Genomic DNA, 226669 nt, shown 5'->3' with positions numbered 1-226669 from the left:
GCGACGGCGAGCACGGTCTCGTCGGGCCGCGCGCTCAGCAGGGGGCCCACGAGAGCGGCGAGCTCGGCGGCGGTGGTGACGCGCGGCGCCCGGTGCGCGCGGTTCATCCGCCGGCGCAGCTCGAAGGACGCGACGATGCGGCACGCCGCGACCTCGCCGATGCCGCGCTGCCGGGCGAGATCGACGACTCCGGCCCGCGCGACCGCGTCGATGCCGCCGAACCGGGCGAGCAGCTGCTGCGCGACGACGGTGGCGTTCGCCCCGCGGATGCCGTTGCCGATCAGGACGGCCAGGGTCTCTGCGTCGGTCAGCGCCGCCGGGCCGTGCGCGCGCAGCCGCTCGCGTGGGCGCTGCTCGGGAGCGAGGTCGGCCATGCGCGGAGCCGGTGGAGGGAGGGACACGGCGGCGACGGTACCGGTGCGGCCGGGGCCGCGAGGGCCGCTCCCCCGACGCTGTGGACGACTTCGCGGCCCCTCCCCTCTGTGGAGGAGCCTCCGCCGGCAGCCGCGCGCTCGGAGTCCGCAGAAATCGTCGTACTCGAGCTCGAGTACGACGACTTCCGCGGAGTGGAGCCGCCCTACGCCGCAGCCGGCAGCCCGGCGCTCACCACGAGGCCCTCGCCGTCGTCCGAGACGTCGACCAGCACCACGTCGCCGTCGCGGATCGAGCCGTCCAGCAGAGCGGTCGCGAGCTGGTCGTCGATCTCGTGCTGCATCAGTCGGCGCAGCGGCCGGGCGCCGTACTGCGGGTCGTAGCCGCGCTCGGCCAGCCACCCGCGGGCGCTGGGCGTGACGGCCAGGTCGAGCCGTCGCTCCGACAGCCGGCGCGACAGCCGGTCGACGTACAGCGACACGATCTCGCCCAGCTCGGTCTCGTCCAGCGTCCGGAAGATCACGATGTCATCGAGGCGGTTCACGAACTCGGGCTTGAAGGCCTGGCGCACCATCTGCTGCACCGCCTCCTCCTTCTGCTCGATCGACAGCGTCGGATCGACGAGGTACTGCGAGCCGAGGTTCGAGGTGAGGATCAGGATCGGGTTGCGGAAGTCGACCGTCCGCCCCTGCCCGTCGGTGAGGCGGCCGTCGTCGAGGACCTGCAGCAGCACGTCGAAGACCTCGGGGTGCGCCTTCTCGATCTCGTCGAGCAGCACCACCGAGTACGGGCGCCGCCGCACCGCCTCCGTCAGCTGGCCGCCCTGCTCGTAGCCGATGTAGCCGGGAGGGGCGCCGACCAGGCGCGGAGACGGCGAACTTCTCGCCGTACTCCGACATGTCGATGCGCACCAGCGCCTTCTCGTCGTCGAAGAGATGGTCGGCGAGCGCCTTCGCGAGCTCGGTCTTGCCGACACCGGTCGGGCCGAGGAAGAGGAACGAGCCGGTGGGCCGGTCGGGGTCCGAGATGCCCGCGCGGGTGCGGCGCACCGCGTCCGACACGGCCGACACGGCCCGCTCCTGCCCGATCAGGCGGCGGTGCAGCTCGCGCTCGAGGTGCAGCAGCTTCTCGGTCTCGCCCTGCATCAGCCGGCCGACGGGGATCCCCGTCCAGGCGGCGATCACGGCCGCGATGTCGTCGGAGGTGACCTGCTCGTTGACCATGCGGCCCTCTGCCGGCTCCTCCTCCTTCTCGGCGGCGGCGAGGTCGCGCTCGATCACGGGGATGTCGCCGTAGAGCAGCCGCGAGGCGCGCTCGAGCCGGCCCTCGCGCTGGGCGCGCTCGGCCTCGATCCGCAAGGCGTCGAGCTTGTTCTTGAGGTCGCCGACGCGGTTGAGGGAGGCGCGCTCGCGCTCCCACCGCTTCTGCAGCTCCTCGAGCTGGGCGCCGCGCCGCGCGAGGTCCTCGCGCAGCTTCTCGAGCCGCGCCTTCGAGGCCTCGTCCTTCTCCTTCTTCAGCGCGAGCTCCTCGAGCTTCAGCCGGTCGACGGAGCGGCGCAGCTCGTCGATCTCGACGGGAGCGGAGTCGATCTCCATCCGCAGCCGCGACGCGGCCTTCGTCGATGAGGTCGATGGCCTTGTCCGGCAGCTGACGCGCGGTGATGTAGCGGCTCGGGCGCGAGGCGGCGGCGACCAGGGCGGAGTCGGCGATGGCGACCTTGTGGTGCGCCTCGTAGCGCTCCTTCAGGCCGCGGAGGATCGCGACCGTGTCCTCGACGCTCGGCTCACCGACGAACACCTGCTGGAAGCGGCGCTCGAGTGCGGCGTCCTTCTCGATGTACTCGCGGTACTCGTCGAGGGTCGTGGCGCCGATCATCCGCAGCTCGCCGCGCGCGAGCATGGGCTTGAGCATGTTGGCGGCCGCGACCGAGCCGTCGCCGCCTCCCGCGCCCATGAGCGTGTGCAGCTCGTCGATGAACGTGATGATGCGGCCGTCGGAGTCGTTGATCTCCTTCAGGACCGCCTTCAGCCGCTCCTCGAACTCGCCGCGGTACTTGGCGCCCGCGATGAGGGCGGACAGGTCGAGGCTGACGAGGCGCTTGCCCTTGAGGCTGTCGGCGACGTCGCCGGCGACGATGCGCTGGGCGAGCCCCTCGACGACGGCGGTCTTGCCGACGCCGGGCTCGCCGATGAGCACAGGGTTGTTCTTGGTGCGCCGGGTCAGCACCTGGCTGACGCGGCGGATCTCGGCGTCGCGGCCGATCACCGGATCGAGCTTGCCGCTCGCAGCGATCGCGGTGAGGTCGACTCCGTACTGCTCGAGGGCGGACTGCTGCTCGTCCTGCTGGGGCGTGCGACCGGCCTGCATCTGGGGTGTCCTCCTGATGATCGAGAGTTGAGTTCGATTGACTCAGCTTTACCGCGGGGCGGTGTATTCCCGAAGGGCCTCAGGCGGTGAGACGACCGTCGTCGAGCTCGCGGAGGGACGAGGGCGTTCCGCAGCATCCTGCGCAGAGCGGGCTCGCCCACTCCGGTGAGCGCCGCGATCTCGGCTTGGGAGTACTCGCCCCGCGACGGCCAGGAGCAGCAGCTCCCGGTCGGGGCAGGCGAGCGCGAGCAGGCCCTCGCCGAGGGGGGCGTCGAGCGATCGCGCGGGAGGAGCCGAGGGTCTCGCAGAGCACCTCGAGCAGCCAGAGCACCGGGGTCCGGGAGCCGGCCCCTTCGGCCGAGCGCCGCCAGACCTCGGCGAAGGCCTCGGTGCAGAGCCGGTCGCGCGTCGCCGGATCGGAGTGGACGGCGGCGATCGAGGCCGAGAAGAGACCGCTGAAGCGGTCGAACAGCTCGGCGAACGCGGCCCGGTCGCCGGTGGCGGCGGAGCGCAGCAGGCGCGCGGCCGAGATCCCGACCGAGTAGACCCCGATCGCGACCTCGTCGTCGGTCCCTGCGCTCACAGGCTCAGCGTGTCACCGCGACGGTGACCGTGTCACCAGTTGCGCGGAGGCTGCCGAGGAGTAGGACCGGTCAGAGGCGCGGCCAGCGCGCCCGCGCGAAGCAGTACACGCCGTAGGCGATGAGTCCGAGGGCGACGAAGCCGAGCAGGAAGACTCCGAACGGCAGCTCGGTCAGAGACTTCCAGCGCCTCGTCGAGTCCGCCCGCCTGCTCCGGGTCGTGCCGGACGGCGGCGACGATCAGCAGCACGCCCAGTGCTCCCAGCACGATGCCCTTGGCGGTGTAGCCGACGATGCCGAGCCAGGTGACGACGGTGCCGGCCGTGCCGCCGGGCTCCGCGATGTTCTCGAGGAACTTCTTCGACACACCCCGGTAGACGAACACGCCGCCGACCGCGAGGACGGCCACGCCGACCAGCACGAGCAGCACCACGCCGCCCGGAGCCGCCAGGACCTGCGCGCTCGCGCTCTTCGAGGACTCCGACGAGTTCGCCCCGTCGCCCATCGCGAAGCGGAGCGCGGTGACGCCGAGCGCCGCGTAGACGACGGCCTTCGCCGCCTCCTTGAGCCTGCTGCCCCACTTCTTCAGCTCGGTGTCGCCCTTGACGACGAGGAACGCCTCGAGGATCCCCCACAGCGCCAGTCCGAAGAGTCCGATCGTGCAGACCCAGAGCACGACGGTTCCGCCCGGAGTCGACGAGAGCGCGCCGAGCGCGCCCGACTGGTCCGCCGAGCCTCCTCCGCCCTGGGCGACTCCGAGGGCGATCACTCCGATCAGGATGTGCACGAGCCCGTTCGCCGCGTAGCCGAACCGGGCGAGCGTGCGCACCGCCGTCGAGTCCTGCGCGTCGTCCGCTGCCTGCTTGGCCTGGTTGCCACTCGGTGTATTCACAGGATGGACGGTACGCGTTTCCACAGGTCCCCACAGCCCCTTGCACAGGCGCGCCGCGGTTCTGCGAGATCCGGAGCGGGTTCTCCCCACCCTTGTCCACAGTTCTCCACAGGGTTGTCCACAGCTGTGGATTCCCTAGAACGACTAGCGGGCCGGTGGACGCGAGAGCGCCGTCGCCAGCACAGCCTGACGCGGGATCGTGGTCACCCGGGCCTGGCGGAGCGGCTACACGTCGACCGCGCGGACGAGGCCGTCCTGCACAGCGCCGAGCCAGTCGTAGACGCTGAGGATGGCGGCGGCGTTCTCGTCGGCGGGCTCGAGGCCGTCGTCGGAGTCGAGGATGCCGAGTCGTGCGGCGAGCGCCAGCCTCATGTCGGTGAGCGCGCGCATCCACGAGAGCGCCTGCCGCTCCTCGAGGCGCACCGAGACCTCGCCCAGCCCTGCGAAGACACCGCGGTGAGCGGAGTCGTCCCCCGCGTCGAGCGCCGCAGCCACCGCCCGCGCGTCGTCCATCTTGCGGCCGGCGAGGTCGGGAGCGGTGAAGCGGCCGGAACTCGGCCGCGGCCTCGGCGTCGTCACGGTAGGCGTCGGGGAGCAGCCGGGCGAGCGCCGGATCGCTCCGCGCTTGGTCGTCGTCGGCACTGCGGTCCAGGAGCTCGAGCATCTCGCCGGCGAGGTGGCGGAGGATCCCGGCCTCTTCGCGATCGAAGCGGGCGACAGCGGCTCCGGAGGCGTCGCGACGGAACGCGCGCATCAGCGGGGGCCGATCGCGGGGCGGGGAAGGGGGTGGGGGCGTCCGCGGGCGTCATCGGGGGCGCAGTCCGCACGGCGCTGTTCACGCGTCGGCCTTCTGCAGCGTCGCCCACAGGCCGTAGCCGTGCATCGCTTCCACGTGCCGCTCCATCTCCTCGCGGTTGCCGGTCGCGACCACCGCACGACCCTCCGTGTGCACCTGCAGCATCAGCCGCTCCGCCTCGGCGCGCCCGAAACCGAAGTAGCTGCGGAAGACGAACGAGACGTACGACATGAGGTTCACCGGGTCGTCCCAGACGAGCACGATCCACGGGACGTCGGCGGCGGAGCGGGTCCGCAGCCGCTCGTCGGGGCGCTCGATGGTCTCAGGCACGTGTCCAGCCTAGGTCGGGGCCGGGCCGCGAGGCGCGGCCCGCGCCTCCGCGGAAGCCGCCGCTTCGCGCGCAGAAGTCACCATCGAGTCCGCAGAAGTCGTCGTACTCGCGCTCGAGTACGACGACTTTCGCGTAGTCGAGCCGCCGAGCCGTCAGTTTCCCAGAAGTTGCGGGAAGCGCGAGCGGTCACCGCAACTTCTCCGAGGAGCGCGGGCTGCAGGAGGCCGTAGCCGTCGGGCCGGAGTGTGGCGCCGCCGAGTCCGCAGAAGTTGTCGTACTCAGGCTCGAGTACGACAACTTTCGCGGAGTCGAGGAACGAAGCGACTCCGGAGACGGCGCACGAGCATTCGAGTCCGCAGAAGTCGTCGTACTCGCGCTCGAGTGCGACGACTATTGCGGAGTGGAGCCGGCCGAGCCGTCGACTCTCCAGAAGCTGCGGGAAGCGCGAGCGGTCACCGCAACTTCTGGAGGAGGGAGGAGGGAGGCGCGGGCGCCGACTCAGGACGACAGGCGCGGCAGGACCTCGCGGGCGAACAGGTCGAGGTGCTCGAGGTCGTGCAGGTCCATGATCTGCAGGTACACGCGCTCGACGCCCGACTCGCGCAGCGACTCCAGGCGGTCCACCGCCTCCTGCACGCCGCCCGCGATGCCGTGCTCGCGCAGCTCGGCCGGCTCGCGCCCGACGGCCGCGGCCCGGCGCGCGAACTCCGCCTCGGACGATCCTGCGACCGCGATCAGCGCGACGGAGTGCACCAACGACGACGGCTCGCGCCCGATGGCGCGGCACGCCTCGTCGACGCGGTCGAAGGAGCCGCGGATCGAGTCGAACTCGGGGAACGGTGCAGGCTGAACTCGCTGGCGAAGCGGGCCGCGAGGCGCGGGGTGCGCTTCGGGCCTCCTCCGCCCACGATCACCGGGACGGGCAGCCGCGCGGGCTTGGGCAGCGCCGGCGAGTCGGTGAGCGTGTAGTGCTCGCCCGTGAACGAGTAGCGCTCGCCGACCGGGGTCGACCAGAGGCCGGTGACGATCTCGAGCTGCTCCTCGAGCAGGTCGAAGCGGCGGGGCGGGAAGGGAATGCCGTACGCGGCGTGCTCCTTCTCGAACCAGCCGGTGCCGAGTCCGAGCTCGACGCGTCCGCCCGACATGGCGTCGACCTGGGCGACCTGGATCGCGAGGATCCCCGGCGGGCGGTAGGTGACGGAGGAGACCAGCGTGCCGAGCGCGATCCGCTCGGTCTCGCGGGCGAGGCCGGCGAGCGAGGTCCAGGCGTCGGAGGGTCCGGGGCCCGGATCGCCCTCGCCCATGCGGAGGTAGTGGTCGGAGCGGAAGAAGCCGTCGAAGCCGAGGGCCTCGGTCGCCTGGGCGACGGCGAGGAGGTCCTCGTAGCTCGCGCCCTCCTGGGGTTCGGTGAAGACTCTGAACTGCATTGCTCCAGCCTTGCGCACGTCCGCGGCCGAGTGGGGCGTCCGCGCACCGAGTCGCGGCCTGACGCAGTGCGCAACCGAGGTCCGGAGGGCCGCGGCGGCCCTCCCGGTGCCCTTCTCCGGATCCTGACCTCGGTTGCGAACACCCGCCGCGTCCGATCCCGTGCCACGGTGACTCCATGTCACGACTCGACGCCGCCGCCACCGCCCACGTCGCCGCGATGCGGCACCCGCGCCACGAGCAGATCGGGCGCGTACGCGAGGCGGTGCTGTCGGCGGATCCGCGGCTCGTCGAATCGGTGAAGTGGAACGCGCCCAGCTATGCGATCGGCGAGCACCTGGTCACGCTGCGCCTGCGGCCGGGCGACCGGGTCGAGGTCGTGCTGCACCGCGGAGTCGCGGCGCGCGCGGACGACGTCGCACCGGTGCTCGACGACGACCGGGTCCAATGGCGTGCGGCGGACCGGGCGGTGCGCGCGCTCGAGGCGGACGAGGACCCGGCCCTCCTCGTGCCGCTCGTGCGGCAGTGGCTGGCGGCGGTCGCTCCGCACTGAGCCGCACGCGGGCCCGCACGCCTCGCGCCCCGCTCCCCCACTCCCAGCTCTCCCGCCCTCCGCGCACCTCCGCGCCGGATCCGCAAGTCCGTGTTTCCAGCCCTGTTCGGGCGTCACGATGACAGGGATGAGCATTCCTCGGAAGCCGCCGTGGACGATCGTGTCCGCCGGGAGTTCGGCGTGCCGATCACCGCGCTCGAGCCGGTGACGGGCGGCCTCGACGACCGCGCCCGCGTCTGGTGCGCAGTCGACGACTCCGGAGCCCTGTGGAGCGTGAAGGCGAGCCGCCGTGACGGGCGCTTCGGGCTGTCGCTGGCCGCATCCCTCGCCGAGGCCGGGGTCCCGGGCGTCATCGCCCCCCTGCGCGCCGCCGACGGCCGTCCCTGGAGCGAGGACGACGGCGTGCTCGTGTCGGTCGCCCCGTGGATCCTGGGCGAGGACGCCGTCGACTCCGGCCCCGATGCCCTCTCGTGGGAGGGGCTCGGCGTCGTGCTGCGCGCCGTGCACGACTCCGCTCCCCCGGCCGGCACCCCGGTCCGCCGCGGGATCCGCCGGGCCGGCGCGCCGCCGACGGCGCGTCTGGCAGGCCTCGACGAGCGGATGCGCGACGCCCCCGACGACGAGACCGCCCGGCTCTGGCGCGCCCACCGTCCGCGCCTGGAGGCGCTCGCCCGGAGCGGAGCGGCGCCTCAAGCGGGAGCGCACGCCGACCGCGCGCGTCCCGCTGCACGGCGATCCGCACCCCGGCAACGTGGTGATCGGCACCGACGGCAGCCCCTGGCTGATCGACTTCGACGAGGCGACGGTCGCCCCGCGCGAGGTCGACCTGCTGCTGATCGAGCTCGGCGTGATCTTCTCGCAGCCGATCACCGACGAGCAGCGCCGCTCGTTCCGCTCCGGGTACGGCGAGGCCGCCCTCGACGACGCCCGCATCGCCCGCTTCGGCTGCGTCCGCGCTGATCGAGGACGCGACCGCCACCGCCCACGCCGCCCTCGAATGCGACGCGCCCGCCGACCGTCGCGAGCTCGTCGAGTCGCTCGAGGGACAGCTCGGCCCGCACGGCCTCGTCTCGCTGGTCGAGCACGCGCTCGACCGCCTGGACCCCTGACCACCGCACGCACACCACTCCGCACACCCGCACCGCACCGCACACCACAGCAGAGGACACGATCATGACGACACGACGACTGATACCCACCGCCACCGTCCTGGCGGTCACCGCCGCCCTCACCGGCTGCAGCGGCTTCGGAGGAGGGGCGGCGGCGGATCTCGAGGCCGGCTCCCTCACCTTCACCACCTGGGCCAGCGAGTCGGAGGAGGCGGCCTTCGAGACCCTGATCGCCGACTTCGAGGCCGCGAACGACGGCGTCGACGTGCAGCTCAACGTCGTGCCCTACGACCAGATGTTCAGCAACATCGACGCGCAGCTGAGCTCGGGCGAGGCGCCCGACGTGTTCCGCGTCGACTACGGCAACCTCGGCGTCTACTCGAGCCAGGAGCAGCTGCTCGACGTGAGCGAGTACGTCTCGCAGGAGCAGATCGACGCGTTCACCCCCGCCTTCTGGGAGGCGGTCCCTTTCGAGGGCGTGCCCTACGGAGTCCCGCACCAGACCGACGTCTCGGCGCTGCTCGTCAACACCGAGCTGCTCGCCGCCGCGGGCATCACCGACGTGCCGACCACGCTCGACGAGGCCTGGACCTGGGAGGAGTTCGCCGACGTGGCCACCACGCTGCGCGCCTCCTCCCCGCCGAGCAGTACCCCTTCGTCTACAACTGGCAGCTCGGCGGTACCCCGCGCTGGCTGAGCTGGCTGTTCGAGGCCGACGGCGCCCTGCTCGAGGAGGACGGCACGACCCCCGCCATCGACTCCGCCGAGGGCGCGAAGGCGCTCGACTACACCAAGAGCTTCTTCGAGAACGGATGGGTGCCCCCGACCAGCTCGGTCAAGTCGGCCACCTACGCCGACTCCTTCTTCACGGAGGAGACCGTCGCGATGGCGTTCGCCGGCTCGTTCCTCGTGCCCGACATCGACGATCTCGCCGACTTCGACTGGGTCGCGACTCCGATGCCCGTCGACGAGCGCGGAGCCACCGACCTCGGCGGCAACGCGCTGGTCGCGACGGCCGAGACCGAGAACCCCGAGCTCGCCACCGACTTCCTGACGTTCATGACGGAGGCCGAGAACATGGCCGAGTTCTGCGCGGCGACCAACGAGCTGCCCACCCGCTCCGACATCGACCCCGCCTCGATCGAGTTCGCGGTGCGCCCGGACGTCATGCTCGTCTTCGTCGAGCAGGCCTCGACGATCACGCCGCGCGACGTGCAGCAGCTCACCTCGCCGTTCCTCGCGCAGATCTTCGGTCGCGATGCAGGACCAGCTCGAGCAGGCCTTCGTGAACGGCCGCAGCACCGAGGAGACGCTGGCCGATCTGTCCGACGCCATCGGGCAGGCGACCAGCTGATGACCACCGCCGCACTCCGCCGCCGGGAGGGCGCCCCGCGCCCGCTCGGCGGCGGTCGGCCGCCCGCACCCGCGAGGTGCTCACCGGCTACGGCTTCGTGGCGCCGAACATGCTGCTGATGGCGCTGTTCCTCTTCGTGCCGATCCTCTGGGCGGTCCAGCTCTCGTTCCAGGACTCGCGCGGCTTCGGCACGCCGGAGTGGGTCGGATTCGCGAACTACCTGCGGATGGGCGCGGATCCGGTCTTCTGGCAGAGCCTCGCGAACACGCTGCTCGTCACGGCCGTCACGGTGCCGCTCGAGCTGATCGGCGGGCTGGGCCTGGCCGTGCTGCTGAACTCGGTGCTGCCCGCGCGCGGTGTCTACCGCACGATCATCGTGCTGCCGCTGGTCATCTCCGGAGTCGCCTCCGGCATGATCGCGGTCACGATCTTCAGCGAGTCCTCGGGCATCGTCAACAAGGTGCTGACCTCGCTCGGCGCCTCGCCCGTGTCGTGGCAGTCCGAGGGCGGCCCGGCGATGGTCTCGGTGATGATCACCGCGATCTGGCTCCGGATCGGCTTCAACATGGTGATCTACATCGCCGGCCTGCAGAGCGTCTCGCCCGAGCTCTACGAGGCGGCGCGGATCGACGGAGCGACGCGCTGGCAGCAGTTCCGCGCACCGACGGTGCCGCTGGTCGGCCCGTCGACGTTCTTCCTGCTGATCATGAACGTGATCGCCTCGTTCCAGGTCTTCGACATCGTCTTCGTGATGACCGGCGGAGGACCGGGCTTCTCGACCTCGGTGCTCGGCACCTACGCGTACCGCAACGGCTTCCAGGTGCGCGAGCAGGGCTACGGAGCGGCGCTGGGCGTCGTGATCCTGCTCATCACGCTCGCCTTCACCTACGTCCAGTGGCGCACCAGCCCGCACCCGCGATCTCGTCGAATAGGACCCCCGATGACCTCCTCGACCCTCACTCAGATCGCCCCCGCGGTCGACGCGACGCGCACCGCCTCCGGTACTCGCCGTCGCCGCGGCGGCCGCGACGGCCTCCGCGCCGGCGTCGCCCTGCGCATCGTCGTCGCCGTGATCGCCTCGGCGATCGTCTTCTTCCCGCTCTACTGGATGCTCGTCATCGCGTTCTCGCCCCGCGGAGAGGTCTTCGCGCCGGGCCCGCCCCGGTTCTGGCCGAGCACCCTCAGCCTCGAGAACTTCGCCACCGTGTTCGAGCGGTTCCCGGTCGGCGACTGGTTCGTCAACTCCGTCGTGATCGGGGCCTTCGTGACGGCACTGACGGTGGTGGTGAACCTCACGGCGGGCTGGGCGTTCGCCCGGCTGCGCTTCCCGGGGCGCAACGCGCTGTTCCTCCCTGGCGCTGGCGACGATGATGATCCCGGTGCAGGCGATCATGGTCGCCCAGTTCCGGCTCGTCGCCGGCCTGCAGATCTACGGCACGTACTGGTCGGTGATCCTGCCGGGAGCCGCTGCGGCGTTCGGCATCTTCCTCGCCCGGCAGTTCTTCCTGTCGATCCCGGAGGAGCTGCTCGAGGCCGCGCGGATCGACGGAGCCGGTCAGCTGCGCGTCTTCCTGCAGGTGGTGCTGCTGTCTCAGCTCGCCCGCTGATCGCGGTGCTGGTGCTGCTGACGCTGCTCGGCTCGTGGAACGACTTCGCCTGGCCGCTGATCGCGCTCAAGGACAACGACCTGTTCACGCTGCCGATCGGGCTGCTCTACCTCAAGGGGCAGTCGACGCCGGACTACAGCGCGAGCATGGCGCTGGCCCTCGTGTCGGTGCTGCCGATGGTGGTGCTGTTCCTGGCGTTCCAGCGGTACTTCGTGCAGGGCTTCGCGCGCAGCGGGATCCGGTAGCGCCGTCGTTCCCGCCGGTCGACCAACTCCACAGGGGCGCCTCGGGCGGCGAAGCCGCGTTGCGTCTCGGCTGATCGTCAGCCTCGTTGGTCGAGTAGCAGCGCAGCGGCGTATCGAGACCCACGTCCGCCAGCAGATCCGCTGAGGACCAGGCCTTCTGGCGATGGTTGATCTCGATACGCCCGGTACGCGGGCTACTCGATCAGCAAAGGGAAGCCGCAGCGCTCCCGCGGGCCTCAGCTCGGCGACGGGACGACCGGCTGCTCCGGCGGATCCTGGTCGTCGCCGAGGCGGGCGTCGGCGCCCTCGTCGAGCGCCTCGTCGAGGGCCTCGGGGTCGTCGATCTGCGCCGGGTCCTCGGGAGGCGCGGGGATCGAGTCGGGGGTCGGGGCGGGTGGTGTCGGTGACGTCCTCGGGGGCGTCGAAGCCGAAGCTGCTCATGGTTCCTCCTCCGCGGCCCGCACCGGAGGCGGTCCCGCTGTCGGCAGCCTAGGTCGCGGTCCGCACGCCGGTCATGGACTTGACGGGCGGCCGCCGCCCACTCGATCCGGCGGCTGCGACGTCGGCGATCGAGCACCCGGACCGGCGAACCCCGCACGATCGCCGCGGCACGCAGGGCCCCGACCCGCGGGCTTCACGCGGAATCGGCGGACACCGCGCGCCGCACCCGCGGCGAACGCCGCGTCGCCGAGTCCGAGGACATCGCACGCCGCCCGCGTCAGTGCACGTACTCCAGCAAATCGACACCCAGGGTGCGCATGCCCTCGAGCACCGCGAGGCGGTAGTGCAGGGTCGTGTCGTCGAACTGGGTCGTCACCGCGTAGGCGACCGAGGCGCGGGGGCCGCGCAGCACTCCGGTCTCGGCGCGCACGCCGGCGTCGGCGCCGGTCTTGTTGACGAGCAGCACGCCGTGGTCGGGCTGACGGTGCGTGAGCGGGTCGAGGCCGAAGGCGGAGGCGACCATCGACAGGTCGGAGTTGAGCGACAGCCAGCCGATGACGCGCGAGCTGACGGCGGAGTCGACGATCTCGCCGTTCGCCAGCGTCGCCAGCAGCCAGGTCAGCTCGCGGGCGGAGCCGATGGAGAGCTGCGGGGCGTCGTCGGGGCCGCGGTCGTCGCGGACGACGTCGAGCAGCGCGGTGCGCGAGAGCCCGAGGCCCTCGGCACGCTCACGCACGGCGTCGAGCCCCACGCGGCGCAGCAGCACGTTGGTCGCCAGCGTGTCGCTCGTCGCGCCGACCAGCGCCGCCAGATCGGCGATCGGCATCGACGGCACCTGCAGGTGCTGCCAGACGCCCGAGCCGGCGACGGCGTCGGCCGCCGTGCGGTCGACCAGGCGGAGGTTCTCCTGCGGGTCGCTCGCGAGGCGGGCCGCCACCTCGATCAGGAGCAGGATCTTGCCGATGCCGGCGGTGGGCATCGAGACGGAGTCGTCGACCGCGAACAGGGTGCGCCCGGTCGCGACGTCGACGGCACGGGCCGAGACCACGACTCCGTCGAGTGCGAGCCGGCCGAGCGCGTCGAAGCCGCGCTGGAAGTTGTCGTGATCGTGCGAGCCCTTGTGCCGGCCGCGGCGGGCTCGTCGGTTGTCACGGCGGGTGTCGTGGGTGGGGATCACCACGGGTCGGGCCCTCTACGGGTCGGCTGAGCGGGTCGTGCGGAGGGGCGGACGCGGGGGTCCGTCGACGCGTCGGGACGGCGCGCGATGCACGGACGGCCCCGTCGGCATCGGTCGGCTCTCGATGCCCGGGGTGGACGTCCGCGGTGCGGAACGGCAGTCGCCGGTGACTACCAGATGGTGACGCGCTCGCTCGGGGAGAGCCAGAGGGCGTCGCCTTCGGTGACGTCAAAAGTAGCGTAGAACTCGTCGATGTTGCGGACGATCTGGTTGCACCGGAACTCTGCCGGGGCATGCGGATCGATGGCCAGCAGGCGGATCGTCTCCTCGTCGCGGGACTTCTGCTGCCAGGCCTGCGCCCACGACAGGAAGAAGCGCTCGGCGCCGGTCAGACCGTCGATCACGGGAGGCTCCTGCCCCTCGAGCGAGAGCACGTACGCCTTCCACGCGATGCTCAGCCCGCCCAGGTCGCCGATGTTCTCGCCGATGGTCAGGGCGCCGTTCACGTGGTGCCCGGGGTGGTCGCGGAGCGAGGGCGTCGTACTGCGCGATGAGCGCCTTGGTCCGCTCCTCGAACGCCTCGCGGTCGGCCTGCGTCCACCAGTCGGTCAGGCGGCCGTCGCCGTCGAAGCGCGAGCCCTGGTCGTCGAAGCCGTGGCCGATCTCGTGGCCGATGACCGCGCCGATCGCGCCGTAGTTGGCCGCGGGATCGCGGGTCTCGTCGAAGAAGGGGAACTGCAGGATCGCCGCGGGGAACACGATCTCGTTGAAGCCCGGGTTGTAGTACGCGTTGATGGTCTGCGGAGTCATGAACCACTCGTCGCGATCGAGCGGCTTCCCGATCTTGCCGAGTTCGCGGTCGAACTCGAACGCGGCCACGCGGCGCGCGTTGCCCACCAGGTCGGCCGGGTCGATCGACAGGGCGGAGTAGTCGCGCCAGCGGACCGGGTAGCCGATCTTGGGGGTGAACTTCCGAGCTTCTCGAGCGCCCGTCCGCGGGTCTCGGCGCCCATCCAGTCGAGTTCGCCGATCGAGCGGCGGTACGCCTCGATGAGGTTCGCGACCAGGACGTCCATCTCGGTCTTGGCGCTCTCGGGGAAGTGGCGCTCGACGTAGATGCGGCCGACCGCCTCGCCGAGGGACCCCTCGACGAGCGAGACGCCGCGCTTCCAGCGCTCGCGCTTCTGCGGGGTGCCGGTCAGGGTGCGGCCGTAGAAGTCGAAGTTCGCGTCGACGAAGTCGCTCGAGAGGTAGGCGGCCGCCCCGCGGACCACCTGCCACGACAGCCAGTCGCGCCATGCGGGCAGGTTCTCGTCGGTCAGGAGGCCGGCCAGGCCCTGGAGGAAGCTCGGCTGGCGGACGACGACCTCGGCGAGCGCCCCCTCCGGAGCGCCCATCGCGGTCAGCCAGACTCCCAGGTCGATGCCGGCGGCGAGCCCCTCGACCTCGGCCCAGGAGCGGAGGTTGTAGGTGGCCTGGCTCGTCGCGGCTGCGCACCTTGTCCCAGTGCACGGCGGCGAGCTCTGTCTCGAGGGCGACGATGCGCGCGGCGCGCTCCTCGGGTGCTCCGACGCCCGCGAGCCCGAGCATGCGCGCCACGAAGGGCGTGTACTTCTCGCGGACGGAGGCGAACTCCTCCTCGCGGTAGTAGCTCTCGTCGGGCAGGCCGAGGCCGCCCTGGTTGACGAAGACGAGGTAGCGCTCGGGGTCGCCCGGGTCGTTGTCGACGAAGAGTCCGAAGAGCCCGGGCACGCCCGTGCGCTCGAAGGCGCCGACGGCGGCCAGCAGGCCTGCGACCGAGTCGACGCGCTGGACGGCGGCGAGGTCGTCGGCGATCGGAGCGGCACCGAGCTCCTCGGCCCTGGCCTCGTCCATGAAGGAGGTGTAGAGGTCGCCGAAGCGGCGCTCCTCGAGCCCCTGCGGAGCGGTCGCGGCCTCGACGATGATGTCGCGGACCGCCTTCTCGGCCTCCTCCTGGAGCACGTGGAAGGAGCCGTAGCGCGCCTTGTCGCTCGGGATCTCGGTGCGGTCGATCCAGAGCCCGTTGACGTGGCGGTAGAGGTCGTCCTGCGGGCGCGTCGCGGGGTCGAGTTCGGAGCGGTCGATACCGAGCGAGGCGTCGTCGAGGTCATGGCGACCACCCTACGACGGGCCGCCGACACCCGCCCGAGGACGACCCGTCCTCCGGCCTGCCCGTTGCGGAGGCCGCGACGGACCATCGCCGGCGACGATCAGGGCTGCGGCCGTCGACACCGGATGGACTGCCGAGCTGCCCACGCCCAGCGGAATCCAGAGGGAGCTCTCGGAGATGGAGCAGCTGTCGCGCACCCGGTACGTCTCACTCGGATCCGAGAGGGAGAGCGCGGCGTCGAATGCTGGAGCGCAGTGAGCGGTCGACGCATCGAGGTCGACGGCTTGTTCGAACAGCCGACGCTGCAGGCGTCGATGTTCGCGTGGCAGGACTGCTCACAGAGCCCGAGGCACGACAGGCGCGTCTATTTCAGTTTACGCAAACCCGATAATGGACGTCATGTCACTTACCTGACATCGAGCTGTCGCGAACTACACCTACGACGCTCTCCCCGATGCCGAGCGCCTGGCGCTCCCTGACAAGCAACGCATTATCGCCGCGATCGACGGCAGCGAGGTGACGGAGGAATAGTCCCACGGCCTGGGGGATATTGATTAATCCTCAATATCAATCGGGCTCCGTGCCGGTCGTCGGTATCCGAGACGGGGTGCTCGCAGGGCATCCTGAATTCGACGTGGTTATCACCGTGTCCGGGATGATGCTGACAAAGGATCTTCGGACCTCGCGCATTGCGGCGCGAAGGAGATCACCATCGCCGAGAACATTTGGGGCACTTGATGACGGATGGCAATGTAACGACGTGGTCATACGTCGAGGGGGCGCGAGGGGCCAAGTGGCGTGCTCGACAGCTCAGATCCGGTGTCGGCAGCGAGGACGAGCGGTCGATGGAGCCCGCCGCCGTCGTCGAATCGTGGCCACGCGGCTTCCAGCTCATCGAAGAGAGCGAGGAGGTGAAAGGTCTTAGAAGACCCCAAGTCGGTGCGCTACACGCGCTCCTTGGCTACTGGACGACTGACCCACGAGATCCGGCAACGATCGTCATGCCGACCGGGACGGGCAAGACGGACACGATGGTCGCCGCGCTGGTGGCCGCTCGGATTGAGCGATTGCTGGTCGTGGTGCCCTCGGATGCCCTCCGTGATCAGCTTGCCTCGAAGTTCGAGACGCTCGGCGTCCTGTCCACGCTCGGACTGGTTCCCAATTCGGCCGCGATGCCGGTCGTCGGCAAGCTTTCGGGGGCGCTCAAGGACGACGCTGACGCGAGGGCACTCGCGTCTGCCTGCAACGTCGTGGTCTCTACTCCGAACGCTCTGACGAACACGTCCCCCGAGGTTCGTTCGCAGCTTCCTCTCTGAGTTCACTCACCTCTTCATCGACGAGGCACACCACGTCTCAGCAACAACGTGGCGAGCGATCCGGGACGCCTTCAGGCCGAAGCCGGTCGTGCAGTTCACCGCCACCCTCACCGAGAGGACGGTCAGCACCTCGGAGGGAACCTGATCTTCGCCTTCCGCTCCGCGAAGCACAGAGACAGGGCTACTTCTCGAAGATCCGATTCGAATCCGTGCTCGAGCTGGTGACCCCAGACGTCGCTGTAGCAACGACAGCGCTCGGGGCACTCCGCGCCGACCTGGAGGCAGGATTCGACCATCTCGTGATGGCGCGGGCGAAGTCGATCATCCGAGCTCAGGCCATCCTCGAGATCTACGAGAAAGAGGCGCCTGACCTCCAGCCGATCCTCATCCATCACGGTACGGGTAAGACGAAAACCACGGAGGCACTAGCGAAACTCGCCTCTCGCGAATCGAGGATCCTCGTCTGCGTCGACATGTTCGGCGAGGGGTTCGACTTTCCCCAGCCAAGATCGCCGCCCTGCACGACCAGCATCGGACTCTGGGCGTCACGTTGCAGTTCGTCGGGCGGTTCGCCCGCAGCGGTGGCGAAGCGCTTGGTCCCGCCACCGTCATCGCAGCGCGGAGCGAGGTCCGCCATACCGACGAGCTTCGTCGGCTCTACCGCCACAGGACGCGGACTGGAACCTCCTCATCGAGGACCTGACCAAGCAGGCGGTAGAACAGCAGCAGGAGATTGACGAGTTCTCCAAAGCATTCGGGAGCTTGCCGGACGCCATCTCGATTCACTCGCTCACGCCAGCACTCAGCGCCGTCGTGTACCAGCCGGGGACCCTGACCTGGCATCCAGAGAACGTCAACGACTTTGTCCCTCCGGAGACGTTGCTCACGTCACCCATCCCGACCAACGAACGTGACCACGTGCTCTGGTACGTCACTCGCCACCAGGGGCAGAACCTCGCTGGGGCCGCGTCGAAGACGTGGAGGCCATCACCTACGACCTCTTCATCGCCTACTGGGACGATCAGAACGGACTTCTCTACATCCACAGCTCCGACAACAGCTCCGTCCACGAGGAACTCGCCGCCGCCATCACCGGACAGGCCGGGATCACCCCCTCTCCGGCGAGAACGTCTTTCGGGTCTTCCATGAGGTGCAACGGCTAACGCCGACCAATGTGGGACTCGTGGATGCGAGAAACAGAAGTCGGCGATACACCAGCCACCATGGGAGTGATGTCACGGAGGCCTTCCCCGTAGTAGAGGCGCAGACGAAGACGCAGACCCACATCGCCGGATCGGGCTTCCTCAACGGCGCCTCCTACTCCATCGCCGGATCCCTGAAAGGACGAGTCTGGAGCCACCGAACAGCGGCCGGTCTCAAGCAGTGGACAGACTGGTGCGACGTAGTCGGACCCAAGATCATAGACGGCACATTGAGCGTCGACGAGATCATGCGCGGATTCATCCGCCCCGTTTCCATCGAGGAATGGCCCGATCAGATCGTCCTCGGATTCGAACCGACGACAGCTCTGAGTGACGTACTTGAACCGTCAGACGTCGCCTTCAACGGCGTATCGGCATCATTTGCAGACGTCTCCATCGTCGTCGGAGATCGGGAATCGGAGACCGGCCATGCCTTCACCGTCGAGGCGCCCTCGTGGTCAGCGCCCTACGTCATGCACCTCACACCCGCAGGTTTGAACGTCCAGCCGGCCACCGCCGGTCAGGAGGTCGGTATCGTCCGGCCCAGGAGCTTGCAGAACTTCTCGATGCTGGCGAACAAGCTAGGGATGCGAGTGCTCCTCGACAAAGATTCCGTCATCGAGCCGCCCGGACTGCTGCTCAAACCGAACCGCGACGTGCCGCCATACGCAGCCACAGCCCTTACCGCGATCGACTGGGGCGATGTGAATATCCGCCGCGAAGCGTGGGGAGCGGCCCGGGACCCACTTACGGTGCAGGGCCACGTCATGGGTCGTGTCTCCGGCGAAGTGTGGGACGTCATTCTCGACGACGATGGCTCGGGGGAGGTGGCCGACATCGTCGCCCTGCGCGAGGTCGACGGGACCCTCGTTGTCGAGCTCACACACTGCAAGTTCTCCAGCGAAGACCAGCCTGGGGGGCGGCTAGCGGATCTTTACGAGCTCGCAGGTCAGGCCCAACGCTCCGCCGGATGGCGCCGGAACGTGGAGAAGATGCTACAGCGCCTCTTGCGTCGGGAGCGGACTCGAGCGTCACAGGGCAAGTCCGGATTCGTTCACGGTTCGTTCGAAGACCTACAACGGCTCTACGAGAGATCGGAGGCTCTCCGCCCGAAGCTGAACATCGTTCTCGCGCAGCCCGGACTGAGCAAGCGGCTCGTCCGCGACACGCAACTGGAGCTTCTCGGCAGCGTTGACCTGTACATCAGCGAGACCGCGATGTCGTCGGTCACCGTCCTCTGCAGCGAGTGAATGAGCATTCACGAGTGCTCCCGAGTTCGTACGTGGACAGAGCCCTCTTCTGTCCCCGGCCGCAGCGCCACCAGGGGCCGCGCTACCGGGTTCCTGTCGGGTCGAACATCCCCTAATGCGGCTTCTCGTACGGCAGTGAGTCACCCGGCAGGTTCTCGTCCGTCGCGCCCGTGAGTGGCTTCTCGTGAGCGGCAGGGCGCCCATGTGAAGCTCGGAGTGGTTGACCCACCAGATGCACTCCGCTCAGGCCCCTCTCACCCCTCTTGACAAGATTCGATAATCTTCTGCTGCGCACTGCAGCCGGGCTCACATCGAGGGCAGCTGCCGCTTGTTCGTAGTTGAGCCCCTGCTCTATGCAGGCCCGGTAGAGGCGCTGGTCGAGATCGGGCAGAGTCGCGACGATGTCTTGGACGGAGCGCAGAAGCGCGGCGATCTCGGCTGCACGCTCCGGGCCGTCGACGGCATCCGTCTCCGCGGCCTCGAGGTCACTGGCGAGCGCATCGCCGTGAGCCTGCCCGGTTCTCGTTCATGGTGAGGTTCCGGGCGGTCACGAGCAGCCAGGGCAGCACCGAATCGCCGGCGATCCGCACGACGGCGCGCTTTCTCCAGAGCACGACGAACGTCTCCTGGACGATGTCGTCGGCAGAGGCGGCGTCGGTCGCTCGGCTGCCGACGAGACGGAACACTGCGGGCGCGTGCCTGTCGTAGAGGGAGCGCATCGCCGCCGAGCTGTCACCGCTCAACTGCCGCAGCAGCTCGAGGTCCGACGCTAATGACTGCATCTGCTGGCCGTCCTTCCGCTCCGAGAAGAGTGTGTCGAGAGATGAGGTCGTCTCAAAGTCTGGTCGTGGTGTCACCCGTGGGACGGGGTGTTCTGCCCATGAGTTTCCACAACCGAGAAACCGTCTCAAACGTCTTCCGGCCCACGAACGCCGAACGCTACTTGACGGCCGTGAGTCCGGCCGGCTCCTCCCACGTCACTTCGTCAGACAGAAACCTTCATGAACTCTCGGATCGCACGCCGGCTCCTCACTGGGCTCGCCAGTACCGCCTTCGCATCGAGCATCGCCCTCACCACGACCGGTGCAGCTTCCGCCGACATCCCCCAGGACTGCTGGGTTCTCGTCGAGACCGGCGAGAACCACGGCGGACCTTCGGCTCGCAGAATCAACTCCGGCTCGCAGAAACACGTCCGGCTCGCAGGATCCGTGGATTCCTGCGAGCCGAATGCGTTCTCACGAGCCGGAGGTGGTCACCGGCGACCGGGACCTCCGAGACGGGGCCACCTCAGGACACGGGGACGATCAGGCCGTCCCACTCCTCCAGCAGGTGGTCCTTGGTGCGCTGGTCGGTGAGCAGCTCGTAGAGCGCGGTGACACGCGGGTCGTCCTCGAGCTCGGGGGTCGTGGCGAGCACGTTGTAGTAGGTGCTGTCGGTGCCCTCGATCAGGATCGACTGGTCCTCGGTGAGGCCGGCGGGCAGAGCGAAGGTGGCGGTCACGAAGACGGCGTCCTGGTCGGGGAGGGCGAGGGCCAGCGAGGCGTTCTCGATCTCGGTGAACTGCAGGTCCCGCGGGTTCGAGGTGATGCCCTGCAGGTTCGTCACGTCGTCGTCGACCTCGATGATCCCCTCCGAGGCGAGGAGCTTGAGCGCACGGCCCTCGTTGGTCGGGTCGTTGGGGATCGCGACGGTCGCGCCGTCCTCGAGGTCGTCGAGGCTCTCGAGCGACTCCGGAGTAGAAGGCCGCGGCGGGGAGGTAGACCTCGCCCGCGCTCACCAGCGAGCCGCCCGCCTGCGAGTTGTAGGTCTCCGAGGAACGTGGCGTTCTGGAAGAGGTTCGCGTCGGTGCTGCCGTCCGAGAGCGCGGGGTTCGGGGTGTTGTAGTCGCTGAACTCGACCCACTCGATGTCGAGTCCCTTCTCCTCGGCGAGGTTCTCGTCGACCCAGGTCAGCAGGTCGCCGGCGGGGTCGCGAGGGCGCCGACCTTGATCGTGCCGAGGTCGCCGGAGTCGGCGGACGCGTCGGAGCCGGAGTCGCTCGAGCACGCGGACAGGCCGAGCATCAGGATCCCCGCGGCGGCGAGGGCGGCGGTGCGGGTGGTGCGGGAGCGGGTCATGACGTCTTCCTCGGTCCGGGTTCTGAGGGGAGGGTGCGGGGAGCCGGCGGAGTCCGACTCCAGCGCCGCGATCGCCTGCTCGGGCTTCGCACGCCGGTCGTGCCCGACCAGGCGCGCGGCGAGGGTCGCCAACGCCTGCACGATCTGCACGATGACGAAGAGCACGACGATGACCGCGACGATGTGGATCCAGCTGTAGCGCTGGTAGCCGTAGGTGAGGGCGACGTTGCCCAGTCCGCCGCCGCCGACGACGCCGACCATGGCCGAGAAGTTGATGATCGAGGTGATGGTCGTCGAGAGGCCGAGCACGATCGCCGGGCGGGCCTCGGTGAGCAGGACCCGGCGCACGAGCTGCCAACGGGAGGCGCCGAGCGACGCGGCGGCCTCGTACAGCCCGGGGTCCACCTCCTTCAGCGCGATCTCGACCATGCGCGCGAAGAAGGGGATGGCGATGATGGCCAGCGGCACGATGGCGGCCGTCGATCCGATGAACGTGCCGATGATCAGGCGCGTGAGCGGGATGAGGGCGATCATCAGCACGATGAACGGCACGGAGCGGCCGAGGTTGACGATGAAGCCGAGGACGCGGTTCACCCCGGCGCCCAGCGCCCTCGATCCGCCCAGGCGCTCGAGGAACCCGCCGCGCTCGGTGCCGACGAGGACGATGCCCAGCGGCAGGCCGACGAGGATCGTGACCAGGGTGGCGACGCCGACCATGTAGAGGGTCTCGCCGAGGCCCTTGAGCACGACCTCGATGAGGTCGCTCCAGAACGTGGGCGAGTTCACGTCGATCACGCGGCCTCGCCTCCCCGCAGCCACTCGACCGCGAGCCCCTGCGAGCGCAGGTCGGCGACGGCGCGGGCGACGGTGCCGCGATCGCCCGGGAGCGCGAGGCGGGTGCGGCCGGCCTGGCTGCCTCCGATCGTCTCGATGACGGCGCCGAGGATCGAGACGTCCATGTCGTAGCCGCGGGCGAGCTGCGCGATCACCGGGCGATCGGCCGAGCCGCCCGAGAAGGTGATGTCGATGATCGCCGAGCCGTCGTCCTCGGGCAGCGCGCCCAGGGGGAAGAGCTCGCGCGCGAGGGCGGAACCCGGGGTCGACACGAGCTGGACCAGCTCGCCCTGCTCGAGGATCCGGCCCGACTCCATCAGAGCGGCGGAGTCGCAGACGCGCTTGACGACGTCCATCTCGTGCGTGATCAGCAGCACCGTGAGCCCCAGCTCGCGGTTGAGGCGGCGGAGCAGGTCGAGGATCGAGCGGGTCGTCTCGGGGTCGAGGGCGCTGGTCGCCTCGTCCGAGAGGAGGACCCTCGGACGGCCGGCGAGCGCGCGCGCGATGCCGACGCGCTGCTTCTGACCGCCGGAGAGCTGGGAGGGGAAGCTGCCGGCGTGCGCCGAGAGGCCGACCAGGTCGAGCATCTCGGCCGCGCGCCGGGGGCGCTCCGGAGCCGCGGACGCCGATGGTCTCGAGCGCGAACTCGACGTTCTGCTGCACGGTGCGGTTCGAGAGCAGGTTGAAGTGCTGGAACACCATGCCTATGTCGTGGCGGGCACGGCGCAATGCCCGCTCGTCGAGGTCGGTGAGCGTCACTCCGCCGACCTCGACGGTGCCGGAGTCGGGGCGCTCGAGCAGGTTGACCGCGCGCAGCAGCGTGCTCTTGCCCGCGCCGGACTGGCCGACGACGCCGAAGATGGTCCCCTCGTCGACGTGGAGGCTGACGTCGTCGAGCGCGCGGACGGCGCGGGCGCCCCCGAACGTCTTCGAGAGTCCGGTCGCGGTGATCACGGGCAGGGCTCCTGACGGCCGTCGGTGCGGGATGAACGGTCTTTCAGGCTACGGGGCGCGATGACGGCGCGTGACGGAGGATGACGGAATGTGACGCCGGGCGCGGGCCCGGAGCGGGCGTCCGGCTCGCGGGAACGGGTCCGGCTCGCGGGAACGGGTCCGGCTCGCGGGAACCGCGGGATTCCGCGAGCCGAGCGGGATCCCGCGAGCCGGAGGTCGGTCAGGCCTGCGTCGCGGAGGAGCCGACCTGCGACTCGACGTACGCGCGGATCGGGGTGGTCGGGCGGCCGATCAGGCGCGCGAGCGAGCCGTCGGTGTCGCCGAGCAGTCCCTCCGCGATGTTCGCGTCGAGCCCGACGACGAAGCCGACGCCGCCCTCGGGGACGCCCGCGTCCGTGAGGATCCGGGCGTGCTCGGCGGAGTCGACGTGGGTGATCGAGGTCTCGCGACCGGCGACCTCGCCGACGACGGCGGCGAACTCGTCGAACGTCCAGGCCGTGTCGCCGGAGAGCTCGTGCACCGTCCCGACGAGGGAGGGGTCGACCAGGGCGACCGCGGCCGCTTCGGCGTAGTCGCTGCGGGCGGCGCTCGCGACGCGTCCCTCGCCGGCGCTGGAGAGCGTGGTGCCGGTGGAGGCGAGCTCGGCGACGGTCTGCTCGTAGTTCTCGTTGTACCAGCCGTTGCGGAGGACGACGGCGGGGACGCCGGAGGCGGCGATGGCCTCCTCCGTCGCCTTGTGCTCGGGCGCGAGGATCAGCGTGCTCGTGGTCGCCTTCGGAGCGCTGGTGTAGACCAGGCGCGCGCCGGCGCGGACGGCGGCGTCGATCGCGGCGGTGTGCTGCGCGACGCGCTTGCCGACCTCGGAGCCCGAGACGAGCAGCACGGCCACGGCACCCGCGAATGCGGCGTCGAGCGAAGCCGGGTCCTCGAAGTCGGCGACGGCGGTGCGCACGCCGAGGTCGGCGGCGAGCGCCTCGAGCTTCGCGGCGTCGCGGCCGGTGGCGACGATCTCGGAGGCGGCAGGTGCCGCGGGCGAGCAGGTGCTGGACGGCGAGGCGGCCGAGGTGGCCGGCGGCCTCCGGTGACGACGAGGGTCATGAGGTGGTCCTTCCGTAGGGCGGTGCGACGAGGTTCCGCCGACCCACCCTGCAACCGCGGACCCGCGCGAGTACTTCCCGAATGCAGTACGCACTATTTCGTTAGTACTCAGTGACACCACTTCAGGAGGACCCGTGTTCACCACCGCCAGCACTCCCCTCGTCGCCGACGTCTACTCGGGCCGACTGCGGCAGCCGCGAGATCTTCGGGCACGTCACCAGCAAGTGGGCGGTGCTCGTGCTCGCCGCGCTCGCCCCCGGGACCCAGCGCTGGGCCGAGCCGCGGCGGCGGATCGGCGGCATCAGCGAGAAGATGCTCGCGCAGACCCTGCGCACGCTGGAGGAGGACGGGTTCGTGCACCGCGAGGCGCACCCGGTGATCCCGCCGCGGGTCGACTACAGCCTGACCCCGCTGGGCGCGGAGCTGGCCGAGCGGCTCCTGCCGGTCGTCGACTGGATCGAGGAGCACGCGGTGCCGCTGCTCGCGGCGCGGGAGGCGCGGCAGCGCTGAGGCCGGTAAGAGAGCGCGGGTCTCGACACGCCCCTTCGGGGCTACTCGACCAGCAAGGGGTCGGGCGCTCGACAAGCAGGGGTCGGGCCTTTCGACCGGCCGGGAGGGGCGCTCGACCGGCCGGGAGGCGCGCTCGACCAGCCGGCGAGGGGCGCTCGACCGGCCGGGGCGGGCGCCTCGTCCCGAGTGGTCGCACCTCAGGGTCTGGCGCCGTCGCAGACCCCGTCCCTGGCCGACTCGGTGCGGGCTGCTGCGGCGAGTGGCCATGAACCGGTGCCCAGCCCAGGCGCACGGGCCGGTTCGCGGCGACTCGCCGCCCCTGCTGACCGAGTAGCAGCGCAGCGCCGTACCGAGACTCCCCGGCGAAGTGTGGCGACGCCCGGCGAGTGAGGACAGCCTCTCCTACGTCGATCGACGTTCACCTCCCGTTCAGGGCGGATCCGCCGCCGGGTGACGTGCCCGCCCGCTCGCTTTGGTTCCCTCGAGACCTCCCCGCTTGCGAATCGAAGGACGAGACGACGATGACCGACACCTCCCGCCGACTGCTGCTGCCCATGGCCGGGCACACCCGGGGGAAGCGCAGCCCCGTCACGTGCGCGCTGAAGTGCGCCAACGCGTGCTCGGCCGCGACCTGCAACACCTCGCACAACAGCTACTTCCGCGACATCGTCGGAGCGCAGATCTCGCGCCGCGGCGCCCTGGGCCTCGGCCTCGCCGGTGCCGTCACGATCGCCGTCGCCTCCCCCGGCGCCCCGACCGCCGAGGCCGCCACCGCCACCGCCGCCGGCGACGGCTCCCCGCTCGTCTTCTCGCCGATCGCGCCGGTGCCGTACACCGTCGACGAGTTCACGGTGCCCGAGGGCTTCGCCTGGCAGCCGATCATCCGCTGGGGCGACCCGCTCTTCGCCGACAGCACCGAGTTCGACATCGCCGACCAGACCGGCGCGGCGCAGTCCGGCCAGTTCGGCTACAACAACGACTACACCGACATCGTCGAGATCCCCGGCTCCAAGCGCCTGCGCGCCCTGCTGGTCGTGAACCACGAGTACACGAACGAGAACATCATGTTCCCGGCCGCGCAGCTCGAGTCCGAGCCGGAGCGCGTGCGCGAGGTGGGCCGTGCCGCCCACGGCCTCAGCGTCGTGGAGCTCGTCCGCACCGCCGTCGACCGCCCCTGGGCGTACGTCCGCGGGGGCGAGCACAACCGCCGCTACCTGCTCGACACCCCCTACGAGGTGACCGGCGCGGCCGCCGGCTCGCCGCTCGACGACCGTCGCCGACCCGGAGGGACGCACCGTCCTGGGCACGCTCGGCAACTGCGCCGGCGGCACGACCCCGTGGGGCACCATCCTCTCGGGCGAGGAGAACCTCAACGGCTACTTCCGCGCGACGGGGCTCAGCGCCGAGGAGAAGCGCTACGGCCTGACCGACGCCGAGACCTCCCGCCTCTGGGAGCTCGACGACCTGCGCTTCGACGCCCGCACCCCGGGCTACGAGAACGAGCCGAACCGCTTCGGCTGGATCGTCGAGTTCGACCCCTTCGAGCCGGAGTCGACCTCGAAGAAGCACACCGCGCTCGGCCGCCTCAAGCACGAGGGCGCGAACGTCATCATCGCGCCCGGCGGCCGCGTGGTCGCCTACCAGGGCGACGACGAGCGCTTCGACTACCTCTACAAGTTCGTCTCGAAGAAGCGCTACCTCGAGGGCGACCGCGCCCACAACAAGACGCTGCTCGAGGAGGGCGACCTGTACGTCGCCCGCTTCACCGGTGACTCGCCCGTGGCCGAGATCACCGGCACCGGCGCCGTTCCCTCCGACGGCGGCTTCGACGGCATCGGCGAGTGGCTGCCGCTCGTGCTCGACGGCGCCCTCGACGATCCCCGGCATGAGCGTCGAGCAGGTCCTGGTGCACACCCGCCAGGCGGCCGACCTCGCCGGCGCGACCAAGATGGACCGCTGCGAGGACGTGCAGCCCAACCTGATCAGCGGCCGCATCTACGTCGCCTGCACCAACAACTCCAACCGCGGCACGGAGGGCAAGGAGGGGCCGACCGAGGTCAACCCGCGCACCGAGAACCGCGACGGCCACATCGTCGAGATCATCGAGGACGGCGGCGACCAGACCGGCCGCACCTTCACCTGGAACCTGCTGATGCTCTGCGGCGACGCGGCGCAGGGCGACGTCGTCTACTTCTCCGGCTTCCCGGCCGAGAAGGTCTCGCCGATCTCGTGCCCCGACAACCTGGCCTTCGACTCCGTCGGCAACCTCTGGATCCTCGACCGACGGCGCGCCCAGCGGCATCGGCTACAACGACGGCCTGTTCAAGGTGGCGCTCGAGGGCGCCGAGCGCGGCAAGGTCGAGCAGTTCCTGTCGGTCCCGCGCGACGCCGAGACCTGCGGCCCGATCGTGCACGACCAGGACCAGCACGCCTTCGTCGCCGTGCAGCACCCGGGCGAGGAGGGGACGTTCGAGGCGCCGACCTCGTACTTCCCCGACTTCGCGGGCACCGGAGCGATCCTCCGGCGCCTTCGCGGCCCCGCGTCCCTCGATCGTGCAGATCCTGCCCGCCTCGCAGGTCGTGGCGCCGACTCCGACGCCGACCGCCGGACCGACCACTGCTCCGACCTCGACGCCGACGGCCGCGCCCACCACGGCCCCGACCGCCGGCCCGACGACGGCTCCCACCGCCGCGCCGACCACGGCCCCCACGGCCGGCCCCGTGCCGACCGCGGTGCCCACCGGCACCGCCGCTCCGCTGCCCGTCGGCGGCTCGGGTGAGGCCTCGCCTCGACCGGTGTCGAGTCGGTCGGCCTGATCGGCGGAGCCACGGCCCTGCTGGCCGCCGGCGCCGCAGCCCTGGCCTGAACGCCCGTCGCCGCAAGGTCGAGGCCGAGGGCGACGCCGAGGCGTGACCCACCGGGGCGGCGGAGCGATCCTCCGCCGCCCTCCCCGCGACCTCGCTAGGATGACCCGATGCCGACCCTCGGGAGCCGCGAGTCGGCGATCATCACCGCCGTGCAGCGGTTCCCGCCGACCCGCCCCTGCTGCCGGTCGCGCGCGGGCTGAGCTTGTCGGCGAGCACGCCGCGGGCTGGCTCCTGCTCGGCGTGCTGGCCGCGTTCCTGGACCCGTCGCGGTCCTGGGCCTGGGCCCCAGCACGTCGCGATCGTCGTCGCGCACGCGCTCTCGATCGGCGTGAAGCGCGTCATCGGCGCCCGCGCCCGCTCGGCGAGGGCGTCGAGGTGCGCGGCAAGGCGCCCAGCAAGCTCAGCTTCCCGAGCTCGCACGCCACCTCGACCACCGCCGCCGCGATCGTGTTCGCGGTGATGCTGCCGGCGCTCTGGCCGCTCGCGGTGCTCCTCGTGGTCGCGATGATGCCCGCGCCTCGCGCTCGGCATGCACTTCCCGACGGACGCTCGCGGGAGCGGCGCTCGGCGCCCTCACGGCGCTGGCCGTGCTGCCGCTTCTGCCGCTGGTGTCGTAGGCCGCGAACGTCGGCTGAGAGAAGGGGATGTCCGCCGACAGCGGAGAGACCCCTCCTCAGCCGGAGGTCCTGCACGACGTCCGGCCGGTCCTCTCAGGCGCCGGGCACCGGCGGCCCCGTGCGCCAGCGCAGCAGTGCCGCGACGGGAGCGTCGTTCGGCAGTGCGACCACGTCCTCCCCGTCCCGAGCGGTGCGGAGTCGGTGCACAGCACGCGCGCATCCGTCAGCAGGGCGGCGCGCACGAGGGCGACGGCCGCGTCGACCGGGCCGATGACCTCGGCGCCCAGCGCCTCTCCGGGGCCCGCCGCGACCCACGGCTCGCCCGCGAGTGCGAGGAGCTCGCGCTCGGCAGCCGCTCCGGGTCGATCACGAGCGTCGACACCTGGGCCGCGGCGAGCGCCTGCACGATCGCGCCCAGCGAGAACTCGACCGTGTTGTCGCCGGCCCTCGTGCGTGCGCAGGGCGTCGAGCACGTCCTCCTTCTCGCGCCGGAGGAGACGGTCGATCTGCTCCCGCACGAACTCGTCGAGAGCGCTGTCGTCACTCCCGGGGGCTCGGGTGTTGGTGGGCAGCACCGCCAGGATCGCCGCGCTCGACGGCGAGAGCTGGTCGGCGAGCAGCTGCCGGGCGCGGATGTCCCCGGCGACCACGAGCAGCTGCGGGCGCCGGGTCCGCACGATCTCGTCGACCGAGGAGGCGAGCTCGGCCTGCGTCTGCCGCCAGATCTCCTCGGCGTGGTTCTGGAAGCGGTCGCGCCGCCAGCCGCCGGCCTGCGGCTTGTGCAGCGTGTCGGTCCTGCCCTGGATCGACTCTCCGACTCCGCCCGCTCGGCGCCGAGACGGTGCAGGCGGACTTCCGCCGTCGCGCGTCTCGACCACGAGGTAGCGGACGTCGGGGCGGTGCTGCAGCAGCGGCACCACGTCGGGCAGGCGCCCGTAGGAGATGTGCTCGGGGGCGACGGCGAGCCCGGGCAGCACCTCGGACAGCACGATCGAGCCCGCGGCGGCGACCGCGAAGAGGCAGGAGCGGCCCTGCGGCCGGCCCGCTCCGGTCAGCAGCGCGGTCAGCGCGTCGATGTCGCCCTGCGGGGCGCCCTGCCGCCGCAGCTCGTCGGCGACGGCGGTGCCGCGCTCGAAAGCGATGTCCGGCGGGTCGCCCGAGTCGATCGAGACGTCGAGGTAGACCTGCGAGACCGGTCGGAGGTCGCGGTAGACGTCGGCGAGGGTCCGCAGTGCGTGGAATGGTCGGCATCCGTGTCGTCCTTTCCCATCGGGGTCCGGACAGTTCCGACGAGGGGCCCGGTGGGCTCCACGGGTTGACTCCGGGGTGCGGGACCGGACGGCCGCGTGATTGACTGCGCTGTCAATCCGTGGTCTATCCCTACCACAGCGCGGTTGACTGCGCTGTCAGGACGAGTGAGCGAAGGAGCCCCGTGGACGCATCAGCAGCCGGCACCGGCGCGGAGGAGCGCGGGCCGCCGGGTTTCCATGGCCGACGTGGCCCGCGTCGCGGGCGTCTCGCAGAAGACCGTCTCACGGGTGGTGAACCGCGAGGCCCACGTCTCCCCCGCGATCGAGCGGATGGTCGCCGACGCGATCGCGGAACTCGGCTTCCGCCCCCAACGCCACCGCCCGCGCGCTCGCCACCCAGCGCGAGCCGCCGGATCGGCATGGTCACCATGGGCATCGTCCCCTACGGGCCGTCCTCGATCCTCGACGGCGTCGAGCAGGCGTCCCGCGCCGCCGGGTACTTCCTCAGCGTCGTGCGCACGCACGAGAACAGCGGCGCCGAGCTGCAGGAGGCGGTCGACACGCTGGTCGACCAGGGCGTCGACGGGATCATCCTCTCCGGAGCCCGTCGACTTCGGCCACCCGCGGCTGCGGATCCCCGAGGGCGTCACCGTGCTGAGCTTCGACCACCTGAGCGAGGACCACCGGCCGGAGGAGCTCGTCGTCGGCACCGACGAGGCCGGTGCCGCCCGCAGCGCGACCGAGCACCTCCTGGCCCTCGGCCACGAGACCGTCTGGCACATCGCCGGGGCGAGCACCTGGTCGGCGACCCGCCGCCGCATCGACGGCTGGCGCGCCGCCCTCGCCGACGCCGACGCCCCCGAGCCGCCGGTGCTCAGCGGCGACTGGAGTCCGCGCCCGGGTCGGAGGCGATGGCGTCGATCCTGCACCGACCCGACGTCACCGCCGTGTTCGCGGCGAACGACCACATGGCGGCCGGAGCGATCCACGCCGTCGAGGCCGCGGGCCTGCGCGTCCCCGAGGACGTCAGCGTGGTCGGCTTCGACGACGACCTGTTCTCGGAGTACCTGCATCGCCCTCTCACCACGGTGAAGCAGGACTTCGCCGAGGTCACGCGCATCGCCATGCACCGCCTGATCCGGACGCTCGAAGGACACGCCCCCGCCGACCGGCACCGCTCGGTGCCCGCCCAGCTGATCGTCCGCTCGTCCTCGGGGCCCGCGAACCCCCGAGCGCGCTCCGGTGCGGCCGGCGCCCCCGACCGCCGTCCCCTAGACCCGCTCCTCTCCCTTCCGACCGCACTCCGCACCCGCACCGCGGTCCCTCTCGGCGCGCCCGCCGGCCCTCCGCTGTCCCTGTCCCTCCCCGAGGAGCACCTGAATGCATCCCTTCTCCCCACCGCCCCGCTCGGCGCTCTCCGCGCCGGGGCCTCCTGCGCCTCGGAGCCGCCGCCGGCGGATCGGCCGCCCTCGCGTCCCTCCTCGCCGCCTGCTCGACCCAGGGCCCGCAGGCCGCCCTCGAGTCCGGCGCCGTCGACCTCTCGTTCTGGACGCACGACGACGGCTACGTCTCGTTCTTCACCGAGGCGCTCCCCCTCGCGGCCCAGCGCAGCGCGTTCGACTACTCGCTCGACGTCACCAAGATCGGTGCGACCGACATCGTGACCAAGCTGATCGCGCAGGCCGTCGCCGGCACCGGCACTCCGGACGTCGTCGGCCTGGAGGTCGCGAACTTCGCCCGCACGCTGCGCGGCTCCATCGCCCCCGAGCTGCTCGTCGATCTGACCGAGGCGACCGCGCCCTACCGCGACGACCTGATCGCCGCGCGGGTCGACGCGTTCAGCAAGGACGGCAGCCTCTACGCGCTCGACTCCGACACCCCGCTGGCCGTCTACTACTACCGCGCCGACGAGTTCGAGCGCCTGGGGGTGCCGGTCGACGTCGAGACCTGGGAGGAGTTCGCCCAGGTCGGCGGAGAGATCAGTGCCCGCGAGGGGGTGTCGTTCGGCGCCCTCTCGGTCGGCAGCGACCTGCCGCAGGTCGTGCAGGGCTATCAGCTGCTGCTGATGCAGCGCGGCGGGCAGCTCTTCGACCGCGACGGCCGGCTCGACCTCGAGACCCCCGAGGCGGAGGAGGCGCTGCGATTCGCCGTCGACGGCCTCGCCACCGGGTTCCTCACGACCGTCGCCGACTACTACGGCCCGAGCATGCAGAGCGGTCTCAAGGACGGCACGATCCTCGGCGTCGACATGCCCACCTGGTACTCGAGCTACGGCATCAAGCCCAACGTGCCCGAGCAGGCGGGGCTCTGGCGCGTGAAGGCGCTGCCGCGCTTCGAGAACGGAGGCGGCCGCACGGCCGTCGGAGGCGGCACCGGCTTCGCGGCGGTCACCGGCAAGGCGAACAGCGACGCGGCGGTCGAGCTGATCCTCGCGGCGTACCTCGACCCGGCGCAGCAGGTGAAGCGCTACCGCGATCTCGGCTACCTCCCGACCCTCCGCTCGGTCCTCGACGACCCGGAGCTGGCCGTGATCACCGACGAGTACTTCGGCGGCCAGGCGCTGTTCGACGTCTACGGCGAGATCATCGACGAGGTCCCGTCGCTGTACCAGAGCCAGGACCAGCAGATCCTCACGACCGTGCTGTCGGGCTACCTCCTCCAGGCCTACAAGGGCACCCTCTCCCCGGCGCAGGCGCTCCGCGCGACGGCCGAGGACTTCCGCGGCCAGGCCCGCAGCTGAGGATCGATGATGTCGACTCTCACCACGGCCGGAGCCCCCGCCTCCGCCCAGGACGGCCGCGGCGGCTCCTCGCTCGAGGCGCGCGGATCGAAGCGCAAGCGCCTGAACACGACGGGCGGGAACGCCCGTACCTCTTCATCGCGCCGTTCTACGTGCTCTACGCACTGTTCATGATCGTGCCGGTCGGCGCGGCGATCTGGCTCAGCCTCACCGAGTGGGTGGGCCTGGGATCGCCGGAGTTCATCGGGCTGGGCAACTACGCCGACCTGCTCGGCGACACCAGCTTCGGCGTCGCCCTCGTCAACACGCTGATCTACACGCTCATCGCGGTGTTCGTGATCGTGCCGTGCTCGCTGATGATCGCGCAGGGCCTGAACGCCCGCGGCCTCAAGGCGCGCGACCTGTTCCGGCTCACCTTCATCCATCCCGATGGTGCTCTCGCCGATCGTGATCGCGCTGATCTACAGCCTGATCTTCGACCGCAGCTACGGACTGCTGAACTCGCTCCTGCGGGCCCTCTTCGGCCTGGGCGACATCGACTGGCTCGGCGACCCCTCGCTCGCGAAGGTCGCGATCGGCTTCGTGCTGCTCTGGCGCACGGTCGGCTACCTCACGATCTTCTTCCTCGCCGCTCTGCAGGCGGTGCCGAAGGAGCTGTACGAGGCCGCCGAGCTGGACGGCGCCGGAGTCCTCGCCAAGTTCCGCACCGTCACCCTGCCCGCGATCCGACCGGTGACGGCGTTCGTCGTCGTCACCTCGTTCATCAGCGCGGCCCAGCTCTTCGACGAGCCGTACCTGCTGACCCGAGGCGGACCCGGAGAAGCGACGCTCTCGGTCTCGATGTTCATCTACCGCGCCGCCTTCGAGCGCCAGCAGTTCGGCTACGCCGCCGCTGCCGGAGTCGTGCTCTTCGTGCTCGTCTTCGCCGTCAGCCAGATCCTCAACCGCGCCCTCGCCATCGGGGAGAACCTCATGACCGCCACCACGGGAATCGTCACCGCCCGCTCCGGACCGCACCCCGGTCCTCGGCAGCGGAAGGCGTCCGGCGGCGAGCGCGCCCGTCGCGGGCTGCTCTACGTCACCCTCCTCGGCACCTCGCTGCTGGTGTTCGTCCTGCCCCTGGTCTGGGCGCTCAGCGGCTCGTTCAAGAACCGCGGCGACATCTTCTCGACGCCGCCGTCGCCTCCCGAACCCCGCGACCACCGAGAACTACACCAATCTGCTCACCACCCAGCCGTTCTGGAACTGGTTCGGGATGAGCATCGGCACCTCGCTGATCGCGACCGCCGTCTCGGTGTTCGTCTGCGCGATGGCCGGCTACGGCTTCGCGAAGTTCGCCTTCCGCGGCAAGCGGGTGCTGTTCACGATCATGTTCTCGTCGCTGTCGGTGCCGTTCGTCGTGATCCTGGTGCCGCTGTTCATCCTGGTCGTGAAGGCGGGACTCTCGAATCCGTGGTTCGCGCTGATCGTGCCCTGGGTGGCTCCCGCGTTCGGGATCTTCATGATGCAGCAGTTCATCGTGCAATCGATCCCGGACGAGATCATCGAGGCGGCCCGCATCGACGGCAACTCCGAGTTCGGCATCTTCTGGCGAGTGGTGCTGCCGCTGCCGGCCCGTCGCTCGGCGCGCTGGGAGTCTGGGGGTTCCTGCAGAGCTACAACAGCTTCCTCTGGCCACTCGTGCTGCTCGACTCGTCGCAGTACACGATCCCGCTGGGGCTCAACATCCTCTTCGCCTCCGAGAACCGCTCGTACGATCTCGTCCTCGCCGGCGCGGTGCTGGCCTCGGTACCGACCATCCTGGTCTTCTTCCTCCTGCGCAGGCAGCTGCTCGACGGTCTGACCGCGGGCGCCGTCAAGGGCTGACGCCCACCACCTCCCCACCACTGAAAGGCGACCATGCAGCACCTCACCGATCGCATCCTGTTCGGCGCGGCCTACTACCACGAGTACCAGCCCACCTCGCGGCTCTGGCAGCCGCGACCTGGCCGAGGACCTCCGGCTCATGAAGGCCGCCGGGTTCACCGTGATCCGCGTGGGCGAGTCCGTCTGGTCGACCTGGGAGCCCGAGAACGGCGTCTTCGACCTCGACTGGCTGCAGCCGGTCCTCGACGGGGCGCACGAGCACGGCATCTCGGTCGTGCTGGGTACGCCGACCTACGCGGTGCCGGAGTGGCTCGCGCGGCTGTACCCCGAGATCAACGCGCACCGCGCGACCGGGCAGCCGATCGGCTGGGGCGCGCGCCAGGAGATCGACTACACGCACCCCGCGTTCCTCTTCCACGCCGAGCGCGTGATCCGCCGCATCGTCGAGCGCTACGCCGCGCACCCCGCGGTCATCGGCTTCCAGGTCGACAACGAGCCGGGCAACGAGATCTTCCACAACCGGCAGGTCTTCGAGCGCTTCGTCGACCACCTGCGCGCCACGTACGGCACGGTCGAGGCGCTCAACGACGAATGGGGGTTGACCTACTGGTCGCACCGGCTCTCGACCTGGTCCGACCTGTGGACCCCGGATGCGAACGCGCAGCCGCAGTACGACCTCGCGTGGCGCCGCTTCCAGGCCTCGCTGACGACGGACTTCATCGGCTGGCAGGCCGACCTGGTGCGCGGCATCACCGAGCGGGTCGGGCGCGACGACCAGTTCGTCACCACCTGCATCTCGTACGAGCGGACGACCGTGCAGGACGAGGAGCTGGTGCGCCGCCTCGACGTGACCGCCGGCAACCCGTACTACCGGATGCAGGACGGCCTCGAACCGCCCGACGCGCGTCCGTTCGACCAGCACTGGACCACCTCCGGCACGTGGGCGCTCTACGCGACCGCCGACCGGATGTACGGCTCGAAGCAGGCGCCGTTCCTCGTCACCGAGACCGACGCGCAGGCGATCGGCATGTCATGGTCGAACGAGCCCGCCTACGACGGCCAGTGGCGCCAGGCGGCCTGGGCGCTGGTCTGCGCGGCGCGACGATGATCGAGTACTGGCACTGGCACACGCTCCACCACGGCGCGGAGACGTACTGGGGCGGGGTGCTGCCGCACTCGCAGGAGCCCGGCCGCGCCTACGAGCAGATCGCCGCGCTGGGCGCCGACTTCGCCGCGGCGGGCGACCGGGTGTCCGAGCTGGTGCCCGACTCCGACGTCGCGATCCTGTTCTCGAACGAGAGCAAGTGGGCGCTGGAGGAGCACCCCGCCTTCAGCCGACTCCGCCCTCGGTGCCGACGCGGCGAGCGGCATGCCGGTGCCGGACCGCCGAAGCTTCCAGACGGCCCGCGACGCCTTCGCGCGCGGTGCCTTCGACGCGGGGCTGCAGGCCTCGACCGTGCACCCGTCGCAGCTGACCGCCGTGTCGGCCGCAGAGTACGCGGCCGCGCATCCGGTCCGTCGTCGCCGCGGCGTTCACGATCGCGGACGACCGCGCAGCTGCAGTGGCTCGAGGCCTACGCGGCGGCGGGCGGCCACCTCGTCGTGGGCGTCCGCACCGGCTACGGAGGACGAGGAGGGCCGGGCCCGCCTGCAGCGCAAGCCCGCGTTCCTCGACGCGGCCGCCGGCGTGCACTACGACGAGTTCGCGAACCTCGCGGTGCCCCTGCCGGTGGAGGCGGAGTCGGGCTTCCCGCTGCCCGACGGCGCCCGCGCGACGGTCTGGGCCGACGGGGTGCAGGTCGACGACGCGACCGTGCTCGTGCGCTACCGGCACCCGCACTACGGGCGCGCTTCGCGGCGGTCACGACCCGCTCGCACGGAGCCGGACGCGTGACCTACGTGGGCACGGTGCCCGACCTCGCGCTCGCGAAGGCGCTGATGGAGTGGGCGGTGTCGGAGTCGTCCGCGGCGACGACCCCGTGGCGTGCGGCCTCGCCGACGCAGACCGTGACGAGCGCGACCAACCGGCACGGCGAGCGCGTGCGCTTCGTGCACAACTGGTCGTGGGAGCCGTCGACGTTCGCGCTGCCCGAGGCGGTCGAGGACGTGCTCTCGGGTGAGGCGTCTGCGGCCGGGGACGTGCTGGAGCTCGGACCCTGGGACGTGCAGGTGCTGGTCTCGCGCGACTGACGGTCTCTGCGAGGTCCGCTCGCGGTCGTCTCGAGCGGTGGAACCCCTCGCGTCTCGGTTGTGAGGAGGAGTCGGCCGCCCCGCAGCCGATCCGATCACCACACACACGACGTGACTTCTCCTGCGAGACCCCCGCGCCCTCGCTGGTCGAGTAGCGGCCGCAGGCCGCGTATCGAGACCCCGTGTCCAGGTGGTGCAGATCTCGATACTGGCGCTGCGCGGCCTACCTCGATCAGCGGGGCCGGAGGAGTCGCTCGTCCCGCGAGTCGACGCGAGCCGGGCTCTGGCGCATGCGTCGGATCCCGCTTCGCGGCGACCGGGGGTCCCGGCATGCTGCGCGACTGGACCCGCGTCGGGGCGTGCACCCACGGCGGACCCTGCTTCGCGGCCACTCGATGCACTCCTGGCGCCCTCGCGGGTCGAGTATCAACGGCGAAGCGCTAACCCGCGTCTCGGTGGCGGAACGCCTCACTGGTCGACTAGTCCCGCGGGGGCGTATCGAGACCGGCCGCAGCCAGCAGATCGCGCCTCCGGACCGGGCCTTTCTCGTAGTGGTGGATCTGGATGGCCGCCCGCAAGGCGGGCTACTCGATCAGCACGGTGGAGGGGCCGTACGAGGGAGGCGGCTTTCTCCAGGAGAGCGCGTCACCGCAGGGCGCGTCAGCAGTCGGGCTGGAGCTCGGGCGCCTCAGAGCAGGCGCGCCGCGCCGACGCCCAGGCCGTGAGCTCGTACCGCGACGAGAGCTGGAGCTTGCGCAGCACCGCGGAGACGTGGGACTCGGACGGTCTCGACCGAGAGGAAGAGCTCGGCGGCCGCCTCCTTGTAGGCGTGCAGCCGCCGCGGCGATCAGGCGCATCGCCTCGCGCTCGCGGGCCGAGAGCCGGTCGAGCTCGTCGACCGACTCGGCCTGCTCGCCCGCGAGAGCGCCGAACGCATCGAGGACGAACCCGGCGAGACGCGTGGGAGAGCACGGCGTCGCCGCCCGCGACCGCCTCGACCGCGCGGGCTCACCTCGGCGCCGGAGCTCGTCTTGCGTGATGTAGCCGCGGGCCCCCGCGCGGATCACGCACGTTCACCACGTCCTCGGCCGCGTCCGAGACGCTGAGCGCGAGGAACCGCACCGAGTCGAGGAGCGCGGCGCGCTGCGCCGGAGGACCTCGGCGCCGCCCCCGCCCGCACCGCCTCGGCAGGTGCACGCCGAGCAGCACCACCTCGGGCCGCGTCTTCGGCGACCAGGCGCACGGCCGAGTCGACGTCGGCCGCCTCGCCGATGACCTCGAGACCCGGCGCCAGATCGGCGCGCAGCCCCGACCCACCGGAAGATGGAGTGGTCAGTCGACTCAGCACGACGCGCGTCGCCGACGCGGCCCCCCTGTTGCCGCAGGTGCACCTCGGTGCCCGAGCCGCCGACTCTCCGGGGCGCACGACGGCGCCGCCGCCGGCGCGGGTCATCCGGCCGATGATCGACTCGCGGATGCCGAGCCGGTCGCCGGGCAGCGCGCCCAGATCGACGCCCGGGCCCCGGTCGCGCACGAAGACGTCGCGACGCCGTCGACGGCCGACTCGACGTAGACCGAGATCTCGCCGCCCGCGTGGCGTGCCGCGTTGAGCACGGCCTCGCGGGTCGCGGTGGCGAGCAGCGAAGCGGCGCCCGGCAGCGAGACCCCGACCGCCACGACCTCGATGGTGGCGGGGTAGTCGAGCTCGACGGCGGCCAGCGCGATGGCGCGGATCTCGGCGGCGAGATCGTTGGCGACCGGCACGTCGCGCTCGAACAACCAGTCGCGCAGCTCGCGCTCCCGGGCGCGGGCGATGCGGGCGACCTCGCTCGAGGCTCCGGCGCGGTTCTGGATGAGGGCGAGGGTCTGCAGCACGGAGTCGTGCAGGTGCGCGGCGGACTCTCGGCGCGCTGCTCCTCGCGCACCTCGCGCCGCCTCGGGCTCGCCCATCAGCTCGGTCCAGAGCCGGACGACGCCCGGTGCGGCGAGGACGCCTGCGACGGCGATCAGCAGGCCCACCGCGAGGACCGCGTTGACGGCGCTCGGCCGGGCGACGAGCACCGCGACTCCGGCGACGAGCAGGGCGGCGCAGGAGGCGAGGCGCACCTGCAGCGAGGCGCGGGCCGTCGCGGACGGATCGTCGCGGCCCGGCCCGAGCGCCCAGGCGACCGCCGATCCGGCGAGCGCCGCGACCGCCGCCAGCGCGCGCGTCACCGCGACGTCGCCGTCGCGCGCCCGAGCGCGAGGAGCATCGGCTCCGGCGGCCACGACGGCGGCGACCGACAGCAGCCCGGCGACGGGGACGACGCGGCGGACGGCCGGATCGGACTCGCCCTCGGAGCGGGGCGAGCGTGCGGCCGAGGGCCCACAGCCACAGGTAGAGGAGCACGCCGCCCCCGCCCAGCAGAGCGGCGAAGACCGTGAAGAACCGGGTGGAGTAGAGGGTCTCGAGCCGTGGAGCTGCCGGCGAGCGCCGCAGCGGTACACCGCCGAGGACGACCCTCCTGGGGCGCCTGCAACGGCGGCTCCGACCGCGGTGCTCGAGATGCTCACACGTGCATCCAAACAGGTCGTCGGGGTCGCCGGGGAGGAAACGAGGGTCTGAGTCAGGTGCCCCCGATGGTCGCCGCCTGGGGAGGAGCGGGACACTCGCGCCATGACAGCAGCGAGCACTCCCCCGCCGATCTGGCGGCGCGGACGGACCGGGCGGCGACCCACTCCACCCGGGCACTGTGACGGCTCCCGACTCCGAGGAGCAGGAGCGCTCCGGAGCGGCGCCCGACCCGGCCGCGGCCGGCGACGGCACCTGGAGCCCTGCACCGACAACCGCTTCCTCCTCTGGCTGCGCGGCCTCGGCCTGACCCGCCGCTCCTGGCTGGATCGGCGGCGTTCTGCGCCGGCATCTCGGAGCGCCTCGGCATCGACCCCCTGATCGTCCGCGAGATCTTTCGCCGTCGTGGCGGTCCTCGGCGGCCCGGCGCTCCTCTTCTACGCCGCCGCCTGGCTCCTGCTCCCCGACGAGGACGACGTGCTGCTCGATCGAGCGGCTGCTCCGCGGGCCGGATCGACCGCGTCCACGCGGGCACCGGAGCGATGGTCCTCGCGTCGACGCTCCCCCTCGCGCAGGGGTTCTGGTCGCTCGGCGGGCGCCTACACCGGCGCCTCCCCCTGGTCGCCCGCCGCCGGCCGCACGATCTGGACGCTCGTGGTCATCGCGGCTCGTCGCCCTCGTCAGTCTGGCCGGTGCGCAACTCCGGCCGCTCCGCCCGCGGCGCCGGCCCGGAGGAGGCGCCCGCGACCACCGGACGACCGTCCCGGCTCCGTCCCCCTCTTCCCGCCGCCTCGGTCCCACGGACGTGCGCCCCGAGTCGCCCGAGGACGTCGCCGCCTGGCGCGCCCGGCAGGACGCCTGGGCGAGACCGAGCGCGAGGCGTTCCGCGCCCGGCGGCTCGGCGTCGGCGCGGGGCGAGACGGCCCGTCAGCGCGCGGGAGGGAGGCGCGGGCGCGGTACCCGCGCGCGGTCGCCGCGGTGCGCGAGGAGCGCCGCCGGGGTGCGCCGGGCGTGGCAGAACCCGCGCCTGCGGGCGAGCATCACCCTCGTCGTGCTGGGCGCCGCGGCGGTGGTCGGAGCGATCGTCTCGCTCACCGCCACCGGGCACCGACCGCGGTGGCGGCCGGCTTCGCCGCCGCCGCGCTCGTGCTCGCCGCGGCGATCGTGCTGGCGGGTCTCGTGCGCAGGAGGGCGGCTCCCGGTCGCCGCGTGTCGGTGCTCGCGCTGGCGGACGGCGCTGATCGCGGCGATGCTGCCCCCGGATCGCGAGATCCTGCCCCTGGAGCGGGACGTACGGCCAGTCGGACCAGCGCTCAGGGCGACTACGCGATGCTCTCCGGTCTCCTCGACGTGACGGTCGTCCCCGGGGTGGGCGAGGACGGTGCGGTCATCGACGTCTGGCAGGGCGCCGGCGAGGTCTTCGACCTGGCCGCCGCCCGGGACGACCGTCCGGGTCGAGGCCGTCTCCCGCGAGCGGGCAGCTCCAGATCGTCTCGGCGGACGGCCGGAACGCGACGGCGCCTGAGGACGTCCCGATCGCCGACGGCCGCTCCCGGTGGACGTGCAGACCCTCGGCGATCCGACGGCCGAGCTGACCGTCGTCCGGATCGAGCAGGGCGCCGGGACGATCACGGTGCACGACCAGACTCACCGTCGCCGAGCCCGCCGACGAGAGCACCACCGACGACAGCACCACGGGCACCGGCGAGGCCGGCATCCCGCAGACCACGACGGAGGACCCGCGATGAGCAGCACCGAGACCACTCCCCTTCCCGGCGCGCTGACGCCGAAGCGCCCGCGGATCCGCCTCGGCGCGACCGCCATGGGGGCTGTTCGCCGGCGCGGTCGCCAAGCCGGCCTCCCGATGACCACGGGCGACGAGCGGCTGCGATCCGAGCTGGTCGTCGACGCCGCCCTGGACCCTCCTCGCCGGGGCCGTCACCGCCGTCAGTCGTCGCCGCCCTCGGCGGGCTGGCGCCGCTGATCGGCCTCGAGCGGGTCCTCGGACCGGCGGTAGCCCGCAACCCCCTGGTCGGCGGCGGGCGCCGGGCGCAGACTCGACGACGGTCCCCGACGCCCGCCCCTCCCGGGCACGGCGCGGGACGACCGGAGACGAGACCGATGCCCGACCACCGCCCGCCCCGGCGCCTGCAGGAGCGCGATCACCGATGATGCTCGGGATCGCGGGGATCGTGGCCGTGGCGGTCCTGGTCTCGGTCGCCGTGTTCGCGCGGCGGCTGGGCGTCGCCGCTCCGATCTGTCCTCGTGCTCGCCGGAGTCGCCCTCTCGTACCTCCCCGGCGTGCCGGAGGTCGTGGTCCCGCACGAGTGGGTGCTCGACGGAGTGCTGCCGCCGCTGCTCTACGCCGCCGCGATCAGCGTCCCGTTCATCGACTTCCGCCGGAACCTGACCACCATCACCGGCCCCTCGGTCGTGCTGGTCGTCATCTCGGCCGCCGGCGTCGGCGCGCTGCTGTTCGTCCTCCCGCTCTCCGAGCTCGGGCTCCTCGCTCGCGATCGCCGTGGGCGCCGTCATCAGCTCCGCCCGGACGCCGTCGCCGCCACGTCCGTCGGCCGACGCCTGGGCCTCCCGCCGCGACTGCTCACCCTGCTCGAGGGCGAGGGCCTCATCAACGACGCGACCGCGCTGGTGCTGCTGCGCTCGGCTCCTCGCCGCGGCCGCCGGCACGCGCTGCCACGCCGTGGGCCGCGATCGGCGACTTCCTCTGCGCGGTCGCCGTCGCGGTCGTGGTCGGCCTCGTGGCGAGCATCCTCACCGTCTTCGTGCGCTCGTGCCTGGAGGACCCGGTGCTCAACACCGTCGTCTCTTTCACCGTGCCGTTCGTCGCCTTCATCCCGGCAGAGGGCCTGGGCGCCTTCGGGCGTGCTGGCGGTGGTCGTCGCGGGCCTGCACATCGGGTCACGCCTCCTCCCGCTCCTTCACCGCCCAGTCCCGGGTGAACGATCGCGTCAACTGGCGCACCGTGCAGTTCCTCCTCGAGAACGGCGTGTTCCTCCTGATCGGGCCTTCGAGATCCGCAGTCTGATCCAGGATGCGGATCGACTCCGCGCTCCTCACGGTCCCCGCCGCGGGTCGGCATCGGACTCCTCGCCACCGTGGGGCTCATCGTCGTCCGCTTCCTCTGGCCGGGCCGGTGCTGGTCGGCGAGCGCTGGCAGACCCGTCGAGCGGAGCGTCGGGCCCGTGAGCAGAAGGAGGTGCTCGACGCGTCCGCCGAGCTCCCCCGGGAGGAGCGGACGAAGGCGCGCCGCCGCTACCAGCTGCGCCGCGCCGACTACCGCCACTTCGCAGCACCAGCGGCCTCGGCTGGCGCGGCGGGCTCGTGCTGGGCTGGTCGGGGATGCGCGGAGTGGTGACCCTCGCGGCCGCGCAGTCGCTGCCCGAGGACATCCCGTACCGCAATCAGCTCGTGCTCATCGCCTTCACGGTCGCGGTCGCGACGCTCCTGATCCAGGGCAGCACCCTGCCGCTGCTCACCGGGCGACGGGGATCCGCGGCGTCGACGAGCCGGAGGACCAGCGCTACCTGGCGGGGCTGGCTCGACGAGATCACCGAGAAGGGGCTCTCGATCCTCGAGCACCCGGCCGACGTCGTGGAGGGCGCGACGGACGTCGATCCGGACGTCCTCGAGCGGGTGCGGCAGACCTCCTCCTCCGCTCGGAGGCCGCCTGGGAGCGGGCGCGCGGAGCGGAGCGCGACGTCGTCGACACTCCGCACCGCCTCTACCGGGCTCTGCGGCTGGCCGTGGTCACCGCCGAGCGGGAGGCCCTGCTCGACGCGCGCTCGCGCCGCGCTACCCGCAGCGGATCCTGACCCAGGCGCAGTCGCTGCTCGATCTCGAGGAGACGCGGCTGCGGCTGCGCAGGGGAACGACGTCCTAGGGTCCGTCGAACAGGATCCCGCGCGCTCCGCACGATCTGCGGCGACGGCGATCTCGTGATCGGCGCGCCCTAGCGGCCGCGCCACCAGCGTCGGCGCGGCCGCTCGGGCTCGGGCGCCGGAGTCGCGCGGGCGGTGCGCCGCTCGGCCCAGCGGGCGAGCTCGACGTCGATGTCGCGCAGCGGCGTCACGACCGGGGGCCCGCCCAGCAGCTGCCGACGCGCCTCGACGACGCGCGTGTTGAACTCCTCGAGTCGCGCTCGCACCTCCGACTCGCGGTGCAGTCGGTCGAGGCGCTCGTCGAGCTGACGGTCCTCGGCGCGGAGGAGGAACGCGGCCGGTCCGATGCCGGTGAGGTTCTCGCGCTCGATCTTGCGGCGGATCCACCAGTCGGGATCGTGGCCGCCGTTCAGCCCCTCCAGCGGCTTGCCCGCGCCGGGCAGGTCGTCGAAGTCCCCTCGGCGGATGGCCTGCTGGATCGTCGTCTCGATGAAGGCGGCGCGCTCGGCGGGATCCTCCGGGATCGTCGCCTCGTCCTCCTCGGAGGTGTCGGGCGACGACTCGCCCTCCGCCGCTTCGCGAGGTAGCGGGCGGCGTGGACCCTGGCCTCCGGACATCGGTCACCTCCGTCCTCCAGGCTAGATCGGGCTCGCGCGGCGGGTCGATCCCCCTCCGCAGCGCTCAGCCACCACTCGGGAACCGTTCGGGGCGGGTTCGGGAGGAAGTCCCACTCGGATCACTCCCGGACGGGGGACCGACAAGGGGTCCGTCGGGGAGGCGCTCGGATCTACTCTCGGCGCATGCACCTCCGCAGCGTCGCGATCGTCCATTCCGCAGCTCCGCGCTCCTCCCGCCGTCCGCGCCCGCCAGCGCGCCGCGGCGGAGGTCCTGGCGCACCTCGTGGTGGCCCTGGTCATGGGATCGCTGCTGCTGCTCGCTGTGTCCGCGAGCCTCGCCGGTCTGCTGCCCGCCCCCGCGCCGGTGCCCGCGTTCGAGGCGTGGTCGCTGATGCGCACGTCGTCGACCCTGCAGATCGAGGTCGCGGTGCTCGCCACCGGCCTCGCCGCCCTCGCGCGGGCCGGCGGCTGCGGCACGCGCGCCGACCGCTGGTGCGTCCTCGCGGCGATCAGCGCGGCCGCCGGTGCGCTGCTCCTGGTGGCCCCTCCGGTCTGATCCGGCCAGTCCGTTCACGCAGCGCGGCCCGTCGTCCGACCGGATCGACCTCTGCAGAACCTCTGCTGAGACCGAGCGCGGCCACGATCGCGGCCGAGGGAGGGTCTCAGCCGAGGTTCTGCATCACCGCCAGGTGAGAGCCGACCGCTCGGCCCAGTACTGCTCGGGATCCTGCGGCTCCAGACCCTCCGGCAGCGCCGCCGGACGTGCGCGCAGGTTCTCGAGGAGCTGCGCGGGGGTCGCCGCACCGCTGAGCACCCGGTCGGCCCACGGCTGGGCGAGCGCGGCGCCGAGCGCCCGGTCCTCGGGCGCATCGACCAGTCGGCGCACCGACTCGGGAGCGCGCTCGCCCACCAGCCGACCGTTGGCGAGCGCCTCCTTCACCACCACGAGCCACCCGGCGTCGTGCGCGTCGGCGAGCGCCGCCTCCGCCGACCGCTCGAGCAGGTTCCAGGTGGTCTGCACAGCGCTGAAGGGCGACTCCGGGATCGCGAGCGCGAGTGCGATCGTCCTGCCCTGCCCTGGTCCGCTCGTCGAGAGGCCCACCCGGACCCTGACGCCGCGAGGCCCCGAAGCCGGTCGAGGAGCGCCCGGTCGGTCAGCGCCGGGCTCTCGGGCGTGATCGAGTGCACGAGGTAGCAGTCGGGGGCCGAGCCCAGCGCCTCGAGCGTCGACGACCACTGCCGCTCGAACATCGCCACCGAGTGCTCCTTGCGCTCGTGCACCGGCGCGTCCATCGCCCAGTCGCCGACGTACTCGTAGCCCCACTTCGACTCGACGGTCAGCCCGGCTCGACGCTCGGGATGCGCGGCGAGCCAGCTCCCGAGGAACTCCTCCGCACGGCCGTACGAGCGGGCGACGTCGACGAACCGCACGCCCTCGCTCCAGGCCGTGTCGAGCAGCTCGTGCGTGCGGGCGCGGAGGGCGTCGACGCTGCGCAGGCCGGGCGGGCCCAGGTCGCCGTCGCGACCCGCGGTGATGTAGGCCGGCCGGCCGACGGCCGCCAGGCCGAGTCCGATGCTCGCGGTGCTGGGTGCCATGGTGCTCGTTCCGTCCGGGAGGGTGCCCCCGCCGTAGACGCGGCGGACGCGCGCGCGCGCCGCAGTCCGGCCCGCCAGGCCTCCACCGTCACCGCGTACTCGACCAAGGCGTCGCCCTCCGCCTGCTCGCGACGCCGCAGCCCCAGCAGCTCCATCGCTCTCACCGAGCCGCGATTGCGCGGGTCGGCCCGTCCGACGACCCGCCGGGAGCCGAGGGTCTCGAAGACCAGGCGGAGCAGCGCGCGTCCGGCCTCGAGCGAGTAGCCCAGACCCGCGGTGTCCGGATGCAGGAACATCCCGAGCTCGCACTCGTCCGTCCGCCGCACGATGACCGCGTCCCCGACGAGCCGTCCGGTCGCGAGCTCCTCGATGCCGAGGACGCGACGGTGCCCCGGCTGCGCGAGCTCCCACTCGGCCGAGCGCTCGGCGAACCACGCGGGGTAGCCGCCGGGCGCCAGCGGCGGGTGGCGGAGGAACCGCGCGGCGCGCGCATCCCCCGGTAGGCCGTCACGGCCGACTCGTCGTCGAGGCGGAGGGGACGCAGCAGAGCGCGCCGTCCGGTGCTCGTGCTCGGGGCCGCTCATCCGCTCACAGTACGAGGCGCCGGTGCTCGCACGGGAGAATCGACCCGTGAGCGGTGACGGACGGACCCTGGTCGCCGCACTCGAGCGGCACCAGGTCGCGCTGTACCTGCTGGCCCTCGCGGTCGCCCTCGGCGCGGGAGCGCTGGTGCCGGCGGCCGAGGAGCTCGACGCGGCCGTGACGCCGGTGCTCGCCCTGCTGCTGTTCGCGACGTTCCTCGGCGTGCCGTTCGGCTCGGTGCTGCGGGCGTTGCGCGACCGCCGCTTCCTCGCCTCGGTGCTCGTGCTGAACTTCGGCGTCGTGCCGCGGTCGTCTTCGTGCTCACCCGGCCGATCGCGGGCGAGCCCGCCCTGCCGATCGGGGTGCTGCTCGTGCTGCTGACGCCCTGCATCGACTACGTGATCGTGTTCAGCGCTCTGGCGGGAGGGGCGTCGGCCCGGCTGCCGCCGCCGCGCCGCTCCTGATGCTCGTGCAGATCCTCCTGCTGCCCCTGCTCCTGCTGCTCTTCCTCGGGCCGACCGGAGCGGCCGCGGTCGAGATCAGGCCGTTCGCCGAGGCCTTCGTGCTGATCGTGCTGCCGCTGGCCGCGGCGGCGGGGCTGCAGCTGCTCGCCACCCGGTCGGCGCTCGGGCGGCGCCTCCAGGACGCGGTGCTGGGCTCGATGGTGCCGCTGATGGTCGCGACCCTGTTCACGGTGGTCGCGTCCCAGGCCGGAGCCGTCGCCGACGCCCTGCCGCGGCTCGGGCTGCTCGTGCTGCTGTACGCGGCCTTCGTCGTGATCATGACCGCGCTCGGTGCGGGGCGGGTCGGGTCGCCCGTCTGGACGTGCCCGCGCGTCGCGCCCTGCTGTTCAGCGGAGTCACCCGCAACTCGCTGGTGGTGCTGCCGCTCGCGCCGGCGCTGCCTCCTGCTGTCGGTGGCGCCGGTCGTCGTGGTCACGCAGACGCTCGTGGAGCTGATCGCGATGGTGCTGCTGGTGCGGATCGTGCCGCGTGTGATCCCGGAGCGCTGACTGCGGAGCGCCGACCCCGCGCGGACCCGCGCGCCGGCCGCGAGGCGGCCCGCGCGCCCGCGGAGGATCCCGCGCCGTGCGGCGGCCTGTCAACCTCCGTCCCTTCCGCGACGTCCGCCCTACCGTCGAAGGCGAGGACGCCCCTACGTCCTCGCGCCGGTTCCCGCATGCTCCGGCGCGAGCAGCCAGCACCGGAGGATCCCCGTGGCCCAGACCAGCACCGAGCGCGAGCGCACCGCGCCCGACCCCGACGACACCCGCAAGCCCGACGACCCCACCGACGTCACCAAGCGCTCCTGGGGCTACGTCCTCAAGAAGACGCTGCGCGAGTTCGGCGCCGATCAGTGCACCGACCTCGCCGCGGCGCTCACCTACTACGCGGTCCTCGCGCTGTTCCCCGGCCTGCTGGCCGTGGTGTCGATCCTGGGCCTCTTCGGCCAGGCCGAGACGACCACCGACACGGTGCTCGACATCCTCGGCGGGTTCGCGTCACCCGAGGTGCTCGACACGATCCGCGGCCCGGTGCAGGAGCTGACCTCCTCCCCGGCCGCCGGTGTCGCGTTCGTGACCGGTCTGCTGGGCGCCTGTGGTCCGCCTCCGGCTACGTCGGCCGTTCGGCCGCGCCATGAACCGCGTCTACGAGATCGACGAGGGCCGGCCGGTCTGGAAGCTGCGCCCGACGATGCTCGGCATCACCCTCTTCACCGTCGCGCTGCTCGTGATCGCGGGGCTGCTCCTGGTGCTCAGCGGCCCGGTCGCGGAGACGATCGGCGAGGCGATCGGCCTCGGCGAGGTCGCGCTCACCGTGTGGAGCATCGTGAAGTGGCCGTGCTCATCGCGCTGATGATCGTCATCATCGCGGTGCTCTACCACTGGTCGCCCAACGTGAAGCAGCCGAAGTTCCGCTGGACCAGCCTGGGTTCGATCCTCGCGCTCGTGGTGTGGGCGCTCGCGTCCGCCGGCTTCGCGTTCTACGTCGCCAACTTCGGCAACTACAACAAGACCTACGGCGCCCTCGGTGGCGTGATCGTCTTCCTCCTGTGGATCTGGATCACGAACCTCGCACTGCTCTTCGGGGCCGAGTTCGACGCCGAGCTCGAGCGCGGCCGCCAGCTGCAGGCGGGCATCGAGGCGGAGGAGCACATCCAGCTCCCGCCGCGCGACACCCGCTCCAGCGACAAGAAGGCCGAGAAGCACGCCGAGGACGTCGCCGACGGCCGCAAGCTCCGCGAGACCGCGGGGCGCGAGGGCGGCTGACTCCGGATCGGGCGGGAGCGCCGCGACGCCGCTCGCGTAGCGTCGGACGGTGACCTCGCCCGATCGCCGCACCCTGGACCGCAGGATCCTGCGGCTCGCCGTGCCCGCGCTCGGCTCCTCGTCGCCGAGCCGCTGTTCCTCCTCACCGACTCGGCGCTGGTCGGGCACCTCGGCGCGGTGCCGCTGGCGGGCCTCGCACTCGGCGCGGCGGTGCTGCAGACGGTCGTCGGACTGATGGTGTTCCTCGCCTACAGCACGACCCCCCGGGTCGGCCGCGCCCTCGGCGAGGGCGACGAGCGCCGAGCGGTCGCGGCCGGGATCGACGGCGGCTGGCTCGCCTGGCGCTCGGAGCCGTGCTCGCGGTGGCCGGCGCGGTGGGCGCTCCGGCCGTCATCGGCCTCTTCGGAGCCGAGCCCGCCGTCACCGAGGCGGGTGTGCGCTACCTCGCCGTCAGCATGGCCGGGATCCCCGCGATGCTCGGCGTCTTCGCACTCACGGGCCTGCTCCGGGGCTTCCAGGACACCCGCACTCCGCTCGTCATCGCGGTGGCCGGGATTCGCGCTCAACGCGGGCCTGAACGCCGTGCTGATCTACCCCGCGGGCCTGGGGATAACCGGGTCCGCTCTGGGGACGGTGATCACCCGAAGCTGGGCCTGTTCGCCGCCTACGCGCTGATCGCGGCCCGGCTCGCGCGGCGGGTCGGCGCACCGCTGCGTCCCCACCTCGGGGCGTGCTCCCGGCTCCGCGGGGTCGGGCGGGTGGATGCTGCTGCGCACCGCGAGCCTCCGGGCCGCGATCCTGCTCGCCGTGGCCGTCGCCGGCTCCCTCGGGGCGGAGGGAGCTCGGCGCGTTTCCAGGTGGCGATGACGCTCTTTCAGCGCGGTCGCCTTCGCCCTCGACGCCGTCGCGATCGCCGCGCAGGCGGCGCTGCTCGGACGCCTGCTCGGAGCCGGCGATCGCGCGCGCAGGCCACGCGCGGTCACGAAACGCTGTGTGACCTGGGGGAATCGGTGCCGGTCTCGTGCTGGGCGCGGTGGTCGCGGGACTGAGCGGAGTGCTGCCGTTCGCCTGCTCGAGCGACCCGGAGGTGCTGCGGCTGCTGCCCGCGCTGATCGCGGTGGTCGGCGTCACCGCTCCGCTGGGGGGCTTCTACGTGTTCGTGCTGGACGGGGTCCTGATCGGCGCCGGGGACAGCCGCTACCTCGCCCTCAGCGGGCTCGTGAACCTGGCCGTGTTCGTGCCGCTGGCCGCCTCTGGCGTCCTCGGCGCCGGCGGACGTGAGCGCCTGCCGGCGCCCTGGATCGCCTTCGCCGTGGGGCTGCCTGGGGGCCTCGTGCGCTGGACCCCTCGGGCTGCTGGCGCGTCCGGGGCGAGGCGTGGCTCCGCTGAGCGCTCGGGCGAAGTTTCGAACAGGCTGTGGAGAACCCTGTGGAGAACTCCGGCTGGGAGGCCGGGACCGGGCGCGCGGCGCGGCGCTCGTGCTCCCGGGGTGGAAGACCGCGTGGAAGCACACCGGGAGCCGCCTCCTCGCCCGCGAGCAGCGCCAAGCGCCGCTTCCCGTCCCGCCGCCCGGCCCTTGTCGACCGCCGGCTGCACCATCGTCGTGAGGTCGTAGCCCGCCGCGAGCCCCGGGCACCTGCACGCCGTCGAGCTTGCCGACGACCGACACGTCCTCCGGCACCCGGCAGCCCCAGCTGCTCGGCAGCCAGGATCACGCCCGCCGCCAGCGGATCACTCTGGGCGAGGACCGCGGTCGGTGGCTCCGGCACATCGAGGCAGCACCCGCCCGGCGGCCACCCCCTCGTCGACCGTGCTGGCCGACGCCGCCACGGCCCTCGAGCCCGTCGAACACGTCGCGCGCTCCCGGAGCAGCCGCTCGACGGCCGTGATGCTCGAGCTCCGAGCGCCAGTCGCCCGGCACGGGCCCGCGGCGGCTGGTCCTTCGAGAACGGGAGCGTCACCCGTCGCCGGGCGCTCGTGCCCGGACAGGTCGCGGAGGCGCTCGGCCAGGGCCCGGGTGGCGTCGCGGTTGTCGAGGGTGACGATCGCCGAGCCGAACTCGGGCACCCCCTCCACCACGACGACCGGGACGCGACGGCGCTGCAGCAGCGCGCTACCGACTTCCGTCGACGCGTCGGGCTGCAGCCGATCAGGATCATGGCGTCGACGCGGGCGCCGTCGCCATCGGCCCCGGAGCCGTCGCCGGTCTCGGTGAGCAGCAGGATCCCGGCGCTCGCGCGCCGCCCAGCACGGCGGCGATGCCGTCGAGCATCGCGACCTGGATCGGATCGCGGAACGCGTGCAGCACGCGCTCGTCGACGACGACGCCGACGATGCCCGAGCGGCCCCGGCGGAGCGACTGCGCGCGCGGGTCCGGACCGGCGTAGTCGAGGTCGGCCGCCGCCTTCAGCACCCGCTCGCGGGTCGAGGCCGAGACGGGGCCGGCGCCGCTGAACACGAGAGTGAGGCGGTCGAGGCCGAGACTCCGGGCGCAGGCTCGCCACCTCGGGCCAGCGTCGGACGTCGGCGGCGCTCCTCGGCGCGGGGCTTCTGCGACTCCACGATCCTCCTCGACTCCACCGCCGAGACCGTGTCCTTGACCGTCCCGCAGGTTCTGGATAGCTTAGTCCGGCCCCTCTCGAATCGATTCGACAAGGGCCCCCGTCCCGGCCTCGCGGGCTCCGGAGACGCCGCAGCGGGCGCTCGGGCCGCGCCCGCTCCAGGAACACGATCATGACCAGCACCTCCGACCTCACCCGCCGACAGCTCGTCGCGTGGCGCAACGCCGTCTTCACGATCTTCGTGCTGAGCGGTCTCGCCGTCGCCACCTGGGTGTCGCGCACCCCGGCGATCCGCGACGAGCTGGGCCTCAGCACCGCCGACGTCGGCGTGCTGATCCTGGCGATGTCGATCGGCGCGATCGTCGGCCTGGCGCTCTCGACGGCGATCATGTCGATGCTCGGCGCGCGCCGCGGCATGATCGCGGGCCTCACCGTGCGCGCCTCGGAGTCGCGATCCTCGGCGTCGCCGCCGACTCGCTCGGCACCTCCCTCCTCGCCTTCGCGGGCATGGCGCTGCTCGGCTTCGGCAACGGCGCGGTCGACGTGATGATGAACGTGGAGGAGCCGCGAACGAGAAGGCCTTCGGCACGACCCTCCTCCCGCTCTTCCACGCCTTCTTCAGCCTCGGCACCGTCGCGGGCGCGCTGATCGGCGCCGGGGTCCGCCTCGGTGTCCCCGTGGCCGCGCACCTCGTCGGCGTCGCCGTGGTCATCGTCGCGACCGTCCTCGTCGCGATCCGCTCCGTGCCCGTGCGCACCGATCTCGACACGCAGGGCGTCGCCACCGCCAAGGCGCCGGTGCGCGAGCGCGTGGCCGCCTCGCTCGGCGTCTGGCGCGATCCGCGCCTGGTCTTCATCGGCCTGATCATGCTCGGCATGGCCTTCGCCGAGGGGTCCGCGAACGACTGGATGACGCTGGCGATGGTCGACGGCCACGGCACCGACCAGACCACGGCCGCCGTCGTCTCGGGGTCTTCGTGGCGGCGATGACGGTCGGCCGCGTGATCGGCGGCCCGTGCTCGACCGCTTCGGCCGCGTGCCCGTGCTGCGCGCCTCCGCGCTGCTGGCCGTGGTGGGCATCCCGCCCTTCATCCTCGCTCCCGTCGACGCGCTGGTGATCGCCGGAGCCGTCGCCTGGGGTCTGGGCTGCTCGTCGGCTTCCCCGTGGGCATGTCGGCCGCCGCGGAGGGCGCCCACTCGGCCGCCCGGGTCAGCGCGGTCGCGATGCTCGGCTACGTCGCCTTCCTCGTGGGCCCGCCCGCGATCGGCTTCCTCGGCGAGCACTTCGGCCTCCTGAACGCCCTCTTCCTGGTGCTGACGCTCGTGGTCGTCGCCGGCCTCGCTCCCCGCGGCTCGTCCCGCGCGCGTGACGGAGTCCGCATGACCGCCCCGAGCCTCGAGCCCTGCCGGGTCGCCCTGGTCACCGGGGCGAACGGGCATCGGAGCCGCGATCGCCGAGCGCCTCGCGGCCGACGGCCTCGCCGTGCTGGTCGCGTTCCTCGCCGAGGACCTGCCCGAGTACGAGCCCGAGCGCCAGCGCCGCGCCCACGCGAGCGACGGCGAGGGGTCGCCGAGCGGATCCGCGCCGCGGGCGGAGCGGGCGAGCGCCGCCCGGCCGACCTGCGCGACGCCGGCTCGGCCGCCGCGCTGTTCGACGCCGCGGGCAGGCGCTCGGCCCGGTCGACGTGCTCGTCAACAACGCGACCGGATCGGTCATCGACACCTTCCGCGCCCGCGAGAGCGACTGGATGGGGCGCCCGCAGCGCCGGGTCGACGCCGCGAGCATCGACGCCGTCCTCTCGGTCGACGCCCGCGCCGCCGCCCTGCTGATCTCGGAGCCGCCGCGCGGCTCGAGGCCCGCGGCGGCCACGGCGCCGCATCGTCTCGCTCCACCTCCGGCGGCGACGGCGGCTTCCCCGGCGAGGTCTCCTACGGAGCCGCTAAGGCCGCCCTCGTGAACTACACGATCTCGGCGTCGCTCGAGCTGAGCCCCTGGGCATCACGGCCAACGCCGTCCACCCGCCCGTCACCGACACGGGCTGGGTGACCGACGACGTCCGCGAGGCCGTCGCCGCGAACGACTCGTTCTTCGACGTCGCCGAGCCGGAGGAGGTCGGCGACCTCGTCTCGTACCTCGTGTCCCCGGCCGGCCGGCGCGCCACCGGCAACGTCGTCCGCATGGCCTGAACCCCGAGCGGCCGCCCGCGCCCGCGTCTATCCTCGACGGGTGCGTCTCGTCATCGCGCGCTGCTCCGTCGACTACACCGGCCGTCTCAGCGCCCACCTCCCCCTCGCCACCCGACTGCTGCTGGTCAAGGCCGACGGCAGCGTGCTCGTCCACTCCGACGGCGGCTCCTACAAGCCGCTGAACTGGATGAGCCCGCCGTGCACGCTGATCGCCGCGGAGCCGGACGAGACCGCCCGGGAGTCGGGCGTCGTCGAGCAGTGGACGGTCGCGCACAAGAAGACCGGAGACGCCCTCGTCGTCTCGATCCACGAGGTGCTGCACGACTCCGCCCACGAACTGGGCGTGGATCCAGGTCTCGTGAAGGACGGAGTGGAGGCGCACCTGCAGCGCCTGCTCGCCGAGCAGATCGATCTCCTCGGCGACGGTCACACCCTCGTCCGCCGTGAGTACATGACGGCGATCGGGCTGGTCGACATCCTCGCGCGGGATTCCCGTGGAGCGAGTGTGGCGGTCGAGATCAAGCGCCGCGGAGACATCGACGGAGTCGAGCAGCTCACCCGCTATCTCGAGCTGATGAATCGCGATCCTCATCTCGCGCCCGTCACCGGAGTGTTCGCCGCGCAGGAGATCAAGCCGCAGGCGCGGACCCTGGCGCAGGACCGCGGTATCCGCTGCGTCGTCCTCGATTACGAGTCCATGCGCGGCGTGGACGATTCGCACACCAGATTGTTCTGGTGCTCATGGCGAAGGCCCCCGCGGGATTCCGCGGGGCCTTCGCCGTTCGAGCGGGACGCTCTACTTGTTGGCGGCGGCGTAGGCCGCCTGGACCTCGGCCGGGATGCGGCCGCGGTCGGACACCTGGTGCCCGTTGGCGTTCGCCCACTCGCGGATCGCCTTGAGCTGCTTGGGGTCGCTCTTGGACGCCGAGGCGACCGAGGAGGCGGCCGCGGGGCGGGAGCCGACCCGACGGGCGCTGGAGACGAACTTCTCCGAGAGCGGAGTGCAGAGCCTCGATGTTGTCGGGGCCGAGATCGATCTCGTAGTTGGCGCCGTCGATGCTGAAGCGGACGGTTCCGCCTTCTCCGGAATCGATGGGCGTTCCGTCGATGTCGTCGACGAGAGTGATCTTCTGAGCCACTTTTCCTCCTGTTAAGTACTGGACGAGAGAAGACATTACCCCTTTTCTCCCGAGCAGAGATCATTCTCGGTGATGATTCGAGCCCGTCGCGCTCTTTATCCGGTCCCTTGTCGCGAAGAATCGCCGCAATAGCGGACTCCCACGACTTGCACAGCACTCGTCGGACACTGCATTCGCCGATGACGGCATTCCTCTCGGAGGACGACTTCTCCGCGGGGGATTCACGCGGGAAAGGCGCCGATCAGAACCGATCCGCCGATTCGGAGTGCGAAGCGATCCCGGATAGCGTGAGAGGCATGGCACGGAGAGTCGGACCCCCGCCCGCCCGGCACGGCCCGGGCCCTACCGCAACGCCCCGGCGCGCGAGGCTCTGGAGGCACTGGTCGCCGCTCCGTCCACGGAGGCCGTCGATCGCCTCCTCACCGCCCGCCTCGAGGGCTCGCTCGTGGTCGACGTCACGGGCTCGCAGCCCGGAGGCGTGCCGCACGTGCGGACGGTCGCGACGACGACCGGTGAGCAGGTGCTCCCGCTCTTCACCTCGACCGACGAGGTCCGCACCGCGATCCCGCGCCAGCAGCACCCCCGCGTGCAGATGCTGGTGCTGCCCGGGCGCGAGGCGTTCGCGCTCATCCGCACCGCCGACTTCGTCGCCGTGCAGCTCGACGCCGGCTCGATCGCCCAGGTCGTGACCCGCTCGTTCATCGAGAACGCACTCCGAGAGCACCGAGCGCCCGTAGAGTGTTCTCCCCGACGGGGCAGCGTCGGCGTCCCCCGCGTCACCCGAGGTCAGGAGCCCCGCCATGTCCGGACACGACACTCGCCCCGACCGGATCTCGGCGAACGCGCCGGAACCTGGACCTGCATCCTCTTCGACCTCGACGGCACCATCACCGACTCGGCGCCCGGCATCACCGGGACGCTCGTCGACACCTTCGTCGAGCTGGGCCGCCCCGTCCCCACGCCGGTCGAGCTCCTGGCCTACGTCGGCCCGCCCCTGCTCGACGCGTTCCGCGCGCTCGGCGGGATGAGCGCCGAGGAGGCGCAGGCCGCCCTCGTCGTGTACCGCCGCCGCTACAACGCCGGCGGTCTCTTCGACTCCTCCGTCTACCCCGGCGTCCCCGACGTCCTCGCGCGCATCGCCGAGGCGGGCGTGCCCCTGTCGCTGGCGACGTCGAAGCCCGAGTCGGCCGCGCGCCGGGTCCTCGAGCACTACGGTCTCGCGCAGTACTTCACGGTCATCTGCGGCGCCTCCGAGGACGAGGTGCGCAGCGCCAGAGCCGATGTCGTCGAGGAGGCGCTCCGCCGCCTCCGCGAGCTCGACGTCGACCTCTCGGCGCCGGTCATGGTCGGCGACCGCGAGCACGACGTCCACGGCGCCGCGGCGCACGGGATCCTGGACGATCATGGTCGAGTGGGGCTACGGGTCCCCCGCCGAGGCGGCCGGCACGGTGGCCGTGGTGTCCGAGGCGGAGGAGCTCGCGACCCTCCTGCTCCCGTGAGCCCGGTACGATGAGGGAATGACTGGTCTGGGCGTCGTCCTCGCGTTCGCGCTGTTCCTCGGCGGGATCCTCGCCCTCGGGAACGCCTTCCTGTTCCCCGAGCTGGCCGGGTTCATCTTCTTCGGCGGCATCGCGGCGATCTCGCTGTCGCTGGCCGTCGCGTTCCACATCCTGCCGAAATCGCAGTAGCGTGCCGGTCGGCTCGGCCGGTCCGTCCGGCCTCGTCCCTCGGCCGGTCAGCCGAGCGTGCTCGCGTCGAGGTTGATCACGCGCCCGATGTAGACGGCCTCGCCGGCCCCCGCCACCTCCGGTGTTCATCCGGAGCAGCTGCTGCACGGGGATCCCGAAGCGCTGCGCGATGTCGAAGAACGTGTCGCCCGCCACGACCGTGTAGCTGACGATCGCGCCCGCGCCGTTCGTCGTCGGCGTGCCGGTCGCTCCCGGAGCCGAGCCGAAGTCGGTCGCGAAGGCGGTCTCGGGGATCTCGGGAACGGGATTCGGAGTGATGGTCACGGTGACCTCGGGCTGCGCACGAACACGGTGGCCGTGGCCTGCGGCAGCGCGGCGGTCACGGTGGGGTCGGGAGTGGGAGTCGCCTCCGCGAAGACCGTGACGGTGACCGTCGGGGTCGGGCTCGGCGCCGAGCAGCCGGCGAGCGCGAGGGCCGCGGCGAGCGCCAGCAGCGCGCCCCCGCTCCGTGCCGCGTCACTCCGTACCGCGTGGCGCCGTGCCGATCCCGCCCGTGCTGCGCGCATGTGTCCCCGCCCCTCGTGGAGCCCCCGCCCCGGGCACTCGGGTCCACCCTAGGAGACGGGCGCCGGCGTCGGACGCGCCGCGTCCGGCTCAGGCGTGCGGCTCGGGCAGCATGCGCAGGCCGCCTCCGCCGTTCGCCGCGTCCATGAGCAGCTCGACCCAGGCCGGGTTGATCGTCGGCCGGCGGCTGCCCGCGAAGTGGAACTGCAGAGCGATGTTGGGATTCATCCAGAAGGAGTGGCGGCCACGGGCCCCCTCGGGCATGGCGTCGAGGGTGAGCGGGAAGCGCTCGTCGCGGCGGAACTTGGCGTAGATCACGATCTGGAGATGAGCCAGGGTCCGGTCCTCGATCTCGATGACGGCCGGCGGCGTGCCGTAGAGGAATTGACCCATGGCCTCAGCCTATCTCTAGACAGACTTTCTACTAGAGAATCTAGCTAACCTCGGAATGCGGCTGATCGGCGTCCTCGTCCTCGATCTCGGCGTCGATCTCGTCGACCGCGGAGCTCATCCGGCGGAGGAAGTTGACGACGACCTCGGCCTCGCCGGCCTCGAGGCCCTCGGCGATCTCGAGCATGCGCCGGTGCATGTGCTCGAGCGTCTCGCGCACCTCGCGGTCGCTGTCCACGGTGGCCTCGACGACGATGCCGCGCCGGTCGGTGGGGTGCGGCTTCCGCACGAGGTGGCCGCTGCGGACGAGCCGGTCGATCAGCACGGTGGTCGAGGCGGAGGATGGAGAGGTGCGCAGCGAGGTCCTTCGCGCTCACGATCTCGTCGCTCCGCTGGCGCCGCAGGAGGTACTGGATGGCGATCAGATCGGTCTCGCCCATCGCCATCTTCTCGCGGGTGCGGCGGCGCATCGCCACCTCCGAGACGCGGTAGGTGCGCATCGCGCTGAGCACCTCGACGGCGCGCCGGGTGGAGGACTCGTCGGGATACCAGTACCCGGCGCCGCTCCTCTGGGTCGTCTCGCTCATCCGGCCATCCTAGACGCGCGTGCTATCAGAGCCTCTAGCGATCCGGACCGACCTCCCGGCGCCGCCTACGCTGGACCGGTGACCGCCACCCTCGTCGCCAAGGGCCTCTCCGGAGGCTATGCGCACCGCACCCTGTTCGACGGACTCGACCTCACGGTCGCCCCCGGGGACGTGGTCGGCGTCGTGGGAGCGAACGGAGCCGGCAAGTCCACCCTGCTGCGCATCCTCGCCGGCGAGACCGCTCCGCTGGACGGCCGGGTCGTGCTGGCCCCGGGCGACGCGTTCGTCGGCTGGCTGCCCCAGGAGCACGAGCGGCGCGAGGGCGCGACCGTCTCGGCGTACCTGGCCCGCCGCACGGGCTGCGCCGAGGCGTCGGCCGAGCTGGACGCGGCCGCCTCCGCCTTCGCCGACCCCGATCCGGACGGCAGCATCGCCGACCGCTACGCCCTCGCGCTCGACCGCTGGCTCGCGAGCGGCGCGGCCGACCTCGACGAGCGGACCCCCGTGGTGCTGGCCGACCTCGGACTCGCGCTGGGGCAGGGCGGAGTGGCGGCCTCCTCCCTCACTGACCTCCCTGTCGGGCGGGCAGGCGGCGCGCGTGGGGCTCGCGGCGCTCCTGCTGTCGCGGTTCGACGTCGTGCTGCTGGACGAGCCGACGAACGACCTCGACCTCGACGGGCTCGAGCGCCTCGAGGCGTTCGTCCGCGGCCTGCGCGGAGGGGTCGTGCTGGTCAGCCACGACCGGGAGTTCCTGCGCCGCAGCGTCACGCGCGTGCTCGAGCTCGATCTCGCGCAGGGCACCACCACCGTGTTCGGCGGCGGCTACGAGTCGTACCTCGAGGAGCGCGAGACCGCGCGCCGCCAGCGCCGCGAGAAGTACGAGGACTTCGCGGAGCAGAAGTCCGACCTGGTCTCGCGGGCCCGCACGCAGCGCGAGTGGTCGAGTCAGGGCGTCCGGAACGCGATGAAGAAGGCGCCCGACAACGACAAGATCCGGCGCAAGGCGTCGTCGGAGTCGAGCGAGAAGCAGGCGCAGAAGGTGCGCCAGATGGAGAGCCGCATCGCGCGCCTCGAGGAGGTCGAGGAGCCGCGCAAGGAGTGGCAGCTGGCCTTCACGATCGGCACGGCGCCGCGCTCGAGCTCGGTCGTGTCGACGCTGAGCGGAGCGGTCGCGCGCCGCGGCTCCTTCACGCTCGGCCCCGTCTCGCTGCAGGTCGACGCGGGCGACCGGATCGGGATCACCGGACCCAACGGCGCCGGCAAGTCGACCCTCCTGTCGCTGCTGCTCGGCCGCGCCGCGCCCGAGGACGGGTCGGCCTCGCTCGGCACCAGCGTCGCGATCGGCGAGATCGACCAGGCGAGGGCGATGCTCGCCTCCGACGCACCACTCGCCGACGCCTTCGAGGCGCTCGTTCCGAGTACCCGACCGCCGAGGTGCGCACACTGCTGGCGAAGTTCGGCCTGAAGGCCGACCACGTGGGGCGGCCGGTGGGCGAGCTGTCTCCGGGCGAGCGCACCCGCGCGGCGCTGGCGCTGCTCCAGGCGCGCGGCACGAACCTGCTGGTCCTCGACGAGCCGACCAACCACCTCGACCTGCCGGCGATCGAGCAGCCCGAGCAGGCCCTGGAGTCGTACGAGGGCACGCTGCTGCTGGTCACCCACGACCGGCGCATGCTCGAGACGGTGCAGCTGAACCGGCAGTGGCGCGTCGAGGGCGGCGTGGTGACGGAGGCGTAGCCCGGCCCCGCCCCGCCCCACACCACTCCTCGAAAGTCGTCGTACTCGAGCTCGAGTACGACGACTCTTGGACACTCGTTTCCGGCCGAAGAAGCGAGTCCTCACAAGCTGTCGTACTCGGCACTCGAGTACGACAACTTCTGGAGAGTGGAACTGGACCCGGTTCGCGGGGCGGGCAGGTGCGGCATCACAGCGACGCGGCCCGCGCCTCCAGCAGCGCGCGCGCGGTCGTTGCCGGCCAGGGCGGCGGCCGTCGCGAACTCCGAGCGCGCCTCCTCCCTCCGGTCCAAGCGCGAGCAGCTCCCCCCGCACGCTCGGCAGCAGGTGCGATCCCCGCAGCGCCCCCTCCGACGCCAGGCGGTCGACGATCAGCAGGGCAGACGCGGGACCCGTCGCCATCGACACCGCCACCGCGCGGTTGAGCTCCACGACGGGGCTCGGAGCGATGCGCCCCAGCACCTCGTAGAGCAGCGCGATCCGCTCCCATTCGGTCGCGGAGACGCTCGGGGCGACGGCGTGGCACTCGGCGATCGCCGCCTGCAGCGCGTAGGAGCCGCGCCCGCGGCCCAGCCGATCCGAGCGGAGCAGCGCCTCGCGGCCCCGAGTGATCTGCGCGCGGTCCCAGCGCGTGCGGTCCTGGTCCTCGAGCAGCACCGGAGTGCCGTCGGCCGCGGTGCGCGCGGCGAGGCGCGACGCCTGCAGCTCCATCAGGGCGAGCAGCCCCAGCACCTCCGGCTCGCGCGGCAGCAGGCCGGCGAGGACGCGGCCCAGCCGCAGCGCCTCCTGCGCCACCTCGCTCCGCACCCAGCGGTCGCCGGAGGTGGCGGCGTACCCCTCGGTGAAGATCAGGTAGACCACGCCGAGCACGGCGGAGAGCCGCCCTTCCACTCCGCCGGCTCGGGAGTCTCGAACGGCACGCCGGCCGCGGCCAGCGACTTCTTCGCCCGGACGATGCGCTGCTGCACCGTCGCGACGGGCACGAGGAACAGCCGCGCGATCGCCTCGGCACTGAGGCCCCCGACCAGTCGCAGGGTCAGCGCGATGCTCGCCTCGCGCGAGAGCACCGGGTGGCACGCGACGAAGACGAGGCGGAGGACGTCGTCGCCGATCGGCTCCCACTCGTCCTCCGCGCCCTCCTGCAGGTCGTGGGCCAGCGCGCGGTACCGCTCGTCGAGCCGCTCGCGCCGCCGCCAGCCGTCGACCGCCCGGCGCTTCGCGACCGCGGTCAGCCACGCGCCCCGGTTCCGCGGCACCCCCGACTCCGGCCACTGCTTCAGCGCTTCGACGAGGGCCTCCTGGGCGAGGTCCTCGGCGAGGCCGACGTCGCCGGTCGTCCGCACGAGCGTCGCGACGATCCTGGCGCTCTCGATGCGCCAGACCGCGTCGACGGCCGCCCTGCTTGCGTCCATCGTCAGCGGGCCTGCCCGAGCTCGTCGCGCCAGCCCTCCTCCTTCTGGAGGAATTCGTTGTCGGCGAAGTCCGCGAAGTCGCTCTCGTCGGTGACGCGGCGCACCTCGAGCTTGTTGCCGGGGACGAGCGGGCAGCGCAGCGCCCACTCCTTCGCCTCCTCCTTGGACGAGACCTGGATCATCCAGAACCCGTTGAACAGCTCATGGGTCTCGCCGTACGGGCCGTCGGTGACGGCGGGCGGCTCGGACGAGAAGTCGACGACGAAGCCCGTCGTGTCGACGTCGTCCGCGAGGCCCTCTCCGGCGAGCAGGACGCCAGCGGTCATCAGGGTCTCGTTGTACTGGCCCATCCGGGTGATGATCTCGTCGAACGGATCGACTCGTAGGCCTTCTTGGCCTCGTCGGTCGCGCGCATGATGAGCATGTACTTCACGGTTCTCTCCTTCGTGTCCGGGGCGCCGGATGCGTCCTCCTACTGTGACGTCGAACGGCGAGGACGGATATCGACATCTCCGGAGGAATTCCCGTCACGGGATCGCCGGAGTGCTCCGCAGGTGCTCGTAGACCACCGAGGTGCGCACGTCCGCGACCTCGCGCCGCTGGGTCAGCCGATCGATGACGAACGCGTACAGAGCGTCGTTGTCGGGCACGGCGACGTGGATCACGAAGTCGTCGGTGCCCGCGGTGACGAACAGGCCGATCGTCTCGGGCAGCGCCGACACCCAGTCGCGGAACGCCTCGATCGCGACGCGCGACGGCGGGCGGATGCGGACCGCGATCAGGGCCTGGACGGGACGGCCGATCGCCCGAGATCGACGTCGAGCACCGCCCCGCGGATCACTCCGCGGGCCCGGAGCGCCCGCGTGCGATCCAGCGCCGTGGTGGGCGAGACCTCGACGGCGGCCGCGACGTCGCGGTTCGACTTCCGTGCATCCGACTGCAGTTCGCGGAGGATCGCCGCATCGAGTTCGTCCATGGGGGCGATTCTAGGGTCGCCTCCGTACTTGCACGGTCATCGCGCAGCTGCTCCGCACATCCCCCTAGCATCGACCCCGCACACCGCTCAGGAGGAGACCACCATGACCATCGGATTCGCGCCCGACGAGATCGACACCGCCGCATCCACCCGCTCCGCCCGACTGAAGTGGGTGATCGTCGTCGACGGGTCGCTGCCCGCGGGCCGCGCGGTCAACGCGGCCGTCTGCGCGGCGGCGGCCACGTCGTCCGGAGTCGCGGGCCTGCTCGGTCCGGATGTCCCCGACGCCGACGGCTCGGTGCACGTCGGACTGCCCTGGGCGGGCTGCTCGATCCTGGTCGCCGACGCGGCGGCGCTCGCCTCCCTCCGCGCGAAGGCCGAGGCGCACCCCGACGTGTTCGTCGCGGACGTGCCGGTCGCCGCGCAGGCGACGCGGGTGTACGACGAGTTCCTCGCCCTGGTCGCGGGAAGCGGGTCGGACGTGGTCGAGTACCTGGCCGTGAGCCTGGTCGGCCCGCGGAACCGCGTCGACAAGATCGTGGGGCGGCTGCCGCTGATGCCGTGAGCGCGCCCGGTTCGCGTCGAGTCGCAGCCCGCGCCGGCAGCAGGACGTCGGCGCCGAGGGTGCACCCGGCGGCGGGCCCGCGGCAACCCCTGGGGACTCCCCGCAGCGCGCGCAGACTGGCCTGGACCCGCCGACCGGCGGGCGCTCTCCGATGGAAGCGAACAACCATGGACCTCGGCGGACTCCGGCGACAAGCGCCAAGGACTTCGCGAACAGCGACAAGGGCGAGAAGATGACCGATCAGGGTCTGGACAAGGCGGGCGACGCCGCGGCAAGGCCTCCGGCGGGAAGTTCGACGGCCAGATCGACGGTGCCGAGAAGGCCGCCGACCAGCGCATCGGCGACGAGTAGCGCCTCCGTCGACTCGACGTGAACGGGGCCCTGCGCACGGCGCGGGCCCCGTTCCGCGTCCACCCGGTCCTGACCGCTCGACCGAGTCGGCGCGAACGGGGCCTGCAGTCCACGCAGACCCCGGAGGGGGTCGACTCCGCGAGCGGTGGCCGGCCCAGGCGGCGCGCAGCGCCCGCAGCAGCGCCAGCACGACGACCGCCGAGCGGTCCGCCGCGTCATCGACGTGGGCCTCGAACTGCCCCGAGCGCAGAGGTCCGAGATGCCGCGCACCGAGACGAACGGCACGCCGTGCACGTGCGCCGTCTGCGCGAGCGACACCGACTCCATGTCGGTCGCGAGCGCCGCGGGGAACGCTCCGCGCACGCGCTCGACGTGGTCGCCCGAGACGAAGACGTCCCCCGACACGATCAACCCGCGACGCACCGGGACGGCACCGTTCGGCACCTCCGCGACCAGCTCGGCCGCCAGGGCGGGGGCGTGCCCGGAGTAGCGCGCCGGCATGCCGGGGACCTGCCCCAGCTCGTAGCCGAAGGCCCGGGCGTCGGCGTCCGTCTGCACGTACTCGTCGCCGACGACCACATCGCCGACCCGCACCTCCGCGCCCAGCCCGCCGGCCGAGCCGGCGCTGATCACCAGCGGCGACGGATCCTGGAGGACCGCGGCCGTCAGTCCGCCCGCCGCGTTCACGAGGCCCACGCCCGTGCGCACGAGCAGCACGGTGCCGCCGTCGATCTCGAGGTCGTACTGCAGAGCGTTGCCGACGGTCCGCGGCTCGGAGGCGCGCTCGGCCTTCTCGAGGAACGGCTGCGCCTCCTCGTCCATCGCCACCAGGACGATCGCGTCGCTCACGCGGTCACCGTCTCCCACTCGGAGCGCTGCGCGAGGAACGCGCGCGCCGCCTCCTGAGCGCCCCTCGAGCGAGTGGTTGGCCCCCAGCCGCACTGCGTCCTCGCTGGCGGCGGGGACCTCGTCGGCCTCGGTGATGTCGCGGAGGGTGTCCTCGACGAGCGAGAGCACCTCGGGCAGCCTCGGGCTTCGCCCGAGAGGATCAGGTAGAAGCCGGTCTGGCAGCCCATCGGCGAGAAGTCGACGACGCGGTCGGAGTGGTTGCGCGACTTCTCGGCGAACAGGTGCTCGAGGGAGTGCACGGTCGGCATCTCGAGGTGGGTGCGGTTGGGCTGGGTGAAGCGCACGTCGTACTTCACGAGGTGGTCGCCGCCCGGCAGCGTCTTGGCGTCGGCGAGGCGCACGTACGGCGCGGCGACGGTGCGGTGATCGAGGTTGAACGACTCGACGTTCATGCGCGGCTGATCCACGGGTTCTCCTTCGCTGGGGGTCCTCCCATTCTCCTCCGCCCGCACCGGGGAACCCCGAACCGTCGAGACATCCCGCAACAGCCGGTTCCCTCGACGGTCCGGGGTTCCCTCACGGCGCACACCGCAACCCCTGTTGTCGCGGGCCCCGGCGGAGTGCGCTGGGGGCATGCGCGAAATGAAGTTCGTCAAGCTCGTCAGCCGCCTCGAGAACGCCGCCGCCCTCGACCCGCTCGTCGGGCGCGTGAAGAACGTCGTGAACGCGGTCGTCCGCTCCTCAGCCGGTGCGCGACGTTCTGCACGGCGTCCCGGTCGGGCACCCCGTGCATCCGCTGCTCGTCCTCGTCCCTACCGGCGCCTGGGTGTCGGCCGCGGTCCTGGACCTCCTGCCCGGCAACGACCGCGCCGCCCGCGCCCTGGTCGGGCTGGGAGTGGTCAGCGTCCTGCCGACCGCCGCGACGGGCTGGACGGACTGGTCCGAGCTGCACGAGCAGCAGACCCGCGTCGGACTCGTCCACGCCACCGCCAACATCGTCGCGACGGCCCTCTACGCGGCCTCCTTCATCGAGCGCGGGCGCGGCCACCGCACGAGCGGGAAGGTCCTGGGCATGCTGGGCCTGGCCGTCGTCTCGGGCGGCGGGTACCTCGGCGGGCACCTCAGCTACCGGCAGGCGTCCGGAGCGAACCACACCGAGGACGTGCCGCACCGCTTCCTCGCCGGCTGGCAGGAGCTGGCCTCCGAGCGAGCTGCCCGAGAAGGAGCTCGTGAATAAGGTCGTCGCCGGCACTCCGCTGCTCGCCTTCCGCCACGGCGGGAAGGTGAACGTGCTGTCGAACGTCTGCAGCCACCTCTCGGGCCCCCTCGACGAGGGCGAGCTGCAGGAGGCGAAGGACGGCGAGGCCTGCGTCTCGTGCCCCTGGCACGGCAGCTCCTTCTCCCTGGAGTCGGGCGAGGTGCTCCGCGGCCCCGCCACGTCGCCCCAGCCGAGGTTCGAGACCCGCGTCACCGAAGGTGTCGTGGAAGTGCTGCTCCCGCACGCCGGCTGACGCCTGTACCGGGACGGGTGGATCTCGATGCGCGGGCTACTCGATCACCGGAGAACCGCATGTCGAGCACCGTCGGCGCTGGTCGATCAGGCCGAAGGGGCGTATCGAGAACCCCCTCACACCCCCGGAACGAACCGGTACCCCATCCCCGCCTCCGTCAGCAGGTACCGCGGATGCGACGGATCCGGCTCGAGCTTCTTCCGCAGCTGCGCGAGGTACAGCCGCAGGTAGCCCGTGTCGGTGACGTGTGCGGGCCCCCAGATCTCGTCCAGGAGCGAGCGTCGCGTCACCAGCTTCCCCGCGTTCCTCACCAGGATCTCGAGCACCTGCCACTCCGTCGGAGTGAGCCGCACCCCGCGCCCGCCCGCGTCGCGCTCTTGGCGACCAGGTCGATCGTCACGTCGCCGATCACCACGAGCGGCTCGCCGTCGGCCGGCTGCACGCGCCGCGACAGCGCCCGGATGCGCGCGAGCACCTCGTCCATCGAGAACGGCTTGGTCACGTAGTCGTCCGCTCCGGCGTCGAGCGCGTCGACCTTGTCGGCCGCCCCCGTCCGCCCCGACACCACGAGGATCGGCGCGCTCGTCCAGCCGCGCAGCGCGTGGATCACCTCGACGCCGTCGAGCCGCGGCATGCCCAGATCGATCATGTAGAGGTCCGGATGCTCGTCCACCGCGCGGTTCACCGCCTCCGTCCCGTCTCCCGCCGTCACCACCTCGTAGCCGCGGGCGGTCAGGGTGATGCGCAGCGCCCGCAGGATCTGCGGGTCGTCGTCGGCGATCAGGATCTTCACGCGTCCTCCTCAGGAGCGATGGGAGCAGGAGCGGCCGGAGCCAGCGGCAGCGTCACCACCATCGTCAGCCTCGCCCCCCGGGGTGTCCTCGGTCTCGAGCGTGCCGCCCATCCCCTCCGTGAACTCCCTTCGACAGTGCGAGCCCCAGCCCCAGCCCGGTCAGGTTGTCGTCGTCGCCCAGGCGCTGGAACGGCACGAAGATCTCCTCCTGCCGCTCGGGAGCGACCCCGGGGCCGTGGTCGACGATGCGGATCTGCCCCGAGCGGCCGAAGGCGCTGGTCGCGATGCGCACACGGGTCCCGGGAGGCGCGTAGCGCGAGGCGTTCGCCAGCAGGTTCACGATCACGCGCTGCAGGAGTCCCGCATCGGCGAGCAGCTCCGGCCCGTCGAGGTCCAGGTCGAGGTCGACCTCGCCCGGTCCGAGCCCCAGCTCGTCGAGCGCCGGCAGCACGACGTCGGCCGCGTCCAGCGGGGCGAGCGCCACGGCGAGCGCCCCCGCCTCGAGCCGCGTGACGTCGAGCAGATCGGTGACGAGGGCCGCCAGCACGGTCAGGCTCTCGTCGGCGGTGGCGAGCAGCTCCTGCCGGTCGCGATCGCTCCATGCGATGTCGGGTGAGCGCAGCCCGCTGACCGCGGCGGTCGCGGCGGCCAGTGGGCGGCGCAGGTCGTGGCTGACCGCCGACAGCAGAGCGCTGCGCACCCGGTCGGTCTCGGCCAGCGGAGCGAGCTCGCTCGCCGTCTCGGTGAGCGCCGCGTTCTCGAGGACGGAGTCGAGCTGCGCCGCGACCACCTGCAGCAACCGCCGCTCGCTCGCCTCCAGCTCGCGGCCGTGCAGCTCGAGCACGGCGCTGCGCCCGACCGGAACCGAGACCGGCTCCTCCTGAGGCTCTCCGTCGACGGCGACCACGGTCCCGTCGCGCACGAGCCGCACCCCCGTCAGCCCGAAGGCTTCGCGCGCGCGCTCGAGGATCGCCTGCACCGCGCCCTGGCCGCGGATGACCCCGCCGGCGATCGTCGCGAGCAGCTCCGACTCCGCCCCCGAGCGCTTCGCCGCCCGCGAGCGCCGTGCTGCCACGTCGACCACCGAGCTCACCAGCACCGCGTTGACCACGTAGAGGACCAGCGCGAGCGCGTGCAGCGGCTCGTCGACGGTGATCGTGTAGAGCGGATCGACGAAGAAGAAGTCGAGCGTCAGTCCCGAGAGCACGGCCGCGAACAGCGCGGCCAGATGCCGCCGACGAGCGCGACCAGCACCACGAGCAGCTGGTACGAGAGCACGTCGCTCGTGATCGACTCGTCGTTCCTGAGCATCGACAGCAGCCAGGTGAGCAGCGGTCCGCCGACGAGGGCGAGGCCCGCCCCGGCCAGCCGGCGCCGCACCGTCAGCGCGCCCGCGCGCCGGGGAGCAGTGCGCTCCGCCCCGCGGCCGAGTGGCTGACGATGTGCACGTCGATGTTGCCGGACTCGCGGATGACCGTCGCGCCGATGCCGGGGGTGAGCGCCGCGGCGATCCGGCTGCGGCGGCTGACGCCGAGCACCAGCTGGGTCGCGTTGACCGAGCGGGCGAACTCGACGAGCGCGCGCGGCACGTCCTCGCCGACGACCTGGTGGTAGCTGCCGCCGAGCGACTCGACCAGCGCGCGCTGCGCCTCGAGCAGGTCCGGCCGAGGGGTGCGCAGTCCGTCCGGCGTCACCACATGCACGGCCAGCAGGTCGCCCCCGGAGGAGCGCGCCGCGATCCGCGCCCTCGCCGCAGCAGCGTCTCGCCCTCCGGCCCTCCGGTGAGCGTCACGACCACGCGCTCGCGCGCCTCCCAGGTGCTGTCGATGCCGTTCTCGACGCGGTAGTCGCGCAGCGCGCTGTCGACCTCGTCCGCGCAGCCAGAGCAGGGCGAGCTCGCGCAGCGCGGTGAGGTTGCCGAGGCGGAAGTAGTTCGAGAGCGCCGCGTCGATGCGCTCCGGCGGGTAGAGCGCGGCCGTCGGCGAGCCGGTCGCGCAGGGCCTTGGGCGCCAAGTCGACGACCTCGATCTGGTCGGCGGAGCGGAGCACCGCGTCCGGGATCGTCTCGCGCTGCGGTGCCCCGGTGATCGCCTGCACCACGTCGTTGAGCGACTCGATGTGCTGGATGTTGACCGTCGAGAACACGGTGATGCCGGCCTCGAGCAGGGTGCGGACGTCCTCCCAGCGCTTGGTGTTCCGCGAACCGGGGGCGTTGGTGCGCGAGCTCGTCGACCAGCGCGATGTCCGGGCGGCGCTCGAGCACCGCCTCCAGATCCATCTCCTCGAGCGCGACTCCGCGGTGCTCGAGGCGGCGGCGCGGCACCACCTCGAGGCCCTCGAGCACGGCGGCGGTGGCCGAGCGGCCGTGCGTCTCGACCACGGCGACCACGACGTCGCGGCCCTCGTCGGCGAGCCGGCGGCCCTCCTCGAGCATCGTGTAGGTCTTGCCGACGCCGGGCGCCGCCCCGAGCAGCACGCGCAGGCGGCCCTTCGTCATGCTCCAGGCCTCACCTTCGGCTCGCCGGACCGGCCCCGGCTCGCGGGAACCAGCGGGCCGGTCGCGAGTCTACGAGCCGTGGCGCGGCGCGTCACAGCCGGGCCAGCGCGAGGTTCAGCTCGAGCACGTTCACGGTGGGCTCGCCCAGGTAGCCGAGCGCATCGCGGGCTGCACCGAGTTTCTCGACGAAGCTCGCGGACGTCGTCGACGGCGAGTCCGCGCGCCTGGGCGACCCGCGGTGCCTGCAGCAGGGCGTACTCGGGGCTGATGTCGGGGTCGAGGCCCGAGGCGGAGGCGGTCAGCGCGGAGGCGGGCACCTCGGCCGGGTCGACACCCTCGACCGCGGCGATCGAGGCGCGGCGCTCCTGGATCGCGGCGACCAGGTCGGCGTTCTCGGGGCCGAGGTTGCCGCCGCTGGAGGCGCCCGCGTCGTAGCCGTCGCCGGCGGCGGACGGCCGCGACTGGAACCACTCCGGCAGCGGAGCGCCGTCGGCGTCCGTGAACGACTGGCCGATCAGCGACGAGCCGACGACCCGCCCGTCGGCGGACACGAGCGAGCCGTTCGCCTGAGCGGGCAGGGCGAGCTGACCGACGCCGAGGACGACCAGGGGGTACCCGAGCCCGAGGACCGCGGTCATCACGATCATCGCGCGCAGGGCGACGGAGTAGGGGCGGAGTGACATGGTCTCTCTTCTTCCGGAAGCAGGGTGGGCCCCGCGAGATGCCACTCCAGTGAGCGACACCCCGGTGAGGGCGGACGCGAGTGGCATCTCGCGGGAAGGAACGGGTGTCAGAACCCGGGGATCGTCGCGACCACGAGGTCGATGAGCTTGATCCCGACGAACGGGGCGACGACGCCGCCGAGCCCGTAGACGAGCAGGTTGCGGCCGAGCACCTTCGAGGCCGACAGCGGCCGGTAGGCGACCCCCGCAGCGCCAGAGGGATGAGGGCCACGATCACGAGGGCGTTGAACACGATCGCCGAGAGGATCGCCGAGGCGGGCGAGTGCAGCTGCATCACGTTGAGCACCGCGAGACCCGGGAACACCCCCGCGAACATCGCCGGGATGATCGCGAAGTACTTCGCCACCGTCGTTCGCGATCGAGAACGTGGTGAGCGCCCCGCGGGTGATCAGCAGCTGCTTGCCGATCCGCACGATGTCGATGAGCTTGGTCGGGTCGGAGTCGAGGTCGACCATGTTGCCGGCCTCCTTCGCCGCCGAGGTGCCCGTGTTCATCGCCACGCCCACGTCGGCCTGCGCGAGCGCGGGCGCGTCGTTCGTGCCGTCGCCGGTCATCGCGACGAGGTCTCCCGCCCCCTGCTCGCGCCTGATCAGGGCGAGCTTGTCCTCGGGAGTCGCCTCGGCGAGGAAGTCGTCGACCCCCGCCTCGGCCGCGATCGCCCGCGCGGTCAGCGGGTTGTCGCCCGTGATCATCACGGTGCGGATGCCCATCTCGCGCAGCTCCGCGAAGCGCTCCGGCGAGACCGTCCTTGACGACGTCCTTGAGGTGCACGACGCCCAGCACCCGGGCGCCCGAGGCGTCCTTCACGGCGACGACGAGCGGAGTGCCTCCGCTGCCCGAGACCGCGTCGACCGTCTGCGCGAGCTGCTCGGCCAGGGGCGCGGCGAGCGGCCCCTCCTGCTCCACCCAGGCGCGGACCGCCGAGGCGGCGCCCTTGCGGATCGCGGTCCCGTCGAGCAGGTCGAGCCCGCTCATCCGGGTCTGCGCCGTGAACGGCACGACGACCGCGCGCTCGGGCTCGAGGACGACACGACCGGAGGCGATCGCCAGATCCACGATCGACCGGCCCTCCGGAGTCGGATCGCTGAGCGACGACGACGCGGCGGCGTCCGCGAGCGCGGCCTGCGCCACTCCCGCCACCGGGAGGAACTCGGTGGCCCGACGGTTGCCGTACGTGATGGTGCCGGTCTTGTCGAGCAGCAGCGTCGTCACGTCGCCCGCCGCCTCGACCGCGCGGCCCGACATCGCGAGCACGTTGCGCTGCACGAGGCGGTCCATCCCGGCGATGCCGATCGCCGAGAGCAGCGCTCCGATGGTGGTCGGGATGAGGCAGACGAGCAGCGCCACGAGCACGGGAACACTGACCGGCGCCGCCGCGTACGACGCGATCGGATTCAGGGTCAGCACGACGATCAGGAACACGATCGACAGGCTCGCCAGCAGGATGTCGAGCGCGATCTCGTTCGGCGTCTTCTGCCGGGAGGCGCCTTCGACGAGTCCGATCATGCGGTCGACGAAGGTCTCGCCAGGCTTCGAGGTGATGCGCACGACGATGCGGTCCGAGAGCACCTGGGTACCGCCGGTGACCGCGCTGCGGTCCCCACCGCTCTCGCGGACGACCGGAGCCGACTCTCCCGTGATCGCGGATTCGTCCAGGGAGGCGATGCCCCAGACGATGTCGCCGTCGCCGGGCACGAGGTCGCCGGCCTCCGCCACGACCACGTCGCCGAGCTGCAGCGACGAGGACGGCACCTCGCGCAGCTCCGCCGACGCCGCCGACGGATCGGCCGGGTCGTAGTCCAGGACGCGGCGAGCCGGAGTGCTGGTGCGCGTCCTCCGCAGGCTCTCGGCCTGCGCCTTGCCGCGGCCCTCGGCCACCGACTCCGCGAGGTTCGCGAAGACCACGGTGAGCCAGAGCCACAGGGCGATGCCCGCGGTGAAGGTGACGGGCACGGCCGAGCCGCCGGACGGCTCCGGCCCGCCGAGGAACGGCTCGGCGATCGCGAGCAGGGTGAGCAGCACCGCGCCGACCTCGACGAGGAGCATCACCGGGTTGTGCCGCATCAGGCGCGGATCGAGCTGGCGGACGGCACCCGGGAGTGCCGCGGCGAGCTGGCGCGGGCCGAACGCGGCACGCGCCGAGCGGGGAGCCGGAGCCGGCTCGACAGGCGGTGCGGTGAGAGTGGACGACATGATCAGAGCCCTTCCGCCAGGGGTCCCAGCGCGAGTACGGGGAAGTAGGTGAGAGCGGTGACGACGACCGTCACGCCCACGAGGAGGCCGACGAACTGCGGCCGTGCGGTCGGCAGGGTGCCCGCACTCGCGGGCACCGCCTTCTGCGCGGCGAGCGATCCGGCGAGCGCGAGGACCAGCACCATCGGCAGGAACCGGCCGAGCAGCATCGCGACTCCGAGGGCCGTGTTGAGCCACGGAGTGTTCGCGGTGAGCCCCGCGAACGCCGAGCCGTTGTTGTTCGCGGCCGATGTGAACGCGTAGAGCACCTCCGACAGCCCGTGCAGTCCGGGGTTCCAGATCGACGTGCTCTCGACGTCCTCGCGCACTCCGGGGATCGCGAAGCCCAGCGCCGTTCCGGCGAGCACGAGCGTCGGAGTGACGAGGATGTACAGGCTCGCGAGGGTGATCTCGCGCGGACCGAGTTTCTTGCCGAGGTACTCGGGCGTGCGGCCGACGAGCAGCCCGCCGACGAACACGGCGAGGATCGCGAGCACGAGCATCCCGTAGAGCCCCGAGCCGACCCCGCCCGGCGCGACCTCTCCGAGCATCATGTTCAGCATCGGCATCATGCCGCCCAGCGGAGTCGCGGAGTCGTGCATCGCGTTCACCGCACCGGTCGAGGTGAGCGTGCTCGCGCTGCCGAACAGCGTCGAGCCGGCGATACCGAAGCGCGTCTCCTTGCCCTCCATCGCGGCTCCTGCGGCCTGCGCCGCGGATCCGCCGCCGGCCAGCCCGAGCGCGGTGAAGGCGCCGAGCGACACGGTGAAGACCACGGCCATCGCGGCGAGGATCGCGCGCCCCTGCCGCACGTCGCCGACCATGCGGCCGAAGGTGCGGGGCAGGCTGAACGGGATCGCCAGCATGAGCACGATCTGCAGGAGATTCGTCCAGGCGGAGGGGTTCTCGAACGGATGCGCGGAGTTGGCGTTGAAGTACCCGCCGCCGTTCGTCCCCAGCATCTTGATCGCCTCCTGCGACGCGACCATCCCGCCCGGGATGCTCTGCGCTCCGCCGGTGAGCGTCTCGACCTCGAGGGGCGACGAGAGGTTCTGCACCACTCCGCCCGCGACGAGGACGATCGCGCCGACGACCGACAGCGGCAGCAGCAGGCGCAGGACGCCGCGGGTCAGGTCGACCCAGAAGTTGCCGAGCGTGCCGGAGGAGCGCCGCGCGAAGCCGCGGATCAGCGCCACCGCGACGGCCAGGCCCACCGCGGCCGAGACGAAGTTCTGCACCGCGAGCCCGCCGAGCTGCACGGCGTAGCCGAGGGTGAGCTCGGGGAGTACGACCGCCAGTTCGTGTTGGTGACGAACGAGACCGCCGTGTTGAACGCGAGCCCCTCGGGCACGGCGGGCAGACCGAGCGAGCCGGGCAGCACGGCCTGCAGCCGCTGCATCCCGTACAGGAGGAGGATCCCGACCAGCGAGAACGCGAGCACGGCGCGCAGGTACGCGCGCCAGCTCTGCTCGGACGAGGAGTCGACTCCGATCACCCGGTAGAGGCCGCGCTCGAGGGCGAGGTCGCGGCTCGACGTAGAGGCGGGCCATGCCGTCGCCCAGCGGGCGGTGCAGCAGGGCCAGGGCGAGGCCGACGGTCGCGACCTGGAGGACGGCGAGGAGTGTGTCCATCAGAAGCGCTCCGGTCGGACGAGGGCGACGAGCAGGAGCACCACGGCGCCGATCGCGAGGACCACGGCGAGGACATCGAAGACGATCACCGGGACTCCTCCGGCACGCGGGCCGCACGGGGGTCGGCGGAGCGACAGGAGGGCCGATCTTCTCGACCCCCTTCGCCGCGAGGCCGATGACGAGGAACAGGGCGAGCACGCCGAGGAGGTAGGCGAGGTCGAGCACGGAGGACTCCATCCGGAGGCGGACGGCGCTCGATCGAGCGCACGAGTCCCGATGCAACACCCGCCCGAGGCCCCCGGATCCGCTCCTCACGGTTTCCCTACGGCCCGCCGCCGAATGCTCACGGTTCCCCTACGGCGACGACCGTGAGAGCGGTCTCCCCCTGCAGCAGCGGGGGTGCTGCCGCGAAGGTCACGGTTTCGCATCGGTCCCCTGCGCGCTTTACAGAGGACACACTGCGCAATATGTTGTCTCCGTGGACAAAGCCCCTCGGGGCTCCCCGCCCCTCCCGGGCGACGACACGACGGCGTGCATCCATCCGTGCACGCTCTCGCGCCGTCCTTCTCACTCGGACACTGCTTTCAGAGAGGAATGCACTCCATGAAGTTCTCGCGTGGACTCACGACGCTGGCCACCGCCGGCATCATCTCCCTCGGCCTCGCCGCCTGCTCGGCCAGCCCCGCCAACTCCGGCGGCGCCGCGAGCGGCGAGAGCGCCGAAGGCGACTGCACCGTCGGCATCTCGATGCCCACCCGCAGCCTCGAGCGCTGGATCAACGACGGCGAGGGGCTCCAGTCCCAGCTCGAGGACGAGGGCTGCACCGTCGACCTCCAGTACGCCGACAACAAGACCGACCAGCAGATCTCGCAGATCCAGAACCAGATCGCCGGCGGCTCCAAGATCCTCGTGATCGCGGCCATCGACGGAGAGGCGCTCGCGCCGGTCCTGTCCGAGGCGAAGAAGCAGAACGCGACCGTCATCGCGTACGACCGCCTCCATCAACGGCACCGCCGACGTCGACTACTACGCGACGTTCGACAACTACAAGGTCGGCCAGCTCCAGGGCCAGTACATCGAGGAGACCCTCGACCTCGCGAACGCCGCGGGTCCCTTCACCCTCGAGCCCTTCGCCGGCAGCCCCGACGACAACAACGCCAAGTTCTTCTTCTCGGGTGCGTGGGACGTCCTGCAGCCCTACGTCGAGAGCGGCAAGCTCGTCGTCCCTCGGGCAAGTCGCCCGCCTCGAACGACGACTGGGCCTCCATCGGCATCCAGGGCTGGGCCTCCGACAAGGCGCAGTCCGAGATGGACAACCGCCTCTCCTCCTTCTACACGGGAGACCAGAAGGTCGACGTCGTGCTCTCGCCCAACGACAGCCTCGCGATCGGCATCGAGGCCTCGCTGAAGTCGGCCGGCTACGCGCCGGGCGCCGACTACCCGGTGATCACCGGTCAGGACGCCGACAAGGCCAACGTCAAGGCGATCCTCGCCGACGAGCAGTCGATGACCGTGTGGAAGGACACCCGCACCCTGGGCGACCGCGTCTTCCAGATGGTTCAGTCGATCGTCGCGGGCGAGGAGCCCGAGGTGAACGACACCGAGACGTACGACAACGGCGAGAAGGTCGTCCCCTCCTACCTCCTCGAGCCGCAGGTCGTCGTGAAGGACGACGTGCAGTCGACCCTCGTCGACTCCGGCTTCCTGAAGGCCGGTGACGTCGGGCTCTGATCCCGAGGCGGGGGCGGGGAGCGACGTCCTCCCCGCTCCCGCCCACCCCGTCCTCACCCACCACGACCACGAAGCGAGGCCCCGTTGGCCAGTCCCATCCTCATCATGCGCGACATCGTCAAGGAGTTCGGCGGCGGCGTCCGCGCTCTCGACGGCGTCTCGCTCTCGGTGCAGCCCGGCGAGGTGCACGCGATCTGCGGCGAGAACGGCGCCGGCAAGTCGACGCTGATGAAAGTCCTCTCCGGCGTCTACCCCACCGGCAGCTTCGAGGGCTCGATCGAGTTCGAGGCCGGGCGGCCCAGTACCGCTCGATCAACGACAGCGAGGCCGACGGCATCGTGATCATCCACCAGGAGCTCGCCCTCAGCCCCTACCTCTCCATCGCCGAGAACATCTTCCTCGGCAACGAGAAGTCCAAGCGCGGAGTCATCGACTGGAACGCGACGAACGCCGAGGCCGCGACGCTGCTCGCGCGGGTCGGCCTCGCCGAGAACCCCGCCACCAAGATCCTCGAGCTCGGAGTCGGCAAGCAGCAGCTCGTCGAGATCGCCAAGGCCCTCGCCAAGCGCGTGAAGCTCCTCATCCTCGACGAGCCCACGGCGGCCCTGAACGAGGGCGACAGCGACCACCTGCTCGGGCTGATCGACCAGCTGCGCCGCCAGGGCATCACCTGCATCATCATCAGCCACAAGCTGAAGGAGATCCGAGCGATCGCGGACACCGTCACGATCATCCGCGACGGCCGCACGATCGAGAGCTTCGCGATGACGGCGGAGCAGGCGAGCGAGAGCCGCATCATCCGCGCGATGGTCGGCCGCGACCTCAACACAGCATGTTCCCGCCGCCGCGATCCGCAGATCGGCGAGGAGAAGCTCCGCGTCGAGAACTGGACCGTGCACCACCCCGTCGACGTCGACCGCGTGGTCGTCGAGAACGCCTCCTTCACCGTGCGCGCCGGCGAGATCGTCGGATTCGCGGGGCTGATGGGCGCCGGCCGCACCGAGCTCGCGATGAGCATCTTCGGCCGCAGCTACGGCACCGGCATCTCGGGCCGCGTCTTCAAGGACGGGAAGGAGATCCAGACCCGCACCGTCGACGAGGCGATCCGCAACGGCCTCGCCTACGCGACCGAGGACCGCAAGCGCTACGGCCTGAACCTCATCGGCGACATCACCGTCAACGTCTCGGCCGCCGCGCTCTCGCGCCTCGCCCGTCTCGGAGTGATCGACAAGCACCGCGAGTACAAGGTCGCCGACTCGTACCGCTCGAAGATGAACATCAAGGCCCCGAGCGTCTCGGCCGTCACCGGCAAGCTCTCCGGAGGCAACCAGCAGAAGGTCGTCCTCTCGAAGTGGATCTTCTCGGGTCCCGACGTGCTGATCCTCGACGAGCCCACCCGCGGCATCGACGTGGGGGCCAAGTACGAGATCTACGGGATCATCAACGAGCTCGCGGCCCAGGGCAAGGCCGTCGTCGTGATCTCGTCCGAGCTGCCCGAGCTGATCGGGCTCTCCGACCGCATCTACACCATCTCCGAAGGCCGCATCTCGGGCGAGGTCGCCCGTGCCGATGCGACCCAGGAGCACCTCATGCACTTCATGACCGCAGGGAAGGACCAGGCCCGATGAGCGCCACGACCACCACAGCGCCGAGCGGCACGCCCGCGAACACGCCGTCCACGCCGCCGCGGCGCGGGCTCCGGATGAACGTCAACCTGCGGCAGTACGGCATCCTCGCCGCGCTCGGCGTCATCATCCTGCTCTTCCAGCTCCTGACCGGCGGGCGCCTGCTGCTGCCCGGCAACGTCAACAACCTGATCCAGCAGAACGCCTACGTGCTGATCCTCGCGATCGGCATGGTGATGGTGATCATCGCCGGCCACATCGACCTCTCGGTCGGCTCGGTCGTGGCGATGGTCGGAGCGATCTCGGCGATCGCGATGAACAACTGGGGCCTGCCCTGGGGGTCGCCGTCGTGGTGGCGCTGCTCACCGGAGCGCTGGTCGGCGCCTGGCAGGGCTTCTGGGTGGCATTCGTGGGCATACCCGCGTTCATCGTGACCCTCGCGGGCATGCTGATCTTCCGCGGATTCACGCTGGTGCTACTCACCGGCGGCACGATCAACGGCCTCCCGACCGCCTTCACCGCCATCGGGGCCGGCTGGCTCCCGGGCGTGCTCGGCGGCATCCTCGGCCGCGACGCGCTCACCCTCCTGCTCGGAGTCGTCGTCTCGGCGGTCCTCGTCGTGCAGCAGCTGCGCACCCGCGCCACGCTCCGCCGCCTGGAGCTGCCGCGCGAGCCGATCGCGTCCTTCTGGATCAAGGCCGGCATCGCGGTCGTCGCGATCATGGCCCTCGCCCGGCTGCTCGCGGGCTACAGCGGAACCCCGATCATCCTGATCGTGCTCGCCGCGCTGATCCTCGCCTACAGCTTCGTCCTCGGCCGCACCGTGTTCGGCCGCCACATCTACGCGATGGGCGGCAACCTCTTCGCCGCGATGATGTCCGGCGTGAAGACGAAGTGGGGTCAACTTCTTCATCTTCGTGAACATGGGCGTGCTGGCCGGAGTCGCGGGCGTCGTGAGCACGGCCCGCGCGGGCGGCGCCGTCGCCTCCGCCGGTCAGAACTACGAGCTCGACGCGATCGCGGCCGTCTTCATCGGAGGCGCGGCGGTGCAGGGCGGAGTCGGCACCGTGGTCGGCGCGGTCATCGGCGGACTCGTCATGGGCGTGCTCAACATGGGACTGTCGATCCTGTCGGTCGACGCCGCCTGGCAGATGGCCATCAAGGGCTTCGTGCTGCTCCTCGCCGTCGCGTTCGACATCTTCAACAAGCGGCGGGCGGGCGGCCGTAGCCGCTCCCGGACCGCCTCGGGCGGGGCCCTCTACTATGCACGGGGCCCGCCCGAGTCGTCCGACCGCGCCGCGGGCCGCACCGACGAGAGACGGATCAGCATGGCAGGAGCAGTCGGCGCGTCGAGCAACGCTCTGCTCCGCCGCCACAACCTCGCCGCGATCGCGACGCTCGTCCACCGCTCAGGGCCCTCAGCCGCGCCGAGCTCGGTCAGCGGACCGGCCTCAACCGATCCGCCGTCGCGAACCTGGTCGGCGAGCTGACCGGCCTGGGCTGGGTGGAGGAGGAGACGACCGCCCCCACCGGACGCATCGGCCGCCCGAGCGCCACCGTCGTCCCCGGCCGGGCCTTCGCCGTCGTCGGAGTGCACCTCGACACCGACGCGATCGTCGTCGGCCTCGTCGGGATGAACGGCGACCTCCTGCGCCGCGTGCGCTTCGACACTCCCACTCCGGCCACCCCCGACACCGTCGCGCGCGTCGTCTCGGGCATCGTCGACGGCTTCCGCTCCGAGAAGGAGGGCACCGCATCCTGGTCGGCGCGGGAGTCGCGGTACCCGGCCTGGTGCACGCCGACTCCGGATTCGTGCAGATCGCGCCCCACCTGGGCTGGAGGGACGTCGATCTCGCGAAGCGCCTGGGCCGCGCACTCGCTCTGCCGGTCTCGGTCGGCAACGACGCGAGCCTGGGCGCGATCGGCGAGTCGCTCTTCGGAGCCGCACGCGGCGTCGCCGACGTCGTCTACGTCACCGGGGGCGCGAGCGGCATCGGCGGCGGAGTGATCATCGACGGCCTCCCGCTGCGCGGCTCCTCCGGTTTCGCGGCCGAGCTCGGCCACACCCTCGTCGCGGCCGGCGGGACCCGCTGCGGCTGCGGCCGCCACGGCTGCCTCGAGGCCGAGGTGCGGATGCGCTCCCTCCTCGACGTCCTCGGCGCGCGGGTCCTCGACCAGGACGAGCTCGACATCGCGCTGGGCACCTCCCGCGACCCCGCCGTCCTCGCCGAGGTCGCCCGCCAGGTCGACCTGCTGGCCGAGGGCCTGTCCACCTTCGTCAACCTCTTCAACCCCACCTCCGTCGTCCTCGGCGGCTTCCTCGGCTCCCTCCTCACCGTCGACCGCGAGCGCCTCGCCGCCCGAGTGTCGGCGCGCGCCCTCAGCGACCTGGCCCGCGGGGTCCGGATCGAGCGCGCGGCGCTCCGATCGCGCCTGGAGCTCGTGGGCGCGGCGGAGCTGCCCTGGCGGCGGGCACTCGCGGATCCCGCCGCCGTCGGCGCCGGATCCCCCGAGTCGGATGCGGTCGACGCGACCGCTTCCGTCGACGCCTGCTGGTGAGCGCCGACCGGCGCCCGGGACCGGTGAGCGCCGCTCGCCGCAGAAGAAGGGAACGCCGTGGCCGACGTCGACGAGATGATCATCGAGGAGTTCCGCGCGAACGGCGGAACGGTGACGACCGCCGGCTTCGGCCGCTCGCTCGCGCTCCTGCACCACGTCGGCGCATCGCTCCGGAGAGGAGCGCGTCGCCCCCTCATGGCGCTGCACCCCTCCGCCGACGTCCGGTTTCTGGCCGCCTCCGCCGCGGGCGCGCCGAAGCACCCCGCCTGGTTCCACGACCTCGTCGCCGAGCCCGACACCGCGATCGAGACCCCCGACGACGGAACGGTCCCCGTCCGCGCCCGTGTCGTCATCCCCGTCGTGGAGCTCACCCGCCGCTGACCCCCGCCGCGAGATGCCTCTCCGGTGCGCGACGCGCCGGAGAAGGCGCACCGGAGTGGCATCTCGTCCGGAGGAGACGAGGTCGCGATCAGCGGAACGGCACCGGCACGATGTCCGGAGTGCTCCAGCGCAGCGCGATCCGCTCGCGGAACCCGTCTCGCCGCAGCTCCGTCTCGAGCGCGTCGATCACGAGCGGGGCCAGCCCGCGGTGCTCGACCATCACGTCGATCGCGAGCACTCCCGCCTCCGTGACGAGCGTCGATCCCACTCCCGGGATCAGGGCGAGGAACCGCTGCGCATCGACCTGCACGTGCCGGTGGTCGCGCAGCCGGCGCAGCAGAACGGGCAGAGCGAGGGCATCGAGCGGAGTCACATCGGCACGCAGCGGGATCACCCGCGAAGCGTCGCGCCCGCCGACGTCCGCCGGGTGAACGTCGGCCCCTCCCCCGGTGTCCCTCCGGCGTCCCCTTCCCCCTGCTCCGCTCCACGAGACACCGGCTCAGCACAGGACGCACCGCACGGAGCGGCCCGCGGCGGCGCACCACGGCAGGATGACCGCCATGACCCGTTTCACCGACGGCTTCGACGAGGGCCGCCTCGACCCCGAGCGCTGGATCGACCACTACCTCCCCCAGTGGACCGAGCCCGAGCGCTCCCGTGCCCGCTGGTCCCTCGACGACGACGGGCTGCTGCTCCGCATCGACGCCGACCAGCCGCCGTGGCACGAGGACGACGGAGCGATGCGCGTCTCGAACCTGCAGACCGCGTCGTTCTCGGGTCCGCTCGGCAGCACCCGCGGCACCCACCGCCACCGCCCCGACCTGCGCGTGCGCACCGAGGTGCCGACCCGCCGCCTCTGGACCCCCACCGGCGGACACGTCGAGGCGCTCCTCTCGGCGAGCCCCGACCCCTCGTGCATGCTCGCGATCTGGCTGGTCGGCACCGAGGAGTCCGGCCCCGACGACTCGGGCGAGATCACCGTCGCCGAGCTCTTCGGCTCCCTCCGCGGCGAGCGCCGCTCGATCGTCCGCACTGGCGTGAAGGCCGTGAACGACCCGCGCCTGCGCACCGACGTCGTCGACGTCGACCTGCCGATCGACACCGCCGAGCCGCACCTCTACTCCGCCAACTGGTCCGAGGACGGAGTGTCCCTCTCGGTCGACGGCGCCGTCGTGCACCGCGTCGCCCAGTCGCTCCCCTACCCCCTGCAGCTCATGATCGACCTCTTCGAGTTCCCGGAGGAGGGCCCGCGCGACCCCGCCGCCTACCCCCGCACCGCCCGGGTCCACCGCGTCCGCGGCGACTCCTGACCGGCAGGAGTCCGCGAACGACGAAGCCCCGACCGGACATCCGATCGGGGGCTTCGTCTTCTGCTGGTGCGCGAGGGGGAGTTGAACCCCCACGCCCTTCGGGCACACGGACCTGAACCGTGCGCGTCTGCCTATTCCGCCACTCGCGCTCACCACGATGCCTGAGCACCGACGAGAAAGACTACCACCCTCCGAGCCCACCCGTGAACTCGACCTCGTCGACCCGCCTCGCGTCCCCTGATCCGTCGGAGAACGCTCCCCACCGGCGCAGACGACGACCGTCCCCGACGGATCAGCGGCAGCGGTCATCCGTTCGCGACGGATCGAGGCGTCGATCGGAGGCGCGCGCCTCGGCCGGGCGATCCCCGCACCCTCCGACAACCCCGCGAAAACGCCCCGAGGCGCCCGTATCCAGAGCATCCCAGTAACATGCCCGTAGCCGTGCGCGGCGCAGACGACATCGGAAGCCACGTGAGCGCGCAGACAGCTCGATCCGTGCGCGACCGCCGAGAAGGCGACGAAACGGGAGATCGGAAGACTGTGGGCATACTGGACAACTTCGAGAAGGGACTCGAGCGCGTCGTCAACGGCGCGTTCGCGAGGACCTTCAAATCGGGGCTGCAGCCGGTCGAGCTCGCGTCCGCTCTCCGCAGGGAGCTCGACACCACGGCCGCCGTCGTCACCCGCGACCGCATCCTCGTGCCGAACAGCCTGACCCTGCGCATGTCCGCCGCAGATCTCGCCCGCATGGAGCGGATGGGGGCCACGCTGATCGACGAGCTCACGACCGTCGCCACCGAGCACGCGAAGAAGCAGGGCTTCCGCTTCCCCGGTCCCATCGACATCCGCCTCGCCGAGGACGCCTCGCTCAGCGCCGGCATGGTCGAGGTCGACTCCCGTAGCGTCAAGGGCACCGTCGCCTACACGCCGGTCCTCGACATCGCCGGCCGTCGCCACCCGATCACCAAGTCCCGCACCGTCATCGGCCGGGGAGCGGACGCCGACATCACCGTCGACGACTCCGGCACCTCCCGCAAGCACGTCGAGATCCTCTGGGACGGCTCCCGCGCCCAGGTGCACGACCTCGGATCGACGAACGGCTCCAAGCTCGACGGCAAGCCCGTGACGCAGGCCGTCCTCTCCCCCGAGCAGACCATCACGATCGGGCGCACGTCGATCGTGTTCCGCATCGTTCAGGGCGCCGCACCCGCGCGCGCCGACCGCTCGCCGTCCGGTCGCTCCGGACGCGCCTCCGACGGATTCTGGGACGACCGGCTATGAGCGAGCTCACCCTCTTCCTCCTGCGCATCGCGTTCCTCGCGCTGCTGTGGTTCTTCGTGTTCGGCATCGTCTACGCGCTGCGCTCCGACCTGTTCGGGCAGCGGGTGCGCAAGCTCCCGACCGCCGCGCAGGCGGGCACCGACGACGCTCCGTTCGTCACCGCGGCCCAGCCGGTCGTGGCGGCCTCGGCTCCCCGCAGCAGCCGGCGCCCGTGCAGCAGCAGGCCCCGTCGGCCCGCCGCTCCCGCGAGGCCGCGGCCGAGCGCACCGATTCCGGAGGCGTCGCCACGGTCCACACGGCGCAACGCCTCGTCATCACCTCGGGCCCCAAGCGCGGCACCGAGCTCGAGTTGAACGGCGAGCCGCTCACCATCGGCCGCTCCTCCGAGTCGGCCCTCGTGATCCGCGACGACTACACCTCCACGCACCACGCGCGCCTGCTGATCTGGAACGACGAGTGGATGATCCAGGATCTCGACTCCACCAACGGCACGTTCCTCGACGGCCGCCGCGTGGGCGCGCCGACCAAGGTGCCGCTGAACACCCCCGTCAAGGTCGGCACGACCACCTTCGAACTGCGACGGTCGTAGGCGACCTGTGACACCCACTCCTGACAGCGCCGTCGGCGCGGCGCGCGAGAGCGCCGCCGTGTCGCACGTCGGCCGCATCCGCTCCAACAACCAGGACTCCGGCTACGCGGGCCGGCAGCTCTTCGTCGTCGCCGACGGCATGGGCGGGCACGCGGGAGGCGACGTCGCCTCCTCCATCGCGATCAAGCGCATCGCCCAGGCCGACCGCACCTACGCGTCGACCTACGAGGCCGAGGACGAGCTCAAGCGCACCCTCCTCGCCGCGAACACCCTCCTGGCCGAGGCCGTCATCGACCACCCCGAGCTCACCGGCATGGGCACCACGGTCAGCGCGATCGTGCGCGTCGGCGCCTCCGTCGCGATCGCCCACATCGGCGACTCCCGCATCTACGTGCTGCGCGACGGCAAGCTCGAGCAGGTCACCACCGACCACACCTTCGTGCAGCGCCTCGTCGACTCCGGTCGCATCACCGAGGAGGAGGCGATGACGCACCCGCGCCGCTCCGTCCTCATGCGGGTGCTCGGCGACGTCCACACGAACCCCGAGATCGACACGCTCACGCTCGAGACCGAGCCCGGCGACCGCTGGCTGATCTGCTCCGACGGCCTCTCGGGCGTGGTCCCGCACGACGAGATCCTCAAGGAGCTGTCGCGCAGCGAGACCGCCCAGCAGGTGGCCGACCGCCTGATCCGCGACAGCCTCTCGCACGGAGCTCCCGACAACGTGACCGTCGTGATCCTCGACGTCCCCGGCGAGAACGACACCGCGCAGGCGCTCGTGCCGACCCCGGAGCCGGTCGTCGTCGGGTCGGCCGCGGCACCGACGCCCATCAGCACCGACGACTCGCAGAACCGCCTCCGCATCCCCGGGCTCCGTCTGCACACCCGCGCCCCGGCCGCGCAGGGCCCGACCCACTTCGAGCCGGAGTCCGAGGACTACCTCGACGAGCTGATCGAGGAGGACCGCCGCCGCCACCTGCGCCGCCGGATCACCTGGCTCGTCGGCCTCTCGCTCGTCCTGATCGCCGGCTTCCTCGGCGTCCTGCTCGCCCTACGACTGGACGCAGTCGCGCTTCTACGTCGGCACCGACGGCGACACCGTGATCATCTACCAGGGCATCCAGCAGTCCGTGGGCCCGCTCTCGCTCTCCAGCGTGAAGGAGGACACGGGCATCCCCCTCGACTCCCTCCGCGAGTACGACGTGGAGCAGCTGGAGCAGACCATCAGCGCCGAGTCCTACGCCGGAGCGGTCGACATCGTCGAGCGCCTGACCGACGCGAACGGAGCACCGTGACCGCGCCCCCGCCCCCGCGGCCGTCGAGCGCCGACGCCCCCGCCTCCACAAGCAGAAGATGCGCAACCTCGAGCTCCTGCTCCTGATCGGCGCCTGCCTGATCGACGCCTCCGCGATCCTGCTGGTCCAGCTGGGCGCCCTCGGCGCCGTCGACACCACCCTCGTCTCGCTGGGCGCCGGCCTCTCGGCGCTCGTGCTGGTGGTGCACGTGGTGCTGCGCTTCGCGGCTCCGGAGGCGGACCCGTTCCTCCTCCCCATCGCGACGGTCCTCAACGGCCTCGGCGTCGCCGAGATCTACCGGATCGACATCGCCGACGGAGCCACCGGCTGGGAGTCGGTCGCGGTGCGCCAGATCATCTGGAGCGGCCTCGCGATCGTCGCGGCCGTCGTGGTGCTCGTCGTCATCCGCAACCACCGCATCCTCTTCCGGTACACCTACGTGGCCGGCTTCGCCGCGATCGTGCTGCTCCTGCTGCCGCTGCTGCCGTTCATCGGCCGCGAGGTCAGCGGTGCGCGCGTCTGGATCGGCATCGGCGACTTCTTCAGCTTCCAGCCCGGCGAGATCGCGAAGATCGCGCTCGCGGTCTTCTTCGCGGGCTACCTGGTGCGCAACCGCGACTCCCTCTCGATGGTCGGCAGGACGTTCCTCCGGATGCGGTTCCCGCGTCTGCGCGATCTCGGCCCGATCCTCGTGGTCTGGGCCGTCTCGATGTCGGTCATCGTCTTCCAGCGCGATCTCGGCACCGCGCTGCTCTACTTCGGCCTGTTCCTCGTGATGCTCTACGTCGCCACGGGCCGCACCAGCTGGGTGATCATCGGCGTCGGCCTCTTCCTCGGCGGCGCGATCCTCGCGAGCCAGACGCTGGGCTACGTCGGCAACCGCTTCGCGAACTGGCTCGACCCCTTCAACCCCGACCGATACGGCGCCGACCCGGGCGGCAGCTTCCAGCTCGTGCAGGGCCTGTTCGGACTCGCGCACGGCGGCCTGCTGGGCACCGGACTCGGTCAGGGCATGCCCGACATCACGCCGGTCCCCCAGTCGGACTACATCATCGCGAGCCTCGGCGAGGAGCTCGGCCTCGCCGGTCTCTTCGCGATCTTCGGCCTCTACCTGCTGCTCGTCTCGCGCGGCTTCCGCATCGGCTTCGCCGGGCAGGACGACTTCGGCCGCCTGCTGGGCGTCGGCCTCTCGTTCGTCATCGCCCTGCAGTGCTTCATCGTGATCGGAGGCGTCACCCGGGTGATCCCGCTGACCGGCCTCACGACGCCGTTCCTCGCCGCGGGAGGCTCCTCCCTCGTCGCCAACTGGATGATCGTCGCGGTCCTCCTCCGCCTCTCGGACACAGTCCGCAGCCAGCCCCGTCTGGTGGTGTGATCCGTCGATGAACCGTGAACTCAAGCGCGTGAGCATCGTCGTCCTGACGATGTTCGTCGCCCTCTTCCTCTCCACGACCACGATCCAGGTGATCCAGGCGGATGCGCTGTCCGAGGACTCGCGCAACACCCGCACGCTCTACGAGAGCTTCTCGACCGAGCGCGGAGCGATCCTGGTCGACGGCCAGCCGATCGCCTCCTCCGTGCCGAGCGACGACCTGTACAAGTTCCAGCGCCAGTACGCGAACGGGCCCCTCTACTCGGGCGTCACGGGCTACTTCACCCTGAACCAGGGGACGACCGGCATCGAGCGCTCGCTCAACGACTACCTCTCGGGCACCTCGAACTCGCAGTTCTTCGACGAGATCGACAACCTCGTCTCGGGTCAGGACCCCACCGGCGCCTCCGTCGAGCTCTCGATCGACCCGGTCGCGCAGCAGGCGGCCTTCGACGCCCTCGGCGACTACACCGGCGCGGTCGTGGTGATCGGAGCCGGCGACCGGCCGCATCCTCGCGATGGTCTCCAAGCCCACCTTCGACCCCACCTCCCTCGCGTCGCACGACACGAACGACGTGCTGGCCGCGTACCAGGCGCTGAACGACGACCCGGGCGATCCGTTGATCAACCGCGCCATCGGCGGCTCGCTGAACCCGCCCGGCTCCGTCTTCAAGCTCGTCGTCGCCTCGGCGGCGCTCGAGTCCGGTCGCTTCACGCCCGACTCGAGCTTCCCGAACCAGCAGGCGTTCACCCTGCCCGGCACCAGCACCCAGGTCACGAACTCCGGAGGGGGCCTCTGCGGCCCCGGGGACACGGTCACGCTCGCCACCGCGGTGAAGCTCTCCTGCAACGTGCCGATGGCCGAGATGGGCGTGCAGCTGGGCGCCTCCGCGATCCGCGAGACGGCCGAGAAGTTCGGCTTCGACACCGAGCCCGAGATCCCGATGTCGGTCGAGGCCAGCACCTACCCCGCGACGACGGACGACGCGCAGACCGCGCTCACCGCGTTCGGCCAGTACGAGGTGCGCGCCACTCCGCTGCAGATCGCGATGGTCTCGGCGGCGATCGCGAACGGCGGCGAGGTGATGGAGCCGAGTCTCGTCGACGTCATCCGCTCGCAGGATCTGAGCGTGCTGGAGCAGTTCGAGGAGAACCCGCTGGGCCGCGCCGTGAGCGAGGAGACGGCGGACGCCGTGAAGGCGATGATGGTCGCCAGCGTCGAGGACGGCGCCGCGACCAATGCGACAATAGGTGGCGTCACCGTGGCCGGCAAGACCGGCACAGCCGAGAACGGCGGGGACGACCCCTACACCCTCTGGTTCACCGGATTCGCTCCCGCGGACGATCCGCAGTGCGCCATCACCGTCCTCGTCGAGAACGGCGGAGGACTCGGACAGAACGGGTACGGCAATCTCCTCGCCGCACCCATCGCACAACAGGTACTAGAGGCGGTGCTGAACAAATGAGACCCACCACAGGCCTCACCTTCGGGGGACGCTACGAACTGCAGTCCAGGATCGCCATCGGCGGCATGGGCGAGGTGTGGCAGGCGACGGACCTGGTGATCGGCCGGACCATCGCGATCAAGATCCTGAAGGACGAGTACCTCGGCGATCCGGGCTTCCTCGAGCGCTTCCGCGCCGAGGCCCGCCACGCCGCGCTCGTCAACCACGAGGGCATCGCCAACGTCTACGACTACGGCGAGGAGGACGGCTCCGCGTACCTCGTCATGGAGCTCGTGCCCGGCGAGGCCCTCTCGACCGTGCTCGAGCGCGAGCGCGTGCTCTCGACCGACAAGGTCCTCGACATCGTCGCGCAGACCGCGCTCGCGCTGCACGCGGCCCACGCCGCCGGCCTGGTCCACCGTGACGTGAAGCCGGGCAACCTGCTCATCACGCCCGACGGCCGCGTCAAGATCACCGACTTCGGCATCGCCCGCATCGCCGACCAGGTCCCCCTCACCGCGACCGGCCAGGTCATGGGCACGGTCCAGTACCTGTCGCCGGAGCAGGCGAGCGGCCAGCCCGCATCGCCCGCCACCGACATCTACTCGCTGGGGATCGTCGCCTACGAGTGCCTCGCCGGGCGCCGTCCGTTCACGGGCGAGTCGCAGGTTGCCATCGCGATGGCGCAGATCAACGACACTCCCCCGGAGCTGCCCGTCACGGTGGCCGAGCCGGTGCGCAACCTCGTCTACTCGTGCATCGCCAAGAAGCCCGCCGACCGTCCGGCCACCGCCGCGCACCTGGCGCGGGCCGCGCAGGCGCTGCGCACCGGAGACGTCCGCGGAGCGGCCCTCGCGGTCCCCGCCGTCGCAGGCGACCTTTCCGACCACGCAGGCGACCACGGTTCTGCCCCTCGGCCGCGGGCGCCACCCAGGCCACCACCGTGCTGCCCTCCAACACGGCGGCCGTCGCCGCCGGCTCGCTCGTCGGCGCCCCCGAGCTCCAGGACGAGGTCGAGGAGCCGCGCAAGCGCAGCCCGTGGACCTGGCCGCTGATCGCGCCTCATCGTGATCCTCGCCATCGTCATCGGCGGCACGATCTTCGCGCTGACCACGGGCGACGGCGACCAGGCCGAGCCGACGCCCACCGTCACGCAGACCCAGGCCCCCTCCCCCGACGCCGACCCCCACTCCGACGCCGACCCCCACGCAGACCTCGAACTTCGTGCCAATCAACGAGGCCGACTACGTCGGCCGTCCGTTCGACGAGGTCGAGGCCGAGCTCGCCGCGCTCGGCATGGGCGTCGACCGGGTCGACGGCCCGAACGCGCCGAGCGCCGATCAGGTCGGCCTCGTCGAGGGCGTGAACCCCACGGCGAACGTGGTCAAGGGCACGACCATCGAGGTGTCCGTCTTCACCGACGTGGCCACTCCTGATGCTCCGACGGCGGTGCCGACCGTGACTCCGGCCGCGTCGAGCGTCGACGCCGGTGCGACGTTCAACGTCACCTGGAGCAACTACAACCAGTGCCCGAGCGGCACCTCGGTCTCCGGCTACCGAGTGACCGCGACCGGCGAGGGCGCCTCCGTCACGAGCACAAACCCGTCGAACTCCACCACGGCGGCGATCCAGGCGGGGGCCCGCCGCCGGCTCGATCGACGTCACCTACACGGTGATCTGCGGCGAGACGGAGTCGGCCGCCTCGCCGACCCTGACGGTCACCGTCGACGCCCCCGCCCCGACGCCGACGCCGACCCCGACCAACTCGAGCTCGGCGACCGCGCCTCCCACCCGACGCCTCCCGAGGAGTAGGCAGCAGGCGACGCACCGGGCCCGGAGGAGCGATCCTCCGGGCCCGTCGTCGTCCCCGACGCGTCCAGCGGGATCACGTCGGACCCGCGGGTACACTTGCCGTGGCTCCTGCGGGGGCAGGGCCATACGGGATTCAGGGCGGGAGCGCACGCGTGACGGAAGAGGGTCGCCTGATCGCGGGACGGTATCAGGTCGGGCCCCGGCTCGGACGCGGCGGCATGTCCGAGGTCTACCTCGGCACCGACACCCGGCTCGGACGCACCGTGGCGATCAAGGAGCTCAAGCTCTCGCTGTCCTCCGACTCCGCGTTCCGCCTGCGGTTCCGACAGGAGGCCCAGTCCGCCTCGCGCATGTCGCACCCCACCATCGTCCGCGTCTTCGACGCCGGCGAGGAGGTCACCGTCGACGAGCAGGGCGCCGAGTCGCGCCGCCCGTTCATCGTGATGGAGCACATCGAGGGACGCCTGCTCAAGGACGTCATCGCCGAGGGCCCGGTCGACGTGGACGAGGCCGTCCGCATCACCGAGGGCATCCTCACCGCGCTCGAGTACTCCCACCGCGCCGGTGTGGTCCACCGCGACATCAAGCCCGGCAACATCATGCTGACCCCGTCGGGCCAGGTGAAGGTGATGGACTTCGGCATCGCCCGCGCCGTCTCCGATTCGGCGGCGACCGTCGCCCAGACGACCGCGATCCTCGGCACCGCCGCCTACTTCTCGCCCGAGCAGGCGAAGGGCGAGCAGGTCGACGCGCGCAGCGACCTCTACTCCGCGGGCATCGTGCTCTTCGAGCTCCTCACCGGGCGGGCGCCGTTCCGCGGCGACACCCCGGTGGCCGTCGCCTACCAGCACGTCAGCGAGACGCCTCCCGCGCCGAGCTCCATCAACCCCGCCGTCAGCCCCGCCCTCGACTCGATCGTGGCCCGGGCGCTGTCGAAGGACCGCTACGAGCGGTTCCAGGGGGCGGCCGAGTTCCGCGACGACCTCCGCGACGCCGCGGCCGGCCGCCTCGCCGAGCACCGGCCGATCGACGAGCTCACCACCTCGCTCTTCGCCGCGCGCAGCCAGGGCGGCATGAACGACTCCGAGCTCGCGCTGCGTCAGCTCGCCGAGGACAACTCGGCCGTGCGCACGCAGCGCCGCCCGCCGGTCCTCTGGATCTGGTCGTCGATCGTCGTGCTCGCGGTGATCGTGGCCGCCCTGGTGATCTGGGTGCTCACCCTCCAGCCCACGACCACGCTCCCCTCGCAGTCGCGCGAGGTGCCGACCCTCACGGGCACGAGCTACGACAGCGCGCAGTCGACACTGACGGCGCTCGATCTCGTCCCGAGTCAGGTCACCGAGTTCAGCGACTCCGTCCCGGAGGGCGAGGTGGTCCGCACCGATCCCGGATCCGGCACCATCGTCGCTCCGGACACCGTGATCCGCGTCTACGTCTCGCAGGGCGTCCAGCCCGTCGCCGTTCCGGGCACCGCCGGCACGAGCCTCGGCGAGGCGATCGCCGCTCTCACCGGGGCGGGCCTCGCGGAGGGGTCGCAGACGCGCCAGAACTCCCCGACGATCGCCGCCGATGTGGTGCTCTCCACCACTCCGTCGGCGGGCGAGCAGGTCGTCCCCGGCACGCCGGTCGATCTCGTCGTCTCCTCCGGCACGGTCGTTCTGCCCGATCTGGTCGGCCAGTCGCTCAGCGCGGCTCTGGCGGCCCCCGAGGCCGAGGAGCTGCAGGCTCGTCGGCGTCGAGGCGCCCGACGAAGTCGTGCGAGTCGGTGCGGGCGAACCCGCCGATCATCACGCAGTCGCTCGCCCCCGGCGAGGTGCCGCAGGGCTCCACCGTCGAGCTCGGGTACTGCGCCGGCTGACGGAGTCGGGCCGACCGACGAGCACGGGGCCGGCCGCCGCTCCTCGGAGGCGCCGCGACGAGCGGATGCTCCGCATCACCGAGACGGAGGAGCGCCCGGACGAGTCGGAGGCGCGCCCGGTCTCAGGCGCGGCGGGCGTCGACCAGCGGCTGCTCCAGGCGGAGCAGGTCGCTCGACGCCGCCGACTCCGCCGCAGGCGAGATCCTGCCCCGGATGTCGCTCGGAGTGAGCCCTTCGCGGCGCTTCAGAGCCCGGCGCAGATGATCGGCCGAGGAGAACCCGGAGGAGGCCGCGATGGTCCCGAGCGGCACCTCGCGCGGACGACGCCGCAGCAGCTCGACCGCACTGGCCACGCGGGCGCGCTCGATCTCGCTCGCGACCGTGGTGCCGGCGTCCTCGAACAGGCGCTGCAGCGAGCGGGTCGAGACGTTCACCGCGTCGGCCACCGACTTCAGGGGTGCAGCGCGGGGTGCGGTGCGTGCGGTCGATCACGGTCCTCGCCCGCCCCAGGGTCGCGGCCCGGATGCTCGTCGCACCCGACTGCGCGCCGTGCGAGGCGAGGAACGCGCTCACCAGCAGCTGCTTCACGACGTGGGCGAAGTTCGCGAGCTCGGCCTCGCCGGGGACGCCCGTTCCCGACTCCGCCGCGAGCGCGAACGCCGTCGTGAACGCGGCGGCCGCGCGCGTGGTCCGCGCATCGGGATCGAGCGCGTGCACGCCCGAGCTCGTGTCGAAGCCGTAGCGGCGCATCTCGTCCGCGCGGAGGGAGACCTGCAGCAGGCTCACGGGCGTCGTCGACCTCCGTGGTGAACGTGGTCGTGCCGGGCTGGTACGAGATCGAGCCCGGACGCAGCAGAGTGGTGCGCTCCGGACCGACCATCCGCACGAAGCCCTCGAGGAGGAACGAGAAGGTGAGCACCGAGCAGTCATCGGCCCCCCAGGTTCCGCGCAGGACCCGGAGCGGGGAGGAGGTGATCAGGACGACGCTGACGTCCTGGGAGCCGAAGCCCGAGCCCGTGATGCGAGGCACCGTTCCCGGCTTCACGACGATGCGCGGTCCGAGGCTCTCGAGTTCCCGTATGCCCGTGTACGCCCAGGAGATCTGTTCCACCATCTGCGCCCCCGGATGTGTCGTTCCGGCAGTCGATCCCCTTGCCGGATGTCCTCCGATTATGCCGGGAAGGACTACCGCATCCTCCGCCGGAGGCCCGTCAAAACACGCCAGCAGGCCGGTCGACGGAGCCTCGCATCGTGCGGGACGACCCCGCAGATCCGCGGATCGCTCCCCTCTATCCGACATCCATAGCGCATTTCAGGCGCAATCCGCGCGGGTCGTGGCGGGCGAACGCGTCCCCACTGTGGGCGGCAATTTGATGACCGGGACCTCGCGGTGCACGTCGCGAACGGACGGGGCGCCGAGGGCTTCTACGCCGGAGGTCCGCCACGGGAGGAGCCGAGCGCCGTGCTCCCACCTCCGTCAGCCAGTTCGCCAGAAGCGCGCGCCCGTGGGGCGTGAGGACCGATTCCGGATGGAACTGCACGCCCACCACCGGCGCGGAGCGGTGCCGGAGGGCCATCACGACGCCCTCGGACGACGTCGCGGTCACCTCGAGCTCCACGGGCAGCGAGGTGCGCTCGACGGCCAGCGAGTGGTAGCGCATGGCGTCGAATCCGGAGGGGATGCCCGCGAAGAGCGCATCCCCCTGTGCTCGACGGGCGAGGTGCGCCCGTGAGCGGCTCGGGCGCCTCGCCGACGCGCGCGCCGAGCGCGTGCGCGATCACCTGATGGCCGAGGCACACGCCCAGCAGCGGATGCGCGTGCTCGACCGCGTGCCTCACGAGGGCGACCGACGTCGGCACGTCCTCGGGTCGTCCCGGCCCCGGAGAGACGAGCACGGCGTCGACCGCCTCGGCACGGCGGATCGCCTCGGGCGCCGCGAGTTCGGCGCCCTCGACCACCTCGACCTCGGCCCCCAGCTCGCGCAGGTAGGCGACCAGGGTGAAGACGAAGCTGTCGTAGTTGTCGACGACGAGGATCCGGATCACCGCGCGCTCCTCGGCCTGCTCACCCTGGACGGTGACGTCCCGGTCCAGGACCAGCGACTGCACCCACGGGAACACCCACTCGGCGAGGGCGACGAGGACCGCCGCCACCAGGACGAGGACGATCAGGAGCCGGACCCACCAGGGTCCGGGCAGGACCCGCCACAGTGCCGCGTACACGTCAGCCCTCCTCGGCGACCGTGGCCGCGATCTCGGCGGGCGGACCCGCGGAACGGGGCTGCCACGACTTCGAGCACGCCGTAGGCGATGATCCGCTCGGCGGTCGAGTAGAGCGGGTTGCAGCTGGTCAGCGTGATCAGCCGGTCGGTGGGAGCGACGTCGGTCGTCCACGGCACCGGGTCGATGACCTGCACGTCCGACGGCTGCACGTACTCGAGGTTGCGGAAGCGGTAGGTGTACCAGCCGTCGGCGGTCTCGATGTAGATCGCATCGCCCAGCTGCAGCTCGTCGATCAGGTGCATCCCGCCGCCGTAGGCGCTGCGGTGCGCGGCGAGGGCGAAGTTGCCCACCTCGCCTCGGCATCTGCGTGGTCGGGTAGTGGCCGATGCTGCCCTCGTCGAGGACGTTCGCCGCGTCGACGCCCTCGGCGATCAGCGCACCCATCCCTCGCCGTACCTCGGGATGTACAGATTGCCGAACGAGGCGTCGATCGCCGACGCCGGAGAGACGACGGGCGCCCTGAAGTCGACCGGAGCACCCTCGGCAGCGGGCGGGACCTCGGCGGAGTGGCGACTCCGACGACTGCGGTCCTCCCCAGCTCTGCCGCAGCTCCGCGGCCTCGGAGGTCTGCTGGTTCGCGATGACTGCGTCGTTCCACCACAGCTGCCAGCCGAGGAAGAGGAGCACCAGCACCCCGGCGGTCATCAGGAGCTCACCCACGACTCCGAAGAACGAGAGGCGGCGCCGCGGACGGGCGGCGGTGCGTGCCGATCGACGCCGCCGAGGGGCGTCGGAGGGCTGCGGGGCGGACATGGCCTCGAGTCTAACCGGGCCGTTCCCCGTGGGCTCCGGCCTCCTCGGCCGCCTGGGAGACGCCCTCCGCGCCCTGTGGAGAACCGGTGCCGCGGCTCGTCGAGGGCACCCCGCTCCCGGTCCGAGGGCTCGGCCCGGCACAGTGTTCCCCATGGCACGAGCGACGAAGAGCCCGAAGCCGGAGCGCGACGAGGCCCGGACCGGAGAGAACTCCCCCAACCCGGTCTGGTTCAAGCCGGTGATGTTCGGCTTCATGCCGCTCGGACTCGCCTGGATCATCGTCTTCTACGTGAGCCAGGGCCTCCTGCCCATCCCCCGATCTCGGCAACGTCAACATCCTCATCGGCTTCGGGATCGCCTTCATCGGCTTCCCGATGACCACCCGCTGGCGCTGACCGCGCCCCTCGCGTGAACGACGCCCCGTCCGGACCTCCGACGGGGCGTTCGTCGTCGGTGGCGCGGTTGCGGGCCGCCGGCTGCGTCTTCGCCGAGGAGGAGGCCGCACTCCTCGAGGAGGCGGCGCACCCGAGGAGGAGCTCGGAGCCGCTCCTGCGGCGCCGCGAGACGGGCGAGCCCCTCGAGCAGATCCTGGGGCGGGTCGAGTTCCGCGGTCTGCGGATCGGGGATCGCTCCGGGCGTCTTCGTCCCCCGGCAGCGCACCGCGTTCGTCGTGGATGCGGCCCTGACCGTCCTCGGCGACGCCGTCGGAGACGGCACCACGGTGCTCGACCTGTGCTGCGGCTCCGGCGCCATCGGTCGTGCCCTCCTCGACGAGCGGAGCGGTCTGCGCCTGCTGGCCGCCGACGTCTCCCCCGAGGCCGTGGCGTGTGCGCGGGCGAATCTCGCCGGACTCGCGACGGTCGTCGAGGGCGATCTCTTCGACGCCCTGCCCGTGGGAGAGCGCGGCCTTCTCGACCTCGTCGTCGTCAACGCCCCCTACGTGCCGACGGAGGCGATCGCGCTGATGCCGCCGGAGGCGCGTCTGCACGAGCCGACCGTCTCGCTCGACGGCGGGACCGACGGCCTGGTGCTGCACCGACGCATCGCCCGGGAGGCGCCCGCGTGGCTCTCTCCGGGCGGTGCGGTCGTGATCGAGGTCGGTCGGGAGCAGGCACCCGTCAGCGCCGCGGCGTTCGCCGACGCGGGCTTCACCGCCGAGGTGCGGAGGGACGACGAGCGCGCGCGACGGTCGTCGTGGCTCGGCTCGTCCGAACTACACGCCTGTAATTATCCCCAGCTGTGCAAACTCCTGTGGAGAGACGGGGCGGCGCGCGCATCCCCGGGATCCCGCGGCTCCCGAGAGCGATCCGCATCAGGACGCGGCAGGATCGAGGGCCCCCGACCACCTGCTCGGGGTCCGCGGAATGACAGCCGCGTAGTTCTCCCCATTGTTAACAACCCTGTGGATAACTTTCTCCCCACCTGGGGAGAGTGCCTGCGGAAGAACCCCCGAGCCGGTTACATCGCCTCGCGCCGCAACCACTTCGACCGGTTACTCCGCGGTTCCAGCACCAACCTCACGATGCGGTTACGTCCGGAGGCAAGCGTCCTCCCGCTGGTCAGGCGGCCGCCCCGAGCACGTGTCGAGCGGAGGAGCCGCGTCGCGTCCCGGTGAGTGGGCGAAGGAGTGCCTGCCCGTCAGCTCGTCGGCCGAGTAGCCCCGCTGGGGCGTCCCGGGACCCGCGTCCGCCCGCGGATCCGGGTCATCGTCCGGCCTTCCGGTGGATCCCGAGACGCCCGCTGCGCGGATGGTCGATCAGCAGGCCGCAGCCGACCCGGGTGGTGACTTCTCCTCAGAGACCCCGCCCCGCCCTCGCGGATCGCGGCCGACGAGCGCCTCAGCCCAGGAGGTACGCCCCGCGGTGATCGCGACCAGGCCGGCGCCGATCAGGCCGACGAGCAGGTTCTGCGTCCGGCGCTGCGCACGCTGCCGCGTCTCGTGAACACGAGACCGATGAGCGCGCCGGCCACGAGGCCGCCGACGTGCGCCTGCCACGCCACGTTCATCCCGGGCAGGAATCCGATGACGAGGTTGAGGCCGACGAGCACCAGCAGCTGCGACGCCTGGCCGCCGAGGTGCCGGAGGATCACCAGGTAGGCCCCCATCAGGCCGAAGATCGCTCCGGAGGCGCCGATGACCGTGGTGAGCGGTCCGGCGAGCAGGAGGACGCCGACGGACCCCGCGAAGCCGCTGAGCAGGAACAGCGCGAGGTAGCGGCCGCGGCCGAGCATCCGCTCGAGAGCCATGCCGAAGATCCACAGCGTGCACATGCTCAGCGCCAGGTGGAACGGGATGACGAAGAAGACCGAGGTGCTGTGGAGGAAGCACCGAGGTGAGCATCCGCCACGGCTCGAACCCGGCGCCGAAGCCGGGGAGCGTGTAGGCGGGGACGTAGGCCAGCCCGCCGATGACGAGGTTGCCCACGACGGGGAGGACCTCGAGGAATCCAGAGGAACACACAGAGGGCGATGATCGCGTACGTGACGGTCGGCTGATCGGCGCGGGTCATGGCGCGGACCCTCGAGACCAGCGGGCTGCGCGTGCGCGGGGCCTCCGAGCGCTGCTGCGCCATGTCGTCCGGGCAGATCACTCCCACCGGGGCCGGCGTCTGGCACTCGCCGCAGATCGTGCGGCCGCACCGTTGGCAGCGCACGAAGCTCTGCCGGTCGGGGTGGCGGTAGCACGCGTACGCGCTGGTCGGCGGGACCTGGGTCACGGATTCGCCTCCGGGAGAACGAGGGCCGGATCCAGACGGACCCGGCCCTCGAGGAGAAGGTGGAAGAGGGGATCAGACCTCGGTGATCTCGACGCTCTCGATGACGACGTCCTCGAGCGGCTTGTCGCGGCCGTCGGTGGCCACGGTCGACAGGGACTGGACCAGCTGCTTCGACGCGTCGTCGGCGACGGCACCGAAGATCGTGTGCTTGCCCTGGAGCCAGGTCGTCGGCGCCACGGTGATGAAGAACTGCGAGCCGTTGGTCCCGCGCCCCGCCTGCTTGCCGGCGTTGGCCATCGCGAGGATGTACGGCTGCGTGAAGTCGAGCTCGGGGTTGATCTCGTCGTCGAACTGGAAGCCCGGGCCTCCGATGCCCTGGCCGAGGGGGTCGCCGCCCTGGAGCATGAAGTCCGGAATCACGCGGTGGAAGACGGTGCCGCTGTAGAGCGGCTCCTTCGTCTTCGCGCCGGTGGCCGTGGGTCCACTCGATGTCGCCGGTCGCGAGACCGACGAAGTTGCGGACCGTCTTGGGAGCGTGATTCCCGTAGAGGTTGACGACGATGTCGCCCTTGTTGGTGTGGAACGTCGCGACTGCGGTGTGCAAAGGCATGGGGGGATTCTCGCACAGCGCGTATGTAGGGGTCCCCTGTGCCTGGTGTCAATGCGCTGGGTGCGCGATGCGGAGCCGGAACGATGAGTGGCAGTATTGAAGAGTTCGCTGCTCGTAGCCGATGGAGGACCACACATGGGTCTGTCACGTAAGCACAAGAAGGATCTCAAGCGCCTCCGCAAGAACGCCGAGGCGGTCTGGAGTGAGCAGCAGGAGGTGCTGGCGCACGCGGCTTCCGCTCTCGAGAAGAGCCGCGCTCACGCCACCAAGTACGCGAAGAAGGAGCTCGTCCCCTTCGCGAAGGACACGTACCAGACGCGGGTGAAGCCCGTGTACGACAACGGCGTCCACGCGGTCGAGGGCACCTACTCCTCGGCTCGCGACACCGTGCTGCACAAGGTCGTCCCGACCTTCGCCGCTGTCGGAGGAACCGCCGCTGCCGCGTTCGAGGCGGCCAAGGACTCGAAGAACCGCGCCAAGCTGGGCGAGATCTCGAAGGCGCGCTGGGAGGAGCTGGACCACTCCCCCAAGAAGAAGTCGGGCGCCGGCATGGTCGTCGCCATCGGCGCTGCGCTCGTCGCGGTCGGCGGCATCGGCTACGCCGTCTGGCAGACGTTCCGCGCGGACGACGAGCTGTGGGTCGCCGAGGACGAGCCGGCCAGCGCCGCGCAGTCCGCGGCATCGACCGCCTCCTGATCCTCCTCGTCCGGCCCGGACTCCGCCTCGCGGGGTCCGGGCCTGCCGCATGTCCGGAAGCGTCCGGAGTTAGGCTTCGCCGTGGATATCCGTGTCGCCGCGTACGGCGTGATCATCGACGGGGACCGCATGCTCCTCGCGCACTGGAGCCAGGGACCCTGGCAGGCGTGGACGCTGCCCGGCGGCGGCATCGACGAGGGCGAGTCCCCGGCCGACGCCGCCGTGCGCGAGATCTTCGAGGAGACCGGCTACCACTCCGGAGCTCGAGGCCCTCATCGGCGTCGACTCCCACGTGATCCCGGCGCACCGCCGCAGCGACCCCGAGGCCGGCCCGCTGCACGCCATCCGCATCGTCTACCGCGCCCGCATCACCGGCGGAGAGCTGACCCACGAGGTCGACGGATCCACGGACGCCGCATCCTGGTTCCCCTCGGCGACGTCGAGGCTCTCGAGCGGGTCGAGCTCGTCGACGTCGCGCTCGGCATGAACGAGGCCTGGCTCGTCCGCTGACGGGAATCGCACGCTCCGCCGGCACGTTGTCCCCCGTGTGATCGTCGAGCTGTACCTCCGCCTTCTGCGGCGCCTGCCACGCGGCTCGCGCGGTCCTGGAGCACGCCGTCGAGCTGGTGCCGGCGGCCGTGCTGCGCGAGTACGACGTGGCCTTCCGGGCCGATCTGGCCGAGGCGGAGCAGGTCCGGCTCGACTCCGACCGTGGTCGTCCGGTCGTCCGACGGCAGTGCCGTGTTCCGCGCCGAGGGGCGCCGTCGCTCCCCCAGGCCCTCGCCGCCCTCGCCCGGGCCCTGCCGGAGTCCGCTGCCGCCGACGCGCCGTAGGGTGGCCGCAGGAGGTCTCATGCGGCATCGCCTCGCGGTCGTGAGCGCCGCCGTTGCGCTCGCCTCGATCGCCGCGGCGACCCTCTCAGGATGCTCGAGTGCCGAGGAGGCCAGCGCCGCCGTCGGACTCGGACGCGGCGGACAGCGCGGCGAGGTCATCGGCGTGGTCGTCGTCTGCTCCGGAGCGGTGGACGGCCTGGATCTCGCGGTCGACGACTCAGCCCCGCTGATCCTCGGAGACCGGGCTGCGCCGCATCACCCGGTGGGAGTCGCCGGACACGATCGTCGATCTCGGAGCCACGGATCTCGTCGGTCGCACGGTCTGGCCGGCCGACCTGACCGTCGAGCGCTTCGCTCCGGAGTCGACTACGCGCTGAGCGCCTATGCGGAGGACCGCTCGATGTCGGCGCGCCCCGTGGTGTTCCGCGCGGAGCAGTTCGACACCCTGTCGGTCGGCGAGATCATCGTCGGCGACGTCCGTGACGAGACGGAGGTCCTGTCGGTCGAGAACTTCCTCGACCTGTTCGCGAGGGCGCGTGACGGCCATGGTCCCCCACCCGCCACACCGACAAGGGCTGGTGCGAACCCGTTTAGTATTCTACGTTAGGACCTGATCCTTTAATCACGATGGTGTCATGTCCAGTGATGCAGAATCGGCCGGAGTCAGCGACGGCGTGGCCGTCCACTTCCTACGAGACCAGGCCGTGGATCGCCCACAGGCGACGAAGTCGGATCCCGGCGACGCATACGAGCTGCTCACGGACCGTACCCTCGCCGCAGTACCGCCTCTCATCGCAGCCCGTGATGTGACGCTCCCCGCCGACCTCGTGGCTCTCAGCGAGGACGCAGGCCGCGAACTAACAAGGTTCGACACAGAAGTCGGAAGCCTGGCTGCGCCTTTCGCGTCGATCCTGCTCCGCACGGAGAGCGCATCAAGCTCGGAAGCAGAGAATCTCACGGCGAGCGCGAAGCAGGTCGCCCTTGCGGAGATCGGTGATTCGGACGTCAGCCAACGCGAGACTCGTGGTGAGAAATGCTGAAGCGATGAAGGCCGCCGTAGCGGCTTTGCGACGATCTCGACGGGGAAGCGATCCTCACGATGCACCGAGTGCTGCTTGAGAAGACGAATCCTGAGATCGTCGGAATGTGGCGCAGGTGAGCAGGTCTGGATCGGAGGAGGAAGCGTGTCCCCGCACGGAGCTTCTTTCGTCCCGCCGCACCACGACCTCGTGCCCGAATTGATGGACGATGTCATGGAGTTCTCGAGAAGAGTCGATCTTCCCGTCATCGCACAACTCGCCATCGCGCACGCCCAGTTCGAGACGATCCATCCGCTTCCGGACGGCAACGGTCGTACAGGTCGTGCCCTCATTCAGGGCATGCTCCGCGCCGGTGGCGTGACCACCAACGTCACCGTTCCCGCGTCTGCCGGCCTGCTCGGAAGCACGGAGCATTATTTCGACGCTCTGACTGCCTACAGGGCGGGCGATCTTCGCCCGATCATCGAAACCCTCTCAGAAGCAGTCTTCTCCGCGATCTCCAACGGCCGCACTCTGAGAGAGACATCACGCGGATCGCGGCGCGCTGGGATGAACTTGTCCGAGCCCGACGGGATTCCTCGGTTCACGCCCTCAAGCGCCTCCTCCTGCGGGCAACCGGTCGTCACGACCGGAATCGTCGCGAATGAGTTGAACGTGAGCTTCCCAGCAGCAGACGCCTCAGTCCAGAAACTCGTGCAAGCCGACATCCTGACTCAATCGAGCGCGGGCCGACGCACATAGGCACTTCCAATCATCGGAGGTGCTCCAGGCGCTGGATGACTTCGGCGCTCGCGCACGCCGACAACGCCCAGGGCGGTGAACGATCGAGCATGCGTGTCTGCGTCGAGAGATCCACGCTACGGATGACGTCGATCCCCGCCCAGGCGATCTGGAGGCTAGGAGCGCATGTCCGGGAACACCGGACGATGAGGACTGTGGAGCCTGGGAGAATCGAACTCCCGACATCCTGCTTGCAAAGCAGGCGCTCTACCAACTGAGCTAAGGCCCCGGGCCGGAGACGGGGCGATCCGTCCCCGAGAGCGAACGGCCCGTCACCGCGAGGTGACGGGCCGTTCGGCACGGGGTGGGGGTACCAGGACTTGAACCTGGGACCCTTCATTATCAGTGAAGCGCTCTAACCGCCTGAGCTATACCCCCGAAATGGCCAGATGAGACTCTACCTGACGAACCGCCAGAATCCCAACCGGGCCCCGGGCCCCGGCGCGTACCGAGGCCCGTGCGGCTCACCGGGTTGCGTGAAGCCGACGAGCAGACCGCCCGTGATCTTGACGCCGAGGTTGTACAGCAGCGCCACGATCGCACCCAGCGCAGTGGTGACGATGGTGTTCAGCACGGCCACGACGACCGCGAAGCCCATGATCTGGGGGAGCGAGATGATCGTGTTGAGATCGAACGCCTCGGCGCCGGCGATGTCCTGGACGAGGCCGTTGACCTGGTCGAAGACTCCGGTCTGCGCGAGCACCGTGTAGACAAGGTAGACGACGACGATCGCGATGATCGCGAGCGTGAGCCCGAGCAGGAACGAGAGCTTCACCGCCGACCAGAAGTCGACGTAGACGAGCTTCAGGCGGACCTGCTTCGCCGCCGGGCTCTGCGGACTTCCTGGCGAGCTTCTCGGCGACCGTGCTACTCATCTACGGACCCATCCTCCTCCGACACCGTGTCGGAGTCGGAGGACGCCGCTGCGGCGTCGGGATCCTCGTCCGGGGCGTCGAGATTGCGTTCGGTGTTCTTGGCGAGTGCGATGATGTGGTCGTCCTCTGCGAATCGTGCGAAGACGACTCCCATGGTGTCGCGACCCTTGGCCGGTACCTCGGCCACGGCAGAGCGTACCACCTTGCCTCCGGCGAGGACGACGAGCACCTCGTCGTCCTCCCCCGTGATGATCGCGCCCACCAGGTCGCCGCGCTTCTCCTCCAGCTTGGCCACCTTGATGCCCAGTCCGCCCCGGCCCTGCAGGCGGTACTGGCCGACCGCGGTGCGCTTCGCGTAGCCGCCCTCGGTCACGATGAAGACGAAGCCCTCGTCGCTCACGACGTTCGCGTCGAGCAGACGGTCCTCGCCGCGGAACGACATCCCGCGCACTCCCGAGGTCGAGCGGCCCATGGGCCGCAGCGCCTCGTCGGAGGCGGTGAAGCGGATCGACATGCCCTTGCGCGAGACCAGCAGCACGTCGCTGTCCTCGTCCACCAGCAGCGCCGAGACGAGCTCGTCGCCCTCACGGAGCTTGATCGCGATGATGCCGCCGGAGCGGTTGGTGTCGTACTCCGCGAGCGCGGTCTTCTTCACCAGTCCGTCGCGGGTGGCGAGCACCAGGTAGCGCGCCGCCTCGTAGTCGCGGATGTCGAGGATCTGCGCGATCTGCTCGCCCGGCTCCAGTGCGAGCAGGTTCGCGATGTGCTGACCCTTCGCGTCGCGACTCGCCTCCTGCAGCTCGTACGTCTTGGCGCGGTACACGCGTCCGGTGTTCGTGAAGAAGAGGAGCCAGTGGTGCGTGGTGGTCACGAAGAAGTGCTCGACGATGTCGTCGGCCTTCAGCCGCGCGCCACGGACCCCGACCGCCGCGGTGCTGCGCGCGGTACGAATCGCTCCGGTGCGCTTGAGGTAGCCGCCGCGGGTGACGGTGACGACCATCTCTCCTCGGGGATCAGGTCCTCGACGCTCATGTCGCCGTCGAAGCCGAAGAGGATCTCGGTGCGGCGGTCGTCGCCGAAGCGGTCGACGATCTCGTCGAGTTCGTCCGAGATGACGCTGCGCTGGCGCTCCGGGCTCGCGAGGATCGACTCTGTAGTCCTCGATCTCGGCCTGGATTCGGTCGTGCTCGTCGATGATCTTCTGGCGCTCGAGCGCGGCCAGGCGGCGCAGCTGCATGTCGAGGATCGCCCGCGACTGCACCTCGTCGATGTCGAGGAGCTCCATCGCCGTCGCGCGCCTCCTCGACCGTGGGGGAGCGGCGGATGAGGGCGATGACCTCGTCGAGCGCGTCGAGCGCCTTGAGGTAGCCGCGCAGGATGTGGATGCGCGCCTCGGCCTCGTCGAGGAGGTACTGCGTGCGCCGGACGATGACCTCGACCTGGTGGTCGACCCACGCTCGGATGAAGCCGTCGAGCGAGAGCGTGCGCGGGATGCCGTCGACGATCGCGAGCATGTTCGCGCCGAAGTTCTCCTGCAGCGGGGTGTGCTTGTAGAGGTTGTTCAGCACGACCTTGGCGACGGCGTCGCGCTTGAGCACGACGACGAGGCGCTGACCGGTGCGTCCCGAGGTCTCGTCTCGGATGTCGGCGATGCCCGAGACGCGCCGTCCTTGACGAGCTCGGCGATCTTGATCGCGAGGTTGTCGGGGTTCACCTGGTGCCGGGAGCTCGGTGACGACGAGGCAGGTGCGCCCTGGATTCTCCTCGATCGAGACGACGGCGCGCATGGTGATCGAGCCGCGACCGGTCCGGTAGGCGTCCTGGATGCCGTGACGCCGAGGATCTGGGCGCCGGTGGGGAAGTCGGGGCCCTTGATGCGCTGCAGCAGTGCCTCGAGCAGCTCCTCGCGGGACGCCCGGGCGCTCGAGCGCCCACTTCGCACCCGACGCGACCTCGCGGAGGTTGTGCGGCGGGATGTTCGCGGCCATGCCGACCGCGATGCCGACCGAGCCGTTGACGAGCAGGTTGGGGAATCGCGCCGGCAGGATGGCGTGCTCGCGGGTGCGGCCGTCGTAGTTGTCCTGGAAGTCGACGGTGTTCTTGTCGATGTCGCGGACCATCTCGAGGGCCAGCGGGGCCATCTTGGTCTCGGTGTACCGGGTGCTGCGGCGCCGTCGTTGCCGGGGAGCCGAAGTTGCCCTGGCCGAGCGCGAGCGGGTAGCGGAGGCTCCACGGCTGGACCAGGCGCACGAGTGCGTCGTAGATGGCGGAGTCGCCGGGGTGGAACTGGCCCATCACGTCGCCGACGACGCGGGAGCACTTCGAGAACGCCTTGTCCGGGCGGTAGCCGCCGTCGTACATGGCGTAGATGACGCGGCGGTGCACGGGCTTCAGCCCGTCGCGCACCTCCGGCAGCGCGCGACCCACGATGACGCTCATCGCGTAGCGAGGTACGAGCGCTGCATCTCGAGCTGCAGATCGACGGGCTCGATCTTGTCGTGCCCGTGGATCACCACACCGGTCTCGGTGACGATGTCCTCGCTGTCGTCCGGACCGGTGGGGGTGGTGGTTCGTCTGCCATGATCTCTGGTCTCTCAGGTGGGTCCGGGCCCCGGGTGGACGGGGGCGGCGGTCGCGCTGGGTGTCAGTCGTTATAGGGCTGATGCGGCCCATTGAGGGCCGCCGTCACGTTGTCGAGATGGTCGCTCGCCGCGGCCGTGTGCCGCGGGCCGCCGCCTTGTAGATCGCGATGCGATCTCAGATGTCGAGGAAGCGCACGTCCTTGGCGTTCTTCTGGATGAGCGAGCGCCGCGACTCGACGTCCTCGCCCATCAGGGTCGAGAAGATCTCGTCGGCGGCGGCCGCGTCGTCGAGCGTGACCTGGAGGAGGGTCCGGGTGGCCGATCCATCGTGGTCTCCCACAGCTCCTTGTAGTCCATCTCGCCGAGACCCTTGTAGCGCTGGATCCCGTTCTCCTTCGGCATGCGCTTGTTCGACGCGGCGCCGTGCGCGATCAAGGCGTCGCGTTCGCGGTCGCTGTAGACGTACTGCGCGGCGAGTTCGACCACTTGAGGCGGTACAGCGGCGGCTGCGCGAGGTAGACGTAACCGAGGTCGATCAGCGGTCGCATGTAGCGGAACAGCAGCGTCAGCAGCAGCGTCGTGATGTGCTGGCCGTCGACGTCGGCGTCGGCCATCAGGATGATCTTGTGGTACCGGGCCTTGTCGGGGTTGAAGTCCTCCTCGATGCCGGCGCCGAAGGCCGTGATCATGGCCTGGACCTCGTTGTTGCCGAGTGCGCGATCGAGGCGCGCCTTCTCGACGTTCAGGATCTTGCCTTCGAGGGGGAGGATCGCCTGCGTCCGGATTGTGGCCCTGCACCGCGGATCCGCTCGCCGAGTCGCCCTCGACGATGAAGATCTCGGAGAGCGACGGGTCCTTCGACTGGCAGTCCTTGAGCTTGCCGGGCATGCTGCCGCCCTCGAGCAGGCCCTTGCGGCGGGCGGGTCTCGCGCGCCTTGCGGGCCGCCATCCGGGCCGACGCGGCCTGGATCGACTTGCTGATGATGTCCTTGGCCTGGGGGTAGTTGCGGTCGAACCAGTCGGCGAGCTGCTCGCCGGTCACGCGCTGCACGAACGCCTTGGCCTCGGTGTTGCCGAGCTTGGCCCTCGTCTGGCCTTCGAACTGCGGCTCGCCGAGCTTGATCGAGACGACCGCGGTGAGGCCTTCGCGGATGTCCTCGCCCGAGAGGTTGTCGTCCTTTCTTTCAGGAGGTTCTTCGCGCGGGCGTACTTGTTCACGAGGGTCGTGAGCGCCGCGCGGAAGCCCTCCTCGTGGGTGCCGCCCTCGTGGGTGTTGATGGTGTTCGCGTAGGTGTGGACGCTCTCGGTGTAGGCCGTCGTCCACTGCATCGCGACCTCGAGCGAGATGCGGCGCTCTGTCCTCGCTCTCGAAGTCGATGCTCGAGCACGAGATCGGACTTCTTGAGCGAGTTGATGTACTCGACGTAGTCGACGAGGCCCTTCTCGTAGTGGAAGACGTCGCCGCGGACGCCCACGGTCTCGTCCTCCTCGCCGTCGAACTCGACCTCGTTCTGGTCGGTCAGCGCGATCCGCAGGCCCTTGTTGAGGAACGCCATCTGCTGGAAGCGGGCACGGAGGGTCTCGTAGTCGAACTCGGTGGTCTCGAAGATCTCGCCGTTGGGCCACGTAAGGCGATCGTGGTGCCGGTCTCGTCGCTCGCCTCGCCCTTCTCGAGGGGCGCGACGGGCACGCCGTCAGCGAAGGACATCCGGCAGACGCTGCCCTGGCGCTTGACCTCGACCTCGAGCTTCGTCGAGGGGCGTTGACGACGGACGAGCCGACGCCGTGCAGTCCGCCGGACACCGCGTAGCCGCCGCCGCCGAACTTGCCGCCGGCGTGCAGCACGGTCAGGACGAGCTCGGACGGTCGGGATGCCCTCGGTCGGGCGCATGTCGACGGGGATGCCGCGGCCGTTGTCGGCGACCGTCACGCTCCGTCGGCCCGCATGACGACCTCGATGTTGTCGCAGTACTCCGGCGAGCGCCTCGTCGACGGCGTTGTCGACGATCTCGTAGACCAGGTGGTGCAGACCCGCGCGGCCCCGTGGATCCGATGTACATGCCGGGGCGGCTGGCGCACCGCCCGAGGCCCTCGAGGACCTCGATCTGGCTGGCGCCGTAGTCGCCGGAGGACTTGGTCGACATCCCGAGGACGGTGGTCGGTGGAGCCGTTCGCGTCCAGGTCGTTCGCTGCGGGGGCTGACGTGGAGTCGGTCGGCTCAGATGTCATAGCTGTGGAGTTCTCCTCTGACGGTCCGATGCGACGCGGGGAGGATCTGGAGATCGCTCCCGCTGCGCGAGGTCCCACGAGTGGTGGACCGCGCGTTCCCGAACGGACTCCGGGAGCGGCGTCGCTGCGGTTCGGCGGCCCTCCATTCTACCGCGCGGAGGACGATCCGCGGCGCTCTGCGGCGATCTGACGCCCTGGATCGGCGGGGTCGACCGAAAATGCGTCCTCAGCCGTAGGTGTCGCGCGGACCACGCCCTGGAATCGACCTGGGGCCCCTTTTCCAGTTCGGTACGTCAGGCCCTGGAATCGGATCGACGCGATCCCCGCCTCGGGGTAGTTCACCGCGATGTGGTTCATGATCTCGATCCGCATGAGCCGCAGCGTGTCGCCCAGGCCGTCGACTCGCACGCGACGCTCAGCACTCCGTCGACGACGCCCAGCGGAGTGGAGTGCTTCGCGGTCTCCTCGCCGGCGATCGCCGTCCACGACGAGATGAGGTCGCCCTGCGCGAGCGGAGCGGTCCAGTCCATCTTGCGGGTGAGCGACTCGAGCACGTCGCCGAGGTCGTGCGGGTCGCGTCCTCTTCCCGAACGGGATCGCGTCGCCCTTGGGCTCCGCGCGCCTCGACGGTCCTGCGGACGCGGCGCGGACCGTCGCCGCCGAACACCTCCTTGAGGTGCCGGTAGACGCGCGCGGCCTCGGTCTCGGGCGCGGGGGAGCCGCGACGAGGCCGCCACGGGCCGGCTCCTCGGCGGCGGGCTCGGCCTCGCGCGCGCGTCGGCCGACTGCTCGGAGTGCGCGAGGTCCGAATCCGTCGCGTCGGCCGACCGCTCCGAACCGGAGACCCCGCTCGGGTGCGATCGCCGCGCCACCCGGGGTCTCGGGCTCGACGATGCTGCCCGCCTCGATCCTCACCGTGTGCGCCGCCAGTGCGGCCGGCACGTCGTCGAGGACCGCCGCGGTGATGAGCACCTGCTCGTAGTCGGCGACGACGGAGGCGAGCCGCTCGCGGCGGCGCGAGTCCAGCTCCGCGAACACGTCGTCGAGCATCAGGACGGATCGCCATGGGGGAGTCGCGGCGCAGCAGCTCCGCGGCGCCCAGCTTGAGGGCGAGGGCGAACGACCAGCTCGCCGTGGCTCGCGTACCCCTTGGCCGGCAGGTCGTTCAGCTCGAACTGCACGTCGTCGCGGTGCGGTCCGACCAGCGAGATCCCGCGGTCGAGCTCCTTGCGGCGCACCGCCGTCAGCGCCGTGGCGAAGGCATCGGTCAGCCCTGCGCGCTCGACGGGTGAGCCCGGCTCGGCGCCTTCGACGGGCTCGCCGTCGTCGTCGACCGCGCCCTCGATGCTCAGGCGCGAGCGCAGGACCGGCCGCTGGTCCGCCCCGGCCACCGCCTCGTAGGCGCGGCGCACCGGTCCGCTCAGCTCGTCGACGAGAGCGAGGCGCGACTGCATGATCTCGGAGCCGAGGGCGATCAGCCGCTCGTCCCAGATGTCGAGGGTGCTCAGCTTGGAGACGTCGCGGATGCCGCTCGCCCGCGCCGACTTCAGCAGCGAGTTGCGCTGGCGGCAGCACCCGCTCGTAGTCGGCCTGCACCGCGCTCATCCGGGGAGAGCAGGATCACCAGCTGGTCGAGGAAGCGGCGCCGGGCCGACGGGTCGCCGCGGATCAGGAGGAGGTCCTCCGGTGCGGAAGAGGACGCTGGAGAAGAAGCGCGGCAGCTCGCGCGGCTTGGATGCCGCCGCGGTTGATCTGGGCGCGGTTGGGGAGGAGCGGTTGATCTGCACCTCGGCCAGCAGCTCGCGATCGCCGCCGCGGAGTCGGGCCCGCACCACGGCGCTGTCCCGGCCGGCCCGATGAGCGCCTGATCGCCCGAGACCCGGTGCGACCCCAGGGTGGAGAGGTACCCGAGCGACTCGACCAGGTTCGTCTTGCCCTGCCCGTTGCGCCCCACGAAGAGGTTCGGCCCGGGCACGAGCGCGACGTCGACGGATCCGTAGTTCCGGAAGTCGCTCAGCGCCAGCTGCACCACGTGCACGTCACCACCTCTCCGTCCCACTCTGCCCGATGCGCCTGTGCCTCCTCCGCTGGAGCACTCGGCCCTCCGGGGCCCCTCGACCAGCGGAGGGATCAGCCGGGATCCCGCCGCCCTCGCGTCCGTGACACCGACCCGACGATCGGCCCGGCTGCTGGATCACGTGGGTCTCGATAGCGCCCCTGCGGGGCTACTCGACCAGCAAGCATCGAGCGCCGCCGTCCGCAGGACGCGCACCCTGCGGAAGCAAGGAGGGAGCGGGCCGGAGGCCCGCCGACGCCCTGAGAGCATCTGCTGCCCTCAGGGTGGCGGCGGGCCGCAGGTCGCCGGACGCGACCGGCTCTGCGAAACGCGCCCACCTCGAAAAGCTGACCGCCGGAGGACCGCCGCAGGCAGTCCTCGCCGATGAACGCAGCAGGCGGCCGGAGGCTCGCCGACGCCCCGAGAGCATCTCTGCTCAGGGCGGCGGCGGGCCGCAGGTCGCCGGACGCGACCGGCTCTGCGGAACGTGACCGCTCAGGAAGCCGACCGCCGTGAGGACCGGCACAGCCGGTCCGAGCCCGTGAACTCAGTCCACGGCCTTGACGGAGTGCCCGCCGAACTGGTTCCGCAGCGCCGCCACGGCCTTCATCGCGGGGGAGTCCTCCTGGCGTGAGACGAAGCGCGCGAAGATCGAGGCGCTGGATCGTGGGCACCGGGACGGCGTTGTTGATGGCCTCCTCGATGGTCCAGCGGCCCTCGCCGGAGTCCTGGACGTAGCCCTCGATGTGCTCGAACTCCGGGTCCTGCTCGAGCGCGCGCACGAGGAGCCTCGAGGAGCCAGGAGCGCACGACCGTGCCGCGCTGCCACGCCTTGAAGGTGCCGGTGACGTCCTTGATGATGTCCTTGCGGGTGTCGAGCAGCTCGTAGCCCTCGGCGAACGCCTGGCATGAGCGCGTACTCGATGCCGTTGTGCACCATCTTCGCGTAGTGGCCCGCGCCGACCTCGCCCACGTGGACGAAGCCCTCCTCGCGGGTCCCTCGGGGCGCAGTGCGTCGAAGACGGGCATCGCGTACTCGACGAGCTCGCTCGGACCGCCGACCATGAGGCCGTAGCCGTTCTTCGAGACCCCAGACGCCGCCCGAGACGCCGGCGTCGATGTAGTGGATCCCCTTGGGCTTCAGCAGCGCGTCGTGCTTGAAGTCCTCGGTGAAACGGGAGTTGCCGCCGTCGATGACGAGATCGCCCTCCGAGAGCTTCTCGGACAGGTCGGTGACGACGCTGTCGGTGATCGCTCCGGCGGGGACCATGACCCACACCACGCGGGGCGCGGGCAGAGCGGCGATCATGTCGTCGAGGGAGGCGGCGTCGGAGACGTCCGGGTTGCGGTCGTATCCGGTCACCTCCACCCCCTTCTCACGGAGGCGGGAGCGCATGCTGTCGCCCATCTTGCCGAGTCCGACGAGTCCGATGTGCATGGTGAACCTTCCTGGATTCATGAGCCGGCGGGCGGGCGCTCGTCGGGAGCGGGGAGGGTCGCGACGGTGCGATCGAAGAGGGGGTCAGCGCAGGAGCAGGTTGGGCGCAGCAGGTAGCGGTAGCTGTCGTTGCCGGGCTGCTCGCGCGAGGTCTGGGCCGTGAGCAGGACCGACCGGGCTTGTTGGGATTCTCGGTCTTCGTGGAACGCGATGCGCACGAACTCCGAGTGCACCGCGGCGAGCCCGTCGAGCAGGAACTGCGGCTTGAGCGAGACGACGACGTCGCCGCCCGTCAGGATCGCGTCGATGCTCTCGACGCCTGCGCCTGCTCCGATCCGATGGCTTCGAGGGTGAGGCCGTCGCTGCTGAAGCTGAAGCGGAGGGCGGCCTCGCGCTCGAGGACGAGCGAGACGCGGCGCGTGGCCTCGATGAGGTCGCTGGTCGCCATGACCGCGTAGTTCTCGACCGAGGCGGGGAAGAGGCGCTTGACCGGGGGGAAGTTCCCCTTGATCAGGAGCGACGTGACCGTCTTGCGGTCGGCCGTGAAGGCGATGAGCTCGCGCCCTCGTCGCGCTGCGTGATCGCGACCGAGACAGTGCCGGAGTGGCCGAACGTCTTGCCGACCTCCTGCAGGGTCCGCGCCGGCACGAGAGCGGTGAGCGGCTGGCTCGGAGCGGGGTTGTCGCCGTTGTCCCAGTCGATCTCGCGGACGGCGACGCGGTAGCGGTCCGTCGCGACGAGGCCGATGGTGTTCTCGGTGATCTCGAGCTGCACGCCGGTGATCACCGGAGTCACGTCGTCGCGGGAGGCGGCGACGGCGACCTGCGAGATGGCGGCCGAGAAGGCATCGGCGGGGACCAGCCCGGTCGACGCGTCGATCTCGGGGATCGACGGGTACTCCTCCACGGGCATCTGCAGCAAGGTGAAGCGCGCGGATCCGGCCGAGACCGTCACGCGGGACTCCTCCGTCGCGATGCGGACGGGGGCGTTGGGCAGACGGTTGGCGATGTCGGCGAGAAGGCGTCCCGAGACGAGGACAGTGCCGGGCTCCTCGACGTCGGCCGCGATCTGCGTCTGCGCCGAGACCTCGTAGTCGAACGAGGAGAGCGTGAGGTGCCCTCGCTCGTCGCCTCGATGAGGACGCCGGAGAGGATCGGCAGGGTGGTGCGCTGCGGCAGCAGCTTGACCGCGAAGGACACGGCCTCGCTGAAGACATCGCGGTTGGCTTGGAACCTCACGAGAACACCCCTGACGAGTCGCGGACGAAGACCGTCGCCCATCGTACCTCGGGTGTCTCGCCGCGCTCAGAAGGGGTGGACTCCTCCGACCTCTCCTCGCGCCGTCCACAAGGTTGTCGTTCGCGCCCCGATTAAAGAGAGAACTGCGTTAACAGTGCTAACACGTGTGGAAACTGTGGAAAGCGCTGGTGGCCCCTACTCCCCGCTGGCATCCGGACCCCCTGCCTCTGTGGAGGAGCTGTGAGCGCGCCGGTGGACGCCCTGTTGAGAGATCCGAGCGCGTCGACCGGATTCCACAGGCGGGCCGGATCGGCCGCACAGTTCGAGCTCGGTTGGGTCCAACAGTTATCCACAGGTTCTGCACACGTGTGGAAAGCGTCGGAATCCGTTCGATGCGTCGAACGCGGAGGGGGCGACGGCGTGTCGGAGTCGTCGAGGTGCAGGGTCCGAGGACGCCGCGGTGCGGCTACTCGACCAGCGGGAGGAATTCGCGGTGCCGACCGGAGACGGCCTCCGCACCCTCTGCTTGCTGATCGAGTAGCGGCCGCAGGGCGCGTATCGAGATCCCCGTCACAGGTGGGCGGTCTCGATACGCCGCGGTGCGGCTACTCGGACCAGCGTGGAAGGGGGTCCGACGAGCAGCTCGGGGCCCGTAGCGCGGGTGCTCGACCGGCAGAGGAGTGAGCCGTGGAGGGCCGCTAGCGGTTCGTCTTGATGCGGGTGGTCAGCTCAGTGACCCGGTTGTAGATGCTGCGGCGCTCCTTCATGAGCTCCGAGATCTTCTTGTTCGCGTACATGACCGTCGTGTGGTCGCGGTTGCCGAAGAGCTGGCCGATCTTGGGCAGCGACAGGTTGGTCAGCTCGCGGCAGAGGTACATGGCGATCTGACGTGCGGTGGCGACGGCCTGCGAGCGGGACGAGCCGTAGAGGTCGTCGACGGTGAGCTTGAAGTAGTCCGCGGTGTGATTGATGATGTCGACCGGCGAGATGACGTTGTCCTCGTCGAGCGTGATCAGGTCCTTCAGCACCGTCTGCACGAGCGACATGTCGACCGGAGTGCGGTTGAGGCTCGCGAACGCGGTGACGCGGATGAGCGTCCCCTCGAGCTCGCGGATGTTGCTCGACACCTTCGACGCCATGAACTTCGAGGATGTCGTCGGGCACGAGCAGCTTCTCGCTGACGGCCTTCTTCCGGAGTGATCGCGATGCGCGTCTCGAGGTCGGGCGCCTGGACGTCCGTGATCAGGCCCCACTCGAAGCGCGAGCGCATCCGGTCCTCGAACCCCGTCAGGGCCTTCGGCGGCAGATCCGACGTGATCACGACCTGCTTGTTGTGATCGTGCAACTGGTTGAAGGTGTGGAAGAACGCCTCCTGCGTCTCCGCCTTGCCCTGCAGGAACTGGATGTCGTCGATCAGGAGGATGTCGACGTTGCGGTACCGGCCGTGGAACGCGTTGCCCTGGTTGTTGGCGATCGAGTTGATGAAGTCGTTGGTGAACTCCTCGGATGACACGTAGCGCACGCGGATGCCCGGGTAGAGACTCATCGCGTAGTGGCCGATGGCGTGCAGGAGGTGGGTCTTGCCCAGTCCGGAGTCGCCGTAGACGAAGAGCGGGTTGTACGCCTTGGCCGGCGCCTCCGCGACCGCGACCGCCGCGGCGTGCGCGAACCGGTTGGATCCGCCGATGACGAAGTTGTCGAAGCTGTACTTGGGGTTCAGCCGGGTGTCCGTCGCCGGGACGGTCCGCATCTCCTCGACCACGCGCACCGGGGTGAGGGCGGGGGAGGAACCGGTGATCGGCTCGAACGGGTTCAGCGACTCGGACGAGGCGGGCGAGCTCAACGGCTCGTGCTCGATGTCCGGGTTCACGACGAAGGCGAAGGTGGAGACGCCGAAGGAGTCGTCGAGGGTGCCGATCGCGCTGAGCAGCGGCACGCGCACGCGCTGCTCGAGCATGCCGCGGGTGAACTCGTTCGGGACCTCCAGGTAGAAGGTGCCCGCCATGATGCCCTTGGGCTCCACGAGCGAGACGAATCCGTAGAGCGGAGCCGTGATGCGATCGTCCTGCGAGAGGGCCCCGAGGATCACCTTCCACGCGTCGACGATCGACGTGTCCTCTGGCATCTGTCTCCGGTCCTCGGTCGCTGTCGAAATGCTCATCGCCGTGCGGCGGCGCCGTTCGCAGTGCGAACGCGCGGAGTCCGTCGGTGATCCGGCCCGTCCGGGGGTCGAACGTCGTCCACAGGGCCCTCCACAGGAGGGAGCCGATGCCAGCGCGGACGCGGGAACGGGCGGCCTGGGCCTGTGGATAACTGCGGCTCAACACGGTAACGAAGGAGCCGACGGGAGACAAATCCACCACAGCCGACTCCGCGTGTCAATGCGCGGAACACGCCGTCGCGCGGGCAGAATCGAGGTTTCGGCCCGGTCCCATTTGACCGGTGGCGGGACAGGCCGTAGTTTTCAACTCAGTTGACGCCTGCCCGGGGTCGCTCGGTCGGTCCTCAGGGACACGTCCTGATCGGAGCCGGGCTCCCTTTCTTCCCGGGAGACCGGAGCACCGCCCCGGCGGTCGCCCCGCCGGTACCGAGGAACACGTACGTGGAGATTGAACCATGAGCAAGCGAACCTTCCAGCCGAACAACCGTCGTCGCGCCAAGGTGCACGGCTTCCGCCTGCGCATGCGCACCCGCGCCGGCCGCGGCATCCTGAGCGCACGCCGCGCCAAGGGCCGCACCGAGCTCTCGGCGTAGAGCCCACTGGTACCGACCAGCGGTGCTGGCCAGAGCCCATCGCATCGTCCGAGGTGACGAGTACCGGGCAGTCGTCCGTCGCGTGTGCGGTCCACAGGACCGCACACCGTCACGTATGTCCGGAGGTCGTCTTCGGCGACTCCCCCGCGATTCGGTTTCATCGTGGCCAAGACCGTCGGATCGGCCGTGACGCGCAACACCGTGCGCCGGCGCCTGAAGGCGATCGCGTTCGAGCTGGTGGCGCAGACCGAGCACGGGACCGACATCGTGATCCGCGCGCTGCCCAGCAGCGCGACGGCTCCGTGGGCGGATCTCCGCCGGGAGGTCGTGGGCGCGATGTCGCGGAACCCGCGCTCCGGCCGGTCGTCCGAGGTCCGCTCGTGACCACTTCCGTCGTCGGCCGTCCGCTCTCGTGGCCGGCGCGACTGGGCTGGGGCCTGCTCCTCCTCCCCCGCAATCTCGGGATCCTGCTCCTGCTGGTCTACCGAACCGTCGTCTCCCTCTGTACGGCGACGTCTGCCGCTACTACCCCTCGTGCTCCTCGTACGCGCTGCAGGCCGTCCAGCTCCACGGACTCGTACTCGGCTCCGTCCTCGCTGCGCGTCGACTCCTCCGCTGCCACCCGTGGGCGGCCGGCGGCGTCGATGACGTACCGACCTCGATCCCTCTGCACCGGCCGGCTCCGGGTCGCATCCGATTCGCTGTGACGCGTCTCGGGTTCGTCGCGGGCCCTCGAAAGGACTGACCCCCTCCCATGGACCTCCTTGGCACGATCCTCTGGCCCCTCAAATGGGTCGTCGAGCTGATCCTCGTCGCCTTCCATCAGCTGCTGACGCTGACCGGTCTGGAGGCGGCGGCCGGCATCACCTGGGTGCTGTCGATCGTGGGCCTCGTCCTCGTCATCCGTGCCGCTCTGATCCCGATCTTCGTGAAGCAGATCAAGAGCCAGCGCCGCATGATGGAGGTGGCGCCGCAGCTCAAGAAGATCCAGGACAAGTACAAGGGCAAGCGCGACCAGCTCTCCCGCGAGGCGATGTCGCGCGAGACCATGGAGCTCTACAAGCGCACGGGCACCAACCCGCTCGCCTCCTGCCTGCCGCTGCTGATCCAGATGCCGATCTTCTTCAGCCTCTTCTCTGTGCTGAACGACGCTCAGCGGAGCGAGCGGGGCGTCGGACCCCTCGATGCGGCCCTCGCCCGCCAGTTCGGCGAGGCGAACCTCTTCGGCATCGCGCCCCTGCACCAGTCGATCCAGGGCGCCCTCCAGGAGGGCGGCCAGGAGCTCGTCGTCGTGATCGCCGTCATCATGGTGGTCCTGATGACCGCCTCGCAGTTCATCACGCAGCTGCAGATCGTCTCGAAGAACATGTCGCCCGAGGCCAAGGCCTCGCCGACCTTCAAGCAGCAGCGGATCCTGCTGTACATCCTCCCCTCGTGTTCGCCTTCGGGCTTCGCGTTCCCCCTCGGCGTGATGTTCTACTGGCTGACCTCGAACATCTGGACGATGGTCCAGCAGTTCATCGTCATCCGGAACATGCCCACCCCGGGCAGCGAGGCCGCCAAGGCCCGCGAGGAGCGCCTGCGCCGCAAGGGCAAGCTCGTCGAGGAGACGAACGTCGCCGGCGAGACCACGCTCGTCGAGAAGAAGGCCGTTCAGCGCCAGCAGCCCGTCGGCAAGAACCGCGCCAAGAAGCAAGCCGGAAAGAAGTAGGACCGTCATGACCGACTCGACGCAGACCACCGCCGTCCCCGCGCAGGCACCGTCGTTCGACGGTGCACCCGCCGTGGACGAGGCCACGATCGTGCCCGCCGGCGAGAGCGCCGCGCCGGCTCCGGAGTCGACCCTCAAGCAGCTCGAGGACGAGGGCGACGTCGCTGCGGACTACATCGAGGAGTTCCTCGACATCTGCGACCTCGACGGCGACATCGACATCGAGGTGCGGAACGGCCGCGCCTACCTGTCCGTCACCGCGTCCGGAGATTCCAACCTCCGCGTGCTGTCGCGCCCCGATGCCGTTCAGGCCCTCCAGGAACTGACCCGCCTCGCAGTGCAGACCCGCACCGGTGCCTTCTCGCGCCTCATCCTCGACATCGGCGGCTCGCGCGATGCCCGCGAGACCGAGCTCGCGCAGCTCGTCGACCGGGCGATCGAGCGCATCGAGGAGGGCGCCACGTCGGCGTCCCTGCCCCCGATGTCCTCCTACGAGCGCAAGCTGGTGCACGACATGGTGAGCGAGCGCGGCTTCGTGTCGGAGTCGCGCGGCGAGGCACGCGAGCGCCACACCGTCATCACCCGCGGCTGAGACCCGTGGAGCCGACCCTCGAGGCCGAACCCGCCGCCGCCGCAGCGATCGCCGGCGACCGACTGCCGGTCCTGCGCCGGTTCACGCAGTCGCTCGCCGCGCAGGGCGAGGAGCGCGGCCTCATCGGCCCGTTGGAGCTTCCCCGCCTCTGGACCCGGCACGTGCTCAACAGCGCCCTGGTGGCGCCTCTGCTGCGTCCGGGGCTGGTGGGTGACGTCGGTAGTGGTGCGGGCCTTCCCGGCCTCGTCCTGGGCATCGTGCGGCCCGACGTGCGCTTCGTGCTGATCGAGCCGATGGAGCGGCGCATCCTCTGGCTCCGCGAGCAGGTCGAAGAGCTGGAACTCGAGAATGTCTCGGTTCTCCGTGCCCGGGCCGAGGAGGTCCGCCTCCCGGAACCGCTCGATCAGGTGACGGCACGCGCCGTCAGTGCTCTCTCGAAGCTCGTTCCTCTCACAGCACCGCTCCTGCGACCGGGGGCGAGCTCGTGCTCCTCAAGGGGATCAACGCCGAGAAGGAGATCCTGGCGGCCGAGAAGGTGCTCCGACGGTTCAAGGTCTCGACGCCCGAGGTCGTCGTGCTCGGCGACGGCGTGCTCTCCGAGGTCACGCGCGTGGTCCGGGCTACAGTGGGTTGATCCGGCCCTGTCGCGCGCGATCCGTCTCGGATCCTCGACTCCCGGCCTCGGTGGCACCCGCCCTGATCCATCTGCTGAGCGAAGGTTTCACGTGAAACGACCCGATTCCGACGTGACCGGACAGGCCGGGGGTTTCGACTCCTCCACTCCCCTGGCCCGCGAGATCGCCGATATGACCCGTCGACGAGCGTTGCTCAACGCACAGCCTCTGCCGAAGCCGGAGTCGACCAGGGTGATCACGATCTCGAACCAGAAGGGCGGGGTCGGCAAGACGACGACCACCGTCAACCTGGCGGCGGGGCTGGCGCGCGGTGACGCCAAGGTTCTCGTCATCGACCTCGACCCCCAGGGCAATGCGTCGACCGCGCTGGGCATCGAGCACCGCGCGGACACGCGCAGCGTCTACGACGTGATCGTGAACGACACCCCGCTGGCCGAAGTGGTCCAGAAGAGCCCGGAGTTCGATTCTCTGTACGGCGTTCCGGCGACGATCCATCTCGCCGGCGCCGAGATCGAGCTCGTGTCCCTCGTGGCGCGCGAGCAGCGCCTCCGTCGAGCGCTCGATCGGATGCTCGAGGGCATGGACGACCCGTTCGACTACGTGTTCATCGACTGCCCGCCGTCGCTCGGGCTCCTGACGATCAACGCCTTCGTCGCCGCCCGCGAGGTGCTGATCCCGATCCAGTGCGAGTACTACGCACTCGAAGGTCTCAGTCAGCTGTTGAAGAACATCGACCTGATCGAGCGTCACCTCAATCCCAACCTCGCGGTCTCGACGATCCTGCTGACCATGTTCGACGGCAGGACGAACCTCTCGCATCAGGTCGCCGCGGACGTGCGCGAGCACTTCCCGAAGGAAGTGCTGAGGGCGGTCATCCCGCGGAACGTGCGCATCTCGGAGGCACCGAGCTACGGGCAGAGCGTGATCACCTACGACCCGCAGTCCTCCGGCTCGCTGGCCTACCTGGAGGCCGCTGCGGAGATCGCACGCCGAGGTGCACGGAAGGCCGCTACCACCGAGAACGAAGGGCAGGCACGCTGATGGCGACGAAGCGCACAGGACTGGGCCGTGGAATCGGCTCGCTGATCCCGACCAGCGACGAGACGCGGTCGCGACCCGTCGACGTCTTCTTCCCGGACCAGAACCTCGGCGTGGAGCCGGCCGACGATCTGCTGGATGTCCCCGGTGCGCGGTTGGCACGACTCCCTCGAGGACATCGTGCCGAATGCTGCGCAGCCCCGTGCGGTCTTCGACCAGGACGATCTCGCCGAGCTGGTCCACAGTGTCCGCGAGTTCGGGGTGCTGCAGCCGATCGTCGTGCGTCCGGTGTCGGGCCGCGGTGGTGCGAAGTTCGAGCTCGTCATGGGGGAGCGTCGGTTCCGTGCGTCGAAGGCGGCAGGACTGACGACGATCCCGGCCGTCATCAAGGACACCGCAGACGAGAACATGCTCCGTGATGCTCTGCTCGAGAATCTGCACAGGGCGGAGCTGAACCCCCTCGAGGAGGCGTCCGCCTACCAGCAGCTCCTGAGTGACTTCGGAATCACGCAGGAGGCGCTCGCGTCCCGGCTCGGGCGATCCCGTCCGCAGATCTCGAACACGCCCGGTTGCTCCGCCTGCCTGCGGACGTGCAGGCACGGGTGGCTGCCGGAGTGCTCACCGCGGGACATGCTCGTGCGGTGCTGTCGCTCGAGGATGTCGATCAGATGCGCCGGCTCGCGGACAAGATCGTGAACGAAGACCTGTCGGTCCGCGCCGCTGAGGCTGCGGCGGCGCAGATGAAGAAGCCGCGGACGTCGGTCCGGGAGTTGCCCGAGGAGCGTGGGGGACACGCTGGACACCTCAGCTCGATCGCGGATCACCTCGGGGATCGCCTGAACACTCGCGTGAAGGTGACTCTGGGGCTCGCAAAGGCCAGATGGTCATCGACTTCGCCACTATTCAGGACTTGAACCGCATTCTGGCCGAGATCGGCGAGCCGTCCGAAGTGTCTCTTGCCCCGTAGCTCTCTGATGTTTCACGTGAAACGCCCCGGTGGTCTCTCCCGCCGGGGCTTTTCTTCGCTCTGAGCAGATTCGCCCGATGCGTCAGAGAGGCTTGCTCACAGAGCCGACGCCTCGTTGAAGGGAGCTCCCGCGTGCGCGGATCCCATAAGGCTTGCGCGCCAAGCTGGTGAGAGACTCCTTCATCTCCGTTTCACGTGAAACGTTCGGACAGATGCAGCGCATCCCGAGATCTGCAATGGATCGGCCTCATGGCGCCTTGACCGATCGGCTCCTCCCTCACGTCGGACGGTGCACAGCGGTCCGCGGTTGCACACAAGCGATCTGAAGAGTGCTTCGTGGTTCCGGACTGGGACGCTCAAGAGCCATCGCCAGACCGATGTTTCACGTGGAACGCTCGAGCGCCGCGGCTATCCCAGTTCGCACACGAAGTATGCCCGGCTGAGGCACCGTTTCACGTGAAACTTCGGCAGCGGGGATCACAGCTCGAAGGGCGTTCAGTCGCGCGAAGTGGTCAGCGCAGCGGCGAGATGTGCAAGCGTCGAGTAGACATCGCCGAGGAATCGGCCCGACGCCTCGATGGCCTGAGGGACGAGGGAGGTCTCGGTCATCCCGGGCAGTACGTTCGCATCGAAGAACCAGGGCGTGCCGTCTTCAGAGATGATGAAGTCGATGCGGGAGAGATGACGCAGGCCGAGGAGCTCGTGGATCTGCACTGCGGCGCGGGAGACCTCGGCGGTCGTTGAGGTGTCGAGCCGAGCGGGCGTGAAGAACCGAGTTTCACCGGCGTTGTACCGGGCGTCGAACGTGTACGAGCCTGCGACGGGCTCGATCTCGACTGGCGGAAGTGCGAGGGGCCCGTCTCCGAGATCGATGACACCGACAGAAACCTCCGTGCCGCGGACGAGCTGCTCGACGAGGACGACATCTCCGTACGTGTACGCCGAAACCATGGCCTGGGGGAGTTCGGAGTCTTCGTCGACGAGGGTGACCCCCTGTGCGGAACCGCCCTGTGCGGGCTTCACCACGAGGGCGCCGGGCAGCATCGCCCGGACCTGCGAGAGGATCGCCGCTGCGCCGAGTTCGCGGAAGGTGTCGCGGGGGAGCGTGAGTGAGTCCGGCGTGGCGAGTCCGGAACGACGCACCAGGGTCTTCGCGGTGGGCTTGGACCAAGCGAGTCGGGCTGAGTCCGCGTCGGACCCGACGTAGGGCAGGCCTGCAGCCCGAGAAGCCCCAGCAGAGCTCCATCCTCTCCGCTGGCCCCGTGGACGGCCGGCCAGACGAGATCTGGTCGGCGGGAGACGAGGAACGGCAGCAGCTCGGCGTCGGGCTCGCGCGTCACGACACGGTGGCCCATGGCGACGAGCCGATCTCTGACGCGGCGCCCGGAGCGGAGCGAGACGTCCCGCTCGTGGCTGATGCCTCCGCTGACCACGACGATGTCGAGTGCGCGGGACCCGATGGAGAAATCGGTCATGACCAGGCCTTTTTCGGGATCGCGAAGCGGACGGGCATCGTCACGCGACGCTCGGAGGAAGGGTGTGCGCCGGACGGCCGGCGTCGGCGGTCCGCAGAGCTCCCGTGCCGGCGAAGGTCGTGAGGAGGTCGAGTTCGCCGTCGATAACCTTGGCGAGCCGCCTGATCCCCTCGGTGATCCGGTCCGGCGTCGGATAGCAGAAGGAGAGTCGGATGTTGCGGCGTCCGTCTCCGTTCCCGTAGAAAGCGGTACCGGGTGTGTAGGCCACGAGCTCCTTCACGGCCCGGGGCAGCATGGCCTTCGAGTCGAGCCCGTCGGGAAGCGTCACCCAGACGTAGAAGCCGCCGCTCGGATCCGTCCAGGTGAGAGACGGCAGGTGGGTCTCGAGTCCGCGCAGCATCGCTTCCTTGCGCTCCCGGTACACGCCCCGGAAGATGTCGATCTGACCCTTCCAGTCCGCGGAGTCGAGGTACTTCGAGATGACCAGTTGACTGAACGACGAGGGACTGAGTACCGCGGCCTCGTTCGCGAGGATCAGACGCTCGCGGATGGCGTGCGGCGCGAGAGCCCAACCGACCCGGAAGCCGGGGGCGAGGGTCTTCGAGAAGGTACCCAGGTAGACGACGCCGTCCTCTTCGAGCGACCGCATCGCTTTGGGTGGCGCTCCGTCGAAGTACAGGAGGCCGTACGGGTTGTCCTCGAGAACGAGGATCCCCTCGCTCTTGCAGATCTCGAGGATCTCGACGCGCCGCTCCCAGCTGAGGGTGACTCCCGCGGATTGTGGAAGGTGGGGATCGTGTACAGGAACTTGATCCGCTTGCCGGAGGAACGCACGCGAGCGATGTGCTCCCGCAGGGCCGCGGGGATCAGGCCGTGCTCGTCCATGGCGACGTGCTCGATCTCGGCCTGATAGGACCGGAAGATCACCATGGCGGTCACATAGCTGGGTCCCTCGGACAGGACGACATCGCCGGGATCGAGGAAGATCTTCGAGAAGAGCTCGAGGGCGTGCTGCGATCCGGTGGTGACGACCACGTCGTCCGCGCTGGCCGAGATGCCCTCGAGCGCCATGACCTCGAGGATCTGCTCGCGCAGCTTCGGCACCCCCTGGCCCGATCCGTACTGCAGCGCGACCGGGCCCTGCTCGCGCATGACGGAGTCGATGGCACTGCTGACGAGATCCTGCGGGAGTGCGGCGACGTACGGCATGCCGCCCGCGAGCGAGACGACCTCGGGTCGGGATGCCACAGCGAACAGTGCTCGGACCTCGCTGGCGGCGAGGCCGGCTGTGCGCTCCGCGTAGGAGTCGTACCAGGGGTCGAGAGTGGTTCCGTGGTTGATCACGATCACGTCGCTTCGGTCGTCGGGCGGGGAGTCCGGTGCGGAGGCCGGGGTTGATCCACCCTATCCGGGAGGTCCGACGGCGGGTCGGGTCACGGCGGCTCCACTCCGGTGCGGGTGGACCGTCCGGTGTTTCACGTGAAACGCTCCCGAACGGCACGAAGCCCCCGTCTCCCGGAGGAGACGAGGGCTTCGGCGATCCGATCGGGAATGATCAGAGGAAGGCGGCGAGGTCGGCCTCGAGGGCCGGCTTCGGCTTGGCGCCGATGACGGTCTTGACGACCTCACCCTTCTGGTAGACCTTCATCGCGGGGATCGACGTGATCTGGTACTTGGCCGCGGTCTGCGGGTTCTCGTCGACGTTCAGCTTGACGATCTCGATCTTGTCGCCGTGCTCGGCCGAGATCTGGTCGAGGATCGGCGAGACCATGCGGCAGGGGCCGCACCACTCGGCCCAGAAGTCGACGAGGACGGTCTTCTCGGAGTCGAGGACGTCGGACTGGAACGAGGCGTCGGTGACGCTCTTCGCGGTGGACATAGGGATTCTCCTTCGTGAGCCGGACGAGCCGGTTCCACTCGTGGTGATGGGGTGGGTCAGCGGGTGACGAGTTCGGCTTCGACCGATGCGTCGACCTGGGGGGTGCCCTCGGTGTGGGCGGTGCCGTCGGCGAGCGCGGCGAGGTAGTGCTCCGCGTCGAGGGCGGCGACCGTTCCGGAGGCGGCGGCGGTGACGGCCTGACGGTAGGTCGGGTCGATGACGTCGCCCGCGGCGAAGACGCCGGGAACGGAGGTCTGCGAGGAGCGGCCGACGACCGAGATGGTGCCGTCGGTCGTCAGGTCGAGCTTCCCGTGGACGATGTGGGTCCGCGGGTCGTTGCCGATCGCGATGAAGAGCCCGTCGATGTCGAGTCGCGACTCGGTGCCGTCGACCGTGCTGCGGAGCTTGGCGCCGTTGACGTGGCTCTCACCGGCGATGCCGGTCACCTCGGAGTTCCAGACGAACTCGATCTTCTCGTTGTCGTGGGCGCGCTTCTGCATCACCTTCGACGCGCGGAGGGTGTCCTTGCGGTGGATGACGTACACCTTCTCGGCGAACTTGGTGAGGAAGGTCGCCTCCTCCATCGCCGAGTCGCCGCCGCCGACGACCGCGATCGTCTTCCCCTTGAAGAAGAAGCCGTCGCAGGTGGCGCACCATGAGACACCGTGTCCCGACAGGCGCTCCTCGTCGTGGAGACCCAGCTTGCGGTACGCGGAGCCGGTGGCGACGACGACCGTCTTGGCCTGGATGCTCTCACCCGATCCGAGGTGGACCGTCTTCGTCTCTCCTCGAGGTCGAGCCCGGCGACGTCGTCGTAGAACGTCGTCGCTCCGAAGCGCTCGGCCTGAGCCTGCATGGCGGCCATGAGCTCGGGTCCGAGGATGCCCTGGGGGAAGCCGGGGAAGTTCTCGACCTCGGTGGTGTTCATCGAGGTCGCCGCCGATCTCGACCGAGGAGGCGACCACGATCGGCTTCAGGTCGGCGCGGGCCGCGTAGATGGCGGCGGTCCAGGCCGGCGGGGCCGGATCCGATGATGACGATGTCCTGCACGGCAACTCCTGAGGTCTGTGCTGAGCGGGGGCTGATCGGGGGACGGCGCCCGAAGTGCTGCGCCGTCGTCTTGCTGGGTCTTCGTCGTGCACCGCCAGCGCGGTGCACCGTGTTCGTCTCGCCTGCGGAGCCCGGATCCGGTCGCTCGGTCGTTCCCGGCTCCACGGGCTACAACACATCCTAGGCGGGGGCTATTCCAGCCCCGGGCGGGCACTCGGCCGCCGATCAGGGTCGAGGGAAACACTTCTTCGCGGATCCACCGATCCGAGCTCTGACCTGGTTTTCCTCTCCTCGTCACAGCCGGCTTCGCCGGCGGCTCGGACGACGCGAGATCCACACGGTGAACCAGGCCGAGGCCGCGAAGAGTGACGTCAGGGCGACGACGTAGAACACCACCGCGATGCCTCCCCCGGGGAGGATCGGCGGATCCGCCAGGCGGGGGTCGAGGAACGGGTACGGGTACCAGACCTGCTCGTGCTTCATCTGGTCGTAGACGAGCGGGGCCCGCAGCACCGTGTAGGCGAACCAGGCGATCGGGACCGCCAGGACACCCGGGATCACTCCCCAGGACAACCGGCGGCGGCCCGGAGCGAACAGCCAGTCGAGCACGAGCGCGAGCGGGGCGACGACGTGCATCACCTCGTTCGTCCACTCCAGCGGTGCGCCGGCACCGGTGACCACCGTGCCGCGCAGGAGCAGGCTGTAGACCACTCCGATGACCACCATGCAGGCGACCACGCCCGCCCGCAGCCACGAGAACCAGCGCGGGTCCGGGAGCCGATCCCGCGCGAGGAGGACCGCTCCGATCAGGAGCACGACGGCCGCCGCCAGACAGGTCTCGACCGTGATGTAGCTGAAGAAGTTCACGACGAGGGTCGCGCGGTCGCGGAACCGGGCCTCGACCCAGAAGGAGTAGGAGTCGAGGAAGCTCACGACGGTCGCCGCGAGGATCGCGACGGCGACGAGCAGTCGGACGAGGACGAAGGTGAGCGCATCGCGCCTTCCGGATCGGCGGGTGAGGAGGAGCGGCTCTGCCGACGCCTCCACCCTGCACGTGGCGCGCCGCCGTGCACCTGCTCGGCGGCGGCCCCGCGACCCTCTCCGCTGCGGCTAGCGGCCCAGGCGGCGGAGGACGGGAGCGGCCATCAGGCGCAGCTCCGGGTTGCGGACGACCCAGAGGATGCCGAAGTAGACGACCGCCATCGCGACGCCGGTGAGGATCATCGACAGGAGCGCCTCCAGCACACCGCTCGTCGGGTAGCCGTCGTTCTGCGCGAGGACGAACATGACGAGCACTCCCGCACCGATCGCAGGGAGCGTCGCGAGGGTGAACTGCGCGAAGCGGAAGACGATCCGGGTGCCGCCCCAGCCGCCGAGCTTGCGGCGGAGGAGGACGCAGGCGAGCAGCGACTGCACGGCGACTCCGACCGAGATCGAGGACGCGACGAAGATCGTCGTGAACTCCGGCGGGAGCCCGAAGGCGAGGAGGCAGCCGATGGTGATCACCACCGCCTGCACGAGCGTGTAGAAGAACGGCGTCCGACCGTCGTTGAGGGCGTAGAACGCGCGCTGGACGATCGCGAGCGTGGAGAAAAGGGGGAGGACGACCACGTGGGCGGTGATGATCTGGGCCATCTGGAAGGTGTCGCCGGGATCCGAGGAGAACATCCTGGCGAACGAGGTGGCGCAGACCACGAGGGCGGCGGCGCAGAAGAAGAGGAGGAGGCCGACCACGCGGATCGACGTCGAGACGTCGCGGCGGAAGTCGGTCATCTCGCCGCGCGAGGCGTGCCCGCTCATCTTGGTGAAGTACGCCGTCGCGATCGACACGGCGACGATGGAGTGCGGCAGCATGAAGACCAGCCAGGCCTTCTGCAGGGCGGTGGCGGAGGCGTTCTCACCGGAGGCGCCGCTGACCACGTTGTTCTCGAGGAATCCGACGGCGACGGTCAGCAGGAGGGTCGCGAAGGTCCAGCCGGCGATGCGGCCCGCGCGGCTGAGCCCGACGCCGCGGAAGTGGAAGTCGGGGCGGTAGCGCAGCCCCACCCGCTTCCAGAAGAAGACCAGCAGGATCGCCTGCAGTGCGACTCCGAGGGTCGCGGAGCCGGCGAGGAGCGTGATCATCGCCGGAGTCCAGTCGGTGGCGAGGAGATCGCCCTCGGTGTCCGATCCGAACAGCTGCTGGAAGGCGATCAGGCCGGCGATGGTCACGACGTTGTTGACGACCGGGGTCCAGGTGAACGGACCGAAGGACCCGCGGGCGTTCAGGACCTCGCCGAGGATCGTGTAGAGCCCGTAGAAGAAGACCTGCGGGAGGCACCAGTAGGCGAACGTGACCGCGAGCCGGGTCTGCTCCGGTCCGAACTGCCCCGCGGCGAGCTGGACGAGCAGCGGAGCCGCGAGCGTGGCGACGGCGGCCGCGGCGACGAGCACGAGAAGAGCGAGCGTCAGGAGCTTGTCGATGTACTTGCGCCCGCCGTCGGCCTGCAGGCCCGCCCGCACGATCTGCGGCACCAGGACGGCGTTCAGAGCACCGCCCGCGAGGATCGCGTAGATCGTGTTGGGCAGCCCGTTGGCGACGGTGAACGCATCCGACCCCTGACCCGTGAGTCCGATGGTCTGGGTGAAGACCAGCGACATGACGAAGCCGAGGATGCGCGAGACCATCGTGCCGGAGGCGAGGACGGCGCTCGCGCGTCCGAGGGAGAAGCTAGCCACGCGGGTCCGTTCGTTCGTCGAGGCCGGGTTGGACGGCGAGGGGGCGTTGGGGTCCTCGTCGTCCTCCTCCGGAGCTGCGCCGCCACGGCGGCGGCGGCGGATGTTGCGGAGGATGCCGGCGCCGAAGACCACGACGAGGACGAGACCCAGGACGAGGGTCCCGACGGTCTCCCAGTCGGCCCTCACGCTCGTCCCGACGCTCGCCGGGGCGCCGATCGGCGTGCCGTCGAGGGCGGTGAGCTGCATCCGGAGCGTCGTCTCGCCACCGCCGACCCGGGCCTTCACGGGGATGAGCACCCGGCCCTGGGAGCGGCCGTCGATGGCGGTGGGCTCGACCGAGCCTCGTCGATGTCGAGCACGGCGTTCGACGTGGAGGCGCTGATCTCGACCGAGACGGCCACGGCAGGTCGTTGCGGACGTACACGGGGATGCTCGAGTCGCGGGAGACCTGGAGGAGGGTGCTGGTCGCCTCGATCGAGACCGAGCCGAGCGTCGTGTCGGCCATGTCGACGCTCCCGGTGACGGCCTCGTCCCAGCCCTGCCTCGTCCTCGCGCCAGACGACGGCGAGGAGGGCGAGCAGGTCGTTGCGGCGCTTCCCGCTCAACAGCTGCGGGTCGGTGAGCACCGCCGAGAAGGCCTCGACGCGGGAGGCGGCGGTGAGGAGGTCGGAGACCCGCTCGAGACGCTCCTCGGACTCCGGTGCGTCGACGAGGACCACGTCGTCGGTCGCGGGGACGGCGAGGGCGGCGCCGAGCGAGGTGCCCTCGGCCCAGGGCAGCCGGTCGAGAGCGTCGAGCGTCTGCGCGAGCCGGACGCCGTCGACCGCCGCCCCGCGCTCGAGCGCGAGGACGACGCGGGGAACCTCCCTTCGCGCTGGACCTGGGCGAGATCGACGGTGAGCGCTGTCATGTGCGCGCGCCACTCCGCGTCGGTCGTCGCCGTCGCCGCCCCGTCGAGGGCGGTCGAGAGGGCGCTGTCCGTGATGACGACGTCGTGCCCGTCGATGACCGCGCGCGTGGCGGTCCTCGTCGCGGACGGGAGCTCGAGATTCGCGGAGGCGACGGCGGTGCGGTTCATGCCGCTCGTGGCATAGACGGCGAGGTCCTCGGCGCGGACGGTCAGATCGTCGGGCCAGGCGAGGCTGCCGACGGTGGGCGACCAGCGGAAGTCCAGGAGCGACTCCGCCGTGGGACGCGGCCCGAGCTCCTCGCCGGCGGGCGCCTCGGTCGGCGTCGGCTCGGGAGTGGCTCCCGGAGCCGGTGTGGTCGCGGGCTCGGCGAAGAGGGCGGCGTCGATGCCGTACTCGAACGAGGTGGGGGTGAGGAGCGTCGACAGGCCCGACTGGGCCTGGGCCGCGACGTCCGCATCGGCGTAAGCCAGGGGGAACACCTCGCTGGGCGCGGCCTCCAGGCGGTCGAGCCACGAGACGGCCGACTCGGGTGCCGATTCGCCCAGGATCCGGATCGACGCGAGGATCCGCGGGTCGACCCCGATCGCGACTCCGCGGCCGATGACGGAGTCGAGCTGGCGCGAGAGGGTGCCGGTGGACTGCGTGTAGTCCTGGAGCGCGTCGGCGGGGATGAGGCCGTCGCTGCTGCCGGGCACGGTGAGGGGGACGAGGACGTCGACGCCGGTCTCCTCTCCGGACGGCACGCCGTCGGTCAGCTCGACCGCCGTGCGCGCCGTGGCGACGGTGCCGCCCGGACCGGTCACGGTGACGGCGACGGCGTGGGCGCCGCGGGCGCTCGGATCGGAGGAGAAGGGGATGCCTGCCGCGGGCACCGTCAGCGGCACCTGCGCGGAGCTCGACGGCAGCAGGCGGACGTCGGCGCCGTCGCCGACGGGCGAGCCCGCGTCGTCGTCCTCTCCCCGAGCCAGTCCGCGAGCTCGGCTCGCGAGTCGAGGGTGTCGGAGTCGATCGTCACCTCGATGCGGGCGCCGTCGATCGTCTCGGTCGTGCCGTTGCGCACCGAGACCGACATCTGCAGGTCCTGGCCCGGGAAGAGGACGCCGTCGTCCGCGGCGCCGACGGTGGCGGTCACGATCCCCTCGGCCGGCTCCTCGGCCAGGGCGAGGCTGTGGTGCCGGGCGTCGGCGTGGTCGCGAGAGCCGGCGGCGCGACCCCCACGAGCGCGACGGCGAGAGCCGCCGCGCCGACGGCGCGGAGCAGCTGCGGGACCGCGAGGCGGTCGGAGAGAGTGGGGCCGCGCCGATGCATCGAACTCACTCGGCCTCCATGCGGCTGATTCTACGTGCAGGCCCGCGGCGGACGACGGCGGGCGTGGCGGGACCGGTAACCGGCTAAACAGGTTAGGGCCTCTCCCGGCCCCCTTCTCCAGCCGTGCGCCGCGACTACACTCGTGCGAATGCACAGCGTCCAGGCCGCCCTCGAGACCCTCCGTGCTCTGGCGGCGACGCCGACCGTGGCGCGACTGGCGGAGGCGTTCGCCGCCCAGGGGCACGAGCTCGCCCTGGTGGGCGGTCCCGTCCGCGACGCGTTCCTGGGGCACGGAGTGCACGACCTCGACTTCACCACCTCGGCGCGCCCGGACGACATCGAGCGCGTCGTCGCTCCCATCGCCGAGGCGCACTGGGACATCGGCCGAGCGTTCGGCACCATCGGCGCTCGGATCGCGGGCGAGACGGTCGAGATCACGACCTACCGCAGCGACAGCTACGACGGAGTCAGCCGCAAGCCCGAGGTCGAGTTCGGCGACACCCTCGAGGGCGACCTGGTGCGGCGGGACTTCACGGTGAACGCGATGGCGCTCCGGATCCCGGAGGTCGTCCTCGTCGATCCCTCAGGGGGTGTGGAGGACCTGCTGGCCGGCCGCCTGCGCACGCCCGCCGACGCCGACGTGTCCTTCGGCGACGATCCGCTCCGCATGCTGCGGGGCGCCCGCTTCACGTCGCAGCTGGGGTTCCGCACCACCGAGGAGGTCGAGTGGGCGATGGCCGAGCTCGCACCGCGCATCCGGGACGTCTCGGCCGAGCGGGTGCAGGAGGAGCTGCGCAAGCTGCTGTCCACCGCGTCCCCGCGCGCGGGCCTGGAGCTCCTCGTCGACACCGGTCTAGCCGGTTACTTCCTCCCGGAGCTGCCCGCCCTGCGCCTGGAGCAGGACGAGCACCACCACCACAAGGACGTCTACGTGCACAGCCTGACCGTGCTGGAGCAGGCGATCTCGCTCGAGGAGTCGCGGAACCCCGGAGCGGCCCCGGACGTCGTGCTGCGCCTCGCCGCGCTGCTGCACGACATCGGCAAGCCCGCGACGCGCCGCCTCGAGGCCGGCGGCGCCGTGAGCTTCCACCACCACGACCTCGTCGGGTCCAAGCTGGCGATCAAGCGGATGCGCGCGCTCAAGTTCGACAAGCAGTCGACGACCGAGGTGGCCCGGCTGATCGAGCTGCACCTGCGGTTCTTCGGCTACACCGACGGCGCCTGGACCGACTCCGCCGTGCGCCGCTACGTGACGGACGCCGGGCCCCTGCTCGAGCGGCTGCACATCCTCACGCGGGCCGACGTGACCACGCGCAACAAGCGCAAGGCCGACCGGCTGGCGCACGCGTACGACGACCTCGAGACGCGCATCGCCGAGCTCGCCGAGAAGGAGGAGCTCGCGTCCAAGCGGCCCGACCTCGACGGCACCGCGATCATGCGGATCCTCGACCTGCCGCCGGGGCCGGAGGTCGGTGCGGCGTACCGCTTCCTGCTCGAGCTGCGGCTCGAGGAGGGACCGCTGGGCGAGGAGCTCGCGACGCAGCGGCTGAAGGAGTGGTGGGCGGCGCGCTGAGCCGCATCGCCGATCCGCATCGCTGATCCGCCGGCCCGGGGTACCCGGTCGGGCCGCCGGATCGGGCGCAGATCTCCCGACCGCGGGAACGGCCGCGGTGGTAAGGTGTCCAGGTTGTCCACGACCAGACGCACTTCGCGTCCGCGGGAGTGGGCAGATGCTACATACCCTCCTGTCACGGAAATACCGTGGCCGTTCAGTCCGAAGGAGGTGGGTTAGTGACGCATCAGTACGAAATCATGGTCATCCTGGACCCCGAGATCGATGAGCGCACCGTCGCTCCGAGTCTCGACAAGTTCCTCAACGTCATCCGCACCGATGGTGGATCCATCGACAAGGTGGACGTCTGGGGCCGTCGTCGTCTGGCGTACGAGATCAACAAGAAGTCCGAGGGCATCTACGCCGTCGTCGACTTCACGTCGACCTCTCGCCGCTGCGAACGAGCTCGACCGTCAGCTGAAGCTGTCCGAGGCCGTCATGCGCACCAAGGTGCTGCGGGCCGAAGAGGGCATTGCCCAGGTCGCCGCCGCTGCGAAGCTCGCCGACGAGAAGGCCGCCCGCAAGGCTGCCAAGGCCTCGGCCGCTCCCAAGGCGTAGCGCTCATGGCCGGCGAGACGATCATCACCGTGGTGGGGAACCTCACCTCCGACCCCGAGCTGCGCTACACGCAGAACGGGCTCGCGGTCGCGAACTTCACCATCGCCTCCACTCCGCGCACCTTCGACCGTCAGGCGAACGACTGGAAGGACGGCGAAGCGCTGTTCCTCCGGGCCTCCGTCTGGCGCGAGTTCGCCGAGCACGTCGCGGGATCGCTGACCAAGGGGAGCCGCGTCATCGCGACCGGCCGCCTGAAGCAGCGCTCGTACGAGACGAAGGAAGGCGAGAAGCGCACCAGCATCGAGCTCGAGATCGACGAGATCGGTCCCTCGCTCCGCTACGCGACCGCACAGGTCACGCGTGCCTCCGGTGGAGGCGCGGGCGGCGGACGCGGACAGGTCGGCGGAGGTCAGGGCGCGAGCCAGGGCGGACAGGGCGGCTTCGGCGGCAACCAGGGGGGCTCCGGCGGCAACGCGGGAGGCAACCGCGGTGGCCAGGCCGAGGAGCCGTGGGCGCCGAGCGCGCCGGCCGGTGGCGACGTCTGGAGCACGCCGGGCAGCTACAACGACGAGACTCCGTTCTGAGCCTCGGGCTCGGACGCGACCTCACCTGAATCACGCTCTTCTCCGCACGCCGCACGAGCGGCCGCGGAGGGGGCGAACCAGAATCTAAGGAAACCACTATGGCTGGAAAGAGCAGCGGCGACCGCCGCAAGCCGATCCGCGGCAAGGGCGCGAAGAACGCGGCCCCCGCGAAGTCGGTCCGCGTGGGTGTCATCGACTACAAGGATGTCGCGACCCTCCGCAAGTTCATCTCGGAGCGCGGGAAGATCCGCGCCCGTCGTATCACCGGCGTCTCCGTCCAGGAGCAGCGCCTCATCGCCCGTGCCGTCAAGAACGCCCGCGAGATGGCGCTCCTGCCCTACGCCGGCAGCGGAAGGTAGGTAACGGTATGTCCAAGGTCATCCTGACCCACGAGGTCGACGGTCTCGGCTCCGCCGGTGACGTCGTCGACGTCAAGAACGGCTACGCCCGCAACTTCCTCATCCCGCAGGGCTTCGGCGTCGCGTGGACCCGTGGAGGCGAGAAGCAGGTCGAGCAGATCAAGCTCGGCCCGCGCCGCGCGCGAGCACAAGACGATCGAAGAGGCGCAGCACACCAAGCAGGTCCTCGAGGCCAACCGGGTGAAGCTCACCGTCAAGGCGGGCCGCGACGGCCGCCTGTTCGGCTCGGTCAAGACGAGCGACATCGCCACCGCTGTGGCGGCCGCCGGCTTCGGCGACCTCGACAAGCGCAAGATCGTCATCGCGAACGCGATCAAGACGGTCGGCGAGCACGAGGCCGTGGTGCGTCTGCGCGACGACATCCAGGCCACCGTGAAGCTCCAGGTGGTCGCGGCCGAGCAAGGCCGCGAGACACGCCTCGAAGGGCGGTGCGGCGGGATCTCCGGGTCCTGCTGCACCGCCCTTCGTCGTCCCGTTCTCCACAGCTCCATCCACATACACCCAATCGCGGGGACAACCTTCAACGTGGTCTGGAGACTCTTTTCCACACACACCTGTGGAATGAGGTAAAGCCCAGGTCAAAGGGTAGAAAAAAGATCACCAGGGCTCACGATTCCACAGGATTCTCCACATGTTCCCCACACGTGGTCCGGCGTTTCACCACAGTTGTCCACAGTTTCCTCCACAGGGCGGTTTGACCGTGGCGGCGAGCGGTACGTAGTGTGGCGCAGCGCCCCGCGAGGGGAGCGGGTCGAGGCGTCCGGACGACCGGCGCCGACGCTGTCGGAGGTCGCTGGTAGACCGGATCCGACGCACGTGATCACGGCTCGGCCGGCGGTCCTACCGTTCCCGCGAGGCACCCCACGACAGGAGGCGAAGGCATGACGATCGCGCACCTGGCGGTTCCCGGTTCGGACGGACGGAGCGAGGCTCGAGGCGAGGGCCGGGGCGACTCCCGCGCCACGAGCGCACCCTCCGCACGACCTGCTCGCCGAGCAGTCGGCACTCGGAGGCATGCTGCTCTCGAAGGACGCGGTCGCCGACGTCGTCGAGAGCGTCAAGGCAACCGACTTCTACATCCCCAAGCACGAGATCGTCTTCGACGCGATCCTGCAGCTCTACTCGCACGGAGAGCCGACCGACGTCATCGCGGTCACCGACGAGCTCACCAAGCAGGGCGAGCTGCAGCGCGCGGGCGGCGCCGACTACCTGCACTCGCTCACCGCGATGGTGCCGACGGCCGCGAACGCCGGCTACTACGCCTCGATCGTCGCCGAACGCGCACTGCTGCGGCGCCTCGTCGAGGCCGGCACCCGCATCGTGCAGATGGGCTACCAGGGCGAGGGCGAGGTCCTCGATCTCGTCAACACCGCGCAGGCCGAGATCTACAACGTCACCGGGTCCGAGGCGGCTGAGGACTACGTTCCGCTGACCGACGCGGTCACCGTCGCCATCGACGAGATCGAGGCGGCCGCGCACAAGGACGGCGCCTTCACCGGCGTGCCGACCGGCTTCGCCGACCTCGATGACCTCACCAACGGATTCCACCCGGGCCAGATGATCATCGTCGCCGCGCGACCCGCGCTCGGAAAGTCGACGCTCGCCCTCGACTTCGCCCGCGCCGCCGCGATCAAGCACCAGATGCCGACGATCTTCTTCTCCGAGATGGGGCGCAGCGAGATCGCGATGCGTCTGCTCTCGGCCGAGGCCTCCGTGCCGCTGCAGCACATGCGCAAGGGCACCGTCGACCAGCGCGACTGGACGACCATCGCATCCACCCGCGGCCGCATCAACGACGCTCCGCTCTACATCGACGATTCGCCCAACCTCACGCTCGTCGAGATCCGCGCGAAGTGCCGCCGGCTCAAGCAGCGCATCGGACTCAAGATGGTCGTCATCGACTACCTGCAGCTGATGACCTCGGGCAAGAAGGTCGAGAGCCGCCAGCAGGAGGTCTCGGAGTTCTCCCGTGCGCTCAAGCTCCTCGCGAAGGAGCTCCAGGTGCCGGTCATCGCGCTGTCGCAGCTGAACCGTGGTCCGGAGCAGCGTGCCGACAAGCTCCCCGCGATCTCCGACCTCCGCGAGTCCGGCTCGATCGAGCAGGACGCCGACATGGTGATCCTCCTGCACCGCGAGAGCGCGTACGAGAAGGACAACCCGCGCGCCGGCGAGGCCGACCTGATCGTGGCGAAGCACCGCAACGGCCCGACCCGCACGGTCACCGTGGGCTTCCACGGCCACTTCTCGCGCTTCGCCGACATCCCGGCGGTGTAGCGCCTGTGCCCGCACCCATCGACGACGTCCCCCTCGACGGGGAGGCCATCCGCCTGGGGCAGTTCCTGAAGTTCGCCGGGATCCTCGACTCGGGTGGCGAGGTGAAGGAGGCCGTTGCGGACGGACTCGTGAGCGTGAACGGCGAGGTCGACCGGCGTCGCGGGCGCCAGCTGGCGGTCGGCGACGTGGTCGGGTTCGGCGGGCGGCGATACCGCGTCACGGCGTGACAGCGAGCCTCCAGCACTGATCGTCCACCGGGCGGCGATGCAGGGGCGATCCTGTCCTGCTGAGGGCGGCGCGGTGCGCAGCCGTGGATGCTGTCAAGCAGAACCTCCGCGGGGGCGCGGGTGCCAGGCTCGGAGTACTTCGGCACCCGGGTGCTCCGCGTGATCCGCGCGGACCCGGACGTCGCCTCGCGGACGACAGGGGATCTTGCATGCAGGTAGGCATTCATTTCATGGACTTCACGCCGCCGGGAGGCAGCACGGGGATCGCTCCGATCCTGGGCGCCACGGCGCGGACGGCCGAGGACGTGGGCTGCGAGTGGTTCACGCTGATGGACCACTACTTCCAGATGGAGCAGTTCGCGACCAGCGAGGATCCGATGCTCGAGGGGTACACCTCGCTCGGGTTCCTCGCGGGGCGGACGGAGCGGCTCCGCCTGGGACTGCTCGTGACCGGAGTGACCTATCGGCACCCGGGGCTGCTCGCCAAGATCGTGACGACGCTCGACGTGCTGTCGGGCGGGCGGGCGATGCTCGGCATCGGCGCCGCCTGGTACGAGCGAGAGCACCTCGGGCTCGGCGTGCCGTACCCGCCGCTGAAGGAGCGGTTCGAGCGCCTCGAGGAGACGCTGCGGATCTGCCGGCAGATGTGGAGCGAGGACGACGGGCCGTTCGAGGGCGAGCACTACCGGCTGGCCGAGACGCTGAACCACCCGGAGCCGATCCAGAAGCCGGGTCCGCCGATCCTGATCGGCGGCGGGGGCGAGAAGAAGACGCTGCGGCTCGTGGCGCAGTACGGCGACGCGTGCAACCTGTTCGCGACGGGCGCCGAGGCGGTCGCGCACAAGCTGGACGTGCTGCGGCGCCACTGCGACGAGCTCGGGCGCGACTACGACGCGATCACGAAGACGATCATCGGCGGCGGGGATCCGATCGGCGACCCGGACGGCTTCGTGCGGGCGATGGAGGAGTACGCGGCGATCGGGATCACGCTGGTGGAGCTGGCGCCGCAGGGGCCGGACCCGGAGGGGTACGTGGCGCGGTTGGGCGAGAGCGTGATCGGGCGGCTGGGGGAGCTGGGCTAGCGTCCCGTCGTCTGCTGCCACCGGCGGCTCCCTTGCTGATCGAGTAGGCCGCGCGCGGCCGTATCGAGATCCGCGTTCCCGGGGTCTCGATACGCGCCTGCGGCGCTGCTCGACCAGCAGAAGACGCGCCTGCGGCGCTGCTCGACCAGCAGAAGACGCGCCTGCGGGGCTGGTCGCCCGGCAGAAGACGCGCCTGCGGGGCTGGTCGCCCGGCAGAAGACGCGCCTGCGGGGCTGCTCGATCGGCAGGAAGGGCGGCGCTACTCGACCAGCGGGGGCGGGACTACTCGACCGGCGCAGGCGCGGTCGGGCAACCGCAGGTCTCGCCGAGGACCAGGGTCGTCTGCAGGCGGACGTGGCGGACGGGAGCGTCGCTGTAGGTGTCGCCCAGGAGTTCGAACGCGATGCGCGCCATCTCGGGAACGGGCACGGCCACGGTGGTGACGCGCACCCCTCCGAGCAGCGCCTCCCGGATGCCGTCGAAGCCGACCACCGCGAGCTCGGACGGGACGTGGATCCCCTCCTGCGACGCGGCGCGGAGGAGGGCGAGTGCGTGCTCGTCGGTCGTCGCGAAGATGGCGCGGGGCCGCTCCTCGCGCAGCACGGAGCGGAGCGCCTGCTCGGAGGAGACGCGGTCCATCGGGACGCGGTGCAGGCGACCGCCGACTCCTGCCTCCGCGACCGCTCCGGCCCACGAGCGCGCGCGCAGGCCCGACGGACCGAAGTCGTCGGGTCCGGTGACGCAGTGCACGTCGTCGTAGCCGTGGGCGAGGAGGTGCTCGACGGCCGAGCGGGTGCCCTGCTCGTCGTCGAACACGACGCTCGGCTCGTCGCCCGTGGGCGGCGAGGAGTGCAGGAAGACGCGCGGGGCGGTGTCGGCGGCGCTCGCCGGATCGATCGTGACGAGCAGGACGCCCGCGGTGCGCAGGTCGGCGAAGGTGCGCTCGTAGCCGCGCTCGACCTCGGGCTCGTACTCGGTGTTGCCGAGCAGCGTCAGCAGCGAGCGTCGGCGGGCCTCGTGCTCGATGTGCCGCACCAGCTCGCCGAAGAAGGCGTTGGAGGAATCGGGGACGAGCAGGCCGACCAGACTCGGAGCGGCCGATGCTGAGCGCCTCCGCCAGGGAGTTGCGGCGGTAGCCGAGCTCGGCGATGGCCTCCTCCACGCGCTGGCGGAGCTCCGCCGACACCGGGCGCGGTCCGTCGTTCACGACGTAGCTGACGACCGTGCTCGACGTCCCGGCCGCGCGCGCCACGTCGGCGAGCGTCGGTCGCCGGGGCCGGGGGGACATCCGGTCAGCCTAGGACACCCGAGCACCCCGACCGGGCCTGCGAAACCGCGCGCGACATCGGCTCCCACCGGGTGCTCGCGCACGATGCCGGCCGAGGAGGAGTCGGGGCGGAGCACCTGCTGCGGGTCGTGCGGCGGGACCGTCGCCGGGCGCCGCCTCCGTACACTCGCAGGGTGAGCACCGACCCGCGCGACGCTCGCCGAGGCCGCGCCACGATCGCCGACGTCGCACTGGCGGCGGGGGTGAGCATCCGCACCGCGTCCCGCGCGCTCGGTGGCTCGGCGAAGGTGGCGGAGGCGACCCGCACCTGGGTGGAGCAGGCGGCGGCGGCACTGCGGTTCCGTCCGAACGCGCTGGCCCGCGAGCTGCGGACCGGAGGGGTGAGCTCGACGATCGGGCTCCTCGTGGGCGAGATCACGAACCCGTTCTCGGGCGCGCTCGCGGCAGGCGCGATCGACGCCGCGTCCGCTCGCGGGCTGACGGTGCTCGTCGCCGCGTCGGGGGACGTGGCGGAGGGGAGCGGCCCGCGGTCGCCGGCATGCTCGAGCGGAGGGTGCGCGCGCTGCTGCTCGTGCCGAGCGCCCACGATCACGGCTACCTCGACGGCGAGCGGCGCCTCGGCACCCCGGTGGTCGCGCTCGACCGTCCCCTCGTCGGCGCCGAGTCCGACAGCGTGCTGCTGGACGACCGGGGCGGGGCGCGCGCCGCGGTCACCGCCCTGCTCGCCGCCGGTCGTCGACGGATCGCGTTCGTCGGCAGTCCGCGCACGCTCTACACGCACGGGCAGCGGCTCGCGGGGTTCGAGGACGCGCTGGAGGGTTCCGGTCCCGGTGCGGGAGGACGGCGTCAGCGCCGAGGGGGCGGAGGCGGCCGCGCGCGACCTCCTCGCCGGTGCGACGCCTCCGGACGCCGTCTTCGCGGGCAACAACCGCGCGACGCTCGGCGTGCACCGCGCCCTCGCGGGGCGCGACGTGGCGCTGATCGGCTTCGACGATTCGGAGGTCGCCCAGGAGCTGGGCATCAGCGTGGTCGCGCACGACCCGCGGCGGATGGGGGCGGAGGCGGTCGGACTCGCACTCGCCCGGCTCGCGGATCTGGACGGAGAGCCGCGGCGGCTCGTCCTGCCGACCTCGCTGGTGCTGCGCGGGCGGTTGGCCGGCTGACTGCGGATCCCAGCGCCCCGCCGTTCGCAATGTTTCACGTCGCCGTAATAAACGAGCGCGGCCGCGAAACACAGCGCGACTATGGTCACACGCTAACCGCTTAGAGCCTTGTGCGCCCGCGGAGCGCCAGCAGCACCCGACCCCCTGGAGCGCCGATGTCCGCCACCCTCACCCCGCTGCGCCGAGAGCGCGCGCGGGCGCTCCTGGACGAGCGGCTCGCCCGGCTCGAGCCGCAGCCGGTCGAGGCCTCCGACTCCCGCGTCGTGACGGCGATCGCCCGGGCCGCGTGGGCGCAGGCCGTGCTGCGGGCCGCGGCGTCGGCGAGCAATCTCTCCCTCGCGCACACCCGCATCGCCGTCCTCGGCGCCGGTCCGCTCGCCCGAGAGCTGGCGACCCGCACGGCGGCGATGGGCGCCCGTGTCCTCGTCGTCGGGGACGACCCGGTGGCCCTCGTCGAGCTCGCGCAGCTCGGCCTGGCCGTCTCGGTCACGGACGGCGCCCGCCTCGACGACGTCGTGCTCGCCTTCGCGACGGGGAGCTGCTCGACCGCCCGGTCGACGCCGCCGCACTCGGCCGCGGAGGCCCCGTGCTGGTCGTCGACGCGGCGGAGGACGCGCCCGCGGTCTCCGCCCAGACCGACTCCTCCTCCGGCCGGCCGGGCATCGCGAGGATCCTCGGCGCCGACCGCGAGGCCTTCGTGCTCATCGCGCGCGAGGCGGCCGACGGCTCGACCCGGCGGACCCGTGAGCAGCTCTCCTCCGCCTTCTCGGCGGCGCTCGCCGAACGCGCGCGGCCGACCCGGGAGCCGACGGTGCCGAGCTCGCGGCCCGCGCCGACCGGGCCCTCGCCCTCGAGGTGCTCGCGTGAGCGGCCGCATCCGCGACGCCTCGCTCTGGCGGCAGGGCCAGGACAAGATCGACTGGGCATCCCGCTTCATGCCTCGTGACCGGCAGCGTCGTCGGGCAGCTGCGCGAGAGCGGATCGATCGCGGGGCTGCGCATCGGGCTCGTCCTGGTGCTCGAGCCCAAGACCGCGACCCTCGCCCTCGAGCTCGCGGCGGCCGGTGCCGAGGTCAGCGTGATGTGCGGCGCCTCCAGCACCCACGACGACACCGCGGCCGCCCTCGAGCACGCGGGAGTGAGCGTGTTCGCCCGCTCGGACGCGACCGCCGCCGAGGACCACGCCTTCGCGCTCGACCTCCTCGACCGCCGGCTCGACATCCTGGTCGACGACGGCTCCTCCGTGACCCGCCTCGCGCACACCGAGCGCCCCGCCGTCTTCGAGACCCTGCGCGGCGCCACGGAGGAGACCACCAGCGGACTCCGCCCGCTGCGGGTCATGGAGCGCGAGGGCGCCCTGCGCATCCCGGTCCTCGCCGTGAACGACGCGCGCTGCAAGACGCTCTTCGACAACCGGCACGGCACCGGGCAGTCGACGCTGCTCACGATGCTCGACCTGCTCGCCGCTCCGCTGGACCGCGCGCACGTCGTCGTGGCCGGCTTCGGCCACGTGGGCCGCGGAGTGGCGCAGCACGCCCGCGCACTCGGCGCGCGGGTGACGGTGTCGGAGGTCGATCCGGTGCGCGCGCTGGAGGCGGCCTTCGCGGGCTACGACGTCGCTCCGCTGGAGGACGCCGCACGGACGGCCGACCTCCCTCGTGTCGGCCACCGGCATCGCGCACACGATCGACGTCGAGCACCTGCTCGTCCTGCCCGAGGGAGCAGCGGTCGCGGTGTCGGGCGGAGTGGCGCAGGAGATCGCGATCGACGCGGCCGCGCCGCGGGCGCGGTCCGCGAGAGCATCGGCCACGCACTCGAGCGCTTCGTGCTGCCGACCGGGCGCTCGATCGTGGTGCTCGACGACGGCGGCTGCATCAACTGCACGGCGGGAGAAGGCAACCCGATCGAGATCATGGACCTCTCCTTCGGTGTGCAGGCGGCGGCGATCGACGTGCTGGCACGGGAGGCGGGGACTCTCGCTCCGGCGGTCCACCTGCTCCCCACCCGAGGTCGACGACCGGGTGGCGCGCGCCAAGCTGGCCTCCCTCGGCGTCGCGATCGACAGCGCCAGCCGCGCCCAGCAGGACTTCCTCGGCAGCTGGACCCCGACGGGTCGCCGTGCCGCTCCCCAGCGCGACGGAGCGCGCTCGTGAGCGAGCTGCTCCGCCTCGAGGGCGTCGGAGTCACCTACCGCAGCGCCACCGTGCCCGCTCTCGTCGATGCGTCCTTCTCGGTCTCGAGCGGTGAGGTCGTGCTGATCGCCGGCCCGTCGGGCTGCGGCAAGAGCACTCTGCTGCGCGTGCTCAACGGCCTCGTGCCGCGCTCGTACCGGGCCGAGGTGACGGGCCGGATCGAGGTCGAGGGCCGCGACGCCGCTCCGCTCGCCCTCCGCGACATCTCCGAGGTCGTCGGCACGCTGCTCCAGGACCCGGCGAAGCAGGTCGTGGGCCACAGCGTGCTCGCCGAGATCGCGTTCGGACTCAGAGCCGGGGCACGCCGCCGAGCGAGATCCGCGAGCGCGCCCACCGGGTCGCCGAGCGGCTCGGGCTCTCCGCGCTGCTCTCGACCCCGCCGCACGAGCTCCTCGGGCGGTCAGCTGCAGCTCGTCGCCTTCGCCGGGATCCTCGTGCTCGATCCGAAGGTCATCGTGATCGACGAGCCGCTCGCCAATCTCGATCCCGATGCGGCCGACGTGCTGCTCGCCGCCGTCCGCGCCTACGTCGACGGCGGCGGGGCGGCGGTGATCGTCGAGCACCGCGTCGACGAGGTGCTCGCCCTCGCACCCGACCGCGTGGTCTACCTCGAGGAGGGCGGTGTCGTCTACTCGGGCGGCGTCGACGGCTTCCTCGAGGGTCGCGTCACCGGAGTCGGTGAAGCTGCCGTTCTCGGCGCTGCTCGCGAGCGCGTCGGGCGAGGAGGAGGCGCTGCCGGAGTCGGCGCCGATCGCTCCGGGAGCCGCGGCCCGCCTGCACTTCGAGGGGGCGGAGCTCGGCTACGGAGCGCGCACGATCGTCTCGGCCGTCGAACGCCGCTTCGAGGCGGGGGAGCGCGTCGCGATCCTCGGCCGCAACGGTGCGGGCAAGTCGACCCTCATGCGCGCCGCCGTCGGGCTCGTCGCTCCGACGCGCGGACGGGTGCTGCTCGACGCGAGGCCGGTGCACGAGCTCAGCGCCGCCGAGCTCGTCTCGACCTGCGGCTACCTCTTCCAGAACCCAGGGCAGGCGCTGTTCAGCGAGAACGTCGGCGCCGAGCTGGCCTTCGGGCCGCGCAATCTGGGTGTCCCGGAGGAGGAGATCCCCGCGATCTCGGACGCCGCGCTGCGCGCCGTCTCGCTGCACGACGTGCCCGGAATCATGGAGAGGCCGCCGCGCACGCTGTCCTTCGGGCAGCAGCGGCGGCTGGCCGTGGCGCTGGCCCTCACGCTCCGCCCGCGCACGCTGATCCTCGACGAGCCGACCGCCGGCCAGGACAGAGCGCTCGTCGCGCCACTTCCTCGACGCCGTCTGGGCGATCGAGGGCATCGACAGCGTCTACTTCATCACCCACGACGTCGACATGGCGCTCGCGCGGGCCGACCGCGTCGTGGTCGTCGACGGCGTGGATCGTCGCCGACGCGACCCCGGCCGAGATCGTGCACGACCTCGAGCTGTGGCACGAGCCCGGCGAGGCCGTCGGCGGGCGCGCCGTGCTGCGCGGGACCGACTTCGTGCGCGCCGCCCGCGAGCACGGACCGGCTGCCGGCCGCCTCCCGCGCCCCCTCGACCTGGCCCGGCGCCTGCGCCTCGCCCTCGACGCTCCTCACTCCCTCGACGCTCCTCCCCATCCCCTCGAAAGGACACACCCGTGACCACCACCGCGACTCCCGCCCGGACCGGCCCCTGGGCCGTCTCGTCCCGCATCGTCTTCGGCGCCGTCGGCGCCGCGCTCTACGGCGCGCTCGGGGCGCTCAGCTTCGTGCTCCCCGGCACGATGATCTCGATCCGCCCGGCGATCGCGATCATCCCCTTCGTGGGCCTGCGCTTCGGCCCGATCGCCGGCTTCTTCACCGGCGCCGTCGGCAACGCCGATCGTCGACCAGATCATGGGCTACGGATTCCTGGACGTACTGGAACTGGAGCATCGCGAACGGACTCGTCGGCCTGCTCGCGGGCCTCATCGGCTACTACGCCAAGGAGCCGCGCACCACCGGCCGACAGGTCGTCTGGGCCGCCGCCATCGCGGTCGCCGCGGTCGTCGTGGGACTGCTCTTCACCGTCACCGACCTGCTGCTCGGCGTCACCGTGGAGTACTGGTTCTTCGGCTCCTACCTCCTCGCGATCCTCGCGACCGGCATCACCGCGGCGATCCTGGTCCCCGTGCTCGACCGGGTCTGGAAGCCGCTCCAGAACCTCGCCGGACGCTGACAGATGGAGGTCTCGCCTCGATACCTCGGCGGCGACTCCTTCCTCGGCCGTCGGGATCCGCGCGTGCTCATCGTCGTCCCGGTGATGCTCGTGATCACCGCGACGAGGTGAAGGACCTGAGGTGGATGGCGGCGCTCGCCGTGGTGGCGATTCGCCTACTACCTCAGCGCGCGCGATCCCGTTCCGCGAGGTCCGCTCGAACTGGGCCGTCGTGGCCGTGTTCCGTGGTGGTCTTCGCGGGGATCAACGGGCTGATCGTCGGGGCGACGAGCTCGGGCGAGCCCGAGACGGGCGCGACGCTGTTCACCGTGCCGCTGATCGGGCTGCCGATCACGGAGGGAGCCGTCTCGTACGCGGTGAACATGCTGCTGCGCTTCCTCGCCCCGGTCGCGGTCGGCTTCCCCTGGCCTTCGCGATCCGCCCGGGCGACCTCGCGGTCGCGTTCGCACGGCTGGGAGTGCCGGCGCGCTTCGCGTACGGCATCGACCTGACCTTCAAGTTCCTGCCCAGCGCCGCCGCGAACCTGCAGGAGACGGCCGCCGCCCAGCGGCTGCGCGGCTACGAGCGCGCCGAGACCCGCAACCCGGTGCGGCGCCTGCGCGAGGTGGCCCCGCTCATGGTGCCCGTGACCATCACCTCGTTCGTCGACGCGGAGGACACGGTCGACGCGCTGGACCTGCGGGGCTTCGGCACCGCGAAGCGCCCTGGCTCCGCGAGATCCGCTACGCGCCGGCCGACTGGGCGGTGACGGCGCCTCGCCGTGCTGCTCGCCGCCGCCGCCTCGGTCGCGAGCATCGCGGGGATCATGCCGTCGGCGTGGATCCCGTGACGGGCGTCGAGGTCCACCTGGCGCCCTGGGTGGTGCCGGTGGCCGGCGAGCCGATCCGCGGCGGCGCCGTGGCGGTGCGCGGCGAGCGGATCCTCGCGGTCGGTCCGCGCGACGAGGTCCTCGCCGAGGGGGCCGACCGGGTGCGGGAGTGGGTCGGAGTGATCACCCGGGGCTCGGTCAACGCGCACTCCCACCTGCAGTACACCTGCATGGCGGCCGTCGGCGCCGGTCGCTACGAGGGCTTCGAGGACTGGTCTCGCGCGTTCCAGGTGGTCTACGAGCAGCCCTACGACTGGGGCCGCCTCGGCCGCCGACGGACTCGCGATCGCGGTCTCGACCGGCACGACCGCGATCGCCGACATCGTCACCGACCTCGAGGCGCTGGACGTGCTCGAGGCCGGCCGCGTGCACGGCATCGCCTACTGGGAGCTGATGAGCCTCCTCGAGGACGACTGGCGCGGCAGCGGCCGCGCGATCACCGCGGAGTCGTGCGGACCTCCGGGGTCACGCGCATCGGCCTCTCTCCGCACGCCCCCTACTCCCTGGACACCCCGGTGCTCAGCGATCTGACCGGCCTGTCGCCAGGAGCCCGGCGTGCGCCGGCACCTGCACCTGGCCGAGTCCGCGTGGGAGGCGGAGTACACGATGCACGGCCGCGGTGCGCTGGCCGAGCAGTGGCGCCGCTGGGGGTACGACGGCTTCCACCTGCTCCGCAACGGCGGCAGCGCGCCTGCCCGTGGCCTACGCCGAGATCGATCGGAGCGCTCGGCGACGACGTGCACATCGCGCACGGCATCTACGTGGACGCCGAGGACAGGGCGACGCTGCGCCGCTCCGGCACCTCGGTCGCCCTGCGCCCGCGCTCGAACGCGGTGATCGGACTCGACGAGGCCCCGGTCGCCGACTACCTGCGCGAGGGCAACGCGATCGCCGTGGGCACGGACTCGCTTCGTCGACTCCCTCGCTGGACCTCCTCGGCGATGTGGCCGAGCTGCACCGCATCGCGCGGGAGCAGGGCTACACGGGGAGGGATCTGCACACGCGGCTCCTGCGACGCGGCGACGTCCGGCGGGGCGCTGGCGATGGGCGGCCGACTCGTTCGGCGCGCTGGTGCCGGGAGCCCTCGCCGACCTGGCGGTGCTCGACGTGAGGCGCCGCGACCGGCGGACGACCTGGTCGCCGCGATAGTGGAAGCCGGTGAGGGCACGGCCCTCGCCACGATCATCTCGGGGGAGGTCCGATGGGCGCGGAGCTGACGGGCGAGCTGGTGGACCGGTTGAGCGTGGACGGACGCGTGCTCGGAGAGCGTGCGCCGACCCGCGCTCGCCGCGTCGATGGGGCTGGAGCCGCATCCGGAGGGCGGCGGTACCGCCGCACCTGGACCTCGCCGGAGCGGTTGACGTTGACGGCGCCCGACGGCTCGGTGCGCGAACGACCGGCGGCGACGCTGATCGTGTTCCTGCTGCCGCCGGGGGAGTCGTCGGCATGGCACAGGGTGTCGTCCGCCGAGACGTGGATCTGGAACGGACCGGGTCGGGTGGACCTGCAGTACGGCGGGAGCGGCGAGGAGCCGGAGGACGGGGAGACCGTCGTGCTGGGATCCGCGGTCGACGGGCTCGCGGTTCAGGCGCTCGTGCCGGCCGACGTCTGGCAGCGGACGCCTGCCGTCGGCAGAGGCCGCGCTGGTCAGCTCCGTCTCACCGGGGTTCGACTTCGCCGACTTCTCGATGCCGGAGGAGTGACGGAGCGGTCCTCGAGGAGACGGACCCAGAGTTCTCCGCCGTGGACTCGACACGGCCCGCGGGTGTGCTAAGTTATTCGAGTTGCCAACGGCCGGAACGGTCGCCGCGAAAGCGGTTCGATAGTCCCGGCGATCTGCGGTGGCAGGTCCTAGCGCAACAGCAACAGAACAACATTTTCGATCACTCTCGTTGTGAAGCACTTTGTGGTGTGGAGGCGGGTGTCCGATTCTTGAGAACTCAACAGCGTGCACTATGTTCAATGCCAATTTTATACCCCGGCCGGGTTTTTGATCTGGTTGGGATTCCTTTGGAAATTGATGTCAGTAATGATGTCTTATTTGCTAGAGGTCAAACTTGACTTCCTTCTCTTCGGGGTTGGTTGTCGTAATTTTTTTACGGAGAGTTTGATCCTGGCTCAGGACGAACGCTGGCGGCGTGTTTAACACATGCAAGTCGAACGATGATGCCCAGCTTGCTGGAGTGGATTAGTGGCGAACGGGTGAGTAACACGTGAGTAACCTGCCCTTGACTCTGGGGATAAGCGCTGGAAACGGCGTCTAATACCGGATACGACCTGCCCCGGCATCGGGTGCGGGTGGAAAGTTTTTCGGTCAAGGATGGACTCGCGGCCTATCAGCTTGTTGGTGAGGTAATGGCTCACCAAGGCGACGACGGGTAGCCGGCCTGAGAGGGTGACCGGCCACACTGGGACTGAGACACGGCCCAGACTCCTACGGGAGGCAGCAGTGGGGAATATTGCACAATGGGCGAAAGCCTGATGCAGCAACGCCGCGTGGGGGATGACGGCCTTCGGGTTGTAAACCTCTTTAGTAGGGAAGAAGGACTTCGGTTTGACGGTACCTGCAGAAAAAGCACCGGCTAACTACGTGCCAGCAGCCGCGGTAATACGTAGGGTGCAAGCGTTGTCCGGAATTATTGGGCGTAAAGAGCTCGTAGGCGGTTTGTCGCGTCTGCTGTGAAAACCCGAGGCTCAACCTCGGGCCTGCAGTGGGTACGGGCAGACTAGAGTGCGGTAGGGGAGAATGGAATTCCTGGTGTAGCGGTGGAATGCGCAGATATCAGGAGGAACACCGATGGCGAAGGCAGTTCTCTGGGCCGTTACTGACGCTGAGGAGCGAAAGCGTGGGGAGCGAACAGGATTAGATACCCTGGTAGTCCACGCCGTAAACGTTGGGAACTAGATGTGGGGACCTTTCCACGGTCTCCGTGTCGCAGCTAACGCATTAAGTTCCCCGCCTGGGGAGTACGGCCGCAAGGCTAAAACTCAAAGGAATTGACGGGGGCCCGCACAAGCGGCGGAGCATGCGGATTAATTCGATGCAACGCGAAGAACCTTACCAAGGCTTGACATATACCGGAAACTTCCAGAAATGGTTGCCCCGCAAGGTCGGTATACAGGTGGTGCATGGTTGTCGTCAGCTCGTGTCGTGAGATGTTGGGTTAAGTCCCGCAACGAGCGCAACCCTCGTTCTATGTTGCCAGCACGTCATGGTGGGAACTCATAGGAGACTGCCGGGGTCAACTCGGAGGAAGGTGGGGATGACGTCAAATCATCATGCCCCTTATGTCTTGGGCTTCACGCATGCTACAATGGCCGGTACAAAGGGCTGCGATACCGTAAGGTGGAGCGAATCCCAAAAGCCGGTCTCAGTTCGGATTGAGGTCTGCAACTCGACCTCATGAAGTCGGAGTCGCTAGTAATCGCAGATCAGCAACGCTGCGGTGAATACGTTCCCGGGCCTTGTACACACCGCCCGTCAAGTCATGAAAGTCGGTAACACCCGAAGCCGGTGGCCTAACCCCTTGTGGGAGGGAGCCGTCGAAGGTGGGATCGGTGATTAGGACTAAGTCGTAACAAGGTAGCCGTACCGGAAGGTGCGGCTGGATCACCTCCTTTCTAAGGAGCATCTGGACACCGCGTTCCTTGTGAGCGTTGTGTGTTCCAGGCGCTAGATCGAAGCGAATGTCTTCGCTGGTAGCTCATGGGTGGAACATTGAACTGGGTGCAGGTCGAGTTCGTCTCGTGTCAGTACAGCCTTCGGGTTGGGAACGCACGGTACGGAGGGTGGCTTGCACATGCACGCTGTTGGGTCCTGAGGGACCGGGCCGGCTGCCTTCGGGTGGTTCGGGTCGACCTTCTGGATCCTTTCTCCATGCCTGGGTGTGTGGGGGAGGGTACCGCCCGTATTTTGAGAACTACACAGTGGACGCGAGCATCTTTAGATTCAACACTTTCGGGTGTTGGGTCGATAGAGGCGCAGGGATGCTTTCGGGTGTTCCTGCAAATCATTGAAATCTGCAATCTTCGAATTGTAGTTTCTTAACTCATGTGATTTTCAAGTTTTTAAGAGCAAACGGTGGATGCCTTGGCATCTGGAGCCGAAGAAGGACGTCGTAATCTGCGATAAGCCTCGGGAGCTGATAAACGAGCTGTGATCCGAGGATCTCCGAATGGGGAAACCCCGCCAGGCCCCTTGTGGTGACCTGGTGACTCCCGCCTGAATATATAGGGCGGGTAGAGGGAACGTGGGGAAGTGAAACATCTCAGTACCCACAGGAAGAGAAAACAACAGTGATTCCGTTAGTAGTGGCGAGCGAACGCGGAAGAGGCTAAACCGAGCCATGTGTGATACCCGGCAGGGTTGCATGGTCGGGGTTGTGGGACTTTTCGTCGTGTTCTGCCGAGCACGGAACGTTACAGCGCATCATAGACGAACAGGTTTGAATGCCTGGCCAGAGCGGGTGCGAGCCCCGTAGTCGAAATGGTGTTATGGCGTGAAGAGTATCCCAAGTAGCACGGGGCCTGAGAAATCCCGTGTGAATCTGTCAGGACCACCTGATAAGCCTAAATACTCCCAGATGACCGATAGCGGACAAGTACCGTGAGGGAAAGGTGAAAAGTACCCCGGGAGGGGAGTGAAATAGTACCTGAAACCGTTTGCTTACAAACCGTCGGAGCCTCCTTGTTGGGGTGACGGCGTGCCTTTTGAAGAATGAGCCTGCGAGTTAGTGCTCTGTGGCGAGGTTAACCCGTGTGGGGCAGCCGTAGCGAAAGCGAGTCCGAATAGGGCGATTTTAGTCGCAGGGTCTAGACCCGAAGCGAAGTGATCTATCCATGGCCAGGTTGAAGCGACGGTAAGACGTCGTGGAGGACCGAACCCACTTCAGTTGAAAATGGAGGGGATGAGCTGTGGATAGGGGTGAAAGGCCAATCAAACTTCGTGATAGCTGGTTCTCTCCGAAATGCATTTAGGTGCAGCGTTGCGTGTTTCTTGCCGGAGGTAGAGCTACTGGATGGCCGATGGGGCCCAAAAGCTTACTGACGTCAGCCAAACTCCGAATGCCGGTAAGTGAGAGCGCAGCAGTGAGACTGTGGGGGATAAGCTTCATAGTCGAGAGGGAAACAACCCAGACCACCAACTAAGGTCCCTAAGCGCGTGCTAAGTGGGAAAGGATGTGGAGTTGCACAGACAACCAGGAGGTTGGCTTAGAAGCAGCCACCCTTGAAAGAGTGCGTAATAGCTCACTGGTCAAGTGATTCCGCGCCGACAATGTAACGGGGCTCAAGCACGCCACCGAAGTTGTGGCATTGACATTTTGTGGTAGGCCTTCGTGGTCCAGCCGTGTTGATGGGTAGGAGAGCGTCGTGTGGCGAGTGAAGCGGCGGTGTGAACCAGCCGTGGACGCCACACGAGTGAGAATGCAGGCATGAGTAGCGAAAGACGGGTGAGAAACCCGTCCTCCGGAAGACCAAGGGTTCCAGGGTCAGCTAATCTTCCCCTGGGTAAGTCGGGACCTAAGGCGAGGCCGACAGGCGTAGTCGATGGACAACGGGTTGATATTCCCGTACCGGCGAAGAACCGCCCAAGACAATCCAGTAGTGCTAAGTATCTGAATCCCTCTGATGGATCCCTTCGGGGTGAAGCGTTGGGCCTCAGCGTACGACCCCGTGCTGGTGCGTTTAGCGTATTAACAGGTGTGACGCAGGAAGGTAGCCGAGCCGGGCGATGGTTGTCCCGGTCTAAGGATGTAGGGCGAACGATAGGCAAATCCGTCGTTCACACAGCCTGAGATCTCGATGGGTAGACGCAAGTCGAAATCGGTGATCCTATGCTGCCAAGAAAAGCATCGACGCGAGGTTCTAGCTGCCCGTACCCCAAACCGACTCAGGTGGTCAGGTAGAGAATACCAAGGAGATCGAGAGAATCGTGGTTAAGGAACTCGGCAAAATGCCCCCGTAACTTCGGGAGAAGGGGGCCTGAGGCGTGAACGGACTTGCTCCGGGAGCGTTCGATGGCCGCAGAGACCAGTGGGAAGCGACTGTTTACTAAAAACACAGGTCCGTGCTAAGTCGCAAGACGATGTATACGGACTGACGCCTGCCCGGTGCTGGAAGGTTAAAGAGGAACGGTTAGCCGCAAGGCGAAGCTGAGAATTTAAGCCCCAGTAAGCGGCGGTGGTAACTATAACCATCCTAAGGTAGCGAAATTCCTTGTCGGGTAAGTTCCGACCTGCACGAATGGCGTAACGACTTCCCCAGCTGTCTCAACCGCGAACTCGGCGAAATTGCATTACGAGTAAAGATGCTCGTTACGCGCAGCAGGACGGAAAGACCCCGTGACCTTTACTATAGTTTGGTATTGGTGTTCGGTGTGGCTTGTGTAGGATAGGTGGGAGACTGTGAAGCGGGCACGCTAGTGTTCGTGGAGTCATTGTTGAAATACCACTCTGGTCACTCTGGATATCTAACTTCGAACCCTAATCGGGTTCAGGGACAGTGCCTGATGGGTAGTCGATCTGGGGCGGTTGCCTCCCTAAAAAGTAACGGAGGCGCCCAAAGGTTTCCCTCAACCTGGTTGGCAATCAGGTGGCGAGTGTAAGTGCACAAGGGAGCTTGACCGTGAGACTGACAAGTCGAGCAGGGACGAAAGTCGGGACTAGTGATCCGGCAGTGGCTTGTGGAAGCGCTGTCGCTCAACGGATAAAAGGTACCTCGGGGATAACAGGCTGATCTTGCCCAAGAGTCCATATCGACGGCATGGTTTGGCACCTCGATGTCGGCTCGTCGCATCCTGGGGCTGGAGTAGGTCCCAAGGGTTGGGCTGTTCGCCCATTAAAGCGGTACGCGAGCTGGGTTTAGAACGTCGTGAGACAGTTCGGTCCCTATCCGCTGCGCGCGTAGGAAATTTGAGAAGATCTATCCCCAGTACGAGAGGACCGGGATGGACGAACCTCTGGTGTGTCAGTTGTTCCGCCAGGAGCACCGCTGATTAGCTACGTTCCGGAACGGATAACCGCTGAAAGCATCTAAGCGGGAAGCCGGCTTCGAGGATGAGATTTCCATCCCTTCGGGGAGAGGCTCCCAGCCAGATTACTGGGTTGATAGGCCGGATGTGGAAGACAGGACTAAAGACTGTCGGAGCTGACCGGTACTAATAAGCCGATAACTTGACAATCACTACACTCATACCGTTGTAAAGGCTGGTAGGAGTGGTTAGAAGATTCGCTCGCGTCCACTTTGTGGTTCCCAGAAGACGGGCACCGCACCACCCTGTGAGGGGTGGTGCACATAATTGAATACACGCAAGACGTGTAACCCCAGATTTGACCCCCACCAGTTCGCTGGCGGGTGTGTCGCGAGCGGTTACGGCGGCTATAGCAGAGGGAAACGCCCGGTCACATTCCGAACCCGGAAGCTAAGACTCTCAGCGCCGATGGTACTGCAGGGGGACCCTGTGGGAGAGTAGGACACCGCCGGACACCATACACGATGGCCACCCAGACACTGGGTGGCCATCGCTGTTAACTCCGCCATCCCGATGCACGCGTCGGAGACTCTGATGGCGCTCGACGACGAGTGCGCTCACCTCCGTCGCTCTCCAACTGCCGGCTCAACGAGGGTTCTCTCTCCGACTGAGAAGACGGTTGCCGCTTGTGCCTGCGACCGGGTCGGCTTATCGGCAAGGCTTTGCAGGTCAGATCGACGCGCAGACAGGGCGGAGCTGGTCCGTCACTGACGAAACGCCGACCCGGTGTGCTCCGGGTCGGCGTTTCGTCGTTAGCGGTCCACTACTCGAGGAGCTTGCCTGCGGTGGCGACCTCGCGGATGAGGGACTGGATCTCCTCGGGGACTGCGGGGATCTCCTCGCGGGTGATGCCCGTCGAGGGCGACCAGACGAGGTTCACCTGCAGGGCCGGGTCGAGGTCCGGGTAGTCGCTGCGGTTGTGGCAGCCACGGCTCTCGCGGCGTTCGAGCGCCGCCTCGAGGGTGGCCCGCGCCGCCATGGCGGCCGACTTGAGGTCGAAGGCGTGCGCGAGGTCCTGGAACCCGGCGATGTCCGGGTGCACTCCGATGTCGGCGATGCGCGCCTCGATCGCGTCGAGCTCGGCGAGGCCGGCCACCAGACCCGCCTCGTCGCGGACGACTCCGGCGTGCTCGGTCATCGTGTTGCGGATCGCGCGCTGCAGGGCGCGGACGTTCTCGGTGCCGTCGGCAGCGAGCAGATCCGCGATCTCGTCGCGGGCCACCTGCAGTGAGGCGGCCGAGCGGGTCTCGCGCCGTCAGTGAGGCGGAGTATTCCGCGGCAGCCTGTCCGACGATCCGTCCGAAGACGAGCAGCTCGATCAGCGAGTTGCCGCCGAGCCGGTTCGCGCCGTGCAGTCCGCTGGACGCCTCGCCGATGGCGTAGAGCCCGGGGACGTCGGTGCTGTGATCGTCCGAGCGGACCCATACTCCGCCCATCGAGTAGTGCGCGGTCGGCGCGATCTCGATCGGGTCCTTCGTGATGTCGAGCATCTGCAGCTCGAGCATCGTCTGGTAGACGCGGGGAGCCGGGTCATGATCGTCTCGCGCGGCAGGTGAGAGACGTCGAGCCACACTCCACCGTTCGGCGTCCCGCGACCCTCCTTGATCTCGGTGTAGCAGGCGAGCGCGACCCGGTCGCGGGTCGAGAGCTCGAGGCGCTCCGGGTCGTACTTCCCCATGAAGCGCTCACCGAGTCCGTTGCGGAGGATTCCGCCCTCGCCGCGTGCCGCCTCGGAGATGAGGGTGCCGGTCGCGTTCTCGGGCTCGATGATGCCCGACGGGTGGAACTGCACCAGCTCGGGATCGCGCAGGCGACCGCCGGCCTCGACGGCCAGGCGGAACGAGTCTCCCGTGTTCTCATCGCGGCGCGAGGACGTGCGGCGCCAGATGCGGTTGTGCCCGCCGGCGGCGAGGATCACCGCGTCGGCGTGGATGAGGTAGCGGGTGCCGTCGACGAGGTCGAAGCCGTAGGCGCCGAAGACGGCTCCGTCGTCGTTGACGAGGATGCGCGTGACGTAGACGGTGTCGAGGATCGGGATCTCGAGCTGCGCGGCGCGGTTGACGAGCGTGCGCTGGATCTCGAGGCCGGTGTAGTCGCCCGCGAAGGCGGTGCGGCGATAGGTGTGCGCGCCGAAGAAGCGCTGGGAGATGCGTCCGTCGTCCTCGCGGGCGAACGGCATGCCGTAGCGCTCGAAGGTCCTGGATGCCGCGGGCGGCGTTTGAGGTGACGATCTCGACGGTGTGCGGGTTGGCGAGCAGGTAGGACTCGGTGATCGTGTCGGCCGCGTGCTGCTGCCAGCTGTCGTCGGGGTCCATCGTGGCGAGAGCGGCGTTGATCCCACCGGCGGCGAGCGAGGTGTGCGCGTCCGACTTGGAGCGCTTGCCCAGCGCGAGCACGTCGACGCCGGCCTCGGCCAGCTCGATCGCGGCGCGCAGGCCCGATCCGCCCGTGCCGATGACGAGGACGGAGGTGGAGATCCGACGCTCCAGAGTGGTGGTGCCTGAAGTGGTCATGACCCCACGCTAGGTTTCGCGCATCGATTACTCCAATGCATATATCGGCTACGGACCATGCGCTTAGGGTATGACCATGAACCTCGAGCAGCTGACCGGATTCGTCGAGGTCGCGCGCCAGGGCAGCTTCACCCGCGCGGCCGAGGAGCTGCACCTGGCGCAGCCCTCGCTGAGCCGGCAGATCGCCGCGCTGGAGCAGGATCTGGGATCGGAGCTGTTCCACCGCGCCCGCGGCGGCAATACCCTCACCCCGGCCGGCGAGCTCCTCCTGCCGCTCGCGCGGCGCATGCTCGCCGACGCGGAGTCGGTGCGCCGCGAGCTGGCCGAGCTGGCCGGACTCGAGCGCGGCCGGGTGCGCTTCGGCGCGACTCCGACCCTCTGCATCAGCCTCGTCGCGGAGGTGCTGCACGCGTTCCACGCGGCGCATCCCGCCATCGAGCTGCACCTCGCCGAGGACGGATCGCGGAGTCTCTTCGACCGCCTCGCGCGGGGCGAGCTCGATCTCGCGCTCGTGACGACGTCGACCGCGGCGACCGTCGGCGCCTTCACCGTGACTCCGCTGCTCGTCGAGGAGCTCGTCGTGGTCTCCTCCGCCGCGGAGCCCGCGCTGGCGGAGTCGGGCGCCCTGGATCTCGCGGCGGTGTCCCGCCTCCCGCAGATCGTCTTCAACTCGAGCTACGACCTGCGCCGCACGACGGACGCCGCGTTCTCGGCGGCCGGCCTGACGCCCGACGTCGTGCTGGAGGGAGCCGAGATGGACGCGGTGCTGCGCTTCGCCGAGCGCGGCCTCGGCATCGCGATCGTCCCGGCGATGGTGCTGCAGGGTCGGCCGGGGCTGCGGTCGATTCGGATCGAGGAGACAGCGTCGGATCGGCCGCGGCTCACGCGGACGATCAGCCTGGCGAGGCCGGCGGATCTGGCGCCGACGGCGGCGGTGCAGGTGATGCAGCGGACGATCGCGGCGACGGCACGGGCCTTCGCGGCGCAGGCGGGCGGGACGATGCGGGTGGCGGAGGGTCACGGGGCGTCGGGGAGGACGTCGCCGTGACGACGGATGCCCCGCCGCGGTACGTGCCTGCGGCGGGGCTCTGACGCCCGCCGACACGAGAGAGGGGCCCCCGGATGGGGACCCCTCGGTCGTCGTACAGGACTTCGCAGTCGGTCAGACCGTCACCTCACCTCACGGCCGGGTCGAGTCGTAGAGCGGACCGTCGTCCTTCGCCGCAGCGCCTCGCTGGTCGTGAGGCACGGAGACCTTCACGGTGCCGGAGCAGGTGCCGCCGTTGCCGTCGGCCGCGGGTGAACGAGACGTGGTAGACGCGTCCGTTGCCGGGGACCTTCGGGGATCCGCTGCGCTCCGCTCGGATCAGGGCCGTGCTCGTTCCGACGCCTGCGCCGTCCACGGCGGTGCTGCCGTCACCCACCGTGTTGACCGGCTCGTCCTGGTAGATCGAGGTGACGGTCACCGTGACGGGGTCGCCGTCGGGATCGGTGATGCCGGTGATGGTGACCGGGACCAGCTTGTGGTTCGGCGGCCAGACCGACTGGCCGGCCGTCGCGGTCGTGCAGACCGGCGGCAGGTTGCGGAGCTCCCAGATCGCTTCGGCCGTGGCGGTGCGGATGTCGCCGTCATCGTCGAAGCTCGCCGAGATCGAGTCGGTGCCGGCGACGGTGCCGACGTAGCTGAAGACGGCTCGGCCGTTCGCATCGGTCGTCGCCGTCCCTGCGGCGGTGTTCGCGCCGGTGACCTGGAACGTGACGAGCTCGCCCGGTACCGGGTTCCCTCGCCGTCGAGGACGGTGGCGGTGACCGTGTGGGTCGCGCCGACATCGAGCGTCGCCGTCGCCGGGTCGAGGGTGATCGCTCCGGGGAGGACGACGTTGGCGCCGCCCAGCGCCGCCGCCTCACCGGTGACGGAGTTCGTCGCGAGCACGGAGAGGAAGGCCGGGAAGGTGTCGTACTCGTCGTGCCAGCAGCAGATGTCGAGCGCGTCGGTGATCCCGATCTCGAGGCCGTCGGCGGTGGGGGTGATGTCGCGGTACTGGTCGGGGAAGCTGAAGGTGAACGATCCCAGCCCGCTGATGTAGCCGTAGGGCTGGCTGAGCCCCTGCTGGTTGAACCCGAGCAGTCCGCGTCCGGAGTTCACGTAGTCGGCGATGTCGATCCGCCGCTCGGTGAGGAGGATGTTCTCGGGCTCGGTGATCCCGCCGCAGGTGTCGAACGAGGAGCTCACGACGGCGACCATCAGGTACGGCGCGAAGGCCGTCGTCGTGATCTCGGCGCCGTTCAGGTAGTCGATCGTCTCGGCTGTCCTCGACACCGATCGCGTCCCAGAACTCGCTGGCACCGCAGCCGTTCGCTCCGATCACGGCGATGCCGTCGCCGCCCGAGCTCTCGGCCAGGATGCTCTCGACCACGTCGACGTAGACACTCAGGGGGCCGTGACCGCCCACCCCTCCGTCCTCGGCGTCGATGCCCATCAGCACCACCGGTCCGCCGCTGGTCGCCGCGGAGGCCGCGCCGGCCCCCAGTGGCATCAGTGCGGCGGAAGTCAGCAGCGCGATGGCTGCAGCGGCGATTCGGCCGCGTGTCGTGGCTGTCATCTTCTCTCCTTTGAGAAGCCGAGGGCACCGTTCGGATCGGTGTGCTACTCGGGCACCTGACCGTAGCGCCGCGGGAGTCGCGGTCGATAGTGCACATCGGTGCCGAATTCATCCGGTCGGCGACCCCAGTAGACGGGTGCTTCGGTCGATGGATTACTCATTCTTGCGGCTAGAAGGGTGGCAGTGGCCAGCCGCGACTGTACCGGAGATGAGGCGCTTCCAGGCCTCATCGGCGTCGTCGACGGACGAGTGGGAACGACTCCGAGTGTGGATCGAGGCGGCCGCTGACACGTCTGGTCCGCGCCTCCGGCCGACAGTCTGGAGAGCGGGACGCCCTACCGGATCAGCGTCCTGCCGGACCCCTGTAGCCTGCGCGCATGCCAGTAGGAGATGCGGAGCGAGCCTTTCAGGCCGCGGCGGCGGCTGACGGGATCGAACTGGAACGAGCTCGACTCCCCTGGGTCAATCGGCGCGGGCATTTCCATCTCCCGGAGGCAGCAGCCGCCGCCCGTGAGCCGTTGCAGGTGATCTTCGACGCGCTGGGCGGCATCCGCGCGGATCAAACCGCGAAGGGGACGCAGTCCCTTCCGGGCGACTTCATCCACCAGCCGACCGGGACCCTCATCGAGATCGACGAGTTCCAGCACTTCACGAGCTTCCGACGCCAGGCACTCATGCTCTACCCGAGCGATACTCCACTCGGATACTCCCTGACTCGCTACCTGGAGCTCTGCGACGAGTGGAGCCCCTCGCGCGGACAGGTATCGTCACGGCAGACGAGCGGTCGGCTTCGGCCCCTCCGGCAGGCCCCGCCAGCGGGCGTACAACGATTCTCTTCGAGACATCACGGCACCCGCCATGGGCCGTCCTCCGATCGTTCGCGTCCCCGTCCTCGATGGCGATGGAGCCGCGGCGTACTCGGCGGTCCGCGGTCGGCTCGGGCAGCTCGTCTCGACCGCGTCCCCGTGCGGCGGCGATGACCGATTCCCGCGGTACCGGCTTCGCGCTTCTGCCCGACAGTCCGGAGAACAGGCTGGCCACAGCCCTCGTCAGTCACGCATCAGACCTTTCGGAAGCTGCTCAGAGCCTCGAGCTCGCGCGGGAGGCGGGCGAAGGCAGCGCCTTGTGGATGCCGCTCACCATGCACGCGGTCACTGCGTATGTCCGGCCGTTCATACTCTCCGCCGTGCGACCCCGCCTCGATGAGATGTCCTGCTTCCCCGGCATTCCGGACGAGCGGCGCTCGCTCCACGAGACCATCCGGAGGTACCGGAACACGACGGTCGCGCACTCCCAGTCGACTCTCGTGCTGCCAGTCGCTCTCGCGGTCCTCGACACTCGCGGTCTCGTCACCGATGTGCGTGGGCTCTCCGTCACACAGCAGATGCCGGGCGCGATCGCCGCAGAATTCGACGATCTCATCGACGCTGTGCGGACCCTCGTCGCAGAGGCGGCCCGGCCCGTCCTGGACTCGTTGCGTGAGCGATACCGTCGAGTCGATGCCCTCACCGTTTCCGACTGGCCCGGTCCCGGTATCGCCTTCGCGCCGGACACGGACTTCACCGCAGCACAGGCACGGAACCGAGACCCGCGCTTCACCGCCTACGTCCACATCGAATCCCAGCCGCTCCTCCCAGAAGCGGACGTGGAAGCAGCACCCGATGCTGATCCGACGGAGAGGCGCGTCCCGCTGGGCCTCTGAGCAATCCATCGCGGCCGCACGATTGCTCGAGCGGGGTTCCTCAGGCCGAGGACTCGCGCGGAACGAGCCGCACCGGCATCCGCCGGACGCCCGGAGTGGCTCCGCCGCGGATCGCGTGCGACAGCTCCTCCGCCGCGGCGCGGCCCAGGGTCTCGAGCTGCATGTCGATGCTCGAGAGCGGGGGCGGGCCGCCTCGACGAGCAGGTCCCAGTTGTCGAAGCCGACCACTGCGACGTCCCGCGGGACGCGGCGGCCGCTCTCGCGGAGGTGGTCGAGGGCGCCGCGGGCGATCTGGTCGCTCGCGCAGATGAGGGCGTCGAGATCGGGGTGGGAGTTCACGAGCTCCTCCGCGCACTGGCGGCCCCAGCGCTCGGACCACTGGCCGTAGAGGACGTCGCCGCCGACCAGCGGCAGGCCCGCCTCCGTCAACGCCTCCTGGACGCCGGCGGCGCGGTCGCGGGCGGCGGCGTAGCTGGGCTCGCCGTTGATGAGGGCGATGCGGCGGCGGCCCCTCTCGACGAGGTGGCGGGCGGCGAGGACACCGGCCTGCGCGTTGTCGGGGGTGAAGGACGAGTCGGCGGGATCCTCGGAGGGGGCGTACGCGTAGACGACGGGCACGGGGATCGTGCTCGTGATCGAGGGGCGCGAGTTGGTCGTGCGACCGAGGACCACGATGCCGTCCACGCGCTTGGCGAGCAGGTTCTTGATGTGGTGCTGCTCGCGGACGGCGTCGCCGCGGGCGTCGCAGAGGAGCACCGAGGTGGAGCCGGCACCGAAGGCGTCCTCGGCGCCGAGGAGGACCGGGAGCACGAAGCGGTTGTCGAGGTCGCTGGTGAGCATGCCGATCGTGCCGGTGCGCGTCGAGTTCAACGCCTTCGCGAAGGGGTTCGGCGTGAAGGAGAGCGAGGTGGCGGCGTCGAGGACTCGCTGACGGGTCTCGGCGCGGACCTGATCGCGGTTGTTGAGCGCCTTCGACGCGGTGGCGACCGAGACTCCGGCGACCCGTGCCACGTCGGTCAGGGTGATGGTGCCAGTGGGCTTGCGCGGGGTCACGGCGTCCTCCGATCGGCGGCGCTGGTCGGCGCTCCGCACGATCCTCGCATGGAAACCGAAAAGACCGAAACGATCACGTCTCTTGACGCAGCCCCCGTCGATGCCTAGGTTCAACGGCAGAAAGTAGTTTCGGTGCCGCGGCGAAGCGGACCGGCGACCCGTCAACGACGAAGGGATCATCTCGTGAGGACGAGGAAGTACGCACGGGGCCTCAGCGCCGCCGTCGCTCTGGGAGCGGCCGCGGCCGTGCTGACCGGCTGCGCGGGGGCTCGGGAGGCGACTCCACCTCGGCCGCCGGGGGCACCTACACGTTCTGGGACCCGTACCCCCAGTTCGACGAGAGCAGCGACTGGGCCACCCTGATCGACGCCTGCGGCACGGAGGCGGGCGTGAGCATCGAGCGCACCGGGTACGACACCACGGACCTCACGAACAAGGCGCTGCTCGCCGGGCAGCAGGGGAACTCGCCCGACATCCTGCTCGTCGACAACCCTGTCGTGTCCACGCTGGCCGAGTCGGGCATCCTGACGACCACCGCCGAGAACGGACTCGGAGACCGGTGACATCGACGCGAACATCCTGGCCGCGGGCGAGGTCGACGGCGACACCTACGGCGTCCCGATCGGAGCCAACACGCTCGCGCTGTACTACAACACGGCGGTGCTCGCGGCGGCCGGAGTGGACATCGCCTCGGTCACCGACTGGGCGAGCCTGACCGAGGCGCTCGCGAAGGTCACCGCCTCGGGCGGCAAGGGCATCACGTTCTCGGGCATCGGCACCGAGGAGGGGAGCTTCCAGTTCCTCCCGTGGTTCTGGGGATCGGGCGCAGAGCTCACCGAGCTCGACTCGCCGGAGGCCGTCGAGGCCGTCTCGCTCTGGACCGACTGGGTGCAGAAGGGCTACGCGCCCGACTCCGTCATCGGCAACACGCAGACGACGAGCTGGCAGGAGTTCGAGACCGGCGAGTACGCGTTCGGCGAGAACGGGACCTGGCAGCTGGCCAATGCGAAGGCGTCCGGCATCGACTACGGGATCCTGACCATCCCCGCGATCGACGGCGGCTCGGCTCCGGCACCGACCGGAGGCGAGTTCCTGACGATCCCGGTGCAGGACGACGACGCGCGCTACGAGACCACCGCGGCGATCGCCGAGTGCCTGACGTCGACCGACAACCTCGTCACCACCGACACGACGCTCTCGTACATCGCGCCGACCGCGGACGCCCAGGCGGCGCAGGTGGCGGCGAACGCCGACCTCGAGCCGTGGGTCGAGGCGGTGCAGGCCGCGAAGGGCCGCACCTCCGACAACCTCGGCACGCAGTACCCGCGCATCTCGGAGCAGCTCTGGACGGCCGTGCAGAACGCGCTGAGCGGCGCGCAGTCGCCCGAGGACGCACTGAAGGCCGCGCAGGCCGCGGCCGAGTCGGCCACGAAGTAGGCGGACGGCCGGGCCGGTGCCGTGCGCACCGGCCCGGCCCCCCGACCCCCGCCCCACCCCGGAAGAGGGAATCATGACCACCACCACCGAGACCGCCCGGCTGCTGCAGCGCGGCGGCGAGCGGAGGGACTCCGCCCCCGCGGACGTCGCCCCCCGCCGGCGCCGAGCGCGCCCGGACGGGAGCCAGCTGATCGCGTGGGCCTTCCTCGCTCCGCTCGTCGCCTACCTGCTCGTCTTCTACGCCCTCCCGCTCTACCGCAACCTCGAGCTGAGCCTGAAGGACTACACGGTCCGCTCGTTCGTGCAGGGCGATGCGGCGTTCATCGGCGTCGACAACTACCTGCGGGTGTTCCAGGACGCGACCTTCGGGCCCGCGCTGCTGCACACGGCCGTCTTCACCGTCGTCTCGATCGCCTTCCAGTTCTCGATCGGCCTCGCGCTGGCGGTCTTCTTCTACCGGACGTTCCCGCTCTCGGCGACGCTGCGGGCGCTGTTCCTGGTGCCGTGGCTGCTGCCGCTGATCGTGTCGGCGTCGACCTGGTCGTGGATGCTGAACAGCGAGTCGGGCATCGTCAACGCGTTCCTGGAGTCGTTCGGCATCGGGCAGATCAACTGGCTGACGTCGCCGTCGACCTCGCTGATCGCGGTCCTGATCGCCAACATCTGGATCGGGATCCCGTTCAACCTCGTGATCCTCTACTCCGGTCTGCAGAACATCTCGCAGGACCTCTACGAGGCGGCCTCGCTCGACGGTGCGAACGGGTTCCAGACCTTCTGGCGCATCACGCTGCCGCTGCTGCGGCCGGTCTCGGCGATCACGATCCTGCTCGGCCTCGTCTACACGCTGAAGGTGTTCGACATCATCTGGATCATGACGAAGGGCGGCCCGGCCGACTCGTCCACCACGCTCGCGACCTGGACCTACCAGCTCGGCTTCGGCTCGATGCTGCCCGACTTCGGACCCGCGGCGGCGGTCGGCAACCTGCTGATCCTCCTGGCTCTTCGTCTTCGGCGTCGTCTACATCCGGGTGCAGCGGAAGCAGGCGCAGTCGTGACCGCGCGCAGGCCCTGGTGGCTGACCGCGATCGGCCTGGTGCTCACGGGGATCATGCTGTTCCCCGTCTACTGGATGGTGAACGTCTCGCTCACTCCGACCGGCTCGATGCGCAAGGATCCGCCGGACTGGTTCCCGCTCTCGCCCACGTTCACCGGCTACGAGGCGGTGCTGCGCGAGCAGCTGCCGTTCCTCGGCACCAGCCTGATCGTGGGACTCGGGACGGTCGTGCTCACCGTCGCGATCGCCGCTCCGGCCGCGTACTCGCTGGCGAAGCTGCGGCCCCGCGGAGGAACGGGCTCTCGTTCGTGCTCCTGATCGCGCAGATGATCCCGGCGATCATCATGGCGATGGGGTTCTACGCGATCTACCTCAACCTGGGGCTGCTGAACTCGGTGGCCGGGCTGATCGTGGCCGACTCCACGATCGCCGTGCCGTTCGGAGTGCTGATCTTCACCGCCTTCATGTCCGGGATCCCGGACGAGCTGACGCAGGCTGCACGGATGGACGGCGCGAACGCCTGGCGCACCTTCACGTCGGTGATCATGCCGATCAGCCGCAACTCCGTCGTCACCGTCTCGCTCTTCGCGTTCCTCTGGGCGTGGTCCGACTTCGTCTTCGCCTCGACGCTCGACAGCGGAGGGGACCTGCAGCCGATCACGCTCGGCATCTACCGCTACATCGGCAACAACAACCAGGAGTGGAACTCGATCATGGCCACCGCCGTCGTCGCCTCCCTCCCCGCCGCCGTGCTCCTCGTCGTCGCCCAGCGCTACGTCTCCGCAGGAGTCACCGCCGGCGCCGTCAAGGACTGACCGTCCCACCTAGGAGAACTCCGTGACCACGACGTCCCCCACTCCGACCCTCCCTCCCGCCACCGCCTCCGCCTCCGCCCTCGGCGGCCCGGTCGCGCCGAGCTCCGGACGGCTCCGCCCGCTCGGGCAGCACGAGATCCGCCTGACCGGAGGGTTCTGGAAGCGGTACCAGGAGCTCGGTGCGGGGGCCGTGATCGGGCACTGCCTCTCGTGGATCGAGCGGGTCGGCTGGGCCGGCAACTTCGACCGGGCGGCCGACGGCACGATCTCGGACGCCTCGGGCGATCACCACGCGGGGATCGAGTTCGTCGACTCGGAGGTCTACAAGCTGCTCGAGGCGATGGCGTGGGAGCTCGGCCGCTCGGACGACGCGGAGCTCGCGGCCTCGTACGAGGCGCTCGTCGCCCGGGTCGCCGCGGCACAGGAGGAGGACGGCTACCTGCACACGAGCTTCGGCCGCCCGGGGCAGCCGGCCCGCTACTCGAACCTGGAGTGGGGGCACGAGCTGTACTCGTTCGGGCACCTGATCCAGGCGGCCGTGGCCCGGCTGCGCACGGGGCACGACGACCTGCTGCCCGCGGTGGCACGGCGGCTGACGGAGCACGTCTGGCGGGAGTTCGGTCCGGAGGGGCGCGTCGCGGTCTGCGGGCACCCCGAGATCGAGCCGGCGCTCGCCGAGCTCGCCCGGGCGACGGGGGAGGGCCGCTGGCTCGAGCTCGCCAGGCTCTTCGTGGAGCGCCGCGGAACGGGGACGCTCGGACCCGTGCAGTTCGGCGCGGAGTACTTCCAGGACGACGTCCCCGTCCGCGAGGCGGACGTGCTGCGGGGCCATGCGGTCCGCGCGCTCTACCTCGCCTCCGGAGCGCTCGACGTGGCGGTCGAGACCGACGACGCCGAGCTCGAGGAGGCGGTGCGCCGCCAGTGGTCGAGCACCGTGGCGCGGCGCACCTACATCACCGGCGGGATGGGCTCGCACCACCAGGACGAGGCGTTCGGCGCCGACTACGAGCTGCCGCCGGACCGCGCCTACGCCGAGACCTGCGCGGCCATCGCGTCCGACATGCTCAGCTGGCGCCTGCTGCTGCGCTCGGGGAAACCGCCCACGCGGATCTGATCGAGCGCACGCTGCTCAACGCGGTGCTGCCTGCGATCAGGGCCGACGGGCGCGCCTTCTTCTACACGAACACGCTGCAGCAGCGGGCCGACGGAGTGGAGCCCGACGAGTCGGTCGAGACCGACCGGGCGCAGTCGAGCCTGCGGGCCCCGTGGTTCTGGGTGTCGTGCTGCCCGACGAACACCGCGCGGACGCTGGCGAGCGTCGAGCTGGGCTTCGCGACCGCGGACGACGAGGGCGTGCAGCTGCACCAGTACGGGTCCTACCGCGTCGAGACCGACGGCATCGCGCTGCAGGTCGAGACCGAGTACCCGGCCGACGGGGAGATCGTCGTGCGCATCGAGGAGGACGCCGAGTTCGCGCTCACCCTCCGCATCCCGCCGTGGGCGCGCGGCTCAGCGCTGCTCGACGGGGCGCCGGTGGAGGCGTCACTCGGGACGGTGACCGTGCGCCGCGCGTTCCGCGCCGGGGAGACCGTGCGCCTCTCGCTCCCGATGACCGCGCGATTCGTGACACCCCATCCGCGGATCGACGCCGTTCGCGGCCAGGTCGCTCTCGAGCGCGGACCGTTCGTGCTGGCGATCGAGTCGGCGGACCTGCCGGAGGGGCTCGACACCGAGCACCTCGCGGTCGACCGCTCGGTGGAGCCCGTCGTGACGCCGGACGGCGCCCGGGTGGCGCTCGCCGCGGTGTCGGCGGGGGAGGCGGGATGGGCCTACGGGGCCGGATCGGCACTCGTCGGCGAGCGCTTCGAGGCCGAGTTCCGGCCCTACTACACGTGGGCGAACCGCGGACCGTCGACGATGCGGATCTGGACTCCCGCGCTCTGATCGCGGAGTATCGGGGGTGCTCGCGGAGGGGCGGATCTTCGGGTGATCCGCGCCTCCGCGGGCGTTCTGCAGAGCAGCCCGGTCTCGATGCGCCGCTGCGCAGCTGCTCGACCAGCAGCTCCGGTGATCGAGTAGCCCTCGGAGAGGGCGTATCGAGATCCCCGTGTCCCAGCGGCGGCGGGTCTCGATACGCCCCTCTGGGGCTACTCGACCAGCAAGGGGGGCACTCGCCGACCGAGCCCTACTGCGAGAGCTGCAGGTCGAGGCGGTCGAGGAGGGTCTCGAGGAGATCTCGAACTCCTCCTCACTGCGGTCCTCGCTGAGGAGAGCGCGGAGGCGCCGGACCTCGGGCGCGGTGTCGAGGGAGAGGTTGCCGTCCCGCTGCGGGATGTCGGCGTCCCCCTCGTCGAGCGGGAGGTCCGTCGGCGACGTCTCGGCGCCCTTGACGGCCGACTGCAGGAGCAGCTGACCGAGCAGGAAGCTGCTGAAGGAGCGGTACGCGCCCACGGCCTGAGCGTCGGTGAAGCCGTTCGCCGTCAGGGTCGTGAGGAAGGTGTTGACGACCTCGATGCTGCGCAGCGGCGGACGCAGCCACGGAGCGGCCGGGTGCCGGGTCGCGACCAGCGGGAACGCCCTCGGGTGGTCGGTCGCGATGCGCCGCACCGCGTGGGCCGCCGTCTGCAGGAACTCCTGCCAGTGCTGGTCGTCCGCCTCGGCGAGGCTCGTGGTCAGGTCCGTCATCAGCACGGCGATGACCCCCTCGAGGAGGTCCTCCTTGCCGTGCACGTAGCGGTAGAGCGACATCGCCTCGACGCCCAGCTCCTGAGCGAGCGATCGCATCGAGAGGGCTTCGGCCCCCGAGCGGTCGATGTGGGCCAGAGCGGTCTCGATGATCAGATCACGAGTGAGCCGTGGCGCGGAGGAGCCGGACTTGCCCGTTCGTTCGCGGTCGGCCACGGAAGACACCTCTCTGCGTGCTCACCTGGCCCGGATATCAGGTCCTGGAGGAACGCGCAAGCTCTTCCACCCTACTGATGCTTACACCGTAAGGTTCACCAGTGGCTTACACCGTAAGTCCGTTCCCAGCGGAGTGACTGCAGGGGCTCGCTCTCCGGCCGGTCCTGCTCCTCCGGAGGAATCGGAGAGTGCTCCCGTACGGACGCGTCTCCGGTCCGCTCGTCCATCCGTCACCGCTATCCGGGCCAGTGCCCGGCGAAAGAGAGTGCACCATGATCGACAGCAGCACCGTCAACGACCTGATCGGCGCCGACGTCCACGGCACCGACGACGCGAAGATCGGCACCGTCGGCCAGGTCTACGTCGACAACGAGAGCCAGCAGCCCACCTGGGTCACCATCCGCACCGGCCTCTTCGGCTCCTCGGAGTCGTTCGCCCCGCTGAGCGACGCCTCGTTCGACGGCGGAGTGGTCCGCGTCGCCTACGAGAAGTCGTTCGTCAAGGACGCCCCGCGCATCGACGACGACGGCGCGCTCACCGCCGACGACGAGGAGGCCCTGTACTCGTACTACGGAGTCGGCGGAACCCGCGCCGAGAGCCCGCTCTACGACCAGGACGCCGACGCCGGCACGACCACGGACTTCGTCACCGAGGGCCACGTCACCGAGGGCCACGGCACCGAGGGCCACGACACCTCCGGCCCGACGACCGACGACGCGATGACCCGCTCCGAGGAGCGTCTGCGCGTCGGCACCGAGAGCGTCGAGGCCGGCCGCGCCCGCCTGCGCAAGCACATCGTCACCGAGCAGGTCACCCGCACCGTCCCCGTCAGCCACGACGAGGTCACCCTCACCCGCGAGCCGATCACCGAGGCGAACGCCGGGAACGCCCTCGCGGGCCCCGACCTCAGCGAAGAGGAGCACGAGGTGGTCCTCACCGAGGAGCGCGTCGTCACCGCCAAGGAGACCGTCCCCGTCGAGCGCGTGAGCCTCGGCACCGAGACCGTCACCGAGCAGCAGCGCGTGGACGAGGAGGTCTCGCACGAGGAGATCGAGCTCGTGGACCCGACCACCACCCGCACCACCACCGACGACGGAACGGGCACCCGCTCCTAGTCGTCATCGCGCGGCCGGTCCGATCCCGATCGGGTCGGCCGCGCTCCTTCCCCGCACCACCCCCGAAAGGCTCCCCCATGAACTTCCCCGCCGCTCTGCAGAACGGACTGGCAGCGGTCATCGCGTTCGTCCCGCTCGCGCTGCTCTTCCTGCTCATCCTCATCGTCGGCCTCATCGTCGCCAAGCTCATCGAGAAGGGCCTCTCGCGCCTGCTGACCAAGGTCGGCTTCGACCGCGCGGTCGAGCGCGGCGGCATCAAGAAGGCGCTCGCCAACTCGAAGCTCGACGCCTCCGACATCGTGTCGAAGATCATCTACTACACGCTCGTGCTGTTCGTGCTCCAGTTCGCGTTCGGTGTCTTCGGACCCAACCCGGTCAGCGACCTGCTCCAGGGCATCATCGGCTTCCTGCCGAAGATCATCGTCGCGATCATCATCATCGTGATCGCCGCAGCCATCGCGGCCGGCGCGAAGGGCCTCATCCAGAACACCCTCGGCGGCCTGTCCTACGGCAAGCTCCTGGGCAACATCGTCGCCGTCTTCATCCTGTTCATCGGCGCCACCGCGGCCCTGAACCAGATCGAGGTCGCCACGACCGTCACCACGCCGATCCTCATCGCCGTGCTCGCGATCGTCGCCGGCGTCATCATCGTCGGTGCCGGTGGCGGACTCATCAAGCCGATGCAGCAGCGCTGGGAGGCGATCCTCACCAAGGCCGAGGCCGAGGCTCCCAAGATCCAGCAGGAGGCGAAGAAGGCCCCGTCCGTGACGGAGCAGGCCTCGCGTGCCGCCGAGGCCGCGAAGCAGCAGACCGGTCAGAAGACCAGCGCCCGCCGCGCGGTCTGATCCGACAGCACTCCTCCGGCCGGCCCTGCTCCTTCGAGCGGGGCCGGCCGTTCCCTTCTCCGCCGGCGCTCCCGCGGCCGGCTCGCTCCTCGCATCGGAGAGACCATGCACTCCTGTTCCCGGCTCCTCGCATGAGCACGTCACCCGAGACCCCTCCGTCCGTCGTTCTGCACGAGGAGCGACTCGTCGTCTCGACGCGGCGGTTCGCGACCGAGCGCGTCCGGCTCGAGCGCGTCGTCGTCACCGAGCAGCGGACGATCACCGTCGACGTCCGCCGCGAGGAGATCCGACTCGTGCGGGAGCCGCTGCCCGGCGACGATCCGCTGCCGGATGACGGAGCGGCCGCTCCTGTCGAGCCGGTCGTCCTGATCCTGCACGAGGAGCGGATCGGGATCACCAGGACCGTCGTGCCCGTCGAGCGCGTGACGCTCCGGGTGGCGTCGGTGAAGGGGGAGCGGGAGGCGACCGAGGAGCTGCGGCGCGAGGTCGTCGACGTCGATCGCTCGGTCGATCCGCTCCGGATCGACTGACGCCGGCTCGGTTCGGGTCGCCGAGAAGGTGATCGTGGTCGTCGTGCCCGCCGGGTGGAAGTCTCCCGCGAGGCGGATCCGCTTCCCGTGGTCGATCCAGTCCGACTCCCGTGTCTGCGCGCGGTCGAGGGTCTCGACGAACAGCTCGAACCTCCGCTCGCCCTTCTCGCGGTGCACCCACTCGAGGACCTCCTCGACGGAATGGCGCGGATGCGCGTGCCAGTGGCGGGGCCTCGATACGCCCCTTCGGGCCTACTCGCCCAGCGGAGGACATTTACTGTCGTACAGGACAGTAAACCTGCTAAAGTCGAGCTTGGAACCCCCGAGACGAGAGAAGAGACGATCATGAGCACCATCACCCTCCCGGACGCCGTCGACGAGTTCGTCGCCGCCACCAATGCCCACGACGCCGAGGCGCTGGTCGCGGTGTTCGCGGCCGATGCCGTCGTCATCGACGACGGGACGACCTACGACACTCAGGACCGGATCCGCGAGTGGCTGACCGTGCACCAGATCGAGCCCCGCGTGGTGATCACGCCGATGTCGTTCGAGAGCGGACGACTCCTCGCCTCCGTCGACGGCGATTTCCCCGGCGGGCCGCTGCGCTTCGCCTTCGACGTCACCGAGACGGCCGGCCGCATCGCACGGCTCGAGATCCGAGGCGGCCTGAGCGCCGCCCCGTCCTGATCCGCGGGACGATCTGACCGATCGGGAATTTCCTGCGGCCTCTCGCCTTCTTCTTCCTACATGCAATATATTGCATCCGATAACACCCTTTTCACACCCGAGGAGAGACCATGTCCGCCACCGCCTTCGCCCCTGAGGACGACCACCCCACTGTCGTGCTCGTCCACGGCGCTTTCGCCGAGTCGTCGAGCTGGAACGGGGTCGTCGCCCGGCTCCGCGCCGAGGGGCTGCCCGTCCTCGCGGTCGCCAATCCGCTGCGCGGGCTCGCCGCCGACGCCGAGTACCTCCGCACCGTGCTCGACGCGATCAAGGGACCGGTCGTCGTCGCGGGACACTCCTACGGCGGCTCCGTCGCGAGCGAGGCGACCGAGGGCGCCTCGAACGTGCGGGCCCTGGTCTACGTCGCGAGCTTCCTGCTCGAGCCGGGCGAGAGCACCGGCGACCTCACGGGAGGTTCCCCGGCGGCGAGCTCGGCCCGGCTCTCACGCCCGTCCCGTTCTCGGCCGGGAGCTTCTCGGGCGACGACCTCTACATCCAGCAGGACCGGTTCCGCGAGGTCTTCGCGGCCGACGTGGACGAGGAGACCGCCGCTCTGATGGCGGCGACCCAGCGTCCGATCGCCGCTGCGGCCCTCGAGGACGCCGCCACGCGCGCCGGCTGGCGCGGCATCCCGTCCTGGACACTCGTGACCCGTCAGGACCTCGCGGTGCCGGCCGACTCGCAGCGCTTCATGGCCGCCCGCGCGGAGTCGCACGCGGTCGAGATCGACGCCTCGCACGCCGTCACCGTCTCGGAGACGGACGCCGTCGCGGACCTGATCCTCGACGCCGTGCGCGCGACCCGCTGACGATCCCCCGAGAGGCCGGCTCGCTGCACGGAGCGGGCCGGCCCCGTCCACGACTCCCCTGAAGGAGGAGCGATGATCCCTCCGGGACGCCTCGTCGCGGTGCTGCTGCCCGCTCGACACCCGTCTCGCGGTCTCGGAATGGACAGCGGCGACTATGACCGAATGACGATCAGCACTCGGTTTCACGGCATGCAATATATCGCTGGGTGTTATCGTCGCTGCATGCCCATCCCGAAGACGACCGCCGTCACCCCCGATCCCTCCTGCGCGACGACGTCTACCAGGCGTTGCGCGACGCGATCGTCGACGGCACGTTCGAACCGGGCGAGCGCCTCCGGGATCAGGAGCTCGAGGCCTGGCTGGGCGTCAGTCGGACTCCTATCCGCGAGGCGCTGCTCCGCCTCGCCCGCGTCGGGCTGGTCAGCGCGAAGCCGGGACGGGCCACGATCGTCACGCCCGCCACCGGCAAGAGCATCACCGACGCCCAGCAGATCGCCGCCTCGATGCACGACCTCGCGACGCGCCTGGCCGGCCTGTCCGTCACTCCGGAGTCGCTCGCGGAGATGGAGTCGGCGAACACCGACTTCGCGCGGGCGCTCGAGACCGGCGACGTCGACGGCGCGCTGCGCGCGGACGACGCGTTCCACGGAGTGCTCACCGGCCTCAGCGGCAACGCGATGATCGACGACGTCCTCGAGCAGGCGACTCCGCTGATCCGGCGGGCCGAGCGCCGGCGCTTCGGCTCGCTGGCCGGACGCGACTCGGTCGAGCAGCACCGCGCGATCGTGCAGAGCCTGCGCGACGGCGACGTCGACGGCGCGGCCCGGCTGAATCGCGAGAACTGGATGACCCTCGACCGTCACCTGCACGAGGAGAACGGCGGATGACGGACGCCCCGGGAGTCCCCGGCATCCTCGCGGAGCTGCGGTTCTCCGCCCTGGTGACCGCGGCGCTCGCGTCGGCGCTGGGCGACGAGCACTCGGCCACTCCCGCCGAGGCTCTCGCGCGGGACCCCGCCCGAGCCGCCGTCCTGGCCGCCCTGCCCGACGCGGAGTCGGTGCTGGTCGAGCTGTGGGAGCAGCGCCGGGCCAGGAGCGGCAGCCTCGTCAGCGGTCTGAGCCAGGCCGCGGCCGCGGCGGGCGGCACCGTGCGGGCGTGGTCGGATCTGGGTGACGACGTGATGATCGCCCAGGGCCGCTCCTCCGCTCTGATGGCGCGTGTGCTGCTGGAGTCGGTGGCGCCCGCCTACGGAGTCGCCACGCCGACCCGGGTGCTCGACGTCGGCACCGGCATCGGAGCGATCGCGACGGCGCTCGCCGAGGGGATGCCGTCGGCGGCCGTCGTCGGGATCGACATCGCCGATCGCCCGCTCGCGATCGCCCGCGCCCTTCTGTGCGATGCCGACCCGCGCGTCGCCGACCGCATCCTCCTCCGCCGCGAGGACGTGACCGAGCTGAGCGATCACTCCGCCTACGACCTGGTCTGGATGCCGCTGCCGTTCCTGCCCGACGCGATCGTCGACCGAGCGCTCGACCGGGCGGTGGCAGCGCTGCGGCCTGGTGGTCTGCTGGTGCTCGGCACCCTCCCGCCGGTCGCCGACGAGCGGCTGCGCGCGGCGGACGCGTGGCTCGCGACGCTCACGGGCGGCGGGACGCTGACCAGGGACGAGGTCGCCGAGCGGCTGAGCACTCGCGGGCTCGAGCGCATCCAAAGCTTCGACACGGTGCCGGGAGCCCCGGTGCTGGTGGCGGCGGTCGTGCCCCGCTAGCGGGAGCGGTCGGGAGGAGGAGCCCGCGCTCGCGCATCCGGGCCGCCGAGGCGATCGCGTCGGCGACGAAGCGCTCGGTCAGCTCGGTGTAGCGGCGGACGTCGTCGTCGGACCAGTCCTCGAGCACCTCGGCGATCATCCTGTCGCCGAGCGCGTACACGCCCCGTGCGGCCGCCTCACCGGCCTCGGTCAGGCTGATCAGGTTCGCGCGGCGATCGGAGGGATCCGTCGTCCGGACCACGAGCCCGTCTCCCTCGAGCCGGCCGACGATCTTGCTGATGTAGGAGGCGCCGGTTCCGAGGGCCTCGGCGAGGGCGGTCGGGCGCATCGGCCCCCACGCCAGGAGGTGACGGAGGGTCTGGTGCGACGGCTGATCGAGCGACTCGCCGGTCTTCGCGAGGATCTGGGCTTGGAGGGTGGGGGACTCCCAGAGCAGGATCAGCGCACTCAGATCGGCCAGCAGGGCGGAGCGGTACGGGAAGTCGGCGGGATCGGGAGTCGTGGCCCGGTCGGTCGCGCGCTCCTGGTCCACCCGGGGATCCTACCTGGAACGATGTCGTGCAGGACAGCAACGGAGGGAGCGTCATGGGCGCGATGGACGACCTGATCGGCCCGGAGGTCGTCGAGCGGCTGGCGGCCTCGATCCGGACGGCGGGCCCGGGGGAGCTGCCGGCGCTCGCCGCGGTGAGCGGATCGCTGGACGGCCTCCGGCTCCGGCAGCGCGTGGACCTCGTGCGCGACGCGCTGCTGAGCGATCTGCCCGCCGGGTTCCCGGCCGTCGAGAGCCTCGTGCTCGATCTCGTCGAGCAGCCTCTCCTCGAGGGGTGGATGATCTGGCCGGTGACCGAGCTCGTCACCGCGCGCGCTCTCGAGAGCGGCTCGGCCGAGGACTTCGACGCGGCGCTCGCGCTCCTCGCACGGCTCACCGTCGGCCTGACCGGCGAGTTCGCGATCCGCGACCTGCTGATCGCCCGGCCGGAGCGGGCGCTCGCGGTGATGCTCGCCTGGACGGACCACGAGAACGAGCACGTGCGGCGGCTCGCGACCGAGGGCTCGCGCGCCTTCCTGCCCTGGGCGAAGCGGGTGCCGTGGCTGCTCGCGCACCCGCGCGCGACCCGGGGATCCTCGACGCTTCCTACCGGGACGAGTCCGAGTACGTGCGCCGCTCGACGGCCAACCACCTCAACGACCTCAGTCGCGTCGATCCGGAGATCGTGATCGAGACGGCTGCGGACTGGTCGGCGCATCCGGACGCGAACACGCCGCGGGTGGTGCGCCACGCACTCAGGACCCTGCTGAAGAAGGGCCGCCCGGCCGCGCTCGTCCTCGCCGGCTTCGACGGCGGGCTGCTGCGGGTCGGCCGGCCGCGTCTCTCCGTCGACGCCGTGCCCTGGGGCGGCTCGGTCGGGATCTCGGCCGAGATCGTCAACGAGGGCGGGACGGAGGCGACGGTCGTGATCGACTACTCGATCGGGTTCCAGCGGGCCGACGGCTCGGTGCGCCCCAAGACCTTCCGCCTCACGACCCGGCGCCTCGCCGCGGGCGAGAGGCGCGACCGTGACCCGGACGCACTCGTTCCGCGAGATCACGACGCGGAGGCACTACCCGGGCGCCCACTCCGTCACGGTCCAGGCGAACGGGGTGGTGTCGACACCGGTCGACTTCGTGCTCGAGCGCTGACGACGCAGCGCCGCCCGGGAGGAACAGCCTCCCGGGCGGCGCTGGGTACGGTGCGAGTAGCTACGCGTCGGTGCGGGACTCGACGTCCTTCGCGGTCTCGATCGGCTCGCCCTCGACGCTCGCTCGGTCGGCCTTGCCCCGGTCGCCGCGGGTCTTGAGGAGGCTCGCGACGGTGGCGACGGCGATCGTCGCTCCGATGAAGGTGAGCGAGAACCAGATCGGGATCTCGGGCACCCACAGCAGCGGCTCGCCGCCGTTGATGAACGGCACCTCGTTGACGTGCAGGGCGTGGAACACGAGCTTCACGGCGATGAACGCGAGGATCACGGCGAGGCCCTGGCTGAGGTAGACGAGGCGCTCGAGCAGTCCGCCGATGAGGAAGAACAGCTGGCGCAGTCCCATCAGGGCGAAGGCGTTCGCGGTGAACACGATGTACGCCTCGCTGGTCAGGCCGTAGATCGCGGGGATCGAGTCGAGCGCGAAGACGAGGTCGATGAAGCCGATCGCGACGATGGTCAGCAGCATCGGGGTGACGAAGCGCTTGCCGCCCTTCTTCACCGTCAGCTTGTCGCCGTGGTACTCGTCGGTGACGGGGAGGATGCGGCGCACCAGGCGCATGAAGGCGTTGTTCGACGGGTCGCCGTGGTCGCCCTTGATCTGCTGGTAGGCGAGGACGAAGAGCAGGGCGCCGAACAGGTAGAAGACCCACGAGAAGTTCTCGATCAGCGCCGCACCGACGGCGATGAAGGCTCCGCGCATGATCAGCGCGATGACGATGCCGATCATCAGCACCTTCTGCTGGTACTTCTTCGGCACCGCGAAGCCGCTCATGATGATGAGGAAGATGAAGAGGTTGTCGAGCGACAGCGCCTTCTCGGTCAGGTAGCCGGCGAAGTACTCGCCGCCGTAGCGCCAGTCGGCGACGACGCCGATCCCGACGCCGAAGAGCAGCGCGAGGCCGATGTAGAACGCGGACCAGCGGGCGGACTCGCCGATGGTCGGTTCGTGCGGCTTGCGCACGTGGACGAAGAACTCGTAGACGAAGAACGCGATCGTCACGGCGATCGTGATGAGCCAGACGGCGGGGGTGATCTGCACGGAGGTGCTCAAGGGGTTCGGTGGACGACACCAAGGTCTCCTCCACTCCGCCGGCGACCTGATGGCCTTCCGAGGCGGAGCCGATGGCCCGGGATGCTCAGTCGCATCCGTAATGACGGGCTCACCGCAGACGGGAGTACTCCCCTTGCTGGAGACGATTCTAGGAGAGGCGTAACGCGTCAACCTGAGAAGAACCTCAGTCCCACGGCCGATGGCGCCCGTGTTCTGGATCCACACTGCTGTACATTGGATCCAGCGGTGCGGTGCCGCGGGAGAGGCGTGCATGGTGATCCAGACCGTTCTGGGACCGGTCGACCCCGAGGGGTCGGCAGCGTCTCGATGCACGAGCACCTGCTCACCGACGCGAGCGCTCTGCAGCGCCCGGGAGTCGAGCAGCTGGATCCGCACGAGCCCGTCACCGCCGAGCTCGCCGCGGCCCTGCGCTGGAGCCAGCTCGCGCTGGCCGACAATCTCCGCCTCGACGACGTCGATCTGCTCGTCGACGAGTTGCGCATCCCCTCCGCGCCGAGCGTCGTCGTCGATCTCAGCTCGCTCGGCTTCGGGCCCGACCGCGACCGCTTCCCCGAGCTCGCCGAGCGCAGCGGAGTCGCGATCGTCGCCGGCTACGGCGCGTACCTGCCCCGGCTGCTCCCGTCGTGGTACCTCGACCTCGACGTGGACGCGCGCACCGCGCTCTTCGAGCGGGCTCTGACCGAGGCGATCCCGGGCACCTCCTACCGCGCGGGTCTGCTCGGGCTGATGGGCACCACGGGAGCCTTCACCGCGCCCGAGGGCGAGCAGGAGCGCCTCGGGCTCACCGCCGCCGCGCGGGCCGCCGCCTCGACCGGCGCGGCGATCAGCGTGCGGCTCGCGGCCGACGCCCGCAACGGCCTGGACGTGCTGACCCACGTGATGGCCGAGGGCGTGGATCCGTCGCGCGTCGTGTTCACCACCGTCGACGAGTTCCTCGAGCTGCCGTACCTGCGCGACCTCTCGCAGGCCGGGGCCGTTCTCGAGATGTGCTTCGGCAACGAGGGCTCCCACGTCGGGCGGATCAGGAACGCGAGCGACCCCCAGCGGGTCGACGCCCTGCTCGCGCTGCTCTCGGAGGATCCCGACGGCCGCTGGGTCCTCGGCCACAGCACCTGGACCAAGGGCCAGCTCCGCCGCTTCGGCGGGCACGGCTTCGACCACCTCGCCGCGCGGGTCCTGCCGGGCCTGCGCCTGCTCGGCATCGACGACGCCGTGCTGCACCGCTTCAGCGTCGAGGAGCCCGTGCGCTTGCTCGACCGACCGTAGGAGACGACCGATGAGAGACACCCTCGCCCCCTGGCTCCGCTCGAGCCGTTCCTCCTCGACGGCGCCTGGATCGCGCCCGAGGGCGCCGAGCTGCTCGACGTGATCGATCCCGCGACCCAGGAGCTGCTCACCCGCGTCCCCCAGGCGACGGCCGCCGACGTCGACGCCGCCGTGACCGCCGCACGGCGGGCGCACGAGGACGCGCGTGGAGCGGGATGAGCCCGCACGACCGCAGCCGGATCCTCGGCCGCGTCGCCGACCTGATCGAGGAGCGCCTCGAGGAGCTCGCGGTGCTCGAGACGCGCGACAACGGCAAGCCGATCGAGCGCTCGCGCGCCGACACCGCGACCTCGGCGCGGGTGTTCCGCTACTACGCGGGCGCTCCGTCGCGCCTGACGGGCACCGTCGTCCCGGTCGACGGGGCGCACCACGTCTACACGACGCTCGAGCCGGTGGGAGTCGCGGCGCTGATCCTGCCCTGGAACTTCCCGATCATGACGGCCAGCTTCAAGCTCGCCCCGGCGCTCGCCGCCGGCTGCACCGTCGTCGTGAAGCCGGCGGAGCAGACTCCGGTGACCATGCTGCGGCTCGCCGCGATCTGCGAGGAGGCGGGCGTCCCCTCCGGAGTCGTGCAGGTGCTCACCGGCGACGGCCGCGTCGAGGCGGCGCTCACCGCGCACCCGGGGGTCGACAAGGTGTCGTTCACGGGCAGCACCGAGGTGGGCCGGAAGGTGATGCTCGCCGCCGGGGCCGACTTCAAGAGGCTCACGCTCGAGCTCGAGGGCAAGAGCCCCAACATCGTGTTCGAGGACGCGGATCTGGATGCGGCGGTCCTGACCGCGATGCGCGCGTCCTTCGGCCACTCCGGTCAGATGTGCACGGCGGGCAGCCGCCTGCTGGTGCAGCGCTCGATCCTCGACGACATGACGGAGCGTCTGGCTGCGGCGGTGCGCCGCGTCCCGCTGGGCGACGGTCTCGCCGGGGAGTGACCGTCGGTCCGCTGGTCTCGGAGGAGCAGCGGCAGCAGGTGCTCGGCTACATCGCCCAGGGCGAGGCCGAGGGGGCGGTCGTCGCTGTCGGCGGCGGGGTGCCGGACCGGCCGGGCTACTACGTGGAGCCGACCCTGTTCACGGGTGTCAGCAACTCGATGACCATCGCGCGCGAGGAGATCTTCGGCCCCGTGGTCGGCATCATCCCGTTCGACGACGAGGACGAGGCCGTGGCGATCGCCAACGACCAGAGCTACGGACTGGCCGCAGGGGTGTGGACGCGCGACCTCTCGCGGGCGCACCGTCTGGGGAAGCGCCTGCGCGCGGGGACGGTGTGGGTGAACACCTACAACCTGTTCGACCCCGCGCTGTCGTTCGGCGGAGTCGGCGAGTCCGGCCTCGGCCGCGACCTGGGCGAGGAGGCGCTGCGCTCGTTCTGCGAGTCGAAGAGCGTGGTCATCGCGCTGTAGGGGCGCCCCCGCCAGTCCATGCCAGCACTCGCGCTCGCGTCTGCGATCCGACTGTTCAGTTGGGAACTGAACACGGAGGTGCCGGATGCTGGCCGCGGTGAGACGAGAGGAGCTGGAGCTCGCGATCGGCGTTCTCGGACTCGGAGGCGATGAACGCGACGGCTACCCTCGGAACATGAGGGTTTATTCCGTCGACGAGAGAGACTCCGTGGAGGAGATGCCAGCAAGTGGCTACCGGGTCATGCTCGTCAGATCCGGACGTCGAGTCAGCGCCTTCGACATCGACGCCGCGTCGGTGCGCGAGGCCCTCGCCTGGGCTGAGGAGAACTGCGCGAATGGCGCCTTCTCGCTCGCGGCCCGGTTCCGAGCTGTTCGGAGGAGGAGTCTCCCTCATGTGGCTGACTCCTCCTCCGGAGGAGTTGATGGCAGAGCTGGGCTAGGAGCAGACGGCCGTGGACGTCGGTCAGCGCGGCGGGTAGGTCCTCAGGGTCACGGGCGGCAGTGAGGCGAGCTCCGGTGCGACGAGGCCGATGACGTCGGAGTGGTGGTCGACGCCGTCCTGACGGAGGAAGGACCAGCACTTGAGCGATCGCGGGCGCTTCGCGAGGGGGAGCGGAGTCGCCTCGACGACGATCAGCCCGCGGTCGTGCAGGACGATGCGGGCGGTGAGCCGCTCGGCGCGGCCGTCGACGGTCCAGTGCCCGACCGCGCGCAGGCGGCCCTCGCGGCTGTCGACTCCGAGCGACATGACCGAGCTGTAGTCCTCGGAGGCGGCGCCCATGCCGATCTGGAAGTCGCCCTCTGCGCCGTCGAGCACGAAGGCGACGTCGAGTCCGGCGCGGTGCCGCACCGAGAACGTCGAGACCAGGCGCCCGCGGCCGAAGGATCCGGAGCGGCTCTGCGCGGTGCGGACGTGGCCCTCGGCTTGCTGACGCTCCACGCCGTCCTCCTCGTCGCTCGGAGCACGGCGGTCGCGGCGCTGCCCTCCGACCCTAGACCTCCTCCGGAGAGCGGAGCCTCCGCCCGGCCTCCGTCCGAGTGCTCCGGCGGCCGCGCCCCGTCCGGCGGGTACGGTGGAACGGATCCGAGCACCACCCGCCCCGACGAAGGAGCCCCCATGCCCACCACTGTGAGCGGCGTCATCGCCCGATCGAAGGGCGCTCCCGTCGAGCTCGTCGACATCGTGATCCCCGACCCCGGGCCCGGCGAGGCCGTCGTCGACATCGAGACCTGCGGTGTCTGCCACACCGACTACCACTACCGCGAGGGCGGGATCAGCGACGACTTCCCGTTCCTGCTCGGCCACGAGGCCGCGGGCCGGGTCAGCGCGATCGGCGAGGGGGTGACGCACGTCGCCGTCGGCGACTTCGTCGTGCTCAACTGGCGGGCCGTGTGCGGCGAGTGCCGCGCCTGCGTCCGTGCGGAGCCCTGGTACTGCTTCAACACGTTCAACGCCACGCAGAAGATGACCCTCGAGGACGGCACGGAGCTGAGCCCCGCGCTGGGCATCGGGGCCTTCGCCGAGAAGACGCTGGTGCACGCGAAGCAGTGCACGAAGGTCGACCCGACGGCCGACCCCGCCGCCGTGGGCCTGCTGGGCTGCGGCATCATGGCCGGCCTCGGTGCCGCGATGAACACCGGCAACGTCACGCGGGGCGACTCCGTGGCCGTGATCGGCTGCGGCGGAGTCGGCACCGCCGCGGTCGTCGGCGCGAAGCTGGCCGGAGCGAGCACGATCATCGCGATCGACCGCGACCCCAAGAAGCTGGTCGCCGCGCAGAAGCTCGGCGCGACCCACGTCGTCGACTCGAGCGGTCTCGACGAGGCGGGAGTCGTCTCCGCGGTGCAGGAGCTGACGGACACGTTCGGCGCCGACGTCGTGATCGACGCGGTCGGCCGGCCCGAGACCTGGCGCCAGGCGTTCTACGCCCGCGACCTCGCCGGCACGGTCGTCCTCGTCGGCGTCCCGACTCCCGAGATGACGCTCGAGATCCCCCTGCTCGACGTCTTCGGCCGCGGCGGATCGCTCAAATCCAGCTGGTACGGCGACTGCCTGCCCGAGCGCGACTTCCCGATGCTGACCGACCTCTACCTGCAGGGCGGGCTGCCGCTGGACGAGTTCGTGAGCGAGCGGATCGGCATCCGAGACATCGAGCAGGCCTTCGCCACGATGGCCGGCGGCGACGTGCTGCGCTCGGTGGTGGTGCTCTGATGGGCGCGCGGATCGACCACCTCGTCACCAGCGGCACGTTCAGCCTCGACGGCGGCACCTGGGACGTCGACAACAACGTCTGGATCGTCGGCGACGACTCCGAGTGCGTCGTGATCGACGCGGCGCACGACGCCGACGCGATCCTGGCGGCGGTCGGCGACCGCGAGGCTCGTCGCCGTGCTGCTGACCCACGCGCACGACGACCACATCGACGCGGTCGCGGGAGTGCGGGAGGCGACGGGTGCGCCCGTGCTGCTGCACGACTCCGACCGCATGCTCTGGGACGTGGTGCACCCCGACAGCGCGCCGAGCGCGGCGCTCGTCGACGGCCAGCGGATCGCCGTGGCCGGCCTCGAGCTCGAGGTGCGGCACACGCCGGGTCACTCGCCCGGAGCGGTCTGCTTCGTCGCCGAGGAGCTCGCAACGGTCTTCACCGGAGACACGCTCTTCCAGGGCGGACCGGGCGCGACCGGCCGCTCCTTCAGCGACTTCCCCACGATCATCGACTCGATCACCGACCGGCTGCTGACGCTGCCGGCGGAGACGGTCGTGCGCACCGGGCACGGCGACTCGACGACGATCGGGGCGGAGGCGCCGCACCGCGAGGAGTGGATCGCGCGCGGGCACTGAAGGCGACGTGCCGAGGTCGGTCGGAGCCGTCAACGGTGCGCCTCACCGCCGGCATGCCCACGACCGCGTGAAGCGATCGACTACCAGCGGATGGTCGTCGGCAGCGGTCGTTGATGCTCCTCCACGAGTACTGTCACTCGCCGCTGGGCTGCGCCCGGCGGGAGCCTCGGCTCACGATCGGCGGCACCTCGAGGATCGGAACGGCTCGCTTCATGAAGCGGTCGAAATCCGGGACCGTGAACGCCGCATAACCGTGCTGAGGGGTGAACAGAAGCCCCATCTCGATCAGTTCGGCTCGTGTCGGGCCGAGTTGCTGGGACGACCTCTCGAGGAGGACGGCGACGTCCCCCGCCTTCTGAGGTTCGGGACCGAGTTCGGCCATCGCACGCATGTACGCGGTCTGAAGCGGCGTCGCTCGATCGAGTCGAACGCGGAAGAAGGAGCTGTCGAGCTTGGCCTCGTAAGCTTCCCTGGCGAGTTCGACGTCCTCCTTGAAGATCCGGTTGTTCCTCGCCACGGTCCAGACCTGATACCCCAACTCCTGGATGAAGTAGGGGTATCCGCTCGTGATCTCGACGGCGAGTTCGACGGCCTCGTCCTCGTACACTGCTCCTTCCGCCGCGGCCGGCTCCCGGAGTGCTGCTGCGGCGTCGTCGCGATCGAGGGAATCGATGCGAGGGAACTTGAAGAGCCGCTCCGCATACGACTTCGCGTCTCCGACGAGCTCGGCGATCTGCGGCAGTCCGGCGCCGACGAAGGTGACGGGCAGGTTCCGCTGAACCGTCTTGTGGATGGCCTGGATCAGCGCTTCGAGTTGAGGCGAGTCGAGGAACTGGACCTCGTCGATGCGGCGTCCATGACGACGACTTTAGGAGTGTTAGAGCGTTTTATCCAGATCTCCTAAAACGCTCTAACCTCCGAAAACGCTGCCGTCGGGCCGCGGGCGCGGCCGTCAGATCCAGCCGTGCTCGCGGGCCTCGATCACCGCGCGCTGGCGGGTGTCGACCTGCAGCTTGCGGAGGATCGACGAGACGTGGTTGCGGACGGTGCCGTTCGAGAGGTGCAGCGCGGCTCCGATCTGCCCGATCGTCTCGCCGCGGGAGCCGGCGCTCAGCACGTCGAGCTCGCGGTCGGTGAGCGGGCTGCGGGTGGTGGCGAGGGCGTCGGCGGCGATCTCGGGATCGACGTAGCGGCGTCCGCTCGCGACCAGGCGGATCACCTGCGCGACGTCCTCGACGCGACGCGACTCGGGCAGGAAGCCCGCGACCTCGACGGCCAGCGCGCGGCGCAGCACTCCGGGACGCGCGTGGCGGGTGACGACGACCACGCGGGTCGCCGACGAGCGGCGCAGGCGCTCCGCGGCCTCGATGCCGTCCATGCCCGGCATCTCGACGTCGAAGAGGCAGACGTCGGGCTCGAGGCGCAGCGCCTCGGCCACCGCCTCCTCGCCGTCGCGGCACTCGCCGACGATCTCGAGGTCGTCCTCGAGGCGGAGCAGCGCCGCGAGCGCGGTGCGGATCATGTCCTCGTCGTCGGCGAGGAGCACGCGGATCACTCCGCTCCTCCGATCGGCAGGCGCGCCTCGACCGCGAACGCGCGGCGGGTGGGGCGGGTGCGCAGGGTGCCGCCGGCCCGCTCGATCCGCTCGGTCATGCCGGCGATGCCGGAGCCGTGCTCATCGGGATCCTCGGGCTCGGGCGGCAGGTCGTTCTCGGCGAGGAAGCGCCACTCGCCGCCCTCGCGGGCCAGGCGCAGCCGGGCCGACTCGCCTCCGCCGTGCTTGAGGATGTTGGTCGTGCTCTCGCGGACGACCGGGCCGAGCGCATCGGCGGGCGCGAGGTCCGCACCGGCGCCGATGTCGAGCTGCACGCGCAGCCCGGCCGAGCGGAGGAGGTCGGCGGCGTTCTCGAGCTCGTCCGAGAGCGAGACGCTGCGGAAGCGGGTGGCGAGCTCGCGGGTGCCCGTGCGGGCCCCGTCGACGCTGCGCTGAGCGGCGCGCAGCTGCTCCAGTGCGGCGTCCGGATCGTCGCGGAGGAGACGCTCGGCGAGCTCGAGCTGCAGGGCGATGACCTGGAGGTGGTGCCCCTGCAGGTCGTGGACGTCACCCGCGAGGATCAGCCGCTCCTGGGCGGCCGCGAGGCGCCCCTCCGCCGCCCGCGCGCGATCGAGCTCGCGCACGATGTCCCACCACCAGAGCATGCTGACGACCGACGCCGGCAGGGCGATCGCGAAGAACAGCAGCAGCGGGCGGATGTCGGAGGGGGAGTCCGCGAGCAGACCGGTGCCGAGGTGGTCGTGCTCGAGCACTGCGGCGACCACGAGGACGAGGGTGGCGAGGCCGGTCAGCCGCCCGCGGACGCCGCGCGGCCAGGGCAGCACGCCCACCAGGACGAACGCGAGCGAGAGGGCGAAGGTGACGCTGCCGGTGGCGATCCCGCCGGCCGCCGAGCCTGCGAGACCGGCGGCGAACACTCCGGTCGCCTGCGCGCGGAGCCGGAACGGCGCCTCCTTCGGCACCCCCTCGGTAGCGCAGGGCGGTGACGAGGAACGCGGCGGACCACAGCACGGTGCCGCCGAGGTAGAGGACGACGCGCCAGAGCTCGGTCGCGCCGACGACCACCGGCAGCCCCCACACGAACAGGACGACGAGCACGAAGGACGCCGCCGAGAGGGACGGTGTACCACCAGGTGGCCGAGACGCCACGGCCGGAGGGCGGGACATCGATCGTCTCGGGCGCAGTGCTCATGCCGCCCACAGTACGACCATGACGGATGTCACCCCTCGGGGGTGCGTTCCTCCCCTGCGGAGGTGACCCGGCGGCACTGCCCGGGCGCTCGCTCCCGCGGTCGGATGGAGTCATCCCGAGAGACGGGAGGGCCGCCGACGCGGTCAGCAGAGCGGAGACGACATGTCGAACATCGCAGCAGACGCCATCCTCGGATTCCAGGACCTCCTCGCGCGGGTCCCCGACCTCGTGCAGCCGCTGGTGGTGGCGCTCGCCGGGGCCGTGCCCTTCATCGAGGGCGAGGGGGCCGCGACCATCGGGATCATCGGCGGCATCAACCCGGTGATCGCCGCGGTCTCGGGCGCGATCGGCAACTTCCTCTGCGTGGCCCTGCTGGTGCTGCTGGGCGCGGGCGTCCGCTCGGCCGTGACGAAGGGCGGACGCCCCGGGCGTCGGCTCGCCGTGAGAAGTTCCAGCGGGCGTTCACCCGCTACGGGGTGCCCGGGGTGAGCCTGCTCGGGCCGCTGCTGCTGCCCACGCACTTCACCGCGGTGATGCTCGCGGGCGCCGGAGTGGCCAAGGGGCGGGTGCTGCTGTGGCAGGGCGTCGCGATCGTGCTGTGGACGACGGCGTTGACGGTGGTGGTGAGCCTCGCGGTGGGCGGGGCGGGGCTGGCCTGAGGCGTACGCAACCGAGGTCGGAGGCGCCGGCGGCACCGTTCGCAGCCGATCGGCGGATCTCGCCCTCGGTTGCGTGCGCGATCGCGTGCCGGACCCGCACAACGGAGGCTGAGAGGCCGGAATCGCGGGTTCGTCGCGGTGTCCGGCCGCTTCAGCCTTGCTTCTGCAGGTGGCTACGCCGCGACGCGGGCGTGCGCGTCGGCCAGCAGCTCGACCGAGCGCAGTCGCGCGGGGGTCGCGAGCGACGCGTGGGCGACGATGACCTCGTCGGCGTCGGCCGAGCGCGCGAATCCGGCCACGTAGTCCGCGACCTCCTCGCCGGTGCCGACCCCGGTGTAGTGGGTCATGCTCGCGACGTGGGCGCCGACCGGGGCGCTCAGCAGGCTGTCGAGCTCGTCGTCCGAGAACTGCTGCTCGAGCGGGATCTGGCCGCTCTGGCGCAGCAGCATCATGAGGCGGGCGCGCTTCATCTCGGCGAACTGGCGCTCGGCGTCGGCGGTCGTGTCGGCCGCGATGGCGTTCACTCCGGCGATGACGTAGGGCGCGTCGAGCTGCTCGGAGGGGCGGAAGCCGCGGCGGTACTCGGCGACGGCCTGGTGCAGCGCGTCGGGCGCGAAGTGCGAGGCGAAGGCGTAGGGCAGGCCGAGGGCCGCGGCCAGCTGCGCGCCGAAGAGCGACGAGCCGAGGATGTAGAGCGGCACGCGGGTGCCGGCGCCGGGCGTCGCGCTGACGCCGGGGATCCGGGACTCGCCGGCGAGGAACGCCTGCAGCTCGACGACGTCCTGCGGGAAGCGCTCGGACGACTCGGGATCGCGGCGCAGCGCGCGGAAGGTCGCCTGGTCGCTGCCGGGGGCGCGACCGAGTCCGAGGTCGATGCGGCCGTGGTGCAGGGTCTCGGAGCGTTCCGTACTGCTCGGCGATGGTGAGGGGGAGTGGTTGGGCAGCATGACGCCGCCGGAGCCGAGGCGGATGGTCGAGGTCTGCGAGGCCACGTGCGCGATGAGCACCGAGGTGGCGCTCGACGCGATCGAGGCCATGTTGTGGTGCTCGGCGTACCAGACCCGGCGGTACCCGCTGCGCTCGGCCTGCTGCGCCAGCGCCACCGAGGCGGCGAAGCTGTCGCGCGCGGTCTCTCCGGGGGCGATGGGGGCGAGGTCGAGGATCGAGAGGGGAACGGTCATGTCAGAGGGCAACGCGCGAGGGGCGGCGGTGTTCCCGACCGGTGCGCGGTGATCAGCGCGGGCGGCACTCAGGCTGAGCCACAGCTCGAAGCAGGCGCTGCGCGAGAGGGCGGTGGCTCCGATGGAGGCGCGGCCCATGCGGCCGGCGTCGGGGCCGAAGACGTCCAGGAGCAGGTCGCTCGCGGCGTTCGAGACCTCGTTGAGGCGCTCGAAACCGGGCGGGCAGAGGACGAAGCAGAGGCCCCGGGACAGGGCGACGACCTCGTCGAGCGAGCCGAGGGCGAGGCGGATCATGCCGAGGGCGTTGACGGCGGCGTAGCGGGCCGCCTCCTGCGCCTGCTCGAGGGTGATGTCGACCCCGACCGCGCCCGGGTGCAGGAGCGCGCCGTCGCGGGACTCGGGGGTGATGCCGCTGAGCTCGAGGAGGTCTCCCGTGCGGTGGAACGCGCGGAGGGAGGAGCCGTAGCGCCCGCCGTAGGGCGGGTTCGCGTAGTCCGGGATCACGAGGCCGAGCTCGAGGGCGCGGGCTTCGGGGGAGTGGGTCATGGCGGCCTCTCGCGGGACGGGGTGCGGGCCGGAGGGCGATGCGCGCTGTCCGGCCGGTCCAGCGTATCCGGGCGGTGGCATTAATGGATACAACCTGTTTAGGATGGGATCCATTCAGTCGTTCGCAGGACGACGCCGCGCGGAAGGACCTGCTGGATGACACTCGGCCTGGACGGCGGCACCCTCGCCGCGACCGCGACCATCGACGTCGCGGCCGAGCGCGCCCGCACTGCCGGCACGGTCGGGCGGCACTACTTCAACGCCGCCGGAGCGGGACTGATGAGCGACGGCGTCCTGGACGCGGTCATCGGGCACCTGCGCCTGGAGCAGCGGATCGGCGGCTACGAGGCCGCGAATCTCGCCGCCGACGACCTCGAGGCGGCCTACGCGTCGGCCGCGCAGCTGCTCAAGTCCGATGTCGACGAGATCGCGTTCTTCGACAGCGCGACGAGTGGTCTGCGCGCGGTCTTCGACGCCCTGCGCCTGGGTCCGGGCGACACGGTCCTCGCGCCGCGCTCGAGCTACATCAGCCAGGCGCTGCGGATGCTCGCCCTGCGTCGGCACGACGGCGTGCGTCTGGACGTGCTCCCCAACGACTCCTCGGGCGGGATGGATCTCGAGGCGCTCGAGAGCGCCCTGGCGACCGCGACCGGGCGCACGGTCGTCAGCGCGGTGCACATCCCCACCTCCTCCGGGCTCGTCGAGCCCGTCGCCGCGATCGGCGCACTGGCCCGCCGCTACGGGGCGATCACCGTGCTCGACGCGACGCAGTCGGTCGGGCAGCTCGACATCGACGTGCGCGCGATCGGCTGCGACGCCCTCGTCACCACCGGGCGCAAGTTCCTCCGCGGACCGCGGGGCACCGGCCTGCTGCACCTGCGCAGGGGCCTGCTCGACGGACTCGACCCTGGGCGCCCGACGTGCGAGGCTCGAGCTGGACGAGCGCGGAGGAGTGGACGATGGACGGCACGGCGCGGGTCCTCGAGACCTGGGAGTCGTCGGTCGCCTCCCGTCTGGGCCTCGGAGTGGCGCTCCGCGAGGCCCTCGAGCGCGGTCCCGCGGCCACCCAGGAGCACCTCGTGGCCCTCGGCGCGCAGCTGCGCGAGCGGCTCGGCGCCCTCGACGGCGTCTCCCTCGCCGATCCGCCCGCCTCCCCTCCGGCATCGTGACCTTCACGGTCGACGGGGTCGCTGCCAAGCAGGTCTCGGCCGGGCTGCGCGAGGCGGGCGTGGACTCGCTCGCCGTGCCGGCCGGCCACGCGCAGTGGGACCTCGGCGCCCGGGGCATCGCGAGCGTCGTCCGCGTGTCTCCGCACGTCTACACCGACGCCTCCGACGTCGACGCCCTGCTCGAGCGGGTCGCGGCGATCGCAGGAGGCGCCCGATGACGGTGCACGACGCGGTGGTGCTCGGGCTCGGGATCCACGGGTCGGCGACGGTGCGCGAGCTCGCGCGGCGCGGGCGCGACGTCGTGGGGGTCGAGCAGTTCGGCCCGGCGCACGCGCGCGGCTCGTCGCACGGAGCGACGCGGATGATCCGCCGCGCCTACCCGAGCCCGGTCTGGAACGACCTGGTCGACCGCGCCTTCCGCGGCTGGGAGCGCTGGGGCGTGCACGCCGGAGAGCCGTTCGTGCACACGACCGGCGGGCTGTACGCGCACCGCGGCGTCCCCACGCTGCAGGGCGGCCGGAGCCGACCCGTCGAGGACGCCCGTGCCGTCGCCGCGTCGTTGGCGCCGCCGGAGGGCTGGGGTGTGGTGCACGACCCCGACGCCGGAGTGGTCGAGGCCGCACGGGCGCTGGCCTTCGCGCAGTCCGACGCCGCCGCCGCGGGCGCCGAGCTGCGCTTCGAGGAGGAGGTCCTCGGCTGGTCCACGGACGCGGGAGTCGTCACCGTCCGCACCACCGCGGGGGAGCTCCGCGCGCGCCGGCTCGTGCTCGCCGCCGGCGGTTGGATCGCGCGGCTCCTGCCCGAGGCGGCGGGGTTCTTCGAGGTGCAGCGGATCCTCACCTACACCGCCCGCGCCGGTCAGGACGCCGCCCGCCCGCCGGCCCTCGGCTGCTTCTCGGTGGACCTGCCGGAGGGGCTCGTCTTCGGCTCCCGAGGCCGCGGGCTCGGGAGCGAAGATCGGCATCGACGCCGGGCCCGTGTGGGACCCGGCCGTGCCCGTCGCCCCGCCCACCACGGAGGAGATCGCGCACCTGCAGGCGCTGCTGCGCCGCTTCGTGCCGGGCATCGACGTCGAGGGCGGCGAGGCCGTCGCCTGCCTCTACACGATGACCCCCGACAAGCGCTTCGTCCTCGGCGAGCTGCCCGGCCGGCCGGAGGTGCTCGTCGCGGCCGCCTGCTCCGGCCACGGCTTCAAGTTCGGCCCGGCGATCGGCGAGGCCCTCGCCGACCTCGTGGACGGGATCGACCGATCCGACCTCGACTTCCTCACCCCCGCTCGGAGCGTGACCCCCGCATGACCGCACCCGCCTCGCCGACCGGCCCCGTCGCTGCGACCTCCGCCTCTTCCCGCATCGCGGTCGCCGCGCCCCACCCGGCGGCTCTCGACGCCGCGGCCGAGGCGATCGCCGACGGAGGGGACGCGATCGACGCGGCCTCGCCGCCGCGACGGCCCTCACCGTCGTCTACCCGCACCAGTGCGGTCTGGGCGGCGACCTCATCGCCCTGGTGCGCCGTCCGGGGGCCGGAGTGACCGCGGTGATCTCGGCCGGAGCGGCACCGGCCGGCATCGACGTCGCGCGCTTGGCGCTCGAGGACCGGATGCCGCGCCAGGGCGCGCAGACGGTGACGATCCCCGGAGCCGTCGCCGGCTGGCGCGCGATCGCCGGCCTGGGCGGTCGCCTCGGACTCGCCGCGCCTCTGCGGCGCGCTGCGCGGCTGGCCGCCGAGGGCGTGCCCGTCTCGGCCGGTCTGGCGCGGGCGATCGGCCAGCGGAGCGAGGAGCTGCAGGCCGACGAGGGCATGCGCGGAGTGCTCGGCGACGGCCGCGGCGGACTGCTGGGCGAGGGCGACGCGCTCGTGCAGCCGGCGCTCGCCGCGACCCTCGGCGAGCTGGCCGAGGACCCGGCCGCCTTCTACTCCGGGCGGATCGCCGCCTCGCTCGCCGCGCGGCTCCGCTCGCTCGGCGGCACTCACCGAGGACGACTTCGCCGCGCACGAGGCCGAGCTCGTCGAGCCGCTCACCGAGACGATCGGAGGCGCGCGCTGGTGGGTCGCCCCGCCGCCCAGCCAGGGCGCGGTGCTGCTGGGAGTCCTGCCCGAGGCGCTCGGGGGCGAGACCGCCGAGCTCGTCGCCGCCGTGCGCGAGGCCGCGCTCGTGCGCCAGGCCGAGCTGGGCGATCCCCGCGGAGGAGCGATCGACGTCGACGCGCTGCGGAACCCGCGCGGTCGCGACGGCTCCCTGCCCCGCGCCGGACGTGCCCTCGGCGACACCGTGGCGGTGACCGCGGCGGACGCCGACGGCACTGTCGTCACCCTGATCCAGAGCGTCTACCAGCTCTTCGGCTCCGGGATCCTCGATCCCGGCACGGGCGTCGTTCTGCACAACCGCGGCTCGGCCTTCAGCACCGATCCCGCCCATCCGGGGCACGTGGGGCCGGGACTGCGGCCGCCGCACACCCTGCTGCCGGTCGTCGCCGAGACCGACGAGCTGGTGCTCGGGCTCGGCTGCCAGGGCGGCAGCGCTCAGCCGTGGATCCTCGCCCAGCTGGTGCGCGACCTGCTGCGGCCGACGTCGCAGCCCGACGAGGTGCTCGCACGGCCGCGCTTCGTCGTCGGCGCCCGCGACCTCGGCCACGAGCGCACGACGCTCGTCGCCGAGCCCGGGGCCGGCGAGGCGATCGCGGCGGCCGAGGCGCTCGGTCTGCCCATCGTCCGCACCGCCGGACCTGTCGACGAGGCCGGTCACGTGCAGCTGGTGCGCCTGCACTCCGACGGGCGGCTCGACGCGGCGAGCGACCCGCGCGCGGACGGCCGCGCCGCCGTCGTCCCCGCGTCCCCGAACCCGACCCTCCGACCCGAAGGAACCCGATGAGCTCCACCGCCCACGTCCTCGACCCGCTCACCTCCGCCGAGATCTCCTCCTTCGTCGCCGCCGTGCGCGCGAGCGGCCGACTCGGCGAGCGACCGCGCTTCTGGGGCATCGCCCTGGACGAGGAGAAGGCGCGGGGCACGTCGCCGGGCGACCCGCGACCGGTGCGCCTGGTGGTCATGGATCCGGACGCCCGCGCCGCCTGGGAGGTGCGCGGCTGGACCGCGGCGCCGGGCGGCTCCGCCGTCGTCGAGGTGTGGACCGACGTCGACCACCGCCGCCCGGGCGTCTCGAGCGACGAGGCCCGGATGATCGCACAGGCCGCCCGCAACTCGCCCCTGCTCAAGGACGCTCTGGCCCTGCGCGGCATCACCGACACCCTCGCTCGTCTGGGTCGACCCGGAGTCGATCACCGGCTTCGTGCCCGAGGACCTCGCCGACCGCCGGCTCAGCTGGGGCACGGTCTGGTACCGCGAGTTCCCGGAGGACAACGGCTACGCGCGCCCGGTCGCCGGACTCGTGCCGATCCTCGACCTCGACACGCTCGAGGTGATCCGGATCGAGGACCACGGCGTGATCCCGATGGCGAGCGAGACCGGCGTCTACACGGCGGGCACCTGGGGTCCCGACCGTGAGGTGTCGATGCTCGACATCGTGCAGGCGGACGGCCCCGGCTTCGCGATCGAGGGGCACCGCGTCACCTGGCAGAACTGGTCGTTCCGGTGGGCTTCAGCCACCGGGAGGGGCTCGTGCTGCACGAGCTGACCTACCGCGACGGCGATGTCGAGCGCCCCGTGCTCCAGCGCGCCGCGGTCAACGAGATGTACGTGCCCTACCTCGACAGCGACCCGACCGCCTACCGCAAGAACTTCTTCGACTGGGGCGAGTACGGCGCCGGCCCCCTGACCGCGAGCCCGAGCTGGGCTGCGACTGCCTGGGCGAGATCCGCTACTTCGACGTCGAGTACCTCGACGGGCACGGCGAGCCGCAGACCATCGCGAACGGCATCTGCCTGCACGAGGAGGACGACTCGATCCTCTGGAAGCACGTGAACACGCGCACCGGCAGCGCCGAGGTGCGCCGCAGCCGCAAGCTCGTGGTCTCGAGCTTCGCCACGGTCGCGAACTACGACTACGGCTTCTACTGGTCGCTGCACCAGGACGGCTCGATCGAGCTCGAGGTGAAGCTCACCGGCCTGATGTCGGTCTCGGGCATCGCCGACGGCGAGACCCCGCGGTCGGGGCGCCTCGTCGCTCCGAACGTGCAGGCGCCGACCCACCAGCACTACTTCGCCGTGCGCCTGGACACCGCGATCGACGGACCGCTGAACCGCCTCGTCGAGGTGCACGCCGAGGTGGACCCGGACGAGACGACGAACCCGCACGGCAACGCGTGCCTCGCCGTCGAGACCCCGATCGCCTCGGAGGCTCAGGGCGCGCGGCGCGCGGACCCTGCTCGGGCGCTGCACTGGCGCGTCGAGAGCGAGTCGGCCACCAACCGCTACGGCGAGAGCACCGCCTACCGCCTCGCGATCCAGAACACCGCGCAGCTCTACGCGCGCCCCGGCAGCGTGGTCGAGCGCAAGGCGCCGTTCGTCGCGCAGCACCTGTGGGCGAGCGCCTTCGACGCGGAGGAGCGCTTCATCGCGGGCGAGTACCCCAACCAGGGCGAGCTCGGCGACGACGGCGTGCACGTGTGGCAGCGGGCCGACCGCTCACTCGAGAACGAGCGCCTCGTGCTCTGGCCGGTGCTCGGCGTGCACCACTTCCCGCGCCCGGAGCAGTGGCCGATCATGCCGGTGGACCGGATCAGCCTGAGGCTCGAGCCGGACGGGTTCTTCGACCGCAATCCGTCGCTGGACGTGCCGGCGTCGGAGTCGGCGCACTGCGCGCCGGGCAGGGACACGCCGGGCACGACCACTCCGGGCACGACTCCGCCGGGCACGGGCACGACGCCCACGGGCACGACGCCCACGCCGGCCACGCGCACGCCGAGCAGCAGCACGGCCACGAGGGCGGCCGCTGATGGCCGAGGAGCACCTCGCCGACCGCAGCGCCACCGCGCTGGCAGCGGCGATCTCCTCCCGCGAGGTCTCGGCCGTGGAGGTGATGCGGGCGCACCTCGAGCGGATCGAGGAGCGGAACCCCGCGCTCCGCTCCGTGGTCTCGCAGCAGCCGGACTCGGTGTCGCTCTGCAGCGGCGGAGGCGGCCGACCGCCGCACCGCCGAGCGCGCGCATCGGGGAGCCCCTGCCTCCGCTGCACGGTCTGCCGACTGCGGTGAAGGACCTGATGGACGTGGCCGGCTTCCCGACCACGAACGGCTCGGCCCGCGTTCGCCGACGCCGCGCCCGCCGCGCACGACAGTGTTCTCGCGACCCTGCTCCGCGAGGCGGGCGCGCTGATCATCGGCAAGACGAACACCCCCGAGATGGGCCAGGGCGTGCTGACCTTCAACCCGGTCTTCGGCACGACCGTGAACCCGTGGGACACGACGCGCCACGCAGGCGGGTCGAGCGGAGGGGCGGCCGCCGCCCTCGCCGCGCGCATGCTGCCGATCGCCGACGGCTCCGACAGCGGTGGGAGCCTCCGCTACCCGGCCGCGTTCTGCAACGTCGTCGGCGTGCGCCTGAGCCCCGGCCGCGTCGCGAGCGGACGGACGGGCAACGCGTGGACCTCGCACGGCGTCACCGGACCGATGGCGCGCGACTCCGCCGACGCCGTTCTGTTCCTCCGCGGCCTCTCGGTCGAGAAGAGCGTGTGGCCGCTGTCGTCCCTGCCCGTGCACGAGCCGCGCCCGGTGGCCGTCGGCGGCCTGCGGATCGCGTGGAGCGCGGACGCCGGCGGCCTGCCGATCGACCCCGAGGTGCGGCGGGTGCACGCGGCGTTCGCGGCGCAGCTCTCGTCCCTCGGGGCCGTCGTCGAGGCCGACGAGCCCGACTTCGCGGGCGCCGACGAGGCCTGGGAGACCATCGAGACCTTCGAGTTCTTCCTCGGCGGCCGGCACGCCGTCGACGCGGGAGCGACGGGCTTCCGCCCGGACTACGTGCGCAACGTCGAGCAGGGCCGGGCGATGTCGGCCACGCAGCTCGCCGACGCCTACGAGCGCCGCACGCGCCTGTTCCGCGACACCGCCGCGGTGCTGGAGCGGCACGACGTGCTGATCCTGCCCGCGACTTCGTCGCCGCACCGCCCGCCGAGCTCGAGTGGGTCCCCGAGGTCGACGGCGTGCGGTTCGACCGCTACTTCACCTGGCAGATGCTCGCGAACCGCCTGACGCTCGCCGCGCATCCGGTGGTCGTCACCTCGGCAGGCTTCACCGCCGACGGGCTGCCGGTGGGCGTGCAGGTCGTGGGCCGCCACGGCCGCGAGCTGCAGCTGCTCGCGGTGACCCGCGCGATCGAGGAGGCGACGGGCTGGATCGCCCGGGTTCCGTCGTTCTGACACGGTCCGCGCCTCCGCTCGTGCGCGCGAACGGTCCCGAAATCGATCGCGTTACGGTGAGGCATGGCTGTGCAGTGGGTGTCGACGGACATCGAGAGGGCGCAGGACGGCCATGCCTTCGACGAGCCGTTGGGCACGAAGGAGAAGTTCTGGCTGGTCGCCGAGCGCGAGCTCTGGCTCTTCAAGTTCGCTCGAGGGAGTGGCGAGACGACGCGCGGTGAGGACTGGGCGGAGTGGGTGTCCTTCCACCTCGCCGGAGAGCTCGCCGTTCCCTGCGCGGAGGTCCGACCAGCCACGGTGGCGGGACGCCGGGGCATCATGTCGCGCAACGTCGTCGAGATCGACATCGGCCAGCGACTCGAGAACGGGAACAGCGTGCTCGCCGAGTCGGATCGCTTCTACGAGTCGAGCCGTACGCGAGGTAACGAGCGCTACACCGTGTCGGCGGTCTTCGCCGCACTCGACGGTGTCGACGCGCCGTTCGCCTTCGTCGGCCCCCGCGGGATGTCGGGATTCGACGTCTGGGCCGGTTACCTGCTCTTCGACGCCTGGGTCGCGGGCCGCGACCGGCATCACGAGAACTGGGGCGTGATCAGCGGCAGAGGACATCGTCGACTGTCCCCGTCCTACGACCACGGCAACTCTCTCGGATTCCAGGAGTCGGACGCGAAGCGGCTCGCATGCCTCTCCGACCCGCTGGTGTTCGAGGGGTGGCTCCGTCGCGGCCGCAGCTCACCACTTTCCCGGACGCCCGCTGCTGACCGACCTCGCGGGCGAGGCGCTCGGCATGGCCTCGCCGGAAGCGAGGACGTTCTGGTTCGATCGACTCTCGGCAGTGAGCCTCGATCGCGTGAGTTCGGTCATCGCCGCCGTTCCCCGGGAGCTGATGTCGGCGGCCTGCGCTAGCTTCACAGAAGAGCTGCTCGCGTTGAACCGGAGGAGGTTGCTCGATGACCTTGCTCGTTGATCGTCCCGCCGTCTTCCACGAGGGCGGTACTCGCGAGTTGCTGCTGATCTGGCAGAACCGCCGGACCGGCCGCTTCTCGAAGGTCGGGATCCTTTCCGTGTCGGACGCGGGCTTCGTGTTCCGCTACGCAGAAGACGTAGGGGCCGACCCCGATTTCTTCCCGCTCGACGAGTTCCCTCGCCTCGAGGACGAGTACGCGTCGTCGTCGATCCCTCCGTTCTTCGCGAACAGGATCATGTCGTCCGCCAGAGACTCCTACGACTCTTACCTCGGCTGGCTCGGACTCGCCCAGGGCTCTCCCGAGCTCCCGCTCGAGATCCTCGTGCGAACCGGGGCGGGTCGCGCGACCGACACCTTCCACGTGGTCGAGATGCCTTCTCGGGGCGCGCGGAACTTCACCAGCCGCTTCTTCGTCTCAGGGGTCCGTCACCAGCCCGAGACCCCGGAACTGCTGGCCGTCATGTCCGACGGAGACCCGCTGATCCTCGAGCCGGAGCCGGACAACACGAAGAATCCGGACGCCTACCGGGTCCTTTGTCGGCGGGCGAGCCGATCGGCCGCATCCCCGACTGGCTCTGCGGCGAGATCGCCGAGCTCGCGGGATCGGGCTGGCGGTTCGATGCCGTCGCCGAGAAGGTCAGCCCCGACGCCCCGCCGCACATCCAGGTGCTCTGCCGCGTCACCGCACGCCTCGGCGCCTGACCGGACCTCGACGAGCGCGAGGGCAGCTCGTCCCGGCGCGATCTCGGCCAGGAGGCACCCCTGTCGACCGACAGCCCGACGCACCCCCCTCTCACCCGACGTTCTGCAGCGGGCGGTCGCTTCGGGGCCCTTCCGCCCAAGCCATTCCCCCTGCTAGCGTGCTCTGAACCGGTTAAGTAAACCGGTTCAGAATCGAGAGGAGGCGCGAGATGGCCGACAGGCCCACGATCCTCGACGTCGCCCGCGAGGCCGGCGTCGGCAAGGCGCTCGTCTCGTTCGCGCTGAACGACAGGCCCGGTGTCTCCGCCGGCACCCGCGAGCGGATCCTCCAGGTCGCGGCCGACCTCGGCTACCGCCCCAGCGTCACCGCCCGCTCCCTCTCGATCAGCGTCTCGTTCGCGGTGGGCCTCGTCGTCGCGCGCGATCCCGAAGTGATCGCCGCGGATCCGTTCTTCCCCTCGTTCATCTCGGGCGTCGAGCGCGTGCTCGCCGAGAACGGCCGGGTGCTCGTGCTCAGCGTGGTCGAGCCCGGCGCCTCGGAGGAGGCGGTGTACCGCACCCTCGCCGCCGACCGCCGCGTCGACGGGATCTTCCTGACGGATCTGCGCGGGGACGACTCCCGTCCCGCCCTGCTCGCCGAGCTCGGCCTGCCCGCCGTCACCCTCGGCCGCTTCCACGGATCGCCGTCGCCCGCGGTCGTCATGGACGACGCCGCCGGCATCGCGGACGCCGTCGCGCACCTCGCCGCGCTCGGCCACCGGCGCATCGCCCATGTCGCCGGTCCCGATCACCTGCTGCACTCGCGCCGCCGCCGCGCGGCGTTCCTCGGCTCGTGCGGCGACGCGGGGCTCGAGCCCGGCCCGGTCGTCGCGACCGACTTCAGCGCCGGCCAGGGCGCGCGCGCCACGGAGCAGCTCCTCGACCTCGCCGAACCGCCGACCGCGGTCGTCTACGCGAACGACCCGATGGCCATCGCCGGCCTCGGCGTCGCGCACACCCGCGGGCTCCGGCTGCCCGACGACCTCTCGATCACGGGGTTCGACGACTCCGCGATCGCCGCCCACGTCTACCCGACGCTGACCTCCGCCCGCACGCGCCCCGCGCGCTGGGGAGAGGCGGCGGCCCGCACGCTCCTCGATCTGATCGAGACCGGGAGCGCCCCGATGTCGACCCCGAGCCCGCCGGGCTCGTCGTGCGCCACTCGACCGCTCCGCCGCGGCCGACCCACTGAGAGGCGCGCACCGCCGCGCGCGCCGAGCACAGGACAAGGAGAACACCATGAGCAGCTCGACGACGAGACGATGGCTCACCGGGATCGGCATCGGCCTCGCTGGCGACGATCGGCCTCACCGCGTCGCAGTGGCGGGGGAGGCGGCGCCTCCACCGACCTCACCGCGACCGGCCCGATCACGATCTGGTACTCGAACAACGAGCAGGAGGTCGCCTGGGGAGAGGCGATGGTCGAGGCCTGGAACGCGGACAACCCGGACCAGGAGATCACCGGTCAGGAGATCCCGGCCGGCAAGAGCAGCGAGGAGGTCATCGGAGCCGCGATCACCGCCGGCAACGCGCCCTGCCTCGTCTTCAACACGGCCCCCAGCGCGGTCGGCCAGTTCGAGAAGCAGGGCGGCCTCGTCGACCTGTCGGAGTTCGAGGACGGCGACGACTACATCGAGACCCGCAGCGGCGACCTCGCCGAGCAGTACCAGAACGCCGACGGCGACTACTTCCAGATGCCGTGGAAGAGCAATCCGGTCGTCATCTTCTACAACAAGGACCTCTTCGCGCAGGCCGGTCTCGACCCCGAGAACCCGTCGCTGGCGACCTACGACGAATTCGTCGCCACGTCGAAGACGCTCGTCGAGTCCGGAGGCCGCGCCCGCCGCGATCCAGCCCGCGCCCACCAGCGAGTTCTTCCAGACCCAGTTCGACTTCATGCCGCTGTACGCCGCCGCCACCGGAGGCACGGGTCTGGTCGAGGACGGCGAGGCCACCTTCGCGAGCGAGGACGGCTACGAGGTCGCCGAGTTCTGGAAGGGCCTGTACGACCAGGGCCTCGCCGGTCGCGAGCAGTACCAGGGCGACGCGTTCGCCGACGGCCAGGCCGCGATGTCGATCGTGGGCCCGTGGGCCGTCTCGGTCTACGAGGACCTGAACTGGGGCTCCGTCTCGGTGCCCACCCTCGACGGCACTGCGCCCGAGGACACCTGGACCTTCAGTGACGCGAAGAACGTCGGTCTCTACTCCGCCTGCGAGAACAAGGGCACCGCGTGGGAGGTGCTGAAGTTCGCGACCAGTGAGGAGCAGGACCGCTCGCTCCTCGAGACCACCGGCCAGATGCCGCTGCGCACCGACCTGCAGACCACCTACGCCGACTACTTCGAGGCGAACCCCGCCTACCAGCGCTTCGGCGACCAGGCGAGCCGCACCATCGAGGTTCCGTCGGGACCGAACACGGTGCAGATGCTGCAGGCGATCCGCGACGCGTGGGGCAAGACCGTGATCTTCGGCGAGGGCGACGTCGAGTCGGCGCTCGACGGAGCGGCCGAGACCGTCACCGGGCTCGCCGGCCAGCAGTGAGCCGGCCGTGACCACGCTCACCCCGAAGGCTCCGGCGTCCACGGGCGCGGGGCCCTGGGCCCGGCCGCGAAGCGAGCCTGCTCCGCCGCGTGCTCGGACCCCAGCCGCTCGGACCGCTGTTCGGCGGCCCGTACCTGGTCTTCGTGCTCGCGGTGTTCGCGTTCCCGGTCGGGTACTCGGTCTACATCGCGTTCCACGACTTCTTCTTCGCGGCACCCGGCGTGCAGGTCGACCGGCCGTTCGTGGGGCTCGAGAACTTCGTCACCGCGTTCTCGAATCCGCAGGTCATCCGCTCGTTCGGCAACATCGGGATCTTCCTGATCATCAACGTGCCGCTGACGGTGATCCTGGCGCTGCTGCTCGCCTCGGCGCTGGACAAGGTCGTGCACCTGCGCACGTTCCTCCGGGTCTCGTTCTACGTGCCCTACGTGACGGCGAGCGTCGCGATCGTCGCGGTCTGGCTGTTCCTGTTCAACGGGAACGGGCTGGTCAACAGCCTGCTCGGCCCGCTGGCGCCGGATCCGTCGTGGCTGATCAACGACGACCTCGCCATGCCCGTCATCGCGATCTTCGTCACGTGGAAGCAGCTCGGGTTCTACATCCCTGCTGTACCTCGCGGCGCTGCAGAACGTGCCGAAGGAGCTCTACGAGTCGGCCTCGACCGACGGAGCCGGCCGGGTGCGCCAGTTCTTCTCGGTCACGGTGCCGAGCGTGCGGCCCGCGACCCTGCTCGTGCTGCTCGTCTCGACGGTCACTGGAGCGAACCTCTTCACCGAGCCGTACCTCCTCACCGGCGGCGGCGGACCCAACGGCGCCTCCGCCTCGCCCGTGCTGCTGATGTACCAGCTGGGCCTCCAGCAGGGGCAGCCCGACGTGGCGTCGGCCATCGGAGTCGTCCTCGTCATCGGCGTCCTGGTCATCGCCTACCTGCAGAACCGGTTCGCCGGGGAGAGGAACTCATGAGCGCGCAGGTCAGCGCGGGAGCAGCTGGCCTCGGCCGTGCCCGCCGTCACTCCGATCAGGACGCGTCGACGCCCCGTGGGGATGAGCCGCTCGGCGGTCGTCCTGCGCGGCGTGGTCCTCGGGCTGGGCGCGATCGTCTTCCTGTTCCCCTTCTACTACATGGTCGTCGGCTCGCTGCAGACGGACCCCGACCCCACCCTCGCCGGAGCCGTCCCGGACCCCGCGAACCTCACGCTCGACAACTACGGTCAACGTGAACGAGCGGATCAGCCTGCTCACCGGCCTGGTCAACTCTGGATCTTCACGGGCGGCGTGCTGCTGTGCACCGTCGTGTTCGGCGTGCTGGCCGGCTACGCGCTCGCGATGCTGCAGTGGCGCGGACGCAACGCCGTGTTCGCTCTCGCCCTGCTCGTGCAGGTCATCCCGTTCCAGCTGCTGCAGATCCCGCTCTACGTGCTGATCGCCCGCGACTACGGTCTCGCCGACAGCCACGTGGGCATGATCCTGCCGTTCGCCATCAACTCCACAGCGGTGATCATCTTCCGGCAGTACTTCCTGCAGCTCCCGAAGGAGCTGTTCGAGGCGGCCCGGATCGACGGCGCCGGCGAGCTGAAGCTGCTCTGGAACGTCGCCCTCCCGCTGGTGCGGCCCGCGCTCGTCACGGCGGTCCTCCTCACCTTCATCGGCCCCTGGAACGAGTTCCTCTGGCCCTTCCTCATCACCAAGGACGCGTCGCTGCAGCCGCTCGCCGTGTCCCTGGCCAACTACATCTCGAACGTCGCGTCGTCGACCGACAACCCGTTCGGGGCGATCCTGGCGGGCGCCGTCGTGCTCGCCGCCCCCGTCGTCGTGCTGTTCATCGTGTTCCAGCGCTACTTCGTCTCGACCGATCTCGATCCGGAGTGAAAGGATGACCATGACTCCCACCCTCACCACCGTCCCCTACCGACTCGAGCGCGTCGGCATCGTGATGGAGCCCCTGCCGGGCGACCAGCTCGAGGCCGAGGGGGTGCTCAACCCGGGCAGCGGTCGCGGCCCGGACGGCGAGCTGTACCTGCTGCCTCGCATGGTCGCGACCGGCAACGTCTCGCGGATCGGGCTCGCCCGCGTGCTCGTCGAGAACGGCGTGCCCGTCGGCGTCGAGCGGCAGGGGGTCGTACTGGCGCCCGACCGCGGGTTCGAGCGCGGTGCCGCGAACGCCGGAGTCGAGGACCCGCGCGTCACGTGGATCGAGGCCCTCGGCCTGCACGTCATGACGTACGTGGCGTACGGGCCGCTGGGTCCGCGGACGGCGCTCGCGGTGTCGGAGGACCTGCGCGACTGGCGTCGGCTCGGCCCCGTGACCTTCGCGTACGACGACGCGCTCGACATCGACCTCGGGCTGTTCCACAACAAGGACACCGTGTTCTTCCCCGAGATCGTGACGGCGCCCGACGGCACGCGGTCCTTCGCCGTGCTGCACCGGCCCATGTGGGACCTCGGCGAGACCAAGCCGGGGGAGGGCGTCCGCCTGCCCGCCGGCACCGAGGATCCGCGCCAGAGCATCTGGATCAGCTACGTCCCGGTCGCCGAGGTGGACCGCGACCTGGCGAACCTCACGCGGTGGACCCGGCACCGGTTCCTCGCGGGGCCTGGCGAGTTCCCCTTCGAGGAGCTGAAGGTCGGAGGCGCCCCGCGCCACTCCGGGTGCCCGAGGGCTGGCTGCTGATCCACCACGGGGTGACCGGCGTGATCGACAGCGCGTTCTCGCAGCAGCAGAACGTCAACTACGCGGCCGGAGCGATCCTCCTCGACGGCGACGACCCCTCGCGCGTGATCGCGCGCACCAGCGAGCCGTTGCTCGAGGCCGAGACGGAGGACGAGCGCTCGGGCATCGCTCCTGAACGTCGTCTTCCCGACGGCGATCGAGGAGATCGACGGGCAGCACTTCGTCTTCTACGGCATGGCCGACTCGGAGGATCGGCGCGGCCCGGCTCGTGCGGACGGACGGATGAGGCGGTGGAGCCGGCTGCCTCACCCCTGCTGATCGAGTAGCCCGCGGAGCGGGCGTCTCGAGATCCCCCACCCCCAGAAGCTCCATCCCCACCCACACATCGGAGAGTTCAATGACGAACGCCAGAACCCGGACGGCGGCGGCACTCGCCGCCACCGCCCTCGTCGCCGGGGGCCTCGCCCTCGGCGCGGCCCCCGCGCAGGCGGCGGCCCCTCGCGAACACCGCGCACCTCGACTTCCTGCTCGACACCGCCACCTCGACTCCGGAGCCCGGCCACACGACCTACCGCCCTCGCCGAGGAGCCCGAGCTGGTGATGCCGTGGACGTACGCCGACGCTCGCGACGGCGGCACGTTCGAGCGCGTCGGCGGCGGTCCCCTCGATGCCGCGACCGGCGACTGGGGGCAGGGGCGCCTTCAACACCGACGACATCTCCCGGGCCGCCGTCGCCTACCTGCGGCACTGGCAGCAGACCGGATCGACGGCCAGCCGCGAGAACGCCTACGAGACCCTGCGCGCCCTCGCCTACTTCCAGACCACCGACGGCGACGACGCCGGCAACGTGGTGCTCTGGATGCAGCCCGACGGCGACCTGAACCCCAGCGCCGAGCCGATCGAGCTGCCGGACCCGAGCGACTCCGAGGACAGCTACCTGGCTCGCCCGCACGCTGTGGGCGCTCGGCGAGGGCTACGCGGCGTTCGAGGACGACGACCCCGGGTTCGCCGCCTTCCTCCAGGAGCGCCTCCGCCTCGGAGTCGCCGCGGTCGACCGCGAGGTGCTCGGCCGCTACGGCGAGTACCGAGAAGGCCGACGGCGTCGACGTGCCCGCGTGGCTGATCGTCGACGGTGCCGACGCCACCGCCGAGGCCCTGCTGGGCCTCTCGGTGTACGTCGAGGCCGTGCCCGACGACTCCGCGGTGCGCGACAGCACCGAGAAGCTCGCCGAGGGCGTGGCGGCGCGCGCGCACGACGACGGAGGGGGACACCACGTCGTGGCCGTACGGCGCGATCCTGCCGTGGGCGCAGTCGCGCTCGCTCTGGCACTCCTGGGCGTCGCAGATGCCCGCGGCGCTCGCCGAGTCCTCGGTGGCCCTCGGTGACGCCTCGCTCCTCGAGCCCGCCGTCGTCGACGGCTCCCGCTTCGCGCCCGAGCTGCTGACCTCGGGCGGCCCCGACAACGGCCGCTACCCGAGCCCGACCGAGACGGTGCAGATCGCCTACGGAGCGGATTCGCGGCTGCAGAACTCGCTCGCCCTCGCCGACGCGACCGGGTCGAGCGCCTACACCGACCTCGCCGGTGTGCAGGGTGCCTGGTTCTTCGGCCTCAACCGGAGCGGTGCGGCCGTCTACGACCCCGCGACGGGCATCACGTTCGACGGCGTCCAGGCCGACGGCAGCGTCAACCGCAACAGCGGCGCCGAGAGCACCATCCACGGCCTCCTCGCCATGATCGCGCTCGACGACCGACTCCGAGCTGGCCGACCGCGCGCGGTCGGTGGCGACCCAGGTGAGCCGCGAGGGCCTCGAGGTCGTCGAGGCCGAGACGGCGCGCGGCGGCACGGTCGTCACTCCGGAATCGAGCTGGACGGGGGAGTCGTCGTGGAGCGGCTCGTACCTGTCGCTGACGAACTGGCGCCGCGCGGCGACGATCGGCCTCGGCTCCTCCATCCAGGAGCGCGTGATCGAGCCGGTGCTCTGGCAGGTCGAGAAGGGCACGGCGACGACTCCGAGCGGAGTGCCTGGAACACGGGACGCCGCCCGCTGGATCTGCTGACGAGCACGGTCGGCGAGCAGGGGATCACCGAGGCGTCGGGAGCCCTGCTCCCGCAGAAGCTGCGCCGCACGGTGCCCGCGAGTGCGACCACGATCGACGTGCGCGGGCTGACCGGCGAGACGAAGCTGGACGCGCTGCTGGTGCGCCCCGTGGTGTCGCGCCTCGTGGTCGAGGGCGACGGCGGACGCACGGAGCTGCTGCGGAACTCGACCGCGACGGCGCGCTCGACGACGCTCGAAGGCTCGGGGACGCTGCGCGTCTACTCGGCCGGACGGCGTGCTCGTGAGCGAGTCCGCGGCGGCTGCCGGCGCCTCCGTGGAGCTGCCCGCTCAGGGCTTCGCGGTGCTGATCGGCTGACGCCCGACCGTTCGTGACGGATCGGCGGGCGCGTGTCCGTCGATCCGTCGCGAACGGTCGGGCCTCCGTCCATCCGTCACGAACGGTCGGGTCTCCCGCGTCGATCCGTCGCGAACGGCCGCTCGGATCGCTCGGAGGCGACCGTCCGTGACGGATCGACCAGGGTGTTCACCCCTGGTGCCGGTGCCGCGTGGACGGGGGTTCCTGTGCAGACGCCGATGCAGAACCTCGGCCACGAGTGCCGCTCGCGCACGATCGTCGCTGAGCACCGCTCTCGGCCGAGGTTCTGCGCCGCACCCCTCCGCAGGACGCGACCCGCCGGAATTCCCGACCCGCAGTCGGCTTCACGACGGTGACCGGACCGTTATGAGAGCGCTCTCTCGAAACTCTTGACCTCTCTGCGGAAGTGTTCGTACACTCGCCCTACACCTCGTGAGAGCGCTCTCACAGACGCAGCAGTCCAGCGTGAGAGCGCTCCCCGACGTGCCCATCCCATCACGAAGGAGTGACCGTGCTCGCATCACGACGCGCCAGGATCGCCGCAGCGATCTCGGGCGCCGCAACCCTCGCCCTCGTCGTCACCGGATGCTCGTCATCCGGATCCGACGCCGCAGAGGGCGAGAACATCGAACTGACCGTCACCACGTTCAACGCGATGGGGTTCGACGACCTCTACGCCGAGTACGAGGAGGCGAACCCCGGGATCACCATCGTCCCGAACAACATCGACACCGGCGGAAACGCCCGGACCGACGCCTTCACCAAGCTCGCCGCGGGCTCCGGCCTCGCGGACGTCCTCGCGATCGAGGAGGGCTGGCTCGGCCAGATCATGGAGGTCTCGGACCAGTTCGTGGACCTCCGCGACCACGGCATCGAGGACCGCAAGGCCGACTGGGTCGACTGGAAGTACGAGCAGGCGACCGACCCCGACGGCCGCGTCATCGGCTACGGCACCGACATCGGGCCCGAGGGCCTCTGCTACAGCACCGCCGCCTTCGAGGCCGCCGGACTCCCCACCGACCGCGAGGCCGTCGCCGAGCTGCTCGGCGGCGCGGACGCGACCTGGGACGACTACTTCGCCGCGGGCGAGCAGTACAACGAGGCGACCGGCAAGGCCTGGTTCGACCACTCCGGATTCGTCTGGAACGCCATGGTCAACCAGCTCCCCCGAGGGGTACTACACCGCCGACGGCGAGCTCAACATCGAGGGCAACCCCGAGCTCGAGGAGCGCTGGGGCCAGCTGACCGACGCCGCGGCCTCCGGCCTCTCGGCCGGTCAGAAGGCCTGGGACTGGAACAAGGGCAAGTCGTTCACCGACCAGACCTTCGCCACCTTCGTCTGCCCCGCGCGGATGTTCGGCACCCTCAAGGGCGGCGTGGAGGCCGGAGGCGGAGACCCCGCGAGCACCGGCTGGGACTTCGCGGACGTCTTCCTCGGCGGCGCGGCCAACTGGGGCGGCTCCTTCCTCTCGGTCCCGACGCAGTCGGAGCACCCGGCGGAGGCCGCGGCCCTCGCCTCGTGGCTGAGCGAGCCCGAGCAGCAGATCAAGGCGTTCGAGGCGGCCGGTCCGTTCCCGAGCACCCTCGCCGCTCAGGAGGAGCTCGCCTCCGCCGCTGGAGCCGGACCTCGGCGCTGAACGACTCGCCGACCGGTGCGATCCTCGCGAAGCGCGCCGAGGGCGTCGTCGCCCAGTACAAGGGACCCGGACGACTCGCTCATCCAGGAGAACGTCTTCGGCCCCGTGCTGCAGAAGGTCGACCGCGGTGAGCTCGACGGCGACGCCGCCTGGGCCGAGGCGCTGACGCTCCTCGGCGAGCTCGTCGACTGACGCGCCCCTCCCACCCTCCCTCCCGACTGGCTCCCACCCGGCGGCACCGTTCCGCCGGGTGGGAGCCCTCCCTCCGAGGAAAGCGATCGCGCCATGACGAGCACACCGACCCCGCCGGCGACGGCGACACCGCCCAGGGGGCGGGCGGCCCGCCGCGCCCCGCGTCCCCCTGACCTTCCGCCAGCGGCTCGGCCGCTTCGATGTGAAGGCCTCTCCGTACCTCTACATCTCGCCGTTCTTCCTGCTCTTCGCGATCACCGGCGCGTTCCCCTCGTCTACACGCTCGTCGTCTCGCTCTACGACTGGGAGCTGCTGCAGGGCCAGGGCGACTTCGTCGGCCTCGGCAACTTCGCGGCCGTGCTCGGCGACCGGTTCTTCTGGAACTCGATCGTCAACACCGTCAGCATCTTCCTGCTGTCCACGATCCCCCAGCTGCTCGTCGCGCTCCTCCTGGCGGCCGCCCTCGACCAGTCGCTGCGCGCCAGGACGTTCTGGCGGATGAGCGTGCTGCTGCCCTACATCGTGTCCCCGGTCGCCGTGGCGCTCATCTTCTCGAGCGTGTTCAGCGAGCAGGACGGCCTGGCCAACAACCTCCTCGGCCTGATCGGCGTCCCCCAGATCGACTGGATCAACGACCGCCTGGCCAGCCACGTCGCCATCGCCTCGATGGTCAACTGGCGCTGGACCGGCTACAACGCCCTGATCCTCCTGGCCGCGATGCAGGCCGTGCCCCGCGATCTGCACGAGTCGGCCGCGATCGACGGAGCCGGTGCGTTCCGCCGCTTCGTCTCGATCACGATCCCGAACATCCGCCCGACCCTGATCTTCGTCGTCACCACGGCGACCATCGGCGGACTGCAGATCTTCGCCGAGCCGCGCCTCTTCGACGTGTCGAACGCGGGCGGCATCGGCGGCTCGGACCGCCAGTTCCAGACCACCGTCCTCTACCTCTGGGAGATGGCGTTCTTCCGCGGCAACTTCGGCGAGGCGGCCGCCATCGCCTGGCTGCTGTTCCTCCTGATCGTGCTGATCGGGCTGGTGAACTTCGCGGTCTCGCGGAGGATCGCCTCGGTCGAGAACCGGGTGCTCGGCAAGCGGGCGCAGCGCAAGGCGGCCGCCGTGCTGGCAGTCGGCCGACCGCGCCGACGAGATCGCCGCGACCGACCCCCTCCTGTCCCTCCACCGGCCTCGGCCAGAAAGCGAGCGAGCGATGACCGCCCCCGCCCCCACTGCCGCGTTCCCGGTCCGCCGCCCCGTCGAGGGGGAGGCCGCCGCGAAGGAGCCGCGCCGCCGCCGGAAGGGCGCCGGCCGGGTCGACCGCCCCGGCTTCCTCGTCTACGGACTGCTCAGCGCGTTCATCCTCGGATCGACCTACCCGCTGTGGTGGTCCTTCGTGGTCGCGAGCGGCACCAACGCCACGCGCAGCGAGACGCTGCCGATGGTGCCGGGCGGCAACTTCCTCGCCAACGCGGCGAAGGTGTTCGACGCCCTCCCGTTCTGGACGGCGCTGCTGAACAGCATCATCGTCTCGGGCGTCATCACCGTCTCGGTCGTGACGTTCTCGACGCTGGCCGGCTACGCCTTCGCGAAGCTGGAGGTTCCGCGGACGCGACGGGCTGATGATCACGGTCGTGGCGACCATGGCGATCCCGACGCAGCTGGGCATCATCCCGCTGTTCATCCTGATGCGCCAACTCGGCTGGACCGGCGAGCTGGGGGCGGTCATCGTGCCGACCCTCGTCACCGCGTTCGGCGTGTTCTTCATGCGCCAGTACCTGATCGACGTGATCCCGGACGAGCTGATCGAGGCGGCCCGGATGGACGGGGCGAACCAGTTCCGCACGTTCCTGACCGTCGCGGTCCCCGCCGCCCGACCGGCCATGGCGATCCTGGCGCTGTTCACGTTCATGATGGCGTGGACCGACTTCCTCTGGCCGCTGATCGTGCTGAACCCGACGAACCCGACCCTGCAGACGGCGCTCGCGCAGCTGCAGTCCGGCTACTACATCGACTACTCGATCGTGCTCACCGGAGCCGTGATGTCGATCGTTCCGCTGCTCGTGCTCTTCGTGCTCGCGGGCCGCCAGCTGATCGCCGGCATCATGAGCGGCGCGGTCAAGGGCTAGGGCCGTGCGAGGCGGGTCGCGGCTCCACTACCCTCGGAGCACTGAACCGAGAGGCCCCCCATGAGTCCCGACACCGCCTCCGCCGCCCCGACGCTCGAAGAGGTCGCCGCCCGCGCCGGCGTCTCGCGCTCCACGGTCAGCCGCGTCGTCGCCAACTCCCCGCGGGTGAAGGACGACGCCGCCCAGGCGGTGCGCAAGGCGATCGAGGAGCTCGGCTACGTGCCGAACCGCGCCGCCCGCTCGCTCGCCAGCCGCAAGACCGAGGTCATCGCGCTCGTGGTGCCGGAGTCGACCGCCAAGGTGTTCGCGGATCCGTTCTTCGCCTCGGTGGTGCAGGGGGCGGCGCTCCGGCTCGCCGACACCGCGTACACGCTGAACATCGTCATCGCGTCGGAGGCGGCGCCCGAGAAGACCCGGCGCTACCTCCTCGGCGGCAACGTCGACGGGGCGCTCGTCGTCTCGCACCACAGCGGCGACCACTCCTACGCCCGGCTCGGCACGAGCCTCCCCGTGGTCTTCGGCGGCCGGCCGCTCAGCGACGAGGGCCAGGGCGGCTACTTCGTCGACGTCGACAACATCGCCTCGGCGCGCGAGATCACCGAGCACCTCCTCGGCCTGGGCCGGCGCGAGCCCGCGATGATCGCGAGCCGTCAGGACTGCCCGCCGCCGTCGACCGCCTGCTCGGCTGGCGCGACGCGGTGCGCGAGGCCGGGCTCGACGACTCCCGCGTCGAGATCGGCGACTACTCGCCCGCCGACGGAGCCGCGGCGATGCACCTTCTGCTCGACTCCGGCCGCCCGATCGACGCGGTCTTCGCCTCCAACGACCAGATGGCGGCGGGAGCGCTGGGCGCCCTGCGCGAGCGCGGTTTCTCGGTGCCCGGCGACGTGGCGCTCGCCGGCTTCGACGGCGACTACTTCGCGCAGGCGGCCGACCCGCCCATCACCACGATGCGCCAGCCCTCGACCGAGCTCGGCTCGACGATGGCCGAGGTGCTGGTGCGGCTGCTCGCCGGCGAGACGGTCGAGCGCGTGACGATCATGCCGACGGAGCTGCTGGTCCGCGGGTCGACGGTCGCGGGGGCCTGAGCCTCTCGTTGATCGAGTAGCTCGCGGAGCGGGCGTATCGAGATCCGCGTGTCCCGGGGTCTCGATACGCGCCCGCGGTGCTCCTCGACCAGCCGGGGGCGGGCGAGTCGTCGCCGGGTGGGGCCTGCCGTCTCCGTGGGCTCCGTTTCGGGCCGACTCAGCGAGCCCTGGTGCGGCGAGTGGTCGCGAACCGGGCGCTGACGGAGGCGCAGGGCCCGATTCGCGCGCGTCTCGCTGATCAAGTAGCCGCACAGTGGCGTAGGGAGATCCGCGGGATCCGGACGCCCGGTCACTCCACCAGCGTGTACACGCTCGACGGAGCGCCCCGTGAGTAGCGGAGCGTCCGCGCCGCGCGGCCCGACGCCACCAGGTGCTCGAGGTAGCGCCGCGCGCTCACCCGTGAGATGCCGACCGCGACGCTGACCTCGGTGGCCGACGCGTCCGCATCCGGACGCAGCGCCCCCTGCACGGAGGCGAGCGTCTCGGTGCTCAGCCCCTTCGGCAGCGCCTGCGTCCGCGCGCCCGAGGTGAAGAGCACGTCGATCTCGTCCTGGTGCAGCCCCGCCGCCCTCGAACAACCGCCGGTCGTGCGCCACCTCGTCCAGCCGGTTCCGCAGCGCCGTCGCGCTGAACGGCTTCACCAGGTAGTGGTGCACGCCGGCCGCCCGCGCCGCGCGCACGCTCTCCACATCCCGCACCGCCGTGACCGCGATGAAGTCGGGCTGCGGCCCCGCCGTCGCCCGCACCGCGCGCAGCACGTCGAGCCCCGAGAAGCCGGGCAGGTGGAAGTCGAGCAGCACCACGTCGGGGTGGTGCGCCTGGATCGCGGCGACCGCCGACGGTCCGTCTCCCGCCACCTCCCGCACCTCGAAGCCCGGATGCGCGGCGACGAAGCGCTCGTGCAGGGCGGCGATGGCGGAGTCGTCGTCGACGATGACGACCGACAGCGGGGTGGTCACGACACCCCCACGGCCACGGGCGGGAGGTGCAGGCGGGCGGTGAGGACGCGCCCCTCCCCACTCCGACGCCCCGGCCGCGACCGCGCCCCCCGGTTGCGCTGCGCGACCCGGCGCACGAGCGCGAGGCCGATGCCGCGGCCGTGCACGCGCACCCCGGAATCGCGGCCGCCCTTGGACGACACGCCCTCCTCGAAGACCTGCTCGCGCTGCTCCGGCGGGATCCCCACTTCGTCGTCATCGACCTCGATCACGAGGTCTCCGTCGTCGATCGAGAACTGCACGCGCACGCGGTGCCCGGCCGAGCAGGCCTCGAGGGCGTTGTCGACGAGGTTGCCGACCACGGTGACGACGTCGTCGCGCAGGGTCGAGGGCAGGCGTCCGGCGAGGGACTCGGCCTCGGGAGTCGCGGAGACGGCGAGGTCGATCCGCAGCTCGCGCGCGTGGGCGCTCTTGACCATCAGCAGCGCCGTGAGCTCCGGATCCTCCATCAGCATCTCGGGGGCGATGGCACCGCCGACTCCGAGCGGCCCACCGCTGCCGAGCCGCGCGATGAACGCGCGCGCCTCGTCGACGCAGTCGAGCTCCAGCAGCCCGGAGACGACGTGCATGGTGTTCGCGAACTCGTGGGCCTGGGCGCGCAGGCCGGCGGCGAGCGACTGCGCGCCGTCGGTGTCCTGCATCAGCTGGTGCAGCTCGGTGTGGTCGCGGAGCAGGAGAGTCGCGCCGACCGTGCGATCCCCGCGGCGGGTGCCGGTGCCGCGCGCGATCAGGATCCGCTCGCCCGCGAGGACCAGCCGGCCCTCGCGCTCGCCCGACTCGAGCACCTCGAGCAGCGACGGCTCGAGCACGTCGCGCGCCAGCGGGAGGAGGCTGGGTCGGATCCGGGACCAGCCCAGCAGCGCGGTCGCCGCGTCGTTGACCAGCACGATCCGCCCGCTCGCGTCGACCGTCACCACGCCCTCCGAGAGCCGGTGCAGCATCGTCTCCTGCTGCGTCACGAGCGACGCGATCTCCTCGGGCTCGAGGCGGAAGATCCGGCGGCGGATGATCGCGGTGACCCAGGCCGCCCCGAAGATCCCGAGCACCGCGGCGCCCGCCATCGCCCAGAGCAGCCAGCTGAGGTGCCCGAGGAAGTCCTTCCGCAGCGCCGACTCGAGGATCCCGACCGAGGCCGTGCCGATCACCTCGCCGTCGGAGCCGAACACCGGCACCTTGACCCGCCACGACTCCCCGAGCGTGCCGGTCTGCGTGCCGACGAAGGTCTGCCCGGCGAGCGGCACCGAAGGGTCGGTCGAGACGCGCTCGCCGATCCGCTCGGTGTCGGGGTGCGAGAACCGCACGCCCGCGCGGTCGGTGACGACCACGTAGGTCACGTCGGACGCCTCGCGGATCACCTCGGCGATCGGCTGGATCACGATCGAGGGGTCCTCGTCGTCGAAGGCCTCGGTGATCGCCGGGAGGTTCGCGACCGAGCGGGCGACTCTCGGTCATGCGGTCGAGGTAGGAGGAGCGCAGCGAGCGCTCCTGCAGGGATCCGGCGACGAGTCCGGTCGCGACGACGGCGACAGCGACGATCAGCGCCTGCAGCAGCAGGAGCTGTACTCGAAGCGACATTGCCCGAACCACCCGCCCATCATGGCGCGCCACGGGACGCTGCGTCGCTCCGGGACCGGATCGAGACCCGCGGGTCGCCGACCAATAGTTACGAAAGCCCGCTCTTAGTTACCGAAGCCGCGGCCGCGGCATCCCTCTCATTAGGTTCTGTCTCGCGCGCCGCAGCGGCGCATCCACCCGATCTCGCACTCGGGAGTTCTCAAAGGAGAGAAAGAACCATGCGATCCAAGCCCTTCCTCGTCGTGCTCGCCGCCTCGACCCTCGCCCTCACCGCCTGCTCATCGGGAGGCACCGAGACCGCCTCGGAGCCCGCCGCCGGCGGTGCCGTCGAGTCGCTCCAGATCATCGTCCCCGCCGACCCGGGCGGCGGCTGGGACCAGACCGGCCGCGCCATGTCGCAGCTGCTGACCGCGGAGGAGCTTCGTCGGCTCGGCCCCCGTCACCAACGTCGGCGGCGCGGGCGGCACCGTCGGCCTCGCGTCCCTCGCCAACGAGAAGGACCCGAACACCCTGATGGTCACCGGCCTGGTGATGGTCGGCGCGGTCGAGACCAACGCCGCCGACGTGCGGATGGAGGACACCACTCCGATCGCCCGCCTCACCGAGGAGTCGCTCGTCGTCGTCGTGCCGGCCGCGTCCGAGTTCGAGACCCTCGAGGACCTCGCCGACGCCATCGTCGACAAGGGCCAGGAGATCACCGTCACCGGCGGCTCCGCGGGCGGCGCCGACCACATCCTCGCGGGCCTGCTGCTCGAGTCGGCCGGCCTGTCGGGCGACGAGATCGCCGAGAAGCTCAACTACATCCCGAACTCGGGCGGTGGCGAGGCCGTCTCGCTGATCCTCGGCAACAACGTGGGCGCCGGCATCTCCGGCGTGGGCGAGTTCCTCGAGCACATCGAGGCCGGCACCATGCGCGCCCTCGCCGTCTCGTCGGCCGAGCCCGTCGAATCGCTGCCGGACGTCGAGACCATGACCGAGGCCGGCTACGACGTGACCCTCACCAACTGGCGCGGCGTGCTCGCCCCTCCGACATCACGGAGGAGGAGACCGCGGCCCTCACGGACCTCGTCACCGAGCTGCACGGCACCGAGGCGTGGACCGAGGAGCTCGCGACCCGCGGCTGGACCGACGCGTTCCTCACCGGCGACGAGTTCGGCGACTTCCTCGAGAGCGACATCACCGAGGTCGGCGCGACGCTGAAGAACATCGGGCTGGTCGACTGATGTCGACCTCCGCTCCTCCGGTGGCCCCGGGACGGGACGCGGCCCGCGCCGACCGGGGCCGCCTGATCGGCGAGCTGGTCTTCGCGGTGCTCGCCGTCGCCCTCGGGATCTTCGTCTTCGTCGGCGCGTTCTCGATCCGCGCTCCCGGCGCCGGCTCGCAGGTCGGCCCGCGGGTCTTCCCGTTCCTGGTCAGCGGCATCCTCACCCTGTCGGCGGTCATGGTGCTGATCGACGTCCTCCGCGGCCGCCTCGGCCCGCAGGAGGAGGGCGAGGACATCGACTCCACCGCCAAGACCGACTGGGTCACCCTCGGCAAGCTCGTCGCCTTCGTCATCGCGCACATCGTCCTCGTCGACCTGATCGGCTGGGCGCTCGCCGCGGCCGTGCTCTTCGGCGGAGTCGCGTGGTCGCTGGGCGCGAGGAAGTGGTGGGTCGCGATCCTCGTGGGTCTGGCGCTGGGCCTGGTCGTGCAGATCGTCTTCGGCGGTCTGCTCGGGCTCTCGCTGCCGCTGGGTCCGCTGCTGGGCTGGCTGCAGCCCGTCCTCGACGCGATCGGAGGCTGACGTGGACAACATCTCGGCACTGCTCGAGGGCTTCGCGATCGCCGCGCAGCCCCAGTACCTGATCTTCGCGTTCCTGGGCGTGCTGGTCGGCACCGCCGTCGGCGTGCTGCCCGGCATCGGCCCGGCCATGACGGTGGCGCTGCTGCTCCCGCTGACCTACACGCTCGACCCCACCGCGGCGCTGATCACCTTCGCCGGCATCTACTACGGCGGCATGTACGGCGGCTCGACCACGAGCATCCTGCTGAACACGCCGGGGGAGTCGGCCTCGATCGTCACCGCGCTCGAGGGCAACAAGATGGCGAAGATGGGGCGCGGAGCCGCGGCCCTCGCCACCGCGGCGCTCGGCTCGTTCGTGGCCGGCACCGTCGCCACGGTGCTGCTCACCCTCCTCGCCCCGACCATCGCGGCCTGGGCCGTGAACCTCGCTCCCGCCGACTACGTGGCGCTGATGGTCATCGCGTTCATCACCGTGGGCGCCCTGCTGGGCTCCTCCGTCTGGCGCGGACTCAGCTCGCTGGGCCTGGGCCTGTTCGTGGGCCTGGTGGGCACCGAGATCCTCTCGGGGCAGCAGCGCTACACGTTCGGCCTGCTGCCGCTGGCCGACGGCATCGACGTGGTGCTCGTGGCGGTCGGCCTCTTCGCGGTCGGCGAGACGCTCTACGTGGCGTCCCGGATGCGGCACGGCGGCATCCAGGTGATCCCCGTGACCCGCGGATGGCGCAGCTGGATGACCCGCGACGACTTCAAGCGCTCGTGGAAGCCGTGGCTGCGCGGCACCGCGATCGGCTTCCCGATCGGCACGATCCTGGCCGGCGGCGCGGATGTGGCGACGTTCCTGTCGTACGCGACCGAGCGCAAGCTCTCGAAGCACAAGCACGAGTTCGGCCGCGGGGCGATCGAGGGCGTGGCCGGTCCGGAGTCGGCGAACAACGCGGCGGCGGCGGGCGTGCTCGTGCCGCTGCTGACCCTGGGCCTGCCGACGACCGCGACCGCCGCGATCATCCTCTCGGCGTTCCAGAGCTACGGCATCCAGCCGGGACCGCAGCTGTTCACGAACCAGCCGGGCCTCGTGTGGGCGCTGATCGCGAGCCTCTACCTCGGCAACGTGATGCTGCTGGTGCTCAACCTGCCGCTGGTGGGCATGTGGGTGAAGCTGCTGCAGATCCCGCGTCCGTACCTCTACGCGGGCATCCTGACCTTCGCGGTGCTGGGCGCGTACGCCGTCAACTTCTCGACGGTCGACATCGTGATCCTGCTGGTCGTCGGAGTGGTGGGCTACTTCCTCCGCCGCTTCGGCTACCCCGTGGCGCCGCTGGTGATCGGGCTGATCCTCGGCCCGATGGCGGAGGCGCAGCTGCGCCGCGCGCTGCAGCTCTCGCAGGGCGACCTCACGGCGCTGGTCACCCGTCCGTTCGCGGCTTTCGCGTACCTCGCGCTGATCGTGATCATCGCGCTCGGCCTCTACCTCCGCTCGCGTCAGAGCCGGATGGAGCGGGCGATCGCCGCGGCGACGGTCGTCGACGAGTCGGTGCAGTCGGCGGTCGACACCGCCTACCGCCCGGGCGAGCGGCCGACCGACATCGACACGACGGGCGTGAACCAGGTGACGGGGACGACCGGGATCCGGACGGTGCCGAAGGAGTCGCGCCGGAAGAAGTAGCCCTCCGCTGGTCGAGCAGCCGCGGAGCGGCGTCCTCGAGACCTGCCCCCACGAGACGTTCCTCGGACCGTCGAGACAGCCCGCAGCAGCGGGACGTCTCGACGGCACGGGGACGTCTCGCTGTCAGTGCGAGGGCTGGAGGGGTGGATCTCGATACCTCGCTGCGCGGCCTACTCGATCAGCAGGGTTCGCCGCGCTGGTCGAGCAGCTGCGCAGGGCCGCCCTCGCTGGTCGAGTAGCGCCGCAGGCGCGTATCGAGACCCACGTCCGACAGAACCTCGACCCCCGCCCCGCACAGGATGCGAACGGTCGCGGAACGGCGCTCGCGGCCCTGGCCGGCCCCATTCAGGGACCACTCGCACCATCAGCGCTCACCGAGTCGACCCGGAACGGGGCCCGCGAAGGCGGCAGACCCCGTCCGGCGACCACTACCTCACGAGGCGCTCCTCTCTCTTCGGTCGAGCAGCCGCGCAGCGGCCCCCGCCCCTCGAGCGGCCGCGCACGGCGATGTGGCCGGGGACTCGCGATCGCGCGGCAGGTCGTCGAGCACGACTCCGGCACCATCGAGCTGCTCGACACCCCGGGCGGCGGGCTGACGGCGCGCTCTCGCGTTGCGGCGGGCGGGGTGGGTCGGGGCCCGCGGCCTCAGCGCCCGCGGCGCGGCGCCGCATCCGCGACGGTGCTCCCGCGCACGACGAGCTGCGGTCGCAGGACCTCGTGGCGGTGCTCGTGTCCGGCCGGGTCCGCGATCTCGTCGAGGAGGAGCTTCGTGGCGGCCGCGCCCATCGCCTCGCCGGGCTGCGCGAGGGTCGTGATCGGGACGATGCTGTCCCAGGCCGACCGGTTGTCGTCGTAGCCGGTCACGGCGATGCCCTCGGGGATCCGGAGATCCGGAGTGGCGAGGAGCGACTGCAGGATCCCGAGGGCCAGCAGGTCGGCGGCCGCGACCACGCCGTCCGGACGCTCACCCCCGCTCCGACCGGCGAGGGCGTGCCCGAACCGGCGGCCGTCCTCGACCTGCACCTCGGCGGTGAGGTCGAGCTCGAGCGAGACGGCGCCGTTCGTCTCGGCGATCGCGCGCTCGACCCCGCGGAGGCGGTCGCGCACCGGCACGGCGATGCCCGGGTCGCCGGCGAACGCGAGGCGGCGCCTGCCCAGGTCGATGAGGTGCCGGGCGGCGAGGTATTCGCCGTGCTCGTCGTCGGCGCTGACCGTGCAGGCGCGCCTCGACGGCGGAGTCGTTGAGGAAGACCAGCCGGCGCCCGGGCGGCAGCTTCGCGACCGCCTCCTCGGCGGTTCCCGGAAGGGGCGCGAGCAGGATCCCCGCCACCTGCTCCTCGACGAACAGGTCGAGGTAGGTGCGCTGCTTCGCCGAGCGCATGTCGGTGTTGCCGAGCACCACGGTCATCCCCGGCCGCCTCGGCGGCGTGTTCGGCCCCGCGGGTCATGTCGAGGAAGAAGGAGTTGCTGAGGTCGATGACCACGAAGCCGACGGTGCTGCTGGTTCCGGCGGCGAGGGCGCGGGCCGCGCGGTTGGGCACGAAGCCGAGCTCGTCGATCGCCTGCTGGACCTTCGCCCGCGTCGACGCCGAGACGAGGGCGGGCCGGTTGAGGACGTTCGAGACGGTGCCCAGCGCCACTCCGGCGCGACGCGCCACGTCCTCCATCCGGGGAGAGCCCTGCCGAGCGGGTGGGAGCCCGGTCATGGCGGTCCTCCGTCCTGCTGCGCGCCGCCGCCGCGGCGGCGCAGTCACGGTACCAGGGCCGGGCGCGACGACGGCCCCGGAGGATCTCCGGGGCCGTCGTCGCTCGAGGTCGCCTAGGGGATGCGGACGGTCGTCGACGTCGACGCGTCGACCGAGCCGCCGACCGACACGGTGTAGGTGCCGCGCGAGGCGACCCAGGAATCGCTCGTCGCGTCCCAGTACTGCAGGAGGCGGAGGTCCGCGACGTCCTTGGCCGACAGCGAGACCGTCACCGTCTTCGACTGCCCGGGCTCCAGCGCCACGCGCTCCCAGCCGACGAGCAGCTGCGCGCGGCTCCCCGGTCGCGGCCGGCAGGGTGAGGTACGCCTGGGCGACCTCGGTGCCGGCGCGGTCGCCGCTGTTCGTGACGCGGAACGAGATGTCGATGCCGATGTCCTTGATGCCGTACTTCGCCTTCTTGTCGAAGGTGATCTTCGGCGACACCTTCGCCTTCGCGTAGTCGAAGCTCGTGTACGAGAGGCCGTGCCCGAACGCGAAGAGCGGATCGATGCCCTGGGACTCGTACCACTTGTAGCCGACCGCGAGACCCTCCGAGAACTCGACCTGGCGGACCTCCTGGCTGCCCTCGGGCCGCACGGTCGAACCGTCGGCGAAGACGCCGGGGTACCGCTCGGGCGACGTGCTGGTCGGGGTGTCGGCCAGCGACTTCGGGAACGTCATCGGCAGCTTGCCCGAGGGGTTCACGTCGCCGAAGAGGAGGCCGGCGAGAGCCGGTCCGACCTGCTCGCCGCCGTACCAGGCCTCGAAGACGCCCGAGACGCTGTCGATCCAGGGCATCTCGACGGCGCTGCCGGTGTTGAGGACCACGATCGTCGAGTCATTGGCGGAGGCCACCGTCTCGATCAGCTCGTCGCCCGCTCCGGCGAGGCGGAGGTCGGGGAGGTCGCTGAACTCGCCCATCCGCTGGTAGCCGAAGACGATCGCGACATCGGCCGCGGCGGCATCGGCGGCGGCGCTCGCCGGGTCGGTGCCGGGGTTGAAGACGACGGACGCGCCGGCCGCGGCCGCACGCTCGCGGATCGCGGTCTCGGGGACACGAGGTCCTCGCAGTTCAGCGTGCTCTGCGTTGTTGAAGCGCCAGGCCATGCTGCAGACCGAGGCGGCACTCGACTCCGTCGGTGACGGTGCTGGACGCCGTGGCGCCGATCACGGCGATCGTCGCGCCCGGTGCGACGGCGAGCGGGAGCGCACCGTCGTTCTTCAGCAGCACCGTCGCCCTGCTCCGCGAGCTCGCGGGCGATCGCCTTGTGCTCGGCGGTCGAGGCGTCCGCCACCGGAGTGGTCGGCACCGGGTTGTCGAAGAGCCCGGCCCGGACGTAGGACGAGATCACCCGCTTCGCGGCGTCGTCGATGTGCTTCTGGCTGATCTCACCCGCTGCGAGAGCCGCGTCGAGCAGGGCGGGCGTGTAGAACTTCGGCCGGTTGAGCTCCTGGTCGAGGCCGTTCACGAGCGAGGCGGCGGTCGAGTGGACCGCTCCGAAGTCCGAGACCACGTAGCCGTCGAACCCGAGGTCGCCCTTGAGGTTCGTGTTCAGCAGCGGGTTCTCGCAGGCGTAGACGCCGTTGATCCGGTTGTACGAGCACATGACGCTCTCGGACTGCTCTTGCTGAGCGCGATCTCGAAGGGCAGTTCGTAGACCTGCTTCAGCGTGCGCTCGTCGATGTTCGACGAGCTGGTCTGCCGGTCGAGCTCCTGCTCGTTGGCGACGTAGTGCTTGAGGTCGGACATCACCGGCTTGTCGGGGTTCCCGTCCTCGAGGCCGTTGACGGTGGCCGCGGTCAGCAGGCCGGTGAGGAGCGGATCCTCGCCGAAGTACTCGGGAGTGCGACCGGACAACGGGGTCCGGCCGCTCGCGAGACCCGGGCCGAGGACCGCGTTCTTCCCTTGTCGAACGCCTCGGCGCCCTGTGCGGCGCCCTTCTGCTCAGCCAGTGCCGTGTTCCAGGTCGAGGCGACCGAGATCGGCGCGGGGAACGCAGTGACGCCCTCGGTGAAGCGGACGCCGTCCGGGCCGTCGGTGTACGTCACGAGCGGGGTGCACGGCAGCTGAGCCGGGTAGAGGACGCCCTGGAAGTCGGTCTGCTGCGGGCTGTTCGCCGGCTGCTCCACGAGCCAGCGGTACTTCTGGTGCTGCGTGCTCGCGGCGAGGAGGGCGTCGGCGCGCTGCTCCGGCGTCTTCGCCGCGTCCATCCAGGCGACCGTCGAGCAGTCGGCGGCGGCCGCGGGGGCGGGAGTGGCACCTCCGAGAGCGGGTGCGGTCAAGGCGAGAGCAGTGGCCGCGACGACGGCCCACCGTCCTCGTCGGGTCGTCGGGGAGTCCTTCTTCAGATGCATGTGCTGGTCCTCGTCGTTGAGTCGGTGAAGACTGAAGCGCTTCAACCTGTGGGAACACTAAGGAGCGGAGGGGCGGGAGTCAATGCCCTGCCGGTGCGGGATCGGCCCCGGCCGGTCGAATGTGTCGAGAACCACCCCCAGGAGACGTCCTCGGACCGTCGAGACAGCCCGCAGCGGCGGGACGTCTCGACGGCACGGGGACGTCTCGTCGTCAGGGTGCAGGGGAGTCCGGGAGTGCGCGAAGGGCCTCGCGGATGACGGCGTCGTACTGCTCCCGGTCGAAGGTCACGGTCCGGACCCGACCGATGCCGGGCCTCCAGCCTGTGAACTCGTACGTCGCACCGAACCCGGCTCGCCGAGCCAGGCGGGCGAGCGCGGTGGAGGGAGGAGGCAGTGGCCGGTCGGTCTCCACCTCCCACTGCGCGTTCCTCCACTGGACGGTGCGCTCGCTCCGCACGAGCTCGGCGCCGTAGAGGACTCCACAGCTCGCATCGCCGCACGACGCACAGCACGCCACGGCGATGCGTCCGGGCAGCATGGACCCCTCGACCGACGGCTCTTCGCCCAGCAGCGAGAGGAGGAAGGCGGGCCACTCGGCCCACGGCGCCGAGTAGATGCCCGGGGGCTCGGCGGATCCGCGTCGTCCGCGAAGGCACCCACCGGACGTCCATCGAGGGTCAGGTCGGGTTGCGGGGTCAAGTTCGCGGCGACGATCCCCAGCACCGTGAATTCGCTCATCCGGTCATCGTGGCACGAGCGATCGCTCGCTCATCGTGTGCGACGGAGGACTCCTGGGTGCCCGATCTCTCGGAGGAGTCGACCACCGGCGTCCGCGCCCGCCGGTCAGCTCGTCTCGGTCGCTGTGATCGAGAGTCGCGGGATCTCGCTGATCGACCAGTCGGGCTCGTCTACCGGTTCCGGCGCCGTCACGACCTTGTCGAACATGCGGGTGAGAGGACCGAGGTCCAACTGGTCGGAGCCTGCGCGCGCCGCGGCGTGGTTCTCCTCACCGTGGACGGCGGGCACGGCACGGGGACGTCTCTCCGTCAGTGGGTCCGATGGGAGGGGGTCACGCCTCGGCGCCGCGTCCTGCCGTCTCGCGACGGGATCGTGCCGGAGAGGAGACTCCCGTGCGGACTCGGTGCCCCGTCGCCGTCGACTCGACCGTGAACTGCCCTGTCGCCCGGACGAGTTCCGACAGCTTCGCGTAGCCCCAGTTGCGGGAGTCGAAGTCCGATCGCCACTTGCGCAGGAGCTGCCCCACGGCGCTGAGGCTCGCCCATCCGTCCTCGGACGACGCGGTGCTCACGCTGTTCCGGAGCCCCTCGATGAGACGCGGGTCGTCTCGGGGTGACGACGTCACCGGCCGCTCCGGTATCGAGGCGACGGCGGTCACATCGCCGTCCATGACCTCGAGGACCTCGAGGTAGGTGAACTGGTCGCAGGCGTTGCGGAAGGACGTCGGCGTCTTGCGCTCCCCGAATCCGTAGACGGTGATCCCCTGCTCGCGGATCCGGGACGCGAGTCGGGTGAAGTCGCTGTCCGACGAGACGATGCAGAACCCCTGGAAGCGGCCCGTGTAGAGCAGGTCCATCGCGTCGATGATGAGCGCGCTGTCCGTCGAGTTCTTGCCCTTGGTGTGCGCGAACTGCTGCATGGGCTGGATGACGTGCTCGCTCGCCGCGGTCTTCCAGCTGGTGAGCTGCGTGCTCGTCCAGTCGCCGTAGACCCTCTTCACCGAGGCCGTGCCGAAGCGAGCGACCTCCGCGAGGACGGCTCCGATCCGGGACGGAGGGACGTTGTCGGCGTCGACGAGGACGGCGAGCAGATCGCTGGGGGTGCTCATGCCCCGAGCCTGGCAGGTCGTCTGACGGCGATCCGACCCCCCTTCCGGCGCTGGCGGGGATCGGTGGGGGGATTCGATACGGCCGCTGCGCGGCCTACTCGATCAGCAGGGGCGATCGGGCTCGGGAGTGGATCCCTGCTGGTCGAGCAGCCGCGCGTCGGCCGCGTCGCTGGTCGAGTGGCTGAGCAGCGGCACCCCTTGCTGATCGAGCGCGCGCAGCGGCGCCCCTTGCAGGTCGAGCAGCGCCGCAGGCGCGTATCGAGACCCGCGTGCCCGTTCGTCGGACCGTCGGCGTCAGCCCTCCGGAGGCTCCCATCCGTTGTCGCGGCAGGCGTCCGCGAAGGCGGCCGACGCGGTGGCGGAGCCGGCCTCGTCATCGGAGTCGAGCGCCGCCGTCATCGCGGCCGACGCGCTCCGGAGCTCCGCCGGATCCTCGCCCGTCAGCAGCTCCGCGATGGTCTCGACGCTGCGATCGCGCCGCTCCTCCAGCCGCCCCCCGCTCACCCAGTCGGCGTGATGATTGCAGGCGTCGGTCGCGGATGCGGAGAGGCCGGGCGCACAGCCCGCCAGCGCGAGCACCAGAGCGCTCGCCACTCCGGCCCGCGCGCCGAGTCGCCCGAGACGGCGCGTTCTCGCGGCGTGTCGGGAGCCGTTCCGGGCAGCTGAGCGCGGACTCACGCCGGCAGCAGGCCGATGATCACCGACATCACGAGGATCGTCACGAGCTCGTGCGTGACGTTGAGGATCGTGAGCTTCGCGGGGCGGCCCTCGAAGGCGTCGTGGGTGATCATCCGGGCCGCGGTGAAGCCGACGAAGAGGAACAGGCCGGTGATCAGCGAGTTCGCGAACCAGCTGCCGCCGTAGAAGGCGTGCGCGATGTCGACGCAGCCGGCCAGGACCAGCGCGGTGACGAGGCTGACGACGAGCGTCACCAGGATCGGCACCACCGCGCTGCGGGTCCGCATGCTCTCGTCGGTGATGCCGGTGAGGCGCATCCAGAGCGTGCCGAAGACCTTCGGGGTGTACCAGACCGAGCCGACGATCATCGTCGAGAGGGTGGCGAGGGCGACGGCCCAGGGGTTGATGTCGGGGACCACGGCGGGCCTTCCTCGAGGGGCGCCGCGGGGTCGGCGCGCGGCTCACACTAGCGGCGGGGTGCCGCGCCGACGAGGCCGGCTACGCCTCGATCGCGTGCGCCGTGCCGCTCACCGTGACGCCTCCGGAGGCGGGGACGTCGACGAGCAGAACGCTCGGCCGGCCGACGTGGCGGCCCTGGTGCACGACGACGCGCGCCGGAGGGGCGACGGCGCCGATCGCGCGCAGCCAGCCGCCGAGCGCGGCGGCCGCCGACCCGGTGGCGGGGTCCTCGGCCAGGGTGCCGACCGGGAAGAGGTTGCGGGTCTCGAACGCGCCGTCCGGCAGGGCGCGCGCGATCGTGATCGTGCCGCTCCAGCCGCGCGAGTCCATGAGCGCACGCATCGCCGCCGGTTCGAACGAGAACCCGTCGAAGACCGCGGCGCTCTCGAGCACGAGGATCGGATGCCGGTTGCCGGCGAACGCCTCGGCCGGCGCGAAGCGCGCGTCCAGCGCGGTGCGGTCCAGGGCCAGCAGTGCCAGGATCGCGTCCGTGTCGGCGTCCGGCAGGGGGACGACCCGGGGCTCGACGCTCGTGAAGGCGGCGAGCAGCGCGCCGTCCTCGACGCGGGTCGCGATCGCGACCTCGCCGACGGGGGTGTCGAAGACGAACGGGCCGGCTCCGTCCCGCTCCGCCAGCGCCACCGCGGTGGCGATCGTCGCGTGGCCGCAGAACGGCACCTCGGCGACGGGCGAGAAGTAGCGCATCCGGAACCGCCGCTCTCCGGTGCGCTCGGTCGCGAAGGCCGTCTCGGCGTACCCGACGTCGGCGGCGATCGCCTGCATCGCGGCGTCGTCGAGGGCGGAGGCGTCGAGCACGACGCCGGCGGGATTGCCGCCGTCGGGAGTCGCGGGGAAGGCGGCGAGGCGGAGGATCTCGGTCACGGGGTCCACCGTGGCCGATCCCGGGGCGCCGACGGTAGGGCCGATCCCGGATGCGCGGCCCGCGGGTTCCGATCCGTCGCGATCTGCCGCCGCCCATCGGCGCCGTCGACCGTCTTCGACTGGTCGACGCCCGGGCGGTCTCGGAGCCGTCAGCCCGTGAACCGAGCCGTCAGCCCGTGAACGGAGCCGTCAGCCCGTGAACGGAGCCGTCAGCCCGTGAACGGAGCCGTCAGCCCGTGAACACCGTGGAGGAGCGGCGCTCGTACCAGTGGGCGAGGTGCTCGCCGGCGCGCAGCACGTGCTCGCGCATGATGCCGGCCGCGCGGTCGTGGTCGCCCGCGACGAAGGCGTCGACGATCTCCTCGTGCTCGCGGAAGTTCTCTTCGCGGTGGCGCGAGTTCTCGCGCAGGACGAGGCCCGAGACGTTGCGCGGGAACGCGTCGTTGATCTCGACGAGCATCCGGCCGAGGCGGGTGTTGCCCGACGCCTGGTAGATCAGCCCGTGGAACTGGTCGTTGGCGCTGCCGTCGCGCTCGGTCGCGGTGCCGGCCGCTACCGCCAGCGAGCGCTCGTACATCGCGGCGTTGACGGAGCGCAGCTCGGCGATGGTCGCGTCGTCCAGCCGGTCGACGGCGCGGCGGGCGGCGAGGGACTCGAGCTCCGCGCGGACCTCGTACGCCTCCCGGACCTCCCACGGCACGGGCACGCGCACGACGGCTCCGCGGTTGGGGACGACCTCGATCAGCCCGCCGGTCTGCAGCTGGCGCAGCGCTTCGCGCACGGGGGTCCGGCTGATGCCGAACTGCGAGGCGAGGTCGGCCTGGCGCAGCGGGGCGCCGATGGGGATCTCGCCGGACATGATCTTGGCGCGGATGCGGGCCGCGAGATCGTCCACGAGTGCGTTGTCGCCCTGGGTGGTCACGTCGTGATCCCCTCTGATCGGACGGCCGCGAGCTCGGCCGGGATCCAATCATGACACTCGATGGATCCCTTCTCCGAGTCGTCGACGGCCTCGGAGCCCTCCGATGACGCGGTTCGTTGACCGGGTGGATCCGCAGCGCCTACGATTGGATCCAATCAGGAGCGATCATGCTCCTCTCGACCACGAGCAGGAGGCCGGTGTGACCGCACTGCTCGTCGTCGTCCTGCTCGCGGCGCTCGCGTCCCTCGCCCTGGGCGTCGCCGGTCGCCGGAGGATCGGCCGCACCTGGCTCGTCGCCGAGGTCGCGATGGTCGCGGCGATGCTCGACGTGCACGTTCCCGCCCTGCATCTCGTCCCCCCTCCGCTCTGGTCGCTCCTGCTGGCGGGATGCGCGGTGACCGCCGCCCTCGTCGACCGGATCCGCCGGAATCGCGGCACGGCCCGTCGCCACGCCACCGACGCCCTGCACGGCGTCGGCATGCTGCTCGCGGCGGGGCTCGTGCTGCTGTCGGCGGCACCCGTCGCCACGCCCGACGCGCACGCGCACTCCTCCCTCGCCCTGCCGCTCGCACTCGGGGTGGCCGCCTACTCCCGTCGTCGCGGCGCGCACCGCCCTCGCCGACCGGACCGACCGCCTCGACACCGCCCGCCGCCTCGCCTCCCTCGCCGGGATCGTCGCGATGGGCGCGATGTCCGTCGCGTGACTCCGCCCGCCCCCACGCCCTCAATCCGAGAAGGACACGCCGCATGATCATCGACGCCTACAACACCACCCAGGACCGCCGCGGTCGCAGCGACTACCTCAGCGGAGTCCGCCCTGGCGAGCAGCCGCCGGCCTACACGCCGTTCGACCCGAAGCGGATCCTCGACCGGATGGACGCGGCGGGCGTGGACCGGGCGATGGTCTGCTCGCTCGCCCAGGGCATCGAGAACGACTTCCTGATCGACCTCGTCGCGGCCCACCCCGACCGGCTCTTCGGCTTCGGCCAGGTGATGCCGCAGTGGGAGAACGCGGTCGACGAGATCCGCCGCGCTTCGCCGCGGCGGGCCTGGTCGGGCTGAAGCTGCACCCGAGCCTGCACGGCTACCACGTGGCCGACCACGGTCTGCTCGATCCGCTCTTCGCCGTCTGCGAGGAGCTCGGACTGCCGGTGCTCATCAACGCCCTCGACGACGCGTTCTGCGCGCCCTTCGCCATCGAGGAGATCGCCAAGGGCTTCCCAGGAGTGCCGACGATCATCGCCCACATGGGAGCGGTGTGGAACGTCCCCGAGGCGATCATCGTCGCCGAGCGCAACCCGCACATCTACCTCGAGACGTCGGCGACGCTGATGTCGGACGTGAAGCGCGCCTACGCGCGGCTGGGCGCCGAGAAGATCCTGCTGGGCTCGGAGTGGCCCGGCAGCGATTTCGACCTCGAGCGGATGAAGATCGCCAAGGCGATCCCGGACGAGGCCGACCGCGCGCTGGTCGAGGGCGGCAACATGGCGCGGATCCTGGGCTGGTCGTGAGCGCCGACCGGCCGGTCCTCGACGGGCCGCCCGAGGCGATGGGCGAGGGCGACCGCGAGCTGCTGGCCATCGCGTCGGGGCTGCTCGACAGGCTCTACGCCGAGCGGATCCACGAGGTGGCGGCCGCCCTGCGCCTCGCGGACGGCCGCGTGGTCACAGGGCTGCACGTCGAGGCCGGCGCGGGGCGCGCCTCCGTCTGCGCGGAGTCGGCGGCACTGAGCGCCGCGGTCGTCGCCGGGTCCCCGATCGTCTCGATCGTGGGCGTGCTGCAGCGACCCGGAGGGAGCAGGCACCTGATCGAGCCGTGCGGCGTCTGCGCCGAGCTGCTCGGCGACCACGCGGCCCGGGCGCGGGTGTGGGTGGCCGTGGGCGACGCCTTCGCGCCGGTGCCGGTCGCCGAGCTGCTGCCGTTCCGGCGCCGGCAGGCGGCGCGACCTGTTCTGACCGGAGCGCGCTTCGCAGAGGCTCCTCCACATCCCGAACAAGCCGAGGTTTTACCTCGGTGAAACAGTGCCGACCTGCGCCGGAACGCTCCGGATCCGAGAATGACCGGGCGGACGAGGGCGGGTCACCACCCCGTTCCGCCGGAGTCGCGGGGGCACCTCACCCGACTCCGCGCACCACCGGAAGGATCCACCCGCATGCTCGCCGTCTCCGGCACCCCCGTCCTCGTCGTCGTCGACATCCAAGGCGGTGCCGCTTCGACGGCGCCGACGCCCGGCATCCCCGTGATGAGCGGGAGGCAGGAGCGGGCGCCGCGCGTGCGCGATCTGATCGCCCACTGCCGGAGCAGTGGAGTGCCCGTGGTCTTCATCCAGGAGGTGCACAAGCGCGATCTCGTCGACATCGGTCGCGAGCTCGACGGGGCCGAGGGCCCGCACCGTCCTCGAGGGTGATCCGGCGACGGAGCTGGCCTCGTGGCTCGAGCCGCGGCCCGAGGAGTTCGTGATCCGCAAGCGCCGCTACTCCGCCTTCTTCGGCACGGAGCTCGAGATCGTGCTGAAGGCCTACCGCGCCGGCACGCTGCTGCTGGTCGGCGGCCTCACCGACGTCTGCATCCACTACACGGCGGCCGATGCGCACCAGCACGACTACGCGGTGCGCGTGCTGACCGACTGCGTGGCGGGCTCGAGCGAGCGGGCGCACGACGCCGCGCTCGAGGCGATCCAGTACCTGCAGCGCGACGCGCTGGTCACGGCCGCCGACGTGCACGACTGGCTCGATGGCCGTGGCTGAGGCGCGGATCCTGATCGGCCGCATCCGCACGATGGATCCGGAGCGCCCGGTCGCCGAGGCGCTCCTGGTCGTCGGCGAGCGGATCGGAGCCGTCGGCTCGGTCGAGGAGGTCCGGGCGGCCGCTCCGGCCGGCGCCCGCGAGGAGGTGCTCGAGGGCGTGCTGCTCCCGGGCTTCATCGACGCGCACTCCCACGCTCAGCGAGCGGGACTGAAGGCGCTGCAGCTCCTCGACGAGGGGGCCGACGCGGCCGCCTTCTCGGCGGCGATGCTGGCCGACGCGGACGCCGATCCGGACGCTCCCGACTGGCTCGGCGGTACTCCGCCCACCCCCGCCGATCGGCGCGCGGCGCCGCTGCGCGTGCAGCCGCTCCTGCACGCGATGGGGATCACCGGAGTGATCGATCCCGCCGTCACGCTCGACGAGCTGGCCGCCTACCGCGAGGCGCACAGCCGGGGCGAGCTCAGCCTGCGGGTGGTGGCGATGCCCTGGCCGCAGCTCGGGTCGGACGCCGTGCCCGGGGTCGACGAGGCGCTCGCGGTGCTCGCGGGGATCGACGGGAGTCACAAGCGACGGCGACGACCGGCTGCGCCTCGGGCCGATCAAGGTCTACTACGACGGCGAGGGCATGAAGGGGCAGGCGCTGCTCGAGGAGGCCTGGCCGGGCGGCGACCACGGCGTCCAGCGCCTGGCGACCGCGGAGTTCGCGCGGCTCGCCGCGGCCTGCGTCGCCGCGGGCTGGGGGCTGGGCGTGCACGCCGTCGGCAGCCGGGCGGTCGCCGAGGTGCTCGACGCGCTCGAGGACGCCGCACCCGCCGAGGTGCTCGAGCCGCTGCGCTGCCAGCTCATCCACGCGTACCTCGAGCCCTCCGCCGCGAGCCTCGAGCGAGCCGCCAGCCTCGGCGTCGTCGCGTCCCTGCAGCCCTCCATCGCCTGGAGCAACGCCGCAGGCCTCGCCCGGCGGCTGGGGGAGCGGGTCGAGGAGGTCAATCCGATGCGGGCCTGGCACGACGCGGGCGCGGTGATCGCGATGGGCTCCGACGCCCCGTACTTCCCGTTCGATCCGCGGGCGCTCGTCGCGATGGCGGCGGGCGGGCGGATGCGCGGCCTCGTGAGGCCCGTGGGCGGCGCCCAGGCGCTCTCGGTGCAGGAGGCCGTGGAGGCCTGCACGCGCGGGCCGCGCACGCCTCGTTCTCCGAGGCTTCCCGAGGCGTGCTCCGCACGGGGTTCCTCGCCGATCTGGTCGAGCTGGACGTCGATCCGCTCTCGTGCACGCCGGACGGGTTCGGCGCCGCGCGGGTGCTGCGGACGGAGGTCGGAGGCGTGCTCGTCCACTCGGTGTCTCGGCAGATGTAATCCAGACGAAACACAATTGGATGCGGTCCCGGTTACATTGGATCCAAGTTGAAGAGACGGGCCCTGCCTCGTCCTGCCTCGACCCCGGCCGCGCGGGCTCCGCCCGCGGCCCCCTGATCCGCCCCGACGCACCACCCGAATCCCCTGGAGGACAGCACCATGGTCAGGAAGAGCATGCTCGGCGGTGTCGCGCTCGCGGCGATCGCGAGTCTCGCGCTCAGCGCCTGCGGGACCTCGAGCGCCGAGCCCGACGCCGACGCTCCCGCGCCCGACACGATCAACGCGGAGCTCTGGTACGCGCCCGCCACCTTCGACCCCGCGAAGGCCTCGGCCGACGCCGACGTCACGGTCGCCCGACTCGGCTTCGACACCCTGCTCCGCCAGGGCGAGACCGAGGGCTACATCGGCGGTCTCGCCACCGAGTGGGAGTCGCTCTCGGCCTTGGACTACGTCTTCACCCTGCGCGACGACGCCACCTGCGCCGACGGCACTCCCATCACGCCGACCGTCGTCGCCGACTCCTTCGAGTACCTCACCGGCCTCGAGGACGCGGGAGCCCAGACCTGGAAGAACCAGGCGTTCGGCTCCGGAGACGCGACCTTCACCGCGGACGACGCCGCAGGGACGCTCACCGTCGCGCTCAGCGAGCCCTACTCCCAGCTGCTGGGCGGCATGACCCGCCCGGGCACCGGCATCATCTGCCCCGCCGGCCTCGCCGACCCCGAGGGCCTCGCCGCGGGCACGGTCGACGGAGCCTGGTCCGGTCCGTACACGCTCTCGGACCTCTCGGCCGGAGTCAGCGCGAGCTACACCCTGCGCGACGACTACGACGCCTGGCCCGCCTGGGAGGAAGTCGAGGGCGTCCCCGCGACGACCATCAACCTCACGGTGCAGTCCGACTCGAACACGAGCGCGAAGACCTGCTCGAGTCCGGCGGCGTCGACCTCGCCCGCTTCTACGACTCCAACGCGCTGCGCTTCGAGAGCGACGACGCATACACCACGGTGACCTTCGCCAGCTCGGCCTACAACCTCGTCTTCAACGAGGCGGCCGGCCTCGGATCGGTCTTCGAGGGGAACCAGGAGCTGCGCGAGGCCGTCGCCCAGGCCATCGACACCGAGGGCTTCAACGCCGCCGGCCTCGACGGTCTCGGAGTGCCGCAGTACACGGTCAACGCGGCGTCCTACCGCTGCGCCCTCGACGACGAGTCGCTGGTGCAGGAGTACGACCCCGCCGCGGCGGCGTCCGCGCTGACCGGGCAGAGCATCCGCCTGCTGATCATGTCGAACTGGGACCCGGCCGCCGACTTCCTCGCGGAGTCGCTGCGCGCCGCCGGAGCGACGGTCACGGTCTCGGCTCCCGACCCCGCCGACTGGACCAAGCAGATGCGCACCGAGCCCGGCACCTGGGACGCCGCGGTCGCGGCCGAGAACGCCGGCCCCGGTCTGATCCACACCTCCATCGCGCGCTACCTCGGCCCGACCTACGCCGAGGGCGGCACGAACGTGTCCTCGAGCGTCAACCCCGAGGGTGTCGCGCTCTACGACGCGGCGATGGCCGCGTCCGACCCCGACACGCAGTGCGAGAACCTGCTCGCGGCCCAGGAGACGATCCTCGAGCGCGCCGACATGACGCCGCTGATCACGGACACGCACCGCTACGTCGCCCGCTCCGGCTTCGCCACGTACGTGTTCTCGGGCTACTGGGACCCGTCGGCCATGCGCATCACGGCCTGATCCGACCCGGGACGCCCCGGCCGCCGTGCCGGGGCGTCCCTCCGTCCCCGTTCCCCGACCCACCGTCCGCCCCGCACGACGAGGAGACACAGCGATGAGCACCACGACCGCCGCGGCACCCGTGCCCGGCCCGGGCGACGTCGTCCGCGCCGCGAGCCTGACCGGAGCGTGGCGCCGATTCCTCCTGCGCCGCGGGCTCGGTCTGCTGGTCAACCTCGCACTCCTCGTGCTGGTGACCTTCCTGATCGTGCAGCTGATCCCGGGCGACCCGGCGATCGCGATCGCGGGAGTCGGCCTCGCTCGAGCAGGTGGAGCTCGTGCGCACGCAGCTCGGCCTCGACCAGCCGGTGCTCGTGCAGCTGTGGACCTACCTCGCGCAGGTGGTGCAGGGCGACTTCGGCGACTCCTACCGGTACCGCATCCCCGCGATGGACCTGGTCATGACCGCCATGCCGTACACGCTGTCGATCACGCTGGCCGCGGTCCTGCTCCTGCTGATCCTGGGTCTCGCGCTCGGCACGGCGGTCGGAGTCGCCACCCGCGGCGACCGGCGCCGCTGGCTCGACGTGCTGTTCAGCACGGTGACCGGCCTCGTCTCCTCGATCCCCACCTACGTGCTCGCGACGGGCTTCGTCGTGGTCTTCGCGGTGCTGCTGAAGGTGCTGCCGCCCGCCTACTCGCCGGCCTACGGGTTCGGCACTGCTGCGATCCTCCCGATCGCCTCGCTGACCATCGGAGGGACCTGCTCCGTCGCCAGGATCGTGCGCCGCGAGACGGCCGTGATCCTCGAGCAGGACTACATGCGCACCGCCCGCGGCTGGCGCCTGCCCGCGCTCACGCTCTACGCGAAGCACATGCTGCCCAACCTGCTCACGACGGCCCTGACGCTCTCGGGCATCATCCTCACGGCCCTGCTGGGCTCCGCCCTGATCACCGAGGCGGTCTTCGCCTGGCCGGGCCTGGGCGGCGTGATCGTGCAGGCGATCGCGATCGACAAGGACTACCCGGTGATCCGGGCGGCGGTCTTCGTCATCGGGCTGATCTCGCTCGTCATCACCCTCGTGATCGACATCGTCCTGGGTCTCATCGACCCGCGCACCCTCGGAGAGCAGCGTGGCTGAGTCCCTCCCCGCCGTCCGCGCCCTGACCGATCGGCCCTGCGCGTTCCGCTGGAACGCGGGCCTCGTCGCGGGCCTCTCGATCCTCGGCGTGATCGCGCTCACCGCGATCATCGCCCTGATCGCCCTGCAGGCCCAGGCCACCGGCCTCGGCGGCTCGCCCAGCCAGGGGTCCTCCGCCGATCATCCGCTCGGCACCGACACCCTCGGCCGCGACATGCTCGCCCGCACGCTGGTCAGCGACGCGCTCGACCGTGCTCATGGCGCTCGCCGCGACCGTGCTGTCGGCCCTCGCGGGCATCGCCCTCGGGATCGGCGTGTGGCTCGCGCCGCGCCGCGTCCGCGAGCTCGGGCTGCGCGCCATCGAGCTCGCCGTCAGCTACCCGACCATGCTCGTCGCGATCATCGTCGCCGCGATCCTCGGGCAGGGAGTGGTTCAGGTGGTGGTCGCGATCGCGGTCGCGAACGTCGCCGGATTCGCGCGGCTCACCGCCAACCTCAGCCGCGAAGATCGCGTCGAGCGAGTACGTGACGACGGCGCGGCTGATGGGCGTGCCCGCGCACCTGATCGCCGTGCGCCACGTGCTGCCGAACATGTCCGAGCCGACGCTGATCCTCATCGCGGGGGCCTTCTCGGGGGCGCTGGTCGAGATCTCCGGCCTCTCGTTCATCGGACTCGGGGCCCAGACGCCGGCCTTCGACTGGGGCACGCTGCTCAACGACGGGCTCAGCCGCATCTCGGTGAACCCGGTCGTGATCCTCGGCCCGGCGATCGCGCTGACCCTCGCCTCCTTCGCAGCGCTGCTCGTCGGCGACGGCCTCGCCGCGGCCGCCAACCCGCGCTCGAACACCACCCGCGCCCGCATGGTGCGCGGCGAGGGAAGCGAGCACCCTCGCCGTCGAGCACGACGCGGTGCTCGTGGCCGACGGCATCACCGTGAGGCACGGGGCCACCGGCCGCGAACTGGTCTCCGACCTCTCCTTCACGATCCGCCGGGGCGAGGTCCTCGGCATCGTCGGCGAGTCCGGCTCGGGCAAGTCGCTGACGGCGTCGGTCGTCGCCAAGCTCCTCGGCGAGGGCCTCGAGGCGTCCGCGCGCCGCCTGGAGCTGGGCGGCACCGACCTGCTGGGCCCCGTCCCCGACCGGGTGCTGGCCGCGAAGATCGGGCTGATCTACCAGGACCCCGGGACCGCGCTGAACCCGGCCCTGGTGCTCGGCACCCAGCTCACCGACGTCCTCCGCATCCGCCTGCCGGCACACCCGCCGGGCGGCCCTCGATCTGCTCCTGCGCGGGTTCCGCTCCGTCCTGCTGTCCGACCCGGAGGGGCGGCTGCGGCAGTACCCGCACCAGCTCTCCGGAGGGATGAAGCAGCGCGCCATGATCGCCTCGGCGATGAGCGCGCACCCCGATCTGCTCATCGCCGACGAGCCCACCACCGCGCTGGACGTGACCGTGCAGCGGGAGGTCCTGACCGTGCTCAAGAGGCTCAACGACGAGTCGGGCACCGCGGTGCT

194 protein-coding genes, 3 tRNA genes, 3 rRNA genes and 76 pseudogenes (2 of these 276 only partly in view) are annotated in these 226669 nt (G+C 70.9%); 164 read left to right on the top strand and 112 right to left on the bottom strand.

Annotation, left to right across the window (positions count from 1 at the left end; all coding sequences use genetic code 11):
* The 8 genes and pseudogenes from AC0CII_RS16465 to AC0CII_RS16430 form a co-directional block, all read right to left on the bottom strand.
* Positions 1-401 carry the 5' portion of a JAB domain-containing protein gene (locus tag AC0CII_RS16465; RefSeq protein WP_465230064.1) on the bottom strand. It extends 274 nt beyond the left edge of the window, so the window shows 401 of its 675 coding nt (coding positions 1-401); the start codon lies at positions 399-401; its stop codon lies beyond the left edge, outside the window.
* 176 nt (positions 402-577) lie between these two features.
* Positions 578-2739 (bottom strand): annotated as a pseudogene (locus AC0CII_RS16460) (ATP-dependent Clp protease ATP-binding subunit).
* 79 nt (positions 2740-2818) lie between these two features.
* Positions 2819-3322, bottom strand: a complete 504-nt coding sequence (locus AC0CII_RS16455) for a sigma-70 family RNA polymerase sigma factor (RefSeq protein WP_465230063.1) — start codon at positions 3320-3322, stop codon at positions 2819-2821.
* A gap of 32 nt (positions 3323-3354) precedes the next feature.
* The gene (locus AC0CII_RS16450; RefSeq protein ID WP_465230062.1) at positions 3355-4212 is read right to left on the bottom strand and encodes a DUF1206 domain-containing protein; all 858 of its coding nucleotides are present in this window, start codon (positions 4210-4212) and stop codon (positions 3355-3357) included.
* A 225-nt stretch (positions 4213-4437) separates the two neighbouring features.
* Complete coding sequence (locus tag AC0CII_RS16445; protein WP_465230963.1) at positions 4438-4791, bottom strand: DUF2017 family protein; 354 nt, start codon at positions 4789-4791, stop codon at positions 4438-4440.
* A 28-nt stretch (positions 4792-4819) separates the two neighbouring features.
* A pseudogene (locus AC0CII_RS16440) lies at positions 4820-4966 on the bottom strand (DUF2017 family protein); the annotation flags it as partial.
* 81 nt (positions 4967-5047) lie between these two features.
* Complete coding sequence (gene clpS / locus AC0CII_RS16435; protein WP_465227071.1) at positions 5048-5338, bottom strand: ATP-dependent Clp protease adapter ClpS; 291 nt, start codon at positions 5336-5338, stop codon at positions 5048-5050.
* Positions 5339-5837: 499 nt separating this feature from the next.
* Positions 5838-6766, bottom strand: a pseudogene (locus tag AC0CII_RS16430) (LLM class F420-dependent oxidoreductase).
* 176 nt (positions 6767-6942) lie between these two features.
* Between AC0CII_RS16430 and AC0CII_RS16425 the strand changes: the two are divergent.
* The 5 genes from AC0CII_RS16425 to AC0CII_RS16405 all read left to right on the top strand — a co-directional run bounded on the left by AC0CII_RS16425 (position 6943) and on the right by AC0CII_RS16405 (position 11632).
* On the top strand, positions 6943-7317 hold the full coding sequence (locus tag AC0CII_RS16425; protein WP_465227073.1) for a DUF1801 domain-containing protein: 375 nt from the start codon (positions 6943-6945) through the stop codon (positions 7315-7317).
* Between the two features lie 460 nt (positions 7318-7777).
* Positions 7778-8494 carry a phosphotransferase family protein gene (locus AC0CII_RS16420; protein ID WP_465230061.1) on the top strand — a complete coding sequence of 239 codons (717 nt, stop codon included), beginning with the start codon at positions 7778-7780 and terminating at the stop codon, positions 8492-8494.
* Entirely contained in the window at positions 8491-9123 is a 633-nt protein-coding gene (locus AC0CII_RS16415; protein ID WP_465230060.1) for an ABC transporter substrate-binding protein, read from the top strand. The genes AC0CII_RS16420 and AC0CII_RS16415 overlap by 4 nt, the downstream gene beginning before the upstream one ends.
* Positions 9012-9899, top strand: a complete 888-nt coding sequence (locus AC0CII_RS16410) for an extracellular solute-binding protein (RefSeq protein WP_465230962.1) — start codon at positions 9012-9014, stop codon at positions 9897-9899. The genes AC0CII_RS16415 and AC0CII_RS16410 overlap by 112 nt, the downstream gene beginning before the upstream one ends.
* Positions 9857-11632, top strand: a complete 1776-nt coding sequence (locus tag AC0CII_RS16405; RefSeq protein WP_465230059.1) for an ABC transporter permease — start codon at positions 9857-9859, stop codon at positions 11630-11632. The genes AC0CII_RS16410 and AC0CII_RS16405 overlap by 43 nt, the downstream gene beginning before the upstream one ends.
* 718 nt (positions 11633-12350) lie before the next feature.
* Here AC0CII_RS16405 and AC0CII_RS16400 read toward each other — a convergent pair.
* Both AC0CII_RS16400 and AC0CII_RS16395 read right to left on the bottom strand, forming a co-directional pair.
* Entirely contained in the window at positions 12351-13253 is a 903-nt protein-coding gene (locus tag AC0CII_RS16400) for a serine hydrolase (protein WP_465227079.1), read from the bottom strand.
* A gap of 167 nt (positions 13254-13420) precedes the next feature.
* Positions 13421-15356, bottom strand: a pseudogene (locus tag AC0CII_RS16395) (M13 family metallopeptidase).
* 870 nt (positions 15357-16226) lie between these two features.
* Between AC0CII_RS16395 and AC0CII_RS16390 the strand changes: the two are divergent.
* The 4 genes from AC0CII_RS16390 to AC0CII_RS16375 all read left to right on the top strand — a co-directional run bounded on the left by AC0CII_RS16390 (position 16227) and on the right by AC0CII_RS16375 (position 19149).
* Entirely contained in the window at positions 16227-16697 is a 471-nt protein-coding gene (locus AC0CII_RS16390) for a DEAD/DEAH box helicase family protein (RefSeq protein ID WP_465230058.1), read from the top strand.
* Between the two features lie 16 nt (positions 16698-16713).
* Positions 16714-16842: a DEAD/DEAH box helicase family protein gene (locus tag AC0CII_RS16385; RefSeq protein ID WP_465230961.1), complete on the top strand. Its 129-nt coding sequence runs from the start codon at positions 16714-16716 to the stop codon at positions 16840-16842.
* 832 nt (positions 16843-17674) lie between these two features.
* The gene (locus AC0CII_RS16380) at positions 17675-17860 is read left to right on the top strand and encodes a hypothetical protein (protein ID WP_465230057.1); all 186 of its coding nucleotides are present in this window, start codon (positions 17675-17677) and stop codon (positions 17858-17860) included.
* An 11-nt stretch (positions 17861-17871) separates the two neighbouring features.
* A complete protein-coding gene (locus tag AC0CII_RS16375) occupies positions 17872-19149 on the top strand; it encodes a hypothetical protein (protein ID WP_465230056.1) in 1278 nt (425 codons plus the stop codon).
* A 112-nt stretch (positions 19150-19261) separates the two neighbouring features.
* On the opposite strand, the gene AC0CII_RS16370 is transcribed toward AC0CII_RS16375, so the two are convergent.
* The 8 genes and pseudogenes from AC0CII_RS16370 to AC0CII_RS16335 all read right to left on the bottom strand — a co-directional run bounded on the left by AC0CII_RS16370 (position 19262) and on the right by AC0CII_RS16335 (position 24245).
* Positions 19262-19570: a sigma factor-like helix-turn-helix DNA-binding protein gene (locus AC0CII_RS16370; RefSeq protein WP_465230960.1), complete on the bottom strand. Its 309-nt coding sequence runs from the start codon at positions 19568-19570 to the stop codon at positions 19262-19264.
* Positions 19571-19634: 64 nt separating this feature from the next.
* Positions 19635-19931 carry an RNA polymerase sigma factor gene (locus AC0CII_RS16365; RefSeq protein ID WP_465230055.1) on the bottom strand — a complete coding sequence of 99 codons (297 nt, stop codon included), beginning with the start codon at positions 19929-19931 and terminating at the stop codon, positions 19635-19637.
* A gap of 505 nt (positions 19932-20436) precedes the next feature.
* On the bottom strand, positions 20437-20832 hold the full coding sequence (locus AC0CII_RS16360; protein ID WP_465230959.1) for a MetQ/NlpA family ABC transporter substrate-binding protein: 396 nt from the start codon (positions 20830-20832) through the stop codon (positions 20437-20439).
* Entirely contained in the window at positions 20751-21194 is a 444-nt protein-coding gene (locus AC0CII_RS16355; protein ID WP_465230054.1) for a MetQ/NlpA family ABC transporter substrate-binding protein, read from the bottom strand. Before AC0CII_RS16355 ends, AC0CII_RS16360 begins: the two co-directional genes overlap by 82 nt.
* Positions 21098-22060, bottom strand: coding sequence for a methionine ABC transporter permease (locus AC0CII_RS16350; RefSeq protein WP_465230053.1), 963 nt, complete (start codon positions 22058-22060; stop codon positions 21098-21100). The genes AC0CII_RS16355 and AC0CII_RS16350 overlap by 97 nt, the downstream gene beginning before the upstream one ends.
* Positions 22057-22416, bottom strand: coding sequence for an NIL domain-containing protein (locus AC0CII_RS16345; protein WP_465230958.1), 360 nt, complete (start codon positions 22414-22416; stop codon positions 22057-22059). The genes AC0CII_RS16350 and AC0CII_RS16345 overlap by 4 nt, the downstream gene beginning before the upstream one ends.
* 192 nt (positions 22417-22608) lie before the next feature.
* Positions 22609-23053: pseudogene (locus AC0CII_RS16340) on the bottom strand (ATP-binding cassette domain-containing protein); the annotation flags it as partial.
* Between the two features lie 220 nt (positions 23054-23273).
* Positions 23274-24245 carry an NAD(P)H-binding protein gene (locus AC0CII_RS16335; protein ID WP_465230052.1) on the bottom strand — a complete coding sequence of 324 codons (972 nt, stop codon included), beginning with the start codon at positions 24243-24245 and terminating at the stop codon, positions 23274-23276.
* Positions 24246-24262: 17 nt separating this feature from the next.
* Between AC0CII_RS16335 and AC0CII_RS16330 the strand changes: the two genes are divergently transcribed.
* The 5 genes and pseudogenes from AC0CII_RS16330 (at position 24263) to AC0CII_RS16310 (ending at position 27989) form a co-directional block, all read left to right on the top strand.
* Positions 24263-24661, top strand: coding sequence for a winged helix-turn-helix transcriptional regulator (locus tag AC0CII_RS16330; protein ID WP_465230051.1), 399 nt, complete (start codon positions 24263-24265; stop codon positions 24659-24661).
* 521 nt (positions 24662-25182) lie between these two features.
* A pseudogene (locus tag AC0CII_RS16325) lies at positions 25183-25863 on the top strand (alkaline phosphatase PhoX); the annotation flags it as partial.
* 97 nt (positions 25864-25960) lie between these two features.
* A pseudogene (locus AC0CII_RS16320) lies at positions 25961-26464 on the top strand (PhoX family protein); the annotation flags it as partial.
* Positions 26465-26546: 82 nt separating this feature from the next.
* Positions 26547-27441, top strand: a pseudogene (locus AC0CII_RS16315) (PhoX family protein).
* Positions 27442-27731: 290 nt separating this feature from the next.
* Positions 27732-27989, top strand: coding sequence for a hypothetical protein (locus tag AC0CII_RS16310; protein ID WP_465230050.1), 258 nt, complete (start codon positions 27732-27734; stop codon positions 27987-27989).
* A 213-nt stretch (positions 27990-28202) separates the two neighbouring features.
* On the opposite strand, the gene AC0CII_RS16305 is transcribed toward AC0CII_RS16310, so the two are convergent.
* Positions 28203-29135, bottom strand: a complete 933-nt coding sequence (locus tag AC0CII_RS16305; protein WP_465230049.1) for a baeRF2 domain-containing protein — start codon at positions 29133-29135, stop codon at positions 28203-28205.
* A 498-nt stretch (positions 29136-29633) separates the two neighbouring features.
* On the opposite strand from AC0CII_RS16305, the pseudogene AC0CII_RS16300 reads away from it, so the two are divergent.
* The 8 genes and pseudogenes from AC0CII_RS16300 to AC0CII_RS16265 all read left to right on the top strand — a co-directional run.
* Positions 29634-29708 (top strand): annotated as a pseudogene (locus tag AC0CII_RS16300) (LacI family DNA-binding transcriptional regulator); the annotation flags it as partial.
* Positions 29709-29824: 116 nt separating this feature from the next.
* A complete protein-coding gene (locus tag AC0CII_RS16295; RefSeq protein ID WP_465230048.1) occupies positions 29825-31060 on the top strand; it encodes a substrate-binding domain-containing protein in 1236 nt (411 codons plus the stop codon).
* Positions 31057-32136 carry an extracellular solute-binding protein gene (locus AC0CII_RS16290; protein WP_465230047.1) on the top strand — a complete coding sequence of 360 codons (1080 nt, stop codon included), beginning with the start codon at positions 31057-31059 and terminating at the stop codon, positions 32134-32136. The genes AC0CII_RS16295 and AC0CII_RS16290 overlap by 4 nt, the downstream gene beginning before the upstream one ends.
* A 6-nt stretch (positions 32137-32142) precedes the next feature.
* A complete protein-coding gene (locus AC0CII_RS16285; protein WP_465230046.1) occupies positions 32143-32310 on the top strand; it encodes a hypothetical protein in 168 nt (55 codons plus the stop codon).
* Between the two features lie 255 nt (positions 32311-32565).
* Positions 32566-33030: pseudogene (locus AC0CII_RS16280) on the top strand (carbohydrate ABC transporter permease); the annotation flags it as partial.
* A gap of 361 nt (positions 33031-33391) precedes the next feature.
* Positions 33392-33979 carry a carbohydrate ABC transporter permease gene (locus tag AC0CII_RS16275; protein ID WP_465230957.1) on the top strand — a complete coding sequence of 196 codons (588 nt, stop codon included), beginning with the start codon at positions 33392-33394 and terminating at the stop codon, positions 33977-33979.
* Between the two features lie 162 nt (positions 33980-34141).
* The gene (locus AC0CII_RS16270) at positions 34142-35110 is read left to right on the top strand and encodes a beta-galactosidase (protein WP_465230045.1); all 969 of its coding nucleotides are present in this window, start codon (positions 34142-34144) and stop codon (positions 35108-35110) included.
* Positions 35035-36192 (top strand): Beta-galactosidase C-terminal domain, encoded by a 1158-nt coding sequence (locus tag AC0CII_RS16265; RefSeq protein WP_465230044.1) that lies wholly within the window; start codon positions 35035-35037, stop codon positions 36190-36192. Before AC0CII_RS16270 ends, AC0CII_RS16265 begins: the two co-directional genes overlap by 76 nt.
* Before the next feature lie 660 nt (positions 36193-36852).
* Here the strand turns inward: AC0CII_RS16265 and AC0CII_RS16260 are convergent.
* Both AC0CII_RS16260 and AC0CII_RS16255 read right to left on the bottom strand, forming a co-directional pair.
* Positions 36853-37537: pseudogene (locus AC0CII_RS16260) on the bottom strand (LuxR C-terminal-related transcriptional regulator).
* Between the two features lie 104 nt (positions 37538-37641).
* The gene (locus AC0CII_RS16255) at positions 37642-38745 is read right to left on the bottom strand and encodes a sensor histidine kinase (RefSeq protein ID WP_465230043.1); all 1104 of its coding nucleotides are present in this window, start codon (positions 38743-38745) and stop codon (positions 37642-37644) included.
* A gap of 103 nt (positions 38746-38848) precedes the next feature.
* On the opposite strand from AC0CII_RS16255, the gene AC0CII_RS16250 reads away from it, so the two are divergent.
* The 5 genes from AC0CII_RS16250 (at position 38849) to AC0CII_RS16230 (ending at position 42703) form a co-directional block, all read left to right on the top strand.
* A complete protein-coding gene (locus AC0CII_RS16250; RefSeq protein ID WP_465230042.1) occupies positions 38849-39124 on the top strand; it encodes a hypothetical protein in 276 nt (91 codons plus the stop codon).
* Positions 39125-39148: 24 nt separating this feature from the next.
* Complete coding sequence (locus AC0CII_RS16245) at positions 39149-40915, top strand: hypothetical protein (RefSeq protein WP_465230041.1); 1767 nt, start codon at positions 39149-39151, stop codon at positions 40913-40915.
* Entirely contained in the window at positions 40912-41703 is a 792-nt protein-coding gene (locus AC0CII_RS16240) for a hypothetical protein (RefSeq protein ID WP_465230040.1), read from the top strand. Before AC0CII_RS16245 ends, AC0CII_RS16240 begins: the two co-directional genes overlap by 4 nt.
* Before the next feature lie 92 nt (positions 41704-41795).
* Positions 41796-42119 (top strand): hypothetical protein, encoded by a 324-nt coding sequence (locus tag AC0CII_RS16235; protein WP_465230039.1) that lies wholly within the window; start codon positions 41796-41798, stop codon positions 42117-42119.
* Positions 42086-42703 carry a hypothetical protein gene (locus AC0CII_RS16230; protein ID WP_465230038.1) on the top strand — a complete coding sequence of 206 codons (618 nt, stop codon included), beginning with the start codon at positions 42086-42088 and terminating at the stop codon, positions 42701-42703. The genes AC0CII_RS16235 and AC0CII_RS16230 overlap by 34 nt, the downstream gene beginning before the upstream one ends.
* A 10-nt stretch (positions 42704-42713) precedes the next feature.
* Here the strand turns inward: AC0CII_RS16230 and AC0CII_RS16225 are convergent, their stop codons facing one another.
* On the bottom strand, positions 42714-43259 hold the full coding sequence (locus AC0CII_RS16225) for a DnaJ family domain-containing protein (RefSeq protein ID WP_465230037.1): 546 nt from the start codon (positions 43257-43259) through the stop codon (positions 42714-42716).
* A 298-nt stretch (positions 43260-43557) separates the two neighbouring features.
* Here AC0CII_RS16225 and AC0CII_RS16220 point away from each other — a divergent pair, with 298 nt between their 5' ends.
* On the top strand, positions 43558-43815 hold the full coding sequence (locus tag AC0CII_RS16220) for a hypothetical protein (RefSeq protein WP_465230036.1): 258 nt from the start codon (positions 43558-43560) through the stop codon (positions 43813-43815).
* Positions 43816-43938: 123 nt separating this feature from the next.
* Here the strand turns inward: AC0CII_RS16220 and AC0CII_RS16215 are convergent, their stop codons facing one another.
* From AC0CII_RS16215 to AC0CII_RS16205, 3 genes and pseudogenes are all read right to left on the bottom strand, one after another.
* The gene (locus AC0CII_RS16215; RefSeq protein ID WP_465230035.1) at positions 43939-44205 is read right to left on the bottom strand and encodes a hypothetical protein; all 267 of its coding nucleotides are present in this window, start codon (positions 44203-44205) and stop codon (positions 43939-43941) included.
* Positions 44196-44855 (bottom strand): aldo/keto reductase, encoded by a 660-nt coding sequence (locus AC0CII_RS16210; protein ID WP_465230034.1) that lies wholly within the window; start codon positions 44853-44855, stop codon positions 44196-44198. Before AC0CII_RS16210 ends, AC0CII_RS16215 begins: the two co-directional genes overlap by 10 nt.
* 149 nt (positions 44856-45004) lie before the next feature.
* Positions 45005-45439 (bottom strand): annotated as a pseudogene (locus tag AC0CII_RS16205) (GNAT family N-acetyltransferase); the annotation flags it as partial.
* A gap of 46 nt (positions 45440-45485) precedes the next feature.
* Here AC0CII_RS16205 and AC0CII_RS16200 point away from each other — a divergent pair.
* The 5 genes and pseudogenes from AC0CII_RS16200 (at position 45486) to AC0CII_RS16180 (ending at position 49321) form a co-directional block, all read left to right on the top strand.
* Positions 45486-46449, top strand: a pseudogene (locus AC0CII_RS16200) (bile acid:sodium symporter).
* A gap of 204 nt (positions 46450-46653) precedes the next feature.
* Positions 46654-47706, top strand: a pseudogene (locus AC0CII_RS16195) (YihY/virulence factor BrkB family protein).
* A 177-nt stretch (positions 47707-47883) separates the two neighbouring features.
* Positions 47884-47961: pseudogene (locus AC0CII_RS16190) on the top strand (hypothetical protein); the annotation flags it as partial.
* 98 nt (positions 47962-48059) lie between these two features.
* On the top strand, positions 48060-48755 hold the full coding sequence (locus tag AC0CII_RS16185) for an MATE family efflux transporter (RefSeq protein WP_465230033.1): 696 nt from the start codon (positions 48060-48062) through the stop codon (positions 48753-48755).
* Positions 48740-49321, top strand: a complete 582-nt coding sequence (locus AC0CII_RS16180; protein ID WP_465230032.1) for a hypothetical protein — start codon at positions 48740-48742, stop codon at positions 49319-49321. The genes AC0CII_RS16185 and AC0CII_RS16180 overlap by 16 nt, the downstream gene beginning before the upstream one ends.
* A 116-nt stretch (positions 49322-49437) precedes the next feature.
* Here AC0CII_RS16180 and AC0CII_RS16175 read toward each other — a convergent pair whose 3' ends face one another.
* On the bottom strand, positions 49438-49773 hold the full coding sequence (locus tag AC0CII_RS16175; protein ID WP_465230031.1) for a hypothetical protein: 336 nt from the start codon (positions 49771-49773) through the stop codon (positions 49438-49440).
* An 88-nt stretch (positions 49774-49861) separates the two neighbouring features.
* Complete coding sequence (locus tag AC0CII_RS16170; RefSeq protein WP_465230030.1) at positions 49862-50164, bottom strand: hypothetical protein; 303 nt, start codon at positions 50162-50164, stop codon at positions 49862-49864.
* A gap of 275 nt (positions 50165-50439) precedes the next feature.
* On the opposite strand from AC0CII_RS16170, the gene AC0CII_RS16165 reads away from it, so the two are divergent.
* The 6 genes and pseudogenes from AC0CII_RS16165 to nucS form a co-directional block, all read left to right on the top strand.
* Positions 50440-50814 carry a hypothetical protein gene (locus AC0CII_RS16165; protein ID WP_465230029.1) on the top strand — a complete coding sequence of 125 codons (375 nt, stop codon included), beginning with the start codon at positions 50440-50442 and terminating at the stop codon, positions 50812-50814.
* Positions 50815-50944: 130 nt separating this feature from the next.
* On the top strand, positions 50945-51256 hold the full coding sequence (locus AC0CII_RS16160; RefSeq protein WP_465230028.1) for a hypothetical protein: 312 nt from the start codon (positions 50945-50947) through the stop codon (positions 51254-51256).
* A gap of 25 nt (positions 51257-51281) precedes the next feature.
* Positions 51282-51563, top strand: coding sequence for a hypothetical protein (locus AC0CII_RS16155; protein WP_465230027.1), 282 nt, complete (start codon positions 51282-51284; stop codon positions 51561-51563).
* Between the two features lie 186 nt (positions 51564-51749).
* Positions 51750-52313 carry a hypothetical protein gene (locus AC0CII_RS16150; RefSeq protein WP_465230026.1) on the top strand — a complete coding sequence of 188 codons (564 nt, stop codon included), beginning with the start codon at positions 51750-51752 and terminating at the stop codon, positions 52311-52313.
* Complete coding sequence (locus AC0CII_RS16145) at positions 52310-52453, top strand: hypothetical protein (protein WP_465230025.1); 144 nt, start codon at positions 52310-52312, stop codon at positions 52451-52453. The genes AC0CII_RS16150 and AC0CII_RS16145 overlap by 4 nt, the downstream gene beginning before the upstream one ends.
* Positions 52454-52493: 40 nt before the next feature.
* A pseudogene (nucS, locus tag AC0CII_RS16140) lies at positions 52494-53186 on the top strand (endonuclease NucS); the annotation flags it as partial.
* Between the two features lie 63 nt (positions 53187-53249).
* Here nucS and AC0CII_RS16135 read toward each other — a convergent pair.
* Both AC0CII_RS16135 and AC0CII_RS16130 read right to left on the bottom strand, forming a co-directional pair.
* Positions 53250-53345 (bottom strand): Lsr2 family DNA-binding protein, encoded by a 96-nt coding sequence (locus AC0CII_RS16135; RefSeq protein ID WP_465230956.1) that lies wholly within the window; start codon positions 53343-53345, stop codon positions 53250-53252.
* 157 nt (positions 53346-53502) lie between these two features.
* A pseudogene (locus AC0CII_RS16130) lies at positions 53503-53628 on the bottom strand (hypothetical protein); the annotation flags it as partial.
* 334 nt (positions 53629-53962) lie between these two features.
* Here AC0CII_RS16130 and AC0CII_RS16125 point away from each other — a divergent pair.
* Complete coding sequence (locus AC0CII_RS16125; protein WP_465230955.1) at positions 53963-55105, top strand: HAD hydrolase-like protein; 1143 nt, start codon at positions 53963-53965, stop codon at positions 55103-55105.
* A 4-nt stretch (positions 55106-55109) separates the two neighbouring features.
* Positions 55110-55280: a hypothetical protein gene (locus tag AC0CII_RS16120; protein ID WP_207403269.1), complete on the top strand. Its 171-nt coding sequence runs from the start codon at positions 55110-55112 to the stop codon at positions 55278-55280.
* Between the two features lie 320 nt (positions 55281-55600).
* Here AC0CII_RS16120 and AC0CII_RS16115 read toward each other — a convergent pair whose 3' ends face one another.
* The 3 genes from AC0CII_RS16115 to AC0CII_RS16105 all read right to left on the bottom strand — a co-directional run bounded on the left by AC0CII_RS16115 (position 55601) and on the right by AC0CII_RS16105 (position 56821).
* Positions 55601-55846: a hypothetical protein gene (locus tag AC0CII_RS16115; RefSeq protein ID WP_465230024.1), complete on the bottom strand. Its 246-nt coding sequence runs from the start codon at positions 55844-55846 to the stop codon at positions 55601-55603.
* An 88-nt stretch (positions 55847-55934) separates the two neighbouring features.
* Positions 55935-56237 (bottom strand): DUF7882 family protein, encoded by a 303-nt coding sequence (locus tag AC0CII_RS16110; RefSeq protein WP_465230023.1) that lies wholly within the window; start codon positions 56235-56237, stop codon positions 55935-55937.
* Between the two features lie 44 nt (positions 56238-56281).
* Entirely contained in the window at positions 56282-56821 is a 540-nt protein-coding gene (locus tag AC0CII_RS16105) for a hypothetical protein (RefSeq protein ID WP_465230022.1), read from the bottom strand.
* A 78-nt stretch (positions 56822-56899) separates the two neighbouring features.
* Between AC0CII_RS16105 and AC0CII_RS16100 the strand changes: the two are divergent.
* Positions 56900-58558, top strand: a pseudogene (locus AC0CII_RS16100) (ABC-F family ATP-binding cassette domain-containing protein).
* 218 nt (positions 58559-58776) lie between these two features.
* On the opposite strand, the pseudogene AC0CII_RS16095 reads toward AC0CII_RS16100, so the two are convergent.
* The 4 genes and pseudogenes from AC0CII_RS16095 to AC0CII_RS16080 all read right to left on the bottom strand — a co-directional run.
* Positions 58777-59967: pseudogene (locus AC0CII_RS16095) on the bottom strand (RNA polymerase sigma factor); the annotation flags it as partial.
* A 2-nt stretch (positions 59968-59969) separates the two neighbouring features.
* A pseudogene (locus AC0CII_RS16090) lies at positions 59970-60400 on the bottom strand (YciI family protein).
* A 94-nt stretch (positions 60401-60494) separates the two neighbouring features.
* Complete coding sequence (locus AC0CII_RS16085; protein WP_465230021.1) at positions 60495-60689, bottom strand: Lrp/AsnC ligand binding domain-containing protein; 195 nt, start codon at positions 60687-60689, stop codon at positions 60495-60497.
* Positions 60690-60745: 56 nt separating this feature from the next.
* Complete coding sequence (locus AC0CII_RS16080; protein ID WP_465230020.1) at positions 60746-60943, bottom strand: Lrp/AsnC family transcriptional regulator; 198 nt, start codon at positions 60941-60943, stop codon at positions 60746-60748.
* 103 nt (positions 60944-61046) lie between these two features.
* Here AC0CII_RS16080 and AC0CII_RS16075 point away from each other — a divergent pair, with 103 nt between their 5' ends.
* Positions 61047-61508, top strand: coding sequence for a DUF2000 domain-containing protein (locus AC0CII_RS16075; RefSeq protein ID WP_465230019.1), 462 nt, complete (start codon positions 61047-61049; stop codon positions 61506-61508).
* Positions 61509-61748: 240 nt separating this feature from the next.
* Here the strand turns inward: AC0CII_RS16075 and mtnN are convergent, their stop codons facing one another.
* The 3 genes from mtnN to AC0CII_RS16060 form a co-directional block, all read right to left on the bottom strand.
* Positions 61749-62708: a 5'-methylthioadenosine/S-adenosylhomocysteine nucleosidase gene (mtnN, locus tag AC0CII_RS16070; protein ID WP_465230018.1), complete on the bottom strand. Its 960-nt coding sequence runs from the start codon at positions 62706-62708 to the stop codon at positions 61749-61751.
* Positions 62705-63175, bottom strand: coding sequence for an S-ribosylhomocysteine lyase (locus AC0CII_RS16065; protein WP_465230017.1), 471 nt, complete (start codon positions 63173-63175; stop codon positions 62705-62707). Before AC0CII_RS16065 ends, mtnN begins: the two co-directional genes overlap by 4 nt.
* 194 nt (positions 63176-63369) lie before the next feature.
* Positions 63370-63501, bottom strand: a complete 132-nt coding sequence (locus tag AC0CII_RS16060; protein WP_465230016.1) for a hypothetical protein — start codon at positions 63499-63501, stop codon at positions 63370-63372.
* Between AC0CII_RS16060 and AC0CII_RS16055 the strand changes: the two genes are divergently transcribed.
* A complete protein-coding gene (locus tag AC0CII_RS16055) occupies positions 63496-63945 on the top strand; it encodes a DUF2231 domain-containing protein (RefSeq protein WP_465230015.1) in 450 nt (149 codons plus the stop codon). The genes AC0CII_RS16060 and AC0CII_RS16055 overlap by 6 nt on opposite strands.
* Positions 63938-64219 (top strand): Rieske (2Fe-2S) protein, encoded by a 282-nt coding sequence (locus AC0CII_RS16050; RefSeq protein WP_465230014.1) that lies wholly within the window; start codon positions 63938-63940, stop codon positions 64217-64219. Before AC0CII_RS16055 ends, AC0CII_RS16050 begins: the two co-directional genes overlap by 8 nt.
* A gap of 116 nt (positions 64220-64335) precedes the next feature.
* On the opposite strand, the pseudogene AC0CII_RS16045 reads toward AC0CII_RS16050, so the two are convergent.
* The 5 pseudogenes from AC0CII_RS16045 to kdpA form a co-directional block, all read right to left on the bottom strand.
* Positions 64336-65012: pseudogene (locus AC0CII_RS16045) on the bottom strand (response regulator).
* Positions 65009-67509: pseudogene (locus AC0CII_RS16040) on the bottom strand (sensor histidine kinase). Before AC0CII_RS16040 ends, AC0CII_RS16045 begins: the two co-directional pseudogenes overlap by 4 nt.
* Positions 67510-67600: 91 nt before the next feature.
* A pseudogene (kdpC, locus tag AC0CII_RS16035) lies at positions 67601-68192 on the bottom strand (K(+)-transporting ATPase subunit C).
* Positions 68193-68299: 107 nt separating this feature from the next.
* Positions 68300-70445: pseudogene (kdpB, locus tag AC0CII_RS16030) on the bottom strand (potassium-transporting ATPase subunit KdpB).
* A gap of 2 nt (positions 70446-70447) precedes the next feature.
* Positions 70448-72115: pseudogene (gene kdpA, locus AC0CII_RS16025) on the bottom strand (potassium-transporting ATPase subunit KdpA).
* Positions 72116-72718: 603 nt separating this feature from the next.
* Here kdpA and chvE point away from each other — a divergent pair.
* The 4 genes and pseudogenes from chvE to mmsB form a co-directional block, all read left to right on the top strand.
* Positions 72719-73846 (top strand): annotated as a pseudogene (chvE, locus tag AC0CII_RS16020) (multiple monosaccharide ABC transporter substrate-binding protein).
* A gap of 105 nt (positions 73847-73951) precedes the next feature.
* Positions 73952-74388 (top strand): annotated as a pseudogene (locus tag AC0CII_RS16015) (ATP-binding cassette domain-containing protein); the annotation flags it as partial.
* Between the two features lie 222 nt (positions 74389-74610).
* Positions 74611-75474, top strand: coding sequence for an ATP-binding cassette domain-containing protein (locus AC0CII_RS16010; protein WP_465230954.1), 864 nt, complete (start codon positions 74611-74613; stop codon positions 75472-75474).
* Positions 75471-76691, top strand: a pseudogene (gene mmsB / locus AC0CII_RS16005) (multiple monosaccharide ABC transporter permease); the annotation flags it as partial. The gene AC0CII_RS16010 and the pseudogene mmsB, both read left to right, overlap by 4 nt.
* Positions 76692-76908: 217 nt before the next feature.
* Here mmsB and AC0CII_RS16000 read toward each other — a convergent pair.
* Positions 76909-77301, bottom strand: a complete 393-nt coding sequence (locus AC0CII_RS16000) for a hypothetical protein (RefSeq protein ID WP_465231118.1) — start codon at positions 77299-77301, stop codon at positions 76909-76911.
* Here AC0CII_RS16000 and AC0CII_RS15995 point away from each other — a divergent pair.
* Both AC0CII_RS15995 and AC0CII_RS15990 read left to right on the top strand, forming a co-directional pair.
* Complete coding sequence (locus AC0CII_RS15995) at positions 77284-78030, top strand: ROK family protein (protein ID WP_465230013.1); 747 nt, start codon at positions 77284-77286, stop codon at positions 78028-78030. The two genes, AC0CII_RS16000 and AC0CII_RS15995, sit on opposite strands and share 18 nt — an antisense overlap.
* A 57-nt stretch (positions 78031-78087) precedes the next feature.
* Complete coding sequence (locus AC0CII_RS15990; RefSeq protein ID WP_465230012.1) at positions 78088-78411, top strand: nitroreductase/quinone reductase family protein; 324 nt, start codon at positions 78088-78090, stop codon at positions 78409-78411.
* An 88-nt stretch (positions 78412-78499) separates the two neighbouring features.
* On the opposite strand, the gene AC0CII_RS15985 is transcribed toward AC0CII_RS15990, so the two are convergent.
* On the bottom strand, positions 78500-78805 hold the full coding sequence (locus AC0CII_RS15985) for a hypothetical protein (protein ID WP_465227120.1): 306 nt from the start codon (positions 78803-78805) through the stop codon (positions 78500-78502).
* Positions 78806-78971: 166 nt separating this feature from the next.
* Here AC0CII_RS15985 and AC0CII_RS15980 point away from each other — a divergent pair, with 166 nt between their 5' ends.
* Positions 78972-79721 (top strand): glycoside hydrolase family 16 protein, encoded by a 750-nt coding sequence (locus AC0CII_RS15980; RefSeq protein ID WP_465227121.1) that lies wholly within the window; start codon positions 78972-78974, stop codon positions 79719-79721.
* Between the two features lie 64 nt (positions 79722-79785).
* Here the strand turns inward: AC0CII_RS15980 and AC0CII_RS15975 are convergent.
* A tRNA-Leu gene (locus tag AC0CII_RS15975) sits at positions 79786-79870 on the bottom strand.
* A gap of 391 nt (positions 79871-80261) precedes the next feature.
* On the opposite strand from AC0CII_RS15975, the gene AC0CII_RS15970 reads away from it, so the two are divergent.
* The 8 genes and pseudogenes from AC0CII_RS15970 (at position 80262) to pknB (ending at position 89602) form a co-directional block, all read left to right on the top strand.
* Positions 80262-81002, top strand: coding sequence for an FhaA domain-containing protein (locus tag AC0CII_RS15970; protein ID WP_465227122.1), 741 nt, complete (start codon positions 80262-80264; stop codon positions 81000-81002).
* A pseudogene (locus tag AC0CII_RS15965) lies at positions 80999-81591 on the top strand (FHA domain-containing protein FhaB/FipA). Before AC0CII_RS15970 ends, AC0CII_RS15965 begins: the two are co-directional and overlap by 4 nt.
* 7 nt (positions 81592-81598) lie before the next feature.
* Positions 81599-82972 (top strand): Stp1/IreP family PP2C-type Ser/Thr phosphatase, encoded by a 1374-nt coding sequence (locus AC0CII_RS15960; protein WP_465230011.1) that lies wholly within the window; start codon positions 81599-81601, stop codon positions 82970-82972.
* Positions 82945-84261, top strand: coding sequence for an FtsW/RodA/SpoVE family cell cycle protein (locus AC0CII_RS15955; RefSeq protein WP_207403346.1), 1317 nt, complete (start codon positions 82945-82947; stop codon positions 84259-84261). Before AC0CII_RS15960 ends, AC0CII_RS15955 begins: the two co-directional genes overlap by 28 nt.
* Positions 84262-84268: 7 nt before the next feature.
* Positions 84269-85724 (top strand): annotated as a pseudogene (locus AC0CII_RS15950) (peptidoglycan D,D-transpeptidase FtsI family protein).
* Positions 85721-86758, top strand: a complete 1038-nt coding sequence (locus AC0CII_RS15945; RefSeq protein ID WP_465230010.1) for a serine/threonine-protein kinase — start codon at positions 85721-85723, stop codon at positions 86756-86758. Before AC0CII_RS15950 ends, AC0CII_RS15945 begins: the two are co-directional and overlap by 4 nt.
* A gap of 169 nt (positions 86759-86927) precedes the next feature.
* On the top strand, positions 86928-87515 hold the full coding sequence (locus tag AC0CII_RS15940; protein ID WP_465230009.1) for a PASTA domain-containing protein: 588 nt from the start codon (positions 86928-86930) through the stop codon (positions 87513-87515).
* A 218-nt stretch (positions 87516-87733) separates the two neighbouring features.
* Positions 87734-89602 carry a Stk1 family PASTA domain-containing Ser/Thr kinase gene (pknB, locus tag AC0CII_RS15935; protein ID WP_465230008.1) on the top strand — a complete coding sequence of 623 codons (1869 nt, stop codon included), beginning with the start codon at positions 87734-87736 and terminating at the stop codon, positions 89600-89602.
* Here the strand turns inward: pknB and AC0CII_RS15930 are convergent.
* The 4 genes and pseudogenes from AC0CII_RS15930 to AC0CII_RS15915 all read right to left on the bottom strand — a co-directional run bounded on the left by AC0CII_RS15930 (position 89496) and on the right by AC0CII_RS15915 (position 91946).
* Positions 89496-89819 (bottom strand): helix-turn-helix domain-containing protein, encoded by a 324-nt coding sequence (locus tag AC0CII_RS15930; RefSeq protein WP_465230007.1) that lies wholly within the window; start codon positions 89817-89819, stop codon positions 89496-89498. The two genes, pknB and AC0CII_RS15930, sit on opposite strands and share 107 nt — an antisense overlap.
* A 5-nt stretch (positions 89820-89824) precedes the next feature.
* A complete protein-coding gene (locus tag AC0CII_RS15925; protein WP_465230006.1) occupies positions 89825-90487 on the bottom strand; it encodes a hypothetical protein in 663 nt (220 codons plus the stop codon).
* A 175-nt stretch (positions 90488-90662) separates the two neighbouring features.
* Positions 90663-91419: pseudogene (locus AC0CII_RS15920) on the bottom strand (anthranilate synthase component II).
* 122 nt (positions 91420-91541) lie between these two features.
* Positions 91542-91946, bottom strand: a complete 405-nt coding sequence (locus tag AC0CII_RS15915) for a sortase domain-containing protein (RefSeq protein ID WP_465230005.1) — start codon at positions 91944-91946, stop codon at positions 91542-91544.
* A 614-nt stretch (positions 91947-92560) separates the two neighbouring features.
* Between AC0CII_RS15915 and AC0CII_RS15910 the strand changes: the two are divergent.
* Both AC0CII_RS15910 and AC0CII_RS15905 read left to right on the top strand, forming a co-directional pair.
* A pseudogene (locus tag AC0CII_RS15910) lies at positions 92561-92804 on the top strand (cell division protein CrgA).
* Positions 92805-93079: 275 nt separating this feature from the next.
* The gene (locus tag AC0CII_RS15905; RefSeq protein ID WP_465230004.1) at positions 93080-94024 is read left to right on the top strand and encodes a N5-glutamine methyltransferase family protein; all 945 of its coding nucleotides are present in this window, start codon (positions 93080-93082) and stop codon (positions 94022-94024) included.
* A 272-nt stretch (positions 94025-94296) separates the two neighbouring features.
* On the opposite strand, the gene AC0CII_RS15900 is transcribed toward AC0CII_RS15905, so the two are convergent.
* From AC0CII_RS15900 to AC0CII_RS15890, 3 genes and pseudogenes are all read right to left on the bottom strand, one after another.
* Complete coding sequence (locus AC0CII_RS15900) at positions 94297-94680, bottom strand: rhomboid family intramembrane serine protease (protein WP_465230003.1); 384 nt, start codon at positions 94678-94680, stop codon at positions 94297-94299.
* A gap of 2 nt (positions 94681-94682) precedes the next feature.
* The gene (locus AC0CII_RS15895; protein WP_465230002.1) at positions 94683-95126 is read right to left on the bottom strand and encodes a hypothetical protein; all 444 of its coding nucleotides are present in this window, start codon (positions 95124-95126) and stop codon (positions 94683-94685) included.
* Between the two features lie 72 nt (positions 95127-95198).
* Positions 95199-95736 (bottom strand): annotated as a pseudogene (locus AC0CII_RS15890) (peptidylprolyl isomerase).
* Between the two features lie 135 nt (positions 95737-95871).
* Between AC0CII_RS15890 and AC0CII_RS15885 the strand changes: the two are divergent.
* The 6 genes and pseudogenes from AC0CII_RS15885 to AC0CII_RS15860 all read left to right on the top strand — a co-directional run bounded on the left by AC0CII_RS15885 (position 95872) and on the right by AC0CII_RS15860 (position 99046).
* The gene (locus tag AC0CII_RS15885; protein WP_465230001.1) at positions 95872-96432 is read left to right on the top strand and encodes a hypothetical protein; all 561 of its coding nucleotides are present in this window, start codon (positions 95872-95874) and stop codon (positions 96430-96432) included.
* An 81-nt stretch (positions 96433-96513) separates the two neighbouring features.
* Positions 96514-96942: pseudogene (locus AC0CII_RS15880) on the top strand (NUDIX hydrolase).
* A gap of 116 nt (positions 96943-97058) precedes the next feature.
* Entirely contained in the window at positions 97059-97265 is a 207-nt protein-coding gene (locus AC0CII_RS15875; RefSeq protein WP_465230000.1) for a hypothetical protein, read from the top strand.
* Positions 97266-97284: 19 nt separating this feature from the next.
* Positions 97285-97872, top strand: a complete 588-nt coding sequence (locus tag AC0CII_RS15870) for a hypothetical protein (protein ID WP_465229999.1) — start codon at positions 97285-97287, stop codon at positions 97870-97872.
* Between the two features lie 67 nt (positions 97873-97939).
* Positions 97940-98305, top strand: coding sequence for a hypothetical protein (locus AC0CII_RS15865; protein WP_465229998.1), 366 nt, complete (start codon positions 97940-97942; stop codon positions 98303-98305).
* Between the two features lie 144 nt (positions 98306-98449).
* Positions 98450-99046, top strand: coding sequence for a Fic family protein (locus AC0CII_RS15860; protein WP_465229997.1), 597 nt, complete (start codon positions 98450-98452; stop codon positions 99044-99046).
* Between the two features lie 195 nt (positions 99047-99241).
* Here AC0CII_RS15860 and AC0CII_RS15855 read toward each other — a convergent pair.
* The 14 genes and pseudogenes from AC0CII_RS15855 to dnaA all read right to left on the bottom strand — a co-directional run bounded on the left by AC0CII_RS15855 (position 99242) and on the right by dnaA (position 111628).
* A tRNA-Ala gene (locus AC0CII_RS15855) sits at positions 99242-99314 on the bottom strand.
* Between the two features lie 76 nt (positions 99315-99390).
* Positions 99391-99463 (bottom strand) — tRNA-Ile (locus AC0CII_RS15850).
* Between the two features lie 97 nt (positions 99464-99560).
* A pseudogene (locus AC0CII_RS15845) lies at positions 99561-99960 on the bottom strand (DUF3566 domain-containing protein); the annotation flags it as partial.
* A complete protein-coding gene (locus tag AC0CII_RS15840) occupies positions 99953-100960 on the bottom strand; it encodes a DNA gyrase C-terminal beta-propeller domain-containing protein (RefSeq protein ID WP_465230953.1) in 1008 nt (335 codons plus the stop codon). The gene AC0CII_RS15840 and the pseudogene AC0CII_RS15845, both read right to left, overlap by 8 nt.
* Positions 100961-100988: 28 nt before the next feature.
* A complete protein-coding gene (locus tag AC0CII_RS15835) occupies positions 100989-102101 on the bottom strand; it encodes a DNA gyrase subunit A (protein ID WP_465229996.1) in 1113 nt (370 codons plus the stop codon).
* 97 nt (positions 102102-102198) lie between these two features.
* Positions 102199-102321, bottom strand: a pseudogene (locus tag AC0CII_RS15830) (DNA gyrase subunit A); the annotation flags it as partial.
* 396 nt (positions 102322-102717) lie between these two features.
* A pseudogene (locus AC0CII_RS15825) lies at positions 102718-103990 on the bottom strand (toprim domain-containing protein); the annotation flags it as partial.
* 71 nt (positions 103991-104061) lie between these two features.
* Entirely contained in the window at positions 104062-104550 is a 489-nt protein-coding gene (locus AC0CII_RS15820; protein WP_465230952.1) for a hypothetical protein, read from the bottom strand.
* The gene (locus tag AC0CII_RS15815) at positions 104469-104771 is read right to left on the bottom strand and encodes a hypothetical protein (RefSeq protein ID WP_465229995.1); all 303 of its coding nucleotides are present in this window, start codon (positions 104769-104771) and stop codon (positions 104469-104471) included. Before AC0CII_RS15815 ends, AC0CII_RS15820 begins: the two co-directional genes overlap by 82 nt.
* 353 nt (positions 104772-105124) lie before the next feature.
* Positions 105125-105301, bottom strand: a complete 177-nt coding sequence (locus AC0CII_RS15810) for a DciA family protein (protein WP_465230951.1) — start codon at positions 105299-105301, stop codon at positions 105125-105127.
* 352 nt (positions 105302-105653) lie between these two features.
* Positions 105654-106809, bottom strand: a pseudogene (gene recF, locus AC0CII_RS15805) (DNA replication/repair protein RecF); the annotation flags it as partial.
* A 565-nt stretch (positions 106810-107374) separates the two neighbouring features.
* Positions 107375-108265, bottom strand: a pseudogene (gene gnd / locus AC0CII_RS15800) (phosphogluconate dehydrogenase (NAD(+)-dependent, decarboxylating)).
* Between the two features lie 84 nt (positions 108266-108349).
* Positions 108350-109503: pseudogene (dnaN, locus tag AC0CII_RS15795) on the bottom strand (DNA polymerase III subunit beta).
* Between the two features lie 698 nt (positions 109504-110201).
* Positions 110202-111628 (bottom strand): annotated as a pseudogene (gene dnaA / locus AC0CII_RS15790) (chromosomal replication initiator protein DnaA).
* A 491-nt stretch (positions 111629-112119) separates the two neighbouring features.
* Between dnaA and rpmH the strand changes: the two are divergent.
* From rpmH to AC0CII_RS15750, 8 genes and pseudogenes are all read left to right on the top strand, one after another.
* Positions 112120-112257, top strand: coding sequence for a 50S ribosomal protein L34 (gene rpmH, locus AC0CII_RS15785; RefSeq protein ID WP_055784512.1), 138 nt, complete (start codon positions 112120-112122; stop codon positions 112255-112257).
* 84 nt (positions 112258-112341) lie between these two features.
* Positions 112342-112641, top strand: coding sequence for a ribonuclease P protein component (gene rnpA, locus AC0CII_RS15780; RefSeq protein ID WP_465229994.1), 300 nt, complete (start codon positions 112342-112344; stop codon positions 112639-112641).
* Between the two features lie 41 nt (positions 112642-112682).
* A pseudogene (gene yidD, locus AC0CII_RS15775) lies at positions 112683-113002 on the top strand (membrane protein insertion efficiency factor YidD).
* Between the two features lie 9 nt (positions 113003-113011).
* Positions 113012-113968: a membrane protein insertase YidC gene (gene yidC / locus AC0CII_RS15770; RefSeq protein WP_465229993.1), complete on the top strand. Its 957-nt coding sequence runs from the start codon at positions 113012-113014 to the stop codon at positions 113966-113968.
* Positions 113969-113975: 7 nt separating this feature from the next.
* The gene (locus AC0CII_RS15765; protein ID WP_465227141.1) at positions 113976-114560 is read left to right on the top strand and encodes a Jag family protein; all 585 of its coding nucleotides are present in this window, start codon (positions 113976-113978) and stop codon (positions 114558-114560) included.
* Positions 114557-115194, top strand: a pseudogene (gene rsmG / locus AC0CII_RS15760) (16S rRNA (guanine(527)-N(7))-methyltransferase RsmG). Before AC0CII_RS15765 ends, rsmG begins: the two are co-directional and overlap by 4 nt.
* Before the next feature lie 172 nt (positions 115195-115366).
* Positions 115367-116236, top strand: coding sequence for a ParA family protein (locus tag AC0CII_RS15755; RefSeq protein WP_465230950.1), 870 nt, complete (start codon positions 115367-115369; stop codon positions 116234-116236).
* Positions 116236-117200 (top strand): annotated as a pseudogene (locus AC0CII_RS15750) (ParB/RepB/Spo0J family partition protein). The gene AC0CII_RS15755 and the pseudogene AC0CII_RS15750 overlap by 1 nt, the downstream one beginning before the upstream one ends.
* Positions 117201-117695: 495 nt before the next feature.
* Here AC0CII_RS15750 and AC0CII_RS15745 read toward each other — a convergent pair.
* From AC0CII_RS15745 to AC0CII_RS15705, 9 genes and pseudogenes are all read right to left on the bottom strand, one after another.
* On the bottom strand, positions 117696-118343 hold the full coding sequence (locus AC0CII_RS15745; RefSeq protein ID WP_465229992.1) for a D-alanine--D-alanine ligase family protein: 648 nt from the start codon (positions 118341-118343) through the stop codon (positions 117696-117698).
* A 372-nt stretch (positions 118344-118715) separates the two neighbouring features.
* A pseudogene (locus tag AC0CII_RS15740) lies at positions 118716-120016 on the bottom strand (aminotransferase-like domain-containing protein).
* Positions 120017-120230: 214 nt separating this feature from the next.
* Positions 120231-120554 carry a thioredoxin gene (gene trxA / locus AC0CII_RS15735; RefSeq protein WP_055784535.1) on the bottom strand — a complete coding sequence of 108 codons (324 nt, stop codon included), beginning with the start codon at positions 120552-120554 and terminating at the stop codon, positions 120231-120233.
* Positions 120555-120610: 56 nt separating this feature from the next.
* Positions 120611-121604 (bottom strand): annotated as a pseudogene (gene trxB, locus AC0CII_RS15730) (thioredoxin-disulfide reductase).
* 294 nt (positions 121605-121898) lie between these two features.
* On the bottom strand, positions 121899-122651 hold the full coding sequence (locus AC0CII_RS15725) for a Pr6Pr family membrane protein (protein ID WP_465229991.1): 753 nt from the start codon (positions 122649-122651) through the stop codon (positions 121899-121901).
* A 63-nt stretch (positions 122652-122714) separates the two neighbouring features.
* Positions 122715-124619 carry a murein biosynthesis integral membrane protein MurJ gene (gene murJ / locus AC0CII_RS15720; RefSeq protein ID WP_465229990.1) on the bottom strand — a complete coding sequence of 635 codons (1905 nt, stop codon included), beginning with the start codon at positions 124617-124619 and terminating at the stop codon, positions 122715-122717.
* A complete protein-coding gene (locus AC0CII_RS15715) occupies positions 124604-124948 on the bottom strand; it encodes a hypothetical protein (RefSeq protein ID WP_465229989.1) in 345 nt (114 codons plus the stop codon). The genes murJ and AC0CII_RS15715 overlap by 16 nt, the downstream gene beginning before the upstream one ends.
* Positions 124924-126117 carry a hypothetical protein gene (locus AC0CII_RS15710; RefSeq protein ID WP_465229988.1) on the bottom strand — a complete coding sequence of 398 codons (1194 nt, stop codon included), beginning with the start codon at positions 126115-126117 and terminating at the stop codon, positions 124924-124926. Before AC0CII_RS15710 ends, AC0CII_RS15715 begins: the two co-directional genes overlap by 25 nt.
* Complete coding sequence (locus AC0CII_RS15705; protein WP_465229987.1) at positions 126108-126365, bottom strand: hypothetical protein; 258 nt, start codon at positions 126363-126365, stop codon at positions 126108-126110. The genes AC0CII_RS15710 and AC0CII_RS15705 overlap by 10 nt, the downstream gene beginning before the upstream one ends.
* A gap of 324 nt (positions 126366-126689) precedes the next feature.
* Here AC0CII_RS15705 and AC0CII_RS15700 point away from each other — a divergent pair, with 324 nt between their 5' ends.
* From AC0CII_RS15700 to AC0CII_RS15665, 8 genes and pseudogenes are all read left to right on the top strand, one after another.
* On the top strand, positions 126690-128114 hold the full coding sequence (locus tag AC0CII_RS15700) for a CCA tRNA nucleotidyltransferase (protein WP_465227147.1): 1425 nt from the start codon (positions 126690-126692) through the stop codon (positions 128112-128114).
* A gap of 239 nt (positions 128115-128353) precedes the next feature.
* Positions 128354-128711: pseudogene (rpsF, locus tag AC0CII_RS15695) on the top strand (30S ribosomal protein S6).
* 5 nt (positions 128712-128716) lie between these two features.
* Complete coding sequence (locus AC0CII_RS15690) at positions 128717-129295, top strand: single-stranded DNA-binding protein (RefSeq protein WP_207403328.1); 579 nt, start codon at positions 128717-128719, stop codon at positions 129293-129295.
* A 98-nt stretch (positions 129296-129393) separates the two neighbouring features.
* A complete protein-coding gene (gene rpsR, locus AC0CII_RS15685; protein ID WP_055784551.1) occupies positions 129394-129654 on the top strand; it encodes a 30S ribosomal protein S18 in 261 nt (86 codons plus the stop codon).
* 8 nt (positions 129655-129662) lie between these two features.
* Positions 129663-130113, top strand: a pseudogene (rplI, locus tag AC0CII_RS15680) (50S ribosomal protein L9); the annotation flags it as partial.
* 615 nt (positions 130114-130728) lie between these two features.
* Positions 130729-131988, top strand: a complete 1260-nt coding sequence (gene dnaB / locus AC0CII_RS15675; RefSeq protein WP_465229986.1) for a replicative DNA helicase — start codon at positions 130729-130731, stop codon at positions 131986-131988.
* 5 nt (positions 131989-131993) lie between these two features.
* Positions 131994-132215 (top strand): RNA-binding S4 domain-containing protein, encoded by a 222-nt coding sequence (locus AC0CII_RS15670; protein ID WP_465227149.1) that lies wholly within the window; start codon positions 131994-131996, stop codon positions 132213-132215.
* A gap of 209 nt (positions 132216-132424) precedes the next feature.
* Complete coding sequence (locus tag AC0CII_RS15665) at positions 132425-133297, top strand: LLM class F420-dependent oxidoreductase (RefSeq protein ID WP_465229985.1); 873 nt, start codon at positions 132425-132427, stop codon at positions 133295-133297.
* Between the two features lie 282 nt (positions 133298-133579).
* Here the strand turns inward: AC0CII_RS15665 and AC0CII_RS15660 are convergent, their stop codons facing one another.
* Entirely contained in the window at positions 133580-134374 is a 795-nt protein-coding gene (locus AC0CII_RS15660; protein WP_465230949.1) for a LacI family DNA-binding transcriptional regulator, read from the bottom strand.
* A gap of 58 nt (positions 134375-134432) precedes the next feature.
* Positions 134433-134585: pseudogene (locus tag AC0CII_RS15655) on the bottom strand (LacI family DNA-binding transcriptional regulator); the annotation flags it as partial.
* A gap of 173 nt (positions 134586-134758) precedes the next feature.
* Between AC0CII_RS15655 and AC0CII_RS15650 the strand changes: the two are divergent.
* Complete coding sequence (locus AC0CII_RS15650) at positions 134759-135748, top strand: LacI family DNA-binding transcriptional regulator (RefSeq protein WP_465229984.1); 990 nt, start codon at positions 134759-134761, stop codon at positions 135746-135748.
* A gap of 92 nt (positions 135749-135840) precedes the next feature.
* Here the strand turns inward: AC0CII_RS15650 and AC0CII_RS15645 are convergent, their stop codons facing one another.
* Positions 135841-136317, bottom strand: a complete 477-nt coding sequence (locus AC0CII_RS15645; RefSeq protein ID WP_465229983.1) for a hypothetical protein — start codon at positions 136315-136317, stop codon at positions 135841-135843.
* A gap of 17 nt (positions 136318-136334) precedes the next feature.
* Between AC0CII_RS15645 and AC0CII_RS15640 the strand changes: the two genes are divergently transcribed.
* The 3 genes and pseudogenes from AC0CII_RS15640 to AC0CII_RS15630 all read left to right on the top strand — a co-directional run.
* On the top strand, positions 136335-136694 hold the full coding sequence (locus tag AC0CII_RS15640) for a hypothetical protein (RefSeq protein WP_465229982.1): 360 nt from the start codon (positions 136335-136337) through the stop codon (positions 136692-136694).
* Positions 136691-138403: pseudogene (locus AC0CII_RS15635) on the top strand (adenosylhomocysteinase); the annotation flags it as partial. The gene AC0CII_RS15640 and the pseudogene AC0CII_RS15635, both read left to right, overlap by 4 nt.
* Before the next feature lie 157 nt (positions 138404-138560).
* Positions 138561-139148: pseudogene (locus AC0CII_RS15630) on the top strand (ATP-binding cassette domain-containing protein); the annotation flags it as partial.
* A 525-nt stretch (positions 139149-139673) separates the two neighbouring features.
* On the opposite strand, the gene AC0CII_RS15625 reads toward AC0CII_RS15630, so the two are convergent.
* Entirely contained in the window at positions 139674-139808 is a 135-nt protein-coding gene (locus tag AC0CII_RS15625; RefSeq protein WP_465231117.1) for a hypothetical protein, read from the bottom strand.
* 174 nt (positions 139809-139982) lie between these two features.
* Between AC0CII_RS15625 and AC0CII_RS15620 the strand changes: the two genes are divergently transcribed.
* The 8 genes from AC0CII_RS15620 (at position 139983) to rrf (ending at position 148502) form a co-directional block, all read left to right on the top strand.
* Positions 139983-140150, top strand: a complete 168-nt coding sequence (locus AC0CII_RS15620) for a hypothetical protein (RefSeq protein ID WP_465231116.1) — start codon at positions 139983-139985, stop codon at positions 140148-140150.
* 107 nt (positions 140151-140257) lie between these two features.
* A complete protein-coding gene (locus AC0CII_RS15615) occupies positions 140258-140641 on the top strand; it encodes a hypothetical protein (RefSeq protein WP_465229981.1) in 384 nt (127 codons plus the stop codon).
* Positions 140608-140898 (top strand): energy-coupling factor transporter transmembrane component T, encoded by a 291-nt coding sequence (locus AC0CII_RS15610; RefSeq protein WP_465229979.1) that lies wholly within the window; start codon positions 140608-140610, stop codon positions 140896-140898. The genes AC0CII_RS15615 and AC0CII_RS15610 overlap by 34 nt, the downstream gene beginning before the upstream one ends.
* 77 nt (positions 140899-140975) lie before the next feature.
* Positions 140976-142235 (top strand): amidohydrolase family protein, encoded by a 1260-nt coding sequence (locus AC0CII_RS15605; protein WP_465229977.1) that lies wholly within the window; start codon positions 140976-140978, stop codon positions 142233-142235.
* Complete coding sequence (locus AC0CII_RS15600) at positions 142220-142792, top strand: cupin domain-containing protein (protein WP_465229976.1); 573 nt, start codon at positions 142220-142222, stop codon at positions 142790-142792. Before AC0CII_RS15605 ends, AC0CII_RS15600 begins: the two co-directional genes overlap by 16 nt.
* A gap of 321 nt (positions 142793-143113) precedes the next feature.
* Positions 143114-144639, top strand: a 16S ribosomal RNA gene (locus AC0CII_RS15595).
* Positions 144640-145076: 437 nt separating this feature from the next.
* Positions 145077-148198, top strand: a 23S ribosomal RNA gene (locus AC0CII_RS15590).
* A gap of 189 nt (positions 148199-148387) precedes the next feature.
* Positions 148388-148502, top strand: a 5S ribosomal RNA gene (gene rrf, locus AC0CII_RS15585).
* The 16S, 23S and 5S rRNA genes sit together here, the layout of an rRNA operon.
* Before the next feature lie 309 nt (positions 148503-148811).
* Here the strand turns inward: rrf and AC0CII_RS15580 are convergent.
* Together AC0CII_RS15580 and AC0CII_RS15575 are read right to left on the bottom strand one after the other, a co-directional pair.
* A complete protein-coding gene (locus AC0CII_RS15580) occupies positions 148812-149270 on the bottom strand; it encodes a hypothetical protein (protein WP_465229975.1) in 459 nt (152 codons plus the stop codon).
* A 634-nt stretch (positions 149271-149904) separates the two neighbouring features.
* Entirely contained in the window at positions 149905-150561 is a 657-nt protein-coding gene (locus AC0CII_RS15575; RefSeq protein ID WP_465229974.1) for an FAD-dependent oxidoreductase, read from the bottom strand.
* A gap of 70 nt (positions 150562-150631) precedes the next feature.
* Between AC0CII_RS15575 and AC0CII_RS15570 the strand changes: the two genes are divergently transcribed.
* Positions 150632-151609, top strand: a complete 978-nt coding sequence (locus tag AC0CII_RS15570; RefSeq protein WP_465227161.1) for a LysR family transcriptional regulator — start codon at positions 150632-150634, stop codon at positions 151607-151609.
* Between the two features lie 127 nt (positions 151610-151736).
* Here AC0CII_RS15570 and AC0CII_RS15565 read toward each other — a convergent pair whose 3' ends face one another.
* The 3 genes and pseudogenes from AC0CII_RS15565 to AC0CII_RS15555 all read right to left on the bottom strand — a co-directional run bounded on the left by AC0CII_RS15565 (position 151737) and on the right by AC0CII_RS15555 (position 153811).
* Positions 151737-152027, bottom strand: coding sequence for a hypothetical protein (locus tag AC0CII_RS15565; protein WP_465229973.1), 291 nt, complete (start codon positions 152025-152027; stop codon positions 151737-151739).
* Positions 152028-152222: 195 nt separating this feature from the next.
* Positions 152223-152288: pseudogene (locus AC0CII_RS15560) on the bottom strand (hypothetical protein); the annotation flags it as partial.
* Between the two features lie 1211 nt (positions 152289-153499).
* The gene (locus tag AC0CII_RS15555; RefSeq protein WP_465227163.1) at positions 153500-153811 is read right to left on the bottom strand and encodes a hypothetical protein; all 312 of its coding nucleotides are present in this window, start codon (positions 153809-153811) and stop codon (positions 153500-153502) included.
* A gap of 329 nt (positions 153812-154140) precedes the next feature.
* On the opposite strand from AC0CII_RS15555, the gene AC0CII_RS15550 reads away from it, so the two are divergent.
* Positions 154141-154866, top strand: coding sequence for a hypothetical protein (locus AC0CII_RS15550; RefSeq protein ID WP_465227164.1), 726 nt, complete (start codon positions 154141-154143; stop codon positions 154864-154866).
* 40 nt (positions 154867-154906) lie between these two features.
* On the opposite strand, the pseudogene AC0CII_RS15545 reads toward AC0CII_RS15550, so the two are convergent.
* Positions 154907-156099 (bottom strand): annotated as a pseudogene (locus AC0CII_RS15545) (LacI family DNA-binding transcriptional regulator).
* Positions 156100-156308: 209 nt separating this feature from the next.
* On the opposite strand from AC0CII_RS15545, the gene AC0CII_RS15540 reads away from it, so the two are divergent.
* The 6 genes and pseudogenes from AC0CII_RS15540 to AC0CII_RS15515 all read left to right on the top strand — a co-directional run bounded on the left by AC0CII_RS15540 (position 156309) and on the right by AC0CII_RS15515 (position 161169).
* Entirely contained in the window at positions 156309-156482 is a 174-nt protein-coding gene (locus AC0CII_RS15540) for a hypothetical protein (RefSeq protein ID WP_465229972.1), read from the top strand.
* Position 156483: 1 nt separating this feature from the next.
* Complete coding sequence (locus AC0CII_RS15535) at positions 156484-157356, top strand: sugar ABC transporter substrate-binding protein (RefSeq protein WP_465230948.1); 873 nt, start codon at positions 156484-156486, stop codon at positions 157354-157356.
* 73 nt (positions 157357-157429) lie between these two features.
* Entirely contained in the window at positions 157430-158728 is a 1299-nt protein-coding gene (locus AC0CII_RS15530; RefSeq protein WP_465229971.1) for a carbohydrate ABC transporter permease, read from the top strand.
* Entirely contained in the window at positions 158719-159225 is a 507-nt protein-coding gene (locus tag AC0CII_RS15525; protein ID WP_465229970.1) for a carbohydrate ABC transporter permease, read from the top strand. Before AC0CII_RS15530 ends, AC0CII_RS15525 begins: the two co-directional genes overlap by 10 nt.
* A gap of 22 nt (positions 159226-159247) precedes the next feature.
* Positions 159248-160776 (top strand): annotated as a pseudogene (locus AC0CII_RS15520) (glycoside hydrolase family 127 protein); the annotation flags it as partial.
* A 57-nt stretch (positions 160777-160833) separates the two neighbouring features.
* The gene (locus tag AC0CII_RS15515) at positions 160834-161169 is read left to right on the top strand and encodes a hypothetical protein (RefSeq protein WP_465230947.1); all 336 of its coding nucleotides are present in this window, start codon (positions 160834-160836) and stop codon (positions 161167-161169) included.
* Positions 161170-161673: 504 nt separating this feature from the next.
* Here AC0CII_RS15515 and AC0CII_RS15510 read toward each other — a convergent pair.
* A pseudogene (locus tag AC0CII_RS15510) lies at positions 161674-162009 on the bottom strand (TetR/AcrR family transcriptional regulator); the annotation flags it as partial.
* Positions 162010-162398: 389 nt separating this feature from the next.
* On the opposite strand from AC0CII_RS15510, the gene AC0CII_RS15505 reads away from it, so the two are divergent.
* The 8 genes from AC0CII_RS15505 to AC0CII_RS15470 all read left to right on the top strand — a co-directional run bounded on the left by AC0CII_RS15505 (position 162399) and on the right by AC0CII_RS15470 (position 167918).
* Complete coding sequence (locus AC0CII_RS15505) at positions 162399-163241, top strand: DUF2382 domain-containing protein (RefSeq protein WP_465227170.1); 843 nt, start codon at positions 162399-162401, stop codon at positions 163239-163241.
* 77 nt (positions 163242-163318) lie between these two features.
* The gene (locus AC0CII_RS15500) at positions 163319-164086 is read left to right on the top strand and encodes a mechanosensitive ion channel family protein (protein WP_465227171.1); all 768 of its coding nucleotides are present in this window, start codon (positions 163319-163321) and stop codon (positions 164084-164086) included.
* A 131-nt stretch (positions 164087-164217) separates the two neighbouring features.
* A complete protein-coding gene (locus AC0CII_RS15495) occupies positions 164218-164616 on the top strand; it encodes a YsnF/AvaK domain-containing protein (RefSeq protein WP_465227172.1) in 399 nt (132 codons plus the stop codon).
* A gap of 345 nt (positions 164617-164961) precedes the next feature.
* On the top strand, positions 164962-165303 hold the full coding sequence (locus AC0CII_RS15490) for a nuclear transport factor 2 family protein (protein WP_465229969.1): 342 nt from the start codon (positions 164962-164964) through the stop codon (positions 165301-165303).
* A gap of 110 nt (positions 165304-165413) precedes the next feature.
* Entirely contained in the window at positions 165414-165899 is a 486-nt protein-coding gene (locus tag AC0CII_RS15485; RefSeq protein ID WP_465229968.1) for an alpha/beta fold hydrolase, read from the top strand.
* Positions 165875-166150 (top strand): alpha/beta fold hydrolase, encoded by a 276-nt coding sequence (locus tag AC0CII_RS15480; RefSeq protein ID WP_465229967.1) that lies wholly within the window; start codon positions 165875-165877, stop codon positions 166148-166150. Before AC0CII_RS15485 ends, AC0CII_RS15480 begins: the two co-directional genes overlap by 25 nt.
* Before the next feature lie 206 nt (positions 166151-166356).
* Entirely contained in the window at positions 166357-167037 is a 681-nt protein-coding gene (locus tag AC0CII_RS15475; RefSeq protein WP_465229966.1) for a GntR family transcriptional regulator, read from the top strand.
* Positions 167034-167918: a class I SAM-dependent methyltransferase gene (locus AC0CII_RS15470; RefSeq protein WP_465227175.1), complete on the top strand. Its 885-nt coding sequence runs from the start codon at positions 167034-167036 to the stop codon at positions 167916-167918. The genes AC0CII_RS15475 and AC0CII_RS15470 overlap by 4 nt, the downstream gene beginning before the upstream one ends.
* Positions 167919-168108: 190 nt before the next feature.
* On the opposite strand, the pseudogene AC0CII_RS15465 reads toward AC0CII_RS15470, so the two are convergent.
* Positions 168109-168450: pseudogene (locus AC0CII_RS15465) on the bottom strand (MarR family winged helix-turn-helix transcriptional regulator); the annotation flags it as partial.
* A 26-nt stretch (positions 168451-168476) separates the two neighbouring features.
* On the opposite strand from AC0CII_RS15465, the gene AC0CII_RS15460 reads away from it, so the two are divergent.
* A complete protein-coding gene (locus AC0CII_RS15460; RefSeq protein WP_465229965.1) occupies positions 168477-169136 on the top strand; it encodes a hypothetical protein in 660 nt (219 codons plus the stop codon).
* A complete protein-coding gene (locus AC0CII_RS15455; protein WP_465229964.1) occupies positions 169076-169756 on the top strand; it encodes a hypothetical protein in 681 nt (226 codons plus the stop codon). The genes AC0CII_RS15460 and AC0CII_RS15455 overlap by 61 nt, the downstream gene beginning before the upstream one ends.
* On the opposite strand, the gene AC0CII_RS15450 is transcribed toward AC0CII_RS15455, so the two are convergent.
* Positions 169659-170696, bottom strand: coding sequence for a TerC family protein (locus AC0CII_RS15450; RefSeq protein WP_207403810.1), 1038 nt, complete (start codon positions 170694-170696; stop codon positions 169659-169661). The two genes, AC0CII_RS15455 and AC0CII_RS15450, sit on opposite strands and share 98 nt — an antisense overlap.
* Positions 170697-170789: 93 nt before the next feature.
* Between AC0CII_RS15450 and AC0CII_RS15445 the strand changes: the two genes are divergently transcribed.
* From AC0CII_RS15445 to AC0CII_RS15435, 3 genes and pseudogenes are all read left to right on the top strand, one after another.
* A complete protein-coding gene (locus tag AC0CII_RS15445; RefSeq protein ID WP_465229963.1) occupies positions 170790-171995 on the top strand; it encodes a phosphotriesterase family protein in 1206 nt (401 codons plus the stop codon).
* 99 nt (positions 171996-172094) lie between these two features.
* Complete coding sequence (locus AC0CII_RS15440; RefSeq protein ID WP_465229962.1) at positions 172095-172214, top strand: aldehyde dehydrogenase family protein; 120 nt, start codon at positions 172095-172097, stop codon at positions 172212-172214.
* Positions 172211-173454, top strand: a pseudogene (locus tag AC0CII_RS15435) (aldehyde dehydrogenase family protein). The gene AC0CII_RS15440 and the pseudogene AC0CII_RS15435 overlap by 4 nt, the downstream one beginning before the upstream one ends.
* Positions 173455-173917: 463 nt before the next feature.
* Here the strand turns inward: AC0CII_RS15435 and AC0CII_RS15430 are convergent.
* Entirely contained in the window at positions 173918-174394 is a 477-nt protein-coding gene (locus tag AC0CII_RS15430; protein ID WP_465227180.1) for a hypothetical protein, read from the bottom strand.
* Between the two features lie 177 nt (positions 174395-174571).
* Between AC0CII_RS15430 and AC0CII_RS15425 the strand changes: the two genes are divergently transcribed.
* Positions 174572-175666, top strand: coding sequence for an S-(hydroxymethyl)mycothiol dehydrogenase (locus AC0CII_RS15425; protein WP_465229961.1), 1095 nt, complete (start codon positions 174572-174574; stop codon positions 175664-175666).
* Positions 175666-176296: pseudogene (locus AC0CII_RS15420) on the top strand (MBL fold metallo-hydrolase). Before AC0CII_RS15425 ends, AC0CII_RS15420 begins: the two are co-directional and overlap by 1 nt.
* 133 nt (positions 176297-176429) lie before the next feature.
* On the opposite strand, the gene AC0CII_RS15415 reads toward AC0CII_RS15420, so the two are convergent.
* The 3 genes from AC0CII_RS15415 to AC0CII_RS15405 form a co-directional block, all read right to left on the bottom strand.
* On the bottom strand, positions 176430-176903 hold the full coding sequence (locus AC0CII_RS15415; RefSeq protein WP_465227183.1) for a hypothetical protein: 474 nt from the start codon (positions 176901-176903) through the stop codon (positions 176430-176432).
* Positions 176904-177248: 345 nt separating this feature from the next.
* The gene (locus AC0CII_RS15410) at positions 177249-177851 is read right to left on the bottom strand and encodes a response regulator (protein WP_465229960.1); all 603 of its coding nucleotides are present in this window, start codon (positions 177849-177851) and stop codon (positions 177249-177251) included.
* Positions 177848-178813, bottom strand: coding sequence for a sensor histidine kinase (locus AC0CII_RS15405; protein WP_465229959.1), 966 nt, complete (start codon positions 178811-178813; stop codon positions 177848-177850). The genes AC0CII_RS15410 and AC0CII_RS15405 overlap by 4 nt, the downstream gene beginning before the upstream one ends.
* A 392-nt stretch (positions 178814-179205) precedes the next feature.
* Here AC0CII_RS15405 and AC0CII_RS15400 point away from each other — a divergent pair, with 392 nt between their 5' ends.
* Both AC0CII_RS15400 and AC0CII_RS15395 read left to right on the top strand, forming a co-directional pair.
* Positions 179206-179532 carry a hypothetical protein gene (locus AC0CII_RS15400; protein ID WP_465229958.1) on the top strand — a complete coding sequence of 109 codons (327 nt, stop codon included), beginning with the start codon at positions 179206-179208 and terminating at the stop codon, positions 179530-179532.
* Positions 179520-179702 carry a hypothetical protein gene (locus AC0CII_RS15395; RefSeq protein ID WP_465229957.1) on the top strand — a complete coding sequence of 61 codons (183 nt, stop codon included), beginning with the start codon at positions 179520-179522 and terminating at the stop codon, positions 179700-179702. The genes AC0CII_RS15400 and AC0CII_RS15395 overlap by 13 nt, the downstream gene beginning before the upstream one ends.
* A 173-nt stretch (positions 179703-179875) precedes the next feature.
* Here the strand turns inward: AC0CII_RS15395 and AC0CII_RS15390 are convergent, their stop codons facing one another.
* Complete coding sequence (locus AC0CII_RS15390) at positions 179876-181429, bottom strand: MsnO8 family LLM class oxidoreductase (protein ID WP_465229956.1); 1554 nt, start codon at positions 181427-181429, stop codon at positions 179876-179878.
* A gap of 156 nt (positions 181430-181585) precedes the next feature.
* Here AC0CII_RS15390 and AC0CII_RS15385 point away from each other — a divergent pair.
* From AC0CII_RS15385 to AC0CII_RS15260, 26 genes and pseudogenes are all read left to right on the top strand, one after another.
* A pseudogene (locus AC0CII_RS15385) lies at positions 181586-183523 on the top strand (aminotransferase class V-fold PLP-dependent enzyme); the annotation flags it as partial.
* 52 nt (positions 183524-183575) lie between these two features.
* Entirely contained in the window at positions 183576-183896 is a 321-nt protein-coding gene (locus AC0CII_RS15380; protein WP_465230946.1) for an FAD-dependent oxidoreductase, read from the top strand.
* A gap of 184 nt (positions 183897-184080) precedes the next feature.
* Positions 184081-184509: pseudogene (locus AC0CII_RS15375) on the top strand (gamma-glutamyltransferase); the annotation flags it as partial.
* Positions 184510-184627: 118 nt separating this feature from the next.
* Entirely contained in the window at positions 184628-185470 is an 843-nt protein-coding gene (locus AC0CII_RS15370) for a gamma-glutamyltransferase (RefSeq protein WP_465230945.1), read from the top strand.
* 417 nt (positions 185471-185887) lie between these two features.
* A pseudogene (locus AC0CII_RS15365) lies at positions 185888-185986 on the top strand (hypothetical protein); the annotation flags it as partial.
* 123 nt (positions 185987-186109) lie between these two features.
* Positions 186110-186232: a copper amine oxidase gene (locus tag AC0CII_RS15360; protein WP_465231115.1), complete on the top strand. Its 123-nt coding sequence runs from the start codon at positions 186110-186112 to the stop codon at positions 186230-186232.
* Positions 186217-186519, top strand: coding sequence for a copper amine oxidase (locus AC0CII_RS15355; protein ID WP_465230944.1), 303 nt, complete (start codon positions 186217-186219; stop codon positions 186517-186519). The genes AC0CII_RS15360 and AC0CII_RS15355 overlap by 16 nt, the downstream gene beginning before the upstream one ends.
* Positions 186402-187265, top strand: a pseudogene (locus AC0CII_RS15350) (copper amine oxidase); the annotation flags it as partial. The gene AC0CII_RS15355 and the pseudogene AC0CII_RS15350, both read left to right, overlap by 118 nt.
* A 580-nt stretch (positions 187266-187845) precedes the next feature.
* Positions 187846-188742 (top strand): amidase, encoded by an 897-nt coding sequence (locus tag AC0CII_RS15345; protein ID WP_465230943.1) that lies wholly within the window; start codon positions 187846-187848, stop codon positions 188740-188742.
* Between the two features lie 230 nt (positions 188743-188972).
* Positions 188973-189815, top strand: a complete 843-nt coding sequence (locus AC0CII_RS15340) for a HipA domain-containing protein (RefSeq protein WP_465229955.1) — start codon at positions 188973-188975, stop codon at positions 189813-189815.
* Between the two features lie 595 nt (positions 189816-190410).
* Entirely contained in the window at positions 190411-190578 is a 168-nt protein-coding gene (locus AC0CII_RS15335) for a hypothetical protein (protein ID WP_465229954.1), read from the top strand.
* 209 nt (positions 190579-190787) lie between these two features.
* Positions 190788-192395, top strand: a pseudogene (locus AC0CII_RS15330) (LacI family DNA-binding transcriptional regulator); the annotation flags it as partial.
* A 118-nt stretch (positions 192396-192513) separates the two neighbouring features.
* Positions 192514-193158, top strand: a complete 645-nt coding sequence (locus AC0CII_RS15325; RefSeq protein ID WP_465229953.1) for an extracellular solute-binding protein — start codon at positions 192514-192516, stop codon at positions 193156-193158.
* A gap of 630 nt (positions 193159-193788) precedes the next feature.
* On the top strand, positions 193789-194121 hold the full coding sequence (locus tag AC0CII_RS15320) for a carbohydrate ABC transporter permease (RefSeq protein ID WP_465229952.1): 333 nt from the start codon (positions 193789-193791) through the stop codon (positions 194119-194121).
* An 81-nt stretch (positions 194122-194202) separates the two neighbouring features.
* Positions 194203-195035: pseudogene (locus AC0CII_RS15315) on the top strand (carbohydrate ABC transporter permease).
* A gap of 2 nt (positions 195036-195037) precedes the next feature.
* Positions 195038-195829 (top strand): glycoside hydrolase family 130 protein, encoded by a 792-nt coding sequence (locus AC0CII_RS15310; RefSeq protein WP_465229951.1) that lies wholly within the window; start codon positions 195038-195040, stop codon positions 195827-195829.
* The gene (locus AC0CII_RS15305; RefSeq protein ID WP_465229950.1) at positions 195808-196155 is read left to right on the top strand and encodes a glycoside hydrolase family 130 protein; all 348 of its coding nucleotides are present in this window, start codon (positions 195808-195810) and stop codon (positions 196153-196155) included. The genes AC0CII_RS15310 and AC0CII_RS15305 overlap by 22 nt, the downstream gene beginning before the upstream one ends.
* 71 nt (positions 196156-196226) lie before the next feature.
* Positions 196227-196430: a hypothetical protein gene (locus tag AC0CII_RS15300; protein WP_465229949.1), complete on the top strand. Its 204-nt coding sequence runs from the start codon at positions 196227-196229 to the stop codon at positions 196428-196430.
* A gap of 66 nt (positions 196431-196496) precedes the next feature.
* On the top strand, positions 196497-196952 hold the full coding sequence (locus AC0CII_RS15295) for a hypothetical protein (RefSeq protein WP_465229948.1): 456 nt from the start codon (positions 196497-196499) through the stop codon (positions 196950-196952).
* Entirely contained in the window at positions 196937-197215 is a 279-nt protein-coding gene (locus AC0CII_RS15290; RefSeq protein WP_465229947.1) for a hypothetical protein, read from the top strand. Before AC0CII_RS15295 ends, AC0CII_RS15290 begins: the two co-directional genes overlap by 16 nt.
* Complete coding sequence (locus tag AC0CII_RS15285) at positions 197175-198263, top strand: hypothetical protein (protein ID WP_465229946.1); 1089 nt, start codon at positions 197175-197177, stop codon at positions 198261-198263. Before AC0CII_RS15290 ends, AC0CII_RS15285 begins: the two co-directional genes overlap by 41 nt.
* 494 nt (positions 198264-198757) lie before the next feature.
* Positions 198758-200075 (top strand): annotated as a pseudogene (locus AC0CII_RS15280) (ABC transporter substrate-binding protein).
* A gap of 169 nt (positions 200076-200244) precedes the next feature.
* Positions 200245-201191, top strand: a pseudogene (locus AC0CII_RS15275) (carbohydrate ABC transporter permease); the annotation flags it as partial.
* A gap of 94 nt (positions 201192-201285) precedes the next feature.
* A pseudogene (locus AC0CII_RS15270) lies at positions 201286-202201 on the top strand (carbohydrate ABC transporter permease).
* 60 nt (positions 202202-202261) lie between these two features.
* A pseudogene (locus AC0CII_RS15265) lies at positions 202262-202369 on the top strand (LacI family DNA-binding transcriptional regulator); the annotation flags it as partial.
* Positions 202370-202899: 530 nt separating this feature from the next.
* Positions 202900-203214, top strand: a pseudogene (locus tag AC0CII_RS15260) (substrate-binding domain-containing protein); the annotation flags it as partial.
* Here AC0CII_RS15260 and AC0CII_RS15255 read toward each other — a convergent pair.
* From AC0CII_RS15255 to AC0CII_RS15245, 3 genes and pseudogenes are all read right to left on the bottom strand, one after another.
* Entirely contained in the window at positions 203115-204248 is a 1134-nt protein-coding gene (locus tag AC0CII_RS15255; RefSeq protein WP_465229945.1) for a response regulator, read from the bottom strand. The pseudogene AC0CII_RS15260 and the gene AC0CII_RS15255 sit on opposite strands and share 100 nt — an antisense overlap.
* Entirely contained in the window at positions 204245-204928 is a 684-nt protein-coding gene (locus AC0CII_RS15250) for a sensor histidine kinase (RefSeq protein WP_465230942.1), read from the bottom strand. The genes AC0CII_RS15255 and AC0CII_RS15250 overlap by 4 nt, the downstream gene beginning before the upstream one ends.
* Positions 204929-205021: 93 nt before the next feature.
* Positions 205022-205720, bottom strand: a pseudogene (locus AC0CII_RS15245) (PAS domain-containing protein); the annotation flags it as partial.
* A gap of 640 nt (positions 205721-206360) precedes the next feature.
* Here AC0CII_RS15245 and AC0CII_RS15240 point away from each other — a divergent pair.
* The 3 genes and pseudogenes from AC0CII_RS15240 to AC0CII_RS15230 all read left to right on the top strand — a co-directional run.
* A pseudogene (locus AC0CII_RS15240) lies at positions 206361-207062 on the top strand (Bug family tripartite tricarboxylate transporter substrate binding protein); the annotation flags it as partial.
* 22 nt (positions 207063-207084) lie between these two features.
* The gene (locus tag AC0CII_RS15235; RefSeq protein ID WP_465229944.1) at positions 207085-207648 is read left to right on the top strand and encodes a tripartite tricarboxylate transporter TctB family protein; all 564 of its coding nucleotides are present in this window, start codon (positions 207085-207087) and stop codon (positions 207646-207648) included.
* Between the two features lies 1 nt (position 207649).
* Positions 207650-209311 carry a tripartite tricarboxylate transporter permease gene (locus AC0CII_RS15230; RefSeq protein ID WP_465229943.1) on the top strand — a complete coding sequence of 554 codons (1662 nt, stop codon included), beginning with the start codon at positions 207650-207652 and terminating at the stop codon, positions 209309-209311.
* A gap of 645 nt (positions 209312-209956) precedes the next feature.
* Here AC0CII_RS15230 and AC0CII_RS15225 read toward each other — a convergent pair.
* From AC0CII_RS15225 to AC0CII_RS15160, 14 genes and pseudogenes are all read right to left on the bottom strand, one after another.
* Positions 209957-210430 (bottom strand): substrate-binding domain-containing protein, encoded by a 474-nt coding sequence (locus AC0CII_RS15225; protein ID WP_465230941.1) that lies wholly within the window; start codon positions 210428-210430, stop codon positions 209957-209959.
* 425 nt (positions 210431-210855) lie between these two features.
* A pseudogene (locus AC0CII_RS15220) lies at positions 210856-210978 on the bottom strand (LacI family DNA-binding transcriptional regulator); the annotation flags it as partial.
* 152 nt (positions 210979-211130) lie between these two features.
* Entirely contained in the window at positions 211131-211319 is a 189-nt protein-coding gene (locus AC0CII_RS15215; RefSeq protein WP_465230940.1) for a fibronectin type III-like domain-contianing protein, read from the bottom strand.
* A gap of 328 nt (positions 211320-211647) precedes the next feature.
* Positions 211648-212163: pseudogene (locus tag AC0CII_RS15210) on the bottom strand (glycoside hydrolase family 3 protein); the annotation flags it as partial.
* A 296-nt stretch (positions 212164-212459) separates the two neighbouring features.
* Positions 212460-212663, bottom strand: a pseudogene (locus AC0CII_RS15205) (hypothetical protein); the annotation flags it as partial.
* Positions 212609-212914, bottom strand: coding sequence for a hypothetical protein (locus tag AC0CII_RS15200; protein ID WP_465229942.1), 306 nt, complete (start codon positions 212912-212914; stop codon positions 212609-212611). The pseudogene AC0CII_RS15205 and the gene AC0CII_RS15200, both read right to left, overlap by 55 nt.
* The gene (locus tag AC0CII_RS15195) at positions 212857-213411 is read right to left on the bottom strand and encodes a hypothetical protein (protein ID WP_465229941.1); all 555 of its coding nucleotides are present in this window, start codon (positions 213409-213411) and stop codon (positions 212857-212859) included. The genes AC0CII_RS15200 and AC0CII_RS15195 overlap by 58 nt, the downstream gene beginning before the upstream one ends.
* Before the next feature lie 211 nt (positions 213412-213622).
* Positions 213623-213949, bottom strand: a complete 327-nt coding sequence (locus AC0CII_RS15190; protein WP_465229940.1) for a hypothetical protein — start codon at positions 213947-213949, stop codon at positions 213623-213625.
* A 305-nt stretch (positions 213950-214254) separates the two neighbouring features.
* Positions 214255-214437 carry a hypothetical protein gene (locus AC0CII_RS15185; protein WP_465227206.1) on the bottom strand — a complete coding sequence of 61 codons (183 nt, stop codon included), beginning with the start codon at positions 214435-214437 and terminating at the stop codon, positions 214255-214257.
* Between the two features lie 43 nt (positions 214438-214480).
* Positions 214481-215257 carry an NYN domain-containing protein gene (locus AC0CII_RS15180; RefSeq protein ID WP_465229939.1) on the bottom strand — a complete coding sequence of 259 codons (777 nt, stop codon included), beginning with the start codon at positions 215255-215257 and terminating at the stop codon, positions 214481-214483.
* Between the two features lie 294 nt (positions 215258-215551).
* Positions 215552-215836, bottom strand: coding sequence for a hypothetical protein (locus tag AC0CII_RS15175; RefSeq protein ID WP_465229938.1), 285 nt, complete (start codon positions 215834-215836; stop codon positions 215552-215554).
* A gap of 95 nt (positions 215837-215931) precedes the next feature.
* Positions 215932-216354 (bottom strand): DUF1761 domain-containing protein, encoded by a 423-nt coding sequence (locus AC0CII_RS15170; protein ID WP_055784746.1) that lies wholly within the window; start codon positions 216352-216354, stop codon positions 215932-215934.
* Between the two features lie 79 nt (positions 216355-216433).
* Complete coding sequence (locus tag AC0CII_RS15165; protein ID WP_465227208.1) at positions 216434-217276, bottom strand: PhzF family phenazine biosynthesis protein; 843 nt, start codon at positions 217274-217276, stop codon at positions 216434-216436.
* A 229-nt stretch (positions 217277-217505) separates the two neighbouring features.
* The gene (locus AC0CII_RS15160; protein WP_207403693.1) at positions 217506-218198 is read right to left on the bottom strand and encodes a GntR family transcriptional regulator; all 693 of its coding nucleotides are present in this window, start codon (positions 218196-218198) and stop codon (positions 217506-217508) included.
* Between the two features lie 199 nt (positions 218199-218397).
* On the opposite strand from AC0CII_RS15160, the gene AC0CII_RS15155 reads away from it, so the two are divergent.
* The 14 genes and pseudogenes from AC0CII_RS15155 to AC0CII_RS15090 form a co-directional block, all read left to right on the top strand.
* Positions 218398-218949, top strand: a complete 552-nt coding sequence (locus AC0CII_RS15155) for a hypothetical protein (RefSeq protein WP_465229937.1) — start codon at positions 218398-218400, stop codon at positions 218947-218949.
* Positions 218946-219260, top strand: coding sequence for a hypothetical protein (locus AC0CII_RS15150; RefSeq protein WP_465229936.1), 315 nt, complete (start codon positions 218946-218948; stop codon positions 219258-219260). Before AC0CII_RS15155 ends, AC0CII_RS15150 begins: the two co-directional genes overlap by 4 nt.
* Positions 219200-219709 (top strand): amidohydrolase family protein, encoded by a 510-nt coding sequence (locus AC0CII_RS15145; protein WP_465229935.1) that lies wholly within the window; start codon positions 219200-219202, stop codon positions 219707-219709. Before AC0CII_RS15150 ends, AC0CII_RS15145 begins: the two co-directional genes overlap by 61 nt.
* Positions 219706-220215, top strand: coding sequence for a cytidine/deoxycytidylate deaminase family protein (locus tag AC0CII_RS15140; RefSeq protein ID WP_465229934.1), 510 nt, complete (start codon positions 219706-219708; stop codon positions 220213-220215). The genes AC0CII_RS15145 and AC0CII_RS15140 overlap by 4 nt, the downstream gene beginning before the upstream one ends.
* A 135-nt stretch (positions 220216-220350) precedes the next feature.
* A complete protein-coding gene (locus tag AC0CII_RS15135; protein ID WP_465229933.1) occupies positions 220351-220605 on the top strand; it encodes an isochorismatase family protein in 255 nt (84 codons plus the stop codon).
* Positions 220502-220945 carry a cysteine hydrolase family protein gene (locus tag AC0CII_RS15130; RefSeq protein WP_465229932.1) on the top strand — a complete coding sequence of 148 codons (444 nt, stop codon included), beginning with the start codon at positions 220502-220504 and terminating at the stop codon, positions 220943-220945. Before AC0CII_RS15135 ends, AC0CII_RS15130 begins: the two co-directional genes overlap by 104 nt.
* 401 nt (positions 220946-221346) lie before the next feature.
* Complete coding sequence (locus AC0CII_RS15125; protein ID WP_465230939.1) at positions 221347-222351, top strand: amidohydrolase family protein; 1005 nt, start codon at positions 221347-221349, stop codon at positions 222349-222351.
* 107 nt (positions 222352-222458) lie between these two features.
* Complete coding sequence (locus AC0CII_RS15120) at positions 222459-223307, top strand: ABC transporter substrate-binding protein (RefSeq protein WP_465229930.1); 849 nt, start codon at positions 222459-222461, stop codon at positions 223305-223307.
* Positions 223220-224035 carry an ABC transporter substrate-binding protein gene (locus AC0CII_RS15115; protein ID WP_465230938.1) on the top strand — a complete coding sequence of 272 codons (816 nt, stop codon included), beginning with the start codon at positions 223220-223222 and terminating at the stop codon, positions 224033-224035. Before AC0CII_RS15120 ends, AC0CII_RS15115 begins: the two co-directional genes overlap by 88 nt.
* A 317-nt stretch (positions 224036-224352) precedes the next feature.
* The gene (locus AC0CII_RS15110; protein ID WP_465229929.1) at positions 224353-225156 is read left to right on the top strand and encodes an ABC transporter permease; all 804 of its coding nucleotides are present in this window, start codon (positions 224353-224355) and stop codon (positions 225154-225156) included.
* The gene (locus AC0CII_RS15105; protein WP_465229928.1) at positions 225149-225685 is read left to right on the top strand and encodes a hypothetical protein; all 537 of its coding nucleotides are present in this window, start codon (positions 225149-225151) and stop codon (positions 225683-225685) included. The genes AC0CII_RS15110 and AC0CII_RS15105 overlap by 8 nt, the downstream gene beginning before the upstream one ends.
* A 14-nt stretch (positions 225686-225699) precedes the next feature.
* Positions 225700-225936: pseudogene (locus tag AC0CII_RS15100) on the top strand (ABC transporter permease subunit); the annotation flags it as partial.
* A gap of 130 nt (positions 225937-226066) precedes the next feature.
* A pseudogene (locus AC0CII_RS15095) lies at positions 226067-226303 on the top strand (ATP-binding cassette domain-containing protein); the annotation flags it as partial.
* Between the two features lie 214 nt (positions 226304-226517).
* Positions 226518-226669 carry the start of a hypothetical protein gene (locus AC0CII_RS15090; RefSeq protein ID WP_465229927.1) on the top strand. 250 nt of this gene lie beyond the right edge of the window, so the window shows 152 of its 402 coding nt (coding positions 1-152); its start codon is at positions 226518-226520; its stop codon lies off the right edge, out of view.

It is taken from the genome of Rathayibacter sp. AC182, assembly GCF_979253875.1.
The sequence above is the reverse complement of the archived record's forward strand: the minus strand, read 5'-3'. Positions and strand labels throughout refer to the sequence as shown.

What these genes read in the sequence shown, in the direction of transcription:
- AC0CII_RS16425 (WP_465227073.1), top strand. Translation starts at nt 6,943, where the DNA reads ATGTCACGACTCGACGCCGCCGCCACCGCCCACGTCGCCGCGATGCGG.
- AC0CII_RS16420 (WP_465230061.1), top strand. Translation starts at nt 7,778, where the DNA reads ATGCCCTCTCGTGGGAGGGGCTCGGCGTCGTGCTGCGCGCCGTGCACG.
- AC0CII_RS16415 (WP_465230060.1), top strand. Translation starts at nt 8,491, where the DNA reads ATGACGACACGACGACTGATACCCACCGCCACCGTCCTGGCGGTCACC.
- AC0CII_RS16390 (WP_465230058.1), top strand. Translation starts at nt 16,227, where the DNA reads ATGGAGCCCGCCGCCGTCGTCGAATCGTGGCCACGCGGCTTCCAGCTC.
- AC0CII_RS16365 (WP_465230055.1), bottom strand. Translation starts at nt 19,931, where the DNA reads ATGCAGTCATTAGCGTCGGACCTCGAGCTGCTGCGGCAGTTGAGCGGT.
- AC0CII_RS16345 (WP_465230958.1), bottom strand. Translation starts at nt 22,416, where the DNA reads ATGGAGTCGGGCCGGATCCTCGAGCAGGGCGAGCTGGTCCAGCTCGTG.
- AC0CII_RS16295 (WP_465230048.1), top strand. Translation starts at nt 29,825, where the DNA reads ATGGGCATCGTCCCCTACGGGCCGTCCTCGATCCTCGACGGCGTCGAG.
- AC0CII_RS16285 (WP_465230046.1), top strand. Translation starts at nt 32,143, where the DNA reads ATGATGTCGACTCTCACCACGGCCGGAGCCCCCGCCTCCGCCCAGGAC.
- AC0CII_RS16275 (WP_465230957.1), top strand. Translation starts at nt 33,392, where the DNA reads ATGAGCATCGGCACCTCGCTGATCGCGACCGCCGTCTCGGTGTTCGTC.
- AC0CII_RS16270 (WP_465230045.1), top strand. Translation starts at nt 34,142, where the DNA reads ATGAAGGCCGCCGGGTTCACCGTGATCCGCGTGGGCGAGTCCGTCTGG.
- AC0CII_RS16265 (WP_465230044.1), top strand. Translation starts at nt 35,035, where the DNA reads ATGGTCGAACGAGCCCGCCTACGACGGCCAGTGGCGCCAGGCGGCCTG.
- AC0CII_RS16250 (WP_465230042.1), top strand. Translation starts at nt 38,849, where the DNA reads ATGACAGCAGCGAGCACTCCCCCGCCGATCTGGCGGCGCGGACGGACC.
- AC0CII_RS16240 (WP_465230040.1), top strand. Translation starts at nt 40,912, where the DNA reads ATGATGCTCGGGATCGCGGGGATCGTGGCCGTGGCGGTCCTGGTCTCG.
- AC0CII_RS16235 (WP_465230039.1), top strand. Translation starts at nt 41,796, where the DNA reads ATGCGGATCGACTCCGCGCTCCTCACGGTCCCCGCCGCGGGTCGGCAT.
- AC0CII_RS16225 (WP_465230037.1), bottom strand. Translation starts at nt 43,259, where the DNA reads ATGTCCGGAGGCCAGGGTCCACGCCGCCCGCTACCTCGCGAAGCGGCG.
- AC0CII_RS16220 (WP_465230036.1), top strand. Translation starts at nt 43,558, where the DNA reads ATGGGATCGCTGCTGCTGCTCGCTGTGTCCGCGAGCCTCGCCGGTCTG.
- AC0CII_RS16210 (WP_465230034.1), bottom strand. Translation starts at nt 44,855, where the DNA reads ATGGCACCCAGCACCGCGAGCATCGGACTCGGCCTGGCGGCCGTCGGC.
- AC0CII_RS16165 (WP_465230029.1), top strand. Translation starts at nt 50,440, where the DNA reads ATGACCAGCACCTCCGACCTCACCCGCCGACAGCTCGTCGCGTGGCGC.
- AC0CII_RS16120 (WP_207403269.1), top strand. Translation starts at nt 55,110, where the DNA reads ATGACTGGTCTGGGCGTCGTCCTCGCGTTCGCGCTGTTCCTCGGCGGG.
- AC0CII_RS16115 (WP_465230024.1), bottom strand. Translation starts at nt 55,846, where the DNA reads ATGCGCGCAGCACGGGCGGGATCGGCACGGCGCCACGCGGTACGGAGT.
- AC0CII_RS16110 (WP_465230023.1), bottom strand. Translation starts at nt 56,237, where the DNA reads ATGGGTCAATTCCTCTACGGCACGCCGCCGGCCGTCATCGAGATCGAG.
- AC0CII_RS16105 (WP_465230022.1), bottom strand. Translation starts at nt 56,821, where the DNA reads ATGAGCGAGACGACCCAGAGGAGCGGCGCCGGGTACTGGTATCCCGAC.
- AC0CII_RS16080 (WP_465230020.1), bottom strand. Translation starts at nt 60,943, where the DNA reads ATGGACGAACTCGATGCGGCGATCCTCCGCGAACTGCAGTCGGATGCA.
- AC0CII_RS16075 (WP_465230019.1), top strand. Translation starts at nt 61,047, where the DNA reads ATGACCATCGGATTCGCGCCCGACGAGATCGACACCGCCGCATCCACC.
- AC0CII_RS16060 (WP_465230016.1), bottom strand. Translation starts at nt 63,501, where the DNA reads ATGCACGGGGTGCCCGACCGGGACGCCGTGCAGAACGTCGCGCACCGG.
- AC0CII_RS16010 (WP_465230954.1), top strand. Translation starts at nt 74,611, where the DNA reads ATGACGGCGGAGCAGGCGAGCGAGAGCCGCATCATCCGCGCGATGGTC.
- AC0CII_RS15980 (WP_465227121.1), top strand. Translation starts at nt 78,972, where the DNA reads ATGACCCGTTTCACCGACGGCTTCGACGAGGGCCGCCTCGACCCCGAG.
- AC0CII_RS15955 (WP_207403346.1), top strand. Translation starts at nt 82,945, where the DNA reads ATGCGCAACCTCGAGCTCCTGCTCCTGATCGGCGCCTGCCTGATCGAC.
- AC0CII_RS15945 (WP_465230010.1), top strand. Translation starts at nt 85,721, where the DNA reads ATGAGACCCACCACAGGCCTCACCTTCGGGGGACGCTACGAACTGCAG.
- pknB (WP_465230008.1), top strand. Translation starts at nt 87,734, where the DNA reads ATGTCCGAGGTCTACCTCGGCACCGACACCCGGCTCGGACGCACCGTG.
- AC0CII_RS15925 (WP_465230006.1), bottom strand. Translation starts at nt 90,487, where the DNA reads ATGGTGGAACAGATCTCCTGGGCGTACACGGGCATACGGGAACTCGAG.
- AC0CII_RS15900 (WP_465230003.1), bottom strand. Translation starts at nt 94,680, where the DNA reads ATGTGCACGCTGTGGATCTTCGGCATGGCTCTCGAGCGGATGCTCGGC.
- AC0CII_RS15885 (WP_465230001.1), top strand. Translation starts at nt 95,872, where the DNA reads ATGGGTCTGTCACGTAAGCACAAGAAGGATCTCAAGCGCCTCCGCAAG.
- AC0CII_RS15870 (WP_465229999.1), top strand. Translation starts at nt 97,285, where the DNA reads ATGCGGCATCGCCTCGCGGTCGTGAGCGCCGCCGTTGCGCTCGCCTCG.
- AC0CII_RS15840 (WP_465230953.1), bottom strand. Translation starts at nt 100,960, where the DNA reads ATGGTCGTCACCGTCACCCGCGGCGGCTACCTCAAGCGCACCGGAGCG.
- AC0CII_RS15835 (WP_465229996.1), bottom strand. Translation starts at nt 102,101, where the DNA reads ATGGCCCCGCTGGCCCTCGAGATGGTCCGCGACATCGACAAGAACACC.
- AC0CII_RS15815 (WP_465229995.1), bottom strand. Translation starts at nt 104,771, where the DNA reads ATGACATCTGAGCCGACCGACTCCACGTCAGCCCCCGCAGCGAACGAC.
- AC0CII_RS15810 (WP_465230951.1), bottom strand. Translation starts at nt 105,301, where the DNA reads ATGGACTGGACCGCTCCGCTCGCGCAGGGCGACCTCATCTCGTCGTGG.
- rpmH (WP_055784512.1), top strand. Translation starts at nt 112,120, where the DNA reads ATGAGCAAGCGAACCTTCCAGCCGAACAACCGTCGTCGCGCCAAGGTG.
- yidC (WP_465229993.1), top strand. Translation starts at nt 113,012, where the DNA reads ATGGACCTCCTTGGCACGATCCTCTGGCCCCTCAAATGGGTCGTCGAG.
- AC0CII_RS15765 (WP_465227141.1), top strand. Translation starts at nt 113,976, where the DNA reads ATGACCGACTCGACGCAGACCACCGCCGTCCCCGCGCAGGCACCGTCG.
- AC0CII_RS15755 (WP_465230950.1), top strand. Translation starts at nt 115,367, where the DNA reads ATGACCCGTCGACGAGCGTTGCTCAACGCACAGCCTCTGCCGAAGCCG.
- trxA (WP_055784535.1), bottom strand. Translation starts at nt 120,554, where the DNA reads ATGTCCACCGCGAAGAGCGTCACCGACGCCTCGTTCCAGTCCGACGTC.
- AC0CII_RS15700 (WP_465227147.1), top strand. Translation starts at nt 126,690, where the DNA reads ATGCACAGCGTCCAGGCCGCCCTCGAGACCCTCCGTGCTCTGGCGGCG.
- AC0CII_RS15690 (WP_207403328.1), top strand. Translation starts at nt 128,717, where the DNA reads ATGGCCGGCGAGACGATCATCACCGTGGTGGGGAACCTCACCTCCGAC.
- rpsR (WP_055784551.1), top strand. Translation starts at nt 129,394, where the DNA reads ATGGCTGGAAAGAGCAGCGGCGACCGCCGCAAGCCGATCCGCGGCAAG.
- dnaB (WP_465229986.1), top strand. Translation starts at nt 130,729, where the DNA reads ATGCTGCTCTCGAAGGACGCGGTCGCCGACGTCGTCGAGAGCGTCAAG.
- AC0CII_RS15665 (WP_465229985.1), top strand. Translation starts at nt 132,425, where the DNA reads ATGCAGGTAGGCATTCATTTCATGGACTTCACGCCGCCGGGAGGCAGC.
- AC0CII_RS15600 (WP_465229976.1), top strand. Translation starts at nt 142,220, where the DNA reads ATGGGCGCGGAGCTGACGGGCGAGCTGGTGGACCGGTTGAGCGTGGAC.
- AC0CII_RS15575 (WP_465229974.1), bottom strand. Translation starts at nt 150,561, where the DNA reads ATGACCACTTCAGGCACCACCACTCTGGAGCGTCGGATCTCCACCTCC.
- AC0CII_RS15570 (WP_465227161.1), top strand. Translation starts at nt 150,632, where the DNA reads ATGACCATGAACCTCGAGCAGCTGACCGGATTCGTCGAGGTCGCGCGC.
- AC0CII_RS15550 (WP_465227164.1), top strand. Translation starts at nt 154,141, where the DNA reads ATGACCGATTCCCGCGGTACCGGCTTCGCGCTTCTGCCCGACAGTCCG.
- AC0CII_RS15530 (WP_465229971.1), top strand. Translation starts at nt 157,430, where the DNA reads ATGACCACCACCACCGAGACCGCCCGGCTGCTGCAGCGCGGCGGCGAG.
- AC0CII_RS15515 (WP_465230947.1), top strand. Translation starts at nt 160,834, where the DNA reads ATGACCGCGCGATTCGTGACACCCCATCCGCGGATCGACGCCGTTCGC.
- AC0CII_RS15505 (WP_465227170.1), top strand. Translation starts at nt 162,399, where the DNA reads ATGATCGACAGCAGCACCGTCAACGACCTGATCGGCGCCGACGTCCAC.
- AC0CII_RS15500 (WP_465227171.1), top strand. Translation starts at nt 163,319, where the DNA reads ATGAACTTCCCCGCCGCTCTGCAGAACGGACTGGCAGCGGTCATCGCG.
- AC0CII_RS15495 (WP_465227172.1), top strand. Translation starts at nt 164,218, where the DNA reads ATGAGCACGTCACCCGAGACCCCTCCGTCCGTCGTTCTGCACGAGGAG.
- AC0CII_RS15490 (WP_465229969.1), top strand. Translation starts at nt 164,962, where the DNA reads ATGAGCACCATCACCCTCCCGGACGCCGTCGACGAGTTCGTCGCCGCC.
- AC0CII_RS15485 (WP_465229968.1), top strand. Translation starts at nt 165,414, where the DNA reads ATGTCCGCCACCGCCTTCGCCCCTGAGGACGACCACCCCACTGTCGTG.
- AC0CII_RS15470 (WP_465227175.1), top strand. Translation starts at nt 167,034, where the DNA reads ATGACGGACGCCCCGGGAGTCCCCGGCATCCTCGCGGAGCTGCGGTTC.
- AC0CII_RS15445 (WP_465229963.1), top strand. Translation starts at nt 170,790, where the DNA reads ATGCTCAGTCGCATCCGTAATGACGGGCTCACCGCAGACGGGAGTACT.
- AC0CII_RS15425 (WP_465229961.1), top strand. Translation starts at nt 174,572, where the DNA reads ATGCCCACCACTGTGAGCGGCGTCATCGCCCGATCGAAGGGCGCTCCC.
- AC0CII_RS15400 (WP_465229958.1), top strand. Translation starts at nt 179,206, where the DNA reads ATGTCGAACATCGCAGCAGACGCCATCCTCGGATTCCAGGACCTCCTC.
- AC0CII_RS15390 (WP_465229956.1), bottom strand. Translation starts at nt 181,429, where the DNA reads ATGACCCACTCCCCCGAAGCCCGCGCCCTCGAGCTCGGCCTCGTGATC.
- AC0CII_RS15360 (WP_465231115.1), top strand. Translation starts at nt 186,110, where the DNA reads ATGCTCGACATCGTGCAGGCGGACGGCCCCGGCTTCGCGATCGAGGGG.
- AC0CII_RS15340 (WP_465229955.1), top strand. Translation starts at nt 188,973, where the DNA reads ATGGCTGTGCAGTGGGTGTCGACGGACATCGAGAGGGCGCAGGACGGC.
- AC0CII_RS15325 (WP_465229953.1), top strand. Translation starts at nt 192,514, where the DNA reads ATGCCGCTGTACGCCGCCGCCACCGGAGGCACGGGTCTGGTCGAGGAC.
- AC0CII_RS15310 (WP_465229951.1), top strand. Translation starts at nt 195,038, where the DNA reads ATGACTCCCACCCTCACCACCGTCCCCTACCGACTCGAGCGCGTCGGC.
- AC0CII_RS15300 (WP_465229949.1), top strand. Translation starts at nt 196,227, where the DNA reads ATGACGAACGCCAGAACCCGGACGGCGGCGGCACTCGCCGCCACCGCC.
- AC0CII_RS15295 (WP_465229948.1), top strand. Translation starts at nt 196,497, where the DNA reads ATGCCGCGACCGGCGACTGGGGGCAGGGGCGCCTTCAACACCGACGAC.
- AC0CII_RS15285 (WP_465229946.1), top strand. Translation starts at nt 197,175, where the DNA reads ATGCCCGCGGCGCTCGCCGAGTCCTCGGTGGCCCTCGGTGACGCCTCG.
- AC0CII_RS15250 (WP_465230942.1), bottom strand. Translation starts at nt 204,928, where the DNA reads ATGCAGGACACCGACGGCGCGCAGTCGCTCGCCGCCGGCCTGCGCGCC.
- AC0CII_RS15235 (WP_465229944.1), top strand. Translation starts at nt 207,085, where the DNA reads ATGTCGACCTCCGCTCCTCCGGTGGCCCCGGGACGGGACGCGGCCCGC.
- AC0CII_RS15195 (WP_465229941.1), bottom strand. Translation starts at nt 213,411, where the DNA reads ATGCATCTGAAGAAGGACTCCCCGACGACCCGACGAGGACGGTGGGCC.
- AC0CII_RS15190 (WP_465229940.1), bottom strand. Translation starts at nt 213,949, where the DNA reads ATGCTGCCCGGACGCATCGCCGTGGCGTGCTGTGCGTCGTGCGGCGAT.
- AC0CII_RS15180 (WP_465229939.1), bottom strand. Translation starts at nt 215,257, where the DNA reads ATGAGCACCCCCAGCGATCTGCTCGCCGTCCTCGTCGACGCCGACAAC.
- AC0CII_RS15150 (WP_465229936.1), top strand. Translation starts at nt 218,946, where the DNA reads ATGATCATCGACGCCTACAACACCACCCAGGACCGCCGCGGTCGCAGC.
- AC0CII_RS15135 (WP_465229933.1), top strand. Translation starts at nt 220,351, where the DNA reads ATGCTCGCCGTCTCCGGCACCCCCGTCCTCGTCGTCGTCGACATCCAA.
- AC0CII_RS15120 (WP_465229930.1), top strand. Translation starts at nt 222,459, where the DNA reads ATGGTCAGGAAGAGCATGCTCGGCGGTGTCGCGCTCGCGGCGATCGCG.